This is a genomic window from Achromobacter aloeverae (assembly GCF_004121055.1).
GTDB lineage: Bacteria > Pseudomonadota > Gammaproteobacteria > Burkholderiales > Burkholderiaceae_B > Bordetella_C > Bordetella_C aloeverae.
Genome location: NZ_PYAL01000007.1, coordinates 113489 through 344174 on the forward strand (window position 1 = coordinate 113489; position 230686 = coordinate 344174).

Consider the following 230686-nt stretch of genomic DNA (forward strand, 5'->3'; position numbering starts at 1 on the left):
CGCACTGGCTCACCTGGCTGATGGGACCCGCCACGGTGGCTTTCGCCGTTCCCATCTACGAATACCGCGGCGTTGCGCGCCGCCATGCCTTGTCGCTGGGACTGGGCGTGGCCGCCGGCATGGTGATGGCAATGGTGAGCAGCTGCCTGCTGGCGCGCCTGTTCGGGTTCGGCCCCGAAGTCACGCACAGCCTGATGGCGCGGTCCATCTCCACCCCTTTCGCCGTCGCGCTGGCCGAGCGCACGGGCGGCTCGGCGGAACTGGTGTCGTTGTTCACGATCATCACGGGCCTGGTGGGCATGCTGGCCGGCGACAGCCTGCTGGCCGTATTGCGGCTGCGCTCCACGCTGGCGCAAGGCGCGTCCTATGGCGCCGGCGCGCACGGCTTCGGCGCCGCCCGCGCCCGCGAACGCGATAGCGAGGAAGGCGTGGTCGCCAGCCTGACGCTGGTCATCGCCGGCATCGGCATGGTCGTGGCCGGGCCCGCGCTCAGTAGCCTGGTCAGCGGCCTGGTCAGCCGCCTGCCGGGCGCCTGAGCGCGCAGGCCGCCGCCGCGCCGACGTACGAACGCCCGCGTCCGGCCTGCTTCTGTCGTCACGACAACGCCAGCCGCGTCCATCGCCCGGACAGCAGCGTGGCGCCGCGGCGCCGCCGCCGGCCGGAATCAGTATGATCGGCCGTTTCGTCATTCCCTGATCCAAGGGGCGCGCCGCCGGGTTGGTCCGAGGTACGCCGCGTCCCGCGCCCGGAGCCCTGGCCGCCATGAAAGCCATCGATATGAAGGACTTCGGCGAGGCCGACGTCCTGCAACTGCAAGATGTCGCCGACCCCGTCGTCCGCCCGCACGACCTGCTGGTCCGCAACCGCGCGGCCGGCGTCAACCGCGCCGATCTCAACCAGCGGCGCGGCGCCTACGGCCGCGCGGATTTCGGCGACTCGACGCTGATGGGCCTGGAGATCGCCGGCGAAGTCATCGCCGTCGGCGACCAGGTGCAAGGCTACCGGCCGGGGGACCGCGTGATGGGCATCGTCGGCGGCGGCGGCTACGCCGAGATCGCGCGCATCGACTACCGCATGGCCATGCCCATTCCGTCCAGCCTCGACGATATCCACGCCGGCGCCATCCCCGAAGTCTTCGTCACCGCCCACGAGGCCATGCTGCACCTGGGTCGGCTCGAAGCCCACGAGACCGTCCTGGTCCACGCGGGCGCCAGCGGCGTCGGCTCGGCCGCCATCCAGCTGGCGCGCGCGGTGGGCGCCACCGTGCACGCCACCGCGGACGGCGCCAAGGCCGCGCGCGTACGCGAGTTCGGCGCCGACCTGGTCATCGACTACAAGAACGAGGACTATGCCGAGGCCGTGAAGCGCGCCACCGGCGGACGCGGCGTGGACGTCATCGTGGATTTCGTCGGCGCGCCCTATCTGGAGCGCAATGTGCGCAGCCTGGCCGATGGCGGGCGACTGGTGCAAGTGGGATTGATGGGCGGCAAGTCCGCCACGCTGCCCATGGACCGCCTGCTGTTCGGCCATTTGCAGATCATGGGCACGGTGATGAAGTCGCGGCCGCCGGAGGTCAAGCAGGCCATGGTCCGGCGGTTCCGGGAGCGCTGGCTGGACGCCTTCGCCCGTGGCGACATCAAGCCCGTGGTCGACAGCGTCTTCCCGCTGGCGCGGGCCGCCGACGCGCATCGCCGCATGGAAGCGAACCAGAACATCGGCAAGATCATGCTCAACGCCGGTTGACCACGACAAAGATCGTCATTCGGGCCGGATGTTCGCGTCCCGCGCGACCTTCTGCCACTTGACCATCTCCGACTGGATGAAGTCGGCGAAATACCGCGGCGACTGGGTCACGGGTTCGATGCCCATCTGCGCCAGGTTCTGCTTCACGTCGGGCGCCGACAAGGCCTTGTTGATTTCGGTATTGAGCTTCTCGATGATGGCGGGCGGCGTTCCCGCCGGCGCCAGCACGCCGCCCCAGGTACTCGTGTCATAGCCCGGCAGGCCGGCTTCCGCCATGGTGGGAACATCGGGATAGGACGCCGCGCGATGGGTGGTCGTGACGGCGAGAGGCCGCACCAGATGGCCGGAGACCGGCGCATGCAGCGCCGCCAGCGTATCGAACATGATGGACACGCGGCCGCTGGTCAGGTCCGGATGCGCCGCCGTACTGCCCTTGTAGGGCACGTGCACCATGTCGAGGCCAGCCATGCTCTTGAACAGTTCGCCGGAAAAATGGGGCGCGCCGCCCGGGCCGCTGGACGCGAACGTCAGTTCATGGGGATGCGCCTTGCCGTAGGCGATCAGCTCGCGCACGTTGTTCACCGGCAGGCTCGGCGTCACCACCAGCATCAGCGGCACCGAGTGCGTCATGGCCACCGGCGCGAAACTCTTCACGGTGTCATAGGGCAGCTTGAACATGGACGGGTTGATGGCGTGCGAACTGGCCGCCAGCACCAGGGTATAGCCATCAGGCGGCGCCTTCGCCACGTAATCCTCGCCTATCGTCCCGGTGGCGCCCGGCTTGTTGGTCACCACGATGGACTGGCCCATCGAGAGGCTCATTTTCTGTCCGATCAGACGCGCGACCATATCGATGGCGCCGCCCGGGGACGCGGGGATGATGATGGTGATGGGGTGGTCGGGGTAGGTGCCGGCCGCGACTGCCGGGGCGCATGCCAACGAGGCCAGCCCGGCCAGCGAGGACATCCAGGCGGCGAGGCCCCGGAAGATGCGGCGGCGGGCGGGGGAAATGACGGCCGGGGCGGCCGGGGCGGGATGGATCGCGGGCATGGGATGTCTCATGGGTGTAGTTGGTATACTAAAATACTAAAATATTAGTTCCGCGACCGCAAGCCGATCATCCACGGCAAGCCGATCAGGTTTCCCGGCCGGCGCCGCCACCGGCATCCAGCCACCAATACCGCTCCTCGGCGCCGGCGGCGTCGGACGTATGCACGCCGACGGCCCGCAATTGGCTGGCATAGGCCTGCACGGCCAGCCGCTTGCGATCCGGATCGCCGGGGGTGGCGCACTCGACCGGCGTCGCGCGGATGCGTCGGCGCCCCAACTGGCCCAGCACGCGCTGCAGGACGCCGGCCCGATACCGATAGAACATGTCTTCGTAACCCAGCCACAACAGTCGCGGCCGCCGTGCCATGACCAGCAGGGCGGCCTCGCGCACCCGCTCATGGTCGCAATGATGCAAGCCCAAGGGCATCGCCACCACGTCCGGCGCGTAGTCATCGATGATCATCGCCAAGGCCTTGGCCAGGCGCTCCCGGCCCGGCAAGGGCGCATACTGGCTGTCGAGAAATCCCAGGTAGCCCGTCTCGGCGCCCAGCAAGGCCATGGCGCGCGCATCCTCCAGCAGCCGGGCGCGCATCGCGGCCTGGCTATCGCTGAAGCCACAGTCGCGGTCCCATTTCGTCAACATCGTCCCATCGGCCGGCATGCCGCTATAGACGGTGGCCACGTATGCCCGCGTGGCCACCGTCAACAGCATGCCGCAGCCCAGCGCCGCGTCGTCGAGATGGGGCGAGATCACCAGCAATCGCCCGGCGTCGAATAGCGCACGCATGATAGCGGCCTCAGGCGACAGCGGCGGCGCGGTCGTCATTATCGGCCAGGCCGGTGACGAAATCGGCAAAGCCGCCGACGACGCGCCCTACCCTGCGCGCGCTGGTCACCACGCGCGGCAAGGCGGTCCACGCGACCGAAGCGCCATTGGCCAGCAAGGCCTCCACCAGCGCGACATCCTCGCCCAGGCTCAGGCCGCGGAAGCCGCCTGCAGCCTTGTAGGCCGACGCGCTGACGCCCAGGTTGGCGCCATGCACATGCCTGTGGCCATCCCGATATTGATAATGGGCCTGGTAGCGCGAGCGCACCGCGCTGGAATGCATCGACCAATCCTCCACCGTCACGCAGCCGCACACCGCATCGCACGCCAGGGAAAGCTGGTCGGCCAGCCAGCGTTCGTCGACCAGGGAATCGGCATCCGTGAACGCCAGCCAGCGCGCTCCCGCCGCCAGCAGGTGCGCGGCGCCATGGGCGCGCGCCATGCCTACGTTGCGGGCGTCCAGCCGCAAGCCGGTGACCGCCCTGGCCATGACGATTTCCGCCGACCTGTCGTGGCAATCGTCCAGCACCACGACGATGCGCACCTCCTCGCCGTTCAGCAGGGGATGGCGAGCCGCCCGTCGAAGGGCGCCGAGGCAGGCGTCCAGGCAGGCTTCCTCGTTATGCGCGGGCACCACTACGCCTATCATGCCAGCCCCTCCCGGCGCGCCAGCGACCGTGAGTCCCGGCTCCACACCTGCAGCAGGAAATCCTGCTCCGCATGGTCGACCAGGGGAAAAAGGCCCGCCAGTCGCGCGATGGCGCCGTGCACCGCATGGGTATCCAGGCGGCGCTCCGCGAAATCATGCAACCAGTGGCAGGCCACGATGGTGCCGCCGGGCGCCAGGCAGTCCATGACGCGCGTCGCCAGGCAAGCCCACGATCGCGCATCGAAGTAGTAGCCCAGTTCGCTCAGCACGATGAGGTCGAAACGTTCCTCGGGAGCGACGGGCCACTCCTCGGGCAATACCGCCCGGCGCAAGACGACGTTGCGCATGCCGGCAGCGTCCAGCCGCAGTCGCGCCGCGTCCAGCGCGCGCTGGCTGAGGTCGCTGGCAAGCACGTGATCGGCACGCCCGGCCAGGTCCAGCGTAAGCACGCCGTTCGCGCAACCGGGTTCGAAGACGCGCCCCCACCGCTCGTTGGGCAAGCTGGCCAGCAGCAAGGCGCGCTTGCGCGCTTCGTACCAACGCGTGGACAGGCCCCAGGGATCGTCGCAGCCTGCATAGAGCCCTTGGAAGTACGCCGTCTCTACAGCTGCCATGTGTCCTCCAGCAAAGCGCCTCGCGCCACGTCGTGGCCCAGTTGCGCCAGGTCGCGCTCGGCGTGGCTCTGGCGCAGGAAGATGGGAAGATCCGCATAGCGGCGCGCCAGCGCGGCATCGCGACAAAAGGGCGCGGGACCCAGCGCCTTGCCGGCCGCCTCCAGCACACCCGATGCGGCCGCCTCGGCGGCCGCGCGTACCCGCAGCGCCCATGTCCGCGCATCGCCGCGCGGGTCCTGGTCGATGGCCCCGGCCGTTTCGCGCAGCAGCGCCGCCACCTGGCGCAAGGACATATCGACCCTGCCCAGGTGGGCAAGCGCATGGGGCTCGGGGCGGCGCGCCTGCGCGGCGGCGAGCGCCCGCGCCAGCGGCAGGGCGGCGCCATACCAACATGCGGCGATGCCTGCGCCGCCGTGCCAGAAGCCCGGACGCGAGACATAGGCGCCAGCCTGGCCGACCGGCCACGCCGGCGTCCTGTCGAAGCACACGTCGACGCTGCCGGTGCCGCCCATCCCCACCGCCCGCCACCCCTCGTCGGTGACGCGTACGCCGGGCGCCCCCATATGCACCGCCGCCAAGGCCGCGTCTCCCGCCTCGTCGAAATAGGTCACCAGCGCATGGGTGACCCAGGCCGCGCCGGAGCACCAGGCCTTGCGGCCGGTCAGCGTCACGCCCTCCTTGCTCGCGGCGCCCTCCACGCGGGCGTCCGGCGGCTGGGCCGCCCAGACGGCCCACACCGGCGCGCCGTCGACCTGGGCGCGCGCCATGCGGTCGTGCCGGCCCGCCGGGTCCAGTTCGGCCAGGATGGCCACGGCATCGGCATGCCCTTCATAGAGCTTGACCGCGGTCACGTCCATGGCGGCCACATCGGCCAGGACGCGCCATCGGTCCAGGCTGCGGCCGGCCCCCGGCAGGGGCAGGTCTCCAATGTGGCGTATCAATGCGCGCAGGCTCGCGGCCGGATCTTCGGCCGACCAGGGGAAAGAGGCCAACGAGGCAGATGGCATGCGGGAAATCCTCTGTTTTCCTTGTTTTTGGCTCGGCCCTGGCAATCACCATGCCCGCTTCCGGCCGGTTGATATGGGGCGTTACTAATAGATCACATCAGTAACCTGTCGCGCGGATGCAAGCGGAGCGCGGCTCTCCGGGCATCCAGCGCCCTGTCCGCGGTCCCGCCGGGAGGGTCGCCCTGTCACGGTAGATACATATTGGGGACGGCGTTGGCATAATCCGACCGCGGCACCGCGCCGCGCGCGTCCTGCCGGCTGACGTCGGGACCGCCAATGAAAAATGGGCAGCTGTGGCGCCGCCGCGGTCGTCACCTGAGAGAAGAATCATGAGCTGGTTGCTGGCGTTCCTGGGTTTCCTCTTCGGCGCGGGCTTCGCCCTGAGCTATGACCTGCCCATCTTGTCGGTCGCCGTGCTTTGCGCGGCGGTCGGCTTCGCGCTGCCACACCTGGCCAGGCGCCGGGCCGCCGCCCCTCAGCCGCCGGACGCGGCCGGACAGGGATCGCGAACGGCCTACCTGCCCCTGCCCGAGCGCGTGCTGCGCCTGGAGCGCGAAGTCGCGCAACTACGGGCTGAAATGGCACGGCTGCGCGCGCACGGACCCGCCGCAGGGGGCGCGGCTGACGTCGCCGGTGCCGGCGCCGGCCGGGCCGCGGACGATGCGGTACCCCCCGCCACCGCAGCCGCCGCTGGCGCGGCGGATGCGCGAGGCCTGCCGCCGCTGGTCCAGGAGGATCCGCAAGCGCTGCCCTCCAGCGCGGACGCCGAAGTGTTTCCCGCCGCGCCGCCCACGCCCGCCGTGGCAGCGGCAATGGCGGCCGGCGCGGCAGGCGCCGCCGTGCCCATGCGGGCCGTTTCCCCGGTTTCGTCAGTGTCGTCCGCGCCCCCGGTCGCGGCGCAGGCCGCGTCCGACGACGATGTCGACCTCGACGCCTACCTCGATACGCCGCTTGATACCGCCCCCGCCGCCTCGCCGCGCGTCAAGCTGCGCGAGCCCGACGCGGTGGAACGTGCCGTGGCCGCCATCCGCGGGTGGCTGCTGGGCGGCAACACGGTCGTGCGGGTCGGCATGATCGTGCTGTTCTTCGGCATCGCCTTCCTGTTGAAGTACGCCGCCGACAACGACATGTTCCCGGTCGAGTTCCGCCTGGCCGGCGTGGCGGGAGCGGCCATCGCCCTGCTGGCCGTGGGCTGGCGCCTGCGCGACCGCCGCCATGCCTACGGGCTGGTGCTGCAAGGCGGCGGCGTCGGCGTTCTTTACCTGACGGTCTTCGCGGCGACGCGCCTCTACGCGCTGCTCCCCGCTGGTGCCGCCCTGCCCCTGATGATCGCCATCTGCGTGCTGAGCACCCTGCTGGCCGTGCGGCAGAACGCGGCGATGCTGGCCTTCATGGGCAGCGCCGGCGGATTCCTGGCGCCGGTGCTGCTATCCACCGGCGGCGGCAGCCATGTCATGCTGTTCAGCTACTACGCGCTGCTCAATGCCGGCATCCTGGCGATCGCCTGGTTCAAGGCCTGGCGTCCGCTGAACCTGCTGGGCTTCGTCTTCACGTTCGGCATCGGCGCGGCGTGGGGCGCATCGGCCTACCAGCCGGCGCTGTTCGCCAGCACCGAACCCTTCCTGCTGCTCTTCTTCCTGATGTATGTGGGCATCGCCCTGCTTTACGCGATACGCCGCAACCTGGCCCTGAAGCACTACGTCGACGGCACCCTGGTCTTCGGCACGCCCCTGGTCGCCATCCTGCTGCAGGCCGCCCTGGTGCAGGGCAAGGAATTCGCGCTGGCCTACAGCGCCCTGGCGCTGGCCGCGTTCTACCTGCTGCTGGCGGCGTGGTTGCGGCGCAGCCACGGCCGCCTGGCATTGCTGTTCGAAGCCATGCTGGCGCTGGGCGTCATCTTCGCAACCCTGGCGGTGCCGCTGGCCTTCACCGGCCCCACGACCAGCGCGGTATGGGCCATCGAAGGCGCCGCCATCGCGTGGGTCAGCGTCCGCCAGCGCCGCCTGCTGGCGCTGGGCTTCGCCCTGCTGCTGCAGATCGCCGCGGGCCTGGTGTTCTTCAGCCTGCAGACGTACTACAGCCAGGCGTCGGTGCCGCTGCCGGTGCTCAATGGCAATTACATCGGCAAGGTGCTGATCGCGGTGGCCGCGTTGTTCACCGCCTGGCTATTGAATGGCAAACCCCTGAACGGCAAACCAGCGGCCGCGGCCTGGCGACGCGAGCTGCCCGGCATAGGCGCGGCGATGGCCGTCTGGGGCATGCTGTGGTGGACTGCGGGCGGTCTCTACGAGATCCATCAGTATTTCGACCTTTACCCCTACGCCGCCAGCGTCTGGCAATACGCGCTGGATGCCGACATCCTGTTCCTGGTGCTGACCGCATGGATGGCGCATGGCCTGTGCCGCGCCCTGGACTGGCCGCTGGCGCGCTGGCCCGGCGCCGCGCTGCCGCCGGCGCTGGCCATCGCCGGCGCCCTGGCCAGCCTGGCCGCAGCCCCGCTTTCCACCGTCGTGGCGCTGCCCGTGGGACTGGCGCTGTCGTGGCTACTGCTCTATCGCGAACGCGACGATCTGCCGCCGCGCCTGCTGGACGCGCTGCACACCCTGTCGTTCTGGACGCTGTGCGGCCTGCTGACGATGGAAGGCTATGCGCGGCTCGGCGCCTGGGTGCCGGAAGGGACCTGGCAATGGAGCGCATGGGCCTATGGCTATGGCCTGATGTTGCTGCTGCTGGCTGGCCCCGGCGCGCGCCTGGCGTGGCCCGTGCGGCGGCACGCCCGCGCCTACCTGGTCTGGGGCGCGACGCCGCTGGCGGTGCTGCTGTGGGGTTGGAGCCTGCTCAGCGTCTTCTCGGACGGCGACGCCGCGCCGCTGTTCTACCTGCCGCTGCTGAATCCGCTGGACGTCGCGATCCTGCTGGCGGCACTGGCCGCGACGGTATGGGTGCGGCGGCTGGATGCGCTGGACCTGCGCCCGGCCGGCAAGCCGTATGGTCGCGGCAGCCCGCTGCCGCGCGCGCTGGCGGCGTTGACGGCCTTCGTCTGGCTCAATGCGATGCTGCTGCGCACGCTGCATCATTGGAGCGGTGTCGCCTATGACCTGGACGCGCTGAGCGCATCGACGCTGGTGCAGGCCGCCGTCTCCGTGTTCTGGACGGTATGCGCCCTGGCCACGATGATCCTGGCCACCCGCCGCGGCAGCCGGCCGCTGTGGTTCACCGGCGCGGGGCTGCTGGCCATCACCGTGGTCAAGCTTTTCCTCTTCGACCTATCCTATCTGTCGGGCATTTCGCGCATCGTCGCCTTCATCGGCATCGGCGTGCTGCTGCTCCTGATCGGTTATTTCTCGCCCCTGCCGCCCCGCAAGACCGGGGCCACGGAGAATTCCGCATGATCCCGTCGTCCTTGCCTGGCCCCTCTCGACAGCCGCGCCTCGCGCGCGCGGGCGGACCGCGGCGCGCGCTGGCGGCCATCCTGGCGACGGCGGCGGCCCTCGCCGGCGCCGCCATGACGGCCGCAACGGCAGCGCCGTCCACGACGTCCGTCGCACCGGACCCGGCCCCCCCGGCCCCTGTTCGGCGCTATGCGCTGGAGCAGCTCGCCAGCGCCCCCTACTACCGGGTCACCCTGAACGACGCGGTCTACGCCGCCAGCCTGCGCGGCGACCTGGGCGACCTGCGCATCCTGAACAGCGCCGGCGAGTTCGTGCCCTACTCGTTCGACAATACCGCCGCACCCACGCGCCCCGCGACGCGCCGGCCGCTGCGCTGGTTCCCGCTTCCGGCCGCCGCCAGCCCGGGCGCGGCGGACAGCGCGCTCAGCGTCACCATCGGCCCCGACGGCGGCCTGCGCGCCGCGGCCAAGCCGCCGCCCGCCGCCACGCGCGGCGGTGACGTCATCGACCTGGGCGCGGACAGCCCGCCGTTGTCGGCGCTGTTGATCCATTTGCAGGACAGCAGTTGGCAAGGCCGCGTGGATATCTCCGCCAGCGAGGATCTGCGCGCCTGGACACCCGTGATCCAGGCGCCCTTGCTGAAAGCCGCCAGCGGCGACGCCACGCTGGCGCAGGAACGGGTGGACCTGGACGGCCTGCGTGCGCGCTATGTGCGCCTGCGCTGGCCCGACGGCGCCCCTGCCCTGGCCGGCATCGAGGGCGAGTCCATTCCCGTCGATGCCACGCCGCCCACGCGCGCCTGGCGCGGCGGCATCGCCACGCGGGCGGGCGCCAGCCCGGGCGAGTACCTGTTCGACACCGGCGGCGCATATCCCGTGGACCGCATCCAGTTCGACCTGCCGCAAGCCAACACGGTTGCGTACGGCCAGCTCTATTCGCGCAACGATGCGCGGCAGCCATGGCGCATGGTGGCCGCGGGGCAGTTGCTGAGATTGCAGGGCGGGTCTGCCACGAATGCGGCCGGCGACGAGCAACGCAATCCGCCGTGGGCCGTGCCCGTCGACACCGACAGGCAGTGGCGCCTGCTGGTCGACACCCGCGGCGGCGGCCTGGGCAGCGGCCAGCCCACGGTGGCGCTGGGCTGGCGGCCCACGGTCGTCACGTTCGTGGCGCGCGGCGCGGGCCCCTTCGTGCTGGCGGTGGGCAATTCCGCATGGGAGCCCGTGGCGGTGCCGCTCGCCGACCTGATGGCGGTGGAGGCCGCGGCGCCCGCGCAAGCGCGGCTGGGCCAGGAACTGGCGCCGATGCCGGCCGCCTTGGCGGCCCGTCCCGCGGACCCCGACTCGAACCGCCGTTATGTCCTGTGGGCGGTGCTGGTGGTGGCCGTGGTGGTGCTGGGCCTCATGGCCTGGCGCCTGTCCCGCGCGAATTCAGGGTAAAGCGCCACGCCGCGAACGCCGGGAACCACGCGGGCCTGGCTAAGACTTGTCTCATTTACATGATGACCGGACTCTGGTGATATAGCTGACTCCCTCGTCGGTCGCAACGCAAGGCAGGCGCCACGATCCGGCACCAGGGCCGAACGCCGCGACCGCGCCCACCCTACCCCTACCATCGGGACTCGCCGTGCCTGACCGCCAGACATTCAAGCGCAGACTGTGGGGCACGACGCTGACGATACTGGGTACGCTGGCCCCCATCCTTCTCATCCTGCCCCTGATCACCACCGAGGCGCGCCGCCAGGCCGCCAACGAAGCCGGCATCACGGCCGCGGTGGTCCGCAAGCAGATCGAGAACATCCTCATGCACGCCGAGGACGCCACCCACAGCCTGGCCACGACCAGCCTTGGCCGCCCCTGCGAGGAAGTCAGGAACCGGCTCATGCGCATGGGCACCCTGCGGCCCTACTTCCGGTCCCTGGGACTGGTGCAGGACAACCAGATCTATTGCTGGTCGGTCTACACGGACATCACGACACCCCTCTACGCCATTTCACCCGAGGGGGAGATCGGCCCCGGCCTGACCATCACGCCTGTCGCCGGCACCCTGCTGGTGCCGGACCGGCCCGCCGTCCAGGTGTCCTATGGCCGGGCCGCCGGCAGCGGCGCGGTGGCTTTCGTCGATGCCCAATACCTGTACGACCTCAAGAGCGCCGCTGCCCGCGACGGCCTCTATGACATCGAGATCCTGCTCGGCAAGCGCCGCCTGCCCCTGCTGGATGCCGGCGAACGCGAACGACCCGCGCACGAGGTCGGCGACGAGACCCAGGTGTCCTCGTCGCGCGCCTACCCGGTGGACGTTCGCGTCACCGTCCTGAACCACCAGATCGATTCGTTCCGCCGGGATATCTGGCACAACTACCTGGCTTTCCTGGTCCTGGCCTGCCTGGTGTGCGGTTACCTGACACGCCGCTATTTCGACCGTCGCATGACCTTGGCCACCGACATGCGCAAGGGCATGCGCAACGGCGAGTTCCACCTGGTGTACCAGCCGCTGGTCGAACTGGGGACCGGCGCGTTCTCGGGCGTCGAGGCCCTGCTGCGCTGGAATCATCCGTCCGCGGGACCGATACGGCCCGATCTCTTCATTCCCGTGGCCGAGGAAAACGGCCTGATCGTCGAACTCACCCGCCACGTCTTCGCCCTGGCCGCCGCCGACCTGCGCACGCTGGGCCTGCCGCCGCACGCCCACCTGGGCCTGAACGTGTGCGCCCAGCACATGGCCCGGACCGATTTTGTCGACGATGTCGAGGCGCTGCTGCGGCGTATCGAAGGCCTCGGACCCATCACCCTGGTGCTGGAAGTGACGGAACGCGCGGCCCTGCCGGATTCCGAGGTCGTGCGGGCCAACATGCGACGCCTGCGCGAACGCGGCGTACAGTGGGCCATCGACGATTTCGGCACGGGGCATAGTTCGTTGGCCTATATCGAGCAGCTGGAGGCCGACTTCCTGAAGATAGACCGCGCCTTCGTCAACAGCGTGGGAACCGATGCCGTGTCGGCGGTGGTGCTGGAGACCATCATCACCCTGGCACGCAAGCTGGACCTGAGGATGGTGGCCGAAGGCGTGGAAACCGCGCGGCAATCCGCCTTCCTGCGCGCGCACGGCGTGCAATTCGGCCAGGGCTACTACTACGGCCGGCCCATGCGCGCGCGCGATCTCGGCGCGTGGCGCCAGGCCTTCGTGCTGGACCCGCCCGGCAAGGATGGGGCGCCGCTGGTGGCCTGAGCCGGCGGCGCCGCGAGCCCGCCCCGCCAGCCGGACGCCGCGCCGGCCCGGCTCAGCCGAAGCGCAGCCGCATGAAGCTGGCGATGCTGGCCAGCCCCGCGAACAACGCGCCCAGCCACAGCGCCATCAAGGCTCCCTCCGTACTGGAGGCATGGAAACAGGCCGCGACCAGCGCCGCGCCGCTGGACTGGCCCAGCAGACGCACGGTGCCCACCATGCCGGACGCGCCGCCGCTGCGCGCGGGCGGGGCCGACGTCATCAGCGCGCGCACATTGGGCGACTGGAAGAAACCAAAACCGGCGCCGCACAGGGCCATGCGCCAGCAGATGTCGAACACGCCGGCGGACTCCGGCAGCAAGGCCAGCAGCATCATGCCCAGGGCCAGCACCGCCAGGCCGACGCCCGCCAGCAGGCCGGCCGCATAACGGTCCGACAGGCGTCCCGCCACGGGTCCCAGCACCGCCACCAGCACCGGCCAGGGGGTAATGAGGAAGCCGGTTTCCACCTGCGAGTAGCCCATCCCGTTTTGCAGCAGGAAAGGCAGCGACACGAAGGACAGCGATTGCGTGGCGAACGTGCACATGGCGGTCGCGGCCGACAATGCGAACATCGGCCGCTTCAGCAGGTCCACGGCCAGCAGCGGCGCGGGATGGCCCGCTTGCCGGCGCAGCAGCACCAGCAGGCAGATCGCCGCGCCCGCGGCGCTTATCGCGATCATGCGCGGCGGCGCCACGTGCGCGCCCTCGTTCAGGGCGAAGACCAGCAAGGCCAGGAAGCCGGCGGCGAACACCGCGGCCATGCCGTCGAAGCGATGGCCGCTGCCGGCGCTGGCAGGCAGCGACAGGAAACAAAGCCGCAGCGCGATCAGGCCCACGGGAACGTTGATCAGGAACAGCCAGTGCCAGCTGGCGACGGTGAGGATCAGGGATGCCACGGTGGGGCCGGCGGCAAAGGCGAAACCCACCACCAGCGAATTCAAGCCCACGCCCGCGCCCAGCAAGCGATCCGAATAGATATAGCGCAGCATGGCGATATTGACGGCCATGATGCCCGCTCCGCCCAGCCCCTGCGCCACGCGCGCCGCCACCAGCCACGGCAGGGTGGGCGACAGGCCGCAGGCCAGCGAGGCCAGCGTGAACAGCACCATGCCGGCCACCATGATGCGTCGATAGCCGATGATTTCCCCCAGCGACGCGAGCGGCAGCAGCGCCGCGACCATCGCCAGCTGATAGGCGCTGATGACCCAGATGGAATCGGCCTCGCCCACGCCCAGGTCGCGCGCCATCGCCGGCAGCGCGGTATTGGCGATGGCGGTGTCCAGGCTCGCCATGCAAACGCCCAGCATCACGGCCAAGGCGGCTCGGCGCCGATCCGCGGCCGGCAGGCCTTGTCCAACGGGTAGGGGTTGTTGCAATGAGAACGACAGGCGCGACGCGGGCATGTGCAGCTTGAGGAAAGAGGGTCGGCGGCGCCGGCCGCGTTGCACGGCCGGACATGAGGAGCGGGTAAGGGTGTACTCCCGTAACCCGCCGGCTGTCAAACCCGCGCCGGCCGCCGGCCGGCCTTATACCGCGGGCGCCTGTGCGTCGAACCGCGCGTCCTCCATGGGGAACAGGGGGCGGGCCCGCTTCGCGTAGGGAAAGATGGAATAGTCCGACGTAGTCACTCCGGGGCTGTCGATTTCCACCAGGCCCGCCGAGATGGGCACGAAGACGGGGCGGCAGTACATGCGCGATTTCAGCAGCAGGAAGCGGGCGCGGCGGGGATCCCGGCCGACGCTTTCGAACACCCCCAGGTCCCACGGCTCATGCGGCAACTCGGACACGACGACCACCGCCGCGCCCATGTCGAGCACCGCGCAGCGCCCCATGCCCACCCGCATGCCGGTATAGGCCGGCCCCGTGATCACGTACTCGCCATCGGTGATGGCGCGCACGATGCCGCTGGCCTGCATGGGTCGCGCGTGGATGCCGATATTGTCCAGGGGGCGCTTGTTGCCCAGCGGCAGCGTGACCCGCGCGCCGACGCCGGCCGCGATCATGGCCGCCACCGCCTCGGGATCGCACAAGGGACCCGCCAGGATGCCCTCCATGCCGGCGGCCAGCGCCGCCTCCAGCACCGCCGTGGTATCGCACGTGCCGCCGGAATTGCAGTTGTCGCCGTGATCCAGCAGCAGGATGGGCCTGTCCTGGCCCTGTGCCCGCGCGGCGCCCTCGCGCAGGGAATCCGCCATGGGCGGACTGCGGTACACGAAGCCGTCGCGGGCCTTCCAGATCTCGTCGGCCAGGCGCGCCGCGGTGCGGTCGGCCAGTGCGAGATCGCCGTCGGCGACCACGATCACGCTGATGCAGGGCTTGGCGATATCCGCCAACCCGAAACCCGCCAGCACCGAGGCGGCCACGACGGCGTCGTCGGCCGCCTCGGCAGCCCTGGCCGCGCTGACCGCCGCCTGCATCGCGCCAGCGTCGGTCGCCGAGCGCAGCGTATGCGTCATCAACGGCAGGCGCCGCCAGGCCATCACGGGACGGAAATCGCCGGCGATCATGCGCCAGAGCAGGCGGCCCGCGTGCTCGCCCGTCTCGTACATGTCGACGTGTGGATAGGTCTTGAAGCTGACGATGACGTCGGCGTTGTCGATGATGGTCGGCGTCACGTTGCCGTGCAGGTCCAGCGCCACCGCCAGCGGCACGCCGGGCGCCGCCTTGCGCACGCGCGCGAGCAGGTCGCCTTCGCCGTCGTCGCTGTTCTGCGCCACCATGGCGCCATGCAGGTCAAGGAAGATCGCGTCGCAACCCGGCACGGCGGCAAGGATGCGTTCGCACATGGCGTCATAGGCGTCCGCGTGCACGGGCCCGCTGGGGTTGGCCCAGGCCGACAAGGGCGTCACCATCCGCGCGCCATGGGCCCGCGCCAGGTCGATGAAGGCCGACATGGCGGTGCGGCCGCCGTCGTTGTCGCGCAGGGCGTCATCGTCATAAAGCGGGCCGTTGCGGCCGAAGGACGACAGCGGCGTGGGAACCGGCGAGAAGGTATTGGTCTCGTGGTTCATGCGGGCGATCAGGACTTTCATGGGCGGCTCCTCAGGTCAGCCCGAAGGGGGCGCGCGCCGGCGAGGGCGCACGTGCAAGCTTGCTTCCGGAAGGCGTGGGCCTATACCCCTGCCCGGCTCACCATGGCTTGCAGCAGGACATTGCAGCCGGCCTCCAGATGCTCGGGCTTGGCGTCCTCGATTTCATTGTGGCTGATGCCGTCCTTGCACGGGACGAAGATCATGGCGGTGGGCGCCACGCGCGCGAGGTACACGGCATCGTGGCCCGCGCCGCTGACCACGTCCATGGCCGACAACCCGAGGGCCCGCGCGCCCTCGGCCAGCTTGGCGATCAAGGACGGCTCGAAGGCCTGGGGCGGGAAGTACACGACTTCGCGCAGGTCCATGGCGACGCCGCGAATCGCGGCGATGCCGTCGCGCAAGGCCGTGGCCATGCGGTCCAGCGTGGCGTCGTCGGCGGCACGCAAATCCACCGTCATCCCCACGCGTCCGGGAATGACATTGCGCGAGTTCGGATAGGTATCCAGGCAACCCACGGTGCCGCGCGCGTGCGGCGCGTGCTCCAGCGCGATGCGATTGACCAGCTTGATGACATCCGCGGCGGCCAGCAGGGCATCCTGGCGCAGGGCCATGGGTGTCGGGCCGGCATGGGCTTCCATCCCGGTAATGGTCAGGTCGTACCAGCGCTGCCCAAGCGCGCCCTGCACCAGCCCGATCACCACATCGGCCGCCTCCAGCACCGGGCCTTGCTCGATGTGGGCCTCGAAGTAGGCGGCCACGGGTTGGCCGCCTACGGCATCGGCGCCGGCATAGCCGATTTCCCGCAGCGCCGACCGCACGCTGACGCCATCGCGGTCCACCGCGTCGAGGGCATGCTCCAGCGTGAACGCGCCCGCGTACACCCCCGAGCCCATCATCACCGGCACGAAACGCGAGCCTTCCTCGTTGGTCCACACCGCCACTTCCAGCGGCGCCTCGGTGCGCACGCCATGGTCGTGCAAGGTGCGCAGCACCTCGATGCCCGCCAGCACGCCATAATTGCCATCGAACTTGCCGCCGGTGGGCTGCGTATCGATATGGCTGCCCGCCATCACCGGGGGCAGGTCGTCGCGGCGGCCCGCGCGGCGCATGAACATATTGCCGATGGCGTCCACGCGCACGCTGCAGCCCAGTTCGCGCGCCCACCCGGCCACCAGGTCGCGCCCCTGCCGGTCGAGATCGGTCAGGGCCAGGCGGCGCACGCCGCCCTTGTCCGTGGCGCCGATGCGCGCCAGCGTCATCAGCGACTCCCACAGGCGAGCGCCGTTCACGCGCAACGATAGGGTGTCGAGAGTAGAGGTATCCATGTCATGCCTTCCAGATAAAGCGTTAAACCACGGCGTCGCCACCGGCGCCGCAAGTGCCGCAAGTGCCGCAAGTGCCGCGAACGCTGCGTACGCTGCGTACGCTGCGCGGGCCCATCGTCATGAAGCCACGCCCACGCCCAGGTAGCGGTCCTTGATGCCGGCATCGGCCGCGAAACTTGCATTATCGCCCTCGTACACGATGGCGCCCTGTTCGATGATGTAATGGCGGTCGGCCAGCTGCGTGCAGACCTCCAGGTTCTGTTCCACCAGCAGGATGGACACGCCTTCACGACGGATCAGCTTGAGCTGAGCGACGATCTCCTCGACGATGACCGGCGCCAGGCCTTCCACCGGTTCGTCCAGCATCAGCAGGCGGGGATGGTTCATCAGCGCCCGGCCGATCGCCAGCATCTGCTGCTCGCCGCCCGACAATTGCGCGCCGCCGTTGCGGCGGCGTTCGCGCAAGCGGGGGAAAATGCGGTAGATATCTTCCAGTTGCCAGGGCGAGCGCTTGCGCGCGCCCAGCAGCAGGTTTTCCTCCACGGTCAGCAGGCGGAAGACCCCCCGGTGCTCGGGCACCAGGCACAGGCCACGGCCCGCCACCTTGTGCGCGGGCAATCCGTGCACCGCCGCGCCCCCGAACACGATATCGCCGCGCGCCGGCCGCAAGGCGCCCGCGATGGTGCGCAGCGTCGTCGACTTGCCCGCGCCGTTGCGGCCCAGCAAGGTGACCACTTCGCCCTCGCCCACCCGCAGCGACACGCCTTGCAGGATATGGCTCTTGCCGTAGTATGCATGGACGTCGCGCAGCGACAGCTCGCCCGCGCCATTTCCCGAGCCAGTTCCCGCGCCTTTTCCCGTGTCAGTCATGCGCGGCCTCCGGTAATCATGTTGCCCAGGTAGGCGGCGCGCACGCGGTCGTCGTCCCGGATGGCCGCCGGCGCGCCCTCCACCAGCACGCGGCCCTGCTGCATGACCGTCACGGTATCGGAGATGTCCATCACGATGTTCATGTTGTGCTCGATCAGCAGCACCGTGTGGTCCTGCGCCAGGCCACGTATCAGCGCCTTCATGCCGTCCAGGTCGTCCACGCCCATGCCGGAGGTCGGTTCGTCCAGGAAAATGGCGCGCGGCCGCGCGGCCAGCGCCATGCCGACCTCCAGCCGCCGCTGCTGGCCATGCGACAGCGCGCCCGCCGCGCTGCCGGCGCGCGCGGTCAGGCCCAGTCGCTCCAGGATGGCGTCGGCGAGCTCCAGGATATCCCGGTGCCGACCCGGCGGGCGCCACATATCGAAGGCGCCGGCGGCATGCGCGCCTTGCGCCGCCAGGCGCAGGTTCTCGCGCACGTCCAGGTTGGCGAACAGGCTGGTCACCTGGAAGGATCGCGCGATGCCGCGCCGCACGCGCACGTTGTCCGGCTCGCGCGTAACGTCGTGTCCACCGAAAAGAATGGTGCCCGCGGTGACGGGCACCGTGCCGGTCAGCGCATGGAACAGCGTCGTCTTGCCGGCGCCGTTGGGTCCGATGACGGAATGCACCGTACCCGCGCGCACGCGCAGGTCGACGCCCGCGATGGCGGTGAATTTTCCATAGCGCTTGACGATGCCGCGCGCGTCGAGCAGCGGCGCGGCGTGGTCGGCGGGCTTGGCCGCGTGGGCCGTATGGCCGCCCGTGCCAGGAGACTGATCCAGGCTCATGCCCTCTCCTCCCCGGCGCCGGCGCGCGACCGCAGCGCCGTCCAGCCCCGTTGCAACAGGCCCCACAGCCCCTTGTGCATGAACAGGCTGACCCCGATCAACAGCAGTCCCAGCAGCAGGAGCCAGCGCGGCCACAAGGTCGACAACCAGTCGGACATCAAGACATAGAACGCCGCGCCGAGCACCGACGCGAACAGGTTGCCGGTGCCGCCGATCACCGTCATCACCAGGATCATCTCGCTGGTGTGGTATTCGATGTTCGACAGCGGCGCGATACCCGTCATCAACGCGTGGAAGGCGCCGGCCAGGCCGGTCACCGCGCCCGACAGGGCGAACGCGGCCAGCTTGAAACGCCGCGTGTCGTAGCCGACGGCGCGCGCGCGCGTCTCGTTTTCGCGGATGGCCAGCAGCGTGCGGCCGAACACCGACGCCGTGACCCTCTGCAACAGCCAGAACACCACCAGGAAACATGCCGCCACCAAGGCGTAGAAACGCCATGGGCTGTCCAGGGACCACAGCGTGACGCCGAACAGCGCCAGCGGCGGCCGGGGGATGTTGAGCAGCCCATTGTCGCCGCCGGTCCAGTCCGGCAGGCTGTAGGCCAGGAAATAGAACATCTGCGCGAACGCCAGCGTCAGCATGACGAAGTACGTGCCGCGCTGCCGGATGGCGAACCACCCCACGGCGGCGGCCGTCAAGGCGCCCGCCAGCAAGGCCAGCAGCACCGACAGCGGCAGTCCCAGGCCCGCGCGCGTCATCAGGATGCCCAAGGCATAGCTGCCCACGCCGAAGAAGATGCCCTGCCCGAAGGACAGCAGCCCGGTATAGCCCAGCAGCAGGTTGCAGCCGAGCACAGCCAATGCATACACCAGCACCTCGGTGGCCAGCGTGCCCGAGTCCAGCGCCAGGGGCAGGACCAGCACGACGGCCAGCGACAGCCACCAGCCGGCATATCCGCCGGACAGCGGTCGCCTGGTCGCAGGGGCCCGCGCGGCCGACGAGGCATCCGGCCCCAGTGGCGCGGCTTGGCGGTTCGCGGGATCGGAGGCGGCCATCATCCCCTCCCCAGCAGGCCATGCGGGCGCAGCAGCAACACCGCCGCCATCGCCACATAGATCATCAGCCGCGCGCCTTCCGGCCACAGCGTGCTCATCACGCTCTGCACGATACCGATCAAGAGACCTCCCACCAACGCGCCGGCGAAACTGCCCATGCCGCCGACCACCACGATGACGAACGCCACGCCCAGCGCCTCCAGGCCCATGAAGGGATCGACACCGCGTATGGGCGCGGCCAGCGCGCCGGCCAGCGCCGCCGTGCCCGCGCCCAGCGCGAACACCAGGCCGAACACGCGCAAGACGTTGATCCCCAGCAGCGACACCATTTCCGTCGACTCGCTGCCGGCGCGCACCGCGCTGCCCAGCCGCGTGCCTTCCAGCAGCCACCAAAGCAGCAGCGCGAACACGGCGGTGAACGCGATGACGAACAGCCGGTATTTCGGATAAATGAAGCCGCCCCACATGACCACGCCCTGCAAGGACGCCGGCGTGGCGACGTTGTCGCCCAGCGGCCCCCAGGCCAGGATCACCACTTCCTGCAGTACCAGCGCCAGGCCGACGGTGATGAGAATGTGGAACTCATGCGGCTGGTCATACACCCTGCGCAGCAGGGTACGTTCGGCCAGCCAGGCCAGCAGGGCCACCACCAGCGGCACCAGCACCAGCCCCAGCCAGAAGTTCAATCCCCATGCCACCGCCTGGTAGCAGAAGTAGGCGCCCAGGAGATAGAAGGCGCCATGGGCGAAATTGACGAAGCGCAGCAGCCCGAAAATGATGGACAGCCCGACGGCCAACAGGAAGTACAGCATGCCTATGCCGATCCCGTTGACCACCTGCAGCAGATAAACGGTCACAGCTTGCAGCCGGTCTGCGCCACGGGCAGGAAGGATTTGCCGAAGCTGAGGATGTCGGCGTAGTCGTCCTTGTCCTTCATGGCCGACTTGGCCTTGCCCTTCAGCAGGTAATAGTTCTTCAGCACCTGGTGGTCCTCGGGGCGGATTTCCTCCTCGCCGGTCAGGCCGGTGTACTTCATGCCCTCCAGCACCGGAATCACCTTGGCGGGGTCGTCCGAACCCGCCTTGATGATGGCGTCGATGAAGATTTTGGTGCAGATGTAGGATCCGGCCAGGCTGTAGTTGGGGTTGAACTTGAACGTCTGCTGCGTGCGCTGGACCAGGTCCTTGTTGCCGGGCGAATCGATGCCGTGCCAGTATTGCGCGCCGAAATACACGCCCTCGCACAGATCGGCGCCGAGCGACTCGAACTGCTCCAGGCCCGAGGCCCAGGCCATCAGGATGGTGGTGTTCTGCTTCATGCCGAAGCTGACCGCCTGGCGCAACGCGTCCGAGGACTGCGAGCCGAAGTTCAGCAGCAGCAGCACGTCCGGCTTGGCCGCCATCGCATTGGTCAGGTAGCCGCTGAACTCTTTTTCGGTCAGCGAGTGATAGCTGTTGCCAACGTGCTCGATGCCCTTTTCCTTGAAGATGTTCTTGGCCGCGTTCAACAGCCCGTCGCCGAACACGTATTGCGGCGTGATCGTGTACCAGCGCTTGGCCTTGGGCATCTGCTCGATCAGCGGCCGCACCGTGCGTTCGATGGCGCCGAAGGTCGGCACGGACCAGCGGAAAGTCGACTTGTTGCAGTCGGCGCCCGTGATTTCATCGGCGCCCGCCGTGGTGATGAACAACGCGCCGTCCTTCTGCGCCTCCTTGGCCATGGCCAGGGCCTCCGACGACAGGATGCCGCCGGCGAAATAACGCGCGCTTTTCTGCTGCACGAGTTCCTGCAGCTTGCGCACGGCGGTGGCCGGCTTGGCTTCGGTGTCCAGCAGCGTATAGGCCAGGGGTCGGCCCAAGGCCTTGCCGTATTGCTCGATCGCCAGCTTCATGCCCAGGTCCGCGTATTTGCCGTTGGCGGCGAAAGCGCCGGACATCGGCACGGGACAGCCAAACTGGATGGTCTGCCCGGCCGACTGCGCCAGCGCGGCGCGCATGGGAAGACTGCCCGGCACGGCCGCCAGCGCGGCAAGTTTCAACAGTTCACGGCGATTCACGGTATTCCCCTAGGCTGGTGCCGGCGCCCCGGGCGACGGCAGTGGGCATGGAAGCACGGGCACGGCCGTACGTTGCGGCGCGCACCCGAACGAGACCCCGTGCAGGCCGCGGGCAGGCCGGCGTTGCGCGGGAGGGCTGTCGTATCTATCGCTATTTATCATGATAAATACGATGGAATTGATAATATAGAAGCGTCAATTTCGCCGTCAACGGGGCGCGCATCAGGTTAAACCCTGGGCAGCGCGGCCCGTCGATCCGAAACAGAATGGGGAGCAGCAGGTCATGGCCCGACCGACGAAATGCACCATCGGCACCGCCGGCACCACCGCCGTCGGCGCGGCGCGCGCACCGAGGGCGCGCCCCAAGCGCGCCGACCTGGTGGCCGAGGAAATCAAGCGCCTGATCACGGACCGCGACCTGCGCCCGGGCGACAAGCTGCCGCGCGAAGGCGAACTGCAGGAAATGTTCGCGGTGAGCAAGAGCACCATGCGCGAGGCGCTGAAGTCCCTGGAGGTGCAGGGGCTGGTGACCATCAGCACCGGACCGGCCGGCGGCGGACGCATCGTCGAGGTCACCCTGGACCGGACGTTCCAGCTGATGCAGAACTACCTCTTTTTCAAGGAGGTGACCATCGACGACATCTACACGGTGCGCAAGCTGCTGGAGCCGGAACTGGCGGCGGGCGCGGTGCCGCATCTCACCGACGCCGATTTCGAGGCGTTGGAACACAGCATCGAATGCTGCGACCCGTCATCGGGGCATACCGCGGACGTCATCGCGCAACGCAAGGAAGACCTCAACTTCCACGACATCCTGGCGCAGGCCAATCCCAACAGTTTCCTGCGCTTTACCTGCCAGTTGATCAACGAAATGCTGCGCCAGCTGACCGTGTTCGAAAACGATACGCCGCTGCGCGCGCAGCGGCGCTTCGGCGATGCCAACGTCACGCTACACCGCCGCATCACCGCGGCGGCGCGCGCCCGCGATGCCGCAACCGTGCGCGCCCTGATGGCAGAACACATGCAGGAGGCATCGGGCTTCGTGAAGCAGCTCAATGGCAAGCTGCGCGGCCGCCTGATCCTGGATTCCGACATGTCGCGCCGCGCGGGGCCGCGGCGCGCCGTGCGACGTCCGGCGAAGGGCGCGGTGACGGGCCAGGCCTAGGCACTGCCGCGCAGCCTGTCCAGGTCCGTCGCATACGCCGTGCGCTTGCCCTGGTAGACGCGGGCGGGACCGCGCAGCGCCTCGCACAGCGCGACCAAGGCCCGCTCGGCGGCCATGTATTCCGGCAGCGCCGGGAAGGCTGGAAGGACCGGGAGCGCGCCGTCCACGGACACCGTGCCCGGGTCCGCGCTTGCCATGGCTGTGGCCGCGGCGGCGGCCGCTATACCGCCTTCTACAGCCGCGGCAGCGGCCGCCGCCACGGTGTAGGCCTTCATGGCAGCGAAGAAATCCGCCTCGCACGACCTCAGCGCGCGCAGGGATTCGGCGTCGACGGCGTGCGGGGTCGCCTCGCGCACGAAGGCGCGCACCTGGCGCGCCGCGGCGCTGTCGTCCTGGCCCAGGCTCTCGAAGATGCCGGGCAGGTCCCGCCTCACGGATTTCGACGAGAGATAGGCCCGGCTTTCGCGTTCAGCCTTGTCGGCGTCGCCGTCCTTCCTGTAGCAGTTGTCCAGGCGCATCAGCACCGAGCGGATGGCGTTGCTGCCCATGACCGTGGCCAACGGCACGGTGTCCGTGTTCTGCGCGCCGTCGATCCGGGCCAGCACCCGGACGTACTCCATGTTGAAGCCGGCTGCCTGCCTGGGTTGATCGGAGGATGCCTGATTGCCCTCGTCCCCCGCCGTGTCGGCGAGCGGCCTCGAATATCGGATGGCCAGCACCAGGTGCGCGCCCGCGCCTAGCGAGGGGGAAATGGCCTTCAGCGCGCCGTTCAACTTCTCCATCATGACGGCGGGCACGCCGGCCTCCGCCAGCGCGCTCATGGCATGGCCCAGGTGGTCGCCCATCCAGGCCATGAGGGGTTTGAAGACGGCGGCAAGGTCCAGCTGACCGGAAAGGCCCACGGCGACCTCCACATCGATGAAATCCCCTTCCTTCAGCGCATTGAAATGCGTGACGCGGGAACTCCGGATCCTGCCGCTGACATCGGCGGCGACGGCCAGCAGCGGCAGGCTGATACCCGCGTCGGCTCCCAGCGCCATCTCGACTTGCCAGGTCTCGATCGGCAATATGTTCCGGAACCCCGTGGCGCGCTTCATCAGGGGGCTGTCGTACTGCATGGCAGGCGCGGCCAGGCGGGCCGACAGCGCCTCGCAGGCGGCCGGCGGGGGCTGTCCCGTGGACCGGGCATGGTGGGCGGCCAGGGCGGTCGTGACGGCGAGCGCGCGCATGTAGCCATAGGCGCCGTGACTGCGTTCGACGCCCCAGGCCCGCTCCATGGACCGGGCCAAGCCGCGGGCATGCTTGTCGGCCGGTCCGTGCCGCGCCGCCTGGCAATACAGGTCGTGTTCTGCCACCAGCGCTTGCAAGGCATGGTTCATGTCGGCGCCCGGCACCGGCGGATCGCCGGGTTTCCAGGTCGACAGGGCGTCGAGGACACGGGCGACGTTCCCGAGCCGTGACGTCGCGGTCGCTGGCGCGGGGGGTGGTGTTGGTGCTGGCGTTGGTGCTGGTGTTGGTATTGGTGTTAGCCCTGGTGCGGGCGCCGCCTCGGCCGCCGCCGGGCCGACCGAGGCGGCACTGGCCGCCGGTCCGCGGTGATACGCTTGCAAGGCCCGGACCATGGGCGCACAGGCCGCACGCAGCGACGCCAGGCGCACCTGTATCGCGGCCTCGCCCGCCTGTTCCGCTTCCTGGCCGTCCAGGGCATCCCAGACGGGAACGTAGGTCCGGATGGCGGTGCTCGACTTCGAACCGCCCCCTTCGAGTTGCCCGTGGACGCGGAGCATCCGCGGCGCGCCGGCCTCGTCCGCGCCGCCGAGCATGGCGCCCCCCGAGAGCCTGAGGCCCGTTGTCACCACGCTGGAGGGCGAACCGGCGCCCATCGCTGTCCGATGGCTCTCCGCAAGCGGATGACGTGCATCCTCCGCCTGCGGGGGCGCCACCACGATGCCCAGCATCGCCGCCGTCTTGGCGAACTCGTCATGGCGGGCGTAAGCCGCCAGCCGCACCCTGTCCAGGCTGTGCAGGGAAAACGCCTTCGGCATTCCCAGCCAGGAGCGCCACCTGGCGGTGCGCCCTGGGCCCCACGCCCGGTTGTTACCCGGGTCCCGACTCAGGTCCCGGCTCAGGTCCCTTAAAGCCCCGACATCCCGTTCGGCCCGATAGGTGCTGCTGCCCGGCGCCTGCAGAAGGTGGTCAGGGTCGTAATAGCTGCGGCCGTGGCTCCTGGCATGCCGGCCCGTCAGTGCCAGGTCCAGCCTTAGGAAAAAGGCCTTGATGCGTCCGATGATCCCCAGCCGCGCCTCGACCGTGCGGCTTTCGGATATCCACAGGTCTTCGCCCACCTCCACGCCACTCGAATAGGTGGCGCCTACCCTCGGCGATACGGACGCGCTCAACGGCAAGCCCGGGAGGGCGAAATCCGCTCCCAGACGGAAGGTGCTCGCGGCGCCCGCGTGCGCATACCGGCCCACGCGCTGGCTGGCCGATGCCACCAGCAGCGGCCGGCCCAGGCTGGCGCGCGCGCCCAGCACCTGTTCGCCTAAAACGCGGACCGCACGCAGCGCGACGCTGTCCTGCTTGCCCAGCAGCGCCTCGGCGCGCGCCAGCTTCTCGGTGAGGGCATGCAGTTCCCGGTCGGTCATGGTGCCGTCGTCCGGGGTTCCCTCGGCGGTCGCGGTGGCGGCGGCGGCGGTGGCTGCATCTCCTGCGGCTGTGGGATCCTCTGTAGCTGCGGCACCCGTTGCGGCCGCCACATCCGCTGCAGTTGTGGCATCTGCTGCGGCTGCGGCATTTGCTGTAGCTGCCGCACCTGCTGTAGTTGCCGCACCTGCTGTAGTTGCCGCACCTGCTGTAGCTGCCGCACCTGCTGTAGCTGCCGCACCTGCTGTAGCTGCCGCGGCCGATCCGGAAGTGCCATCCGCCGCGAGCAGTTGTTCGATTCGCTGCCACAGCGCGGTGGCTACATCCCGTCGCAAGGAGCCGTTGCTCCCATACAGCGTATCGAAGGTCTTCGGCCCTTCCTCCTTCCATGCGCGCACGACAGCCGCCCTGGCCTCCTGGACGGCTATCGCGTCGCCGGCCGCGCCCCCTCCATGGCGTCGAGCGCGGGCCGCCGTGCCGGGCCACGCGAACAGCGGCTCGCGCCGGCGTTCGCTGGAAATACGGGCCCCGCCCATCGGGCGCGCGGAAACGCCCCGGCCCGCGCGCGGCGGCATTCCCGGCATGACGACGACGGTGGCGCGCGCGTCCGCGTGTGCCCCGCTCCCCTCTTCCGCGGGACGGGCCGCGCCCGCGAAACAACGACTCAGCCCATTGACCATGGCCTGCCCTATTCAGGACTCGATGCAAACACGATAGGAGCGGACCCGAAGGGCGCACATGAGAAAGTCGCGGATGGACGCCGGCCCCGCCGGCGAGCGCGCGTGAGATACGCACGCACCATCATGCCGAATTTTCCGACGCCCTCCACACGGGACGCGGACAAGGCGACCCGCGGCGCCGGACGATCGCGATCGTCCGCCTATCCCCCGTCGGACGATCGCGATGCGGACTCGGCCGGCCTGCCCCATCGAATGATGCGACGCTGCCGGCCCATCCCCGGCGGACGGCTAACATCCAAAAACCAGTCAAAATTTGGGAGCCAATTAGCGTTAATGCTAGTCTTCTAGAAAAAAATACCTCGCCGGCCACGTTTCCTATTGCTTAATGGCATGGAATTCCTGCGTCCCGCGCGTACTATACCCACTCGAAAATACACAACCGTGAGACACGCCGGCCGCAAGCGGGCCGGCGCAAACACCATCGCCATGGGGAATGCAATGCCATCATTGCCGTTGAGCCTGGACCATACCGGCCTGATCATCCGCGACCTGGAAACCGCCCGGGCCGCCTTCGAAAAGCTGGGCTTTCGCCTGTCTTCCCGCAGCATGCACGCCGGCAGCATCACTCCCGGCGGCCCGGTCGAGCCCTGGGGCTCCGGCAATCACTGCGCCATGTTCAAGCACGGCTACTTCGAACTGCTGGGCCTGGTGGATCCCACGCTATACAGCACGGCCAAGCAGATGATCGCGCGCTACGAAGGGCTGCACATCGTCGCCATGGACTGTGCCTCCGCCGATGAAGCGCATCGCCGGCTCCAGGAACAGGGCATTCCCGCGGCGGCGCCCGCCCGCCTGGAACGCGACGCCGCCTACGGCCCCCACGACGAGGAAACCCGGCGCGCGCGCTTCAGCAATGTCTACCTGGACGGCGAACAGTGCCCCGAGGCCCGCTTCATCGTCATCGAGCATGGCACGCGCGACGTGCTGTGGCAGCCGCACCTGCTCTCGCATCCCAACGGCGCCACCGGCCTGGCCGCCATTTATTTCTGCCCCACCGACCTGCCGGCCACGCTGGCCCGCTTTGAACGGCTGCTGGGCGCGCCCACCCGGCACGGCGACGCCTATTGTTTTGCCTTGGTGCGCGGCGTCTTCTGGGTGCTGAGCCCGCAAGCCATGCGCGCCGCCTGCCCCGTCCTGGCCAGCCCCGCCGACGATGCCATCCACCGCGTCTCGGCGGCTTGCATCGAGGTCGCCTCGCTGCCCGCCCTGCGCGGCCTGCTGCGCGAACGCGGCATTGATACCTTCGAAGCTCCCACGCTGGACGGCGGCCGGCCGTCGCTGTGGGTCCATCCGTCGCAGACCAGCCACGCCGCGCTGCAGTTCATCGAAGCCAGCTAGATACACAACACGTCGTACGCAACACCTCGTACCTCGTACACAACACTTCGTACGCGGCACCACGCATCATTTTCCGCATCATCCAAGGGAACACGAAAAAATGAAAGCAGCAGTCATCTACGAACACGGCGGCCCCGGCAGCATCAAATACGAGACCCATTTCCCGGATCCCGAAGCCAAGCCCGGAGAGGTCATCGTCAAGGTCCACGCCACCACGCTGAACTACCACGACGTATTCACGCGCAATGGCATGCCCGGCATCACCGTGCCCATGCCCATCATCATGGGCCTGGATTTCGCCGGCGAGATCGTCGAGGTGGGCCCGGACGTCGAGGGTGGCTGGAAGGTCGGCGACCGCGTCATGATAGATCCGTCCGACCGCAAGACCTTCGGCGGCGTCATCGGCGAGGCCCGCCATGGCGGCCTGGCCGAATTCTGCGCGGTGCCCGATCATCACCTGGTCAAGCTGCCCGACGACGTCAGCTACGAAACCGCCGCCTCCCTGCCCGTCGCCTACGGCACCGCCTGGCGCATGATGCTCACCATCGGCCGTATCCGCGCCGGTGAAAAGGTGCTGGTGCTGGGCGCATCCGGCGGCGTGGGCACCTGCTGCGTGCAGTTGGCCAAGCTGGCCGGCGCGGAAGTCATCGCGGCCGCCTCCTCGCCGGAAAAACTGGCGCGACTGAAAGACCTGGGCGCCGACCACCTGCTGGACTACAAGCAGCATGACTTCATGAAATGGGTCTTCGAGCACTTCGGCAAGCCCCATCGCCGCTTCGCCGACAAGGGGATGGACGTGGTGGTCAACTTCACCGGCGGCGACACCTGGGTGAAATCGCTGCGCACCCTGCACCGCGGCGGCCGGATACTGACCTGCGGCGCCACCGCCGGCTACGATCCCAAGGAGGACCTGCGCTTCATCTGGAGCTACGAGTTGCAGGTGCTGGGCTCGAACGGCTGGCAGCGCGATGAGTTGCTGGCCCTCGTCGAAGAAGTGCGCCAGGGCAAGCTGAAACCGGTGATCGACAAGGTCTACGGCTTGTCGGAAGTCAATGAAGCCTTCAGGCTGCTGGAAGACCGCCAGGTGTTCGGCAAGGTAATGGTGAAGCCATGAGCAATGCAAATACCGCCAAGGCGGAGCCCAGGAAACTCGAACGCGCCGACATCGGGGCGATTTTCAAGCGCTCGCGCTTCATCAGCGCCCTGAACCTGGAAATACTGGAAGTGGACCATGCCGCGTCGCGTTTCTCTGTGCGCATGCCCATGAGCGACAACCTGGAAAGAGGCGCTGCGGGATCCGGCCAGTTCCACGGCGGCGCCATCGCGTCGCTGATCGACGTGGTCGGCGATTTCGCGATCGGCATGCTCGTGGGCGGCGGGGTGCCGACCATGAATTTGCGGGTAGACTACCTGCGCCCTGCCATGGCGCCCTATGTCGAGGGCGTCGCGGTGGTGCGCAAGGCAGGCCGCAGCGCGGCGGTCGTGGATATCGACGTCATGTCGGCCGACGGCAAGCTGGTCGCCGTCGGCCGCGGCACCTACGTCCCCATCACGGGATGACGCGGGTCATCGTCACAACAAGGTGAAGGCATGTTGGTGAATCTGGGCAAACTGGTGGACACGGCGCAGCCGGCGGACGAGATCGCGATCATCGATTGCGTCGATCCCGCCCGGCCGCGCATTTATACGCATGGCGATATAGACCGGCAGGCCGACGCCTGCGCGCGCGGCCTGTTGCGCAAGGGTCTGCCGCGCGGCGCGACCGTTGCCCTGATGAGCCTGAACCGCGCCGAGTTCGTCATTGCGTACCTCGGCATCATGCGCGCCGGCATGGTGGCGGTCCCGGTCAACTACAAGGTCTCCGCCGACACCTTGGCGTTGATCCTGGACGACTGCAAGGCCAGGCTGGCCTTCGTCGACGGGCCCCGCGTAGCGCTGCTGCCGCCGGGCACCCCGGCCCAGCGCCTGGACGACGACGCCGCGTGGCAGGACTTTCTCGACCCCGGCCCGTTCGCGACCGTCGTGCCCGCGCCGGACGAGTGCGCGATGATTCTCTATACCTCGGGCTCCACCGGCCGTCCCAAGGGCGTGCAGCTGTCGCACGAGGGCCAACTCTGGACGCTGCGTTCGCGGCTGGCGACCCGCGCGTCCTTCCTGGGCGAACGCTTCATCGTGGCGGCGCCGCTGTTCCACATGAATGCCCTGGCCTCGGTCAAGTTCGCGCTGGCCGGACATGCCTCCGTCGTGCTGCTGCCGCAATTCGACACGCAGCAATTCATCGACGCCATCGGCCGTCACGGCGTCACCTGGATTACGTCGGTGCCGACCATGATGGCCATGGTCGTCAAGGAGAGGGAGGCGCTGTCCCGCATTGATACCAGCAAGGTCCATTACGTCCGCATGGGTTCCGCGGCAGCCTCGGCCAGCCTTTACGCGGCGGTCAAGCAGGCCTTCCCCAATGCCTCGCTGGCCGGTGGCTACGGCACCACGGAAGCGGGCCCCATCGTCTTTGGCCCGACCGAGGGCCGCGCACTACCTCCGGGCGGCGGCCTGGGCTGGCCACTGCCCGGCGTCGAGGTCCGCCTGGTCGACGCGCAAGGCCTGGACGTCGGCCCGGACGACGAGGGCGAACTCTGGATGCGCACGCCCGCCAACATGCTGGGCTATCTGAACCTGCCCGAGAAGACCGCCCAGGTACTGACGCCGGACGGCTGGTACAAGACCGGCGACGTCTTCCGGCGCGACGCCAGCGGCTGCTACTACTTCGTCGGGCGCGTCGACGATATGTTCAATTGCGGCGGCGAAAATATATACCCAGGCGAAGTCGAACAGGTCATCGCGCGCATCCCCGAGGTCATGCAGGCCTGCGTGGTACCGGTGCGCGACGAGCTGAAAGGCCAGAAACCGGTCGCTTTCGTGGTACGCCATGCCGGCAAGGAATTGAGCGAGCAGCAGGTCAAGGATTTCGTGCTCGCGCACGCGCCCGCCTATCAACACCCGCGCCGCGTCTACTTCCTCGACGCGCTGCCGTTGGCGCCGACCAACAAGGTCGACCGCAAGGCCCTGATGGCGCGGGCCGAACACCCCTGACGCCCGAGCACGAGCGCGTCCAACGCGGCGGATCAGACGCGACAGATCACCCGCGACAGATCACCCGCAACAGGAGGGCAGCCCCCACAAGGGCTGCCCTTTGTCTTGCGTGCTTGCGACGATCGGCGCGCGCCTGCGCTCCAAAAGCCCCGCCGTCCGCACATTCCAGTTTCCATGGAAAACCCTAGGATTGGAAAAAAAATCTCCCTATAGCCGCCAGCAAAGAATCACATACGAATTTCCCCGGCCAAGGCAAACGATTGGAGCACGTTATTCCCAATCCCCGCGCGTACCATGAATCCGCATCCCGGCGCAGGCCGCGTCCGGATAGCGACGACGACAACGTCCGATTCCAAGGGGAACCCATATGCGCAACACCACGCTACACCACGCAAGCGCCGTCGCCGCGCTGGCGGCCGGCCTGATGCTGGCATCGCCGGCCGCCAATGCGGAACCGACCAGGATCCGCTATGGCAACGTCACGGAGATGACCCTGTCGCAAGCGCCCATGGTGGCGGCCAAGCGCCTGGGCTACTTCAAGGACGAAGGGCTGGACGTCGAGCTCATGGGCTTCAAGGGCACGGGCACCCTGATCCCGCAGATGCTGGCCAAGCGCATCGACATCGGCTATCCCAATCCGGATACGCTGATACTCGCGCGCGCGCCCGGCGCCGAACGCCTGCCGATCAAGTTCTTCTACAACGCGACGCGCAGCTCCGGGTGGGAATTCGCCGTGCTGGAGGACTCCCCCATCAAGACGCTGAAGGACCTCGATGGCAAGCATATCGGCGTGGGCGCGATGACCTTCGGCAATGTCCCCATCACCAAGGCGGAGTTCAAGGAGGCCGGCATCAGCGCCACCATGGTGCCGGTAGGCATAGGCAGCGCGGCCTTTTTGGCGCTGACCACGCACAAGATCGACGCGCTGAACCTGTTCGACGCCCAGCACGCGACGCTGGAGACGCAAGGCACCCGCATTCGCCGCATCGCCCAGATTCCCGGCTTCGCGGCGCTGTTCAGCAATGGCTTCGTCGCCCACGAGGACATGCTGCGCGACAAGCCGCAGGTGCTCGCCGGCTTCGGCCGCGCCATCGCCAAGGCCACCGTCTTCTGCGAGGCGAACCGGGAGGCCTGCGTAAAGATGTTCTGGCAGGAGTATCCCAATACGAAGCCGGCCGGAGACGAGGCCAAGGCATTGAGCGACAGCGTGAAGATATTCTCCGCCCGTTTCGACAAGATGCTGGATTTCCCCGCCGGACAGCCGCGCCGCTGGGGCGAGTTCCCGACGCAGGCATGGACGAATTTCGCCAAGGCGCTGCATGAGGGCGGCCAATTGAGCACCGCGGACGTGGACGTCGCCAGCTGCTACACGAATGCCCTGGTCCCACGTTTCTCCGACTTCGACGCCGCCCGTATCGTCGCCGCCGCCAAGGCCTACAAGGATTGATGCCGTGCTCGCGAAAACCCCGCCGGCCGTCACGGTTGCCACGTCCAGGGCCATCTTCCGCGCCGAAGACCTGCAAGTCACCTATCGCTCTTCCCGTGGCCCGGTACCGGCCCTGAGCGGTTTCAGCACCGCCTTGCACGAAGGCGAATTCCTGTCGGTGCTGGGCCCTTCGGGTTGCGGCAAGTCCACCCTGCTGAAAGTCGCATCGGGCCTGCTCAAGCCCAGCGGCGGCATGGCCGAACTGGGCGGCACCCGCATAGAGGGGCCGCGCAAGGATGTCGGCATCGTGTTCCAGCACGCCACCCTGCTGCCCTGGCAGACGGTGCTGGAGAACGTCCTGCTGCCGGTGCGCACGCTGGGCATGGATCGCAAGCAGGGCTTGCAACGCGCGCGCGAGCTGTTACGCATGACGGGACTGGAGAATTTCGAGCATCACTATCCGCACGAGCTGTCCGGCGGGATGCAGCAGCGCGTCGGCATCGCGCGTGGCCTGGTCCACGACCCGAGGCTGCTGCTGATGGACGAGCCCTTCGCCGCGCTCGATGCGATGACGCGCGAGAACATGATGATGGAGCTACAGCGCATCTGGACCGAAACGCGCAAGTCGGTGCTGTTCATCACGCATTCGATCCCGGAAGCCGTCTTCCTTTCCAGCCGCATCATCGTGCTGTCGCCCCGCCCCGCGCGCATCGTCAAGGAGATGCATGTGGACCTCCCCTTTCCCCGTGACGAGGCAACGCTGGGCAGCCCCCGCTTCGGCGAGCTGTGCGCGGAACTGCGGGCGTTGTTTTCTTCCCGCGACGCGACTCCTGGCGGTTCTGCTTCCCGGGGTTCCGCTTCAACTTCTCATTGAGGCTCGCGCATCATGGAAAGAATCAAATCCGTGGTCTACCCCCTCGTCCTGCTGGGGCTGCTGCTGGCGCTGTGGACCGCCGCCGTAAAGTACTGGGCCGTGCCGAATTATGTCCTGCCACCGCTCGATGGCGTGCTGGCCGCGCTGTACCGGGGCTATGTACAGGGAGCGTTCTGGGGCGATTTCGGCTACACCCTGGCGTCGATGTCCATAGGCTACGCCGCCGGCTGCTCGCTTGCCTTCGTCGTCGGCGTCCTGTTCGCCGAATTCCGGTCGCTGGAACGGCTGCTGTATCCCTTCGTGCTTGGCCTCCAATCCATGCCCAAGGTCGCCCTGGCGCCGCTGATCCTGGTGTGGTTCGGCTTCGGCCTGGAATCCAAGGTGGTCATGGTGGCGCTGGTGTGCTTCTTTCCCATGTTCGTCAACACGGCCGTGGGGCTGAAAGCCACCGATCCGGCGCTGATCGACCTCATGCGCGCCTTCTCGGCGAGCCGATGGCACATCCTCACCCGCATCAAAATCCCGTCGGCCGCCGGCCACATCTTCGCGGCGCTGCAGATTTCCATCGTGCTGGGCCTGATCGGCGCGGTGGTCGCGGAATTCGTTTCCGCCACCCAGGGCTTGGGGTACCTGATCAACGCGGCGACGACCACGCTGGACACCAGCACCATGTTCGCCGCGTTGATCAGCCTGGCCGCGCTGGGGATAGGCGGCAGCCAGCTGATCAAGGCGCTGCATCGCCGGTTGGTGTTCTGGGACCGCAGCCTGGCCGCGCGATCGCTGTCAGAGTAGCGGCCTTTCCCCGACCGGTCGCCAGGCTGGTCGGCAATGAAACCGGCCGGCCTGGCTGGCCGGCCGCCGCTCAGCCCGCCAGGCCGGCCACCGCGCGATCGATGATGCCTTCCGACTGCGCCAGCACGCCGACCCGCCACTCGGGCGTACTAGGGTAGAAGGCCTCCCTCACTTCGCGCATCAGGCGCGCACGCAAGTCCTGGTCGGCCGCCGGCGATGCCCACAGCCAGCGCGCCGCCATCGACGCGCGTTGCATGAGCGGCCGCGGCAGCGTGCCGAACTCGACCACGACCGCCGTGGTTTGCGCCCGCGGCAGCATGGCGACGAAGGCGTCGACCAGCAGGCCTTGATACGTCGCGACGGCCTTGTGCGTCACGCCCTCGCGGTTGACCGCGCGTTCCCCCCACCAGGCGCGCGCCCGCTCATATCCGGCGCTGCCCGGCGGGTGGAAACACAGGAAGACGTGGCCGCGCTCCGGGCCGATGCCCGTATGCAGGTCGATGATGGCGGCTGCCTGCGCATGCGCCAGGTGTTCCTCGATGGCCCGTCGGAACGCCGCGTTGGCCCACTGCTGGCGCGCGCCGCCATAGAAGATGCCGTCGGCGTGCGTATATTGGCCGCCATTGAAGGCATCCGAATAGGCCTGCTCGCCGATGCGTGCACGCAAGGCCGACAGCCGCTGGAAGATCCCGTCCACCGCGGCGTCGTCCCAGTCGGGCAGCGCGATCAGCGCATGGACGTCCTCATATCCAGGATTGGCGGGCAAGGGCGCCGCGAAATCGACGAAGTTGCGGTTCAGGTCGACGTTCTCCTCCGTGAAGCGCAAGGCGTGTGCAAAGCCCCAAGGGTTGTGCGCATGCAGGAAAAGCACGGCGGTATCCGCGGGCAAGGTCCGTGCGGCCTGGCGGCGCAGCCAATGGGTTTGCGCCGCCGATCCCGAATAGCCTTCGATGCCATGCGTGCCGCAGCCCACTACCAGTATCCTGCGCGCATCCGCGGCGCCCAGCAGGGCGGCATCCAGGTACAGCCGCTCGCCCTGGGGGCCGCGCTGCGCGGCATGTTCGTAATGGGTGATGCGCGCGCCGGCGTCCGTCGCCGCGTCCAGGAACTTGGCCCGGGCTTGCGCATAGGTTTCGGAAAAAGGGTCTAGGTCCGTCAAGGTCCGGCTCCATGGAAGTGACGTCAGGGATGGAACCATTCTACGAACCCGGCCTGGAATGGCGTCCTAATCTGGCGCCCAAATCCCGCCCTGCGCGGTGGCCAAAGGCGCCGAATCGTACTTTCGTTAGAACCGGTTTGTTCGCCCGGCCGCTCCCGTCCCGCCGCCGCCGGTCAATACATTCCGCCAATGGCGCGCAGCGTAGAAATCCTTGCTCACCAGCCCCCCCCAGCGAAGCAAATAAGACGCCTTTTTTCCACAGCGCCCCGCGTAGCATGACCACATCGAGATCAAGGAATTCTGCTCATGCTGATCAGCACCGTTGCGCCGGCCTCCCAAGCCGGCCGTTCCATCCTGGGCGATGTGGGCGCCGCGATCGCGCGCGCCATCGACGCGACGCCGGCGGAACATCTTCCTCGCGCCGTGTGCGACATCTTGCGCGACCACCTGCCCGCGACGGGCCTGCTGAGCGCGCAACAACGCCAAGGCCAGGAAAACCGCTATACCCGTCACGTCCTGTATGCGCATCCGCAGGGCCTGTTCACCATCGTGGCGCTGGTATGGCGGCCCGGACAGCTTACGCCGATCCACGGGCATTACACCTGGTGCGCCTATTTCATCCTGGAGGGCGAGATGCAGGAGGAACATTTCGCCTGGGACCCGGCCGCGCAGTGCGCGAGGCCTTGCGGTAGCGTCGAGCGGCCGCAAGGCGATGCCGCCGCCAGCCACGCGGGCATGGACCAGATCCACCGCTTGCGCAACGACAGCGCCGACACCGCGATATCCATCCATGTCTACGGCGTGGACGGCCCGCGCGTGTCCACGCACGTCAACCGCATCGCCGAACTGGCGCCGGCCTGAGGCGCCTCGCGGACCTCCGCGGCTGTGCCGGCCAGGCTCAGCCGCAATAGTCCACAGGCAAGGCCGTCGTGTACTTGATCTGCTCCATCGCGAACGAGGAACTGACATCGTGCAGGTCCGCGATGCGGATCAGCTTCTTGTACACCGTATCGTAGGTGGCGATATCGGGCACGACCACGCGGATCAGGTAATCGACATCGCCGCTCATTCGGTAGAACTCGATGACCTCCGGAATGTCCTTGACGTGGTTGGCGAACTTGTTGAGCCAGGCTTGCGAGTGCTGGTTGGTGCGCACCGAGATGAATACGGTCACGCCGACGTTCAGCATGGCGGAATCGCACAGCACTACCTGCTTCTTGATGACGCCCAGTTCCTTCAGTTTCTGCACGCGGCGCCAACAGGGCGTGGTCGACAGGTTGACCATGTCCGCGATGGCCTGGATGGGCGTTTCCGCGTTCTCCTGCAGGATCGAGATGATCTTCCGGTCTATGGCATCCATGATATTCCTGGGCTGGTTATCACCATCGGCACGCGCGCAACAGTCGGGTATTGTCCACGCACGAATTCAACCTGACAACAGGAAAGGCGCTGAAAATAGCATTTCTTGATAAATTTCTTAATATACGGCTAAGCGAAAACCCTGAAATAACTGATAAATAGAAAAAATTTTCACGTCCGATTTGTCTTGTCCGCGCCGGGCGCGACTATATTTCCACCGAAGCGACGCATAATGCTTCCTGCAAATGCGCTCGCATTCGTACGCACGCGTCTTGCGCGTCTTGCATTCGTAACGCACGGCAGGTCGCGCGCGCCATCATGGCACCGGCGCGCGACCCGGACCTTACTACTCCAAGGGGAAAGAATTCATGCAGCATCGCGCACACACCGGCCTCGCGGCCTGCCTGTTGGGCGTCGTCATGGGCACCGCGACCGTCGGCGCCCAGGCGCAGGAAGCAGCCGCTACCGCGGCCGGCTATCCCACCAAGCCCGTCACGCTGATCGTCTCGTTCCCGCCGGGCGGCAGTTCCGATTTCTTCACCCGGCTGGTGGCCAACGGCCTGGGCAGGATGTGGAACCAGCCGGTGGTGGTCGAGAACCGCCCGGGGGCGGGCGGCAATATCGGCGCGCAGCTGGCGTCGCGTGCGGCGCCGGACGGCTACACGCTCTACATGAGTTCTATCAACACGCACGGCATCAATCCCGGCCTGTACAAGGACAAGCTGGGCTACGACCCGGTGAAGGATTTCGCGCCCATCTCGCGCATCGCGACCGTGGCCAATGTGCTGGTCGTCAACCCCGCCGTGCCCGCGAAATCGGTCGGCGAACTGCTCGCGTATTTCAAGGCCCATCCGGACAAGGCCTTCTATGCCAGCCCCGGCTCCGGCACGTCGCCCCACCTGTCGTCGGAACTGTTCAAGCGACTGACGAATACGCCGATCACCCACGTCGCCTACAAGGGCAGCAACGCGGCCCTGACCGACGTCATGTCCGGCATGGTGCCCATGGCCATCGACAACCTGCCCGCCGCCATCGCGCTGATCAAGGCCGGCAAGCTGCGCGCCCTCGCGGTGACCTCGCCCCAACGGTCGCCCGAATTGCCCGACGTGCCCACCATGATCGAAAGCGGCGTCAAGGGCTATGACGTCACCTCCTGGTGGGGGCTGTTCACCCGCGCGGGCACGCCGGCGCCCATCGTCGCCAAGATCAACCACGACGTCGTGGCCTTGCTGCAGGACCCCAAGACCAAGGAAACCATCGCCTCGCAGGGCGCCGTTTCCGCACCCTCCACGCAGGAGGAACTGGCGCAATTGGTGAACTCGGAAATCAGCCGCTGGGGCAAGGTTATCGCGGACGCGCATATCACCCTGGAGTGATGCGGCCAGCCGGACTGGCGCGCACTCCGGCCCTCGGCGCGGGCGCCGCGCCGAGGGCCGTCGCCCGGACGGCCGCCGCGCGCCCCTGGGAAACTGCCCAAAAGAGCGGAATAGCCGGCAAATACCGGCTCTTTACCGGGTATTCCCGGGCCCGGTGGTGTCATACAGTCGGAAGACCGATAACAATGGGCGGACGAGCGCGCGTGGGCGCAGGGCCGCCTGCAGTCTAGAGACGCCGTCATGCGCAATAACTTGCCCGTTACGCAGCGGGAGTTCCTGTTTTCCGACAAGCTGCACCTGGTCTCCGCCACCGATCTGTCCGGAAATATCCGCTACTGCAATCCCGCCTTCGTCGCCGTCTCCGGCTACACCAAGGAAGAATTGATAGGCCAGCCGCACAACGTCATCCGTCATCCGGACATGCCGCGTGCCGCCTTCGCCGATATGTGGGCCACCATCCAGGCGGGACGGCCCTGGACCGCGCTCGTGAAGAACCGCCGCAAGGACGGCGACCATTACTGGGTGCGGGCCAACGTCACGCCGGTGGTCGAGCATGGCGTCGAAGTGGGCTACCTGAGCGTGCGGGTCCGCCCGTCGCGCGAGGAAGTCGAAGAGGCTGAAGCCCTGTACCAGTCCATGCGTGAAGAGACCCTGCGCGGCCAGCGCCTGCGCGAAGGCGTCCTGGTGCGCACGGGGCTGGGCGGCTGGCTGGCCAGCTTGCGCCGCCAGCCGGTGGGACGCCGCGTCGGCATGGGCTATATCCTGACGCTGCTGCTCACGCTGGCCGGCGGCTGGGCAGCCTATGGCGGCCTGCCGCCACAGCCCTTCTGGCTGGGCTGGGGGGCGGGCCTGCTGGGCAGCTTGCTGAGCACGTACCTGCTGTCGCGCCAACTGTCCGCGCCGGTGGACGCGATGTCGGTCTTCGCGTCCCAGATGGCGGCGGGCGACCTGACCGCGGACATGGAAGTCGAACGCCGCGACGACCTGGGCGACGTGCAACGCGCCCTCAACCAGTTGCAGGCCAATCTCTCGGCCATCGTATTCGACGTGCGCGACCAGATCGGCGGCGTGATGCAGGCCGCGCACGAAATTTCCGCGGGCAATATCGACCTCTCCAAGCGCACGGAGGAACAGGCCACGTCGCTGGAGCAGACCGCCGCCGCCATGGACGACCTGACGCAATCGGTGCAAGGCAATGCCGACGCCACCCAGCGCGTGCTCAGCCTGGTCGATGAAGCCCAGGCCGCGGCCGACGACGGCGGACGCATCGCCGCCCAGGTCGAGCAGACCATGGCCGGCATCACGTCCGCCGCGCAGCGCATTTCCGACATTACCGGCGTGATCGACGGCATCGCCTTCCAGACCAATATCCTGGCCTTGAACGCGGCCGTCGAGGCGGCGCGCGCCGGCGAGGTCGGCAAATCCTTCGCGGTCGTGGCGGCCGAGGTGCGCAACCTGGCGCAGCGTTGCGCCGCGTCCGCGCGCGAGATCAAGACCGTGGTCGACAGCAGCGTGCAGCAGATCGCCGCGGGGACCGAGCTGGTCGGACGCACCACCAACCAGATGCGCGCCATCGACCAGGCCGTGCACCGCGTGGCGGACGTCATCCACGAGGTCGCCGACGCCAGCGGCAACCAGGCCAGGGGCATACGGCAGGTCAACGATGCCGTGGCCCACCTGGACAGCGCCACCCAGCAGAACGCGGCCCTGGTCGAACAGGCCGCGGCCACCGCGCAACGGCTGGTCGAACGCGCCGACGTGCTGGCCGACGCCATGCGCCTGTTCACCGTGGGACAGGCGACGGTGCATGCCGAACCCTTGCTGGAACGGGACGCGCGGCGCCTGTCCGTGGCGAGCCTGCCGGCTTGAAGGCAGCCGGTTGCCGAGGGCCGGGGCTTCCCGGCCGCGCCCCTCTTATGGCCGGTTGCGGAACACGGAGACGGCGTGGCCTGCCTGGGATTGCAATCTTCCGATATGCAGTAGTATGTTCGGAAAAAACATTGCCACCAGGAGGGTCGAAATGCAGACAGCAACCGGACGGCTTGTGCGACAAGGGGTCTTGCTGACCCTGCTCTGTCTACCCGCCTGGGGATACGCCCAGGGCTACGGCGCCTTCAACAACGACACGATCTATGGGACGCTGAAGAAGGACCAGCGGGATTCCTTCGACAAGGCCGTGGCGCAAGTCCTGAACGATGCGCGGAACGACCAGGTCCTCGATTGGAACAGCGCGACGGCCGGCGGCAAGAACCCCGTCTCCGGGAAGATTTCCACCAATGGGTCGCGTCAGCAGAACGGCATGCCCTGCCGCAACCTGCATGCGGGATTGAGCCGCGGATCGGCGCACGAGAACTGGAGTTTCTGGTTCTGCCAACGGTCCGACGGCCAGTGGAAAGCGATATCCCAGACGCGGCAGTAACGGCGCGGGGGCGTGGGCGCCGGTCACATCAGCCACGTCAGCGGCGTCAGCGGCGTCAGCGGCGTCAGGCCGGCAGCTTGCGCGTGTGGATGGCCGCGGTGATGTAGGGCACGGCGATTTCGTCGCGACCTGACAAGGTCGGCTCATTGTCGACCAGGTGCCGCAGCTCGCGGTCCAGGGCCGCGCGGCGCTCCTGCGGCAAGGCCGCGACGAAGCTGATCGAATGCACGCGGTGGAAGATGACGTCTTCCGGCTTGCCGACGTGCAGATGCTCGTAGCGACGCTCCACCAGCGGCCCGAACCCCGGGCACGGGAACACGTTGCGCCAGGCCCCGGTATGGACCCGCGGGGCATCGCCCTCGTAGCGGTTGATCAAGGCGGACAGTCGCGCCACCCACGGCAGGCGCGTATCGGACAGGTTCCAGATCATGGCCAGGCGGCCGCCCGGCTTGAGCACGCGATGAATTTCCGACAAGGCGGCGGGGCCGGCAAACCAGTGGAAGGACTGGGCGCACACCACGGCGTCGACCTCGCCATCGGCCAGTGGAATGGCCTGCGCCGCGCCGGTCAGCGCCTCCACGCGGGGAAAGGTGGTGGACAGCCTGTCCAGCAATTGCGTGACCGGTTCGATGGCTACCACGTCGGCGCCCGTGGCCAGCAGGCGCGGCGTCATCTTGCCGGTGCCCGCCCCCAGGTCCACGACCCGCGCGCCCCGACCCAGCCCGATGTCATCGCGCAGCCAGTCGGTCAACGCGTGCGGGTATTCCGGCCGGCCGCGCACATAGGCTTCGGCGACGGTGGAGTAGCCGTTGACGGCGTGATGGACGGTACCGGAAGGATTTTCCACGGGCAGGCGCTCCTTCCGCCGCGGGCCGGCACGGTATTCGGGGCGCAGGGAAGCCGTTAGCATGGGATGGATGGCGTGATGTCACAAGCTTTTCACGAGCCTCAACTTTATCGCCATGATGTTTTCGGCCGGCTGAACATACGCCTACAGCCAGCTTAAATCCGTCTCCGGCCATGCGCGCAGGCGCTGCGGGCCGGCATGCGGCGTGCGATGATGCGCCTATCCCGCTATACCCACCGCGACCCACCGCGACCCGCGATACCCGCGATACCCGCGAGACCGGCCTCCGGTCCCCACGAAAGGAGACGTCCGCCCATGTCCGAAGCCGCCCCCGCGCTGCCCGCCGAGCCCACCCGCGAGGCCGTCGACGCGCTGCGCGCCCCCACCCTGCTGGAATTCGGCGCCGGCTGGTGCCCGCACTGCCAGGCCGCGCAGCCCCTGATTGCCCGCGCGCTGTCGGCTTATCCCCACGTCGGCCACATCAAGGTAGAGGACGGCAAGGGCCGGCCCCTGGGCCGCTCGTTCACCGTCAAGCTGTGGCCCACGCTGATTTTCCTGCGGGAAGGCAAGGAGGTCGCCCGCCTGGTGCGCCCCCAGGGCGAGGACGCGATCCGCGAGGCGCTGGCCATGCTGTGAGCCCGCGCCGCGGTGCGTCCCGCCTGCCGTTCAGGTACCCACGCGCAGCGGGCCGCTGAGCTTGCGCAGCACCGCCAGCACGCTCTGCGCCGTAATCCGGCCCGTCTTGGGATTCTCCGACGGGATGTTCTGGATTTCCATCGAGAACGACGCTGAATCGGCGTCCACCACCACGCGGTGCGTATTACGTTCCAGTTGGGGATCGGCCCAGATCTCCAGGGTCGTGCGGTCCGGACCGATACCGGCCAGCGACACGCTGACGGCCACGTTCAGGTTGGCCGGAAAGCCGACCGCCGCGTCACGCGGGGTGCCCCGGAACACCAGCGTCGGCTCGGTAATGCCGGACAGGTCGATGTTGTTCGCTTCCAGGTAGGGCGCGCCCAGCAGCCCGCGCACCGGCTTGCGCGTGATCATGGTGACCGAGTGAATGACGCCCTCGGCCGCCGCGGTCAAGGCATCCAGGCCCAGGATGGCGCCCGACGGCACCAGGATCTGGCCACCGTTGGCGCGCGCCAGCTCGATCAGGTCCGGGTGCGAGAGCAAGGCGCCCGAACTGAGCACCACCAGTTTCTTGCCGGTGCCGAGGATGGGCCTTGCGATCTGCCCGAACACGGCGGCCGGCGCGCATTCGATCACCACGTCGCACAACGGCTCCAGGCCATCGATGGTGGTGAACAGCGGCGCCTGGCCCTGCCAGGTCGCCGCCGCGTGACGCAAGGGATCGCGCACGGCGATGGCCGCCAGCGCCAATCCGGGCACGACGCCCGCATCCAATGATCTCGCCACCGACTGTCCGATGGCGCCAAAGCCTGCAATACCGACTCGAATCCGATTCATGTACGTCCTTGTAGAAAAAACCGCCGGCGCTGCTCGCCGCCGCGCCGCGACACCATCCTAGACGGGCGCCGACGCGGGCGGCAAACGATTATTTTTGCGCGCCAGCCACATCGATACTCATGAGTCCTTCGGGAGGGGCGGCCGGACCGGCGGCGCAGGACGGGGGTGAGGCCGGCGCCGGCGAATTCTCGCGCGGCTGGGCGGCCGCCTGCTCCAACACCCAGGCGCGGAAAGTCTGGATGGCCGGCCGTTCCAGCGCCGTCCCCTGGATCAGCAGGTAGTACTCCCCCGCGCTCTTGACCGGCCGCGCCGGCCGGAACGGCACGACGAGATCGCCGCGCCCGGGATAGCCATCCAGCAGCACATCGGGAATCAGGGCCACGCCCTTGTGCTCCTGCGCCGCACGCAAGGCGATGTAGAAATGCCCGACCTCCAGGTTGGCGCGCCGGCGCGGCGGCGCCGCCCCCTGCGCCCGCAGCCAGTCCCGCCAGGCATTGGGCCGACTCGCGGTGTGGATAAGCTCGAAGGACACCAGGTCGGCCAGGTTGTCGATGGGACCGCCCTGCTCGTACAGCCGGCGCGACATCACCGGCACCAGCACATCGTCGAACAGGTAGTCCGCGCAAACGCCTTCCCAGCGCTGCACCAGCGTCAGGTCTATGCCGGGCAGGTCGCGGGCGTAATGGCGGCCGGCCAGGGGACCGACGCGGATGGCGACGTCGATGCCGTCGGCCTGCATGTCCAGCGGACGGATATCCGACACCACGCGCACCTCGATGTGCCGGTGCGCGTCGGTAAACGACGCCAGCCGGGGCATCAGCCACAGCTGGCCTATCGTGGGTATGGTGCTGATGATCAGCAGTTCATTGCGATCGCGGCTGCGCATGCGGCGGGTGGCGTTTTCCAGGTCCGCCAGCACCCGCCGGCACGCTTCGAAATAGACCGCGCCATCGGCGGTGAGCTCGACCTTGCGCGGGTGGCGCAGGAACAGCTTCTTGCCCAGGTAGGCTTCCAGTTTGCGCACCTGCAGGCTGACCGCGCCCTGGGTCACCGCCAGTTCGTCGGCGGCCAGCGTGAACGAACCATGGCGCGCCGCGGCCTCGAAGGAACGTACCGACGACAAAGGCGGCAGATTGCGCGTCACGGCCATGGCCGCATGGACTCCCCGGGGTTATTTCAATTCGGTTATTGCCATTCGGCTATTGCATTTCGATGTGGGCGTCGCGGATCACATCCGCCCATGTCTTGCTCTCGGCCTGTACGTAGTCCGTGAAGGCGGCCTGGGGCATGGGCAAGGGATCGATGCCGCGCGCCCGGAAGTCCTTCTGTAGCGCGGGATCGGCCTGCGCCGCCGCCAGGGCCTTGGCCAATTTGGCGACCACGGGCGCGGGCGTGCCCTTGGCCACGAACAGGCCGAACCAGGTGCTGGCATTGTAGTCGACCCCCAATTCCTTCAAGGTCGGCACATCGGGCAGCGTGGACGACCGGACATCGGTGGTGATGGCCAGCGGCCGCACGCGCTCGGCCTTGACGTTGCCAAGCGTGGTGGGCAGCGGGTCCACCAGCAGCGCGATCTGCCCGCCGATCAGGTCGACGGTCGCTGGCGCGCCGCCCTTGTAGGGAATATGGCGGAAATGCGTGCCGGCGCGGATATTGAGCATTTCCGCCTGCATATGGTGGCTGGTGCCGAAGCCGGCCGAGCCGTAGTCCAGCGAACCCGGCTTGGCCTTGTCCGCCGCGACCAGGCTGGCGAAGGTCTTGTAGGGGGAGTTGGCGGACACGATGATGACGCTGGGCACCGAAGCGATGCCGCCCACGGCGATCAGGTCCTTGGCCGCATAGCCGGCGTTGCGGTACAGGTTGGGCGCGACGGCGATGGTGCTGGCCGCGCCCAGCAGGATGGTGTAGCCGTCGGCCGGGCTGTTGATGGCGCTGACGGTGCCTATGGTGCCGCCGGCGCCGGGCTTGTTCTCGATGACGATGTTGGCCTTCAGCGTGTCGCCCAGGGTCTTGAACATTTCACGGGCCACGATGTCGTTGATGCCACCCGCGGGGAAAGGCACCACCGCGCGGATCGGCCGCGAGGGATAGTCGTCGCCCGTTTGCGCTGCCGCCAGGCCCGGCGCGAGCACCACGCATGCGGAGAGAAGGAGCCCCAGTTTGTATCGTTGCACGTCACGCATCTGCAGAACTCCGAATAGGAAGAGGCTCGCCGGCGGCGGCGCCAGGGATGGAGTGAAACGGATGGGACGAAGTCTAGGAGCGGCGCAAGGCCGCGGGCAAGCGATTAAATGCGCGAACTGGTGCGAGTAAAACTCATGCACAGACCTGGTTCAGGCGCACCAGGACGGGGCAGCCGGGATGATTTGCGGCATTGCCACATGGCCACCGGCGCCGCGCCGCAACCCTCGGGGAGCGGCCTCGCCCCCGCCCCGGCTCCCGCCCTCAGTCATCCCGGTCCTCGCCGTTCACATAGCTGGCATTGCCCAGGCCGGTGCCTATCGTCAGCACCGCCCACCGGGAGACGTCGCGCATCCAGGGCAGCTCCGACAATCCCTGGACCACGGCGTCGTTGTGCAGGCGCACATGCGGCGGAATGCCGTTGATGGACGGCAGGACCTCCATCAACTTCTGGGGCAGGTTGAAGTTCTCGTGCTCCCAGTCGCCCGGCAGGTTCTGCGCGCCGCTGGTGATCAGGCCCTCGCCATGGATGTGGCCAGGGCAGGCGACGCCCACCAGCGGCGCCAGGTTCAGGCCCTTCCTGTCCGCCTTGTCGATCAGCCGGGTCAGCATATCGGCGATGCCTTGCACCAGGTGTTCCCGGTGCGTCGTCTCCTTGTCCTCCGCGTGCCCCCATTTGCGCAGGCTGCCGACACGGGCGGCATCCGGGTCGCGCGGCTTGCGACCGCTCTCGCCAGGCACGCGGACGATGCCGCAACGCACGTTGGTGCCGCCGATGTCCACCGCCAGCATGCCATCGTAATGACGCCACAACGCGGGCGGCACTGCATGCACCCAGCCGATCAGCCCGCCCTCGTCGGAATGATGATGCATGGCGCGCAAGCGGATCTCCACCTTGGCGTCGCGCAACAACTGGTCCGCCCGGCGGATGGTGTAGCGGCCCGCCAGGCTTTGCTTGAAGCCGCCGCCGATGGCCACCCGCTGCACGCCCTGCCAGGAGGCATGGCGCGCGAAGCGCCGGACGACGCGCGCGAGCTGCGCCGCGTGGTCCTCCATCGCCGACAGGATGACGGCCGCCGCATCGCCTTCTTCGCGCAGCCAGGTATCGATGGTGCGTTTGCCGAAGTCCTCGGTTGGCGCTTCGCCCAGCACGTCTTCCGCGAGCAGGCGGCGGTACAGCTTGCGCCAGCGGTCCAGGCCTTCGCGAAAGGCGGTGCGGCTGGCGCGGTCGCCGACGAACCCCTTGCCTTCGCGCAATTCCAGGCTGTAGCTGGCTATCGTCACGGCAGGCAGCCGGGGGCTGCCATGCGGCAACCTGAGGGGATTTTTCTGCATGGAAGACGCTCCTGGGCGGCCGGAGCGGCAAAGGCCGCCCACGTCGGCAGCGGATGAGCACGCCGCGTGCCCGGTGTCGATGCGGCCTGGTGTCGCCGGCTGGCGGCCGAGCCTGGCGGCGACCCCGCTAACCGTCGGATGGCTCCTGGCGGGGGAGCGATGGCGCGCCGGAGGGCTCCGCGTGCCGCTCGCCCGGTCCGCCCTGGCCATCATGCATGCCGTGATCGCGCACGATCCGCACGGCGCGGTGGCGCGGCGCGGGCGCGTCGGCCAGCAGCGGCCGCCAGGCCGCGGCTGCGCCATGGCTGGCCCACGAGACCAGCACGGCCAGCTTGCCCGGCGTATAGATGCTGGCGAACACGCTGTAGTCCAGCAGGTCGGCGCTGCCCAGCGGCAGGCCAAGCCGCAACGGAAGCTGCTCGCGCCACGACGCGTCGGCGGCCTGCTCGCCGCCGTCAAGCTCGGTCAGGGTGGCCCATCGGCCTATGCGGGTGGCGGGGTCGGCGCGCACCAGCCGGCCGGCGCGGTCCTGGAAGGGAATTGCCGCGCGCGACGGCGGATGGCTGTCGTAGCAGACGTCGCCGACGCGGACGTGATAGTTGGCGAAGATGGCGGCCCGGCCGTGCGCCTGTGCCGCATGGTGCTCCACCGTGGCCTGCCAGCGCGTGACGGCCTTTTCGTCGCGCCAGAGGGAATGGGACAGCAGCCACCCAGGGCGCCGGGTGTCCTCGAAACGCTCGTTGTCGATCAGGCCATCGACGCGCCGGTCGACCCGCGGCTTGAGGGTGCTGGCCAGGCGCAGGTAATCCGCGTAGCGTTCCTGCTTGGGCTGGACTTCGAAGAGCACCGAGTACATGACTGTCTCCAACGCCGGGGTGACTGGAAACCAGGGTGACTAGAAAGCCAATTGCAATGAAAAGAAAGGAATGGAAAGTTAGCCCGAATTCCGACTATAGCGGCAACTTCGGCGCTTGTGGTTTCTTTTTACTTTTTACGCACACGCGTCGCCATCGGCCAGCGGCGATAATCGACGCGCCGCCTGCCAGCTTGGCGGCGGACGGTTAGCGTTCGGGTCGGCGCGCGCGGCATGGACCGGCCGCCCGGACAAGACAGACAGGAACAGGCGCGGATGAAAACGATCATCTGGATGATCTTCGGACTGCTGGCCATTATCTGGACCGGCATCGTGGCGATGGCCCTGAAGCTGGTGCGCTGGCTGCTGGGCAGCATAGGCGACGTGCAGGTGCCTGTTCCTACAGCGCCGCCGACGGCCGCGCCGCCGCCCGACTGGATGCCGCCCTGGGTCGACGCCAACTGGGTGCATGCCTTGCAGGCGAGCATCGCCGACGCGCTGAACCACATCAACCATGCCCTGCCCATCCTGAACGGCCTGTCCGGCTGGCTGACGGTGCTGGGCTGGTTCACCTGGGGGGTGATCATGGCCTTGCTGCTGGTGCTGGCGCTGCTGCTGCACTGGCTGGCAGGCCGCGACTGGAGCGGCCGGAAACCGCCGTCGAGCGGGACGCCGCCCGGTGGAGCGCCACCCGGCTCGCCTCCGCCGCCCGAGGGTGGCGGCCAGCCACCTCGCCTGCCGTCCGCCTAGGAGCCCCCGCGCCCGCAGCGGGTTTTACTCCTGCGCCCGGGGCGGCCTGCCCTCGCCCACGTAGGGGATGGCCTTGTCGATGGTGTCCCAGATGAAGCGCCCGGACGGGCTCTCCTGTTCCTCGGCGACGTGCGCGACCAGCCCGGCCGCGCGCGAGATCACCGCGAAGCCGCGCATCAGCGCGGTGGGTATGCCCAGCTCCCCCAGCAAGGCCGCCACCGCGCCCGTGGCATTGATGGTGATGTGGCGCCCCGCCACCTCGTCGACCGCCGCCGCCAGGCTGCGAAGCGCCCGCAACGACGTGCCCGCCAGCTCCGGTTCCGCCTCGGCCAGCGCCAGCAGCTTGATCGCGCGCGGGTCGTCGGGCTTGTGCAGGTGATGGCCGAAGCCCGGCATGGGGCGCCGCTCCGCGCGCAACGTGCGCGCGATGTCCAATGCCTCGGCGCGCGGATCGGCGGCGCTCCCGATGCGGTCCAGCAGGCGCGAGCAGTTCTCCATGGTGCCGACGAAGGAGCTGCCGACCGCCAGCAAGCCCGACGCCACCGCGCCCTGCAGGTTCTCCGGCGCGCTCATGTAGACCAGGCGGGTGGCGATGGCGCTGGGCGTGAGGCCATGCTCCATCAGCGTGACCAGCACGGCGTCGACGATGCGCAGGTCGACCGGCCGCGCCTTGCGCCCCGTGATCTGCATGAACATCACTTCGGTGAAGGTGGCCTTGCCGATCAGGTCCTCGACCAGGTCGGCGTCGCGGTAGAACATGCCGGTGAGGTGATGGGCGCACAGGCGCGTCACGGGCGTGTCGCCCTTGGCATCGACCCTGGTATCGACCTTGGCGGCGCCATTGCCGCCAGGGACGGCTTGCGCGGGATTCGAGGGGGTGCTCATGCGATCTCCTTCAGGGCGGCGTCACGCACCGCGTTCTTCAGCACCTTGCCCACCGACGACCGCGGCAGGCTCTGGTAGATATGTATGTGCTTGGGCGTATGGACCGGCCCCAGCAACCCGCGTACATGCAGCTTGAGCGCCTCGATGTCGATGGCGACGCCGGCATTCGGCTGGACGGCGGCATGCACGGCCTCGCCCCATTTGTCGTCCGGCACGCCGAACACCGTGCACTCGTAGACATCGGGGTGCGAAATCAGCGCGTTCTCGACGTCGACGGGATAGACGTTGAAGCCACCCGTGATGACGACGTCGCGCAGGCGATCCTTGAGGAACAGATAGCCGCGTTCGTCCACCAGCCCGGTATCGCCGGTGCGCAACCAGCCATCGACGACGGTCTCGGCCGTCTTCTCCGGCAAGCGCCAGTAGCCGGCCATCACCAGGTCGCCGCGCACGGCCACCTCGCCGATCTCGCCGGCGGCGCAGGGGCGGCCATCGGCGTCCAGGATGGCAAGGTCCGACAACCACGTCACGCGGCCGACCGAGCCGAGATTCGCCGCGTCTTCGAAATCGGCCGGACGCATCAACGTCACGATCTGCGGCGCTTCCGTCTGTCCGTAGGTGGTGCCGAGCACGGGGCCGAAAAAGGCGCGGGCCTGCTCGAACTTGCCAACCGGCATGGGCGCGCCGCCGTAGATGAGATGACGCAGCCTGGGGAAGTCCGCCCTCGTCACGCCCTCTTGCGCCATGATCATGTAGATCAGGGTGGGCGGCATGAAGCTGAGCGTGCCGCCGCGCTCGCGAAAAGCCGCGGTGATGGTGGCCGGACTGGACGCGCCGACCAGCAACAGGGCGCCGCCCTGCGCGAGCAGGGGCAGGATATAGGTTCCCGTGCCGTGGGTGATGGGCGCGGCCACCACGTAGCGGTCCTCCGGCCCCAGGCTCCAGCCGTGGACCTGGTTGATGATGCCTGCATTCCAGGCGCGCGCCGGTTGCATGACGCCCTTGGGCAGGCCGGTGGTGCCGCCGGTGAACTTGATGGCCTGGATGGCTTCGCGGTCCATGGGGTAGGCGACCGGGGCGGCGCCCGCGTAGCGGTCCAGCAAGGCGGGCAGGTCGTATGCGGAGGCGCCCGGGGGCGCCGCGTCCGCTTCCGCGTCCAGCCGGATGCGATGCGCCGCGCATGCGCCGTCCACCAAGGGCGCGCCGGCGGCGTCGATGACGACGATGGAAGGTTCCGTCGCCGCCAGGATGCGGCCTATCTCCATGGGCGTGCTGCGGTAGTTCAGCGGCACCCAGGTCTTGCCGGCCGCCAGCGTCGCCAATAGCGCCAGGACGTGTTCGACCGTGTTGCCCGCGCAGATCGCGACGCGCGTTCCCGGCGCCGGATCAAGGCCCTGCATGGCGGCGGCCAGCGCCCGCACGCGAGCGGCCAGGTCGGCGTAGGTGACGACGCCGGCCGGACCATCCAGCGCCGTATTGCCGGGATAGCGCTGCGCGGCGCGGAAAAAGAAATCTATGGGGTACACCTGGAACTCCTCGTATGACAAATGACTGCTCGTGCCGCACCGCCGGTGTGCGAACGAACCGCCCTGCGCGGCCCTATTCCGCCTTCAGGTCGGCCGTCTTCACCACCTTGGCCCACTTCACGGTCTCGGCCGCGACGAAGGCGCCGAAGGCCTTGGGCGAGTTGTCGTCGGCCGGCGGCACGAAGCCGCTCTTCTCATAGGTCGCGCGCAGTTCCGGATCCTTCAATGCCTTGTTCAGGGCCGCGTTCAGGCGCTCGATCACCGCCGGCGGCGTGCGGGCGGGCGCCATCAGGCCGAACCACGATTCCACCGAGAAATCGGGCAAGCCGGATTCCGCCAGCGTCGGCACGTCCGGCGCGAAACCCACCCGCTGCCGCGACGTCACGCCCAATGCGCGCAACTTGCCGGCGCGCACGTGGGGCAGCGAGGAAGGCATGTTGTCGAACATCGAATCGACCTGCCCGCCCAGCAGGTCCGCGACCGCGGGACCGCTGCCGCGATAAGGCACGTGCAGGATGTCCGTGCCGGTCTGCATCTTGAACAACTCGCACGAGAGGTGGATGGACGAGCCGCTGCCCGACGATGCGCAGGTCAGCTTGCCGGGATGCGCCTTGGCGTAGGCGATGTACTCCTTGACGTCATGCACCGGCACCTTGGGGTTGACCACCAGGATGTTGGGCACCGAGGCCATCATGCCTATGGGCGCCAGGTCCTTGTTCACGTCGTAGTTGAGCTTGCTGTAGAGCGTCATGTTGATCGTGTTGGCGATCGAGCCGACGTAGAGGGTGTAGCCGTCCGGCGTGGCGCGCGCCACGGCCTCCGCGCCGATGTTGCTGTTCGCGCCGGTGCGGTTCTCGACCAGGAAGGTCTGGCCGAAGGCCTGCGACAGCGACTTGGCCAGCAGGCGCGCCACGATGTCGGTGGCGCCGCCGGCGGCGTAGCCGACCACGAGGGTCACGGGGTGGTTGGGGTAATCGCCCTGGGCCCGGGCGGTGCCCAGGGCGCCCAGCGTGGTCGCGGCGGCCAGCGCGTAAGCCGTCAGCGCACGCGCGCAGCGTGTGAAGGTCATCATCTGTCTCCGTATATTTGTCTAAATTTTGGACAACGCCATGTCTGTCGGCGTCTATGATGCTTGCCGGAGGAAGGCAATCAAAGGCCGCTTGTCCAAAAAATGAACAACCTGACAAAGACGCTGGCGCGACGGCAAGGCGCGCCCGTGGCGGACGACGCGCCACGCGAGCGCGACGGTGGTCCCCGCACGTTAAGGCGGGGCCTGCATATCCTGGGCGCGCTGCGCCGGGCCGGCAGCGCCGGCCTGCACGTGACTGAAATCGCCGAGCAGACCGGCATGCAGCGGTCCACCGTGTATCGTTTCCTGGACGTCCTGGTCGACGAAGGCTATGCGCTGCGCGACGGGGACAAGCCGCGCTATCGCGTGCTGCAAACGGACGCCGACAGCGGCGACCCGCATGAACAGGCGATACGCCGCTGGCGGCCGGCGATGCGCCGCATCAGCGACGCCATCGGCGATTCGGTATTCCTGATCTGCCGCGCGGGCGACGATTCGCTGTGCCTGCACAGGGAAATTGGCAACTACCCCGTCCAGGTGCTGACGGTCACCGTGGGCCATCGCCAGCCGCTGGGGGTGGGTGCCGCCGGCCTGGCCCTGCTCGCCGCGCTGCCGCCGGCGGAAGCGGCCGACATCATTGCCCGCAATGAAACCGCGTGCCGCACCTATGGCGGCCTGACGGCAACGCATATCCGGCGGCTGGTGGAAAGCACGCGCGACCGCGGCTGGTCCGTCATCGGCAATACCGCGGTGCCGGGCGCGCTGGGCGTAGGCATGGCCTGGTGCGATGCCGAAGGCTATCCGCGACTGGCGATCAGCCTGTCGACCTTGATCGACCGCATGCCCGCCGCCCGCCAACGGACGATCGCCGAGGTCCTGCGCGCGGAACTGACGCGGCGGTAATCGACGCGGCGGTAGCGGACGCGGCGGTAATGGACGCGGTGATGATGGACACCGCGCCTGAGCAGGCCGGCATGGACGCCGGCCTCGCCATCATCAATCCAGCTTGGCGCCGGATTGTTCGACGATGGTCTTGTAGCGACCGATCTCGGACTGCATGAACTGGCTGAACTGGGCCGGCGTGCGGGGCTCGGCGAGTTCCGCGCCCATCGCCGTCAGGGTCTTGCGAACCTCCGGCTCGGCCAGGATCGCATTGATTTCATGGTTCAGCTTGTCGACGATGTCGGCCGGCGTACCGGCGGGCGCCACCACGCCATACCAGGCCGACGCATACATGTCCTTGACGCCGACTTCGTCGAACGTGGGCACGTCGGGCAGTTCCGGCAGGCGATTGCGCGAAGCCACCGCCAGCCCGCGCAGCGCGCCGGCCTTGACCTGCGCCAGCGATCCGGTATCGAGCATCATGTCGACCTGGCCGGCCAGCAGGTCGGAAACCGCCGGGCCGCTGCCCTTGTAGGGGATGTGCACGATATTCACGCCAGCGGCATGATTCAACATCGAGCCGGCCAGGTGCTGCGACGACCCGATGCCGCCCGAACCATAGTTCAGCTTGCCCGGATTGGCCTTGGCGTAGGCCAGCATTTCCTGCGCCGTCTTGAAGGGCGACTTCTTCGGCACTTCCAGGATGTTGGGGATGGAGGCAACGAAGGCCACGGGCGCGAAGTCCTTCCGCGCGTCGAAGCCAAGGTGGCTGTACAGATGCGGGTTCGCGGCATTGGTCGAGCTGGTGGCCATGAGCAGCGTGTAGCCATCGGCCGCCTCGCGCACGAAGGACGCGGTGCCGATATTGCCGCCGGCGCCGGCCTTGTTGTCGACGATGACCGTCTGCTTCAGGCGGGTACCCAATTGCTGCGCAAGGATGCGGCCCAGCGCGTCGGTGGCGCCGCCGGGAGGCCATGGCACCACCAGGCGTATGGGACGCTCGGGATAGCCGGCTGCCATGGCGGCCGGGGCATGCGCGACCAGCAAGGCGGCGGCGGCGCAGGCCGCGGCGCCGGAAGTGCGCAACAGGGAAAGCAAACGCATGGAAAGTCTCCAGTTCAATGAATTATGTTCGGGACATGTTCGCGACCCCAGGTCCCGTTTCGGGTCTTGCGATAGGGCTTGCAACAGGGCTTGCAACGGGCCTTGCAACGGGCCTTGCAATAGGCCTTGCACCAGGCCTTGCAATAAGCCGCGACAGGCCTTGCAACAGGGCGGGCCGGCAAACGGACCGGCCCCAGGCGCGCCCGGGAGCGAGATGCTCAGCGTCCCAGCGCCGCGTCCACCCAGCTGTCGTCATAGGTCCCGGCGGCGATGTCGGCCAGCGTGCGCGTCTCGTCGGCCAGCTTGGCGCGCGCGGCCTGGGCCACGGCGGCGGCCTGGGCCGGCGGCACGAACACCACGCCGTCCTCGTCGCCCACGACGATGTCGCCATGTTGGACCACCACGCCGCCTATCGTTACGGCGCAGCGGGTCTCGCCCGGACCGTTCTTGTACGGTCCACGATGCGTGACGCCGGCCGCGAAGCACGGAAAGGCATCGCGTCGGAAGGCCGCTTGATCGCGGATGGCGCCGTCGATGACGAAGCCGGCGCAGCCGCGCTTGCGGGCCACCTGCATCATGATCTCGCCGACCAGGGCGCGCTCCACCGAGCCGCCGCCATCCACCACCAGCACGTCGCCGGGCCGCAGGTGGCGCAGGGCCTCATGGATATGGAGGTTGTCGCCCTGCCGCACCCGCACCGTGTACGCCGTGCCCAGCAGGGGCGCGTCGCCATGGCGCGCGTCCAGGCCATGGGTGCCGGCAATGCGCTGCATGCAGTCGCTGATGAGTGACGTGGCGAGGCCTTCGAACAAGGCTGGGCTGGGGGCGCCGGCTGCGGACATGCTATCTCCGATTATTGATGGTGATTCTGTGAGGCCGGATCCTAATCAACGCGGATAAAGAAAAAAAGCGATAAATTTGCAAGCTTCTCCATGAATTTTTCGCACCATGTTGACCCTCAAGCAGATCGAAGCCTTCTTCTGGGCCGCCCGCTTGTCCAGCTTCTCGCGCGCCGCCGCCAAGCTGTGCATGACGCAGTCCGCGCTGTCCAAGCGCATCGGCGAACTGGAAGAGGAGTTGAAGACATCGCTGTTCGACCGTTCCGCCTACCGCCCCGCGCTGACCGACGCCGGCCGGGCGGCGCTGGAAACCGCCGAACGCATGCTGGAGCTGCGCGAGCAGATGTACACCCGCACCGGCGCCGACGCGACGCCCGCGGGCCTGGTGTCCTTCGGCGTCACGGAGGTCGTGGCCGGCGCCTGGCTGCCCAGCTGGGTGGCGGACATGCGGCGCGAATATCCGGACGTGACGCTGGAACCCTATGTGGACGTATCGGCGGCGCTGGCCGCCCGCCTGCGCGCGGGCGAAATCGAAATGGCCGTCATGCCGCGGCAATTGTCCGGCCCGGAGTTCACGTCCATGAAGCTGACCGAGGTCGCCTTCTCCATGATGGCCGCGCCCGAAGTCGTTCCTACCGGCGTGCTCACCCGCGAAGCGCTGGCGCGCCTGCCCGTGTTCGCGCAATCGGGCGGATCCGGGTTGACCGAGGTGTTCGACAGCTGGGCCCGGGTCAACGGCCTGAGCATGCAGCGCGTGCTGGCCAGCAACAGCCTGGTGGCGATCAGCGAACTGGTGCTGGCGGGCCTGGGCATCGCGCTGTTGCCCATGGACTACTACCGCGCGCACCTGGACAGCGGCCGCCTGCGCGCGGTGGCCGGTCCCCTGCCCTGGCCGCGCCTGCCCTACTACCTGGTGACGCGCACCGGACCCGGCAGCGGCCCGCTGCGGGCGTTGCAGCAAGTGGCGCTGCGGACGGACCGTACGGACCGGACGGACGCGCGCCGCGACGGCACGCCGGCGGTCAAAGCCCGTTGAACAGGTCGCGCTCGTTCAGCAGCGCATAGGAGATCTCGGGATGGCGTTCCAGGCAGCGCCGCACGGCGGCCGGGATCGAGGAGCGGACCTGGCGGCACAACCCCACCTGCTCGTCCACCTTGATGATGAAGCCGCGCACCGTGCGCACTTCGAAGGGCCCCGGTTCAATGCGCAGGGTGATGCCGAGCAACTGGAACAGCTTCCTTTCCATGTGGCGCAGGTCCGCGAGACTGGCAACGGCCTCGATGCGCTCGAGCAGGCGCTTTTCTTCCTGCTTGTTCAACATCAGCACGCGACGGTCGCCGGCGGGATCCTGCAAGAGAATCTCGCGCCGGCAATCACAGGCGCCCGGAGGGCATTCCTGTCGTAGCGGGATGGTCATCGTATCCACATCGTCTCCATAAGGCGACGATGATAACGGAGAGGAATCCGTCCCCGCTACGCACTTGGCCGCGACACACCTGCCCGCTACGCTCCGCGCATTACGTCCCGATCATTACTGCGTGCCGGCCGCCTTGCCGCTCGTGCGCTTGACCGAGTCCAGGCCCGTCTTGCGCACGGTCAGCTGCACGCCGTTGGACGACAGGTACTTCAACAGCTCGGCGGCTTCCTTGGGATGCGGCGCGTCCACCGGTATGCCCGCGGCGAAGCGCGTGACCGATTGCGCCTCCTCCGGAATGCGGCCAACGAAGGTCACTCCCTTGACCGGCAGCAGCTCGGCCACCTGCTGGAAGCCGATCTGGTACTTGCCCTCGGCCACCATCTCTGCCACCGGCGTCTTTTGCACGCGCGTCGACTTGGGCTTGAGCTGGTCCTCGATGCCCATCTTCTTGTACATCTCGTTCTCGATGTACACGCCGCTGGCGCTATCCGAATACGCCACGGACTGCGCGGCCAGCAGCGTCTTCTTGAAGGCCGCCATGGTGGAGATGTCCGGCTTGGGCTGTCCCTTGCGGACCACCATGCCGATGCGCGAGTCGGCCAGTTCCACGCGCGAGCCCGGAATCACCTTGCCCTGCTTGATCAGGTCGTCCAGCGCATAGCCCACCATGATGACGACGTCGAGCTTCTCGCCGCGCGCCAGGCGATTCGGAATCGCCTCGTCGGACTTGCCCATGGACGGCCCCAGCTGCGTCTTCAGCGTATTGCCGCTGGACTTGGCCCATTTGGGACCGAGGATCTTGTAGGCGGCGGTGAAGCCGCCCGATGTCACGACGCTGACTTCGGCGGCCTGGGCAGCCGTCGTGAAAACGGCGGCTGCCAGGGTGGCTCCCAGCAGGCCGGCGACCTTGGTCGACAGCAGGCGCGGATAAAGTTTCATGTAGGGATCTCCTCTTTCTATCGGCGTAAGCCGTGCTCGGTAAAAAACCGTGATTGTTGTAGTAGTACGGATTTATACACGCTCCCGGGGCTGGCGCGGGAGCGACGTATGCCGTGGTGTCGCGGGGTCGTGGCTCAGGGCCTGGCCGCGACGGCCTGGGCACTATGGACCTTCCCGCCCTTGCGATACACCGCCAGTGTGGCGCACAGGGCGCAGACGGCCGCGAAGGTCATCCAGTAGCCCGGCGCCGCCCGATCATTGGTGACGTGTATCAGGTAGGTGGAGATCTCCGGCGTGAAGCCGCCGAAGATGGCGGTGGCCAGGCTGTAGGCCAGCGAGAAACCGGCCACGCGCACCGACGCGGGCATGATCTCGGTCAGCGCCGGGATCATGGCGCCGTTATACATGCCGAAGATGAAGGACAGCCACAGCAGCACGCCCAGCATCTTGTGGAAGGTCGGCGCCTGGGCCAGGTAGGACAAGGCCGGATAGGCGGTGGCGATGGCCAGCACCGCGATTGCGATCAGCAAGGCCTTGCGACCGATCTTGTCCGACACCGCGCCGCCGATGGGCAGCCAGATGAAGTTGGAGATGCCGACGAAGAAAGTCACCGTCAGGCTGTCCTCCGTGCTCAGGCGCAGCACCGATTTGCCGAAGGTCGGGGCATAGACGGTGATCAGGTAGAAGGTGCAGGTGGTCAGCGCCACCATCAGCGCGCCGGCCAGCATCAAGCCCCAGTTGCGCAGCAGCGCGGTCCAGGACTCGCCCAGGGTCGGGCGGTGCTGCTGCTTCTGGAAAGCCTCCGTTTCCTGGAGGCTGCGGCGCAACACGAAGATGACGGGGATGATCATGCAGCCGACGAAGAACGGGACGCGCCAGCCCCAGGCCGAGATCGTGTCCTTGTCCATCCACTGGTCCAGGCCATAGCCCAACGCGGCGGCCACGATGATGGACACCTGCTGGCTGCCCGATTGCCATGCGGCGAAAAAGCCCTTGTGGCCCGGGGTGGCCATCTCGGACAGGTAGACCGACACGCCGCCCAGCTCCGCGCCGGCGGAAAAACCTTGCAGCAGGCGGCCCACCAGCACCAGCGCCGGGGCCAGCATGCCTATGGTCTGGTAGCCGGGGACGAAGGCGATCAGGACGGTGCCGCTGGCCATCAGCAGCAGCGTCACGATGAGCCCCTTGCGGCGCCCGACTTTATCGATATACGTCCCCAGGAAGACGGCGCCCAGCGGCCGCATCAGGAAACCGGCGCCGAATACGGCGAAGGTCTTCATCAGCGCGGCGAAATCGCTGGAGGAAGGGAAGAAGACGGCGGAAATCTGGGTGGCGTAGAAGCCGAAGAGGAAAAAGTCGAACTGTTCCAGGAAATTGCCTGCCGTCACGCGCAATACGGTTCGCATGAGTGCAAGAGGGGAACCGTGCGCCGTGTGGCGCGCGGGCTGCGTTGAAGCAGAAGGCTGCATGATGGTCGATCCTAAGGACATTCTCCGGCGGCGAGACAACGCGGCATGGCCTTGATGTTCTTCTCAGGCGCAGCGCGCAGGCCGGATAGTGAAGGTCGACGGTAAGGGTTTTTCCTGACTCGGGCATTAATGCGCGAGTCAGCCTGTCCTCGGGGTTCGTCCAGTATTGCCAAGTATGTACGCGCGCAATACCCCGGCTCGTACAAAACGCAGGCCGGCCCGACACTTAGCGTTGGAGGCCCAGCCGGCGCCGCATCATTTCCTGACAATTCAACTCCTAGATTTCTCCACAATCCGCCCGCCATCGAGGATCGGCGGACGGATGACGGCGGCGGCGCGTGCCGCACCGGCGGCCGCTGGCAAGCGCCCGTGCAGCCGGTGAACGCTTCAGCCGCCTGCCCGGTCCAGGGTACGGCGTACACGCGCGGCCAGTTGCGGAATGGTGAAGGGCTTTTCGAGCAAGGCCACGCCGGGCATCAGGGCGCCGTCGCTGACCAGGGCCTGGGAGGCATAGGCAGACGTGAAAATCACCGGCAGTTCCGGTCGCATCCTGTGCACCTGTTCGGCCATCTCGCGGCCGTTCATGCCGCCGGGCAGGCCGACATCGGAGAACACCAGGTTGATCTCGGCGTGCGCTTCGACCAGGCGCAGGGCCGACGGGCCATCGCCGGCTTCCAGCACGCGGTAACCCAGTTCGCGCAGCGCCTCGGTGGAAATGCGGCGCACATCGACATCGTCCTCCACCACCAGCACCGTCTCGCCGCCGGGCGACCGGCAATCGATGCCGCTGGCGGCGGCCAACGCCACGCCGGGGGCGTGGGCGCCCCGCGCGTCCCGCGGCAGGAGCAGATGCACGGCCACGCCCTGCCCCGCTTGCGACACCAGCTTCACGTGGCCGCCACTCTGCTTGACGAAGCCATACACCTGGCTCAGGCCCAGGCCGGTGCCATGGCCTTCCTTCTTGGTGGTGAAGAAGGGATCGAAGGCCTTCTCCAGCACATCGGGCGGCATGCCCGGGCCGGTGTCGCGGACGATCAGCTCGACATAATCGCCAGGGGTCTTTTCGGGATGCTGGCGGGTGTAGGCCTCGTCCAGGCTGCGATTGGATGTGGATATCGTCAGCCGTCCGCCGCCTTGCGGCGCCATCGCGTCGCGTGCATTGATGGCGAGATTGATCAGCGCGTTTTCCAGCTGGTTGGGGTCGACGTAGGCCGGCCACACCGAGGCCGCCAGCTCGGTCCGCAGCTCGATATGCGCGCCCAGCGTCTGGGTCAGCAGGCCGACCAGGCGCGTCGTCGTTTCGTTGGCGTCGACGGACTGGGGGGCGAGCGGCTGCTTGCGCGAGTAGGCCAGCAATCCCTTGGTCAGCCTGGCGCCGCGTTCCACGCCCTTGAGGGCATTGTCCAGCCAGCGCCGTTCCCGTTCGGAGCCGGCCACGCCCAAGGTGCGCTGCAAGGTCTGCAAATTGCCCTGCACGATCATCAGCACGTTGTTGAAGTCATGCGCCACGCCGCCGGTCAGCTGGCCGATGGATTCGATCTTCTGCGCCTGCCGCAGTTGCGCCTCCAGTTCCAGGCGCTGCGTGATATCGCGGCCGGTGCCGCAGATGCGGCCGTCCTCGGTCCGGACGAAGGTCCAGCTGACATTGCGGTTCGGCCTGCCGTCGGCCGTGAGCATTTCCAGGTCCACATCCTCCACGTAGGCCTGGCTGTCCAGCATGGCGCGCGCGGCTGCCGCCCGATCCTGGCTGCCCGGGGCCACCATGGACGCAAGGCGGCGATCCAGCAGGTCGGCATGGGACCAGCCCAGCATCTTGTGCCACGCGGGATTGCTGTGACGGATGTAGCCATTGCCATCGCAGATCGCCACCAGTTCATGCGCCAGGCGCCAGACCAGGTCGCGCTCCGCGGTGCGCGAGCGCACCATCGCCTCCAGCTCGGCATTCATGTCGACCAGGCCCTGCTCGGCCCGGGCCCGGGCCTGGCGCTGCTCGCGCTCGGCGAGCGCCCGCAAGATGGCGGAAGGCAGCCGTTCCTGCCGGTGCTTGATGATGTAGTCGGTCGCGCCGTGCTTGAGCGATTCGATGGCGACTTCCTCGCCCAGCGTGCCCGATACGAAGATGAAGGGCGTCTCCGGGCTCAGTTCGCGGGCGATGGCCAATGCGCCGAGGCCGTCGAAACCCGGCAGCACGTAGTCCGCGAGGATGACGCCATAGGACTTCTGGCGCAGCGCGGCGCGAAAGTCCGCTTCCTCCCAAACCCTGTCGATATGGCAGTTCAGGTTCGCGCGTTCGAGGCGGCGGTGCAGCAATTCCGCATCCAGATCACTATCTTCGAGCAGCAGGATATCGATCGCGACGGCATCGGTACTCACGCTTCGGTCACCTTCATGGGACCGACCCGCAACTGGCCGGGCGAGGGCTCGTTCAGGAGAGCCCAGAACATGCCAAGGCCGCGAATCGCCTCGAAGAACTCCTGGAAGTCCACGGGCTTGACGACAAAGGCGTTCACGCCCAGATCGTAGCTGCGCACCAGGTCGGACTCCTCGCGCGAGGCGGTCAGCATCACCACGGGCACATGCTTGACGGCCGGATTGCCCTTGATCGCCGCCAGCACCTCCAGGCCATCCATCTTGGGCAGCTTGAGGTCGAGCAGCACCACCGCGGGATCGTCGGCCGGCCGGCCGGCGTGCGTGCCGCGCCGCAACAGCCAGTCCAGGGCCTCGATACCATCGCGCGCGGTGACGACCTCGTTGGCGAGGCGGCTGCGCTCCAGCGCCACCAGCGTGAGTTCGAGGTCTTTGGGATTGTCCTCCACAAGGAGGATTTGCTTAAGCACCGACATTTTCGGCGGTCTCCCGATTGGGGATCGAAAAAAAGAAACTGGCGCCCTGGTCGACGGCGCCTTCAGCCCAGGCCGAGCCGCCATGGCGCTCGGCGATGCGTCGTACATTGGCCAGGCCGATGCCCGTGCCCTCGAAATCCTCCATGCGATGCAGCCTTTGGAAAACACCGAACAGCTTGCCGACATAAGCCATGTCGAAACCCACGCCGTTGTCCTCGACCTTGAAGACGGTGGCGGCGCGCGTGCGGGTCGCGCTCACGCTGATCTTAGCCACCTCGCGGCCCTTTGTGTACTTGATCGCATTGCTTAGGAAATTCTGGAAGACCTGCCGCAGCATGGTGGGGTCGGCCTGGACATGCCCAAGATGGCCGACATCGAACTCCACCCGGCGGCCACGCAATTCGGGTTGCAGCAAATGGCGGCACAGCGCCACCATGCGGTCCACGTCCACATCCTCGCGCGCCAGGCTCACGCGCCCGGCTTGCGAAAAACTCAGCAGTCCATCGACCAGTTTCCCGGCGGTGTGGGCGCTTTCGATGATGGTGTCGATATAACGGAGCGAGCGGCCGCCGGCGCCTGCTGCGCCTTCCCTGGCTGCCGCGGCGTCCTCTTTTGGCTGCAGCTCATCCTTAAGCAATTCGGCGTAGCCCACGATGTGGCGGAAAGGCGCGCGCAGATCGTGGGAGACCGAATACGAAAACGCCTCCAGTTCCCGATTGCTACGCCTCAGCTCATCAGTAAGGTCCGCCAGCTCCTCGGCCTTGCGCATGACAATGCCGATGATGGCGTTGCGCAGCAGCGCCGCCGTGTCCAGCTGCGGTTCGGTCCAGGGCGCCGACCGGTGGCGCACGGTTTCCTGCCAGCTTTCGAAGGACAGGCGCGGATGAAGCCGGCCGGCGCTGACCGTCTTGGCTTGCCGCGGATCGCCGCCCCAGCGCACGGTGCGCACCACTTCCGGGCGGAACCAGAGCACATAGCTGCGATGGACCTGCGAGATCTGCACCGCCAGCAAGCCGGCGACAGCACCCTCCCCGCCCGCCAGTTCCGCCATCCCGGGATAGGCCTCGGCCAGGCTGTCGGTGCTGTAGATGTCCCGGTCGCCGTGCGCCTCGGCCAGCCATGCCACCAGCGCGGCCACGCCGGCCTCGTCCGGCGCGGCGCCGACAGTGTGGCAGGCATCGTTGAGTACCACGGCGGCGCCGTGCGCGTCCACCAGGGAAAGGAAATCCTCCGGATGCCGGACCAGGCCCTGCACGAAGTGCTCTTCCCGTGCCATGGAGGCCAGCAGCCGCGCCTGCACGGCCTGCCGTTCGACGCGCTCCGCGGCATGCGAACTTCGAGTATGGGCCTCGATCTGCATGGCCATGATCTGGGCCAGGAAATCGCAGGCGGCCCGGACATGGTGCGGCACGGAGCGAGGCTGCGCATGATGCGCCGAAATCAGCCCCCACAAGCGCCCCTCCACCACGATGGATACGGAGAAGGACGAAGCCGTGCCCATATTGCGCATGTACTCGACATGGACGGGCGACACGCTGCGCAGCACCGCGTAGGACAGGTCCAGCGGCGGCAAGCCGGGACCCTCGCGATCGAGGATGGGCACCGGCGCGTAGGCGGCATCGGCGATCAGGCGCAGGCGATTCAAGCGGTAAAGTTCACGCGCCTGCGCGGGAATGTCGCTGGCGGGGAAACGCAGGTCGAAATACGAAGGCAGGCGGTCGTTGCGGTCCTCGCCCACCACGACGCCGTTGTATTGCGCGTCGAAGGCATAGACCAGGGCCCGGTCGAAGCCGGTCAATTCCCGGACGATGCGCGCCGTATTCTGGAAGAGCGCGGCCGGGGTGGGGTCTTGCTGCAAACTCTCGATGGCCGCCCGCATGTCCGGGTAGAGCAAGTCCAGCGATCCCTTGAAGGCGGGGTCGATGAATTCGCACTCGATGACGCGCTCGTCGCCCGACACATGGGAGGTGACGAGATAATGACCGGTCGTGAACGCCGCGATGCCGTGGGTGCGGGACAGCCGCGGCTGGGGTTCGTGCGCCAGGATATCCGTCAGCAGCACGGCCGGCAGCAGCCCCGTGGCGTCGAGCGGGCGTCCAAGCAGGTCCCCAGCGTCGACGCCGGTGCATGAACCGGCATTGGCGCTGGCACGCAGTACCTCCGTGCTCTTCCTATCGATCGTAAGAAGGAAGCCCTGTGGCTGGATATGTCCGGGGACGCGTATGGGTTCTTGATCGCAGGCGGGCGGGTCTGTCGTCATTGAGAGGGGAGAAACGGAGGATATCGTCCGATTATATATACGCTCCCTTGCCCACCTTGCCGCCCCGGCAAGCCCCATGAAGGATGACACTTCCCGGCGGCCGCGGATGGCCGCCGGGAAGTGTCGCGGTCAGAACTTGATGCTGGCGCTCAGGCTGAACGTGCGCGGATCGCCCGCCTTGACGTAGTCCGCCGACTGGTACAACCAATAGCGCTTGTCGGCCACGTTGTTGATGCCGGCGCGGAAGGTGGTGTCGTAGCCATGAATACGGGTGTCGTAGGTGGCGCCGATGTTGAAGATGGTGTAGTCGTCCACCTTGACATTGTTGGACGCGCCCAGCATCGCCGATCCCGTGTACTTGGCGTCGGCACGCAGCTTCAGTCCCGGCACGCCGGGCACGGCGTAGGCGATCTGCGCCGCGGCGGTCCAGCGCGGCGCGCCGGCCACGCGATTGCCCACGTAGTCCGATCCCTTGCGGTATTCCGTATCCAGGAACATCAGGCTGCCGCCCACCGTCCAGTCGCGCCCCAGGCGCCTGGACCCCGCCAGCTCCACCCCCTGATACAGCGACTCGCCGTTCTGCACCAGTTCGTTGCTGGCGTTGGTGTACTCGGATTTCTTTTCGATGCGGAACACGGCTGCCGTGGCGGCCCAGTCTTCCTGGCCGGTCTTGATACCCACCTCGTACTGCTTGCTCTTGAGCGGGTCGAGCAGCGCGCCGTAGTTGGCGTAGGTGATGCCGACCGAGGAACCGGGCTCCAGCGCCTCCATGTAGCTGGCGTAGGCCATGGTACGCGGCGAGAACTTGTACATCAGCGCGACGGTCGGCGCCGGCACGCCGTCCTTGCTGTAGCTGGATGTTTCCGCGCCCGTGGTGGAGAAACCGCGCTGGCTGTAGTCGGTGTAGCGCACGCCCGCCAGCAGGGACCAGGGGCCGCCGAGGTCCATGGTGTCGCTGGCGAACAGCGACTTCTGCGTGATCTCCGCCGCGCGATAGAGGTCCAGGCCGCCATCGCTGTAATAGGCGTTGGTGTTCTGGCTGTACAGGTTGCCGATACCCGCGGGGAAATAGACGCCATCGACGCTGTAGTCGTTCTTCTGCTTGGACCATGACGCGCCCAGCACCAGCTGGTGATTGACCGCGCCCGTGCGCACGCGGCCCTGCACCATGCCTTGCCACTGGTTGTAGGCATAGGCTTCGCCGTAGTCGGACAAATAATCCTCGTAGTCGCCCGCCTGGTTCTGGAGGAACAGCACGGACTCGTTGCGGCGCGTGCGGGTGGAGCTGTAGCTGTAGTTGGTGCTGAACGTCCAATCCGAATTCAGGGCGTATTTCAGGCCCGTCGAGTAATAGCGGAACTCGTTCTCGGCGTACTGCCCCTTGGCGTTGAGGGTCTGGTCGTTGTTGCGCAGGGGGCTGGGCAGGCGGTTGCCGGTCAGTTGCGCGGCATAGATGGTCGGTTCCTGGTCATGCGCGTCGCGGTTCTGCACGAGCGTCTGGAAATCCCAGGTCAGGCGATCGGACAGCCGCGCGTCCAGCGCCAGCGACAAGGAGTTGCGGTTCAGGCGGCCGTCGTTGTACGTATTGCCGTTTTCATGCGTGGCGTTCAGGCGGTAGCCGATGGCGCCGCTCTCGCCCACGCGCCCGCCCAGGTCGACGTGTTCGCGCAGCAGGCCCTTGGATACGTAGCCGATGTCCATGCTGCGCAAGGGCTCGTCGGTCGGCTTCTTGGTGACGTAGTTGATCAGGCCGCCGGGGGAGCCGAAGCCATACATGAAGGCCGTGGCGCCCTTGAGCAGGTCGACCTGCTCGAAATGCTCGTAGGGCAGCAGGGTCACGTAGCTGATGAAGGGGTTGCCGTCGATACGGTAGGAGTTCTGCCAGTCGAGCGGCAGGCCGCGCACGGTCAGGTAGCTGGCCCAGGCGCCGTAGGAGGAGCTGTTGTCGGTCACCGACGCATCCAGCGCGAAGACGTCGCCCAGTTTATTGACCTGGCGGTCGCTGATGTCCTGCGCGGTCACCACCGTGCTGGAGAACGGCGTTTCCAGCACGCTGCGCTGGCCCAGCGCGCCATTGTTCACGGGTGCGTCGACGTGCAGCACGCTTGGGTCCTCCACTACGCCGGTGACGGTGACCGTGGGCAGGGTCGTCGAGGCGCCGGCGGATGCGGGGGACTGCCGTTGATCGGTCTCCTGGACCGCGTCCTGGGCCTGGGCCTGCTGCATGGCCACGGACACGGAAGCCAGTCCCAGGATGGCCGCCACTAATGGACGGGTGGAAGATGGACGGGTAGAGGAAAAGGGCCATCTGGCCCCGTGCTGCGTGCGTGAACGGACGTGGCGTGCCACGGTAGACCTCCCGGAGTTTCATTATTTATGAATTAATATTGAGACTCAATATCAAATAAGAATGATACCGATTTGTATCTGTTAAACAAAACGAAAGAATTGTGCAGGCCGGCGGTGTGGTGTCCGGCCCACGGCGAGCGAGGAGCGGGGTGCTACCATCGCCCCGCTCTGCCTCCATGACGACGTTGCCCTCATGACGACACCATCCGCCGCAACGCCGACGCTGGCGCCCGTCCCCGCCATGGCCACGGCCGCCGACATCTGGCGCGCCATCCAGGCCCATATCGCCGCGGGCACGCCCGCCGCCGCCGGCCCCCTGCTGCATGCCTACGCCGCCACTGCCCCCACCGATGCCGGCACCTGCAACGCCGTGGTCGCTACGTTCTCGCATTGCGGCCTGGCCGCTGAGTCCCTGCCCTATGCCGAACGCACCGTCGCCCTGCACCCGCGCAATGCCATCGCGCGCAGCAATCTGTGCGAGCTGCTGCGCCGGGCCGGGCGCATGGACGAGGCGGTCGACCATGGCCGCCATGCGGTCGGCCTGGACCCGGCGCTGGCCACCGGCCACTACCATCTGGGCATGGCCTGCCACGAGACACTGCGCATGGATGACGCCATCGCCCATCTGCGCCAGGCCGTCGCGCTGGATCCGGCCTTTGCCCAGGCGCATTTCGAATTGGCGGAGGCCCTGCTGCTGACGGGGCAATTCAAGGAAGGCTGGCGGGAGTACGAGTGGCGCTATGCCATGCGGCACGTCAAGCCGCTGCTGCCGCCGGACCATGCCTTGCCGGCGTGGGACGGCAGCCCCTTGCCCGACCGCACGCTGCTGCTGGTCTGCGACCAGGGCTATGGCGACGTCATCCAGTTCTGCCGCTATATCGAGCACCTGGTGGCGCATTGCCCCCATCTGGTGGTGGCCGCCAGCCCGCCGGTGCTGCCGCTGGTGCGGCAACAATCTTCCAGGCCGCGCTATTTCTCGCACTGGCAGGATGCGGGACACGCCGACTGCCATATCCCGCTAAGCAGCCTGCCGCGCATCTTCAACGCGGGACCGGGGCCTATCCCCCTGCGCATTCCCTATATCCGGGCCGAGGCGGCGCACGCCGCGGCCTGGCGCGAACGGCTGGACCAGGCGGCGCCGAACGCGCCGCGGCGCCGCATCGGCGTGGCCTGGGCCGGTCGTCCCGAGCACGACAACGATGCCCGCCGTTCGCTGACGCTGGCACAGCTGGCGCCGCTGGCCGCCCTGCCGGACACGACGCTGGTCAGCCTGCAGGTGGGCGCCGCGCGCGAGCAGGTGCGGCAGTATCGCGGCCGCGCGCCGCTGCTGGATGTCGGCGGATTGCTGACCGACTATGCCGAGACCGCGGCCGTCATGGCGGGTCTGGACCACGTCGTCTGCGTCGACACGTCGGTCGCTCACCTGGCCGGCGCCATGGGCGTGCCGGCATCGGTGCTACTGCCCTATGCGCCCGACTGGCGCTGGATGCTGGGCCGCGCCGACAGCCCCTGGTATCCGAGCCTGCGCCTGTATCGCCAGGGGCAGCCCTGCGACTGGAGCGGCGTGGTGGAAGCGGTGGCGACGAACCTGCACGCGCGGGCCGCCTCCGCATAGGCCGCGGCATTGGCCGCCACGACGGCGCCCCGCATAAGCCGCCGGGAGGAACGAACGCGGCCACCGGGCCGGATCTACTCAGCAATTCGTTACAAGATCTCCTGCTCTTCGCCGTCGCCGGGGCGCGGCGCCCGGGCAAGAGACAAATCCCGTAACGAATTGCCGGACGACGCCGGGCTGGAGAGATTGTCCCCCTATCCGCGGCTCGGATAAGATCCCCCGGCACCTCGGCGGGCCGCGGCACGGCCGCCGTTCTGCCGCGCCACGCTCGCGCCCTGGCGGCCGCGGCGCCCCCTCCCGGATGACGGACACCCCATTCATGGCCAAGGACACCGCGCAAGACGGACGCGAAATCGAAGTATTGGGCACCTGCATGACGCAGCCCGCCATCGACGCCCGGCACGAGCACGACATCCCGCCGGCGCTGGTCTGGTCGTACGCCCAGGAAGAGGCGTTGATCGGCGTCAGCGAGCAGCATGCGCAGGACCAGTGCTACCGCCTGCTGCCGGACGCCGAGGACCGCGCGCGCCGCATCGCGGCCCGATATGCCGGCTTGTATTTCAAGAGCGCCAGGAAATCGCTCGGCAAGGTGCAGTTCTATTGGCCCGCGCTGGCCGCCTTCGTGGTCAAGGACATTGCCGAGGCTTACCGCTTCGACCGCGAAGGCGTGCTGGAAGGCGGCTGGGACACGGCCGCGCGCACGTCGCTGGTCCCCAGCCTGGTCTCCGAGGGATTGTCGGGCGCGTCACCCTATGCGCATGCGATGCGCGTCTACGCGGCGCTCGCCAAGGGCAACCTGTGGCTCTACATGGATATCTATCCGTGGCTGTATTTCTTCATGCGCTTCGGCATGAACAAGGACGGCAGCCTGAACGAAGCGCGGCTGCGGGACCACGTCACCAAGCGCAAGTCCACCGAATACCAGCAGCAGTCGCGGGCGGCCGTCGAGCAGTTGCCGTTCGGCCGGCCCTGGCTGGGCCGACAGCAGGCGCGCCAGGCCAAGGACGCCGTCTACGAGCGCGCCTCGCGGTATTTCAACACGCCGCCCGTGTGGGCCGGCATGGACGGCGGCTATGGCGCGCACGCGGCCGCCGCCTCCCAGGCGCACAATCACATCAAGGCCAACATCGCCAGCTACGACGACAACTACCTGCTGCCCGTTTCCAAGTACTGGAGCAAGATCCGCGAGGCGTTCTACGTCATGGACGAGGCGCGCAGGGAACTGACGCGCATCGCCCAGGATGGCGCCGCGCTGGAGCGGCTGGAGAAGGTCGCCCAGTTCCCGGTGACCGGCGAGATACAGAAAACCTACGAGTACCTGATCTCCGAGGCCAGGGAAAGCCGGCCCGCCGCGAAAGCGGCGATCCAGCTGAATGAACTGAAGATCATCGCCGTGCAGGAGCAGCTCAATATCCTGCAGCCGCTGATCTACGACGACAAGAAGCTCAAGGAAACGATGGACATGAACCATCGGTTCGCGCGCATGAGCCAGGGCTTGATGACCACCAAATACCGCGTCATCTACAGCGCCGCGCCCACCACCGACGACCCTGAGCTGCAAACCGTATTCGACCCGCCCTCCGGCTTCTGGAGCGGCGCCTGGGATGGCATCAGGAACAGGCAGCAAAGCCTGCCGAATCCCGATGACCGGATGAAATACGTCGAGCAGATCGCCAGGGACTTCCATAGATTGATGCAGACCAGACGCAGCTACATGGATCGAGAATTGAGGACGATCTGGGGCTGGGGCGACGAGAACAAGGATGAATAGGCGGGTCTTTCTACGCAAGGGAGCGCTGGGCGCCGGCCTGGCGGCACTTTCCACCCTCACTCATTTCAAGGCCAAGGGCGCACAAATGTCTGAAATCCGTTTCGACCTGGGCAGGAACATCGTCGAGACCGCCAAGCATTCCGGCGTGCCGGCTTTCCAGAGCAGCAATGTCGATGGGCTGGTCTCCTACAGCGTCAACGACGTGCCGCCGCAAGTGACGGCCGTCTATACCCGTCCGGGCTACGAGATCCGCTGGCAGCAGTTGTTCGCCTTCACCTTGCGCGCCGACAAGAAGCGGTCGCCCGATGTGTTCGTGGAATCCGCCACGCTGCAGCACCGCGCGGACTTCAAGAGCCACGCCGAAGCCCAGGCGTTTGTCATGCGGACGCTGGAGCAGTTCAAGCAGGGAAAATGGAAACGCGCCTTTCCCGGCGACGGCGCCAGGCTCACCGGCCGCTCCTCCCTGCTCGACGAAAATGGCAAGGTCGACGGCCACGCATCCAGTCCCGACCCCTACTACGAGATGTCGCCGGAAGACTGGCAGGCGCTGATGTATCTCGGCGCGCAGTGGTATTGGTCCGGCGACGGCATCCTCGCCACGCTGGACGTCTCCACGACTGGCGCGAAGGCCGATGGCACGCCCCATTACAGCGTCGCCCTGGACTTCGATATCGAAAAGATCCAGCAGGAAATCCTGCAGCGCAACGTCGAGTACGAGAACAGGCAGCAGGCGGGATATGGCGTGGACATTGCCGCGCGCGACAAGAAGATCCGGGAAGAGCAGGAAGCCCGCAACAGGCGCCTGGAGGAGAACGCCATCAAGCGCGGCGACAAGGTGCTGCCGAAGTCGTCGTGACGCGGGATCATCCGTCTTGGGATGTAAGCCAGATACCGCGGCGCGGCGATGACAGCGGGCGCGCCGGGCGTGACGCCCATGGCGCGACGCAGCATGACAGCTTGCGTCCCCGACCTGACAGCAAGACGTCAGGCCAGGGCATGCGTTTTGCTCGATGATGAGGGTTCCGCGCGAGCGCGGCGTCATCGAGGAGAACCAACATGATCAGGAATCTGATGGTGGCATTGCTGGCGGCGCTGGCCCTGACCGCCTGCAACAAATCCGACGACAAGTCCGCTTCGGGCGGTTCCACGCCGCCGGCGGGCCTGTCACAGTTGGGCGGCCATACCGGTCCCAACAGCAAGTAGGGGTGCGAGGGGGCGACGCAGCGCGGAGCGGCGCCCCGCGATGACGCCACTGGATGACGCCCACCGGCGATGCCACCGAGCGACGCGCCTCACAGCTTGGCGAGGTCCTCCGCATAGGATTTGCGCAAGGCCCGCAAGGTGTCGCCCAGCTTGTCGCGCTGGCTGGCCAACGTGCCGATGGCGTTTTCCGAATCGGCCATCATCTGCAGATAACGGCGGCCCAGTTCGCTGTCCTGCGGCACCGCGCCCAGGTTCTCGCGCAGGCGTCCCTGGTCGTCGTTGCGCGCGGACAGCTTCTGTTCCAGGTCGGCCAGCGACTGCTCCGCTTCCGCGACCTTGGCCCGGGCCTGGGCCAGCTGCTTGAGCTTGGCCGCCAGCGTCGGGTCGGCCGGCGCGTTGGACCATGCCAGCAGGGCCTGCGCGTCGGCGTCGGCCAGCGCATAGGTGGACGCGCCCGGACGCTCGTCGACCACATCCACCTTGGTGGTGGCGCCCGCCGCTACCTGCACGCGCAGCCGCTGGTGCGTCGGCGTGGCGGAATCCAGCTGCTCCGATTTGGTGGTCCAGCCCGACAGGCGCGGATGCTCGATGACGAGCGTGCGCGGCGCATCGGGCGCGCCCTTGATGGTGTAGGTGGTCACGCGGCGCGACACGGTCTCCGCGCGCAGCATGCCCTGGCTCACGGACACCTTGACCGTGCGCTGTTCGGGCTTCGTCTCGGTCGAGACCTCCACCTTGCGGTCGGCGGCGAAACTGGCCAGCCGCTGTTCGTTCACGGGCAGCGCGGGCAACTGCGCATCGCCCACGAAACCCGTGTCGGCGTCATAGACGGTGAGTATGCCCGTGGGCAGTGAAACGCCCGCGGCGTTCTTCAACATGACCGCCGAAACGGGATAGCGGCTGCCCAGTTCAGGCTGGTAGACCGCCAGGCGCTCGGCCGGCACGTCGGCGTCGACGAAAGGCAGGGACAGCGTCTGCCCACGCGGCAGGCTCACCGGATGCGGCAGGTGAAAGCTGACGCTCACCAGGTTTTCCTGGGCCACGGGCCCGGCGACGGCGCCCGCGACCGGGGCCGGCGCAATGGCCGCATCCATCATCGGCGCTGGCGCCGGAGGAGCGATCGGCCGGGGCGCCATCATGCGCCGCTCCGCCATGGCCGCCTTGGCTGCCGGCGCATACTCCTGCACCACGGCTTCGTCGTCGGTGCGCGGCCGGTCCGCCGCGCCCGCCACCAGGGGCAGGTCGGGTCGCTCGCGCCAATAGCGGTCATGCAGTTTTTGCGTCAGGGTCACGGGCGCGCCCGAGGTCAGCGTCAGGTCGACGTTGTTCCAGTCTTCGCCCGTGGCGTTTTCAAGCACCGCCCAGCCCTGCAGGCGGGCCTTGCCCGACTTGTCCAGGATCAGCCGGAAGGCCGGTTTCCATACGGGGGCGGCGCTGACGTATTCCAGCCCCAGCTGGCGCGCGCCGCTGCCCTTCACCGCGATGGCGACATTGCGATAGCGCTCGGCGCCCGCGCGGCCCAGGGCGGCCACCGCGGCGGCGAAGCGGTCGCGCATGCCGTCATCCAGCACCTCGACCGACGTGTCCGCGCCCAGGCGCAGGGTGTCGATGCGGCGTTCCGCCGTCAAGACCGACAGCGTGCTTTGCGGCAAGGTCGTGTCGCCCTGCTTGCCGTCCACCGTCTGCGTGCCGAGCACGGCGCCCTCGATGGTGCGTCCGCCCGAAGTGGCCCGCACGCGCGTCCCCGGCATTTGCCGCAGCAGGTCTGGCAGCGCGCCCAGCAGGCCTGCATCGAAAGGCAGTTGCGCGAAGGCCTCGTCCACCGGCGCGGGGCCGTCCAGCGTGACCGATTCCAGGGCGCCGGCGGGATCGCGCACCAGCAGGCTTTTCAGGACATCGTCGATCTGCGCGGCCGGCACGTTGATGCGCACCACGCCATCGCCATCCACCCGCACCTGGCGATGCACCTGCGCCACGCCCCCCGAGGACAGGGTAATGCGGTCGATGGGAGCCGCCGTCGTCTGCGCCAGCAGCGGCGCGGCGGGGGCCAGGAACAGGGCGACAGCCAGGGGAGACAGCGCTGCGGAGGGCATGGGCAAGTCCTAGGGGCGAAAAGGAGAATGACTGTAGCGGAAATCCCCGCGCGCGAGCAGACGCCTGCTGGCTACAAAACTTTACGGCGTGGCCGGCGCGGATTCATGCGGACCTGCGTACTGGGCCGCGCGGCTGGCGATGAAGGCACGGCTGGCGCGTGGCTCCAGCCCATGCTCGCCGCGGACCACGAACAGCGCCGCCAGCCCCTGCGCATTGGCCATGCGCAGGCCGGCCTCCGCGCCCAGCACGGTCAAGGCGGTCGCCCATGCATCGGCGTGCATGCAGCTGTCGTGCAATACCGTGACCGATGCGGTGCCGTTGTCGATGGGTCGACCGCTGCGCGGGTCCAGCGTATGGGAGTGGCGCTTGCCGTCATGCTGGAAATAGCGCCGGTAGTCGCCCGACGTGGCAATGGCCTGGCGATCCAGCACCACATGGTCGGCATGGCCGCCGCCATCGGGCCACTCGATGGCGACGCGCCACGGCAGGCCATCGGGACGCAGCCCCTGCGCGCGCAGCTCGCCGCCAACTTCGAGCAGGAAATCGCCCACGCCCAGCGCCAGCAAGGCGCGCGCGCCGCAATCCACGCCGTAGCCCTTGGCGATGGAGGAAAAGTCCAGCAGCACGCCGCCGTCCTGCCATGCGTGGCTGCCGTCGCGGCGCACGCGCGCCCAGCCGCAGCGCGCCCGCGCCGCGTCGATGGCGGCGGCGCCGGGGGGCTCGTAGGCGCGCTGGCGCGGGCCGAATCCCCATGCGCTCACCAGCGCGCCTATCGTGGGATCGTAGGCGCCGCCGGTCAACCGCGCGACCGCCAGCCCGCAGTCCAGCACGTCCAGCATCCGAGCCGGCAAGGCCTGCCAGCCCACTTCCGCGCGGTTGTAGCGCGTGATGGCGGTGCCCTCTTCCCAATGGCTCATCTGCGCCACGACGTCGTCCAGCGCGGACTGGATGGCGCGCCGCGCCACGGACTCCGCCACGCCGACCGGCAGCACGAGCCGGGCTGACCAGGTGGTGCCCATGGTGGCGCCCGCCAGGGCGCACGGCAGGCCGCCCACGCGCGCATAGCGCACCGTGGCCGGCGCCATGATGGCGGCGGGCAGGGCCCGGGGACGATACGAGACGGACAGAGAGGCCACGGACGTTAGGACGTTAGGACATTCGGACATTCGGACATCGGGACATCAGGCCATTACTGGGCCAGCACCTCGAGGGTGCCCGAGTACGACAGCCGGCGCTTGGTGGCACGCGGCACCGTGGTCTTGTCATCCTCCAGGGACGCCTCGACCCAATACATGCCCGGATGCGGCCACTTCACCTGGAACGCGCCATCCTGGCCCGTCTTCAGCTTGATCTCGTCGAGCTTGTCGCGATAGCGGCTGCCGCCCGGCACCACGTTCACGTCCAGCCCGGCGGCGGGCTTGCCGTCTATCCGCATCACGAAGGTGGCGGATTCCCCCGCGTAAAGGTCGTTGGGATGGGTCACCGGCACCAGCTCCATGCCCTTGCCGACGGGCTGGACCTTGCCGGGCTTGCCGGCGGTGACGAAGGTTTCGACGCGGCCCATGACCTGGTTGATGCCCAGCTCCTGCGCGTTGGCGGGAATCTTGTCCAGGCCATCCGCCTTGCCGAACAGGCGCTTGACCTTGCCATCCTCCTTCCAGTGGGCGAACACGCCGTCGTTCACCACGGCCACGCGATACGTGCCCTGTTGCTTGAGCTGCAGGTCGAAGGTGCTGCGCAACTTGCCGCGGGCCTGGTTCTCCGCCTCGGCGGCGCTGCCGTCCGGCGCGACGATGGCCAGGTTGTCCAGGCGCATCGGCGCGTGGTTGAAATAGAACTTGTCGTTGCCTACCGCGGCATCGACCGTCACCCAGTTCTGCTCGCCCGACAGCACGGTCGACGAGGGCAGCAGCCACATATCGTGGGCGTGCGCGGCGCCCGGCAGGGACAGGCCGGGCAGGGTCAAGGCCAGGATGGCGGCGATACGGTTTGCGTGCTTCATCGGGGATTCCTCCAGGCGATCGGATTTCGGAATGCGGTTCAAGGCGCGGCGCTGACGACGATGGCGCCCAGCTCGTGTTCGCCGCGCTGGGTGGACTGGGCCGGCTGGGCGGGCGGCCACTCGAAAGGCACGCGCACCAGTTCACGGCCGCCGACTTCGCGCGCGGCCTCCACCACCAGGCCGTAATGGCCGGGCTTGAGCGCCGCCAGCGCGGGCGACTTGCCGTCCAGGCGCAAGGCCTGGACGCCGGCCGGGCGGGTGGCGCCGCTGACGCCGTCCACCGGGAACTGCTGGTTGCGCCCGCTGCGGCGCCACCACTGGCGCAGGTCCTTGAGCCATTCGGTGCCTTCGTTATTGCGCTTGGCGACGTCGTACCAGACCGCGATGTCGGCCGCCACGCTCTGGTCGGCGTTCTCGATCCAGATGGCGACATAGGGCCGGTGATACTCCGCCACGTCCAGCCGCGGAATTTCCACGCTGACGTTGAGTTCGGCGCCATGGGCCACGCGCGTGATCGCGCCGGCCAGGATGGCGGTGAGTAGCAGTTTGCGCATGCGGTCGCTCCAGGAAAGGTCAGGATGGGTCAGTGGATGAAGAAGAGGGCCAGCAGGACGGGGACGAGCAGGCCCACCCCTACGGTGGGCCAGGTGCCCAGGCGCCGGCCGGCATGCAGCTTCAACAGCAGCAGCCCCGTCAGCGTGAACACCAGGCAGGCCACGGCGCAGGCGTCGATGAACCAGCTCCAGGCCACGCCGGTGCGGCGGCCCTTGTGCAGGTCGTTGAAATAGGCGATCCAGCCCCGGTCCGTGGACTCGTACTCGACCGCGCCGCTTGCCAGGTCCAGCGACACCCAGGCATCGCCGCCGGCGCGCGGCAAGGAGACGTAGATTTCATCCGGCGACCACTCGGCCAGCCGGCCGGCCGCATCGATGCCCATGCGGTCGGACAGCCATGCCAGCGCGGCGGGGGGCAGGCCGGCCCTGCCCTGGCCATTTCGGCCACGGCGCGACGTTCCGGCGTCCCGCGCTGCCGCGGCGGCGCCGGCAGCCTGCATGCGCACGAGCGATTCGCGCACGTCCGCGGGCAGTTCCGCATGTAGCGTGGTCACGCGCGGCTTGGCTTCGATCAGGGCCGCGTTGTTCAGCGTCAGGCCGGTCAGCGCGAACAGCATCATGCCCGCCAGGCACAGGGCGGCGCTGACCCAGTGCCACTGGTGCAGGGTCTTGAGCCAATACGCGCGGCGCGAGGGAGATTTATTCATCTGAGTGTCAGCCAAAACAGCCGGCATTCTAGATGATGAGAATCAATCTCACTAATAAAATCAGGCGAGCGCGCGGCCCGAGTCTGTTTCAGTCCGTTTCGAAGCTGGGATTCTGGGCGGCCGAAGGCGGACGGGTCATTGGAGTGATGCCGAGGGGCCTTCCGGCCCACTTCGACACTCCAACCCTATCCAACCATTTGATAAAAATGGCATTCCCGGCCATGGACACGACGGGTGAGCAGCCCGATGAGCGGGCGTCGGTGGCATCACCGCGGGTAAACCGGTCAGGCCATGGGCGCGTGCCCTGGCGACTAGCGCGAGGCCCGCAGGAAGTTCACGCCATGCCCAAGCTGGCAGCGGTAGGTGGTCTTGATCTTGATCGGCTTGTCCGAGGCGCTGCCGCGCTTCGCCATATGGAGCTTGACGATGCCATCGGGCGTCAGGCGATAGCGAAGGTATTCGGTCACGGCCTCGTATTCGCCCGAGCCGGTGGTGGTCTCGTGCAAGGTTTCGTGCGTGTCCGAGAAGGCGATGGTCTGGTCCCGCGTCACCAGGAAGCTGCCGATGCGCATGCCGCCACGCACGGATGGTCCCGCGCGGCCGTCGGCCTCGCCACGGCAGGTGGCCAGGTCGACCGTGACGGTCACGGGCTGGCCTTTCATCAGGGCGCCCAACACCGCCTGGTAGCTATTGAGGCCGTGTCCCCCCTTGGGGTCCGTGGGTCTGGCGTCGGTGGGTTTGGCGTCAGCGGGTTTGGCGTCAGTGGATCTGGCATCAGTGGACCTGCCGTCGGTGGGTCTGATGTCGGTGGGTCTGACGTCGGTGGATCTGGCATCAGTGGATCTGGCATCAGCGGACCTGCCGTCGGTGGATCTGGCGTCAGCGGGCCTGGCTTCCGGGGCCTTGAGGTTCGCGGAAGCGGCAGCGGCGCCCGGCTCTGGCCAGGCAGGCGCGGCAGGCGTGGCGCCGGCGGCGGCGACGGCCGGCGCATCCACGGCGACCAGCGCGGCGGTCAGCATCTGCATCCCGCTCTCGGGGGTGATCATGACAGCCCGCGCCGGCGTGGCGGGCACGGCGGCCAGCGCCGTGGCCATGGCGGCTAGCCCCGCGGCGGCCCGCCGGGCGCCCCGCTTCCCCGCGGCAGGTCCGCGATCCCCGTGCGGACGCCCCTGCGCATGCATATGCGGATACGGATGCGGATGCGGATGGACGGTTATTTGCTGTTCCATGAAAGCGTCTCCTCTGGCAAACCGGGTCGGTGTCCGTTTCCCCAGCGATGGTTCCAGCACATCGCCGCGCACCCGCTGCCGGAAACCGGACGCCGGCGCCCGCGCTGGCGATGGCCGGAGGAGGGTCGACGGCGCCCTACTTCCGCCGGCGGCCTCGCTGGCCGCTATGATGGCGCGCATGATTCCCGTCGCCCTGCCTTCCGCGTCCTTCCTCCTCCTGATGGCGGCCTCCTTTTGCGCCCTGGCCGGGCTCGCCTGCTGGCTGGGGCTGCTGGCGGTCGCCAGGGGAAGCCGGCGCGCGTTTCGCGCGGCGCCCATCAAGCACGGCGCGGCGTTCGCGGTGGTGACCTTGTTGAGCGCGCCCGCGCTGTCGTTTCTTTATTACAGCTGGCAAATCGACCGCGAATTCGCCCGCCAGCAGGCGGCGCGGCGGATGACACTGGCGCAGGCCGCGCGCATAGGCGCCATCGAGATGCCGGCGGGGACGCGCCTGGTGCTGGCACGCGCCGGAGCGCCCGAGACCTTCACCGCCGCCGATTTTCCACGACCCGTCGCCGTCGGCGGGATGCAAGCCACGCGAGTAACGCGGGAACTCACGGACGAGTACGACGATACGTCCCATGAGGTCGCGACGACCTATCCCACCGCGCTGGCGGCGACCGGCGCCGGCACGCAGCAGGTGGACGGCTGGCGCTGCGATGCGTCCCGCGCGGTGACGTTCGACACCGCGCGGGACGGCACGCCCACGGCATTGGCGCACTGCGTATTGGCGACGGGCAACGTGGCGAGCATGCCGCCGGGCCGCGATGGCTTCCCGGCGATCGCGCTGCCGGCAGGCGCCGAGCTGCGCGCGACGACCGGCACCCGGTACGTCGACGGCTACACGGACGCGGACCGCTGGGACATCCAGCCACCGGCAGGCACGGTGTTGCGGGTGGCCGGGCTGGCGGTCCTGGACCCGCTGGTCCGGCTCGACGGCGAGCGGCGCTACTACGAACTGCCGTCGGGCAGCCTGCCTTGCAGCCTGGACCTGGGCGAAATGCACTACCCCGCCGGCACGCAGGTTCGCTCCGCGCCGCGCAACTGGCGCGGGCCGCACCCGGATGCCTGGGTTTTTTCCCCGTCGGACGGCGCGTCCGCGCGGTGGGATGGGCATGCGGATGTCGATGGCACGCAGTCCGTGGTGCAGGCGCCGGATGGCAAGGTGCTGGCGGTCGCCGCCAGCGCGGCGGTGGGGGTCTATCGCTATCCCGAAGTGACCTTCGGGGACGCGCCGGCCCGGCCGCCCGCGGTGCAATGCCCCATCGCGGACGGCTGACGGCGGCGGTCAGCCTTCGGCGGGCTTGGTCCGCGTGGTCTTGCGAGCGGGTTTCGCGGGGGTCTTGCGGGCGCCGGAGGTGGCCTTGCCGCCCGCCTTCGTCGCGGGCTTTGCGGCCTCGCGCGGTGGTATCGCGGGCACCACCATGGGTTCGAGCCAGGACAGGACGTCCACGTAGGCCAGGAAGTGCTGCAGATAGCCGGGCGCCAGTTCACGCATCAAGGTAAGGGACCGATGCACGAGGTGGCTGGAGTTCAGGGGGCCGGCGTTGTCAGGCACCTGGAATTGCGACTCCTGCACGCGCATCGACGCGCTCACGCGCGACCAGAGCTGCTGGAATTCGTCGAGCAGCGGCAGCTCGGGATAGTGCGTGGTCCAGGACAACGCGGTTTTGTTGCCGGCGGCGTGGGCGACCAGTTCATCGCGCAACAGGGCCAGGGCCGTCGGGGCGACGGCGGCGTCCTTGCCATGCGCCGTGTTTCCGACGATCGCGCGGTTTCCAACGATTGCGTTGTTTCCGGCGGCGGTCGCGTTTTTGGCGATCGCGGCGTTTTCGGCGGCTGCGATGTTTGTGACGCCCTCGGCATTTGTGACGGCGGGAGCGCTCGCGGAGGCCGGCGCGTCTCCGGCGGCCGCTGTCGCGGCTCCGCCGGCCTTTTCGATGCGTGCCGCGTAAGCTTCCACCAGCGCCGCCAGGCGCGCGTCCAGGCGCTGCCGCGCTTCGCCTTCCTGCGCCGCGGCGCGGCGGGCTAGCCCTTCCATGAAGACGAAGGAGACCGTATCCAGCCGCGCCCAGCCCTGCTCGCGCCAGGCAGTCAGCAATGCCTGGACCGAGGACTGCCCGCTGGCCGGGTCAGCGCTCATGGGCTCGGGCTTCATGCCGGCGCCGGTCATCACGGCGTGCCGGCCTTGCCAGCCGATACGGCCCGCGGCGCCTGCTTGCCCGCGGACTGGCCGGCCTTGTTGGCGCCGTCGTCGGTCTTGGCAGCGGTCTTGGCCGGTGCGGATGCGGACGCTGGAGCGGATGCCGATGCGGACACTGGCGCCTTGCCGGTGCCGGCGGCCGCCGCACCCTGTGCACCCTGCGCACCCTGCACGCCATCCGAGGCCTGCCGCGGAATCGGCGCGATTTCCACGCGGCGGTTCCTGGAGCGGCCATCCTCGTCGTCGTTCGACGCCACCGGCTGCTCCGCGCCGAAGGCGGCGGCGAAGACGAGGGTGCGCGGCACGCCGGCATCGATCAGCGCGCGCGTGACCGTCAACGCGCGCTGCGCGGACAGCTCCAGGTTGTCGGCAAAGCGCCGATTGCCTTCACGTATCTGCTGGTTGTCGGTAAAGCCGCTGACCATGAGAATCTCGGCATGGTTGCGCAAATAGGTCGTCAGCGGCAACACCAGGCTTTGCAGCACCTCGCGTCCCTCGGGCTGCAACTGGTCCGAGTTCAGCGCGAACAGCACGCTGCCGCTGATGCCGATGCGGCCGTTGACCAGCGTGATGCGGCCCTGCGCCAGCGGCACGGCCAAGGCTTCCTCCAGCGTCTCGCGGCGCTGCGTTTCTTCCTGGCGCTGCTTGACCTCCTCCTGCAGCTTGGTGCTCAGGTCCAGCTGCATGCCGATCACACCCAGCAGCACCAGGACGAAGGCCCCCAGCAAGACCGACATCAGGTCGCCGAAGACGGCCCAGGCCGGTGCGGAAGTCTCGACGCCGGCGTCGATATCGTCGCTCATGCCGCCTCGGTACCGTTATCCGCCCGCGCGGCAGCCAGCTGTTGCAGGTCTTCGATGATCTGCTTCTGCGACATCACGCTGAGGTCGACCACTTCGCGCGCCTGCGCCACGTAGTAGGCCAATTGTTCATCGCTGCGCGCCAGCGACTTGTCCAGCGCGGCCTCGATGCGCTGCAACTGCTCCACCAGGGCGCCGTTGGATTGCCCGAACAGCTGCACGGCGGCGCCGAAGGCCTCGCCCATGCTGCCGATCTCCGCCGCGCTGGCGGTGACCTGGGCGGCGATGCCGGCCAGCTTGCCCGTCTCGGCCTCGACATGGCCGGCGAGCTTGCCCGTTTCCTCCTCGACGCGCGCCGTGAGGGCCGTGGTCTGGTTCTCCACGTGCGTGGTGAAACCGACGCCTATTTCCTGCAGCAATTCGGCGGAGCGGGTGACGAGCGCATCGACCGCGCCGCGCTGCTCGGTGGCCGCATGGTTGACGGCATCCAGCAGCGTGGACACGGTTTCCAGCAGGCGGCCGCGCTCTTCCAGCATCGCGTTGTCGCGCTCCATGCTGGCGGAAAGGTTGTCGCGCAGCTCCGCGATCACCGTGGCCGCGGCGCGCGGCGCCTCGGCGGCCGCTTGCAGCAGGCTGGCGATCTCGGCGACGGTGTCGCGCGCCTGGTCTTCCGCCTGCGCGGCCATGTCGCGCGCGGCCTGGGCCAGGGTATCGCTGATCTCCTCGGCCCGCGTGGCGGCGCGCCGTTCGATCTTGTCGAGCTGCTCCTGCAATTCGGCGGTCATGCCGGCGAGCGCCTCGCGCCATGCCTCCAGGCGCTGCTGCTCCTCGGCGGCGGCGGCGGCGCGGGCTTGGGACTGGTCCTGGGCCAGGGTCCGCAGCAGCGCCTCGGCACGCTGGGCGCCGGCCTGCGCCTGCGTGTCCAGGGCGCTTTGCCAGGCCTGCGTGACGCCGGACGTGGCGCTCTCCAGATGCAGCGCGACTTCGCCCAGCAGGCGTTCGGTACGTTCCTCGAACGCCGCGGCATAACGGTCCAGCGTCGCGCCCAGCGCCTGCGCCAGCTGCTCGCTGTCCTGCCGGTGCTGCGCCAGCGCATCGGTCCACACCTTGGAAACATCGCCCGTGGTGGTTTCGAAATGCGCGGCGAGGCCGGCCAGTTGTTCGCGCACCGAGTCGGTGACGGTGGCGCGCCAGGTCGCGGTTTCGTTGGCCAGGCCGTCCAGCGTCGCGCGCACGGCCGGCTGGATCGCCTCGCCCGCGATGCGGGCGCTGATGCCGATATTTTCCTGCAAGGTCTGCCGAACCGTCGCGGCCAGGTCCTCGTAGGCGGTAGCGGAGCGTTCGTGCAAGGCTTGCTGGCTGGCGGCAAGGCGCTCGGCCAACGACTGCTGGTGTTGCTCCAGGCGCTGGTGCAAGGCCTCCTGGCCGGTCGTCAGTTGCCCGGCCAGCGCTTGCTGCCCGCCGGTCAACGCGCCGTTGAGGGTTTCGTAGCTGGCGGCGAGGCGCGCGTCGAGGTCCGCCTGGCTCGCGACCAGTTTGTCGGCCAACGCCGCGTGGCTCGATGTGAGCTTTTCGCTCAAGGCGGCGTGGTTGGCCGCCAGCTTGTCATTCAGTTCGGCCTGGCCCGACACGTAGCGGTCGTTCAGCGTGGCATGGCCATGGACCAGTTTCTCGGCAAGCGCGGCCTGGCCCGTGACCAGCTCGCCCCGCAAGTTATCGAAGCCCGCGCGGATGTGATCGTTCAGTTCGGCCTGGTTGCCCGTCAGCGCCGCATGCAGGTCCGCATGGCGGCCGGCCAGCCGGTTTTCCATGGCCTCGATCTGCACACCGTGGCGCTCGGCCTGTTCGGCCTGTCCCTGGACCAGGGCGGCGCGCAGGGCTTCGTGGCGGCTGTCGAGTTGCTGGTTCAACGCGCCATGATCGGCGGCCAGCCGTTCGTGCAGCGCTTCGTGGCCGCGGCCCAGGCGCTGGTCCAGGGCCTCGAAGCCATCGCCCACCCTGGCGCCCAGGTCCGCGAGGCTGGCGCCCGTGGCGCGGCCAAGTTCGTCCAGCCGTCCCCCGACGCGTTCGGTCAGGTCGTCCAGGCGGCTGCCCACGCGCTCGCTGAGGCCGTCGAAGTTGCCGCCCAGGTCGGCGCCCAGGGTCGCCAGGCTGCCGCCCAACTGCTTGCTCAGGGATTCGAAATCGCCGGCGATGCGGGTATTGAGCGTGTCCAGGCCACCGCCGACGCGATCGCCCAGGGCATCAAGGCCGCCGCCCAGGCGTTCGGCCAGCGTGTCCAGGCTCCCGCCCAGGCGGGCGGCCAGGGCCTCCTGGTTCGCGGCCAGGCCTTGCTGCAAGGAGGCCTGGGCGGCGCCCAGGCGCTCGCTCAGCGCCTGGTGGTCGCCGACGAGCCGCGCGGACAGCGCCTCATGGTTGCCCGCCAGCCGGGCGTTCAGGTCCGCATGGTCGGCCGACAGGCGCTCGGTCAGCGTCCTGCTCTGCGCCTCCACCGACTGCGCCACGGCTTGCAGGCGCTCGACCAGGGCCGGCATCAGTTCGGCCTGGCGCTGCATCAGGCGGAAGGCTTCCTCGCGCTGGTGCTGGCGCGTGTGGCCGCCCATGGTCAGGGCGATGCGGCTGTCCAGCTCTTGCGAGACCAGGATGCGGTCGCGCCGCGCCAGCGCGGCCAGCAGGCCCAGCGCCGCCGAGGTGGCCACGCCGGCCACCGACGTGCCGAAGGCGAATCCCAGGCCCTTGATGGGCGCGGCCAGCGAAGCGCGTATGCCTTGCAGGTCCGACGCCGCTTCCAGCGCCCCGCCGGTGCCGCGCAAGGTCGCCACCATGCCCAGGAAGGTGCCCAGCATGCCCAGCAGGACCAGCAGGCCCACCAGGTAGGGGGTCAGCGATGGGCCGGGCAGCGCGACGCGTTCGCCGTCCATGCGCAGCCGTACCGCGTTGCGCAGGCTGGGATGCAGGCGTTCGAGCCAGGCGCCGGTGTCGGCCGGCGGGCTGGCCAGGTCGGCCACGCCGCGCGCCAGCGTTCCGGTCGCGCGCTGGTAGCGCTGTAATTCCAGCACGCCTCCCAGGTAGAAGGCGGCGATCAGCAGGGTGACCACCAGGGCCAGGGTGTTGGTATTGGCATAACCCGCGCCCACCCAGCCGACAACGGCCAGACCGGCCAGGAACACAACGAAGTTGATCAGGTATTTGGACATAGTGTCCCGTTATCAGGCGCGAAAGGCGGAAAGCAGCCCTTCGACCGGTTGTAAACGAAGCGCCAATTCGGCGTGCATGACGGCGCGCATGTCCCTGCGAAACGCATCCAGCCAGGCACCCGCGCGCACGGGCGCCGGACGCTGGGCGGCCTCCGCCTCGGCGAGCGCGGTCTGCTCCTGCTGGCGCAGGTCCCGATAGCGCGTTTCCAGCAGGCCCGGCACGCCGGCCAGCAGATTATGCTCGCGCGCGCCCAGCACCCTTTCCATGACGGCGTCCAGCACCGCCAGGCGGGTCATATCGGCCGCGCTGGCGGCAAGCATGGTGCGCAGGCGCACGCGCAGGCTGCCGATGGCGTTTTCCATCGTCTGCTGCAGCGTCAGGTAGCGCTGGCGGTAAATGGAGAAATCCGTCGGCTCTTCCACCTGGACGCCGCGTCCCGTGGGCGAGGCGCGCCGTCGAGGCGTAAAAACCCCCTCGATGGACTTCTCCAGGTAAGCACGAACGTCGGCACAGGCGCGCGTTTCTTCGCCATCCTCGCCACGCGCGCTGGTCGGCACCGCGGGCGGGTTGCCATCCAGGGCCGCCGACAGCGCAATGGCGTCGGTCCAGGCCAGCCAGGAGCCCAGCCGGTCAGTGGGCGACTGCCCCGGCGGGGTCGCCTCGATGTCCGTCAAACGCGCGAGCAGGCGGATGAGCGCCGGGCCGCTGAGACCTGTGCGCCGTGGTTGTTGCCCCATAGCACCCGAGTCAAAAAGCCAGAAGTGTAGCAGGGGCGGCTTCCCGCGGCGGCCCCGGGAGCTCAGGTGCGCGCAGGTGAAATGTGTGCGTGGGTGACGGGGTCCGTCCCGGGGCCGGCCCGAGTGAATGAGCATTTTCCCATCGATAAGCTTCTCAGTCATTTGATAAGATTCTGAGAAGATTATGAGAGATCCCTGCTAATAGAGAATCTCGTTAATTCCTCATCATCCTTTAATCTCATCGCGTACTGATACGATTATGATAAGATTTTGATAAGATTAATCATGGTTAGGACATGCGTTGGGCAACCCTCTTTCCTCAGTCATCCTGGAGTACGTCGTTCACGAGCAACGGGCAGGTTCGCCCGGAGTGCCCGCCCGAGCCATCCAGGCCCACAGCGGCCACTCCAGGCCGACCGTCAATCGGGCACTGGCATCCCTGGTAGCGGCAGGCGACCTGGAACGGCAAGGTGCCGGACGGTCCGTGACCTATTGCGTGCCGCTCTCCCGACCGCGGGCGGGGGCTGGCGCCGCCGTGCCGGATGCGCGTGGCGTAGCGTTCGCCTCGCCCGCGTGGAGCGCTGCGGGACGGCACCTCATCTCCGCACTGGCAGCCCCCATGGGCACGCGCCACCCTGTTTCCTACCAACGCACTTTTGTCGACCGCTATCAGCCCAATGCTTCCAGCCTGCTGCCCGGCACGCTCGCGGCGGAGCTCCACGGCCTCGGCAAATCGAAAGACCAGCAACCCGCCGGCACCTATGCCCGCAAGGTGCTGGAGCAGTTGCTCATCGATCTGTCCTGGTATTCGTCCCGGCTCGAAGGAAACCGCATCAGCCTGCTGGATACACGAGCGCTGTTCGAAAAGGGCCGCTCCGAGAGCGATGACCGAGACGCCACGATGCTGCTCAATCACAAGGACGCCATCGAGTTCATGGTCGACGCAGTGCCCACCGAGGGCATCACGCCCCCCGTGTTGCGAAACTTGCAGAGCCTGCTCATGCGTGACCTGCTGCCTGACTCAGCCGACCTCGGGGCCATCCGGCAGAAAATCGTCAACATCCAGGATACGGTCTATGTACCGAGCCAGGTTCCCCACCTGCTGGAAGAAACGCTGCGTGCAATCGTCGACAAGGCGCGAGCTATCCACAATCCGGTCGAGGCTGCATTCTTCCTGTGGGTCCATCTTGCGTACCTACAGCCCTTCGTTGACGGCAACAAGCGCACTAGTCGTCTGGCCGCCAACATGCCGCTCATGCTGGCGAACTGTTCGCCGCTATCCTTTCTGGATGTGGGACGGACTGACTACGCGCTGGCGATGCTGGGCATCTACGAACGGCTTGATGTGACCCTAGCGGTCGAACTCTTCGACTGGACCTACCGCCGCTCCATCGCCAAGTACCAGGCGATCATCGAATCCATGGGCGGACCAGATCCATTGCGGGTTCGCTACCGGGAACAACTCGGCGAGGCGATTCAGCAAATCGTCCACTTCGGGAGGAGCCTCGAGTCTGCCGTGCAAGCTCTTCATGTCGCGGAGACGGATGCGGCTGCATTTCGCGCCATGCTCAATACCGAACTGACGCACCTCGAATCCTATAACTGCGCCCGTTACCGGCTGCCCATCGGCAAGACGCAGGCGTGGATAGACCGTGGGCGCCCGCATTAGCCCCCGAGCGCCCCGGAGACGAGGCGGCCGCGGGGACGCGGCCAGATGGGACGGGCAATGCCCGCGCCGCGCCCGTCACCGCATCTGCAGGATGATCACCTCGCTGCTGGCCGGATCGGTCCGGTCCCGCAGGTCCTTGACCGCGGACTGCGCCACGGCGCCGCCCTGGTTGCCCCAGGCGGTGCGCACGAACGTCAGCACGTCGGCGATTTCCTTGTCGGACAGCTGGTTACGGAACGGCGGCATGCGGTAGGCATCCGGCGTGCCATTCGCGACGACGCGCCCCGAGCCGTTCAGGGTGATGTTGATGCTGGACGCGTTTTCCTTGCTCATGGACGACACCGCGCCCGCCAGCGGCGGGATCCACGGCGCCTGGCCGCGACCGTCGATACCGTGGCAGGCGCTGCAACGCGCCGCGAAGGTCTGCGCGCCGGGCACCTTCAGCCGCTCGCCGACGGCCAGCGACGCGGTCGAGGACGCATCGTACTTCCATGGCGGCCCGTCGCGTTCCGGCGCGCCCGGCAAGGATTTCAGGTAGTGCGCGATGGCCTTCAGGTCCTCGTCGGACATGAACTGCGTCGAGTTGTTGACCACGTCAGTCATCGAGCCGTACACCACGGCGTGCCGGTTGCGCCCCGTCTTCAGGAACTGCTGGACATCCTCCTCGCTCCAGCGCCCCAGGCCGGTGTTCGGATCGTTGCGCAGGCTGGGCGCGTACCAGCCGTCCAGCAAGGCGCCCGACACGTAGAGCGGGCTGCTCTCGTCGAACGCCCGCTCGTTCATCGCGAACCCGCGCGGCGTATGGCAGCTGCCGCAATGGCCGGCCGCCTGCACCAGGTACGCGCCCCGGTTCCACAGCGTGCCCTTGTCGGCATCCTGGACGGGCGCGGGAGGCGGCTTGGGCCGGTACGTCTCCGACGGCGCGAAGACCGCATTCCACACCGCCAGCGGCCACCGCATGTTCAGCGGCCATTCGATGCCGCCGGGGCGATTTTCCCGATGGGCAGGCTGCACGCCATGCATGAAATAGGCATAAAGCGCCTGCACATCGTCGTCGCTGAGCTTCACGTACGACGGATACGGCATGGCGGGATACAGGCGGTGGCCGTCGCGCGCCACGCCGTGGCGCATGGCCCGGTCGAAATCGGCCAGGCTGTACGCGCCTATGCCCGTCGTCTTGTCCGGCGTGATGTTGGTGGTGTAGATCGTTCCCAAGGGCGTTGCCATCGCCAGCCCCCCGCTGAACGGCGCTGCGTCGGGCACGCTATGGCAGGCCACGCAATCGCTGGCCCGGGCCACGTATTCGCCGCGCTGGATCAGGCGCGCGGAAGCGGTGTCGACGTCGGTCTTGCCATCGAAAGGGGATGCCGGCGTGTGCGCCACGTAGGCGGCGCCCGCGACGACCGCCAGGACGGCTATCGCCGCCACCGTGGCCAGCTTGCGGCCGAACCGTTTTTTCTTCATATGTTGTCGCTATTCCCGGATGCGGGGGGGGGGGGTCAGGCCTTGAAGGTGAATTTCGACAATGGCATGCTGCGGATGCGCTGACCCGTCAGCGTGGAAACCGCATTGGCCACGGCCGGCGGGATGGCCGGCAGCGGCGGTTCGCCGATGCCGCCCATCTTCTCCCCGCTTTCGACGATGCGCACGTGCACGCGCGCCATGCGGCCGGGCGGCAGGATGGGGTACATGTCGTAGTTGCGCGCCACCGGCTTGCCTTGTTCGTAGACCGCCTGCTCCAGCAGCACCTGGGACAAGCCCAGCGCCACGGCGCCGCTGACCTGGTGCTCGATGATGGCTGGATTCACGATGGAGCCGGGATCGATGGCTTGCCAGACATCATGCACCACCACCTGGCCGTCCTTGCCGATGGACACTTCCGCGATGGCCGCGGCCTGCGATCCGAAGGGCGACGCCATTGCGACGCCACGCGCGCGCCGCGTCCCGTCCTCGGCCACATAAGGGCCGCGCTTCCATCCGCCTGACAACTCGCCCACCGATTGCAGGAGCCGGGTGAGACGCTGGTTGCCTTCCAGCAATTTCATGCGCAGGGCGTAGGGGTCCTGTCCGCCCTTGTCGGCAAGCTCGTCGAGGAACGTTTCATAGAAGAAATCGTTCATGGAATTGCCCACCGACCGCCAGTACCCCAGCATCATCGGCGTCTTCACATACAGCTGCGCGATACGCCGGTTGGCAATGGCGTATGACTTGCCCGCCAGCCCTTCCACCGCCGAGGGGTCGTGCTTGTCGGCCTTCTTGTTGGCGATGCCTTCGGTGGGGCCTTCCGTGGCGCTCACCGCCTCCAGCGCCACCGGCATGCCCGCCGCGTCCAGCGCGGCGCGGAAGCGGACCGCTGCCATGGGACGGCAGACGTCGCGCAGGAACTCCTCCTCGCGGCTCCAGATGACCTTGACCGGCCGCCCGACCGCCTTCGCCAGCGCGATCGCCTGCGGGAAGGGATTGGCGGTGTCGTAGAGAAAATGGCGGCCGAAGAAGCCACCCAGCAGCGGCGAATGCACGGTGATCTGCTTGGGATCCAGTCCCGTGCGCCTGGCGATGTCGGCCAGGAAAATGTCCTGCGCCTGGTTGGGTATCCACAGCTCCAGCGAGCCGTCCGGATTGAAACGCGCCAGGGTGGACGGCGGTTCGAGCTGCGCATGGCGCAAATACTGGCTGTCGTAGGTCGCGCTGACCACGGTCTTGGCGTTCTTGAAAGCCGCCTCGACGTCGCCTTGCTTCTCCGCGTCGACGCCCTGCCCCGACTGGCCGGCCAGGCTGTCGCGGAACGCGGCCGTCGAGAAGTCGGCGGGCATGACGCGCAAGGTCGAATCGGCCGCCGCCTCGCGCCAATCGACCTGCACGGCTTCCACCGCGCGCTTGGCGTCCCACCAGCGCTGCGCGACCACCGCCACCGCGCCCGGCAGCACGTGGACGGAATGCACGCCCGGCATGGCCTTGACCTGGTCTTCGTTGCGCAAGGCGCCGGCCGTCATGCCCAGCCGGGGCGCATGCTGCACGGCCGCGTGCAGCATGCCGTCGACGCGCATGTCGATGGCGTAGAGCGCCTTGCCCGTCGACTTGTCGCGCACGTCCACCCGCTGCACCGGTTTGCCTATCCAGCGAAATTGCGCGGGGTCCCGCAGCGTCACGCTGTTCGGATCGGGCACCGGCAGGTCCATGGCAGCCGTGGCCAGTTCGCCGTAGGCCAGGGACCGGCCGCTGGCGGCGTGCACCACACGGCCCGGCTGCGTGGTGAGCTCGGTCGCCGGGATGTCCAGGCGATTGGCGGCGGCCTGCAACAGCATCGCGCGCGCCAGGGCGCCCAGGCGGCGCATGTTCGCGTAGCCGAAGCGCACCGACGAACTGCCGCCGGTGATGCGTCGGCCGCTGTCCATGACGACGTAGTCGCTGCCGGGCGGCGCGCATTCCACGATGAAGGTGGCGGGATCGGCGTCCAGTTCCTCGCCCACGATTTGCGCCATGGCGGTGTAGACGCCCTGGCCGCCTTCGGCGAAGGCGCTTTGCAGGCGGATGGTGTTGTCGGGCCGGATCTCCAGGAAGGCCGGTACCTTGGTCGCCCGGGCCGGCGCGGCGGCGGCTGCCTGGGCGCGCGCGGTGCCGACGGGCAGGCCGAAACCGAGCACGAAGGCGCCCGCCGCGGTGCCGGCCGAGGCCAGCAGGAAGCGGCGGCGGGAGATATTCGTGGGTTGCGCCAACGGGAAAGCATCGTCCGCGCCGGCGGGATCGGAGAGATGGTCCATTACACGTTCTCCTGCTTGGCGGCGGAGACGGCGGCCGTCTTGCCGGCCGGGCCGGCCAGTTCATGCACCGCCGCGTTGATCGCGTTGTACGTGCCGCAGCGGCACAGGTTGACCATCGCGGCCGCGATCTCCTCGTTGGTCGGATTGGGGACCTGCTTGAGCAGCGCCGTCGCGGCCATGACCTGGCCGGATTGGCAGTAGCCGCACTGCGGGACCTGGTGCTTGATCCAGGCGGCGACGACGCGCTTGCCGACGCTATCGTCCTCGATCGCTTCTATGGTCGTGATGTGCTTGCCGGCCATGCCGTCGACGGGCGTCACACAGGAACGCATCGCCACCCCGTCGACCATCACCGTACAGGCGCCGCATTGGGCCAGGCCGCAGCCGTACTTGGTGCCCGTCATGCCCAGTTCGTCGCGGATCACCCACAGCAAGGGCGTATCGGCGCTGGAATGTACCTGATGCATCTTGCCGTTGATTTCGAGTTCCATGGCTCTTTCCTCGTTGCCGTGAGGACGGGCTGGACCTGGCGTGAAAACAACGGTCGCGCACCGCCGATCGCGGGAACCATATCACGCTGGCAAGGGGGTGGGTTCGAAAAAATTCGCCTTGCTGGAAGGGGGTGGGGACGGGCCGGCCGCGTGGGCTGGAGAAAAAGGCAAACGGGATTCGGAGGAGGCGGGACGGTGAGTGGGCTGCGCTACAGTGAGCCGGGATATTGCGCCTTTACCTGATCGATATATCTGTTTGGATACAGCGTATTTGCGGAATAAGGTTAGGCAAATTTTTTGTGTGGATTTTCTTACAAGATTTTCTTGATGCCAGCCGGCTATGGGCCTGCTCCCCCTGACGGGGGAGCAGGTTGTCCGTGGAAGAAACCGCACCCCGTTGGAGCGCGGCTGCTTGCGGTGGCCAAGGACGGTGGCCTGGGGAGCCCGGCACCACTGTGTCCGGGCAAGGCGCGCCGGCGTTCAGCGCACCAGGCAAGGACGCTTGTTGTCGAACTTCCATCCCGGCACCAGGAACTGCATGGCCATGGCGTCGTCGCGCGCGCCCAGGGCGTATTGCAGGTACAGCTGGTGCGCCTGCTCCACCGCGTCCATGTCCAGCTCGATGCCCAGGCCGCCGCTGGAAGGCAGCTGGACATAGCCATTCTCGATGCGCAAGGGATTGCGCGTCAGCTGCTGCCCATCCTGCCAGATCCAGTGCGTATCGATCGCCGTCACGCGGCCCGGCGCGGCAGCGCCCACGTGCGTGAACATCGCCAGCGAGACATCGAAATGGTTGTTCGAATGCGAGCCCCAGGTCAGCCCGAAGGCCTGGCAGGTCTGCGCCACGCGCACCGATCCCTGCAAGGTCCAGAAATGCGGATCGGCCAACGGGATATCGACCGACTGCAAGGACAGGGCATGCGCCATTTCGCGCCAGTCCGTGGCGACCATGTTCGTGGCCGTGGGCAGCCCGGTGGCGCGGCGGAATTCGGCCATGACCTCGCGGCCCGAGTACACGCCCTCCGCGCCGCAGGGATCTTCCGCATAGGCCATCACGCCATGCAGGTCGCGGCACAGGCGCACGGCATCCCGCAGCAGCCAGCCGCCATTGGGATCCAGCGTGATGCGGGCGCGCGGGAAGCGTTCGTGCAGCGCGCGGATGGCCTCGACCTCCTCCTCGCCGCTCAACACCCCGCCCTTGAGCTTGAAGTCCTCGAAACCGTAGCGCGCATAGGCCGCTTCGGCCAGCTTGACGATGGCCTGCGGCGTCAACGCCTCTTCGTGGCGCAGCCGCAGCCAATCGTCCTGCGCCTCCGGCGCGCTCTGGTAAGGCAGATTGGTCTTGCGCCGGTCGCCCACGTAGAAGAGATAGCCCAGCATCTGCACCGACGTGCGCTGCACGCCCTCGCCCAGCAGCGCCGCCACCGGCACGTCGAGGAACTGTCCCAGCAGGTCCAGCAGCGCCGATTCGGCCGCCGTCACCGCGTGGATGGTCACGCGCAGGTCGAAGGTCTGCTGGCCTCGACCGGCGCTGTCGCGCCCGCCGAACTGGCGCCGCATATCGTTCAGCACGGCCTGGTAGTCCCCCAGGGCCCGACCGAGGATGAGCGGACGCGCGTCTTCCAGCGTGGCGCGGATCTTCTCTCCCCCGGGCACTTCGCCCACGCCCTGGCGCCCCGAACTGTCGGTCAGGATCAACAGGTTGCGCGTGAAGAAAGGCGCATGCGCGCCGCTCAGGTTGAGCAGCATGGAGTCGTGACCGGCGACCGGCACGACGCGCACGTCGGTAATGACGGGCGTGCGACCCGGGGGTTGGTGGGGAGAGCAAACGGACATGATCGGATTCCGGCGAGAGGATGACGGTAAGGGCGGTGCAATGCTGGCGGTGGAATGCTTACTGCAACGTGATGTGGCCCGCCTCGATGACCTGCTTCCAGCGCGCGCTTTCCTTGGCTTGGAACCGCGCGAAATCGTCCGGCGAGCTGGCCACCACTTCCAGGCCGACATCGGTAAAGGGCTTGCTGACGGCGGGATCCTTCACCGCGTCGATCAGCGCATCGCTGATCTGCTTCTTCAGGTCGGCCGGCAGCCCCTTGGGCGCGACGATGGCCTGCCATGCATAGACCTCCAGGCCGGGCATCTTCAGTTCATCGAAGGTCGGCACGTCGGGCAGCACCGGCGAACGCCTGGAGCCCGTGATCGCGACGGCCTTGAGCTTGCCGGCCTTGATATGCGCCAGCACCGCGTTGAGGTTCTGGAAAGACATGTCGACCTGGCCGCCCAGCAAGTCCGAGATCGCCGGCGCGCCGCCCTTGTAGGGCACGTGCAGGCCCTTGGTTCCCGTCTTCTGCCAGAACAGTTCAGCGGTCAGGTGGTCGGACGAACCCGCGCCCGAGGTGGCGAAACTGATCTCGCCCGGCTTGGCCTTGAGCAGCGCCAGCACGTCCTGGATGGAATTGATCCTGGGCGCCAGCTTGGGGCTCACCACCAGCACGTTGGGCGTCTGCACCGCCACGCTCAGGTACGTGAAGTCCTTGTCGGGGTTGTAGGGAATACTGGGCATCAGGTGCTGCGCCACCACCAGCGGCGCCAGCGAGGACACCATCAAGGTATAGCCGTCCGGCGCCGAGCGCGCGACGAAGGAAGCGCCTATGGTGCCGGTGGCGCCGGCCTTGTTCTCGATCACGAAGGACTGCTTGAACTTGTCCCCCAGCTTGTTGAAGACCGCGCGGGCCACGGCATCGGTGGCGCCGCCCGGTGGGAAGGGAACCACTACGTTGACGGTTTTGTCGGGCCACGCGGCATGGGCCGCCGAGGACAGCGCCGCCGCGGCGCAAAGGCCCAGCGAGAGGATGCATTTCAACGCCTTGGACTTCATACGGGATGTCTCCTGGAATAAATCTTCTTAGATGTCTGGCGACACGTTCATGCGACGCTCATGACGCCGTTGATGACGTCGTCGATGCCGAAGCCAGCGCCGATGTGACTGTCGATGTCAATGTCGATGTCAATGTCGATGTTAACGTTAACATGTCGCTATCGCCGTAGTATTGAGCCTCTCGCCCGGGAAATACACCAGGGAATACCCTTAGCCGCCCCAAGCGGGGTTACGTCGCACGACGCGTCTCGATCCGTGTAACCTGCCGAGCCGCCCTACCCGATACCCATGACCGCTACTTCCGACCCCTCTCGCCATCCCGGCCGCGCCCAGGACAAGGGCGGCGTCACGCTGCGGGAAGTGGCGCGCGCCGCCAACGTGTCGATGATCACGGTGTCGCGCGCCATCAACAATCCGCGCCAGGTATCGGCGATCACGCTGGAAAAAGTCAACGCCGCCATCCAGGCGCTGGGCTACGTGCCCAATCTCATGGCGGGCGGCCTGCGTTCGTCGCGCAGCTATCTGGTGATGGCCCTGGTGCCCACCATCGCGGGTTCGCTGTTCAGCGGCATGCTGCAGGCCCTGACCGTATCCCTGGAAGCCAAGGGCTACCAGTTGATGGTGGGCCAGATCGGCTATGAACCGGACGACGAAACATCGCGCGAGGATGCGTTGCTGCGCGCCATCATCGGCCGGCGACCCGACGGCATCGTACTGACCGGCATCATGCACTCGGCGCAAGGCCGCCAGTTGCTGAAGTCCTCCGGCATCCCCGTGGTGGAAACCTGGGACAGCACGCCCACGCCCATCGACATGCTGCTCAGCCTGTCGCACGACGCCATCGGCCGCGCGGTCTGCGACTACCTGCATGCGGCCGGCAAATCGCGCTGCGCCATTCTCACCGGCGACGACGAACGCGCGCGGCGCCGCGCCGCGGGCTACCGTCGGCGCGCGCGCGAGCTGGGCCTGCCGGAACCCCTGGTGCATCCCGTGCCCGCGCCCACCACGCATGCGGACGGGCGTGCCGGCCTGCGCGCCGTGCTGGCCAGGGACCCGTCGATACAGGCGGTCTTCTGCACATCGGACATGATGGCCATCGGCGTCATTACCGAAGCCGTGGCGCGCGGACTGTCCCTTCCCGGCCAGCTGGCGGTGATGGGCTTCGGCGACATGGATATCGCCGCCTCGATGACGCCCAGCCTGACCACCGTGCGCGTCGACGGCGCCGCCATCGGCGCCACCGCGGCCGAGATGATCGCCACGCGCGCCAACGGCCGCGCGCCGCCGCAAGCGGTGGTCGACATCGGCTTCAGCATCGTCAGGCGGGACAGCGCCTGAACGGCGCCTCTGCCTCCGCGCAGCCCGGGAAGAAACCCGAACCCATGGGCGGGCGACGCCGCGAACGGCTCAGCGCCCTTGCATTCAGCGCCCCTTGAAAACGGGCGGGCGCTTTTCCAGGAAGGCCTGGCGCGCCTCGCGCGCGTCCTCGCTCTTGGCGACCTGCGCCGTCATGTCCTGCTCGTAGCGATACCCGTCGCGCAAGCTCATATCCTCGATGGCATTGGCGGTCTGGATCATCAACTGCACGGACACCGGACTCTTCGCGGCGATCTGGCGCGCAATGGTGCCTGCTTCGTCCAGCAGGCGCTCGACCGGCACGCAGGCCTCCACCACGCCCAGGCGATACAGCTCGGCGCCGGACACGCGCATTCCGGTCAGCATCATGCGGCGCAGTCGCGAATGGCCGAACAGGCGCTGGGCATGCTTCACGCCGCCCAGCAGGCCGACGTCGACTTCGGGCAGCGCCAGGCTGGCCGTCTCCGCCGCGACCAGGATGTCGCAGGACGCGGCGATACCCAGGCCCGCGCCCAGGGCCGGACCATTGAGCGCGGCGATGACCGGCTTGGGACATTCGCGGATGGCGTGGAACAACTCCCGGGTGCGGCGCGAATGCTGCGACAGTCCGCCGGGCTGATCCAGCATCTGGCCGCGATTCTTCAGGTCGGCGCCGGCGCAGAAGACCTTGCCCTGCCCCGTGATGACGACGCAGCGCACGTCCGGATCCGCGCCGAACTGATCCAGGGCCAGGGTGAGATCCTGCAGCAATTGCGTATTGACGGCATTGACGGGCGGGTGGTCCAGCCACACGGTAGCAACGTAATCCTGCAGTTCGACGCGCAGGGTTTCGAAACGGTAATCGGGCATGATGCTCCTCTCTGGTCTGGGTACGGCGATAGGATGGGAAAGCAAGGCGGCCGGCGTTGGCGATCCGTGCGGGATCAGGCGGCGGGATCAGGTGACGTGATCAAATGGCCTGCTCCGCGCGCAGCCCGTCGATCTCGGCTTGGCTCAGTCCCAGCTCGCCCAGGACTTCGTCGGTATGCTGGCCCAGCGTCGGCGGGCCATCGCCCAGGCGCAGTTCGGTATTGCGGAAACGGAAGGGACTGCGCACCTGCGGCATTTCCATGCCGTCCGGATGCGGCACCGCAAAGCGCATTTCCCGATGCCGCACCTGCGGGTCCTCGAAGATGTCGCCTATCGTATTGATCGGCGCCGAAGGCACGCCTTCGCGCTCCAGGGCCGCCAGCAGCGTCGCCTTGTCATGCCGGATCAACTGCTCGTCCAGCCACGGATCGAGCAGCGCCAGGTTGACCACGCGCCCGGCATTGGTGCGGAAGCGCTCGTCCTCGGCCATTTCCGGATGGCCCAGCACCTTGCACAGCTTGGCGTACTGCGCGTCCGAGCCGATGGCCATGATGATGTAGCCATCGCGGCACTGATACACCCGTTGCGGCTGGATGTTGGGATGGCGGTTGCCGCGCCGCGGCGGCACCTGCCCGGTCAGCAGGTAGTTCATGGCCTGGTTGGCCAGCAGCGTCACGCCTACGTCCAGCATGGACATGTCGATGTGCTCGCCCTCCCCGCTTACCTCGCGCCGCGCGAGCGCGGCCAGGATGCCCGTCGCCGCGTACAGGCCGGTGATGAGGTCCACCATGGGCACGCCTATCTTCATCGGCCCGCCGCCGGGCCGGTCGTCCGATTCGCCGGTGATGCTCATGAGGCCGCTCATCGCCTGGATCATGAAGTCGTAGGCCGGCTGCCTGGCGCGCGGGCCGGTCTGCCCGAAACCGGTGATCGAGCAATACACCAGGCGCGGGTTCTCCTTGCGCAGTTGCTCGTAGCCCAGGCCCAGGCCGTCCAGCACGCCCACCTTGAAGTTCTCCAGCACGACGTCGGCATCGCGCGCCATGCGGCGGATCAAGGCCTGGCCGCGCGGCGATTTCAGGTTGACGGTGACCGATCGCTTGCCGCGATTGCAGATAAGGTAATAGCCCGACTCATTGGACTTTTCGCCGTCCGGCCTGCGCAGGAACGGCGGTCCCCACGCGCGCGTATCGTCGCCGACGCCGGGCTGCTCGATCTTGGTGACGGCGGCGCCCAGGTCGGCCAGGGTCTGGCTGGCCCAGGGGCCGGCCAGCACGCGGCTGAGGTCGAGCACGCGGATATGGGACAGGGGATGGGACGGCTGGCGTGACATGTCGCGGAGGACTCCAGTTACTGTTTCGGAATATGGGCTTTCTCGATCACTTCGCGCCAGCGCGTCTGCTCCTTGCGCAGCAGGTCGGCCATCTGGTCGGGCGTATTGGCGATGGCCAGGATGCCCTGCTCCAGCATGCGTTGCTTGACGTCGGGCTCGGCGATGGTGGCCTGCAAGGCGGCGGCCAGCTGTTGCACGATGGCGTCCGGCGTGGCCTTGGGCACGGTGATGTAGTTGACCGGCGACGCGTCGTAGCCGGGCAGCGTCCTGGACAGCGGCGGCACGCCGGGCAGCAGCGGCAATTCCTGGGGCGTGGTGACGCCCAGGGGAACCAGGCGGCCGTCCTTGATGAAGGACGTATAGATGCCCACCGTGTCGATGGCGATATCGCCGTTGCCGCCCACCAGGTCCTTCACGGCGTCGCCGGTGCCCTTGTAGGGAATGTGCTCCAACCGTATGCCCGCCAGGATCTGCAACAGCTCGCCGTTCAGGTGGCTGGATGCACCGATGCCGGCGCTGACGAAGTTCAGTTCACCCGGCTTCTTCCTGGCGAGATCGATCAGTTCCTGGACGGTCTTCACGCCCAGCTTCTTGTTGACCACGAGCACGCTGGGCGCCAGCGACACCTGCGACACCGGCCGCAGGTCGGCGGGATCGTAGGGCATGGCCTTCATCAGATAGGGCAAGGTCATCTGCTGCCCGGGCGTCGTGTAAAGCAGCGTATAGCCGTCCGGTTCGGCACGCGCCACGGCGGCGGCGCCTATCATGCCGCCGGCGCCTGCCTTGTTTTCCACGATGACAGGCTGGCCGAGCTTCTTGGCCAGGGTATCGGCGACCACGCGGGCGGTGATGTCGGCGCCGCCGCCCGGCGCGAACGGCACGATCATGCGTATCGGATGATCGGGGAAGGCGGCATGCGCCACCCCGGCCACACTGGCCATGAGGGCCATGAAGGCCATGAGGGCCAATGCGCGGACGCGCGTCAGGAAGCGAAACATGGTTGTGTCTCCTCGGTGCGTGCCCGCGCAGGCGGGCATGTTGTTGTATTCATCGTGCTTACATCGTGTCCTTGCGTACCGCGGCGTCCGCCTGCATCATGTGGCGTCACGCGGCGTCCGGCGGCAAGGCGTCCAGGCTCGCCAGCGACGCGCTGACGATCTCGCGCAACAGCCCCGTCACCACCTTCACCGCGCGGGTCGGCCGGTCCGTCAACATCAGCGAAACCAGGCGCAGCACGCCGGGCTGGACGATTTCCGCCGCCTGCAATTCGCCGCGCTGCACCTCGGCGCCGACCGTGTGCCAGGGCAGCACCGTATAGCCCGCGCGCTTGACCACCATCTGTTTCTGGATGAAGCCGGAATCGGCCTCCACCGAGACGCGGATGTCGATGTCGTGGCGGCGGCCCATCTCGTCGAGCATCATGCGCACGGACGAAGGCTTGCGCGAGAGCACCAGCGGCAATCCATCGAGTTTCGCGAAAGGGACTTGCGGGCCCGCGGTGACCTGGTCGCCCGGCGGGCCGATCAGGTACGACGGCAGGCGCAGCAGCACTTCCTCGCCGGAGCCCAGCGCATCGTGGCTGCGGTACGGCAAACCGATATCGATCTCGCGCCGGTGCAGCCACGTTTCGATCTGCCCCGCACCGCTTTCGACGATCTGCATATGGATGCCGGGGTACTCCCTGCCCACGCGCAGCAGCAGGGGCACGATCAGCGCCTCGCTCAACGAAGGCAGCGTGCCGATGCGCACCGTGCCGGTGACACGCCCGTGCGCCGCGGCCACCACGTCGTTCAGGGCGTCGGCGCCGGCCAGCACCTGCTCGGCCATCGGCAAGACCTGCTGGCCCAGTTCGGTCAGTCCCACCCCCCGGCCATTGCGGGTAAACAGGTAACCGCCGCACTGCTTTTCCAGCATGGACAGGTAGCGGCTGACGGCGGGCTGGCTCACCCCCAGGTCGATCGCCACCTTGGTGATGCTGCCGCTGCGCGCGACCAGGGAAAGAATATGCAGCGCGCGCAGGTCCCAGCCCTGGGCTTCATTGTTCTTGGCCATGGGAACGCTTATTCGATGGACAGGTGCTCGGCGGCGATGATCGCGTTCCAGCGCTTGACCTCGCTTTCGAAGAAGGCCTGGAAGGCGGGCTGGTCGCGATAGATCGCCACCGCGCCCATTTCCCGCGCGCGCTGCCGCACCGCCTGGTTTTCCACCGCCTTGCGCAAACGCCCCTGCAATTCCTGGATGACGGGCGCGGGGGTCCTGGCGGGCACGAAAATGCCCCACCAGCTGGAAGCATGGACGTCGTGCACGCCCAGTTCGTCCAGGGTCGGCAGGTCCGGCGCATCGGCCAGGCGCTCCGGCGCCGCGACCGCGACGGCACGGATGCGTCCGGTCCGTACATGCGACATCGCCTGCATCGTGTCGAAGTAGGCGTCCACCTGTCCGCCCAGGAAATCGTTGATCGCCGCCGACGTGCCGCGATAGCTGACGTGCGTCACCTGCAAGCCCAGCTGCCGCGCGAACAGCGCCGCGGCCAGGTTGGGGCTGGACCCCACGCCGGAATTGGCGAAGGTCAGCCGGCCCGGGCTTTGCCTGGCGTAGGCCACCAGCTGATTGATATCGCCCGGAAGATCGGCGCGCACATAAAGAATGAGCGGACTGATGGCGACCTGGGCGATGGGCACGATGTCCCCGGGGGCATAGGGCAGCGCCTTGATCATGGCCGGATTGGTGGCGGTGCCCACGCTGCCCAGCAGCAGCGTGCGGCCATCCGGCTTGCTCTTGGCGACGAAGGCCGTGCCGATGGCGCCGCCTCCGCCGGGACGGTTGTCGGCCAGGATGGGCAGCTTCTGGTCGGCCTGCAACTGCTCCGCCAGCAAGCGGCCATAAAGATCGGTGACGCCGCCCACCGCGTAGGGAATGACGATGCGCTCGACCTGCGTGGTGTCAGGTGGCGCCGCGCTCGCCACGCCAGCCAGGTTGCACAGGAAACCGCTCGCGGCGGCCACCAGCCATGTCTTCCAAACACGCATCTTCTTGTCTCCGTATGCAGCCGCTCCGCGAGTCGCCGTGCGTGGTCCCGGAACGGCGGGGCCACCGGGAACCCGGCTGTGCCGCGCCGTCAACCCGGGACGCGTCGTCGTGGGGCCTGGCTGAATTGTTTTGGTCTGGAGGCATTCTAAGGACCTTGCCCTGCCGGTATCACAGGGCATTTGTAATAGCTGCTCTCAGTGGTCCGTTATGAATCGGTCCCCGCGGCCTGCCTAGAATTCCGCCACAACGATTCCTGGAAGGACCAAGATGACGGCTCTCGATTCCCACACGCTGTTCGGGCCTCTGCCCCACCACGCCGATTTCATGGACGCGGCGGCGGGCCTGCTGGCCCACGTCTCGCCCCTTGCCCGCCTGCGCGCGTTGCGCGGCACGACGCCCGGCTGGGACAAGGACACATGGCGCGCGCTGGCCGAGGCCGGCTGGATCGGCGCCGTGGTGCCGGAATCCCGGGGCGGCCTGGGGCTGGACCTGGAGGCCCTTGGCGCCATCGCCACGGCCGTGGGGGAATCCCCCCTGCCCGAACCCTATCTGGGGGCCGGCGCGATGGCCGCGCTGATCCTGCCCGCTTTCGCCGACCATGCTCCCGTGGCGGACCTGCTGCATGGCGTGCTGGCCGGCGATGTCATGGCGGGCCTGGCCTGGCAGGAAAACCCGGGCGAAGTCGTGCCGACGTCCGTGTCGACGTCGGTCAACCACGACAACGGCCGTGTGCATGTGGTGGGCGCCAAGCGTTGGGTGGCGCCCGCGGGCGCCGATGGCTGGCTGGTGCACGCGCGCCTGGGCGAACTGCCCACGCTGGTATGGGTGCGGCCCGACGACGCCGGCGTCACCGTGGATACGGAGCCCCGCGCCGACGGCAGCCTGTTGTGCACGCTGCACATCGACGCGTACCTGCCGGCCGCCCGCCTGCTGGCGCAGGGCCCGCAGGTCGACCGCGTCTGCCAGCAGGCGCTGGAGTCGATGCGCCTTCTGCAATGCAGCGAGCTATACGGCATCGCGCGCCGCGTCTACACCATGACGCTGGACTACCTGAAGACGCGCGTGCAGTTCGGCAAGCCCATCGGCGCGAACCAGGCCTTGCAGCACCGCATGGTCGACGCCTACATCAGCGTCATGGTCTGCGGCGCACTGCTTGCGGAGGCCTGGCGCGAGGGCGCCGCGCAACCCTCGGCTCTTCCCCGCATCGCCACGCTGGCGAAGGCGCGCATTGCCGAGCGCGTCGTCGCGCTGTGCCGCGAAGCCGTGCAACTGCACGGCGCCATCGGCTACACGGACGAATACGACGTCGGGCTGTATCTGAAGCGCGCCTTGCAGGCGGCGAGCTGGCTGGGCAGCCCGCGCACCCTGCATGGCCGCTACCTGGCGCTGCGCCAGCAGCACGGCGGCCCGGCGCAGCCGGAAGGTCCCGCCGCCAGCGGCACGGACTACGACGCCATGACCGACGACGGCTTCCGGCTGATGGTGCGCGCCTTCCTGCGCGACCACTATCCCCAGGCCTTGCGCCATGTGCCCCGGCGCCTGCGCCTGCACGAGGCGCGCGACTGGTACATGACGCTGTCGCGCCAGGGCTGGCTGGCGCCGGCGTGGCCGCGCCAGCATGGCGGCATGGCCCTGTCGCCCGCCAAGCTGCTGATTTTCTTCGAGGAGATGGAAGGCTGGGGCGCCGCGCGACTGCCCGACCAGGGCATCATCAACCTGGGACCCGTCCTGATCAAGCACGGCACGCCGGCCCAGCAGGCGTACTACCTGCCGCGCATCCTGGCCGGGCAGGACATCTGGTGCCAGGGCTACTCGGAGCCCAATGCCGGCTCGGACCTGGCGTCGCTGCGCACCGAGGCGGTGGCCGATGGCGACGACTTCATCGTCAACGGACAAAAGATCTGGACCACGCTGGCGCACGACGCCACCCACATCTTCGCGCTGGTGCGCACCGACAGGAACGTCAAGCCGCAGGCCGGCATCAGCTTCCTGCTGATCGACCTGTCCACGCCGGGTGTCACCATCCGTCCCATCACCAACATCATCGGCGAGCAGGAATTCTGCGAAGTGTTCTTCGAGAACGTGCGGGTGCCGCGAGCGAACCTGGTGGGCGGCCTGAACCAGGGCTGGACCATCGCCAAGGACCTGCTGGGCTACGAGCGCATTTTCGCCGGCAGCCCGCAGCAATCGCGCCAGGCCTTGCATCACCTGGAGCAGTTGGCGGAAAGCCAGTCGCTGTACGACCTGCCGGAGTTTTGCCAGGTCTATGCCCGGCTGCTCGGGGATGTGCGCGAGCTCGAAGCGCTGTATGGTCGCTATGCCGACATCGTGCGGCGCGGCGAACTGCTGCCGCCGTCGGTTTCCGCGCTCAAGGTGCTGGCGACCGAGACCTATGTGCGCATCGCCCGCGAGATCGTGCACTGGGCCGACGATGCCGGCGCTTCCTGGCAAGGCCTGCCGATGGCCGACGGCACGGCGCTGACGCCCTGCGCTCCCTTTTTGCAGTCGCTGGTCACTACAATCTACGGCGGATCCAGCGAGATCCAGCGCAATATCGTCGCCAAGGCGGTATTGGGCCTGCCGAACCACTGAAAGGAGACCAGCATGCGGGCGGCGTATTACGAAAGACGAGGTCCGGCGCGCACGGTGTTGCACGTCGGCGACCGTCCTGTCGAGGAACCCGGCCCCGGCATGCTGCGCGTGCGCATCGCCGCGTCGGGCATCAATCCTTCCGACGTGAAGACGCGCGGCGGCAGCAGCCCGCGGCCGCAACCCTGGCCCTGGGTCATCCCCCATCATGATGGCGCCGGCACCATCGATGCCGTCGGTCCCGGCGTGGATCCGGCGCGGGTGGGGCAGCGCGTGTGGCTCTATGAATGCCAGATCGACCGTGCCGGCGGCACGGCTGCCGAATGGGTCACGGTGCCCGAGGACCAGGCCGTGCCCCTGCCGGGCAAGGTGTCCTTCGATATCGGCGCGGCGCTGGGCGTGCCGGCCTTGACCGCCTGGTTCTGCGCGGATCGCGCGGGCGCCGCCCCCGGCCGCGACATCCTGGTGCATGGCGCGGTGGGCGCCGTCGGGTTCTACGCGGCCCAGATGGCCCGCCTGCGCGGCGCCCGCGTGCTGGGCACGGTCTCCAACGACCAGCAGGCGGCCGTGGCCCAGGCCGCCGGCATCGCCACGGTACGGCGCGGCGCCGACCTGCCGCTGCGCGCCCGCGAATGGCTGGCGGCGCAGGGACCGGCCGGCGGCGGCGCGGCGCAAGTAGCGACCGACAAGGCGGCGACGGGCAACGCCGCCACCTATCGCGGTTTCGACGGCATCGTCGACCTGGACTTCGCCGCCAATCTCGCCGCCAACGTGGAGCTGGCCGCGATCAACGGCCGCGTGGCGGTGTACGCCTCCGACACCGAGCTGGAGCCGGCGGTGCCCGTGCGGGCGCTGATGCGCCGCAATCTGCAAGTAGCCTTCCTGTTGATCTACACCCTGCCGCGGGAAGAAAAGCGCCGCGCCATCGCGGAACTGACCGGCTGGCTGGCCAAGGATGCCTTGCGGCATCCCGCCATCCACGCCTATCCCCTGGACGACATCGCGTCCGCGCATGAGGCCGTGGAGACGCGGCGGCATGTGGGCAAGGTGATCGTCAGGCCCTGAGACGGCCGGCGGGCCGCCCCGATGGCCTGGTTTCAACGGATTTCATGCCCGGCGATTCCGAAATCGACTGAAATGCGCGCGTGGAGGCCGCGGCTTCCGCGCGGCGCGTATGCACAGATAATGGAATCGCACTGCACGCATCCATCCGGATGCCAGTTCCAGGAAGGAGCAATGATCATGAAAACCATCGCCAGGATCGCCACGTCCGCCGGTATCGCGCTGATCGTCAGCCTGGGCGCCATGACCGCGCCGGCCTCCGCTCGCACCGATGTCAGCATCAGCATCGGCGTCGCGCCCCCGCCGCCCCGCGTGGAAGTGGTTCCCGCGCCGCGGCCGGGATATATCTGGGCGCCGGGCCACTGGGAATGGCGTCATGACCACCATGTGTGGATAGGCGGCAGCTGGCTGCGGGCCCGCCCGGGCTATGCCTATCACGCGCCGGAATGGCGCCAGGCCAACGGCCGCTGGGTCTATGCCGCGTCGCGTTGGGATCGCGATGGCGACGGCGTGCCCGACCGCCACGACCGCCATCCCGGCAACCCCTATCGCCGTTGAGCGCGGGCGGCTTGATCCGCCACGACGGCGGGGCGCGGCCCCGGCTTCAGGCCAGCCCCTCCTCGCGCAAGGCCCGCTGCACGGCGGGCCTTTCATGCATCCGCGCGTACCAGGCCTGAAGACCGTGCAGGTCGTCGAAGCGGATGTCGGCGTTGTAGTGGGACTTCATCCACGACGCCTGTCCCCATCCCGTCAGCGCGTAGAGATAGGCGTCCGCGACGCTGTAGCGGTCGCCCATCAGCCACTGGCTCGCCGTCAATTGCCGGTCTATCCACTCGTAGCGCCGCGCCAGCTTCTCCTTCGCCACGCCCGCGTAGGGGCCCGCCTGCCGGGCATAGAGCAAGGGGATGAAGCCCTTGTGGATCTCGCTGTTCAACATCCCCAGCCACTCCTGTAGGCGGTAGCGCGCCATCGTGCCGGCGGGCGCCGCCAGGCCGGCGTCCGGCCTGCGGTCGGCCAGGTATTGCAGGATCACCGGGCCTTCGCGCAAGCGGGCGCCGTCCGCCAGTTCAAGCATCGGCACATAGCCCAGCTCGTTGACGTCGTAGTAATTGCCGCCGGCCTGGGTGGTGTGCGTCTTGTAGTCCACCCGCACAAGCTCGATGTCCAGCGCCAGCTCGTTCAGCACGATGTGGGGGGCCAGCGAACAGCTGGTGGGGATGTAGTAAAGCTTCATGCGATGCGTCCTTGGAATCTCTACCGGGTCGTGTGGGATATGGACCCGGCCCCGGGGTTATCCACAGGGCGCGCCCTATTCTAGGGAGTAGAAATAAAAAAGGAAGAAGGCATTAATATGTCATGTAGGTACAAAAAATATACCTGGTTTGATCCAGTTTCATTCCCATGAAGAACACATTGACCGGTTGCTCGGTGGAAGAATCCATGCGTCTGCTGGGCGGCCGCTGGCGCCTGCTGCTGGTCTCCTACCTGCTCGATGGACCCAAGCGCTTCAGCGACCTGCGCCGCGATATGCCGGCCATTTCCCAACGCATGCTGACGCTGGACCTTCGCGCCCTGGAGGATGCCGGCCTGCTGCGCCGCACGGTATATCCGACGTCGCCGATCAAGGTGGAATATGCGCTCACCGAAGACGGCGAGCGCATGAGACCGGTGGTGGAAGTCATGCGCGAATTCGGCCTGTGGCTGAAGGCGCGCCCGCCCGGTCAGCCGAAGGTGAAGGCGTAGGCCGCGGCGCCCGCATCGAGGAATTCGATGGCGAAGGTGTGGTCGCCCACCGGCCCCTGCTGGCGCACCAGTTGGTAAAGCCGCTGTTCGGTCACCGTGCCGCTGCCGTCCGCCGCGACGTCCGTGCCGTGCGCGTTGCCAGGCGCCTGGCCGTCGACCGTCACGCGAAAACGCACGGGCTTGTTGTCCGCGCCGGGGCCCAGCACCAGGTGCAGGTCGCGCGCATGGAAGCGATAGACGATGCGGCCGCCCGCGCGATCCACGCGGGCCCGCTCGTCCTCGACGGTCCAATCGCCGGAGAGGCCCCACTGGTTCAGCGCCAGGCGGTCCGGCGCGGTGTACGTCGCCGTGACGTCCGGGGTCACGCGGCCCGACGCGTAGCGTTCGCCGCGGGCATAGCCGACATAGGTCTCGGGCGATCCGACCTCGGCCATGTCCGGCGCCATCTGCGCGCCCTCGGCGCGCACGTCGGCCACCTGCGTCGGGACGCCTTGCGCGCCGGCCTCGCGCAGCAGTTGCTGGATGACGCGCTCGGATTGGTCGTATTCGCCTTCGCCGAAATGATGATGCCGGATGCGGCCTTGCGCGTCGATGAAGTAGTGGGCGGGCCAGTACTGGTTGTTGAACGCGCGCCAGATCGCATAGTTGTTGTCGATGGCGACGGGATAGTCCAGGCCCAGTTTGGCGGCGGCGCCCTTGACGTTGCCGACGTCGCGCTCGAAGGCGAATTCCGGCGCGTGCACGCCGATGACCACCAGGCCCTGGTCGCGATACTTGTCGGCCCAGGCCTTTACGTAAGGCAGGGCGCGCAGGCAGTTGATGCAGGAATAGGTCCAGAAGTCGACCAGCACGACTTTGCCGCGCAGCTGCGCCATGGAGAGGGGGGGCGAGTTGAGCCACTGGACCGCTCCATCCAGGGCCGGCGCGGGACCTTCGTCGGGCAAGGAAAGCGCTGGCGGCGCCTTGGCCTGCATGGCGCCGGCCATGGCCTTGCCGGGTACCGCGCCGGCGGTCATCGCACTGGCGTTCATGGCACCGGCGTTCATGGCGCCGCCGGTCATGGCGCCGCCCGGGGCTCCGGCATCGGCGCCGGGCGCGCCCGGCATCCGGTCTCCCGCCAGGCGCGTCAGCAAGGACTGCTCCAGGTCGCCCGTCGATGCCGTCGATACGCGCGCCAGCACGCCCGTGTCCCAGCCCATCGAGATGGCCGCCACGCCGGCTAGCATCAGCACGCCCAGGCCGCGCCGCAGCCACTCGCCGGCGCCCAGCGACCGCTTCATCGCCGCGAAAACGCGGCCGCCCGCCAGCAGCGCGAGCCCGAGCGAAGTGGCCGCGCCCGCCGCATACGCCAGCAGCAATACGGTGCTGCCCACATTGGCGCCCTGCAAGGCCGCGCCGGTCAGCACCAGGCCCAGGATAGGACCCGCGCAAGGCGCCCACAGCAGGCCGGTCGCCACGCCCAGCAACAGGGCCGCCCAGGGACGGCCCTGCCCCTCCTGCGCCGTTTGCGACAGGCGGTTGCCGGCCGACACCAGCGGCTGGGTCAGGCGCTCGGCGATATGCGGGAACAGCAAGGCCACGGCGAACAGGGCCATCAGGGCCAACGCCAGCCATCTGCCGTACTGGTTGGCCGTCACCACCCAGCCGCCACCGACGGCCGCCAGCGAAGCCACCAGCGCGAACGTCAGCGCCATGCCGACCAGCAGCGGCAGGCCGCTGAGGCGGAAGGGCTGGCTGGCGCTGGAAAAGACGAAGGGCAGGACCGGCAGGATGCACGGGCTGACGATGGTCAGCGCGCCACCCAGGTAGGCGAGGAGGATAAGCAGCAACATGGTCGGGACTCCCGGAAGCATCGATAGCCGTGGCCGAGGTCAGGCCCAGCGGATGTCCGAAGCGTAGCCGCGCGTCACCCTTGAAGTCCTCACGCAAAGTTAAACGTTTCGAGAGGAAGTGGGCCCCCCAGGGGGGCGACACCGGCGGACCGGGGGCCCCGGATCCGCGGTGTCCTCGATCGGGCCGAGGTTTTTCTGGAGACTTTCTTGTTGCGCTGCGCGCCCCTCTCCCAGGGGCCGGCATTGCCGGACCGGCAATGCTGGCTCCGCTGTGCCATCGATGGGGCCGAGATTCTTGAGACTAGCGTCGGCGGAGCGCAGCTGGAGCGCTGGCGTCGGCGGCTCAGGTCGAAGCGGGGGCGACGGCGGCGCCTTCGATGTTGTGGCGTTTCAGGGCTTCGGCGACGAAGCCGCTGGCCTTCATGTCCTCGACAAACGTGGCCAGGACCTGGGCGGCGGCTTCGCCGCGGCCCTTGGGCAAGCCCATGGCCTGGCGGATGACCATGAAGCTGCCAGGCACCATGCGCAGGCCCGGGATGCGCTTGAGGTCGCTTTCCAGTTGCTGGCGCACTCCGGCCGCGACATCGGCCTTCTCCGAGATGAAGGTGTCGACCACCGCGGGCGAGGTGGGCGCGCGCAACAACGTCGCATGCTTCAATTCGCGCGTGAGATAGAGGTCATAGGCGCTACCCTTGCCCACCATGACGGTCGTCCCCGCCACGTCGACCTGGTCCAGCGCATGAACCGGAGAATCCTGCCGCACGGCGTAGGCCCCTTCGATCAGCACATAAGCGTCGGTAAACGCAATCCCCGCGCCGCGCACAGGGTCGATGGCGAAGAAACCGATGTCGGCCTGTTCGGCCGTCACCGCGTCCACCGACTTGCCGGCGCTGTCGAAGACCACCAGGTCCAGCGGCACGCCCAGGCGCTCGGCGAAGGCATGCGCCAGGTCCACCGACACGCCGGCCGCCCCCGACACCGGATCGCGCCGCGCCAGGATGGGATTGCCGACATTGATGGAGGCCCGCAGGCGCCCCGTGGGTGCGAACTTGGCGACGATGGAGGAATCGATGGAAGAAGTCATGGGTTTTCCGTTTCTACGTTCAGGAACATCAGAAGAATGAGAAGGCGCGGCGACGGCCTGCGCGTAGGCAAGACGGCTGGCGGGCACGACGACGGCCGCCGCCGCTCCGAGCAGGCAACGCTCCACGAAAATCCGGCGCGACGAGATACGCATTATCCACCCCGCTTTCGCATTTCTTTTGTCAGGTAGCTTGATTTTTCCAGGCAGCTTGATCGACACGGACCGGCAGTCCGTTCACGCACTGTAATGCACGGTCTCGCCACCGCAACAGAGGTCGACCAGGCCGCCCTCCAACGTTTCCCCGAACCAGGTCCGGATGGCGGCGCGCCGCTCGCCCAGGTACTCGGGCCGCCCCTCGGCGTCCAACACCATGCACAGGTCGTGGCCGGGCACCAGCAGGGTGCCCGGCACGCGCTTCCAATAATCCCAGATGACGGCCAGGCTGGCGCGGCTGGCGTCCTTGTCGGCCGTATCGGCGACCGTCATGGACAACAGCTCCGCGCGGTTCTTGGCGGCGTCGCCGGTGAACAGGATGGGACGCTCGCCCGCGACATGGAACAACAGGTGGCCGGGCGTGTGGCCGGGCGCGTCGATGGCCGTGAAGCCCGGCAGGAAAGCGTCGCCATGCCGCACGCGCCGGGCGCGGCGGGAGGCCGCCAGCTCGCGGACATAGAGCTCGGGCAAGGGGTTGAAGCCAGGCGGCTGGGCCGCCGCCCAGGCCAGTTCCACATCGCCTATCCACACCGTGGCGTTGGGAAACAGCGTGAAGTTCACCGCATGATCGTAGTGCGCGTGCGTCAGCACCACGTCGGTAATGTCCTGCGCCTTCACACCCAGGTCGTCGAGCTGCTTGTGCAGATAGTGGCGCACGCCGAACGCGCCCACGTCGACCAGGATATGCCGCCCCTCGCCGCGCAACAGGGTGGTGGTGCTCCAGCCCAGTCCGCCATGGAACAGCGCGCGGCCGGGAAAGCCTTGCACCAGCACATCGATGTTGTACATGTCTCTCTCCACGCCGGCTCGCGGCGTTTTATTCGGCCGTCACGCCAGTCTGGCGTATCAATGCGCGAAAGCGCTCCAGGTCATCGCGCAGGGTCCGCGCGAACGCCTCCGGCGTACCGGCCACGATATCGTTGCCGCCTTCCGTTTCCAGCTTGTGCACGACATCGGGCTGGCGCAAGGCCTTGACCGCCGCGTCGTGCAGGCGCGCGATCACGCGCGGATCGGTGCCCGCCGGCGCCAGCAAGCCCTGGAACTGGGTGACGTTGAAATCCTTATAACCCAACTCCTCCATGGTGGGCACGTCCGGCAGCACGCCCGCCCGCCGCGGCCCCGATACCGCATAGCCACGCAAGCGCCCGGCGCGGATGTGCGGAACCGAGGTGACCACGGTGTCGAAGGTGAACGTCAGCTGCCCGCCCAGGACATCGGTCAAGGCTTGCGCGTTGCCCTTGTAGGGCGCATGCGTGAGCTTGGCGCCCGTCATCACGCCCAGCAGTTCGCCCGCCAGGTGGCCGCCGGAGCCGATGCCCGCCGACCCATACGTCACCTGTCCAGGATGTGCCCTGGCCTCGCGCACCAGGTCGTCGACGCCGTGGATGGGCGAATCGCGCGGCACCACCAGTACGTACTGGTAGCTGGTCAACTGCGAGATCGGCGCCAGATCCTTCAGGGGGTCGTAAGGCGTGCTCTTGTACAGCGACGGATTGACGACCAGCGGACCGCTGGCGTCCAGCAGCAAGGTATAGCCATCGGGCGCGGCCTTGGCCACCATATCGGTGCCTATCATGCCGTTCGCGCCGGGCTTGTTCTCCACCACCAGGGCCACGCCCAGTTCCACCGACATCTTCTGCGCCACCACGCGCGCCGTGATGTCGGCCGCGCCGCCGGCGACATAGGGCACGATGACCCGGATCGGACGCTCCGGATAGCGGTCCGGATTGCCTGCGCGCGCCGGCGCGACCGCCGCCATGGCCCAGGCGGCCAGCGCCAGCGAAATCGCCATCCTTCTCCCGCGGGCGGCGCGAGGGGCGCGTCCCGGGGACTCCTTCTTGTTCATTGTCTGCCTCCTCGCGCGGATACCGCCGTACCAAAGCAGGCATGTTCGCCACGCGATATTTAATGTGCGGCCTGTGACGTACCGGCCGGTGATCTACGGCCTCGATCTACGACCCCGATCTACGGCCTCGATCTACGGCCTCTGGTCTACGGCCGCCGCTCAGGCCGGCGCCTCGGCCGCATGCTGGCGCAACATCGTCACCACCGCGCCGTCCAGCGCGATGCCCTGCTCCCGCTGGCGCCGCATCTTGTCCATTTCGATCTCGCCCGGCACGATCACCGGACGATCCGCAACCGCCGGCGCGCTGCCGTGCAGGATCGCGGCGAAGTCCTTCATCCGTTCGGCCAGCCATTGCGCCGAACCCAGCCGGGCCGTATCGATGAGAATGAAGAAATGCCCCAGGTTCTGCGCCTGCTCCGGCGCATCCGACCACGATTGCACATGGGTCAGGTAGGCGGCGTTGGACAACAGCCCGGAGAACAGGTCCACCAGCAGGGCCAGGCCGTAACCTTTGTGGCCGCCGATCGGCAGGAGGAAGCCGTCCAGCGCGGCCTTGGGATCCGTGGTGGGCCGGCCCGCCGCGTCCGTGGCCCAGGTGTCGGGAATGGACTGGCCCGCCTTCAGCGCATTGCGGATCTTGGCGCGCGCCACCACGCTCATGGCCATGTCCAGCAGGAAGGGATCGCCGTCCGGGTTCGGCACGCCGAAGCCCAGGGGGCTATTGCCCAGGCGCGCGTCGCTGCCGCCCCACGGCGCGATCGTGGTCGTGGCATTGCTGCCGATGATGCTCGCGTAGCCCTCTTGCGCGGCGAGCCAGCCATACGGCGAGATCGGGCCGAAGTGATTGCTGCCCCGCGCGAATGCCACGCCCACCCCTTGCGTGCGCGCGGCATCCATCGCCGCGCGCAAGGCATGCATGCCGACCAGGGGCCCCACGCCGTTGTCGCCGTCGACCAGGCGCAGGGCCGGGGCGGGTGCATCCACCTGGATGCGGGCACGCGCATTGATGCCGCCCAGCTGCAAGCGGTCTCCATAGGACTCGATGCGCGAAAAGCCATGGGTGGACAGGCCGAACATATCGGCCAGCAGCAGGACGCGCGCGACATCGGCGGCATCCTCGCGCGGCAGCCCCAGGCCCTGGAACGCGCGCGTGCCCAGTTCGGTCAGCTCGGTTTCGTTGAAACGCGGCGCGTCCTGCGCGGCAGCGGTAGCGGTAGAGGTAGCGGCAACAGTCATGATCTGGTGTATCCCATACGAACGTCATCAATCCGCGCGCAGATGCGCGCGGCGCACCACCTCGCCCCAGCGAACCTGCTCGCTGGCGATGAAGGCGGAAAACTCCTGGGGGCCGGCGCCCGACGGCGTGCTGGAATCTTCTTCCAGGCGGCGCCGCACGGTGTCGGACTGCAAGGCGACGAGCGCGGCCCGATGCAGGCGGGCTATGGCTTGCGGCGGCGTGCCGGCCGGCGCCAGCAGTCCGAACCACTGCACGCTCTCGAAGCCCGGGTAACCCATCTCGGCCACCGTGGGCACGTCGGGCACCGCGGCCAGGCGTTGGGCCGAACCCACCGCCAGCAGATGGATCTTGCCGGTGCGGGCGTGCGGCAACAGGCCCGGCAGCCCCGCGGCGGCGGCGTCGATGTTGCCGGACAGCAGATCCGTCAACTGCGCGCCGGTGCCTTTGTAGGGCACATGCACGACGTCGATATCCGCCGCCGTCTTCAACATTTCAAAAGCCAGGTGGCCCGCGCTGCCGTTGCCGGCCGAGCCGTAGTTCAGCTTGCCCGGCGCGGCCTTGGCCATGGCCACGAAAGCGGGCAGGTCCTTGACCTTGAGCTTCTCGTTGACCGCGAACACCATGGGCAGCTTCGCCAGCAGGATGATGGGCGCGAAATCCTTTTTCGGGTCGTACGGCAACCTGGACATCATGGCGGGATTGACCGCCAAGGTGCCGACGTGGCCCAGCAGCAGCGTATAGCCATCGGGCGCGGCGCGCGCCGCTTCCTGCGTGGCGATCGTGCCCTGGCCGCCGCCCTTGTTCTCCACCACGATCTGCTTGCCCAGGTCGCGCGACATTTCCATGGCGATGGCGCGCGCGATCACGTCGGAACTGCCGCCGGGGCCGTAAGGCACCAGCAGGCGCAAGGCATGGTCGGGCTGCCAGCCGTCCGGGCCGGGAGATGGCTGTTGCGCGACGGCGGATGTCGATGCGGCCGCCAGCGACAGAGCCAGCGACGGGGTCAGCAACAGGGTCCGCAACAGCGGCAGCCGCGGCGAACGCGGGACGAGCGTGTCCAGCGCACGGCGGCAGCGCGCGCGCAGGTGTACGGACTGGAACATCTGGAAGGTCTCCTTTCCCTTTCTTTGCGTCGGTATCGTCACGGCGAAGACGGCCGGCGTCTCGTCGTCGTGCGAAAAGGATGATGCGGGTGCGCCGTTATCCGGTAAAGTGCAAATATTCGATTGATTAATGCATCAAACACAAAACTCGACCCAAGCTCCATGAAATTCGATCTGGCGGATCTACGCGGCTTCCTGGCGGTGGCCGACCTGGGCAGCTTTCGCGCGGCGTCGCTTTCCCTGCACCTGTCCCAGTCCGCGCTGTCGCGGCGCATCGACAAGCTGGAGGATGCGCTGGGCGTGCAGCTGTTCAACCGCACCACCCGCAAGGTGGAGCTCACGGCCATCGGCCGCGGCTTCGTGCCGCGCGCCCGCAACGTGCTGAACGAACTGGAGTACGCGCTGGTGGGCATCCAGGACGTGGCCGAGCGCATGTCGGGCCAGGTCACCATCGCGTGCGTGCCGTCGGCGGTGGCGTACTTCCTGCCGGCCGTCGTGCGCGAATACCATCGGCAGTATCCGCGCATCCGCATGCGTGTGATCGACGAGTCCTCGTCGGTCGTCCTGACCGCCGTCGCGCGCGGCGACGCGGACTTCGGCCTGACCTATATCGGCACCCAGGATGCCGACATCGAATTCCGGCCGCTGCTCGAAGAACCTTTCGTGGCTGCCGTGCACAAGGACCATCCCTTGGCCAGGCGGCGCCAGGTCAGCTGGAAGGACCTCAGCGCCTACGAATACATCAGTCTGGCGCAAGGCAGCGGCAACCGCTTCCTGATCGACCAGGCCTTGGCCCGCAGCGAGATCAAGCCACGCTGGGCTTGCGAAGTCCAGCACGTCCCGGCGCTGGTCAGCATGGTGGAGGCCGGCGTGGGAGTGGGCGTGGTGCCCCGCCTGGCCATGCCGCCTGGACGACATGAGGCCCTGGTCAGCCTGAAGCTGAACCAGCCGGTGGTCAGCCGCACCCTGGGCCTGATCCAGCGGCGCGGACGCGCGCTCAGCCCGGTGGCGCAACTGCTATTCGATATGTTGGTGAAGCGGCGAGGCGGGATCTGAGCGCCGCGTATCCCGACGCTGAACGTCAGGCCCCGGGCCGCGTTCCCATCATGGCGCGTGACAGCCTTTCGGCGGCCCCCAGCACGGCCGGCTTGTGCCGGTGCAGCGCTTCCTCGGTCAGGCGCGACAGCGGTCCCGAAATGCACAGCGCCCCCAACAGCGTCCAGTTCAAGCCATATACCGGCGCCGAAATGCTGGAGACCTCCGGATCGCGCTCGCCCAGCGACATCATGTAGCCCTGCCGGCGCACGGTCTCATAGGGCTCGCCCGGCTCGCCGGAGAAAGCCAGGATGACGCGTCCCGGACTGCCCAGGTTCAAGGGCAGGCCCGCCCCGACGCGCACGTGATGCCGGATGGCCTTGGGCCCCTCGACCCGCACCACGCAGATACGCTGGTTGCCCTCGCGCACGTAGAACGTGGCGCTTTCGCCCGTGGCGATGGTGAGTTCGCGCAGCACGGGCTCCACGATGTCATGCACGTTGAACGTGGCTTGGTAGCAGGCGCCCAGCCATCCCGCCGCGCGCGCCAAGCGCCAGCTGCCGTCGGGACGCTGGGCCATGTAGTCGTCCAGCGCCAGCGTGCGCGCCAGGCGGAGAACGGTGGAACGGTGGTAGCCGGTGCGGCGACTCAGCTCCGCCAGCGATAGATGAGGGTCATCGACGCCGAAGGCCTCCAGGATGCGCATCGCGCGGCGCACCGCCACCACGCCTTCCTCCGCGTCGCCCGCGGCGTCTTCTGCTTGGGGATTTTGTTTCATAGGGCACGACATGTTCCGACATACGAAACGCTATTGTATTCTCCGGAACAGAATCACAGAATGGGCGCACCAAAAATAATCATCACGGAGACGCCCATGTTCACGCTACGCCGCCTGCCCGCAGGCGCCGCGCACCGCCGCCTGACGCTTTGCGCCCTGCTTTGTTCCCTGCTTTGCGCCCTTGGTCCCGCGCGGGCCCAGGCCGGCACCTACCCCGACAAGCCCATCCGCGTCATCGTGCCTTTCCCACCAGCCGGCGGCACGGACCTCATCGCGCGCGAAATCGTGCGCGAGGTGGCGCAAGCCAAGGGATGGAACTTCGTGGTGGAGAACCGTCCTGGCGCCGGCGGCAACCTGGGCATCGACGCCGTCGCGCGGTCCGCGCCCGATGGCTACACCATAGGGCTGGGACAGACCAGCAACCTCGCCATCAACCCGGTTCTCTATCGGAAGATGCCCTACGACGCCGTCAAGGACCTGGCCCCCATCGGCCTGATGGCCGGTTCGCCGCTGGCCCTGGTTGTCTCGGCCAACAGCCCCTATCACTCGCTGGCGGACCTGGTGGACGGCGCCAAGACGCAAACCCTGGCCTTTGCCTCGCCCGGCAACGGCACGGTCGCCCATCTCTCCAGCGAAATGCTGCAGAAAATGGCCGGCATCAAGTTCATGCACATCCCGTACAAGGGCTCGACCCAGGCGGTGGTGGATCTCGTGGGCGGCCGCGTGCAGCTGTACATGTCGTCCGTGCCGACGCTGATCGGGCACATCAAGGACGGCAAGTTCCGCGCGCTGGCCGTGACGTCCTCGCATCGCGTGGCGGACCTGCCGGACGTGCCCACCGTCGCCGAGGCCGGCTATCCGGGCTACGAAGCGCTGACGTGGTTCGGCTTCGTCGCGCCCGCCGGCACCCCGCGGGAAATCATCGATACGCTCAACACGGAAATGAACAGGGCCTTGAAGCAGCCGCGCCTGGTCAAGGTCCTGCAGGAACAGGGCGCCGACGTCATGGGCGGCACGCCCGCGCAGTTCGGCACGTTCATCCAATCCGAGATCCAGCGCTGGACGCCCGTCATCAAGGACGCGGACGTCCATGTCGACTAGGCCCGCACCCGGCGCAGGCACGGGTCCGCGCCGCATCGCGTTCCATCACCTCTCCTTCTCCAGCAGGAATTCCCATGTCCATCCCTGATATCAACAAGCAATTCGAACGCGTCCCTGCCGCCACCGTGCGCGAAGCCGCGCAATACCAGCCCGCCATCCTGGCCGACGTGGCGGGCCGCCGTGGCGCCCTGCATGGCCGGATCCAGGCGCTGCGCCCGCGCATGCGCTTTGCCGGCGCCGCCTTCACGGTGGAGGTGCGCCCGGGCGACAACCTGATGATCCATGCGGCGCTCGCGCTGGCCCAGCCCGGCGACGTCCTGGTGATCGACGGCAAGGGCGACCAGACCTGCGCGCTGATGGGCACCATCATGATGAACGTGGCGCGCGAACGCGGCCTGGCCGCCGTGGTCATGGATGCCGCGGCACGCGACAGCCTGGATATCGACGAGATGGACTTTCCCGTCTTCAGCGTCGGCACGAATCCCAACGGCCCCACCAAGCAGGTGGGCGGCCGCATCGGCCATCCGGTGTCGGTGGGCGGCGTCACGGTGCATCCGGGCGATTTCATCTGCGGCGATGCCGATGGCGTGGTCGCGGTCGAGCGCGAGAAGATCGAAGCGCTGCTCCCCCTGGCCGCGCAAAAGGTCAGGTCGGAAGCCCATCGCATCGAGGAAATCAGGAAGGGCAATGTCGACGCGCCCTGGCTGCATGCCGCCCTGGTGACCGCCGGCGTGCTCAAGCAAGGAGAATCGCTGTGACCGAGGCCGCCAAACCCCGCGTGCTGGTCACGGCCGCCGACCTGGCGCCGGCCGCACTGGAGTTACTGCGCGACTACCAGGTCGAATATGCAGGCGCCCGCTTCTCCGAGGAGCAGCTCGCCGGCCTGGTCGAGCGGCATGACCCCGTGGCGCTGATCGTCCGCTATGGCCAGATCACGCCGCGCGTCATCGGCGCCGGCAAATCGTTGCGCGTCATCTCCAAGCACGGCAGCGGCACGGACAATATCGACCGCGACGCCGCGGCCGCGCGCGGCATCGCCGTCAAGGCCGCCGTCGGCGCCAACGCGGCAGCGGTCGCCGAGCACGCCATCGCGCTGCTGCTGGCCTGCGCCAAGTCCATCGTGGCCATGAACGCGCGCATGCACAGCGGCCATTGGGACAAGGCGACGCACAAGAGCATCGAACTGCGCGGCAAGACGCTGGGCCTGATCGGCCTGGGCGCGATCGGACGGAACACCGCGGCCATCGCCCATTCCATGGGTATGCGCATCCTGGGACACGACCCGTATGCCAGGGACCTGCCGGACAGCATCGCGGCGGTCCCCCTGGACCGGATCTGGGCCGAGGCGGACGCCATCTCGCTGCACGCGCCGCTGACCGACGAAACCCGTTGCGTGATCAACGCCGACACGCTGGCGCGCTGCCGCGACGGCGTGATCATCGTCAATACCGCGCGCGGCGGCCTCATCGACGAACCCGCGCTGGCCGCCGCCGCGCGCAGCGGCAAGGTCGCCAGCGCCGGCCTGGACAGTTACGCCCAGGAGCCGCCGCCAGCCGACCATCCCTATTACGGCATTCCCAATCTCATCCTCAGTCCGCACGTGGGCGGCGTCACGCGCGACGCCTACGTCAGCATGGGCACGGCGGCCGCCAACAATGTGCTCGCGGTGCTGGGCGACACGAAACAGGTTTTCAATGGGGGGACCGTCCAGTGAACTCGCCAGGCCATATCGAGGACGAGCGCCGCGACGCGCAGCGCGTAGCCGCGCCGGCGGACGCGCCCGCCATCCGATGGCGGCAGCGTCCGCCCGGATCCAACTGGGGCGATTTCGGCCCCGACGACCAACGCGGGCGCATGAACTGGGTGGATCGCGGCAAGGTGCTGCAAGGCATCGCGGAAGTGCGCGAGGGCCTGACCTTCTGCCTGTCCCTGCCCCTGGACTACCCGGGCGGCACGGCGCTCAATCCCAAGCGCCAGCCACCGCGCCGCTATGCCACCTTGCGCGACGGCGCCAGCGCGGGCAAGCAGAGCTTCTGCTTCTCCTATGCCGACGAGGATGAGCGCATCACCGACGTCGTCTGCGACGATACCGTGTTGATGAGCCTGCAGTACTCCACGCAATGGGACAGCCTGGCGCACATAGGCAGCCGCTTCGACGCCGATGGCGATGGCGAACCGGAGGCCGTCTTCTATAACGGCTATCGCGCCGGCGTGGAATTGCAGGCGGCCAGGGAGGACCCCGAAGCCGAACCCTGGGCGCGTTATCCGGAGCCGACCGCGCACGCGCTGGGCATCCAGAACCTGGCGGAGCATGGCGTGCAAGGACGCGGCGTCATGCTGGACCTGCATCGTCATTTCGGCGAGGCGCAGCGCCGCGTGGGCTACGACGACCTCATGCGCGTGCTGGATGCCGACGCGGTGGAGATCGAGCGCGGTGACATGGTATGCGTGCATACGGGATACGCGCAGCTGCTGCTGGACATGCGCAAGCAGCCGCAAGTGGACCTGCTCAAGCGCGCGTGCAGCGCCCTGGACGGACACGACGCGCGCCTGTTGAACTGGATCAGCGACAGCGGGCTGGCCTGCCTGGTCGCCGACAACCCCGCCGTCGAGGCGGTGCGCGTGAACCTCCAACCGGGTATACGCGCGCCGCGCCTGCCTTTGCACGAGCACTGCCTGTTCAAGAACGGCATCCACCTGGGGGAGCTCTGGTACCTCACCCCGCTGGCGCGCTGGCTGGCCCAGCACGGCCGCACGCGCTTCCTGCTGACGGCGCCACCGCTACGCCTGCCCGGGGCGGCGGGATCGCCCGCCACGCCGATCGCGACGGTCTAGCCCACGCGCCGGGCAACCCCGGCCAGGACGTTGGCCAGACCCCGAAGATCCCGCGCCGAGGGACAAGGAAATCGGCGACAGAAAAATGAGCAACAGAACGGAGACGACATGAAAACCTTGCAAGGCCTGTTCGCGCTGGCCGCCATCGGCTACGCCTGCGCGGCGACGGCCCAATATCCCGACCGCCCGCTGAAGATGGTGGTCCCCTACTCCGCGGGCGGCGCCGCCGACGTGCAGGCGCGCCTGGTCTCGGCCAAGCTGGGCGCCCTGCTCAGCCAGCAGGTCGTGGTCGAGAACCGGCCCGGCGCCAGCGGCACCATCGGCGCGGCCTATGTGGCGCACGCCCCGGCCGACGGCTACACCGTGCTGTACGACGCCACGGCGCATGCCGTGAACCCGGCGATGTACAAGTCGCTCACCTACGACACCCGTCGTGACTTCATGCCCGTGTCGCTGGTGAGCCTCACGCCGAATCTGCTGGTGGTGCCGGCCGCCTCGCCCGCGCGCACGATCCAGGACCTGACGCAGGCCGCGCGCGCCAAGCCGGGCCACGTTACCTATGGCTCACCGGGCATAGGAACGGCGCAATACCTGGCCGCCGAACTGTACGCCCACGGCTACGGCTTGAAACTGACCCACGTGCCCTACAAGGGCGGCGCGCCGGCACTGTCGGACCTGATGGGGGGCCAGATCGACATGATGTTCAGCAATATGGCCGCGTCTTCGCCGCTGGTGCGCAGCGGCAAGCTGCGCGCGCTGGCCGTCAGCGCACGCAGCCGCGTGGCCGCCCTGCCGGACGTGCCCACGGTCGCCGAGTCCGGCATCGCGGGCTACGAAATGTATGAATGGAACGGCGTGTTCCTGCCGGCCGGCACGCCGGCGGCCGTCGCCAGCCGCCTGGAGCAGGCCGTGCGCCAGGCGGTCAACGACCCCGCCACCAGGCAGAAGCTGACCGAACTGGGTGCCGAGCCGGTCGGCTCGTCGGCGCACGACTTCGCCGAATTCGTCGATCGGGAAATGAAGCGGTCCGCCCAGGTGCTGGCGGACGCGGGCATCCAGCGAGGAGAACAGCCATGAAGCTATCCACCCTGATCGCCGGCGCCGCACTGGCCCTGGCGGCAACCGCCGCCAACGCGGCGTGGCCCGACCATCCCGTCCGCATCGTCGTCCCCTATCCGCCCGGCGGCGCGGTGGACGCGGTCACCCGCAAGGTGGCGCAGCAATTGACCCTGCAGACCGGCCAAACCTTCATCGTCGACAACAAGGCTGGCGCCACCGGCACCATAGGCGCGGGCCAGGTCGTCCATGCACAGGCCGACGGCTACACACTGATGGCCAACGACACGACGTATACGACGCTGCCCTTCATTTTCCAGTCCCTGTCCTGGGATCCGCGCACGGCGCTCACGCCGGTCAGCGCTTTCATGTTCGCCCCCATGGCCGTGGCCGTGCGCAAGGAGTCCCCTTTCCATACGCTGCAGGGCCTGCTCGCGGCGGCCCGCGCACAGCCGGGCAAGGTGACCTTCGGCACCGGCGGCATAGGCACCACGCCGCATTTCGCCACCGAAGCCATGGCGCAAGCCTCGCATACGACGTTGATGCACGTGCCTTTCAAGGGCGCGGGCGAGGCGACGGTGGCGGTGCTGTCGGGCACCGTCGATTTCCAGATCGCCTCCACGCCGGGCGTGATCGCGCAAGTACAGAACGGCACCATGCGCCTGCTCGCCATCAGCGGCGAGGAGCGCCTGAAGGCGCTGCCCGACGTGCCGACGTTCAGGCAGGCCGGCCTCGACGACGAAGGCGTGATCAATTTCACCGGGCTGTGGGCGCCCAAGGGTACGCCGATGGCCGTGCAGCAGCGCTTGCAGGCCGAGGTCGCCAAGGCCATGGCCTCGCCCGACATGCAACGATTCGCCGCCACGCTGGGGGCCGATCCGCGCGCGGTGGCCGGCGAGGACTTCCAGCGCATGGTGGCCCAGCGCCAGAAGGTGTGGGAAGCGGTATCGCGCCAGATCAACCTGCAGAAGCAATGACCATGATGACACTGTTCAAGCAACCCGAATGGCGCGATGCAGAGGTCCACTCCGCCATGCCGGCGCATTACAGGCGCACGGGCGTACGCTCGGCATGGGCGGACGCCAACCGTGGCGGCACGCCCATCGACTCGTTTCTCGAAGGGCCCGTGTTCGACGCGCAGGGCAATCTCTACGTCACCGATATCCCCTATGGGCGCATTTTCCGCATCGACCTGCAAGGGACGTGGGACCTGGTCGCCGAATACGATGGCGAGCCGAACGGCATGAAGTTCCTGTCCGGACATGAGCTGCTGATCACCGACTACAAGAACGGCCTGGTGAAGCTCGACTTGCGCAGCGGCCGCACGGAGGACTACCTGGCCCGCCGTAACACCGAGCGCTTCAAGGGCGTCAACGACCTGGTGTTCGACAGCAAGGGCAACCTGTATTTCACCGACCAGGGGCAGTCCGGCATGCACGATCCCAGCGGGCGGGTCTACCGCCTGGACCCACGCGGCAAGCTGGACCTGCTGTTGTCCAACGTGCCCAGCCCCAACGGCGTGGCGCTGTCGCCTGACGAGAAAGTACTTTACGTCGCTGTGACCCGGGGCAATGCGGTGTGGCGCGCGCCGTTGATGGAAGACGGCAGCGTGGCCAAGGTCGGCCAGTTCTTTACGTCGTATGGCCCCAGCGGCCCGGACGGGCTGGCGGTGGACACGGCCGGCAATGTGGTGGTGGCCAATCCAGGGCTGGGCTATGTCTGGCTGCTCAACCCACGGGCGGAGCCCATCGCGGTGTGGCGCAGCCCCAAGGGGATGTCGACGACCAACATCGCCTATGGCGGCGCCGACCGCAAGACCTTGTACTGCACCGAATCGGTGTCGGGCACGATCCTGAAGATGACAGCCCCGCAAGCCGGCCTGACGCTGTCACGGCCGCGATAGGCCGCCGTGGCCGGACGCGAGCCAGCGCGGCAAGCCGCGCGGCGACACGCCCGACGCCGTTCGCCTATTGATACGAACATCGTGTCGCACGCAATGCGACCCCGGAGACTGTCCATGAGCTTGCGTAATTCCTTTTCGGGCCATTCCTTTTCGCGCCATTCCTTTTTCGGTAATTCCTTTTTCGGTAATTCCTTTGTCGGTAATTCCTTTGTCGGTAATTCCTTTTTGGGTAATTCCTTCGCCCGGCGGCTAGCCCGCCTCCTTCCGCGGGCGGCAGCTTGGCTCGTGCTGGCGGGTGTCATGCCGGCCCAGGCGGCGGAAACCACGCCGTATCCCGGGCAGCCTGTCCGGATCTATACCGGCTTCGCCGCGGGCGGCCCCACCGACGTCATCGCCCGATCCTTCGCGCAATACGCCGGGACGGCGCTGAAGCAGCCCTTCATCGTCGAGAACCGGCCCGGCGCCAACACCATCCATGGTATGGCATCCTGGCGCCGGCAGGCACGCCCGCCGCCGTCCTCGCCACGTTGCAGCAGACCGCGCGAGCCTATGTCGCCGACGACAGGACCCGGCAGACCATGGCCGCGATGGGCCTGGAGGCGGCCAGCGTGTGCGGCGCCGACCTGACCACGCAAATCGCGCGGGAGATCGACACCTATACGGGTATCGCGCGCAAGTTGAACCTATCGGGCAATTGAATCCGGATTGGACCCCGGGCCTATCCCGGTTGAATCCCGATCGAACCCGGATTGACATTGAAGGGCGGCTGAACTCGCATCCAGCGCGCCTCGCAAGCGGACCGGGGGCGCCGCGTCAGAAATCGATCTGCGCCGACAGCAGCACCGTGCGCGGCGCGCCCACCGTCGCGTACGTGCCGCTGGTCAGCCAGTAGGTCTTGTTGAACAAATTCTCGATCGTGGCGCGAAACACCACGGGCTTGCCCATCACCCGCGTGGTATAGCGGGCGCCGACGTCATAACGGGTCCAGCCGGGCAGCTTCATCGTGTTGGCGGCGTTGAAGTACATCGAGGAGGTGTAGATCATGCGGCCGTTCAGGCTCAGCCCCGTCACGCCCGGCACGTCCCAGTCCAGGCCCAGGTTGTAGGCGTGGTTGGGCACGCCGTTGGCGTCGTTACCTTCATTGACGCCGCCGGCGGTCTTCTTCAGCGTGGCGTCGTAGAACGTGCCGCTGGCCATGAAGCGCAGGCCTTCCGTCACTTCGCCGAACGCCGACAACTCCAGGCCGCGGTTGCGCTGCTCGCCATCGAAGCTGTAGATGTTCGTGGCGGGGTCCGTGATGGAATTGGGCCGCGTGATCTGGAAGACCGAGGCCGTCGTCGTCACCGTGCCCCAGTCCACCTTCACGCCGGCTTCGTACTGCTTGGACTTGAACGGCGGGAAGACCTCGCCCGCGTTGGCGGCGGTGGTCGGCGCGATGCCGCCGCGGGTGAGGCCGGACGTGAAGTTGCCGTACAGCGAGACGTTCTGCCACGGCTTGACGACCAGGCCGGCCACGGGCGAGATGGCATCTTCGTTGTAGTAGGAGGTGCGCGCGCCCGTCGCGGTGGAGAAATTGGTGAGCTGCACGCGCTGCTGGCGCAGCCCCCCGGTCAGCAGGATCCTGTCGTCGAGAAAGGACAGCGTATCGGTCAGCGCGATGCTGGACAGCACGGTGTCCGAAGCCTTGCTGGGCCGCTGGCGATCGGCGGTGATCGGGGCCAGCGGCTGCGGATAGTAGAGGTTGGACGCGCGCGTGCCGCCCGTCACATAGGCCGTCGACTGCTGTTGTTGCAGCCGGGTGATGTCCAGCGACAAGGTGTGGCCGATCGAACCGGTGCGGAATTTGCCGCGCGCGCCCACGTCGGCCGAGGTGGTATTGCTGTTCGAGTCGTAGTAGGCGTTCAGCACGTTCATCGCCCCCGTCTGGCTGGCCGGCCCCGAAGGGAAGGTCTGGCTCGCCTCGCCGTATCGGTAGCCCACCGCGCCGTAGACCATCAGGTTATCGGTGACGTCGTACTCCATGCGGGTCGCCACCACCGAGTCCTGCAACTTCAGTTTGGTGCCGGGAAACCAGTTGGCATGGCCGGACGGCGGCGACGGGATATCGGTGACCGTGGACGCGAAGCCGGTCTGGGGACGGAAGTTGTCGGTGTCCTCGTGCTGGGTATAGGCATCCAGCGACCAGCGCAGCCGGCGCCCCGCGTAATCCAGGCCCACCGCACCCAGGGTGGTCTGCTGCCTGCCGTCATCGATGGCGGTGGCGCCGTCGCGATACAGGCCGTTGACGCGGATGCCCCATTCGTTGTTTTCCCCGAAGCGGCGGCCCACGTCGACCTGCGCGCCGCCTTGGCCGGGACTCTGGTAGGTGGTGGTGACCCGCGTCAGCGGTTCTTCGCCCGCGCGCTTGGTCACGATGTTGATGTTGCCGCCCACGCTGCCGCTGGGCCCCATGCCATTCATCAGCGTGCCTGGCCCCTTGAGCACCTCCACCCGTTCCATGATGGCCGCCGGCATGCGGCTGGCCGAGGCCAGGCCATACAGGCCATTGAGACCGACGTCGGTGCTGGACACCGTGAAGCCGCGGACCTGGAAGTCCTCGCCAAAGCCGGTGCTGGCCGTGAGCATGCGCACCGACGATTCGTTCTGGACCACGTCGGCCAGCGTGCGCGCCTGCGCGTCGTCCAACGCTTCGCGGGTGTAGTTGGTCGTGCTGAACGGCGTATCCATGATGTCGGCCGTCCCCAGGATGCCCAGGCCGCCGCCACGCGCCACCTTGCCACCCGGATAGGCTTCGGGCAGCGCGTTGGCGATGCCGCTGGCGTTGACCGTGACGGTAGGCAACGTGGTAACGTCCGCCGCGCCGGCGGGAACCGCGGGGCGCGTCAGCAGGTAGCTCCCATTGCCCTGCCGGGTCGCGTCGATGCCCGTATTGGCCAGCAGGGCATCCAGGCCTTCCTGCACCGTATAGCGGCCCCGCAGGCCAGGGCTCATGCGGTCCGCGGCGACCTCGGGCTTGAAGGCCAGCATGATGCCGGACTCGCGGCCGAAGCGGCCCAGGACTTCCTCCAGCGTGCCGGCCGGGATCGCATAGGTGCGGGCGGGGGCCTGGACCTGTGCCTGGGCTTGAGGCGGGGTCTGGGCCTGCACGGCCTGCGTTGCCGCCAGCAGCGGCGCGGCCAGGAGCGCGCCGCTGACGACGCGCCCGAATGCGTGCCCGAATGCTTGCCCGATTGCGTGCCCGAATGCTTGCCCGATTGCGCGCCCGAATGCTTGCCCGATTGCGCGCGCCACGGCCGCCTGGCGGAATGCTGGACTCGACTGGCGGCGCGGCGCCCGGAACTGACCCATGATCTGACCTTTATCGCGTATGTATGGAAGATGGAAAAATGCGTTCTCATCTGCCATGACCCGCAAGATCGGAAAACGGCTCAGGCCGGGACCAGGTATTTTGTAACGGCCGCTCGAAACCGGCGCGCGAGGCGCGGGCCGCGCGTCAGCTGCGCAGCGATCCTGGCGCTGTCGCAGGCACCAGGCGCACCGAACGGGCGCCCCAGAATCGCGTCAGTGTCTTGATACGCACGCCCAGCGTCATGCTCAAGGTGTCCAGTACCCGGCCGACATCGCCCACCGGAAAGGATCCCGAAACGCGCAGGCCGGCGACCTCCGGGTCGCAAGCCAGCGGAACCAGGCTGTAACGCGCCAGCTCGTCGATGAAATCGCCCAGGCGCATGCCGCGGGCGACGATGTATCCCTCGCTCCATGCCACCGCGGCATCGTCGACCGGCCTGTCGTCCATCACCGCGTTGGCCGTATAGCGGACGCGATGCCCCGCGCGCACTACCTGGGCCCGCGCCGCGTTGCGCGCCGGCTGGATGCGGACCGCGCCGGCAAACACGCTGACATCGGTTTCGCCGCGCTGCACGCGCACGGCGTAGCGTGGCCCCAAGGCCAACGCCGTTCCCTGCGAAGTCTCGACCACGAACGGCGGCGTGCTGTCCCAGGCGTTGGCGGTGCGCACCAGGATTTCGCCGGCGAGCAGGCGCACCAGGCGCTGCGCGCCGTCGAAGCGCACGTCGACCGCGCTGTCGGTATTCAAGATCAGTTCGCTGCCGTCGGCCAGCACCAGAGTGCGCCGCTCGCCCACCGCGGTGCGATAGTCAGCCATCCACGCATGCCACGGGATGTACTCATGCGCACCCCATGCCACGCCGCCCACGCCGGCCGCCAGCACCAGCGCCTTGAGGGCCTGGCGCCGGCCGGCGGCCAGGCGTTCGCGCCCGGGCGCCAGCGTGGCGCGCGCGATGGCGGCATTGTGGGGCGAGGCCAGGTGCGTCAGGCGGCCATTGACCGACTCGATACGCTGCCAGGCCGACTCATGCGCGGGGTGCTCGGCGCGCCAGTCGCGCCAGGCCGCCAAGGTCTCCGGCGAGACGTCGGGCGCCTGCAATTCCAGCAGCCATTGCACGGCCCGTTCGGCGACCTCGGGCGCCATGCCCGCGGCATCGGCGGTAGTGCTGTACCAGGGTGAAGCGGACACCTGTGAGGTAGACATATTTGAGGCAGGCATATCCCTCTATGCGGTCGATGCCCCGGAACGCCAGAGCGCGCGTGGGCAGCATCATGCCATCGAAAGATCGGCAAAGTAACACCGTTGCAGCGCTTTGACGATATGCCGTTTTACGGTAGGGATGGAGATGCCGAGCGCCGCCGCGACCTCCGCGTGGCTGCGGCCATCGAGCTGAGATAGCAGGAAAGCGCGCCGCACCGCGGCCGGCAGGCCGTCCAGCAGGCGGTCCAGTTCCACCAGCGTTTCCAGCACGATGGCGCGATCCTCCGGCGAGCACGCATACGCCTCGGGCGTGCGGGCCAGCAGGTCCAGATAGGTTTTTTCGAGTTTTTCGCGCCGCCAGTGATTGGACACCAGGTGCTGCGCCACCGTGGTCAGGAACGCGCGCGGCTCCTTCAGCGTGGCGGGCACCCGCTCGCTGCTCAACAGGCGGATGAACGTGTCGTGCGCGAGATCGGCCGCCTGCTCCGCGTTGCCGAGACGGCGCTGCAGCCAGCCCTTGAGCCAGGAATGATGGTCGCTGTAGAGGACGCCCACGGTGTCGGGCAGGCACATAGCCGGGGAAGTCACGATCCGCCTTTTTGCGCGCGCCGCTGCCATCTATAAACGCCGCGACGACGATTGGCGCCAGCCGGCTGCACACAAGTAACAATGAATAAAAATCGTTCTTATTTAAAAGCTGGCGGCCGGACATTGTCAACCGGATGTTGTGGCCTTGCCGCATCGGCCCGAGGGTCGCGGGCACTGGTGGAAACCATGATGCGCGGTGCGGGGGCTTTTGGCCTAGAATTGCGGAAACGTTTACGCAGACACGGCGCATGCCGCCTGCGCACGACAAAACGACAGAACGGCAACAACCGCGAGACTGGAGACAAGATGAGCTTCCTGCTGGGCGCCGCGCGCCAGGTCGGCTACGTGGTCAAGGACATCGAGAAGGCCATGGCGCAATGGGCCCGGCTGGGCGTGGGTCCCTGGTTCTACAAGGAGGACGTGGGCACCACCGAGTTCCGCTACTACGGCAAGGACTCGCCCCCGCCCGCCTTGTCGATCGCACTGGCCAACTCGGGCGACTTGCAACTGGAACTGATCCAGCAGCGCGACGACGCGCCCTCGCTCTACCGCGACACCCTGCGCCAGGCGGGTGAAGCGGCGCAGCACGTCGCCTACTGGACGCTGGACCGCTACGACGAACACGTCGCCACCCTGCTGGGCCTGGGCTATGTCGAGGGCCATGGCGGCCGCATGGGCACCCGCGGACGCTTCGGCTACTTCGTGCATCCGGACCTGCCCAGTGCGATGATCGAGCTTTCCGAACTGACAGGCGGCAAGGGCGAGCATTTCCAGCGCGTGCGCGCCGCCGGCGCGGACTGGGACGGCCGCGATCCCGTCCGTCGCCTGACGGCGACGGGCAGCCCGCAGGCCTGACCGTGCGAGCTTAAGAGAGAACCGGGAACCGCCACGACACCATGCCTCACCCTCCCAAGCCCCGTGCCACCATACGCGACGTCGCCCGCCAGGCCGGCGTTTCCATCGGCACCGCGTCGCGCGCGCTCAATCGCACGGGCCGCGTCAGCGACCAGACGATCGCCCTGGTGGCCAAGGCGGCCCGCCAGCTGGGCTACGCGCCGGACGGCGTCGCGCGCAGCATGCGCACGCGCAGCACCGGCGTCGTGGGCATCCTGGTCTCGGACCTGTCCAATCCGCTTTACGCAGCCATCATCACCGCCGCCGAGACGGCCTTCCAGGCCGCCGGCTACTCCCTGCTGGTGGCGAGCACCCACAACCGGCAGGCCAAGGAACGCGCCCTGGTGGACGTGTTCCGCGGCCGCCGCGTCGACGGCCTGATCCTGGGCGCCTGCGAGACCGAGTCGGCCGACATGCTGGGCCGGCTGGCGGGCGACCTCCCCGTCGTCGCCCTGGACAGGGATTTCGGCCCCGATTGCGCGGGCGTGCACGTGGATCACTATCATGGCGCCCTGAAGGCGACGCAATACCTGCTCAACCTGGGTCATCGCCGCATTGCGCTCTTCACGCCCGGCGCGCATTTGCGTCCGGGCCGCGAACGGATCGCGGGATTCCGGGACGCCTACACCCAAATGGGCCTGACGCCGGGTTCGGACCTGGTGCGCATGGAGCGGTCGGCCATGGAATTCGCCTTCAGCGAAGCGCTGGCCCTGCTGTCCAGCGATCGCGCGCCCAACACGTCGCCCACCGCCTTTATCTGCCTGGGCACGCGCATCATGGCCGGCGTGCTGCAGGCGATACGCCATAGCGGGCGCAGCATTCCGGACGACGTCAGCATGGTGGGCGTCGGCGACAGCGATCTCTCGCAATTGGTCAGTCCCAACATCACGACGCTTACCTGGAACCTCGGCGCCGTCGGCACGGCGGCGGCGGAATTGCTGCTCAAGCAACTCGACGGCGGCGCGACGCGGCCAGCGCCGGAGCGCGTGCTGATCACCACGGACCTGATGTTGCGCGATTCCTGCGCGCCCTTGCCCTTGCCCCAGCCAGCGCGATCCGAGGCCAGGAAGGGACGCGGCTCCGCCGTCCGCCCTTGACCCGCGCTGCCGCGCGGCAACCCGATCCCAGCAGGCCTTAGCAGCCTCAACAGCCTTAACAGCCCTAACAGCCTTAACAGCCCTAACAGCCTTAACAGCCCTAACGCCCACCTGACCAGGAGACCACCGTGACCCAGCCAACGCCCACGACCCAGCAAGAACGGCTGCTGTCCGTCAATATCGAAGACGGCGTGGCGCTGCCCGGCTCCGCGCCCGGCTCGACCATCATCCCCCTGTTTCTTGACCGCGAGAACGGCGTCTGGGTGCTGTACGGCCGGTTCGAGCCCGGCACCCGCCTGCCCACGCACTTTCACACCGGCGTCGTGCACTTCTACACCACCAAGGGCGAATGGCATTACGTCGAGTATCCCGAGGATGTGCAGCGGGCCGGCAGCTATCTGTTCGAACCGGGCGGGTCCGTGCACACCTTCTGTGTGCCCGAGGACGCCGAACAGGCCGCGGAAGGCTTCATGGTGGTCTTCGGCGCCAACATCAATTTCATCGACGACAAGTTCGTCGGCATCCGCGACGCCGGCTTCATCGAGGACGCCATACTCGAATCGGCGCGCAAGGCGGGCCTGCCCGTCCCGCGCTACATCCGTCCCAAGGGGGGCGCCGAGTTCACCAGAGGCTGAAGGCCGCCCCTTTTTTTATCCCGATGCGTAAACGTTTCCACAACGGACGTTTCCACGCCTGGCGTGTCCACGCCCAGACGCCGCAGCAACACGCAGTCATGAACGCGCAGTCATAACAATGAACGAGGAGACAACCCCATGTCTGGATTCCCGCGCAGGTCCCTGGTGACCGTGCTGGCGCTGAGCGCCGGCCTTGCAGCGCTACCCCTGTCCGCTCACGCGGACGACTATCCCAACCATCCCATCACCCTGGTCCTCCCCTTCGCCGCGGGCGGCGGGGGCGACGTGCTCGGCCGCCTGTTGGCGGAATCCTTCAGCAAGCAGCTGGGCCAGCCTCTCATCGTCGAGAATCGTCCGGGCGCGGGCGGCGTCATCGGCACCCAGTACGTGGCGCGCGCCAAGCCCGACGGCTACACCATCACCATCGGCGGAATGACCACTCACTTGCTGGCGCCCATCACCAATCCCAGCGTCCAGTACAACCCCATCAAGGACTTCGCGCCCATCGGCGGCATCGGCAACTCGCCCATCGTCATGCTGGCCGCGAACGACTTCCCGGCCAACGACATCCGGGAACTCAAGGCATTGGAGGCCAAGCGCAAGCACCCGCTGCAATACGGCAGCTGGGGCCCGGGCTCGACCGGCAACTTCTGTGGCGAGATCCTCGCGTTGAAGGCCGGCCTGCGCATGGAGCACGTGCCGTATCGCGGCACGACGGAGGTGGTCACCGGCCTGATCGGCGGCCAGATCCCGGTGGGCTTCGTCGACATGGCCACCGCCGTGCCGCAGGTCCAGGGCGGCAAGCTCAAGGCGCTGGCCCTGTGCACCAAGCCGTCTCCCAGCCTGCCCAAGGTCGGCGGCTACGTGGACCAGGGCATAGATTTCGACCGCCCGCTCACCTGGGTGATGTACGCCCCGGCCGGAACGCCGGCTCCCACCCTGAAGCGGCTGTCCGACACGCTGGCCGCCGCCTTGCGGGAAAAACCCGTCCAGGAACGCCTGCTGTCGCTGGGCATCGAACCGGGCTTCGTCCCCGGCCCCGAGCAGCACGAAATCCTCAAGCGCGACTATGCCAGCTGGAAGCAAGTGGCTGACGACGCGCACATCCAGGCGCAATGACTACCCCGAAACAGGACTTTTCATGACCGCATCCCTGCAGGAAACCCGCATCGACACCGTACGGCGGCACATGGCGCTCGAATGCGTCCAGGATTGGAAGGGAGTGCTCGACACGTTCGAGCACCCGCGCTACGAGATGCACGGCAGCGGCGCCGTCTATGACGGCACCGATGCCGTCATGGGCTACTTCGAATCCTCGCGCGAGGCCTTTCCAGACCTGGTCAACGAGATCATCTGCATCGCCGCCACCGGCGACACCGTGCTGGTCGAATTCTGGTTGCAAGGCACGCACCTGGGGCCGCTGGTCGCACGGGGCCAGCGCTACGAGCCCACTGGCCGCACCTTCCGCGTGCGCATGGCCGCCAGCTTCGAATTCGCGCCGGGCAGCGACAGGATCGTCTGCGAACGGCCCTATACGTCGGTCGACGCGAAGCTGATCGCCCTGCGGTTGCTGTAGCCGCCTTTCCGAGGATTCCCCCATGAAGCTGCTGCAAGACAAGATCGCCATCGTCACCGGCGCCGCGCGGCGGCGCGGCATCGGCCTGGCCACGGCCAGGCTGTTCGCCGCCCATGGCGCGCGGGTGGCCATCCTGGACCTGGACCCGGACGAGGCCCGCCAAGCCGCCGCCGAACTGGGGCCCGGCCACCTGGGCCTGGCCTGCGACGTCACCCGCCGCGACGCCTGCCAGGCCGCCGTGGACGAGGTCGTGCAACGCCACGGCGGCATCGACATCCTGGTCAACAACGCCGGCGTCACGCAGAAGCGCGGCATCATGGAGGTCAGCGACGAGGACTACGAGCGGGTGCTGGACACCAACCTGCGCGGCGTGCTGCACATGTCGCAGGCCGTCATCCCGCGGCTGAAGGCGCGTGGCGGCGGCAGCATCACCTGCGTCAGCTCGCTGTCGGCGCTACAGGGCGGCGGCGTCTTCGGCGGCAGCCACTACTGCGCGGCCAAGGCCGGCATCCTGGGGCTGGTGCGTGCCATGGCGCTGGAGCTGGGACCGGACAACATCCGCGCCAACGGCGTCGCGCCGGGCCTGATCCTCACGGACTTCTCGCGCGGCGGCACGTCCGACCAGGACAAGCATGAAAGGGCCAAGGGCTTTCCGCTGCGGCGGGTCGGGCAGCCCGGCGATATCGCCGGCGCCTGCCTCTACCTGGCCAGCGACCTGGCCGCCTACGTCACGGGCATCACGCTGGACGTGAACGGCGGCGCCTATATACGGCCTTAGTACCTTGGTACGTACGGCCCTGGTACTGCCCTAGGGCGGGCCAATGCCCGCACGATGCGCAAACAGATACGCAAGCCGATATCCAAACCGACACCCAACACGGCCGCTCGGCGCAGCCGCCCCGGAGCCACATCCGCATGAAATACCGATTGCAAGACAAGATCGCCGTCGTCATGGGCGGCGGCGCGTCCGCGCCCGAAGCCGGCATCAGCAACGGCCAGGCCGTGGCACTGACCTATGCCCGTGAAGGCGCGCGCGTCGTGGTTGCCGACCTGCACCTGGCGGCCGCCGAGGCCACGGTGGAGATGATACGGGCCGAAGGCGGCGTGGCCGACGCCGTGCAGGCCGACGTCAGCCGTCATGACGATACCCGGCGCGTCATGGCCCATGCGGTGCAACGCTGGGACCGCCTGGATATCCTGCACAACAACGTCGGCATCGAATACCTGGGTGGCCCGGTCGACACGCCGGAAGAAGCCTGGGACCGCGTGCACGAGGTCAACCTGAAGAGCGTCTTCCTTGCCTGCAAGGAAGCCATCCCGCTGATGGAGCGGCACGGCGGAGGCAGCATCATCAATGTTTCCTCCACGGCCAGCCTGCGCTATGCCGGCGTTCCCTACCTGGCCTACAACTCGTCGAAGGCGGCGCTCAACCACGTATCGCGCATCATCGCGCGCCAGTACGCACCCCAGCAAATACGCTGCAACGTGGTGGTGCCGGGCTACATGGACACGCCCCATATCCGCACCTTGTACCGCCACCTGCCGCCAGAGCGCTTCGCCGAGGTGATGCGCGAACGTGACGCCAAGTGCCCGATGGGGCGGCAGGGGTCCTGCTGGGACGTCGCCCGCGCCGCCCTGTTCCTGGCCTCGGATGATGCAACTTATGTAACAGGCACCTTGCTGATGGTCGACGGCGGCGCCTCGATATAACGCCGTGGGCGCCTGCCGCTGCGCAGGCGCACCGCCAGCGCAGCCGCCTCGATGTTGCACTGCACATCAACCTCTCGGCGGGGCCACCTTCCATTTGTTGCGCCGCAGCCATAGTCGAAGGCAGAAGCCGCGCCGAATGGACGGCGAAAGCGTATGATTCCAAAATGCGTTACATTGAGAAATAAACGCGCAGATTTTGGAATATTAATGGCCGCGTTGCCTCAGCAGATACAGAACGCCTACGCCCGTCTCTCACTGGATCCTGGCGCCGATGCGCAGGCCATCCAGCGCGCGTATGCCCATGCGCTCAAGCAGATCGACCAGGAAAGCCAGGCCGAAGCCTTCGACAACCTGCGCGCCGCCTATGAAACGGCGATGGCGTGGGCCTGCGAGAGCGAACGACGCGCGACGGCAGTGGAAACCGCTACGCCGGCCGAGGACAGCGAAGCAGCTTGGCATGCATGGCTGGAGCGCCTGCTGGACCGCGAGCAAGCGCATCCCCAAGCCGTCCTGGCCGCAGCGCTGCGGGACGAGCGCCTGGGCGCCCCCGCCGCGCAAGAGGCGCTGGAGACACGCATCGCCACGGTGCTCGCCCATGATCCCTGGCAGCGCCTGGACCTTTTCGATGCGGCCGTGGCGTGCTTTCATTGGGATACCGGCAATGGCAGGCAATTGGCGGATCGCTGGACTGCGGCGTGGATCGCCCAGGCCTGCAGCGAATCGCTGGCGTGGCGCGCGCAACCCGAGCGCGACCGCCTGCGCCAGCTCGATGCGGTCAACGCCGCCCTGGCGAACCCGACGCCCACCACGGCCCTGCTGACCCGGCATTTCTTCGCCATGGACGAACTCATGAGCCACTACGGCTATTGGCTCATCCTGCGCATGCCGAATCACATCCTGCAGGCCTGGTCGCAGGCGTACAACGCGCCCGGTTTCCAGCGGCCGCCGGCGCCCAAGGCCGTCGCGCCGCGCGCGTCGTTCAAGCTGAACATGCCCATGGTCGTGGTCCTGCTGATGCTGGCCATGGCGGTGCTGCGCCTCATCTTCTATCCCAAGGGGTAGTCCGCTGGCGTACGCGTGGTCGGGCCACCGAGCCAGCGCGGCGCCGCCGAAAGCGGCGGCGAAAAGTTCGGAGATGATTCGGCATGTTCCTTCACAATATGCTTAAATGTAAGCACATTTTTACAGCCGAGGGAGCAAGCAATATCATGAACCGTCGATCGGGACTGATCGCCATCCTTGCCGTCACCGCCGGAATGCTGGCCGGTTGCGCCAGGCCCAGCTATGAAAATATCGAGGAGAAATACGGCAACCTGCCCGCCGGCCAGGGCCGCATCTACTTCTACCAGCCGTCCAGCCCGGGCGATCCGGCGACGGGACAGCCCTATGTCCTGCTCAATGGCTGGAAGACGGGCCGCACGGCGCCCGGCGACTTCTTCTTCGTGGACCGTCCCGCCGGCCAGCACACGGTCAGCATCGACCTCAGCAAGACGCCTCCGCTCACCTTGCAACTGGCCGCGGGGGAAACGCGCTATATCCGCATCAACAAAGGCAGCACCAGCCTGACCTACAACGAAGAGCCGAAGGAAAAAGCCGAGGCCGAACTGGCCTCGATGAGCTATCACGGCGCCGGCTCGCGCGAACGCAGGGCGATCAAGCGGGCCTATCCCACGTCGGGCTATACGGTGCCGCGCACGCCTACGCCGACCTCGCCGCAGACGCCCTCGCCGCAAACCTCGGCGCCGCAGTCCTACCCGGTGGCGCGGTAAGCAGCGTCTAGCGGCGCGCCCGGGTATCATGCCCGCGTCATCGTCGCACGCCTGGCTCCGGCCTGGCGTGCGGCTCAGCCGGGACGTGAACCCGGACGCAAACCCAGGACGCGTACATGTCATCCCTCTTGCGGGTTCCCTCGGGCCAGGCCGACCTGGCCGTGCTGACGGCCGGCGACGGCGCGCCGGTGCTCTTCCTCCATGCCGCCATTTGCGACCATCGCATGTGGCGGGAGCAAGTGGCGGCGGTCGGCGACGCCGGCTATCGCGCCATCGCTTATGACCGCCGCGGCCATGGCACGACCAGCGCCATCGCGCAAGCGCATTCGCCCGTGGCCGATGCGATGGCGGTGCTGGACGCTCTCGCGCCGGGCCAGTCCGCAGTCCTGGTGGGCTGCTCGCAAGGCGGACGCATCGCGCTGGACGCGGCCCTGCGCCATCCCGCGCGAGTGCGCGGACTGGTGCTGGTCGACAACTCGGTTTCCGGCGCGCCCGACCCGGTGCATCCGCCTGCGATCCAGGCGCTGGGCGATGCGGTGGCGGCGGCGCGCGCGGCGGGCGACATCGACCGCGTCAATGCCCTGCTGGCCCGCGTATGGCTGGACGGCGTGCTGGCGTCCGAAGGGCGCGTAGCGGGGCCGGCGCGCGAGCTCTTCCTCGACATGAACGGCCGCATCCTGCGCGCGGCGCCGGTGGGCGAGTCAGTCGATACCCAGACGGCCTACGACCGGCTCGGCCAGATTGGCGTGCCCACGCACGTCATCGTCGGCGATCTGGACTATCCGCACATTCAGGAACGCTGCCGCCACGTGGCGGCGACCGTGCCGGGCGCCACGCTGCAGGTGGTGCATGGCGCTGCGCACCTGCCCAGCCTGGAACAACCCGGGGCGGTGACGCGCGGCATTCTGGAGCTGCTTGCCCGTGCCCGGCAGGCGGGCTGAGGGTACGCGGCCAACGGTCGCGTCGCGCACGGCGGCTTATCTAGTCAAGCACGGCGGCTCGTCCCGTTAAGCATGGCGGCCTGTCCTGTCGCGCACCGCGGCTGGTCCCGCGTTCAGTCGGGAATTTCCGGCTCGACCAGTTGCGCCAGCTGGAGCAGCGATTCCTGCCAACCCAGATAGCAGGCTTCCACCGGAATGACCGCCGGCAGGCCTTCCTGCACGATGTGCAATTCGGTCCCGCAGCTGACCGGCTTCAGGGTGATGGTTGCCAGGATCTCGCCCGGCAAATTGGGGTCGTCGAAACGATCCGTATAGTGGATCTTCTCGTTCGGGACCAATTCCTTGTACTCGCCGCTGAAGGCATGCGACTTACCGCTGCGGAAATTGCGGAAGGACATTTTGTAGCTACCCCCCACCCGCGCGTCCATGTGATGGACCTCGCAGGTGAAGCCCGCAGGGGGCAGCCATTTCGCCATGGCCGCGGGTTCGAGGAAAGCGCGGTAGATACGATCGGGCGGGCAGCGCAGGACGCGGTGAAGTCGGACAGTACCGGTAGCCATGATGGTTGCTCTCTCAAAAGTGAAAAAGGGAGGGTCCTACCTGCACGACGAATGGCGCCTGCGCGTTTCGACATCGCGACGGTGCGAGCTTACCCTCGGAGTGAGCTCACGGAATAAAGTTCGCCTTTTTTGATCGTAGGAGGCACGTCGATTTCTTGTGGCTAGAAGTCCGCCTTTCCGAAAAGCGCATTTTCGGAGTGGTGGGTTTTATGTCAGAGTTCGCCTTTTTGTCAGAGTTCGCCTTTTTTATAGGCACCGTCTTAACCGCGCAGCACCTCGAACGGCGACTTGTGTGTCGTAGACGACGTCCGTTCTCGGCCAGAAGCGGTCACCGCGTACGCGGCCGAGGTTTTGTGCCCGTCGACCGCACTTGTTCGATAATGATGCAAGCGCATTCATCGCTCTCGTCGAATCTCAATGGCCACCAAACGTCCTCAAATCGAAACCGCTGCTGAGCTCAGCGAGCTGCTGCTTCACTCGAAGGCGCCACGGCCGCTAACCCTCGAGCAGATGGCGGAACTGGAGCGTATTTCGAAGTACGACGTATCGACCTATTCGGAGGAAGACGTTCGGGCGGAGATCATTGACCCCGTTATTCGGATCCTGGGCTATGCCAAGGAAACTTATTTCTCCACGCAGCGTGAAAAGCACCTGAAGGTTGCCGACGGCGACTTGTTCATCGACTACCGAATGACTTTGTGGTCGCAGGCCTTCTGGGTCATTGAGGCTAAGAAGGTTAAGCGCAAGCCGCTGAAATTCACCTCCGCAGAACTGCAACAGGCGCTGCTGTATGCGGGGCATCCGGAAATCGACGCTGCTCTCGTTGTGCTATGCGACGGGCGAGTTTTTGAGGTGTACGACCGCGATGAGAGTGTCACCCGGCCAGCCGCACGCGTGGAGGTCAAGAAGCTGCCGGAGCAGTTTCACGTGCTTCAGGCTCTACTTGGTCCATGGCAGGCTTGGTTCTTTCAGAAGCGCCGCGCGCTCAGGGTAGCTAACCGCGTCTTGCAGCTAGAGATGACGCCTGGTCGAATTGATGAGTTTTCGGATGCCATGCAACGGCGGGTACAGGACGCGCGTGCGACGGTGTATGACAATTGGCGAAAGGTGAAGCCTTCTACTGATAATGACGCGAAACGGCGCAGTGCGCTTGAAAAGGCGTCTATCAGAGACATTGTCGCGACCGAATTCTTTTCGGGACAGACAGCGTCCGGCCTGGGGGTTGTCGCCCAGTGTCTGGTGGACAAGGCGAAGCCGGGCGCCTTCGAGTTGATGTACGCGATGTTTCCGGATCATCCTGGAAATTTGAACGATCACTACGTAGCGCAGGCTTTACGAACCCTGATCGAGTTCGGCAAGTCAGGACGTGAGGCCAGTTGGATGCCTGCCTGGCTGGGTGCCCAGCAGCCAGGTGCCAATCTGGATGCGCCGATCAAGAAATTGATTGGACTCTCACTTACGGCCTTTCTGGCTGCGCCAGAGTTCAGGGCCGTGCTCCAGTTTGCGGCCTGCGCGCGAAGGTTGTCGAAGGTTTCGATGGCGCTCATCCCGACGTTAACGCAGCTTGGGCACATCCGACACCAGCAAGTGCGCCACTTTTTTGATGAGTTGGACTATGCACAGTTCATGTCGACACCCGAGGGACATAACCTCCGGCAGCTCGATGTGCACGCGTATCTGCTCACCGAGCGGTTCGTGCACGCGTGCGCCGACAAGCATCAATTTCGTAGCCGCTTCAACTTGGACCGGGCGCATACGCTCCTGAAGGACTCATGGAATGCTGAACGTCTGCTGCTCAGTGACGGAGCCGACTACTGGAGGAGCCTGGACGGCCGAGGACTAGGGGATGAGGTTTATCCGACGGAGCACAACTGGGTCGATTACGACTCGTTGGGCCACATCGTGTTGTGCGTGTTGAAAGACATCCCTGATTGGCGCGAGTACGTACTTACCAACCACAGCGGCGACGTCCAGCGGATTGCGGCTTGCGGTTCGTGGGCAGCTCGTGAAATTTTGGGAGTTGAACAAGATGCGAAGTTGCCGGGTTTGCCGGATACCGAGAGTGCTAAACGGTTCTTCGATGGCGACGTCGCGCTTTTCACGGCGCTTCGGGATGCATATTGGAACCGGAAGCCGAAGACTTGAGTCGCAAAGCTGTGGCTGTTTGATGCTGCCAACATCGAGCCGGCACTAGCTGGTCAGCCACGAAATCTCGAGCGTCCCCGCATAACTTGCCTGCTTGGGAGCGCTGAGCAGCATAGTCCAACCAGCATGGTAGGGCACCAACAACCGCTAGGCATCATGCAAGAAGAAATCACACGCCCCGAACCGAACTACGAAGATCCCAAAGAAGTGTATGCCTTCTTTGGTTTTGCCTTTTACAAAGCCAACGTTCTTGAACATGGTGTCCTCAATCTCGCAGTGGCCCTTCTAGCGCAAAGAAACCTTGGCGTAACCGTCGACGACGTCAACCGGCTATACGAGTCATTCGAAACGAAGACCTTTGGCCACATTCTGCGTGTCGCGAAAGAGCGCTATAGCTTTAGCCAAGAGTTCTCGCGGGAGCTGGGCCAAGCACTGGCTCACCGCAATTACCTCGCCCATGGTTTCTTTAAGAAGCACGACATCAATCACATGAGCAAGTCCGGCCGGAAGGTAATGATTGACGAGTTAATTGATATGTGGATGCACTTAGCCACGGTAGACAAAATCATGGATGAGTATTGGATGTCTGCGTGGAAAGAACACGGGATCACTAAAGAATGGATAGAGAAGCAGATGCAAGAGTATGTGAAGGCGGAGCGGCCCAATGATGCCTGACCCTTTCATCGGGGGGACGTTGAACGATCGCTTTCCAGTAGCGAGTGGCAATCAGGTGTCCGCTCTGGGTCGGCTACGGAAGTTCGCAGGGCCAGTGACATCAGCTGCCCGACTACCGACGAACCTCGGCATCTGCTGGCAGGGGCAGCGGCACCATCGTGCGTTACCCCCAATAACGCCGACCAAATTCTCGCAGCCGGTGGAGCGTGTCAATCCCCCCGATGTGGGCATACTCGAACGCGTGCCCATGCAAATCCGTGAGATCGACGATGATGCGAGCCGTATCGCCTACTCGGTCCACGAAATATGGACGCCGGCGCGCTACGCCCCGGATTTCCCAACGAGGCTCAGAAATATCGTGCGCGAACGCGTTGCGGATTTGGTAGACCAGTTCTGCGAAATGCTCCCCCTCGGAGGTCGGTACATCGCGATAGGCTGCTCGCAGCAACTTGCCGCTGGCTTGCTCATCTTCTTCCCTGCAACGATTCAGGGTGATTGCGGCGGCACCGAATGCGACCGAGAGTTGGTTTGCGCAGGCTAGTTGAAAATCGCTATATGAGCTGAAGAGATTGTCTGGAAGGACCCAAGCACTACGTCCATCTTCGAGCGTCAAAGGCTTGTCAAGCTCCGCAATGTCGACCTTTTCCCGCTCAGCGCAGTCATAAAGCTTTGCTGCGAAGGCCAGTTGAGCGAATGCAGAGTCCAGATAGTTCATGGTTTCCGCTAGTTCCTTGCGGGAAAATTCACAATCTTGGGTTTCAGGTCCTATCCGGCCGATGGCGCAAGCAATGACTGAAATAGTCAACAGGGTTAGCCATCCCTTAGATCCCGAGCGGCTCGTCTATGTTGAAAATGGGTCGTGGATGCGATTGGATCACGAGACCAAAGGGGCTGACTGCCGCCCGATGTGGTCATCTGTGGCCGGCCGAGAGCGGATTTTTGATTGGGTAGGGCAGCTGACCGCTCCAGACTGAACCCTGATATTTGCGTCCAAACAGCTGTGCTTGAAATCATCGATATTCCTTTCAATCGCGACTCAGAGCGCCTGTTGCATGATCATACTGATCATGCAACGCTGACCCGAGTCTAAACGGACTTCCTCATAAGTTCAAAGAAAGTGGAGCGGAAGGGTTCAATAGAACTATCCTAGGCCAATGTATAAGCCATGATCTAGCATAGGGAGGCCCACAATTTAGGGAAAATGGGTAAGAAGAAGCAAAAGAAGCCATTCGGTACGGTGGTCAGGAATTCGCAGGGAGTGCCCTGGGCGCCGCAATGATGAGTTGTTCTTGAATAATTGCAAAGCAAGCCCAAGATTTCCGTCTCTCAATTGGTCAATACCATGGTGGACCAAGCGATGCCGGATGAATCGTCCAAGAGAACGTTCGCATCCCATTGTTATTTCTTACTTGCAATTCACTCCAAAAGGAAATGAAGTATGAGCCGACCACCCGCACCGTTCCACACTGTCGCCTCCTCAAAAATGGATTACCTTACGTTGATAGAGCATGATGTGCACCCTCCTATTGCCTTCAAAAGCAAAGCACACCTAGACGCCTGGGTTAAATCCTACGACCTGATATGCGAGCCTCTTGGGCGGAGAAATGCGGCCAAAGATGTCGTTCTGATTCACGGCAAGATCACCCCTCCTTTTTTTGATGGAGGGTTGTTCTACGGGCAAATATGGGTGAGCATTAATTATCGCCAGTACCGAAATGCCATCAGATTTCACGTTAGAAATACAGAAGGAAATGACAAGAACATTGGCATATACGATGCGGATCATGCTGTAGGACGAAAGCGTCTCCAAGAGATATGGCCCGACGCTTGGGTGAATTTGATGCTAGCGAATAGCGGGATAAATCGTTCCATTGGAACAATGATGGAAAAGATTCCTCTAAGAATTCTTGAAAACCAAACAGAAATCCATCTTAATACGGAAAGTATTCTTAAATTGCTTTTTAAGAAAACAACCAAACTATCCAAGGAAAAAATAAGCGAATATTTCTCTGAAGCTGCGAACAGCTTCATTCAAGAGATAGATACATCATCAAACGAAAGCGCTATTTACTCATTTCTCATGAGAGAGAATGCAAATAACATTCTCTATGAAATTGCAAAAGAAAACAGCCTGCTCATTAAGATTGAATTTCCGACAAAAGCTCTCATAATCACCTCAGACACCCCTCCGTCGGCGGCGTAAATTGAATTCGCGTCCAGTTATCCGAGATGAGATCTGGTGTAAATGCTCCTAGCGTTAGTAGGAGAATTTCATCGAATAACCCTCGGCCACTTTATGAGTTATCTCATGATAATTGGCCAGATCGCGGGTCCATCAAGATGACGGAATCAACCGGAGTTCGCGCCAATGGATCGCTATGTGGGTTCTTCCTTGGCGAGTTATGAGCACCGGTACACTGGCAGTGGCAGCAGGACGAAGCAGACGTTCGACGTTTTATGTAGAGTGGCAGACGAAGTCCCGCTCCGGAGTATCCGCTCGATGACAGGACTAGGTCACTGGCGGCAAAGGAAGGGCCGTTCGTTTCAAATCACCATTGATGATCTGCATCCGAAAGAGCTTAGCGTTTGAATATTTCTTTACGAGCAGGTCGCGCAAGAGCCTTTCGGTCCCGTCCGTTGAACGCACCCCGAGCGTGACTGACTCTAATTCCTCTGGGTAAAACAGATAGTCACCGTGTTGCTTGGTGACCTCATTAGGACGCCAAGTAAGGCACCTCCATTCTTGCTCATAGGACCAACCAGTCTTCTTGGTGTAGCAAACCGCATGAATTGTTCTTGCGCGTAATTCAGGGCTATCACCATATAGAAGGAAATCCAATCCAGAACCGACTATAGGCTGGTCTTCGCAGTAGGAGACTTGCTGGGCTTCAAGTAACGGCGTCGAACGTTCTGCTATATGTCGGAAACCCAATACGCAACCCGTATGAGACTCCGCATAGTTTCCCCACATTGCATCATTCATGTAGGTCGTAGTTACGCATAGCACGCGTGCTCGGTTTAAGCCCCTCTGCTCAAAGAACCGACGAAGCTCTCTTTCTACTTTCTGGTCCGCGTCAGGCTGCTCAACACGCAAGAGTTCAATCAAACGTGCTCTTGATAGACCGTTTCCAACAAGGTGCCTGGCACACTCAAGCAACAGCTTCATTGGTGCTCCCATCCGCTCCTCATCTATCGCGACACCGTCAAATACGACAGATGCGATTAGTTCGGACAACAAAGCGTTAGCGTCCGCGATAGTGGGGTCAAATCTTGGCATCCGCTGAAACTCCGCCACATCGTTAAATAGCAGCGGACTGGACCAGCGGAGACGAGAGCTTTCGAGCACTATTGAAGCAGTATTCGCCGACGTGTACTTGTAGAAAACCGATGGATGCATGGTGCTGAGAAAAACCTGAGGTTTTGATTTAAGCGGAGCGGTCGTGCGTCCGTTTAAATAAAAGGTTATAGGGTACCGTTCTTATGAGGGTTTGTACTTCCTAGCTCTCGATATGCAGTTTTCGACGAAGCTAATCCGGCTTTACTCTCGCTGCCCATATTCGGAGCTGCTTCCTACGCTGCTCGCATCACGGACGCTGTAACTTGTCGTATACGCCGTTTTGCATGACCGGTTGAATGCACAGCCGAAGTCGGCCACTTGCCACAATCGCCTCCGTGCCATCAACACAAAGCACGACGTTTCCTACTCTGGTCCCAGTTGACTACCGAGTGCCTCGCGGCGCCTGCATCTCCTCCACGATGCACGTCCGGGGTACCCAAAATCCACGGCTAAGACTGCTGTGTCAATTTAACCGCGCTTATTGCAAAATTCGCCTTTTCTTCAGCCTGCAGACCGTACATCCGCGCAAAAGAGAAGAAGATGTGCGCGCAATGGTTCGTGGTGCCCGCCAAAGCCAAAAGGCGAACTTCAACGGAAAAAGGCGGACATTATTCGTGCTGCACTCGGCAGCGCGGCACACATGAAAAAAGGCGTCGATGCCATCGACGCCTTCCGCTTGCGGCAGGGTGATCCGCCTGCCCATCAGCGCCTGCCTTTTAGCGCCAGCCCGTCAACGCCCGCCCTTTTACCTGCACGGCTTGGGCCCCACCTTCATTTCGAAGGCGCCGATGCCGTCGACGCCGCCGGCCACCACATCGCCCGGCCGAATGGCGCCCACGCCCGCCGGGGTGCCCGTGAAAATCAGGTCACCCGGCTGCAAGGCCATGGATTCGGAAATATAGGAAATCACCTCGGGCACCGACCAGATGAGCTCGGACAGGTCGCCCTGCTGGCGCACGTCGCCGTTCACGCTCAGCCAAATGCGGCCGGTGGAGGGATGCCCCACCTCGGCGGCCGGCTTCAGCGGCGTGACGGGGCCGGACACGTCGAAACCCTTGGCCCACTCCCACGGACGGCCCATTTTCTTGGCCACGGCCTGCAAGTCGCGGCGGGTCAGGTCGATGCCCACGCCGTAGCCCCAGACATGCTCCAGCGCTTGGGCGACCGGAATGTTCGTGCCGCCCTTGCCGATGGCGACGACCAATTCGATTTCGTAATGGAAATCCTCGGTCTGCGGCGGATAGGCGATGGCGCCCTCGGCCGGCACGATGGCGTCCGCGGGCTTGCTGAAGAAGAACGGCGGATCGCGGTCCGGATCGTGGCCCATTTCGCGGGCGTGCTCCGCGTAGTTGCGGCCCACGCAATAGACGCGGCGGACGGGAAAGCGCTGGCTGCTGCCGGCGACGGCGACCGAGGCCTGCTCGACCGGGGAGATGACGTAGGAAGACATGCTAGGACTTGCTCCAGACTCCAATGGGAGTCCAGAGTCTAAGGGCCTATCCGTCCCGGAACTTGGACAGGCTTGCTCAGGACTTGGAACTTTCCACGCAAATCCAGCCGCGCGGGCTCACCCCTGGCGCCGGAACTCGCGCGGCGACACGCCGGCGTGCTGGCGGAAACGCCGCGAAAAATAGGCTTCGTCGGCGAAACCGCAGGCGTGGGCCACGTCGGCCACGCGCTTGTCGCTGGTCAGCAGCAGGGACTTCGCCCGGCTCATGCGCCGCTCCAGCACCAATTCGGTAAAGGTCCGGTCCAGCTCCTTGCGCAGCAAATGCGCCAGGTAACTGGGCGACAGGTAGGCCGCTGCCGCCGCGCTGTTCAAGGACAGGTCGGCATTGCCCAGCTGCTGCTCGATATGCGTGCGCACCCGCGCCAGGGCGTCGCGCCGCCCGCTGCGGGGTGCGTCGCGGCGCGCCTGGGCCTGCAATGCGGCCCCATGGCGCAGGCACACCTCGCCGATCAGCTGCAACAGGAAGCCGCGCAAGATCTCGGCGGACCCGAAGACGCGGTCCTGGTCCGCCCGCCGCATGCGCTCCAGCAAGGCCTCCAGGGCATCCAGTTCGGCCTCCGGCACCTGGTAGTCAAGAAACTCCTGGAAGCGGAAAGGCGCCAGCTCGGGCACCTCGTTCAAGGGCACGTCCTCCAGGTCCAATGGATCGCAATCCAGGCCCGGACGCAGGAACTGCTGGGAAAAATTGACCACCATGAAGCGGCCGCCCTCCGGATGCGGAATCCGGTGCATGCGATGCGGCAGGATGAAGGCCAGCATGCCTTTCAGGAAAGGCCGGGTCACGCCGCTGATCTGCTGGACGGTGTCGCCGCCCAGGTTGACCTGGATCTGGAAATAGTCATGCCGGTGCATCTCTTCCAGCGGCCGCCGCGCATCCTGCGCGCGGATGTAGAAGTCCGCGCGATCGCTGCGCTCGCGCATCGCATAGGTGCGGACCAGGCCGGAACGGGATGCGGTCCCGGCGCCGGGGACGGAATCGACGCTCATAGGAAAGGAAACGGCGAAAAGGAAACAGCAGAAAGAAAACGGCAATGAACCATGGACGGCTGGCGGCATCCGGCGCGACATCGGCGCACCTTGACCCACCCTGGCCCGCCGGCGTCACCCGGCACCGCCTGCCGCGGGCGAACCGACATTAGACCCGGAACCGCCCCGGCCGCAAAATCGGTACGATACGGCGAGGATCGATACGATAGCCGGTATGTCGATACGACAGATACGACAGGGCAAGGCCAGCCTACAGGAGCTTACGTGGCGCACATCATTCCGGATGGATGGGAAAACCTGCAACGCAGCGGTCCGGCCCAGCGCGAGCTGGAAACGCTGGCCCGCCTGAAAAAAGCCCTTCCCGACGACTACACGGTCTACCACGCCATCCACTGGACCAATATCGAAGGCCGCCATGCCATCCATGGCGAAATCGACTTCGTGATCGTCAACCGGGGGGGCGACCTGCTGGTCATCGAGCAGAAAACCGGCGCCCTGGACGAAACCGCCCAGGGCCTGGCCAAGCGCCACGCCGGCAAGGCCCAGCTGCTGCCGGTGCAGATGGCGCTCACCGCCGACACCCTGCGCGCCAAGCTGGCCCGCGGCCTGGGCCTGGACAGCGCCGACGTGCGGCTGGACCATCTGCTCTATTGCCCCGACCACCGCGTGCTGGCCCCCACCACCGCCGGCCTGTCGCCGGAACGCATCGTCGACGCCAGCCGGCGCGATACCTTGGCCGCCGTCATCCGCGACATCCTGCCCGCGGGCGAGCCGTCGCCCCGCCAGGCTCGCGTCGACCACTTCCTGCGCGACATCATCCGCCTGGAAACCGACGTCAGCGCGCTGATCGGCCAGGCTCGCGCCTGGGTCACGCGCCTGGCCGGCGGCCTGGCCCACTGGGCAAGGCAACTGGATATCGTCCCCTATCGCCTGCGCGTCACCGGCACCGCGGGATCCGGCAAGACGCAGCTGGCCCTGGCCGAGTACCGCGACGCCATCGACCACGGCAAGCGTCCGCTATACGTCTGCTTCAACCGCCCCCTGGCCGACCACTTCAACCACATCGCTCCGGCGGGCGGCCTGGCCGTGTCCTTCCACATGCTTTGCGACCGCCTGCTGCGACACGCCGGCCGCAGTCCGGATTTTTCCCAGCCCCGGGCCTTCGAACAGCTGGTCGACGATGCCGGGGCACTGGCCGTGCCGCCGGATTTCATGTTCGACACGGTGATCGTCGACGAAGGACAGGACTTCAACGCCCGCTGGGGCGGCATGGTGCTGCGCCTGGCCAGGCCGGACGCCCGCGTGGTGTGGCTGGAAGATCCCATGCAGAATCTCTACGGCCACCTGCCCCCGGAAATGCCGGGCTGGGTGCGGCTGCGCGCGCAAAGCAATTTCCGCAGCCCGCGCCCCGTCGTCAACCTGCTGCAATCCCTGCTGCCCGATGACATCCGCATCGATGCGCAGGCGCCCATCACCGACAGCGACGTCGAAGTGCTGTCCTACCATGACGAGGACAGCCTGCTCCTGGCCGTGAAGCAGGGCATACGCAAATGCTATTCGGACGGCTTTCGCGCCGACGATATCGCCGTCATCAGCTATCACGGCCACCAGCGCTCGCGCGTGCTGGCGCACGATCGCCTGGGGCCGCACGGCCTGCGCCGCTTCACGGGAAGCTACGACCTGCTGGGGCTGCCGGTCTACACGAACGGCGACATCCTGGCGGAATCCGTCTACCGCTTCAAGGGCCAGTCGATACCGGCCGTGATCTTCACGGAGATCGACTTCGAGACGCTGGACGAACGCGCCATCCGCAAGCTGTTCGTCGGCGCCACGCGCGCCACGCTCAAGCTGATCCTCATCGCCACCGAACCAGCCGCCGCGACGCTACGGCAGAAGCTGGGAGGCTAGGCGGGCGTCGCCTTTACGATCACCCGCCGTCGCGGGCCATGCGGCATCCCGCGATACGGACCTCAGATCCAGGCGACGGCCTTGCCCACCTGCTCGCGCGCCTCGATGCGGGCATGTCCTTGCGGAATGTCCTCGAAGGCGTAGCGGTCGGTGATCTCGATGCTCAGGCTGCCGTCCAGGATGGCGGCGAAGACATCGTCCGCGCGGCGCTGCACGGTGGCGGCGTCCGCCATGTGGTCGGCCAGGCGCGGCCGCGTCAGGAACAGCGAACCGGCCTCGCCCAGCTCATAGGGGTCCAGGTCCTTCACCGAACCGGACACATTGCCGTAGTTGATGACCAGCCCGCGCTTGCGCGTCGCCCGCATGCTGTCGCGCAAGGTCGCCTTGCCCAGGGAATCGAACACCACATCGACGCCGCGTCCACCCGTCAACGCCCGAACCTGGTCGGCGAAGCCGCCTTCGTCATAAGGCAGCGCCGCCGCGGCGCCGCGTGCCAGGGCCACCGCGCGCTTCGCTTCCGAGCTGGCGGTGGCGTAGACCTCGATCCCCATGCGCGTGGCCATCTGGATGAGTAGCTGGCCGATGCTGCCCGAAGCCGCATGGACCAGGCAGCTGCCTCCCGCCTTCAGGGCCGCCACGTCGTGCAGCAGATAGTGCGCCGTGCATCCCTGGAACATCGCCGATGCGGCGGTGTCGAACGCGATTGCGTCAGGCAGCACGGCCGCCAGCCGCGCGGGTATCGCCGCATACTCGGCGAAACTGCCCCATGCGATGCACCAGGCAACCCGCTGGCCCACCACCGGGCGCGTGACGCCCGGCCCCACCGCCACCACCTCGCCCGCGCCCTCCATCCCCAAGGTGCAGGGAACGCGCACGGGATAGGTCTGCGAATTGGCGTACTTGCCCTGCCGGGTGTGTATGTCCATGAAGTTCACCCCGGCGCAGGCCACCCGCACCAGGATTTCCCCTTCGCCCGGAACCGGCACCGGCGCGTCGTCGCGCACCCGCACCACATCCGGACCGCCATGACTTTCGATGGTAATGGCCCGCATTGTCTGCCTCATGTCCAGGTTCCGTCCTTGGCGCCGGCCGCTACAGCAGCGCGACGAGTTCATCGAGATTGGGCAAGGCATCCAGCCGGCCCGCCAGGTCGGCGATGCGGCGCGCCGTATCGCCCGGCACCCGCTGCGCCACGTTCAGGAAGAACTTGTCCTCGACCTCCTCGCGCGCCACCGGGTTCTCCGGGCTGCCGCGGCGCGCCCAGGCGTCATGCGCGTACGCCGCGCCCGATTTCGTCAGCACGCGCACGGTGGCCGCGTGGCGGAAGGCCGGCCCGCGCTGCTCGATGCGCTCGTCCTCGAACGCGTGAATGCGGCGCATGAAGTCCAGCACATCCTGGTCGGCGATGCGTTCCTCCACATAATCGCCGGCGCCCAGTTTACCTCTCAAGGCCAGCACGCCAAGGCCGTAGAACAGGTTCATCTGCGCCGCCGTCACGCCGGCGGGCTTGTAGGGCCAGGCCACATGCACATAGGTCATGCGGCCACAACCAACCTCGATCCGCTCGATATCCTCGGCCTTCAATCCGTGCGCCTGACGCAAGTGGACGTAGGCATCGAGCGCGGCGTGCATGCTGGTGACGTTGGGGTACATCTTGAAGCCCACCTTGCCCGCCTCCCAATCCTGGCCCAGGCCTTCCGTCAACCGTTCTATCCGATACTCGCGCGCGAACGCGCTGAGGTAGCCGCCATACTCAGCCTCCAGGATATTCTCGATGCCGGTGAAGCCGCGCTGCGCCAGGAAAGCCGCCTGCACGCCTGCCTGCGCGGCGCGGCCCGCGTGCAGGCGCTTGACCATCGCGCCCTCCTGCGCCGCCATCAGGCCAGACCCCAACGACCCCGCGATGCCCAGCGCGTGCTGCATCGCCGTGGCGTCCAGGCCCAGCAGGCGCCCGGCCGTCGCCGCCGCGACATAGGGCCCGGTGACCCCCTGCGGGTGAAAACCGTTGAGAAACAAGGCAGTCGTCGCGGCGTTGCCCGCGCGCGTGCCTACCTCATAGCCGGCGATGATGGCCGTCATCACATCGCGCCCGCTCAAGGTGGGATGGGCTTGCGCCAGCGCGAACGCGACAGGAACCGCCAGCGAATTCGGGTGCACGATGGATTCCTTATGGATGTCGTCCATCTCGAAGGCGTGTCCCGCCGTGCCGTTGACCAGTGCCGCCTGCGACACCGACACGCGCGTCCTGCCGCCCTGCCCCCATAGCGTGGCCACGCCGTTGCCGCCCTCGGCCCGCACCATGTCGGCCACGTGGCGCGTCCAGGGCAGTTGCGAACCATGCAGGCAGACGCCGATGCCGTCCAACACGTGCAGCCGGATCCGGGCCACCAGGTCGTCCTGCAGGTCCTCGAAGCGCAGGTTGGCGGCGAACGCCGCCAGCTGCGCGGTCTGGCGGCCGGCAAGCGCGCCGGCGGCCTTGGTATTCGTGGTGCTCATCGTCGTCCTCGTATGCTCTCGTCTGCGTCACTCGGGTTTGATGCCGGCAGCCGTGACCGCTTGCTGCCAACGCGTGGTTTCCGTCTGGATGAACCGGTTCAAGGCGCCGGCCTCGATGGGCAAGGGATCGTGCGCCGCGGCCGCCAGCGATTGCGTGACGACGCCCTGGCGGGCCGCTTGCGCGAACGCCGCCGCCAGCGTGCCCACCACCTCGGTGGGCGTGCCGCGCGGCGCCAGCACGGCATTCCAGGCATAGACCTGGAAATCCGGCACGCCTTGCTCGGCTACCGTCTTCAGGTCCGGAATCGCGGGATAGCGATCCAGCGTGGACACCGCGATCGCGCGCACCTTGCCGGCATTGACGAGCGGCAGCAGCGAGCCGCCGGAATCGAACAGGATCTGCACGTCTCCGCCGATCAGACCGTTGAGCGCCGCCGGCGAACCCTTGTAGGGCACATGAAAGGCGTCCAGCCCGGTCGCCGACTTCAGCATCTCCATGGCCAGGTGCGACGTAATGCCTATCCCGCCCGACCCGAAGCGCAGGGTGCCCGGATGCGCCTTGGCATAGGCCAACAGCTCGGGCAGGCTGCGCACCGGCAGGTCGTTGTTGACCACCAGGAAGAGACGGCCACGCGCGATGGGCGCGACGGGCGCGAAGTCCTTCGCCGTGTCGTAGCTGAGATGCGCGTACAGGGCCGGGTTGATCACCATCTGGCCCGAGGTGCCGAACAGCAAGGTATAGCCATCCGGCTCGGCGCCCTTCACGAACTGCGCGGCGACGATGCCGTTCGCGCCCGCCTTGTTGTCCACGATGACGGGCGTCTTCAGGATCTGCTGCAAGGCGGCGGCGTAGGCCCGCGCGATGACGTCGCTGGTCTGGCCGGGCGGGAAGCCCACCACCATCCTGATGGGACGCGCGGGAAAGCGTTCGGCGCCCAGGGCAACGCCGGAAATCCCGGACGCCACGGGCAGCGCCGGCAGCAGCATCGCCATGGCAGCCCGTCGCAGGATACGCCTGCGGCCGGGCGAGGACGCGACGGGGGTGGGGTAGGCATCCGCGTCAGCCGGGCCGGCAATTTCTTGCGCCCCGTGGGCGGCATCATCGGTCTTATGGTTCTTCATCCTTGTCTCCTTACACGACCGAGAGGCAGTCTAGACACGCAATACCTGCGTGTCTAATATATTGCGCACCTATTCCCAATACAGATTTTGTATGGACTTGCGCCGTCTTCGCTATTTCCTGGTCGTCGCGGAAGAACTGCATTTCACGCGCGCCGCGCAACGCATCGGCATCGCGCAGCCGCCCCTGACCTACCAGATCAAAATGCTGGAACGCGAACTGGGCGTCAGCCTGTTCGACCGCCAGCCCGGCCACATCCGGTTGACGGAGGCGGGCATGGTGCTGCGCGAGGACGCGCGCGACATCCTGGACCGTGTGACGCAGGCCGCCACGCGCTGCCAGCGCAGCGCCCAGGGCCTGATCGGGCGCATCGGCGTGGGATTCACGGAGTCGGCTTCCTTCTGCGCCGAAGTGACCACGGCGCTGCATCGCTATCGCGACCGCTATCCCCAGGTGGAGATGTCGCTGGAGGAAAACCGCTCCATGCCCCTGGTGCAGTCCCTGCGCCAGGGGCGCATCGATGTCGCGTTCGTGCGCCTGCCCATCGGCATGGACGCGGACGTGCGGTTCAAGCTGATCTCCACCGAGCCCATGGTGGTCGCGCTGCCCCGCACGCACCGGCTGGCGCGCCGCAAGAGTCTGCGGCTGCATGAACTGCACGACGAACCTTTCCTGCTCTACCCGCGCGCCACGCGCTTCGGGCTGTCGGACATGATCGTCACCGCCTGCGAGGCGCGCGGCTTCAGCCCGCGCGTCGTGCAGCAGGCGCCGCAAATCTCCTCCACCATCAACCTGGTCGCCAGCTCGCTGGGCATCACTATCGTGCCGGCCTGCATGCAGCAATCGCGTATCGACCAGGTGCGCTACGTGCCGTTGAAGGAGGACGATCTCAGCGCCAGCCTGGGCGTGGCCTATCGTTCCGGCCCCTTGCCGCCGGCCGTCGCCAACCTGCTGGCCATGGTGCCGGCTCGGGCATAGCGCCGCCGGCGCATTTGCTCATAAGCACTAGAAAAGAACCAATCCGTCGTTTGACCGGAACCTCCGCGGACGTAGAGTCTTCAACGCCAGGCTTCAACGCAAGCCTTCAACGAGAGCCTGCAGCGTTACCCCCTCGTTGCTTACGAGTCCGGCGCACGCGTGCCGCCGCCGATGGCGTGCGCCGCCCGCGCCATCGCCCCCATCCGGAGAATCCGCATGAACGATAGCCTGAGCCGTATCCGCGCGTCCCGCTCCGCCGCCGTCAAGGCGACGCTCGACTACCCCGTCATCGACACCGACGTGCACGTCAACGACTACGCGCCGATCCTGGAGGACTACGTGCAGCATTACGGCGGCGCCAAGCTGGTCGATGCCCTGCGCCGGGCGCTGGGCTCGCGCCACAACACCAAGACCAACGGTCGCGACTGGTATGCCCAAACACCGGAGGAACGGCGGTACCACCGCACGCTGCGCGCCCCCTGGTGGGCCCGCGTCACTCGCAACACCCTGGACCTCGCCACCTACACGCTGCCGTCGCTGCTGCACGAGCGCCTGGCCGAGCAAGGCGCGGACTACTCCATCCTGTTCCCCAACGACGTGCTGGCGCCGCTGGCCGCGCGCGACGATACGCGCCAGGCCCTGCACCGCGCCATCAATCACTTTCATGCGGACCAGTACCGCCCCTACAGCGACCGCCTGACGCCCGTCGCCGGCATCCCGCTCAACACGCCGCAAGAGGGGATAGAGGAGCTGGAGTTCGCCGTGAAAACGCTGGGCCTGAAGGTCATCAACATCGCCGGCGGCGTGAAGCGGCCCATCAAGGCCATCGCCGACAAGTATCCCGCCGACCAGTTCCCCGAGATCGCCAAGTACGCGCACTACACCGATTTCTACGGCATCGACAGCGAGTACGACTACGATCCCTTCTGGGCCAAGGTGGTCGAGCTGGGCGTGCCCGTGACCACGCACTACGGCAGCCAGGGGTGGACCGGCCGCCAGTCGATCAGCAACTATATGAACAACCACATCGGCCACTTCGCCGATGGCTCGCAGGCCTTCGCCAAGGCGCTGTTCTTCGGCGGCGTCACGCGGCGCTTCCCCGGCCTGCGCGTCGCCCTGCTGGAGGGCGGCGCCGACTGGGGCTCGCATGTCTATACCCACCTGGTGGACAGGTGGGAGAAGCGCAACCGCGACGCGGTGCAGAACTACAACCCCGCCAACGCGGACCTGGGCCTGCTCAAGGCCTTGTTCGAGCGCCATGGCGCCGATTTCATCCGCGGGCGCGACATCAATCCCGCCCAGCTGCTGCGCGACAGCCTGGGCATCTCCGCCCTGCCCCATAGCCGCGAGCCCCACGCCGATGAGATCGATGATTTCGCCCTGGCGGGGATAGAGAAGGTCGAGGATATCCGCGACCGCTGGGTGAACAGCTTCTACTTCGGGTCCGAGGCCGACGACCGCACCGTCGCGGCCGCCTTCAATGACCGCGTGCACCCGCTGGGCGTGAAGATCAACGCCATCTGGTCTTCCGACGTCGGCCACTGGGACGTGCCGGACCTGACCGAACCGCTGGCCGAGAGCTGGGACCTGGTCGAGCAGGGCGTCATCAGCGCCGCCGACTTCAAGGCCTTCGTCTTCGGCAACCCGTACCGCTTCTACACCGAGGCCAACCCCAACTTCTTCGCCGGCACGGAGGTCGAGCGCAAGCTGACGTCCGCCGCGCGCAAGCAGGCCGCCTGACGGCGCCGTTGGTCGCCGTTGATCGCCATGGGCGCCGGCGGCCGTCTCTTCCCCGTACCTGGAGCACATGCATGAACAAGTTGGCACGGTGGGCCGCGCGAGCGGTCCTGTTCCTGGCGTTTTCCGGCGCCGCCGCGTCCGCGCTGGCCGCGGACGTGATCCGTATCGGCGTGGCCACCGCCGGCGGCGGCGACCCGATCACCTGGGGCGGCTCGCCCGGCGGCGTGGTACGCGCCAACCAGTGGCTGGAGGATGCGTTCAAGGCCGATGGCGTCAAGGTGGAATGGCTGTTTTTCAAGGGCGCGGGTCCGGCCGTGAACGAGGCGCTGTCGAACAGGCAGATCGACTTCGCCTACCAGGGAGACCTGCCGGCGGTGGTCGGGCGGGCCAATGGACTGAAGACCAAGCTGCTGGTGATCAGCGGCGCGCGCAACAACCTCTACGTGGTGGTGCCGCCCGACTCCAGGCTGTCGCGCATCGAGGACCTGAAGGACCAGCGCGTATCGATCTTCCGCGGCACCAACGGCCATCTGGTGGCGATCAATGTGCTGGCCGATCATGGCCTGGCCGAACGCGACATCAAGGGCGTGAATCTCGATTCCGGCAGCGCGCAGGCGGCCCTGGTGTCGCACGGGGTGGACGCGGCTTTCGGCGGCTACGAGTGGTTCAAGGTGCGCGACCAGGGCCTGGCCAGGGTGATCTATTCCACGCAGGGCCAGGACCCGGCGTACACGCGCCAGGCGGCCTTGCTGGTGCGCGAGGACTTCGCCAAGGATAATCCGGCGCAGGTGCAGAAGGTGGTCGATGTCTTCGTGCGCGCCTCCCGTTGGGCCTCCGACGAGAAAAACCGCAACGCCCTGTTCAAGATCTGGGAGAAAAGCGGCGTCCCCTATGCGTCATGGGCGGCCGAGTTCGACAAGCAGGACCTGTCCGCGCGCAACTCGCCGCTGGTCGATGACTTCATCGTCGCGCGCTACAAGGCGGTGGTCGCGGACGCGCTGAAACTCAAGCTGATCCGCCGCGAGGTCTCGGTCGATGACTGGTTCGACACCCGCTATCTCGACCAGGCGCTCAAGAACCAGGGACTGGAACACTACTGGACCCGCTTCGACGCCAAAGGCAAGCCGGCGTCATGAGCATACTCACCTTGCCGCGCGGGGGGCGCGCCGATCCGGACGCCCGCGCCGCGCCGCGTCTGCGCGCGTCCGCGTGGCGCCAGCGCGCCGCCTGGTTCATCGCGCCCTGGCTGTTGCCCCTGCTGCTCTTCGCGCTATGGTGGCTGGGCGCGGACCGGGGCTGGATATCGTCCCAGGTCCTGCCTCCGCCGGCCTATGTGGGGGACACCCTGCGCGACCTGTTCACCAGCGGCGACCTCTGGATCCATCTGCGCGCCAGCCTGCTGCGGGTGCTGGTTGGGTTCGCGGCCGGCAGCCTGCTGGGGCTGGTCCTGGGCACGGCCATGGGCCTGTGGCGGCCCTTGCAGGCCTATCTGCTGCCCACCTTCAACGCCCTGGTGCAGATTCCCGTGCTGGCCTGGCTGCCCTTCGTGCTGCTGCTGGTGGGCATAGGCGAGCCCTTGAAATACATCCTCATCGCCAAGGCGGCGCTGGTGCCGGTCACCTTGAACACCTTGCAGGGCTTCCGCCTGGCCAGTCCGGCGCTGCGCGAGGTCGCGCGCGTCTATGGCTACAGCCGCCGCCAGGAGGTACTGGAGGTGGTGCTGCCGCTGGCCACGCCGACGCTGTTCACGGGCCTGCGGCTGGGTTTCACCAAGGCCTGGCTGTCGCTGGTGGTGGTGGAGCTGGTGGCCTCCAGCGAAGGCATAGGCTATCTCATCGTCTACGGCCGCCAGCTATTCCAGCTGGACCTGGTGATGGCGGCCGTCATCGTCGTCGGCGCCATCGGATTTCTCATCGACCGTCTGCTGGACGCCCTGGAAACCCGCCTGCTGGGCCCGCGGCGCGCCACCCAAGCCGGCGCCCGGGCGGAGATCATTCCATGAGCACGGCGGCGGACCAGACCAGCGCCGCGCCCACGGGCTCGGCAGGCGAACAAGGCGAACGCGGCGCGCAGGGCGGACGCTGGCGCGGCTGGGACAGCTGGCGCGGCTGGCGGGGCCTGGTGCTGCCTGTGGCCGCGGTTCTGGCCTGGTGGGCCTTGTCGCGGGCCGGCCTGGTCAACTCGGCGCTGCTGGTGTCGCCCGCCAAGGTGCTCGACACGGGGGTAGCCCAGATCCTCGGCGGCAAGTTCTGGCGGGCGCTGGCCGCCAGCCTGGCGCGGGAGTTCGCCGGTTTTCTCATCGGCACGGCCGCCGGCCTGGTGCTGGGCGCGCTGCTGGGCCTGTCGCGCGGATTCAACCGGCTGGTGGGGCCCAGCTTCAACACCTTCAAGCAAATCTCGCTGTTCGCCTGGATCCCGCTCATCTCGGTGTGGTTCGGCCTGGGCGATACCGCCAAGGTGGTTTTCCTCTCGCTGGCCGCGCTGGTGCCGGTCGTGGTGAACACCTGCGACGGCATACGCGGCACGCCCGAGGCCCTGCTGGAAGTGGCGCGCGTCTACGGCTACAGCCGTACGCAGGCGTTTTTCCACGTCGTGCTGCCGGCCGCCACCCCGGCCATTTTCACCGGCGTCTACCTGGCCCTGATCTATTCGTGGCTCGCCACCATCGGCGCGGAGTACCTGCTGGTGGCCGGCGTAGGCATAGGCAACCTGCTGATCGAAGGCAGCGAGCACTTCCAGATGGACCTGGTGATCTTCGGCATGATCGTCGTCGGCGTGGTGGGCTGGCTCATGAACGCAATCACCCGGAAACTCGAACACCGGCTTGCGCGGCTGCGCGGCGCCGCCCAATGAACACGGATTTCTCACGCATGACCCATGCATCCCCTTCCCCCTTGAATCTGGACCTGCGCGGCGTGGGCAAGCGCTACGCCAATGCGCAGGCCGAAGGCGGCGTGCTCCAGGTGCTGGACGGCATAGACCTGAGCATCCCATCCGGCGAATTCGTCGCCGTGGTCGGCGCCAGCGGCTGCGGCAAATCCACCCTGCTGCGCCTGATCCTCGGCCTGGACGACCACTACGACGGCCAGATCGTGCTGGGGGACACTCCCGTGCACGGCACCGGGCCGGAACGCGGCATCGTCTTCCAGGACCACCGGCTCTTTCCCTGGCTGACCGTGGAGCAGAACATCGCCGTGGGCCTGCGCAATGCGCCGCACGCCGCCCCGCGCAAGCGTGAACTCGTGGCCGAGCACGTGGCGCTGGTCGGCCTGGAAGGCTTCGAAAAATCCTATCCGCACCAGATCTCCGGCGGCATGGCGCAGCGGGTGGCGATCGCGCGCGGCCTGGTCAACCGGCCGCGCGTGCTGCTGCTGGACGAACCGTTCGGCGCGCTCGACGCACTGACGCGGACCCGGCTGCAGGTCGAACTGCAACGGATCTGGCAGAGGGAACGCATCACCATGGTCCTGGTTACCCACGACGTCGAAGAAGCCGTCTTCCTGGGCGATCGCGTGGTCGTCATGCGGCCGCGGCCGGGCCGCATACACCGCATCGTGCCGGTGCCGCTGCCCCATCCGCGCAACCGCAGCGATCCACGCTTCATCCGGATACGCGACGACGTGCTGGCCGATTTCCTCGCCCCTGATGGCGCACCCATCGCCGGCGACGAACCGCTGGGCGACCTCGCCGACGCGGGCGTGCCACGGCTGCCTTCGCTGTCCTCGCTGCGCATGGCGTGGTAGGGCTCGCATTCCCCCTTATCCAGACGGAGATCAAGACGTGTCATCCCGCCAATTCAAGCTCGGCGCATTCCTCATGCAGACCGGCCACCATATCGCCGCCTGGCGCCACCCCGGCGCGCAGGCCGACGCGGCGGTCAACTTCCGCCACTACGTGGACCTGGCCAGGCGCGCGGAAGCCGCCAAATTCGACGCCATCTTCCTGGCCGACTCGGTCGGCGTGCGCAACCGCGACCTTCCTTCCCTGTCCCGCACCGCACGCAGCGATCATTTCGAACCGCTCACGCTGCTGTCGGCACTGGCCGCGGTCACCGAGCGCATCGGTCTCATCGCCACCGTCTCCACCACCTACAACGAGCCCTATCACGTAGCGCGCAAGTTCGCGTCGCTGGACCAGATCAGCGGCGGCCGGTCCGGGTGGAACCTGGTGACTTCCAGCGGACAGGGGGAGGCGCAGAACTTCAACCTGGACGAACACGTGGAGCATGCCAGGCGCTATGCGCGCGCGGCCGAGTTCCATGATGTCGTGCTGGGCTTGTGGGATAGCTGGGAGGACGACGCCTTCGTTCGCGATCGTGAAAGCGGCGTCTATTTCACGCCGGAAAAACTGCATCCGCTGCATCATCGCGGCGAGCACTTCCAGGTGCGCGGGCCGCTGAACGTGGCCCGCTCGCCGCAGGGCCGGCCCGTCGTGGTGCAAGCCGGGGCTTCGCCGGCCGGCCGCGACCTGGCCGCACGTACGGCCGAGGTCATCTTCGTGGCGCACCAGACCTTCGATGAGGCCCAGTCCTTCTATCGCGACATCAAGCAGCGCGCGCAAGGCTACGGGCGCGATCCGGACAGCGTCAAGATCATGCCCGGCATCTTCCCCGTGGTGGGCCGCACGCAGGCCGAGGCCGACGAGAAATTCGCGCGGCTGCAAGACCTGATCCATCCCGTCGTCGGCGTGCAGCTGCTGTCCAACATGCTGGGCGGCTACGACCTGTCGGGCCTGCCCGTGGACGGCCCCTTGCCCGACCTGCCGGAAACCAACGGCGGCAAGAGTCGCCAGCGGCTGCTGGTCGACCTCGCGCGGCGCGACAATCTCAGCATCCGCGATCTCTACCTGCGCATCGCCGGGGCGCGCGGCCACCAGCAGGTCGTGGGCACGCCGCAAAGCATCGCCGATCAGTTGCAGCAATGGTTCGAGGAGGAAGGCGCCGACGGCTTCAACATCATGTCGCCATGGTTGCCCGGCGGGCTGGACGACTTCGTCGAATTGGTGTTGCCCGAACTGCGCCGGCGCGGACTGTTCCGCACCGAATACGAGGGCCGCACGCTGCGGGAACACCTGGGCCTGGCGCGCCCGGCGCATCGGGCCGCGGCGGCCCGCGCGCACGCCGTGGAGGAGGAGTCCTTGCGCGCCCTAGGGTAAACACGGTCTCGCATCGGCCCGGTATTTCAGTACTCTCGCCCTCACCATAAAAAAAGTGAGGAGAGAATCGATGAGCCTGACATTGACCCGTCGCCTGGCGGCGTTGTTCGCCCTCGCGGGCGTAGCCGCCTTGCCGGCCGCCCACGCGAAGGATACGTGGCCCGACCACCAGATCACCATCGTGTCCCCATACGCCCCGGGCGGAACCACCGACATCCTGGCACGCCTGCTGGCGCCGCGCCTGCAAGCCAAGTTCGGCCAGCCCATCGTCGTCGAGAATCGCGCGGGCGCGGGCGGCAACATCGGCACGGCCTACGTGGCCAAGTCCAAGCCGGACGGCTATACCTTCCTGCTGGCCGCCAGCGGCCCCATCGTGATTGCGGGCACGCTGTACAAAACGCTGCCCTATCGTCCGGACAAGGACTTCACGGCCGTGTCGCCGCTGGCCGACACCAACTTCGTGGTGGCGGTCAACGCCAAGTCCGGCTTGAACTCCATCCAGGACGTGCTCACGAAGGCCAAGACCGGTGACCTGTCCTTCGGCTCGGCCGGGTCGGGTACGCCGCAACACATCATCGGCGAAATGTTCAACGTCGCCACCAAGCAGAAGATCCAGCACATTCCGTACAAGGGCTCGGGTCCCCTGCTGAACGACCTCGTCGGCGGCCAGGTGCCGTTGGCCTTCGAAAACCCGCTGCCCATCATGCAGCAGGTCAAGGCCGGCAATCTCAAGGTGCTGGCCGTCACCGGCTCCAAGCGGTCCGCCGCGCTGCCCGACGTGCCCACGCTGGCGGAGGCGGGCATCAAGGGAGTCGATGCCAAGCCCTGGTATGGCTTTCTTGGACCGGCCGGCCTGCCCGACAGCATCACCACGCGCATGAACGAGGCGATCCAGGAAATCCTGGCCTCGCCCGACGTCAAGGCGCAGCTGGCCAGCCTGGGGGTGGAACCCATGGTGATGAAACCCAGGGAATACCAGGCCTTCATGGAAAAGGACATCGTGAAGTGGGGAGCCGCCGTCAAGGCCTCCGGCGCCACGGTGGACTAAGGCGCGCGGCCGATACGTTGCCGCGGATCCGCGGCTGTGCATCGGCGGACCTCTGTCGCTAGACTCCACGCAAGATCCGGCGCGCGCCGTCGAAGCCCACGCGGAAAGAGATGAACGCAGCGCCCCGCTGGTGACGCCGCCCGCCGCGGGCACGCGGCTGGACGAATGGCAGGCCAAGCGCATGCTGCGACGCTACGGCTTGCCCATATTGGCCGAAGCGCTATGCACGGACGCCGACGCCGCCGTCAACGCGGCGCCGGCGTCCTCATCTCTGGCCGCATTCCGGCAGGCCCTGGTCAGCCTCTCGCGCCTCGCCCACGACTGGCGCGACGTCCTGGCGGGCGTGGATGTGAATCCCTTCGTCCTGCGGCCGGACGGCGGCGCCTGCCTGGACGCGTTGATCACGCTGAAGGATCACGGCGAGGCCGGCATCGAGCAGGAGCGTCATGCGCGCTTGCGGCATTGCGCACTTGACGCGCACATCAAGCTTGGTAGAATTCGATGCTTCGGAACGACGGACCGACTGAGATTGAACGTTCCCCAGCAGCGCAAGCTGTACTCGCGCGAGGCGGGTTGCAAATGGTAGTCGGATCGGAAGTAAACAAAAGGCGCCGTCGGCGCCTTTTGTTCTTTCAGCGCCTGGTATGTGTCCGCTCGCCCAGGAAGACCTTTCCGCAAAGCAGTTGAAATGCCATGGAGCCGTTAAGCCTGGGCCAGGTGGTCGAGGAGCCCTGCGGATAGGCGCTCTCCACGGTCAACCTAAGTTCTTGGCGATGACGCAGGGCCGCTGTCGCTCGAGCCAGGTCAAAGAAAACGTAGTACGGGTCCGGAATGCTCTCAACGCGCAACGTGTGGCACCAGTTGCGTTCCCGGGCCGTCTCCCAAACCCTAACCCCCGGATTATTCAATGCGGCGATATGCGCCGGCAGTCCATGGGACAGTCGATAGCGTACAGGACAGAAGACTCGCATTTGCCGCCTCGCGTCAAGCAAGGTGGGCCAACCTGTCGTCGCGACAGGATCGTACTTCTTCGTATAGCAGTGATTCGAGTAAGTCACATGTACGCGCAAATTCCTCTTCGCACGCTCGCTATGAAAGTCGAAGGTGAACGGCTCCAGATGATCCAAAGGGTAAACCACCCCTCCCATCTGGACAGGAGTGAAGTACGGCATAGCCTCGCCACGGGGATTTTCCGAAAGCACTAGGTGCCATGTGCTTGGGAAGAAGTTTCCCTGCGAGACGTGAAATCGACACTGACAGGCAAGCGCGCGCTCGAGGTGCGCAAGCTGCGGATTCTGGGGAATGGGGCGTAGCCACGCGCTACGTGGGATCCCCTCGCAGCCCCGCCGCCTCCACCCCGTGCATGGCGCACAGCTCGTCGTTGTCCGACGTTTCGCCGCTGACGCCGACCGCGCCCACGACCTCTCCCGCCGCGTTGCGTATTAGGATCCCGCCGGGCGCCGGCACGGCCTTGCCGTCGCTCATGGCTTGCAAGGCCGTGGTGAAGTAGGCGTTGCGCGGCGTGCGATCCGCGAGCTTGCGGCTGCCGAAGCCCATGCCCAGGCAACCCCACGCCTTGGCGCGTGAAATGTCGGCGCGCAGCAGGCCGGTGCCGTCCTCGGCCAGATAGGCCTTGAGCGCGCCGCGGACGTCCAGAACGGACACGGCAATGGGCGTCATGTTCTGGCTGCGCGCGTAGGCGATGGTGCGCTGCGCAATTTCGAGGGCGGCCGGCAGGGAAATGGTTTCCAACGCGACTGTGGTCATGGTTTCCATAATTGAGCTTTCCAGTTGGCTGAGGCATGATGCGACAAAGAAAACGCTAGCGCCGGTCCGCCCGGTCTCCCCGTTTGGAACCCAAGCATCTCGATATCTTCCTGCTGCGCTGCCTGACGGCATTGATCAGCGAGGCGCACGTCACCCGCGCGGCATTGCGCATGGGCATGACGCAACCTGCCATGAGCGCGACGCTCGCACGGCTGCGCGCCTTGTTCAATGATCCCCTGCTGGTGCGCACCGAAAAAGGCATGGTGGCGACCGCGCGCGCCCTGGCGCTGGCGGAGAGCGTGCGCCAGGGCATCGCCCTGATCGACCACGCGCTGGTCCCGCACGACGCCTTCGATGCCGCGCGGGCGGACAAGCGTTTCGACGTCGCCGCGACGGAGTCGGTCGGCTTCGTCCTGATCCCCGCCTTGATCGCCCACCTGCGCGCGGTCGCCCCCGGCCTGCGCCTGCGCTCCCATGTGCCGGAGCTCGCCCGCGCCAGCCACGAGCTGGAGGAAGGCTATTCGGACCTGTTGATCAGCTTCATGCGGCCCGTTCCCGACGGCCTGCACGTGTCCCTGCTGCTGCGTCAGAAGCTGGCGGTGATTGCGGCGCGGCACCATCCCGACGTGCGCGGCAGCGTGGACCTGGAACAGTACACCCGCTGGCCCCATGTCTATTACACCCGCGGGCGGGAGGGGAATGCGACGCTGGAAGCCACCGTGGACGAAGCCCTGGCCGCCGTCGGCCTCGACCGGCGTATCGGCGCCTGGCAGCCATCCATCCTGTCGTCCGCCGCCGTCGTCGCGGCGTCCGATATGCTGGCCACCGTGCCCGAGCACCTGGCTCGGCACTTCGAGGCCACCGCCGGCGTGCAGGTGTTGCCGCCGCCGGTGCCCATGCCCGACGTGGATATCGCCATGTACTGGCACGACCGCATGCACAAGGACCCAGCCCACCAGTGGTTGCGGGGGGCCTTGCGGGATGTCGCGGCGCGGGTGCGGGCAGCTTGATTCCATGGGGGCGGGAAGGGTGTAGGCCATCCACACTACCCCCAGGCGGAGCCCGGCACCATCGCTACCGGCCCATGTCCACATACGTCGCCAGCGATGGCGGCGGGCGGGGTGCCATCCCATAATCATTCCGACCCTCAGCCCCGCTGCGCGGCAGCATCGCGAGTACCGGAATGCAAACATCACAATCCATGGACGACATCGGCGTGCGCGCCCACGCCGCCCCTCTTCCCGAGACCCACGCCAGCCACATTACGGTCCTGGCTGACCGGCAGCTCTACGCGCTGCACAACGTCATGCGCCTGGCGGGCCACGTCAGCGCCTACCCCTCCACGGCGCGCGGTTATGCGCCGTCGAACTGCTACCTGCTCAAGCATGACGATCGTGCCCTGTTGCTGGACAGCGGCTATACCGCGCACCAGCGGTCCCTGCTACGGCAGATCGGTTCCTTGCTGGAAACGAACGATGCGCTGTCGGTCTTTCCCATGCGCATCAACGAGTACATGTCGGTGTGCAATGTGGAAGCCATCGCGGCTGCCTTCGACGTCGAACAGTGCTATTCGGGCAATGCCGATGCGGCCAAGTGGGTGGACTTCGGCGGTCGGTCCGACGCCGCTCCCGGGACGGCCGGCGCCGACCGTGACTACGCGCTGAAGACCACGCTGGTGGGACGCGCGGCCACCTTGCACGTCGGCCGCGGCGAGAACCGCCCGCTGGTGGCCTTCCAGGCTCCCATACGCCTGATCAGCACCCGCTGGATGTACGACGCCGCCACGCACACGCTATTCACGTCCGACACGTTTTCGCACGAGTGGTCGCAGGAAGAGGATGGGCCGTGGACCACCACCGCCGCCGACAACCGGACCAGCGCGGCGCATATCCGCAGCTTCCTGTTGAACACGCGGTACTGGTGGCTCGAAGGCGGAAGCACCGACGCGCTGCGTCGCAAGCTGGCCGATGTCTTCGACAAGTACGACATCGAGACCATCGCGCCGGGCTACGGCCGCATTCTCCAAGGCAAGGACCTGGTGCGGCGGCAATACCAGATGCTGGACGACGTGTTGCGCGGCCTGGACAAGAGCCAGGTTCAACCCAAGTACGTAGACCGCGACGAGGTAAGGTGATGACGATAAGCAAGAAGCAGATGCCGCGTGAACTGGCGCCGGGCGTGTTCTGGCTGGGCGACTGCCTGGAACAGCAGGCCAACGGCAAGATCTATCATACGTACAACGCGGCGTTCCTGCTGATCGGCGAAAGTGCGTCCATGTTGATCGAGACCGGGCATCCCAAGGATTTTCCCCTGATCAACGCCCAGATGGAAACGCTGCTGGCGGGCAAGGCGCCGCTGAAGCACCTGTTCGTAACGCATCAGGAAACGCCGCATTCCGGCGGCCTGGGCCGCGTGCTGCACCGTTATCCGGAAGCGCTGGTGTGCGGCGATATCTGCGACTACCACCTCGCCTTTCCGCAGTATGCGCATCGCCTGCGCGAGATGCGGGGGGGCGACAAGGTGGACCTGGGCGGACGGGTGTTCGAGCTCGTCGAGCCGGTCATCCGCGACCTGCGCACCACGTGGTGGGGCTTCGACCACGGGGCGCGCGTACTGTTCCCCGGCGATGGCTTTGCGTACAGCCACTATCACGAGGACGGTCATTGCGGCCACTTCGCGGAAGAAGCCATCTCCTTGAATATCCCGGAAGTGTCGGCCGTCTTTGCCGACCGCGCGCTGTTCTGGACCAAGTTCACCGACATGAATATCTATGTCGACCGGCTGCAATGGCTGCTGGATACGCTGGACGTGAAGGTCATCGCGCCCACGCATGGCCTGCCCATCCTTGATCCGCGCGCCACCGTGCCCAAGATCAAGGAAGGCTTGCTGTACGGCAGTTCCGTGCCGGAGTCCGGGACGGAGAACGGACTGGCTGCCGCCGCGGCGGCCAAGGCGGCGGCAGCCGCGCTGGCGGTGCCCAGCTAGGCGGGACGGCGGACCCGGCACCGCGCGACAACTCAAAAACACGGAGACGGATGATGAACGAGGCCAAGGCAAGGAGGCAGTACAAGTGTGATCACCCCAGGGGAAGGCTGCGCGGCCGGGGGGTGTCCATCCTCATGGCCGCGCTATCGCTGCTATTGCCCCTGGCATGCGCCTGCGCTGCCGGTGCGGCCCGGGCCGGCGGCTATCCCAGCGCGCCCATCACCGTCATCGTGCCGACCAGCGCGGGCGGCGGCATGGACCTGATGGCGCGCGTCGTCAGCATGAAGATGGGGCAGTTGTTGAAGACCTCGTTCGTCGTGGAAAACGTACCGGGCGCCAACGGCATCATCGGCGCGGCGCGAGTGGCCAACGCGGCGCCGGACGGCTACACCATCCTGCTGGGCCAGACATCGCAGATGGTGATCAACCCCTATCTCTATTCCAATGTCTCCTACGACACGTTCAAGAGCTTCGTGCCCGTGGTGCGGCTGTCCAATGCGCCCAATGTGGTCGTCGTGCCCAACGAGTCGCCCTTCCATAGCCTGACCGATATCGTGGCCGCGGCGCGCAAGGCCAATGCGCAAGGCAAGAGCCTGAACCTGGCGACCCCGGGCAGCGGCACCGTATCGCATCTGACCAGCGTGTTGTTCCAGCAGGCGGCGAGGATCGAGTTCTCGCACATTCCCTACAAGGGCGCCAGCTCGGCGATCACGGACACCATTGCGGGTCGCGACGACCTGATGATGTCGTCGATTCCCACGTCGTTCGGCCAGATCAAGGCCGGCCAGCTACGCGCCGTGGCCGTGTCGGCCGACAAGCGCAGCACGTCGCTGCCCGATGTTCCGACCATCGCCGAGGCGGGTTATCCAGGGTTCAACGCCGGCACCTGGTACGGCTTCTTCGTTCCCGCGAAAACGCCTCCCCACATCGTCGACCTTCTCAACAAGGCCGCCAACGAAGCCCTGCAATCGCCGGACGTCGTGAAGACCATCCAGAGCGACGGCGGCGACGTGATCGGCGGCACCAGCCAGGCCTTCATGGCCGTCCTGGAGGAAGACGCGGCCAAGTGGTCCAAGGCGGTGAAAGAGTCCGGCGCAAAGGTGGACTGAGGTGCGCCGAAAGAAAAAGGCGCGGGCAGTTCACCACCGGTGGCGTGGATACACCTGTTCCTGCTGTCCTATCCGTCTACTCATCTTCACTAGGAAGCTCCCGCGAGCATAAGGAAAATTCCCTTTCCCGGTTGGAACTTTTCATATCGTCCGCTCACCAACCCGGCTCCATCCATGACCTTCGAGGAGCTAACGATGAACGACCCGGTTGTCCGCGATGAGACGCCTACAGAAGACGAGACCTTGATGGAGCTTGCGCTGCATCCCAACATTCTCCAGGAGCTTGATTCACTATTCAAAGTCTCCGCGGTAGACACGCTGGCACTTGGAGATACCCGCCGGTGCTAAGTTAGCGATAAAAGCGGTTCGCATATGCTCATGCGGACCGCCTTTTTTGCAACACTACCAAGCAGCACATACATTCATGCTCATTTGGAATCCTCTTTATGAGGTCACGTTTGGCGACCGTGACTTGCTTTTTCGCAGCGAATGCGAATTGATTCAGCTACAACGTCCGTCCAGAATGAACAGTTGGGGAATATTGCATGAACTGAATAAGGGAGTGGTTGCTAGCGAGGGAGCCTCATCTGCCGCCGAATGGGCACTGATCACTTTTCTCTTAAAAAAAGCACTTGTTGTCGTGTTGCCCGATCATCAAGTTGGCACCCCTATAGACAGATGTACGGGGCACTTTCTTTCTTTTACGTCCTCCCCTATCACTGCGCTACGCAGGCTTCGAGAGGCCCGCGTATGCATATTAGGCCTCGGTGGCGTCGGATCCATCGTCCTGCAGCATCTGGTGGGAGCCGGAATACGCCGGTACGTACTTGTCGACAAGGATCAGGTTGAAGCATCCAACCTAAATCGCCAGTTTGTGTATTCCAATTGTGATGTAGGAAGGATGAAGGTCGATGCATGCAAAAGTTATATAGCTTCTCGTCATGACGATTTTGAAGTAAGCACGTACGCCACATCCATAGAGTCCGTTGAATGCCTTGCTTCAAGGCGGCTAGAAGCATGTCAGTTGATTGTGCATTGCTTGGATACACCGAGATCTTTGATCGACGATGTGGTCTATTCATTTGGCGCCGAAAGAAAGATCGCCGTCACAACTGCCGCCGTTGGTGTCGAATTCGGTCACTGGGGGCCAATCATTAGTTCAAACGGTCGGATATCGTTCAAAGAATGGAAGGCGCAGTTCCGCGGCACCAGAGAGGGGGGCCTACAACAGAATAACGAGCCGACCCCATGGTCGTTTGGGCCTACCAATACGTTGATCTCTGCAAATTTGGCGCGTGATTGCATCGAATGGCTGGCAGGTAGCAGGCGAGTTGCTTCGGTCGATGCCCGCCTGGTGCAGTGCTTCGCAAATAATAAGGTGTATCGCTATGGCGTCTCACAAGAGTGCCAGCAAGAGGGGAGTCCGTGCGTTGCGTAACGTTCCTCGAGTCCGATTGCCTCGTTGATAATCTTGATTTCCCCCCGCGACTAGACCATGCATGGCTTCTTATTGCACGAGGGATTCACCTTCGGTTGTTTCGGAAAATCACACCGAGAAGGTTTGCTCCGTCAGCTATTCGGACGTTCTCGCAAACATCCTCGCACTCGTATCGGTTATCAATCGATCGCCGCTACAGCTGGACTGATGGCGATCTCCTTAACGCCTACGAGGTCGAGATAGCGCTTGTTCGTGGAGTGCTACTCGGTGTGTTTACATCTGTGAGCGCTATCAACTTCGAAGAAGTCGAAGTTTCCGTTCCCCCAAACTTCCGATTGACCGAGGAAGTTCTTGCGAGCCCAATTTTTACCGTCACTCCATCGTGTAGGCCTGAAGGGTCGAGGCCCGCACGTACGTGTGGTCCTTATGCGCTGGAAAGTCGAAGCCCGGACAATCGCATCATGACTTTCAAGCGAAGACCGGAGCATCCGGCCGCTGGAGGAGGGCCGGAGCGAGTGGGTATCGTCGTGACGAAAAGCAGAGACCAGGGTAGGCGCCTGCTTGCGTCAGGAAGACTTCATCTAAGTTGCCCGTTGGGGGCAGACCCCGGTACGTTTCGGCGCATCTGGCCGCTTAATCCCTTGACGAATGAGTTGACCAACCTAGGGGTATTCATCGTATCAAGAGTACACGTTCCCTTAATTGAGAATTGGAACTTGATGAGGGTCATTACGTGCGCACTTGATCGACACAAATTGGCTGAACTCACCGCCGGAACGTTCGTTCCCATGATCAACGTCTCACAGCTGTTTGACTTCACGGCACCAAGCATAGAAAAAGTCACCTTCTCCGATGATGGCCGCGATCAATCGAGGCCCGAAATGTTGGTCAATGGGCGGCGCCGTCGGTCGGCCTTTCCCCTTTGGTATGTTGACTTCGAACCAAATGGAAAGATTGCAGCCGACATATGTGCGCAGCTTGATCGGTTCGGAATCGACTGCCGTCCCGTCAGGATTTCATATGACGACTATTTAGCATCCCGGCTACCGAAGGAAGATGGACTTTCGCTAGAGATCATTCAACCTGCACTCACGGAAGAGTACTTTCGTGAACGCTGGAATGTTGTGGAAATGCGTGCTCCCTCAGCCCGAACATCGGAGTGCCATGGAGCTAATTTTTCAGGGGCGAAGAATTTCATCATTCCGCTTTTGCAGGCGAGGACTTCGTTGATGTCTGGCTACAAAGCATATGTAGGAAGAAGGTTGGCGGATTGCGAAGGGCTGGTCGATTGGAATGTGCTGTAACGCATAGCGTTGGCGGTCCCACGGGATCGATAACCCCGATAATTTCGCGTTTACAGGTATTTTCATGGCTTGGCAGAGCGGGTGCAGTCTGGACGCACGGCGAAGGATGGAAAAATAAGAATGCTTTTTTTTGAAAGAAATGGGCGAGCTTTTGTACGTGTACTTTGCTCTGAAACCCTGAATACGGCCTCGACTTCAGTCCTTGCCATCGCAGCTCCGCTCGTCGCGATATCCGCCCTGGGCGCCACGGTGTTCGAAGTCGCGATGTTGGCGGCAGCCTCGTCGGCGGCGCCACTCTTTTTCGGGCTGTCGGTCGGTCCGATCGTAGATCGTCTCGACCACAAGCGCCTCATGATCGGATGTAGCCTTGCACGGCTGCTCTGCGTTCTGATAGCCAGTGTTCTTTTCGTGGTGGGCTGGATGAACATCACTGTTCTTGCGGTCATAGGATTCGCGTTGTCCGCGGTGAAACTGCTGTTTGACACCGTCATGATCTCCGCCATGCCAGCCGTCGTAGCGCGAAGCGACCTAACCAAGGCGAACAGCTGGTACGAGGGCGCCAACTCTGCGGCGTCGACGGGGGCGCCGGCTACGGCCGGTTGGTTGCTGCAGCTGTTGCCGGCTGCCACGGTCTACATTATCGGGGCGTGCCTGTATCTGCTGAGTACAACGCTATTAAAGACAGTTTCGCTGCCCACGAAGCCAAATACTGAAATCCCGAAACGATCACATTGGGCCGACATCGCCGATAGCGTGCGGATACTCTGGGATAACCGGGTCCAGAGAGTCATCGCGATCGCGGCCGGTATTTTTAATTTTTTCCACTCGGCTTTTTTTGCTGTTTTCGCGCATTACGCCATAACGCAGCTCAAGTTCGATGCAGCTTCTTATGGAACCATGCTCTCGTTTGTGGGAGCCGCAGGCCTGCTAGCTGCATTGTTCGCTCCTCGCCTAGTTTCAAAAGTCGGCCCCAGGGGCACACTAGTCTGGTCACTATTGTCGATTGGTCCGCTAGGCGTTCCCCTTATCCTCCTGGAGGGGGCATCGCTACCCTACCAGGCGACGATAATCGTATTGTGCTTCGCAGTCTGGGACTTCATGATCGTCCTGCATCTGATCGTCGAGCAAACGATCAGGCAGGTCACTGTCGACTCAAGCCAGTTGGGGCGCGTGAGTTCCACGACGCGATTTGTGAGTTGGGGCGCCGATCCAATAGGTGCCCTGTCCGGAGGACTGCTTGCTTCCACGGCTATCGGTAGCCGCGGCGCGCTAGCCGTATGCCTGGTGGGATTCCTTGGCTCAGGCGCGACACTTCTCTTCTCCCGAACGATCGCGGCGCTCCCTGTCTCACAGGCCATGAACGATACATTGGCTGCAGGGCGATAAAGGAAGCGCCGATCCACCTTACTCCAGGGAAATATTCCGGTCCTTGATCAGCGTCGACCAGCGCTTGACCTGGTCGTCGATGTAGGCCTGCGCGCCGGACGGAGGAATGGTGCTGGGGTCGATGCCCAGGCTGTTCAGGCGCTTTACCACGTCGGGCGAGCTGATGACCGCCTGCACCGCGTCGGCCAGCTTCCTGGCGACGTCGGGCGGCGTGCCGTGCGGGACGAATACGCCATGCCACTCCAGCACCTCGAAGCCGGGATAGCCGCTTTCGGCAACCGTGGGAACGTCGGGCAAGGTGTTCAGGCGCTTGGCCGACGACACCGCGAGCGCGCGCAAGGTGCCGTTGCGCACATAGGGCAAGCCGGACGAGGCATTGGCGAAATAGGCATTCACCTGCCCGCCCACCAGGTCCACCAGCGCGGGCGCGCCGCCCTTGTAGGGGATGTGCAGCATGGTCAGGCCCGCGTCGCGCGCCAGCAGTTCGGCGGCCAGGTGGGCCGCGCTGCCGATGCCGTACGAGGCATAGGTGACCTTGTTGTCGGGATTCTTCGCCAGCGTGACGAACTCGGCCAGGTTGTTGGCCTTGACCTTGGGGTTCACCACCAGAATCAGCGGCGCGGTGGCCGTCAGCGCCACCGGGGTCAGGTCCTTGGAGGGATTGAAATTGAGCTTGCGCAGCGACGCGTTCACCGCATACGTGAAGGTGTCGTACAGGACGGTGTAGCCGTCCGGCGCGGAGCGGGCGACCACGCCTTCGGCGATGGTGGCGCCCGCCCCCGGGCGGTTTTCCACGATGATGCTCTGGCCCAGCTTTTCGCCCAAGGGTCCGGCGATGACGCGCGCGACGTTGTCGGCGCCGCCGCCCGCGGCATAGGGGACGATGAGGCGGATGGGCTGGTCGGGCCAGGCGGCCTGGGCGGCCAGGGGGGCGGCCGCCAGGATGGCGGACAGGAACAGGCCCCTGCGGATGCGTTGGAAGCGTTGCATGGATGTCTCCGGATGATTTTCAAGGCTGGGCGCGTCTGGTCCGATCATGGTTGCCGTCCTGGACGCGGGGTACCGCAAGGCTGGCGCCTTATTTGAAACCGTATAGCTGCTCGGGATTATCGACCAGTATGCGCTTGCGCTGGCCGGCATCGGGCACCCAGTCCTCCAGGACGGCCAGGGTGCTCGCCGTTTCCGGCGGCGTGGGCATCTCGGTCGGGTGCGGCCAGTCCGATCCCCACACCATGCGCTCGGGCGCCGCCGCGGCCAGCCTGCTCGCCACGTTGCGCGCCGTGGCGGCGTCGGCCGCGAGGTAGTGGCCGGAGAGCTTGACCCAGGTCCGGCCGGTTTGCAGCCGGTCCTGCACGATGGCCCAGGCGCGTTCATCCAGGGGGCCGTCCGCCAGGCGCGCCATGTGGTCGAACACGATGCCGCAAGGCAGCCGTTCGATGATGGCCTGGCTTTCGACGATCTGCGCGGGCGTCATGTGCAGTTGCACGTGCCAGCCCAGCGCATGTACGCGCGGCGCGAGCGCCGGCAGCATGTCGATGCGCGTGACGGCCGTGCGGGGAATGGCGACGGTAAAACGGATGCCGCGGATGCCGCCGTCGTGCAGGCGTTGCAGTTCGGCGTCCGTCACGTCGGGAAAGACCACGCCCACGCCCCGCGTGTCGCGCGCGCCCAGGGCCTGGATGGCGGCCAGGGTGACGCGGTTGTCGACCACATGCGGCGCCGGCGTGACGATCACCGCGCGTTGCAGGCCCAGGCTGTCGCGCAAGGCGCGATAACGGCCGGCCGTGCAGCCGGCCAGCGGATTGGGAGCCGCCGGAGCGTCGATGATCGCCGTGTCGTAAAGGTGCAAATGGGAATCGCAGGCGCCGGATGGCAATGCCTTCGGAACGTGCGTCCCCGTGGCGAGCGTTGTCTCTTCCATCTTTCTTTCTTGAGCCAGCCACCCGCGGCCAGCCATTTCATGTTCGAACGGAAGCCATCTTAGCCATTCCGGACGTCAGCGAATATTGAGTTTTTGTTTATCGCTAATGCAGTTTTCCTAATGAAGAGGAGAACGATCCGGCTGGCAAGCTGATGAACGGACCCGGTCTTCGCGCCTCGCTCCCTGGCTCAGGCCAAGGCCAGTGTCATCAGGTATTCGTCCTGGTAGACGCCGTCCACGCACAGGCCCTCCACTTCCTCGCCGTAGACCACGAACCCCAGCCGGCGATACAGCGCCAGCGCGGCCGTATTGGCTACATTGACGGTGAGATTCAGGCGTCGCACGCCCGGCATCGCGCGAGCCAGGCCGATGGCCGCGTCCAGCAAGGGCGCGGATACGCCCTTGCCCCGGTATGCCGGGACCACATAGACCGACACCAGGTAGGCCTTGTGCCTTTCCTTGCCGCCGCGAGCCCGGAATACGCAGGCGATGCCGACCAGGGCGTCCCCTGCGTATGCGCCCACGCCGCCCGCGCCGCCATGATCCGGTGGCGCGATGCGCTGGGCGACCTCGCTCAGCGACAGTTCCCGCTCATCCGCCAGGCTGGCGCCGAAGGCCGTGGGACATTCCTCCAGCGCCGCGAGCCGCAGCGCCTGGAACGCCGGCGCGTCATCGGCGGTCAGTTTGCGTACGGCGATCGATTCTGGCTGGTCGGGCATGGTCTTGGTCCGTCGGATGTTGGTTCGCGAGCGGGCTACGGTCCAGGAGGCGCGTCGTGACCGCCCGCCCCGGCTTGCGCCTCGTTGCCGAACAGCCGCGTCAATCCGCCCCGCAGGTGGTTCAGCATCGCCACGCGCGCGGCGTCGGGATCGCCGGCGCGGATGGCGTCGTCGATGGCGCGATGTTCGTTGCGCACGTCGACGGCGCGCCGCACCATGGGCTGTGGCGACAGCTCGCGCACCAGCTTGATCGATACGCGGGTCTGCTCCGCCAGCGCGTTCATGGTCATGCTGAAGAACCGGTTGCCGCTGGCCGCGGCGATGGCGGCATGGAAGGCGATGTCCTCCTCGATGCCCGGCTCGCCGTGCGCCAGCGCGCTTTCCAGCAGGCGGCGGCGCCGGGTGATTTCGTCCTGCAACTGCGGATCGCCGCAACGGGCCGCGCAGGCCGCGCTTTCCGCTTCGAGCAGGCAGCGGAATTCCAGGAAGCTGCGCACGTCGGGAATGCTGTGCAGCGGACCGAAGGCGGCGCTTTGCAGCGCGGGCGGCTTGCCCACGAAGTTGCCCGCGCCGCGCCTGGCATAGACCCAACCCTCCGTGCGCAGCCGCGCCAGTGCCTGGCGCAGCACCGGCCGTGATACGCCCAGCTGGCGCGACAACTCGTCTTCGCTGGGCAGGCGCTGGTCGGGCGTCATGCCCTCGACCATGGCCAGCACTTGCTTGTAGGCGAAATCGCTCAACGGGGAGATGGCCACGATGACCTCGCTCGATCCGAAGTAGTAAACGAAGTAGTAATACTAGTCAGGCAATTAATTGACATGGTAGCGCCGCGCCACGAGGATGCCTATAGCCGCGGCGGCAGGTTTGCCGGATAGCCACGCCGCCGCGCCTTTCCGTTTACCAGCACAGGGCAGCGCATGGCGACCATTACGGCATTACGCAGCATCCGCATCAACGAGCGTCCCAATCTCATCTGGGTGGAAATAGAGACCGATGAAGGCCTGGTGGGCCTGGGGGAATCCTTCCGCGGCGCCCAGGCCGTGGAGGCCGTCCTGCACGAACAGGTCGCGCCCTGGCTGCTGGGGCGGGATGCGCGGCATATCGAGGCGGTATCGCAGCAGCTCATGAATCCCTATCTGGGTTTCCACAGCGCCAGCGCCGAAGTGCGTGCCGCGAGCGCGGTGGATATCGCGCTGTGGGACCTGGCGGGCCAGCGCCAGGGCGTCCCGGTCTATATCGCCATGGGCGGCGGCGTGCGCGACCGCATCCGCGCGTACAACACCTGCGCGGGGTATTCGTACAACACCGCCGGCACCGTGCGCCGCAGCACGGACGGCTCCGAAGCGCCCAAGGGCCCCTATGACGACCAGATCGCCTTCATGCGCGACGCCGGCGAACTGGCCCACAGCCTGCTCGATGAAGGCTACACCGCGATGAAGATATGGCCGTTCGACGGCTATGCGGCGGCAACCGGCGGGCACCTGATCGGGCCGGAGGATTTGCGGCGCGGCCTGGAGCCCTTTCGCAAGATCCGCGATGCCGTCGGCGACCGCATCGACGTGATGTGCGAGCTGCACAGCATGTGGACGGCCGGCGCGGCGGCGCGCATATGCCGCGGACTGGAGGAATACGGCGTGTTCTGGGCGGAGGATCCCATCGCCAAGATGGACGACGTCCAGGCGCTGGCCGACCTGCGCCGCCAGACGCGCGTGCCCGTCTGCGGCAGCGAGACATTGGCGGGATTGGTGCCTTTCCGCGACCTGCTCGCACGCGACGCGGTCGACGTGGTGATGCTGGACCTGGCCTGGTGCGGCGGACTGACGGAAGGGCGCAAGATCGCCGCCCTGGCCCAGGCTTACGCGCGCCCACTGGCGCCGCACGATTGCACGGGCCCGGTGACGTTGATCGCGGGCCTGCACCTGGCCATGCACGCGCCCACGGCGATCTTCCAGGAAGTGGTGCGCGCTACCTTGAGCACGTGGTATCGGGACCTGGTGACCGAGCTTCCGGCGGTCGAGCTAGGCATGGTGCTCGCCCCCACGGCGCCCGGCCTGGGCACGCGGCTGCACCCCGATGTGGCCAGGCGCGCCGACGCCGTGGTGCGCACGAGCAAGAGATAGCAGACCCGGAATAACAAGGCAGGGGAACATCCCCGCGAGGAGACAGACATGAAACGACTACTGACGGGCGTGCTGCTGGCCTGCGCCGCGTTTGGCGCGACGGCGCAATCCACCTGGCCCAAGGACCATCCGGTGCAGGTGGTCGTGCCTTTCCCCGCGGGCGGGGCCACCGACGCCATCGGCCGCATCATGGCCGAACAGTTGCAGAAGCGGCTGGGCGGCAATTTCATCGTGCAGAACCGCCCCGGCGCGACCGGCACGATAGGGGGCGGTTTCGTCAGCCGCGCAGCCCCGGACGGCTACACCTTGATGATGTCCTCGCTGGGCACCTACGTGATCGCGCCGCACCTGATCAAGTCCATGCCCTATGACGCCCTGAAGGACTTCGACTACATCACCGTCGCGGTGCAGGCGCCCAACGTGCTGGTCGCCGGACCGGACAAGAAGGCCCGCACCGTCCAGGATGTCATCGCCGAATTGCAAGCCAAGCCGGGACATGTGAGCTTCGCCAACTCGGGCTACGGCGCATCGGATCACCTGTCGGCCGAGGTCTTCCTGCAACAGACGAAAACGGAAGGCATGCACGTGGCCTACAAGGGTGGGGCGCCCGCCATCAGCGACCTGATGGGCGGCCAGGTCGACTATTCTTTCCAGAACGTCAATGCGGTGCTGGGCCTGGTCCAGGCCGGCAAGCTCCACGCCATCGCGGTGACGGGCGCGCGGCGCTCGCCCGTCCTGCCGGACGTGCCCACTTTGGCCGAGGCCGGCGTGCCCAATGCGGTGATCTACTCCTGGCAGGCCCTGGCCGCGCCCAAGGGACTGCCGCCCGACATCAAGTCCCGCCTCGCCGCGGCCGCCATCGCCAGCATGAAGGACCCGTCGGTCGCCAGCAAGCTGGAAGAACAGGGCCTGGAGATCGTCGCCAACACGCCACAGGAGTTCACGGCGTTCCAGGCGCGGGAATACAAGCGGTGGAAGGACCTGATCGAGGAAAGGAACATCCACATCGAATAGGGAGCGGCCGGGCCAGGTCCCGCTCAAGCGACAAGCGCCCCGACGCTCAGGCCAGCGACTTGAAGAAGTACTTGGGCGAGTCCTCGTAGCCTTGGCGAAGATAGAAGCGATGGGCGTCGACCCGGCGCGCATGGCAATGCAGCTCGATGCGGTCGCAGCCCCGCTCCCGGGCGATTTCCACCGCCCGGCCTTCCAGCAGGGCGCCCACCCCTTCGCCACGCGCGTCCTCCGACACGCAGAAATAGCTGATGCGGCAGAAGTCGCCCGCCAGGGCCAGTTGCGGGATGAAGTGCAGGGAGATGATGCCAAGCACGGCGTCGTCCCGCGTCGCCGCCAGCATCACTTCATCCGGATGGGAAATCAATTGGGCGATGCGCCGCTCGATGAAGGGGGCCGTGCCCGGGTAGCCCAGCGTAGCGAGCAGGCGCGCGATGGCGGCGGAGTCCGCCACGGTGGGGGTCCTGATTTCGATGCGTTGCGTCGTTTCCATGATCTTGCGTCCAGATTTGAAGATAGACGATAAAAGATATAGACGATTGGATGAATCACGCATCATATTGCGCCGCCATGACACCCAGGTTTCAGGCGTCGCCGGGGTCGGCCAGCGTGGCGTCCCAGGAGAACAGTCCCGCGCCGGCCCGCTGCGCCATCGCCTCGACGATACGCCGCGCCAGCGCCGGCACCAGGGGATGCGGCGGCTGTCCGGCCAGCGTGGCCATGCCCATGTCGTACCCGATGACAGGCCGGAAGGGCCGGGCGGCCAGGCCGGTATCGAGGCACGTGTCCATGCACAAATGCGCCAGCAGGCCGTTGACGATGGACACGCCGACGCCGCGCGCCGCCAGCCGGCAGGCCATGTCCACGGAATGCACCTCCGCCCGGATCTGCGGTGCCAGCCGCCCCTGCCTGAAGGTCTGGTCGATCTGCTGGCGCAGGGATCGCTGCCGTCCCAGCAGCACCAGGTCCATGCCTTGCAGGTCGGCGGGCGTGACGGCGGCCAGGCCTTGCAGCGGATGGCCGGCCGGCATGACGCAGACCGCCTCGGTGGAAAACCGCAGCACCATCTCCAGCCCGGAGTTCAGCGCCGGGGCCCGTACCAGCGCCAGGTCCGCCTCGCGGCCCAGTACCGCGGCCTCGCTGGCCTCATAGGTCCCCACGAGGATCTCCACCGCCACGTCGGGATGATCGTCCAGGAAGGATTGCGCCACCTCCGGCATGACGGTCTGCGCCACCGTGCTGGGCAATTGCACGCGCACCAGCGTGCGGCGCAGGCCGCCCAGGCGCAGCTGGTTCACGTGGCGGTGCAACGAGGCCGCGCCCAGCATCATGTTCTGCACGTCCGGCAGCAGGGATTCCGCCTCCGTGCTGGGATAGAGCCGTCCCTTGCGCCGCACGAAGAGCGGCAGGCCCATGGCGGCCTCGAACTGGCTCAGCAAGCGGCTGACAGCCGGCTGAGACGTCTGCAGGCGCTGCGCGGCTTCTATCGTCGACCCCGTGGTCATGAAGGCGACAAAGGCCTCCAGCTGCTTGAAGTTCATCCTGTCTCTATCGTCCGTGGGCGCCGTCGGGCCGGTTTCCTAGGGTTAACACCCAATTTTCCTGAATTCACATAGGCGTATACCGGGTCCGCATACGGTTGCCAGGCCAGCCTGGCCGACCGAACATGCGGCCATGGCTGATTCTGCTGAATCACACCACGCTAATCAACAGCCGCCCGCCAGCCCCGACCCGAGAAGAGCCCGCATGCGTGACTCCGCCTTCCGCCCCTCCTGTTGCCGGAGGACGCCATGACCGCGTTCATCATCCGCCGGCTGTGCCAGAGCGTCGTGATCCTGTTCCTGACCTCGCTCATCGTCTTCGCCGGCGTCTACGCCATCGGCGACCCGATCGAAATCCTGGTCCCCGCGGACGCCTCCCAGGCCGAGATCGCGCAGGCCGTGCAGTCGCTGGGCCTGGACCTGCCGCTGCACCAGCAGTACCTGCCCTTCGTCGCGAATGCCTTGCATGGCGACCTGGGCACGTCCTTCGTCTTCAACCAGCCGGCCATCCAGCTGATCCTGCAGCGGCTGCCCGCCACGCTGGAACTGGCCTGCGTCGCCTTGGTGCTGGCGCTGGCCATCGGCCTGCCGCTGGGCCTGGTGGCCGGGCTCAAGCCGGACTCTGCCCTGGACCGCGGGATCATGACCGGGTCCATCCTGGGATTCAGCCTGCCCAATTTCTGGCAAGGCATCATGCTGGTGCTGGTTTTCTCCGTCACGCTGGGTTGGCTGCCGTCGACGGGGCGCGGCGCCACCGGCACGGTACTGGGCATCCATACCAGCCTGGCCACCTGGGACGGCGTGCGCCATCTCATCCTGCCGGCATTGAACCTGGCCCTCTTCAAGATCGCGCTGATCGTGCGGCTGACGCGGGGCGGCGTGCGCGAGACCATGCCCCTGGACTACGTCAAGTTCGCGCGCGCCAAGGGCCTGCGCGAATCGCGCGTGATCTACATGCACGTGCTAAAGAACATCCTGATTCCCATCGTCACCGTGGTCGGCATGGAGTTCGGATCCATGATCGCCTTCGCCACGGTGACGGAAACCATCTTCGCGTGGCCCGGCGTGGGCAAGCTCATCATCGACAGCATCATGAAGCTGGACCGGCCCGTCGTCGTGGCCTACCTGTTGATCGTGGTGACCATGTTCATCCTGCTCAACCTGCTGGTGGACATCGTCTACTCCTTCCTGGATCCGCGCGTACGCCTGGGAGCCGCCGATTGAAGCCCGCCTTCCTCAAGCATCTCAGCCGCGACACCACCCCCGGCCAGGCCGTGCACGGCGTCCTCGACAGCCGGCCGGCCACGCTCGCCGCCATCGTGCTCCTGCTGCTGGTGCTGGCCGCGCTGCTGGCGCCCTGGATCGCGCCGCAAGATCCCTACAACCTGGCGTCCATTACCATCCTGGACGGCCGCATGCCGCCGGGCAGCACGGGAATCTATGGCGATTTCTACAGCCTGGGCACGGACGCGCAAGGCCGCGACATGCTGTCGGCCATGATGTACGGCCTGCGCACCAGCCTGAGCGTGGGCGTGCTCAGCGGCCTGTTCGCCATGGCCGTGGGGACCGCGCTGGGCCTGTGCGCGGCCTACTTCGGGGGCCGTATCGACACGCTGATCATGCGCCTGGTCGATCTCATGCTGGGTTTTCCCACCATCCTGGTCGCGCTGATGATGCTGGCCATCCTGGGCCAGGGCCTGGGCAAGGTCATCCTCGCGCTGGTGGTGGTGCAATGGGCGTACTTCGCGCGGGCGGTGCGGGCGACCGCCGTGGTCGAACGGCGCAAGGAATACATGGAGGCCGCCCTGTGCCTGGGCTTGAGCCACCGGCGCGCACTGTTCAGCCAGCTGCTGCCCAATTGCATTCCGCCGATCATCGTCATCGCCATGATCCAGACCGCCAACGCCATCGCGGCGGAAGCCACGCTGAGCTTCCTGGGCATCGGCCTGCCCGTGACCCAGCCGTCGCTGGGATTGCTCATCGCCAACGGCTACCAGCAGATGCTGGCGGGCCTGTACTGGATCAGCGTATTCCCGGGCGTGTTGCTGCTGGCCGTGGTCTTCTCCATGAACATCGTGGGCGACCGCGTGCGCGAGGCGCTGAATCCGCGCCTGCAGAAATAGGAAGGCCAGCCGCCATGCCCATTCCCATGCCCATGCCCGCGCCCATGCCCACGCTTTCCGTCCGCAACCTGCGCACCTGGTTCCACACCCGCGCCGGCATCGTGCGCGCCGTGGACGACGTAAGTTTCGACGTCCACCCTGGCGAGATCGTCGGCCTGGTGGGCGAGTCCGGCTCCGGCAAATCCATCACCGGCTTTTCCGTGCTGGGGCTGATAGACCCGCCCGGCCGCATCGACAGCGGCCAGGTGCTGTTCAAGGGCACGGACCTCGCCACGCTGTCGCGCGAACAACTGCGCCAGCTGCGCGGCAACCGCATCGCCATGGTCTTCCAGGACCCGATGATGACGCTGAACCCCGTGTTCCGCATCGAGACCCAGATGGTGGAAACGATACGCAGCCACGAGCGTTGCAGCCACAAGGCGGCATGGGCGCGATCGCGCGACGCCCTGGCCGCCGTCGGCATCCCGTCGCCCGAAGAGCGCCTGAAGGCCTATCCGCACCAGTTGTCCGGCGGCATGCGCCAGCGCGTGGCCATCGCCATCGCCATCCTGCACAAACCGGACCTGATCATCGCCGACGAACCGACGACGGCGCTGGATGTCACCATACAGGCCCAGATCCTCGCCGAGATGCAGAAGCTGTGCGCCGACACCGGCACGGCCATGGTATGGGTCAGCCACGACCTGGCCGTGATCGCCGGCCTGGCGGACCGCGTCTGCGTGATGTACGCCGGCCGCATCGTCGAATCCGGCCCGACCGACGATATCCTGGACCGCCCCCGCCACCCCTATACGGTGGGCCTGATCGGATCGGTCCCCAGCAATGCGCGGACCGGCCCTCGCCTTTACCAGATCCCCGGCATGGCGCCGTCGCCGCTGTCGCTGCCGGCCGGCTGCGCCTTCCATCCCCGCTGCGGCCACGCGACCGACCGCTGCCGCGCCGAGCAGCCCGCCATCGAGACCGACGGCGCGCGCGCGTACCGCTGCTTCCATCCCCGCCCAGGAGACGACTCTTGACCTCGCCCCTCTTGATGCAGGCCGAGCAGGTCTCGCGCCTGTTCGTCAGGCGCCCCGACTACGCCGAACGCCTGGCCGGCCTGCTGGGCGTCAAGGTGGCGTCCCACACCGTGCATGCGGTGGACCGCGTCGACCTCTCCATCCACGAGGGCGAGGTCGTCGGCCTGGTGGGCGAATCCGGCTGCGGCAAGTCCACGCTGGGCCGCCTGCTGGCCGGCATCCTGCCCGTCACGTCCGGCACCGTACGCACGCCCGCGGGCGAACTGGGCCGCCTGCATGGCCGCGCCGCCCACGCCCAGCGCATGGCGACCCAGATGATTTTCCAGGACCCCATGTCCTCGCTCAACCCGCGCAAGCGCATCCGCGACATCATCGGCGAAGCGCCGCTGGCCCACGGCATGACGGACCGCGCCGGCTACGACGACTATGTCGTCGACGTGATGCGCCGCGTGGGCCTGGACCCGGACTACCGCAACCGCTTCCCGCACCAGTTCTCCGGCGGCCAGCGCCAGCGGGTGGGCATAGGGCGCGCGCTGGCGGTCAAGCCGCGCTTCCTGATCTGCGACGAGTCGATCGCGGCGCTGGACGTGTCGATCCAGGCGCAGATCCTGAATCTCTTCATGGACCTGCGCGAGGAACTGGGCCTGACCTACCTGTTCATCAGCCACGATCTCGGGGTGGTGCAGCGCATCAGCGACCGCACGGTCATCATGTACCTGGGGCGCATCGTCGAATCCGGCCCGACGCGGGATATCTTCGAGGCGCCACGCCATCCCTATACGCAAGCGCTGCTGGAGGAAGTCCCCCGGCTGTCCAACCGCAAGCGCCGCTTCCATGGCATCAAGGGCGAAATCCCCTCGCCCCTGCATCCGCCCCCCGGCTGCCATTTCCATCCACGCTGTCCGCATGCCATGCCCCGCTGCCAGGCTGAACAGCCTTTACTGCAAACCGTGGGCGAGGCGCATCGCGCTGCCTGCCACCTGATAGACCAGCCCCTCACCGCGCGGGCGGGAGCCTTGCCATGAGAACCCTGTTATTGGCCTGCGCGCTGATGCTTTCGAGCGTCGTCGGCCCTGTCCCGGCGCAGGCCCGACCGCTGCTGACGATAGGGCACTCCAGCGAGCCGTCCTCCATGGACCCCCTGTTCTCGCGCACCGGCAACAACCAGGCGGCGGCGGAGAATATCTTCGAACGCCTGGTGTCCACCGACGAGAACATGCAGATCCGGCCGGGCCTGGCGCTCTCCTGGCGTGCGCTTGAACCCACCTTGTGGGAAATCAGGCTGCGGCCGGGCGTGCTGTTCCACGACGGCACGCCCTTCACGGCGGACGACGTGGTGTTCTCGATGGACCGCGCGGCCAAGGTGCCCAACAGTCCCGCGCCCTTCACCGGCGCGGTGCGCGCGATCGCCGGCATCGACGTGGTGGATCCGCTGACCTTGCGCATCCACACCCGCCAGCCCACGCCGGACCTCATGGAGCAGGTCGGCCTTGTCTACATCCTGTCGCGCCACGCCGCGCAAGGCAAGCGTTCCGAGGACTACAACTCGGGAGAGGCCGCCATCGGTACCGGCCCCTACAAGTTCAAGCGGTGGCAGCCGGGCGACAGCCTGGAGCTGGAGCGCAACGACCGGTACTGGGGCCGCCGTCCCGACTTCGACCGCGTCGTCATCCGCTACATCGCCAACGACGCGGCGCGCGTCTCGGCCCTGCTGTCCGGATCGGTCGACATGATAGACAGCGTGCCGCCCAACGACGCCCGCGGCCTGGAGCACAAGCCCGGCTATACGCTGTTCCGGTCCGCCTCCGCCCGCCTGATCTACCTGGCGCTGGATTCCTCCCGCGACGCCAGCCCCTATGTCACCGACGCCGATGGCAAGCCCACGACCGTCAACCCGCTGAAGGATGTGCGGGTGCGGCGCGCCATTTCCATGATGTTCATGCGCGAACCCATCACCACCCGCCTGCTGAACGGCGCCGGCGTGCCGGCCGGCCAGATGGTGCCCGAAGGCCTGGGCGGCTACGACCCCGACTTGCCGCCGCCGGCCTACGATCTACAGGGCGCGCGCGCCCTGCTGGCCCAGGCGGGCTATCCCAAGGGCTTCGGCCTGACCATCCATTCCTCCAATGACCGCTTCGCCGGCGACAGCGACCTGGCCCAGGCCTTGGCGCAGATGATGGCGCGGGCGGGCCTGCGCATCAACGGTGTGGTTACCCAACCCTACAACGTCTACGCGGGCGCCAGCAGCAAACAGCAATACAGCGCCTTCATCTTTTCCTACGGCAACAGCACCAGCGACTCGTCGAACGGGCTTACCAATGTGCTGGCGACCTATGACAAGGCCGCCGGCACGGGCGCCTTCAACCGCGCGCGCTACTCCAACCCGGAACTGGACCGCCTGCTGGCGAAGGCAGCGGTCGAATTCGACACCGGCAAGCGCGATGCCCTGTTGCGGCAAGCCGCCGAGGCGGGTTTCAACGATGTCGGCATCGTGCCGCTCTATTTCCCGGTCGTGTTCTGGGCCGCGCGCGACGGCATCGTCGTCCGCGCCAACAAGCTCGAACGCACATCCATGCTCTATATCGAGGAAGCCAAATGACCGCATCCGCAGATCCCGCCGCCGGCCACGTCTTGAAGAACCAGATGGTGCGCACGCGCGACGGCGTGCACCTGGCCACGGACGTCCACTTCCCGCCCGGCTACCGTCCGGGCCACGACGCGCCCTTGCCGGTCATCCTCGAACGCACGCCCTACGGCAAGGGCGAGATATCCCGTTCCGAGCAGATCGACGGCACGCTGGGCGTGCCGCGTCCGCGGGTGGCACGCTATTTCGCCGCGCACGGGTTCGCCGTGGTTTTCCAGGACTGCCGCGGCCGCTACGACTCCGAGGGTCACTTCACGAAGTACCTGTCGGAAGGACAGGACGGCTACGACACGCTGGCGTGGATCGTGGCTCAGCCCTGGTGCAACGGCAAGGTGGGCACCATGGGCCTTTCCTACGCCGCCCACACGCAACTGGCCCTGGCCTGCCTGAATCCACCGGGGCTGGCGTGCATGGTGCTGGACTCCGGCGGTTTCTCCAATGGTTACCAATGCGGCATCCGGCAGTCGGGCGCCTTCGAACTGAAGCAGGCCACTTGGGCATTCAAGCAGGCCAGGCTCAGCCCGGCCGCGCAGCAGGACCCCGTGGCGCGCGCCGCGCTGGACGCCCAGGACATCCGCCAGTGGTTTACGCGCATGCCCTGGCGGCCGGGCCATTCGCCGGTCGCGGCCGTGCCGGAGTACGAGGACTATCTGTTCGAGCAATGGCGGGCCGACACCTTCGACGACACCTGGCGCCAGTTGGGAATCTATGGCCAGGGCTACTACGACCGCATTCCCGACGTGCCCGTGGTGCTGATGTCCAGCTGGTATGACGCCTACGTGCGCACGACCATGGAGAACTACGCCGGCTTGACGGCAGGCCGCCGTGCGCCCGTGCGCCTGATCATGGGCCCGTGGCTGCATGGCGACCGCAACATCACCCACAGCGGCGATGCCGAATTCGGCCCCAAGGCCGCGTTCGACGGCAATGTCGCCGCCGATTGGCTGAGCTTCCGGCTGGCCTGGTTCCGGCATTGGCTGCAGGACCGCCCCGCCGAATCCGCGGCCGATCCCGTCGCCCGCCTGTTCCTGATGGGCGGCGGCAGCGGCCGGCGCGACGCCCAGGGACGGTTCGACCATGGCGGCAGCTGGGTGCAGGCAGACACGTGGCCAGTGCCCCAAGCGACGCCCACGGCCTACTACCTGCATGCCGACGGCGGGCTGCGTACCCGCAAGCCCGCCGAGGCCGGCGCGCGTATCCGCTATCAAGCCGATCCGCGGCGCCCCGTCCCCACGATAGGCGGGTCCCTCACTTCCGGCCAGCCGGTGTTCGAAGGCGGTGGTTTCGACCAGCGCGAGGACGCCCGCTTCTTCGGCGTGGAGCAGCCGGGCCTGCCCCTGTCCTCGCGCGACGACGTGGTGGTCTTCCAGACCGCGCCGCTGGAAGAAGACCTGGCGGTGGTCGGCCCCGTCACGGTGCGGTTGTTCGTCTCGTCGGATTGCCCGGACACGGATTTCACCGCCAAGCTGGTCGATGTGTACCCGCCCAACCCGGACTTTCCAGCGGGCTACGCGCTGAATCTCACCGACGGCATCTTCCGCTGCCGCTTCCATGCCTCATGGGAGCAGGCCACGCCGCTGGAGCCGCACAAGATCTATGAGATCACCATAGAGCCCTTCGCCACCTGCAACCTGTTCCAGCGCGGCCACCGCATCCGGCTGGATATCGCCAGCAGCAATTTCCCCAAGTACGACGTCAATCCGCAGACCGGCGAAACGGCGGCCGATGCAAGGGAGAAGCGGATCGCGGTGAACACCCTGCACCTGTCGGCCGTCCACGCTTCCAGCGTGACGCTGAGCGTGGCGCGGCCGCGGGACTTGCGGCCGCTGTAATCGCCGCGCGGCGTGGGGGAGCGAGTGCACGCCAAGCCGCCTGCCCGGCGCGATGGACGCCGATGCGCCTTGCGCGTTGTGGACCGCGGGCTGGCAAAGGCCTAGCCGACCGCGAACTCGTCGAACAATTGCGCGACCAGCGGATTGTGCGCATCGCGCCGGCTGACGCCATAGGTTTCGGACCTGGCCTGCACGCCTGCCAAGGGGCGGAACACGGCCCCCCGCAAGGCCGAGTGCCGCAAGGCTTGCGGCACCACGCCCACGCCCAGGCCCTGCGCCACCAGCGACACCACGGCCAGCCAATGGCGCACTTCGTGCCGCACGTCGGGACGGAACCCCGCCTCCGCGCAGATCGCGAGAATGCGGTCGTGGTAGTCGGGCGACACGCTCTGCGCGAACAGCACGAAGGGCTCGCCGGTGAGATCCACGGGCCGCACCGCCGCGCCCCGCGTCAAGCGGTGCCGCGCGGGCAGGCAGCACACGAAGGGCTCGGACAGCAGCAGGCGGCTGTCCAGTTCGTCGGGCATGCGGCTGGTATGGATGAACCCCAGGTCCAGCCGGTCGTGCATCAAGCCCGCGATCTGGTCACCGGAATTGAGCTCCGTCAGCGTCACGCGCACCCTGGGATAGCGGGCCTGGAAATTCCGCAGCGCCTGCGGCAAGCCGCGATACAGCATGGCGCCGACGAAACCGACGCGCAGCCGCCCCGCCAGGCCGGCCGCCACATTGCGCGCCTCCAGCGACGCCTCTTCGGCCTGGGCCAGGATCTTGCGCGCCGACACGCGCATCGCCTGTCCGGCGGCGGTCAGCCGCACCTCCTTGTTGTTGCGCTCGAACAGGCGCGCGCCGACGCTCTCCTCCAGCTGCCGTATCGCGACGGACAGCGGCGGCTGCGAGATCGACAGCCGCGCCGCCGCGCGGCTGAAATGCAACTCCTCGGCAAGCACGGAGAAATAACGCAAATGCCTCAATTCCATGAGGAACCTCCTGTCCCGCGGAACGACGCCGCCGCCTGGCCCGCTGGGACGGGACGACGCCTTCTATATTTATTGCCTATCGTATAAAACAAAATCAATATTGGATAGCTATAGTTCCCCTGCCTAGAATCCCTCGCATAACCATCCAGCCGAGGAGACACGGCATGCCGCAGGCCGAGCAACATCCCATCCCCGACCGCCGGGGCGAGAACTTCTACACCACCGACCAGGAGCTGCGCGCGCTGCTGCCGCTCTACCTGCCCGACGACCTGCTGCGCCACATGGCGCCCCACTTCGCGCGCATGGGCGAACTGGCCGGCGGCAAGGTCGACGACCTTGCCGGCATCGCCGACCATCATCCCCCCACGCTGCAATACCGCTCGCGCAACGGGCTGGACGAACAGCGCGTACTCAAGCATCCCGCCTATGTCGAGCTGGAGCGCATCGCGCTCAGCGAATTCGGCCTGGGCGCCATGTCGCACCGGGAAGAGACCCTGGGCTGGCGCGGCCCCATGCCGGCCACGGTCAAGTACGTGCTGACCTATCTCTTCGTGCAATCCGAATTCGGCTTGTGCTGCCCGGTGTCGATGACGGACTCGTTGACGCGCACCCTGCGCAAGTTCGGCAGTCCGGAACTGGTGGCGCGCTATCTGCCGCGCCTGACGTCGCTGGATTTCGAGGACCTGGCCCAGGGCGCCATGTTCATGACGGAACAGGCCGCCGGCTCGGACATCGCCGCCACCACGGCGCGCGCCCAGCCCGCCGGCGACGACAGCTGGCTGCTGCACGGCGACAAATGGTTCTGCTCCAACCCGGACGCCGACCTGGCCATGGTGCTGGCGCGCCCGGACGGCGCCCCGGCGGGGATGAAGGGCATTTCCCTTTTCCTCTTGCCCCGCCGCCTGGAAGACGGCAGCGCCAACCGCTACCGCATCGTGCGGCTGAAGGACAAGCTGGGCACGCGCTCCATGGCCAGCGGCGAGATCCGCCTGGAAGGCGCGGTCGCCTACCTGGTCGGCGAAGCGGGCCGGGGCTTCGTGCAGATCGCCGACATGGTGAACAACTCCCGCCTGTCCAACGGCGTGCGCGCGGCAGGGTTGATGCGGCGCGCCGTGGCCGAGGCCGAGTTCATCGCCCGCGAACGGCACGCCTTCGGCCGCAGCCTGCAGGACATGCCGCTGATGCGGCGCCAGCTCGACAAGCTGCGCGTGCCCGCCGAACAGGCGCGCACAATGATGTTCCAGACGGCGCGGGCGCTGGCGCGGTCGGATGCGGGCGAGCCCGGCGCCTATGCCCTGCTGCGCATCCTCACCCCGCTGATCAAGTTCCGCGCCTGCCGCGATGCCCGCAAGGTGACCGGCGATGCGATGGAAGTCCGGGGCGGCTGCGGCTATATCGAGGAGTGGAGCGATCCGCGCCTGGTCCGCGACGCCCATCTGGGTTCGATCTGGGAAGGCACCAGCAATATCGTGGCCCTGGATGTGATCCGCGCCATCAAGCGCGACGACGCCCTGCCGGCGCTGCGCGCGCACACGGACGACCTGCTAGGCCAGGCCGCCGGCAAGCTGGCGCCGGATTTCGCCGACACGCTGCGCCGGGCCATGGACGGCGCCTGCGCCCTGGCCATGGCCGCGGCGGGCGACGGAGATGGCAGCGATGTATTGGCCCGCCAGGCCGCCTCCGCGTTGTATCACTGCGCCAGCGCCATCGCCATGGCCTGGGAGGCCGTCACGGGCGGCTCGGTCGACCGCCTGCGCTGGGCCGGGCTGGTCTTGCAGCACCGCGTCCTGCCCCGCGACCCGCTGGCGCCGGACGCTTGAACCCGTCGCCGCGATCCCATCGCGGCGGCGCACGATAACAACACGGAGACTACCCACCATGAACAAGCGCAGCTTCATCGCCGCCCTCCCCGCCGTTCTAGCCGCGGCGGCCGCCTTCGCGGCCACGCCGGCCCAGGCCGCGGCCCCCTTTCCCGACAAGCCCATCACCCTGGTGATTCCCTATCCGCCCGGGGGGCCCACCGATGCCATGGCGCGCACGCTGGCCAACGAGATGTCGACCCACCTGCCGCAGCCGATGATCGTCGAGAACCGCGCCGGCGCCAACGGCAATATCGGCGCGGAATATGTCGCGCGCGCCGCGCCGGACGGCTATACGCTGATGTTTGGTACGTCGGGACCGCTGGCCATCAATGCCAGCCTGTACCAGGGCCTGGGCTACGACCCGGTAAAGAGCTTCGCGCCCATCATCCATGTCGGCTACCTGCCCAATGTGCTGGTGGTGAATCCCGCCATCCCGGCCAAGACGGTGCCGGAGTTGGTCGCCTGGTCGAAAACGCATCCGCGCGCGCTGTCCTTCGCCTCGTCCGGCAGCGGTGCGTCTTCCCACCTGGCCGGCGTGATGTTCAACAGCGTGGCGGGCACCGACTTCCTGCACGTTCCGTACAAGGGCACGGGCCCGGCGCTGAACGACCTGCTGGGCGGGCATGTCGCCATGAGCTTCACCGACGTGCTGACGGCCAAGCCCTTCGTGGAAAACGGCAAGCTGCGCGCCCTGGGCGTCACCACGCTCAAGCCCTCGCGCGCGCTGCCGGGCGTGCCCACCATCGCGGAACAAGGCTACCCGGGCTACGACGTCAGCGTGTTCTTCGGCGTCGTCGCGCCCGCGGGCACGCCCGCTGACCGCATCGAGGCGCTCAACCGCGCTTTCGTGCAGGCGCTGAGGTCGGAAAAGGTCAAGGCCCTGTTCGCGTCGCAGGGGCTGGAGTCCGCGCCGGACAGCAGCCCGCGCGCCCTGGGCGCATTCATCGCCCAGGAGAAGGCCAAATGGGCCGACGTGGTCAAGCGCTCCGGCGCGCAAATCAACTGAGGACGGCGAGATGACAACTGCGGACGGCGACACGACGCAAGCAGGTCCCGGCAGCCTGGCCGGCATCCGTGTACTGGATCTTTCCCGCATCCTGGGCGGCCCGTATTGCGGGCAGATCCTGGGCGACCATGGCGCCGATGTGCTCAAGATCGAGCCGCCGCAAGGCGACGACACCCGCACCTGGGGGCCGCCCTTCCGCGACGGCGTGGCGTCGTACTACTACGGCTTGAACCGGAACAAGCGTCTCCAGCACCTGGACTTCGCCACGGAGGCCGGCCGTGCGCGGCTGCTGGAACTGCTGGCGCAGGCCGACGTGCTGGTGGAGAACTTCAAGGTCGGCACCATGGAGCGCTGGGGACTGGGATACGAGACGCTGGCGGAGCGCTTTCCGCGCCTGATCTGGTGCCGGGTTTCCGGTTTTGGCGCCGACGGTCCGCTGGGGGCGCTGCCCGGCTACGACGCGGCGATACAGGCCATGAGCGGCATCATGAGCGTCAATGGCGAGGCAGGCGGCGACGCGCTGCGCGTGGGCTTGCCGGTGGTGGACATGGTGACGGGCCTGAACGCCGTGATCGGCGTGCTGCTGGCGCTGCAGGAGCGCCAGCGCAGCGGCCGCGGGCAGTTCGTCGAGGCCGCGCTGTACGACAGCGGCATCTCGCTGCTGCATCCGCACGCGGCCAACTGGTTCACGGATGGCCGCACGCCGCGCCGCACCGGCAACGCGCATCCCAACATCTACCCTTACGACACATTCCGCACGCGCACCGATCCGCTGTTCCTGGCGGTGGGCAACGATCGCCAGTTCGGCGTGCTGTGCGCCGTCATCGGCCGTCCCGGCCTGGCGAGCGATCCACGTTATGCCGACGCGGGCGGCCGGTCCGTCCATCGCGGCGAACTCAAGCAGGCACTGGAAGCCGCCCTGGCGGACTTCGACGCGGACGACCTGCTGCAACGCCTCATGGCCGCCAACGTGCCGGCGGCGCCGGTGCTGGACGTGGACGCGGCGCTGACGCACCCTCACACCCGTCATCGCGGCATGGTGGTCGAAATGGAGGGCGGCTATCGCGGCCTGGGCGCGCCGGTGAAGCTCAGCCGCACGCCGGCGACGTACCGCCATGCGCCGCTGGCCACGGGCACGGATTTCGCGCCGACGCCGCTGCCGCCGGCGTCCGAGGCCTCCTGAATATCAGCCCGCTGATATCCCCGCGCCAAGTCTTGCCGCGCCTTTCCGGCATCCCTATTCTCGTCGCCTGACCACCGTGCAGGCCGCCACGCGCGGCCCTGCACGCCAAGCAACGAGAAGGAAGAGACCATGCTTACGCGGGATCTCGGCGCACGCATCGCGCGCGCCGCCGTCGCCGGCACCTCCCACGCGGCGAGGGTCGCCGCGCTCCCCGGCGTCATCGACACCATCGGCACGATGCTGGCGGGATCGGCCGAACCTCCACCGCGCACCCTGTGCTCGGGCCTCGCCCCGCTGCCGCCAGGCCAGGCCTGGGAATGCGTCGGCGGCACGCGCGTCGACGCCGCCAGCGCCGCCCTGGTCAATGGCATGGCGGCGCATGTCCTGGACTACGACGACGTCGCGCTGCGCGGCCATCCCAGCGCCGTCATGGTGCCCGCCATCCTGGCGCTGGGCCAGGCCCTGGGCCGCAACGGCCGCCATGCCCTGGACGCCTATGTCGTCGGCTACCAGACCTGGGGCGACCTGGTCGAGCGCGAACGCGGCATGCATCCCATCAAGGGCTGGCATACGACCAGCGTCTTCGGCGCCGTCGGCGCCGCCGCGGCCTGTGCCGCCCTGCTGCGCCTGGATGACGTACGCGCGGCCCACGCCATCGCCCTGGGCGCGACGCAAGGCGCCGGCCTGATGGCGAATTTCGGCAGCATGGCCAAGTCCTACCAGACGGGCCGCGCGGCCCAGGCCGGCGTGCTTGCCGCGAAGCTGGCCGAAGCCGGCATGACGGCCGGCGCCGACGTATTCGAGCATCCGCAAGGCTTCCTGCGCGCCCACTCCCCCCAGGGCGACGTGGACACGGCGTCCCCCCTGTCCAGCACCGAAAACGAAAGCGGCTGGCTGGTCGAGCAAACGCCCGTCAGCATCAAGCGCTATCCGACCTGCTATTACACGCATCGCGCGCTGGATGCCATCCTGGCCTTGCTCGCGAACACGCCGGTCGATATTCGCGATGTCGAGGCGGTGCGCGTGCGCATCAGCCAGGAGCACGCAACCATCCTGCGCAACCATGCGCCGCGCACCGGGCTGGAAGCAAAATTCAGCATGGAGTTCGCCATGGCCTGTGCGCTGCTGCACGGCAAGGTCGGCCTGACGGAGTTGACCGATGCCTGCGCGGGTGCGCCGGCGATGCAGGACCTGATGCGCCGCGTGCGCGTGGAAACCGTCGTGGCGGACTCGGCCGAATGGCATGGCGCCGCCGCGTTCGACGAGGTCATCGTCGAACGCGATGGCGTGCCGCCCCTGCGCAGCGATCCGGTCAGCCATCCCGCCGGCCATGCCAGGCGGCCGCTGACGCCCGCGCAGCTGGATGCGAAGTTTCGCGACTGCCTCGACCACAGCCCTTATGCCGCCGCGGGGGACGCCTTGCTGAGCGCCCTGCACAAGCTGGAAGACACGCCGCTCACCGATTTTCAGCCCGCGCGCTGATTCCCTTTCTTTCTTCGGACACTTTCCATGACGCATACACAACACGCTTCCGATACGTCCCTCTCCATGGCGCTGGGCGAGGACTACCCCGACATACGCGATTCCGTACGCCGCGTATGCGCCGACTTCCCCGCCGACTACTGGTCCAGCCTGGACGAACGGGAAGACTATCCCACGGACTTCATCAAGGCGCTGACGGATGCCGGCTTCCTGGCGGCGCTGATCCCGGAGGAATATGGCGGCACGGGGCTGCCCCTGCGGGCGGCGGCGGTGATCATGGAGGAGATCTGCGCGGCGGGCTGCCATGCCGCCGCAGGACATGCGCAGATGTACATCATGGGCACCGTGCTGCGTCACGGCAGCGATGAACAGAAGCGCAAATACCTGCCGCGCATTGCGTCCGGCGAATTGCGCCTGCAGGCTTTCGGCGTCACCGAACCCACGACCGGCTCGGACACCACCCAGATCAAGACGCGCGCCACCCGCAGCGCCAACGGCTACGTGCTGAACGGCCAGAAGGTGTGGACGTCGCGCGCCGAGCATTCGGACCTGATGCTGGTCCTGGCCCGCACCACGCCCGCCAACGAGGTGGCCAAGCGCATCGACGGCATTTCCACCTTTCTCATCGACATCCGCGCCTGCCTGGGCCGCGGGCTGGAGATCCGTCCGATCAAGGCGATGGTCAATCACCACGCCACGGAAGTTTTCTTCGAGAACCTGGAAATCCCCGCCGACGCGCTGGTGGGCGAGGAAGGCCGGGGCTTTCGCTACATCCTGGACGGCATGAACGCAGAACGCATGATCACCGCCGCCGAAGCGCTGGGGTCCACGCGCTGGTTCCTGCGGACCGCCACGCAATACGCGCGCGACCGCATCGTGTTCGGTCGCCCCATCGGCGCCAACCAGGGCATCCAGTTCCCGTTGGCGCAGGCCTATATCCAATCGGAAGCCGCCGACATGCTGATCCGGCGCGCCACCGCCATGTTCGAAGCCGGCCTGCCTTGCGGCGAGCAGGCCAATATCGCGCGCTATGTGGCGGCGGAAGGCCTGTGGAATGCCGCGGAAGCCTGCATGCAGACGCATGGAGGCTTCGGCTTCGCCCGCGAATACCACGTCGAGCGCAAGTGGCGCGAGGCCCGCCTGGCACGCATCGCGCCGGTGTCCACCAACCTGATCCTGGCCAATATCGCGCAGCACACGCTGGATCTGCCGCGCTCCTACTGAACGGAATGGACATGTCTCCCGATACTTCCACGGCAACCACGACATCCGCGCACGATTATGCCGAATGGCTGGGCAGGACCGAAACCCGCGACGACGAAATCGGCCTGACCCTGGCGCGGCGCGCGGCGGTACTCAGCGACCTGGACCCCATGGCCTATCGCCGCGGCTCCGCCATCCCGCCGCACTGGTACTCGATGTTCTTCACGCCCAATGTCCCGGCCGCGCGCATCGGCCATGACGGCCATCCGGCCAAGGGCGATTTCCTGCCGCCGATCGCGCTGCCGCGCCGCATGTTCGTCGGCCGCGAAGTGTCCTTCCTGCATCCCTTGCGCATAGGCGCCGAGGCGGTGAAGACCTCCCGCATCACCGCGATCACGCCCAAGACCGGCCGGTCCGGATCGCTGGTGTTCGTGCAGGTCACGCATACCATCAGCGTCGACGGCCAGGACGCCGTCATTGAAAAGCAGAACGTCGTCTATCGGGAAGCGCCGTCGTCATCGACAGCCGGCGCGTCGTCGGCCGCCGCCGCGGACCCTTCCTTGCCGCCGGCGGCATGGCGGGAGCAGCGGCTGATCGACCCGGTGCTGCTGTTCCGCTATAGCGCGCTGACCTGGAACAGCCACCGTATCCACTACGACGCCGACTATGCCCGTGACCAGGAAGGCTACCGGGGCTGCGTCATGAATGGCGCGCTGACGCTGCACCTGCTGATCGACGCGGCCCTGCGCCGCGTGAACGGACGATCTTTGCGTCGCCTGGAGGCCCGCCTGTCCAGCCCGCTTTTCCTTGGCGACACGATGACGCTGGAAGGCACGGAACCGGCGCCCGATGGCGAAACCGGGCCGGGTGCGGGACTAGATACTGGACTGGATGCGGGACTGGATACGGCGCAGGCCCGTGTCCTCGACCCCCAAGGTCGCATTGCCGCCCAGATCACCTTGGGCTATGCGCCCGCCGCGGAGCTTGGCCATGTCGCACGTTGAATTGCCATTCTGGCGATCGCTGCTGTTCTGTCCCGCCAACGCGCCGCGCTTCATCGCCAAGGCCCATGAACGGGGCGCCGACGCCATCATCCTGGACCTGGAGGATGCGGTCGCGGTCGCCGAGAAAGCCAGCGCCCGCCAGGGCGTCGCACAGGCGGCCGCCCAAGTGGGCAGCGGCGGCGCCGACGTGCTGGTCCGCATCAATCGCGAACTGGACCTGGCGGTCGCCGACATCGCCGCCGCCGTCGGGCCCGCCGTCCGGGGGCTGGTCGTGCCCAAGGTGCTCGGACCCGAGCACCTGCAATTGATCGCCGAAGTCATCGATGCGCGGGAGGCCGAACGCGGCTTGCCGCGCGGCCATACCCGCCTGGTCGCGCTGGTCGAAAGCGCGGCGGGCGTCACCCGGCTGGACGCCATCGCGCACGCGCATCCGCGGCTGGTCGGCATGGCGGTGGGCGGCGAAGACCTGGCCACCGATCTCGATGCGGAGCCGTCCGCCGACACGTTGTATGTCGCCAAGATGATGGGCGTGCATGCCGCGCGCGCGGCGGGCATCCTGCCGCTGGGCGTGCTGGCCAGCGTAGCCGGCACCCATGACGACGATGCCTATCGCCAGATGGTGTTGCGATCGCGCCGGCTGGGCTTTGCCGCCGCCACCTGCGTGCACCCCCGCCAGGTGGCGATATTGAACGAAGCCTTCAGTCCGGGCGCGGCGCAGGTAGAGCGCGCCCGCGCCGTGGTCGCGGCGTACGAGGCCGCCGTGGCGCGGGGCGCCGGCGCCGTCGCGCACGAAGGCGACATGATAGACAGGCCGGTAGCGCTGCGCGCCATGCGCCTGCTCCAGCGCGCCACCACCGTGGCGCCCTCCCACAAGGATTCCTGATATGTCCAGTGCACACCCCCTGCGGGGCTATGTCGTCGTCGAACTCGGCCATAGCGTGGCCGCTCCCTATACCGGCCTGATCCTGGCGGAAATGGGCGCCGAGGTCATCAAGGTGGAGAACCCGGACGGCGGCGATGCGGCGCGCGGCTGGGGACCACCCTTCGTGAATGGCGCCGGTCCCCATTTCAGCGCCTTCAACCGCAACAAGGCCAGCCTGGCGGTCAACCTCGCCGACGAGGGCCAGCGCGATGCCCTGGTGTCGCTTATCCTGGCGCGCGCCGACGCGGTGGTCTGCAACCTGCGCGCCGGCGCGGCGGCCAAGCTGGGCGTCGATGCGGCCCGCCTGCGGGCGCTGAAACCGGCGCTGGTCTATTGCGACCTGGGCGCCTTCGGCAGCGGCGGCCCGCTATCGCACAAGCCGGGCTATGACCCCTTGATGCAGGCGTATTGCGGCGTGATGAGCGTCACCGGCGAAAGCGCCGAACGGCCGCCCGTGCGCGTGGGCGTTTCCATGGTGGACATGGGCGCGGGCATGTGGTCGGCGATCGGCATCCTGGCCGCCCTGCTGGAACGCAAGGACACCGGCGTGGGCGGACATGTGGAGACCTCGCTGTTCGAGACCGCGCTGGCCTGGGTGGCCACGCCCATGGCCCGCCACGCCATGGGCGGCGGACCGCAGAAGCCCCAGGGCTCCGGCGCGGCGGGCATCGTGCCCTACCAGGCGTTCCGTACCCGCAGCGGCTGGCTGGTCATCGGCGCGGGCAACGACCGCCTGTATGGCCAGCTCTGCCGCGTCATGGGCCGTCCCGACCTGGCCGAGGATCCCCGCTACCTGCGCAATGGCGACCGAGTGGTCAACCAGGCGACCCTGCTGCCTGTCATCGAGGCCTACGCCGCGCAGTACGACAGCGATACCTTGTCCGCCATCCTGGACGAGGCCGGTATCCCCAACGCGCCCGTCCAGACCATCGCCCAGCTGGCGCGGGACGAGCACGCCCGCCGGTTGGGTATGATCCAGGAAAAAGACGGTCACGAAACCGTCGGACTGCCGATACGCTTCGACGGCTTGCGTCCGCCGCTGCGCACGACTTCCCCCGCGCTGGGCGAGGCCAACGAGCGGCTGCTTGGAGACAACCACGATGCACGGTGCGGATGACCTGCCGATCACTGCCTATCTTCCCAATGACCCCTACGGCAAGTCCGTGGGGGCGGTCCACCGCGGACTGGAGATCCTGGAACTGTTCGCCGTCGAGCAGACGCCGCTGACGGTCAACGAGATTTCCCGCAAGCTGGGGTACCCGCAATCCAGCACCTCGGTGCTGCTGCACGGCCTGCACAATCTCGGCTACCTGCTGCACGACCGGCGCGCCCGCACGTTCTATCCCAGCGTGCGGGTGGCCTTCCTGGGACTGTGGATGCACCATCGCCTGTTCAACGAAAGCAGCCTGCTGCAGTTGATGGAGCAGCTGGCGCAGGCCACCGGCCATGTGGTGCTGCTGGCGATCCAGAACGGACTGTATGCCCAATACATGCATATCGTGTCCGCGCGCGCGTCCCGGGTCGGCTTGAAACCGGGGCTGATGCGTCCCATCTGCCGCGCCGCCGTGGGCAAGGTTCTGCTGAGCCTGCGCGACGACGACGAAATCCTGCGCATCGCCCGCAACGCCAACGCCATCGACAGCGAAATCGCCGCGCCGCTGGATCTAGATGTGCTCATGGCGGAGATCCAGGCCTGCCGCCGGACCGGTTTCGCGTATAGCCGGGAAGCGGTCACGACGGGCTCGTCGGTGGTCGCCACGCGCCTGCCCATCGATGTCGCCGATGCGCCCCTGGCCATCGGCATTGCCGTGCATGCGCACGAGTTCGAGTCCTCGCGCGAACGAATGGAAACCATCTTGCGCGAAGGCCTGCGCCGGCACTTCGATCCCGCCGCGGCGGCCACGCATGACCGCCCGGCGGGCGCTCCGCCCCCCCACGGGCGCTATGCCGTGGGCAAGGGCGGCTGAATCAGGGGCCCACGTTGGGAGACCCACGTCAGGAGACCCACGTCAGGACGTCCACGCTATTGCAGCGTCAAGCCGGCCGCCTTCACCAGCTGTCCCCACTTCGCGTTTTCATCCTTGATGGCCTGCGCGAATTCCTCGGGCGAGCGCTGCCTGGGTTCCAGGCCCTGGTTGATGAAGTATTGCTTCAGGTCGCTCGACACCAGCGCCTGGTTGACCTGATCGTTCAACTTCTTCACCACGGCCGGATCCAGGCCCTTGGGCGCCAGGATCCCGTTCCAACCGACGGCCACGCAGCCCGGCACGGTCTCCACCATCGTCGGGACATCGGGCAGGGACGACAGGCGGTCCTGGTTGAAAATGCCCAGGGCCCGCAACTCACCGCCCTTGATCATGGCCAGGGCCGACTCCAGGCTGACGATGGCCACGTCCACGTGATGGCCCATCAGGTCGTTCAGCGCAGGCATGCTGCCCTTGTAGGGCACATGCAGCATTTTCACGGACGCCTTGGATTCGAACAGGACGCCGCCCAGGTGCGCCGCGCTGCCCAGTCCATACGAGGCGAACGACACCTGGCCGGGCTTGGCCTTGGCCTTGTCGACGACGTCCTGCACCTTCTGGAAAGGCGAATCCTTGGTGGTGACCATCACCAGCGGGATCTCGGACAGCAGCGCGATGGGCGTGAAGCTGCTCGCGGGATCGTAGTTGACCTTGTACAGGTGGGGATTGATGGTGAACGAGCTCGATGCGTACAGCAGCGTGTTGCCGTCCGGCTTCTGCGTCGACACGTAGTCGGTCGCCAGGATGGTATTGGCGCCCGGCTTGTTCTCCACCAGGATGTTGCGGTCGCCGCGCTTGTTCATGCTGGTGGCGACCAGGCGCCCCAGCGTGTCGGCGCCGCCGCCCGGCGTGTACGGCATGATCATGCGTATGGGGGCATCCCCCTGCGCCATGCCGGTCAACGGCGTGCCCAAGGCCCCTGCGAGCAGGCCCGCCACCAATACTCTTCTTGCCATTTCCACGGATGTCTCCTCTTTTCGGAATGGCGTAAGTATTGGAATGGGCTCCTTTCCGGTCAATACGGGACGCGAGGATATCAGGCTGCTGATATCTGCGTGTCCGGGAACCCTGCCGGGATTTCGTGGTCGAGGGCGCGGCCCGCGTCAGCAGTCGAAGTCGCGCGCCAGCTTGCGGGCGGCGTTGGCGAACAGCAGCACGTCCACGCCCGTGGCCACGAAGGTGCAGCCGAGCTGCAGGTAGCGCCGCGCGAGGGCGGGATCGGACGTCAGCGTGCCGGCCGCCTTTCCCGACGCCACGATGGTCCGCATGGCCTGTTCGATCGCGGCCTGGACCTCCGGATGCCCCGGGTTGCCGCGGTGCCCCATGGACGCGGCCAGGTCGGCCGGGCCGATGAAGACGCCGTCCACGCCGTCGGTGTCGCACAAGGCCTGCAGATTGCCCAGCGCGGTGACGGTCTCGGCCTGCACCAGCAGGCAGACCTCGTCGTCGGCCACGCCCAGGTAATCCGTCCGCAGGCTCCATTGCGATGCGCGTCCCACCGCGCTGCCCACCCCGCGGATGCCCAGCGGCGGATAGCGCGTGGCCGCGACCAGCGCCCGCGCCTGTTCGGCGGTATCCACCATCGGTATCAACAGCGTGCGCGCGCCGATATCCAGCAGGCGCTTGATGCCCGCCGTATCGCTGTCGACGGCCCGCACGACCGCCTGCGACGGATAGGGCGCCACCGCCTGCAAGGCATGCAGCGTGGTGCGCAAGTCATTCGGCGCATGTTCCCCGTCGATCAGCAGCCAGTGGAAGCCCGCGGTAGCCGCCACTTCGGCCAGGTACGGGTCGGCCATGGACAACCAGAGGCCGATGCGCGGCGTCCCCGACGCCAACGCGGATTTGAATGGATTCAGTGCGGGCATGGCATGTCCTGATGGAAACAGAAAAGGAGGAGAGGAAAGGAAGGCAATGGCACGGCCGGTGCACGTCGAAGGGCCTCAGCTGACCACGCCAAGGTGCCAGGGCACGAACTCATGGTCGCCCAGGCCCAGGCGCTCGCTCTTGGTGGCCCGGCCCGACGCCGCCTGGAGGATTTCTTCGAAAATCACCTGCCCCATCTGCGCCACGGTCAGCTCGCCGTCCAGCACGCGTCCGCAATTGATGTCCATGTCCTCCTCGAGGCGGCGGTACATGGGCGTATTGCTCGCCAGCTTCAGGGTCGGCGCGGGCTTGGAGCCGAACATCGAGCCCCGTCCCGTGGTGAAGCAGATCAGGTTGGCGCCGCTGGCGATCTGCCCGGTCACCGCGACCGGGTCGTAGCCCGGTGAATCCATGAATACCAGGCCCGCCTGCGTGATCGGCTCCGCGTACTCGTACACCGCCTGCAAGGGCGTGCTGCCGCCCTTCATCGCCGAGCCCAGCGATTTCTCGAAGATGTTGGCCAGGCCGCCCTGCTGGTTGCCATGCCCCACCTTGCCGTTGAACTGGGCGTTCTGTCCCGCCGTGTAACGCTCCCACCAGGCCAGCCGGGCGAGCAGCTTCTCCCCGACGGCGCGGCTGACCGCGCGGCGCGTCAACAGATACTCCACGCCGTGGATCTCGGGCGTCTCCGACAGGATGGCCGTGCCGCCGTGCCTGACCAGGATATCCATGGCGGCCCCCAGCGCCGGATTGGCGGTGATGCCGGAAAAACCGTCGGAGCCCCCGCACTCCAGGCCGATCTTCAAATGCCTGGCCGATACCGGCACGCGGCGACAGGCGTTCGCCGCGGGCAGCATCTCCCGCACCGCCGCGATGCCCGCCGCGATGGTGGCGCGCGTGCCGCCCGTGTCCTGCATTACCAGCGTGCGCACGCGCGGGTCCTGCGCCAGGCCTTGGGACTCGACCAGCGCATCCACCTGGTTGCGTTCGCAGCCCAGGCCCACGATCAACACGCCCGCCAGGTTGGGATGGCGCGCATAGCCCGCCAGGGTACGGCGCAGCACGTCGAAATGCTCGCTCGGCGAGGACATGCCGCAACCGCTCGTCTGCGCGAAGGCGGCCACGCCATCGACATTGGGATACGCCGCCAGGGCTTGCGCGTCGAAGTGCGCGGCGATGTTCCGGATCACGGTCGCCGAACAGTTCACCGAGGACAGGATGCCGATGAAATTGCGCGTGCCCACGCCGCCGTCCGGCCGGAGATAGCCCATGAAGCTGGCCTGTTCGGCCTCCGGCAGGTAGTCGACCGGCGCCACGTCCTGGCAGAAACCCGGGTCGCGGTGGATATCCGCCAGGTCGACGTTATGCGTGTGCACATGCTCGCCGGGTTCGATGTCGCGCCCCGCCACGCCGATCACCACGTCGTACTTGCGCACCGCCTCGCCCCGCGCAATGCGCCGCGCGGCGATCTTGTGGCCGGCGGGGACCTGGGCGCGCACGCGCAGGTCCAGGTCCGGGATGGCCTGGCCCAAGGCCAGGCCATCGCGAGCGATCAGCACATTGTCTTCGGGGTGCAGCCGGATAAGCGGGGAAAGCGTCACGGGTTCAGCCTTGTTGCAATAGCGCCTTCAGGCCCAGGCGGGCGATCAGCCGGGTCTCCTGGTCGTAGACCTGGGACACGTAGCGCTGGTAGTCGGGACCGTCCAGGTACATGATGGGCGCGTCGATGGTATCGGTGATCTTGCGGAAATCGTCGCTGGCCACCGCCTGCCGGAAGGCATCGCGCAGGACCTTGTCCACGGCCGGATCCAGGCCCTTGGGCGCGCCCACGCCGTTGGGCGCGTCGACCACCACGTCGTAGCCCAGGTCCTTCAGCGTGGGGCTGTCGCGAAAGCGCGGCGGACGTTGTTCGCCCCACGTGGCCAGCAGCCGCAGGTTGCCGGACTCTACCTGGGGCGCCCAGGAGCTGGAGTCGGCCAGCATGTCGATCTGCCCGCCCAGCAGGTCCTGCAAGGCCGGCGCGCCGCCCTTGTAGGCAATGGCATTGAGCTTGATGCCGGCGGCGAGGGCGAACTGCTCCATGCCCACGTGCGTCGCGCCGCCCACGCCCGCGTGCCCATACGAAACGATGCCGGGGTGGTCCTTGGCGTACGCCACCATGTCCGCCAGCGTCTTGAAGCGCGAATTCGCCTTCACCACGATGCCGAAGGTCTGGCCCGAGGTGCGCGCGATATACGTGAAGTCGGTGCGCGGGTCGGCGGCCAGCATGTTCAATTGCGCGAACCGGGTGACGGAGATGGGGATCTGCCCGATGGTGTAGCCATCCGGCTTGGCGGTGGCGATGGCCTTGGCGCCTATCATTCCCGACGCGCCCGCCCGGTTCTCGACCACGATGGTCTGGTCCAGCACCTTGCCCGCGGCCTGGCACAGCACGCGCATGGATTGGTCGGCCGTACCGCCGACCGCCCACGGACAGATGAACGTGATGGGACGGTTGGGAAAACCCGCCGCGCGGGCGGCGCGCGGCAGCAGCGTCGACGCGGCCATGGCGGCACCGCCCAGCAATAGCGTCCTGCGCGACGGCAGCGTCGCAAGTGTGTTCTTCATGGTCTCCTCGCTCTGTTTTTCTACCGCGCGGTGGCCTCGCGGACGTGCCACGGGCCGGTTCGCGGCGGTGCTGTCAGCCCGGATCGGGGCGCCCGAGCGTGCTCGCATTGTGGCTGTCCTTTCCATAACCTTCCATTCGAATATCGGCATTGCTGCATAACATCCCTGTTAAGTACACTCACCGCCATGGCCCAACTCGACCGTGTACTGCGCAGCAACATCAAGCTGCGCCACCTGCAATTGCTGGTGGCGCTGGACCAGTTTCGCCACCTGGGACGCACATCCGAATTCCTGTCCGTGAGCCAGCCGGCCGTCTCGCGCATGTTGACGGAAATCGAAGCCATGCTGGGGCAGACGCTGTTCACCCGCTCCACGCGGGGCACCGAACCCACGGCGGCGGGCGGCGCCATGCTGCGCTTCGCCCGGTCGGTGCTGGCGCAGTACGAACGCACCCGCGACGAGATCGGCGCGCAGGAAAGCGGCGCGGCCGGCCGCGTGCGCGTCGGCGCCATGGGCGTGGCGCTGTCGCCGCTGCTGGCCGACGCGGTGGATACCTTGAAGGCGCAGTCGGCGCGCGCCACGGTGCTGATCGAAACAGGCGACCTGACGGGCCTGCTGCCCAAGCTGCGCCTGGGCGAAATCGACCTGTTCGTGGGCCGCCTGGAGCCGGGTTACGCCGCGCCGGACCTGACGACCGAAGCCCTGTATGAGGAACCCATGGTGGCGGTCGTCGCGCCGGACCATGCCCTGTCGCGGCGGCGCAAACCGGGCTGGGCGGACATCGCCGCCCTGCCCTGCGTCATGCCGCCGCCGTGGGCCTCGCTGCGCGTGAAGCTGGAGCAGCAATTCCACCGCCATGGGGTGCAGCCTCCCGGCGACGTCATCGAGTCATCTTCCTACCAGGCAATCGTCCTGTTCGTGCAGCGGCGCGGCGCCGTGGGCTTCCTGGCGGCCAGCGCCGCCCGGGAGCACGCGAAGGCCGGCGCGCTGCGCGTGCTGCCCCTGGACGTGCGGCTGGACCTGCCCAGCGTCGGCATCATCGCCATGCGGAACGTGGCGCCGACCGCGATCGCGCTGCGTATGACCGAATGCCTGCGGCTGGCCGCACGCGGCATGCCGGCACGGGCAAAGCCGCGTCGGTCTGCCCGATAGAGACGCAACCCAATGGCTGCCGGGTCCGCCGGGGAAGCCGTGGCGGCGCCCCTAGTGCGCTCCCGACGCGTCCGCGCCACCGCCGCCCTTGGCGGGCCGCGTGATCCAGATCAATGGAATGATCAGCAGGAAGATGATCGCCGAGACGAAAAAGATGTCGTTCAGCCCCATCATCGCCGCCTGCGCGTTGACGGTGGAATCGAACAGGTTGTTGGCCGCGTTGGTGTCCAGGTGCAGCAGCGAACGGATCATGTCGATCTGGTGCGCGAACAGCGGATTGTCGGCATTCGCCGCTTCCGTCAGGCGCTCGTGGTGCAGGACGGTTCGGTCGTTCCATACCGTGCCCGCGATGGAGGTGCCGATGGCGCCGCAGAACACCCGCACGAAGTTCGACAGGCCGGCCGCGGCCGGGATGCGGTGCGGCGGCTGGCCGGACAGGATGATGGCCGTCAAGGGAATGAAGAACAACGCCATCGGGATGCCTTGCAGCAGGGTGGGCAGCACCAGGTGCCAGGTGTCGATCTCCAGCACGTAGTCGGCCCGCATGTAGAACACGCCCGCGAACGTGAGAAAGGCCACCGTGGCGATGATGCGCGCGTCCGACTTGGGCAGCAGCTTGCCGACCACCGGGGACAGGACAAGCGCGAAGATGCCCAGCGGGGCCATCACCATGCCGGCATCCACCGACCGGTAGTTCAGGTATTCCTGCATCCACTGCGGCAGCAGGACCAGGTTGCCGAAGAAAACGCCATAGGCAATGGAAATGGCGACCGTGCCGCCCAGGAAGTTGCGTTGCCCGAACAGGCGCAGGTCGACGATGGGATGCGCCTCCGTCAGCTCCCAGATCACGAAGAGGACGAAGCTGACGAAGGCCGTGACGGCAAGTCCGACGATGAGCCCGGAACTGAACCAGTCCAGGTCGCGCCCCTTGTCCAGCATGATTTGCAAGGCGCCCACCCAGGTGATGAGCAGGCACAGGCCGACCAGGTCGATGGGCAGCTTGCGCGTGGGCGATTCGCGATGGCGATAGATGCTCCAGCTCACCAATGCCGCGAAGATGCCCACGGGAATGTTGATATAGAAAATCCACGACCAGCTGTAGCGGTCCGTTATCCAGCCCCCCAGCGACGGACCCGCGATGGGTCCCACGGTCGCGGTCATGGCCCATAGGGCCAGGGCCATCGAACTCTTTTCCTTCGGATACGACCCCAGGAGGATGGCTTGCGACATGGGTATCAGGGGACCCGCGACGACGCCTTGCAGCACCCGCGCGAACAGCAGCACGGGCAGGTTGGGCGCGATGCCGCAGAGGAAGGACGCCAGCGTGAACAGCGCCACCGCGCCGACGAACAGCTTGATCTGCCCCAGCCGCTGCGTCAGCCAGCCCGTCAAGGGAATGGACACGGCATTGGCCGCGGCGAACACGGTGATCACCCAGGTGCCTTCATCCACGGACACGCCCAGGTTGCCCGAAATCGTCGGAATCGCCACGTTGGCGATCGAGGTGTCGAGCACGTTCATGAAGGTCGCCAGCGCCACCGCGAAGGTGGCCAGCACGAGTTGCCCGCCATGCAAGGGCGGATAGGGAGCGGGTTGTTGGGTGGCCATGGCTGCGGAAGGTGAGGAACGCGAATTGCGGTGCGGCAAACGATATAGCGTCGCATGAATAGCTGAATATGGCCTGAGTCCAGTTGGCCTCGGGTATCGGCCCCGAGCTATTCTTGCGGTGCGTCCCCGCTTTCACCCCGGCTGGTCCGGCGGCGAAAGTCCCCCTGAAAATCTCCGGCGGCGAGCAATTGCGCTCCCCCAGGGCCGTGGCCTCACGGCATAGGAAGCGTCCATGAATGGCGAGGGCATGTCCGGCTTGACCCTGTTTTCCATGTTGGCCCAGGCCAGCCGGGCCGCGTTGGCCTCGCTCGGCCGGGAGCTGCGCGCCTGGCGCCCGTCGCGCGAGCGCGCCATGTTCGGCATCGAAGCCTTGCTGTCCGTCGCGCTCGCGGTGGCTGCAGCGCATGCGCTGCAGCTGACGCACACGTGGTGGGCGGCGCTCAGCGGCTTCGCCGTCATGCAGGCCAATTTCTCGGCATCCCTGCAACGGGCCGCCTATCGCATCGTCGGCACGGTGGCCGGCGCCGCCATAGGCACGCTGGCGGGGCCCTGGACGGGCGACGCGCCCTGGCTCTTCGTGCCGGCGATGGCCGTCATCGGCGCCGTCACGGTCTATAACGTGAACGCCTCCCGCTGGGCCTATGCCTGGATGCTGGGCGGCATCACGGCGCTGATGGTGATGTGCGAAGCACGGACTGGGCCGGGCTTGCAGCTGACCGCTGAATTCGCCACGCTGCGCGTGGCCGAGGTCGTGGTCGGCACGCTGGCCTGCGTGCTGGTGGCGACACTGTTCCATTGGGGCGCGAAGGCGTACTCGGAGTACCGGATATCGGTCGAGATCGCGCCTGCCGGCACGGCGGGAACGGGGCCGGGGCCGGTGGCCGAGGCGAGGGCCGAGGCAAGCGCCAAGTCAGGGGCCGAGGCAGGAGTCGAGGCAGGGTGGGCAGTATCACCGGACACGGCAGCGACGGCGACCACGGCGGGGCGGTGGACGCCCACCGCCGACGGCAAGGCCCCGGCCGACCCACCGGCCGACCCGCCCGCCACCGCGACGCCGCCGGCGTTGCGCCGCCTGCTCGCCATGCAGGCCGCGCTGGCCATCGCCCTCATCGCCGCGTCCGTGCAATTCCTGCAGCTCCCCGGCTACGAGCAGGCCATGGTCACCGCGATCGCCGTGTTGATGCTACCGGCCGGCCAGCACCCCGACACCGTCCACAAGCCCATGTTGGAAAAGATGACGCAGCGCGCCATCGGCTGCCTGCTCGCCGGCATCATAGGCGTCGCCATGCTGCCCCTCATGAGGGGCCATGCCGTCCTGTGCCTGATGGCGCTGGCCGCGGGCGTGTGGGCGGGCTGCCATGTGCAGACCGGCAAGGAAGGCGCCAGCTACGTCGGCCGCCAATTCGCCATCGCCTTCCTTATGGTATTCGTGCAGGACCAGCTATGGTCCGCCGATCCGATGCCCGCGCTATTGCGCCTGGCGGGCATCTTCGCCGGCATGGCCGCCCTGCTGGCCGCCGTGCTGGCGACGTCCGCCTTCCGGTTCGCCAGGGACCCATCTCCGCCCGGTTAAAAACGCGCTGCGCGCGAAGCGTCTCCCGTCTCCTGGCGGCGGCCCGGCCCGCCGCGGCCGTCCCTCCTACGCCGCCACCGCGTGCTCGGCCTGCCCCACGGGCCGCAGGCCGTAGTGGTCCCGCAAGGTCGTGCCGGTATAGTCCTCGCGGAACAGGCCGCGCTTGCGCAGCAAGGGGACGACCTCGCTGGCGAACAGTTCCAGCTGTTGGTTGATGATGGGCGGCATGACGTTGAATCCATCCGACGCGCCGGACGTGAACCAGTCCTGGATGATGTCGGCGATCTCCTCCGGCGTGCCGGCCACGGCCAGGTGGCCGCGGGCGCCGGCCAGCCGGCTGAGCAGCTGGCGCAGCGTCAGGCCCTCGCCCAAGGCCAGGTTCACGTAGCCGATGGAACGGCTCTTCGATGCCTGCACCTGGTTGGGGTCGGGAAAATCGTCCCGGGTCAGCTTCCTGTCCAGCGGAATGCCCCGGAAGTCGTGCCCGCCGAAGCGGTCCGACAAACGGGCCAGCCCGACTTCCGGATGGGTCAGCGCATCCAGTTCTTCCCATACCTGCCGCGCCTCATATTGGGTCGAACCGATGGCGGCGCTGATGCCGGGCAGGATGACAATGTCTTGCGCCCGTCGGCCATGGCGGGCGGCGCGCCCCTTCACGTCGCCATAGAAGGACTGCGCCGATTCCTTGGTCAGGTGCGCGGTGAAGATCGCCTCGGCCCATTTGGCGGCGAAGTTGCGGCCATCGTCGGACTGACCCGCCTGCACGTACAAGGGCCTTCCCTGAGGCCCGGCGGGCACGTTCAGTGGACCGCGGGTCTTGATGTACTGGCCGTCGTAGTCGATGGGCTGGATCCCGGACATATCCAGGTAGCGGCCGCCATCGCGATCGTCCAGCACGGCGGCGGCGGGATAGCTGCGCCATAGCGCATCCACCGCCTCGATGAATTCCTCCGCGATGCGGTAGCGGTCGCCATGCCCCACGTTCTCGGTGTGTCCGTAGTTGGCGCCGGCTCGCGGCAGCCAGGACGTGACGATGTTCCAGCCAGCCCGGCCCCCGGACAGGTGGTCCAGCGACGCGAACTGGCGCGCCAGCGTATACGGATGGTTATACGTGGTCGATGCCGTGCCGATCAGCCCGATATGCCGGGTGCGCGCCGCCAGCGCCGTCAATAGCGTGAGCGGTTCCAGCGCACCGTTGGCGACCAGGCCGCCGTTCTCGGCCACGGCCAGCGAATCCGCCAGGAACACGGCGTCGAATTTCGCCGCTTCGGCGATGCGCGCGGCGTCGGCGTAGAGGTCGATGTCGGTCAGGGCGCGCGGGCTGGAGCCGGCATGGCGCCAGGCGGCCTCGTGATGCCCGCGCGCCATCAGGAAGAGGTTCAAGTGCAATTGTCGAGCCATGGCATATCCTTTTTTCTAGACGGGCGTCTGTTCCACCCCGAGGCTGCGCAGCAGCCTTGCCCTGAGGGCGACGAAGGCCCCGTCGCCGGACTGTCGGGGATGGGGCAGGCCGACGACGTGATCTTCTTCGATACGGCCGTTGCGCAACACCAGCACGCGGTCCGACAGCATCAGCGCCTCGTCCACGTCGTGGGTGACCAGGATCACCGTGGGCCGCTGCCGCTCGACCAGGCGGAACAACAAGGCGTGCATGCGCAAGCGCGTCAGCGCATCGAGCGCCCCGAACGGTTCATCGGCCAGCAGGACGTCCGGCTCGCGCAACAATGACCGGGCGAGCGCGGCCCGCTGCTTCTGGCCGCCGGACAGGGTCGACGGCCACATCGTCGCCTTGCCGCCCAGCCCGACGGCGTCCAGCATGTCCAGGGCGGCCTGGTCGGCATCCGCGCGCCGCAGGCCCAGCTTGAGGTTCTCGATGACCGGCAGCCAGGGCAGCAGCCTGGCGTCCTGGAAAAGCACGGAGACGCTGCCCCGCACGTGCAGGCTGCCGGACGTCTCGGCGGCATCGTCCAGGCCCGCCAGCGTGCGCAGCAAGGTCGTCTTGCCGGAACCGGACTCCCCCAGCAGGGCGACGAACTGGCCGCGCGGCACGCTGAGCGACAGCTGGTCCAGCACCGCCTTGCCGCCGAAGCCGCGCGACAGGCCGCGCAGCTGGACGGCGCTTTCCGTGGAAAAAGAGGCCGTCATGATCCCAGCGTACGCCTGTAGGAGAGCGCGCGGCTTTCCAGCAGCCTGACCACCGCGTCCGAAGCCAGTCCCAGCGCCGCGTAGATCATGATGCCCACGACGATGATGTCGGTCTGCCCCCAATCCCGTGCCCGGTTCATCAGGTAGCCGATGCCAGTCTGGGTGTTGATGAGCTCCAGCACCACCAAGGCCGTCCAGCACAGTGCGACGGCCAGCCGCAGGCCGGTGAAGAACCCGGGCAAGGCGCCCGGCAAGGCCACCTTCCTGATGAACTCCCCTCGCGTCAGGCCCAGCGTCTGCGCCAGTTCGATGTGTCCGATGTCCATCCCCTTCAACGCGGCATGCGTGTTGATGTAGATCGGCACCAGCACCGACGTGAAGATGAGGAAGACCTTCATGGCCTCGCCTATGCCCAGCCAGATGATGGCCAGGGGGATCAGGGCCAGCGTGGGAATGGCGCGCTTGATCTGCACCAGGCCGTCGATCAAGGCTTCGCCGGTGCGCGTCAGCCCAGCCGCCAGCGCCAGCGCGACGCCCGCGACGATGCCCAGGAGCAGGCCGCCATAGGCGCGCGTGGCGGAAGCCAGCAGATGCGGCAGCAGTTCGCCGTCGGCGAACATGCGGGCCGCCGTGGCCAGCGCCTGGCTAGGCGCGCTCAAGGTCGACGGCGAAAGCCAGCCCAGGCGTGCGGCTCCCTCCCAGGCAAGCAAGGCGATGAGCGGACCAAGCAGGCGCATGCCGGCCGGCAGCCGCCGCGGCGCGTAGCGCCTGGCGCCGGCGTGATGCGAGCCGGGCTCGCCCGCGGCCTCGGATTCCGCCGCGGATTTCGGCGCGGTTTCCGGATAGGCGCCAGCCTGGGTAAGGGAGGATGACAGCGAGGGTGGCGACATCGTATTTCCTCGATCGAATACCCGGCGTCAGCGCTGCGCGGCGATGACCGCGTCGTAGGCGTCGGTGAAGGATTGCGTCGCGTCCAGGCGCTGCTTGATGGAGCCCGCGGCATACAGGATGTCGATGAGCTTCTGGTGGTCCGCCACGGCTTCGCGCGACGTCTGGAAAACCAGCGGCGACTGGGACGCGAGGATGGCCGCCGTGCTTTGCGGATCCAGCCGCTGGAAGTCCGTGTAATAGGCCTTCCCCCATTGCTCCTGGTGCGCGTTGCTCCACTTCCCGGCGCGCACGAGCGCGCCGACGAATGCACGGATGGCGGCGGACCGGCGCGGATCGGCCAGGACTTCGGGCCGGGCGTAGATATAACTGACGCCCGGCAGGAGCTGGCGCTCGACCGGGTCCCGCACGGGCGTCGCCCCCACCTGCTTGGCCAGCCGGGTGACATAGGGTTCGTTCAGCACCGCGACGTCGATGGCGCTCGAGCGGATCGCGTCCGGCAGGTCGGCGATGCGCAGCGCCACGGGCTCGATATCCTTGAGGGTGAGACCCGCGCGGCTCAAGGCCTCGATCAGGAACACCTGTCTGCCGGAACCCTCGATATAGCTGATCCGCTTGCCCTTGAGCTGCGCCAGCGTGTCGATCACCAGGCCGGGCCGGCTGACCAGCCGGTACGTCGACAACTGCCGCGAGATGGTGGCGACGATGGGCAACAAGGTGCCCGCCGCCCGCGCCTGGATGGGCGGCGTGTCGCCGACATAGGCGATATCGAGCGCGCCGGCCCGCATGGCCTCGAAGATGGCGGGGCCGCCGGCGAAATTGGGCAGTTGGAGGTCGAAATCCAGCGTTTTTCTTTCCCCGCTGGCCTCAAGCAGGACACGCACCAGTTCGCCCTGGTCGGCAAGGACCAGCCTGGTCTTGGGATCCACCGCCGCTTGCGCCAAGGCGCGCGCGCCCCACGTACCCGAAAATACCGCCGCCGACGTCGCGGCAAGGAAAGTGCGCCTGTCCATATCATCCGAATCGAAAAGAGTCGGATATGTTAAGAAGCAGGCACGGCGCCTAGAAATACAAAATGCGCATGAGCTAATCCGTGGACGGTGCCGGGGCGCCGCCCCGCCGCGTCACTCCGCCGCGTCACTCCGCCGCGTCACTCCGCCGCGGCTTCCAGCGCCTGCGTCAGCGACAACGCCTGCCGTTCGAACAGGTTCCGGTAGACGCCCCCCGGCCGCTGGATCAGCGCATCGTGCGTTCCTTCTTCGATGATGCGGCCCTTCTCCAGCACGATCAGCCGGTCCAGCGCCCGCACGGTCGACAGCCGGTGCGCGATGACCAGCGTGGTGCGGCCCACCATCAGCCGTTCCATGGCCTGCTGGATCAGCATCTCGCTTTCGCTGTCCAGGCTGGACGTGGCCTCGTCCAGGATCAGGATGGGCGCGTCGGCCAGGAAGGCGCGGGCGATGGCGACGCGCTGCCGCTCGCCGCCCGACAGCTTCACGCCGCGCTCGCCCACCAGCGTGTCGTAGCCGCGCGGCAGCGCGGCGATGAAATCGTGGGCATTGGCCAAACGCGCGGCCGCCTCGATATCGGCCTGCGAGGCGCCAGGACGCGCGTATGCGATGTTCTCCGCCAGCGTGCGGTGGAATAGCACGGGGTCCTGCATGACGATGGCGATCTGCGCACGCAGCGAGGACTGCGCCACCTGCGCGATATCCTGGCCGTCGATGCTGATCGTTCCGGTATTCACGTCGTGCATGCGCTGGATCAGCTTGATCAGCGTGGTCTTGCCGGAGCCCGAATGCCCCACCAGGCCGATGCGTTCGCCCGGCGCGATATGCAGGGAGAAGTCCCGGTACAGCGGCGTCACGTGGCCGCCGTACTGGAAGGTCACGTGCTCGAAGCGGATGTCGCCCTTGGTGATGACGATGGGCCGCGCGCCGGGACGGTCGGCGATACCGGGCGGCTGGCGCTCCAGGCCCACCAGTTCTTCCATGTCGTTGACCGACCGCTGCAGGTTGCGCACATGCATGCCAACCTCGCGCATATAGCCGTGCAGGATGAAATACATGGTCAAGGCGAAGGTGATGTCGCCCGCGCTGGCTTGCTGGTCGGCCCACAGCAGCAGCGCGGCGCCGACGATGGCGGTGCGCATGGCGATCAGCAGCGCGCCTTGCAGGCCGCCGTTGATCGTGCCCCGTATCCATCCGCGATAGGTGCGGTCGCGCCATTTCGCCAGGATGCGGCCCAGGCGCGCCTCTTCGCGCGGCTCGGCGCCGAAGGCCTTGACCACCGCGTTGCAGCTGATCGCATCCGCCAGCGCGCCGCCCAGCCGCGTATCCCAGGAATTGGCCAGCCGGGCGGCCGGCGCGACGTAGAGCAGGGACAGCGTAACGATCACCACCAGGTAGATCACGGCCCCGCCGCCCACCACCAGCCCCATGACCGGCCAGTGCCAACCCAGCAGCACGGCCGCTCCCACCAGCATCGTCAGCGAAGGCAGCAGGGCCACCAGCAAGGTATCGTTCAGCAGGTCCAGCGCCCAGATGCCGCGCGTGATCTTGCGGACCGTGGAACCGGCGAAGGTATTGGCGTGCCAGTCGCTGGAAAAACGCTGGACGCGGTGAAAGGCCTCGGCGCAGATGCGGTTCATCATGCGCACCGTCAACGCCGAGATCACGCCATACGACAGTTGTCGCAGCACGGTACCGGCCAGGCCCACGACGATCAGCAGGACGAAGGCCGACAGCGCCGATTTCCAGATGGCGGGATTGGAGGGGGGGCCCGCCGTCACCGCGTCGATGAGACGGCCGGCGAACAAGGGGGTGACCACGTCCGCCAGCGCACCGCCCAGCACCAGCAAGATGATGAGGGCGATGCGGCGCGGCTGGTGGCGCCAGTGATGGAAGGTGTAGCCGAGGACATCCTTGAAGACCTGTCCTCGCATGTCGATGCGCGTGCGCTTGGATTGACGTGGCATGGCGTAGTGGGCGGGGGCCCCGAGCAGGGCTGGCTGCCGCAGGCTGAATGAACGGTTTCCAGTGTATCCCGCCCTCCCCGCCGCGCATGCGTTGACCCCGCGAGCGCCGCTGCGTTACCGTGTCCCCCAAGGAAAGCGCACGGCAGGCCAGCCGTGGCGACTATCCGGACACCACGCTCATACAAGGGGAATCAACTTGAGCACGACCATCATCGACGCCCTGCGCGGCATCGACACGCCCACCGTCTGCAATGCCATGATCGTCATGGACCCCGCCTTGCGGGGCAGGAACTACACCCTCGACACCGTGGTCGCGGCCAATCCCGGCCTGCCGCCCTTCACCGGCTATGCGCTGACCGCGAAGATCGTGTCCTCGCAGCCCTGCACGGATAGCCCCGAGGTGATGGCCCAGCGCCGCTACGCCTATTACAAATACCTGGCCGACGCGGGCCGGCCCACCGTCGTGGTCATGGAAGACTGCGGCAGCCGGCCCGGCGTCGGTTCCATCTGGGGCGAAATCAACGCGTCGCTGCACAAGGCCATGGGCGTGGCCGGCGTGGTGACCAATGGCGCGATCCGCGACCTGGACACGCTGCCGGCCGGCTATCAGCTGCTCGGCGGCAACGTCACCCCCGGCTCCGGCTTCGCGCACCTCGTCGATTTCGATACGCCGGTGACGGTATTCGGCCTGGCGGTGCGCCCGGGCGACCTGGTCCACGCCGACCGCCATGGCTGCGTCGTCATCCGTCCCGACCTGGTCGAGAAACTGCCGGCCGCCATCGCCCGCGTGCAGCAGCGCGAGTCCACGCTGCTGAAGGTGCTGAACGGGCCGGACTTCGACTACGACAAGCTCATAGCGGCCTGGCATCAGTTCGAAATAAAGTAGCGCCCGCGCAGCACGGCATTGGCTGGATCCGAACACCTCCGGCCCACGACCGATGCCAACGCGATGGACAGCGCGATATAAACCGCCAGCATCAGCAAGCGCCAGTCGCCCGCCACTTCGGCGGCCGGCCAGGCGGTCCTGGCCAGGCCCAGCACGAGCAAATGCAGCAGGTAGAGTTCGTAGCTGCGCCGGCCGCAAGCCGCCAGCGCCCGCGCTATCCACCGCGCGGTTATCCACAGCGGCCGTGCCAGCCGGTGACGACCGGCGTACCGGCGCGGGCCCCGTCCGGCCTGCATCCGGCCTTCCCCCGCACCACAAGGAGCCGCTTCCTGCCTGCCGCGATCCTCGCGCCCCTCGGCGCCAAGCAGGAGCCACGCCGTCCCCAGCGCCATCGCCGTCACGCCCAGCACGTTGCTCTCGCCTATGGGCCATGCCAGGTACAGCACGGACATCGCGATCGCGACCAGGGCGCGCGCCGCGCGCGTCCTCGGCAAACGGACGCCGCCGCGACGCGCCAGCACCGCGCCGCAGCAGCCGATGGCGATGGCGTCGAAGCAGGCCAGGTAACCGTACAGGTAGGCCTCCGCGTCCCCCTGGTGGGCCAGCCGGTACCATGGCCCGGCGCAAACGACCATGAGCGCCAGCACCGGCAACAGCCACCTCCGCTGACGCGCCAAGCCGATGCACAGCAAGGGGAACAACAGGTAGAAAACGAGTTCGACGGAAAGCGACCACAACACGCCCAGCGGATAGTTGACCCAGCCCACGCGCGTGATGAGGACGTTCATCCAGAACGTCAGCGCGGCGGCATTGACGGTCCACAGCGATACCGGCGCATCCACCCGATTGTCGAAGATGCGCACCCCGGCCAACGCCAGCGTATCGACCACCAGCAGCACCAGCACCAGGCAGGGCAGGATGCGGGCTGCCCGCAAGACGTAGAAGTCGGCCAAGCGGATGCGCGCCAGGCTTCCCCAGCGCGCCAGCGCATTGCGCGTAATGAGGAAGCCGGACACGGCGAAGAACATCGTCACGCCGTAATTGCCGTTGCGCACGATCGCGTGCACCAGCGGCCAGCCCAGCCACGCGGCCAGCGTCGTACGTTCCAGGGAGTACGCGATATTGAAGTGATGCAGCAATACCAGCAGTATCGCGATCCCGCGCAGCGTATCGATGCGCCAGTCCCTTGCGCCGGAAGTCATGGGTTCGGCGTCACGGGCCGGCGTTCAACGGTGGCAGGCGCGTTCCGGCTCACACTCCGGCTCACACGCCGGCTCATTTGGCGCCGCTCCCCGCCGCGACCAGGCCAGGCAGGGCCTCGACCAGGCTGGCGCGGGCACGCAGGCCAGGGCTGGGCGTGGTCGCCTTCTCATCCTGGATCAGGCGGGCGAAAGCCACCTTGCGGCCATCCTTCTCCATCCAGCCCACGAACCAGCCGTAGGCCAGGCTGGCGTCGTAATGGCCATCGCTGCCCGGGGACCCGGCGCCCGTCTTTCCATACAGGCGCCAGCCGTCGGCGATCAGCCCCTGGTCCAGGATGCGGGTCGTCATGTCGTACGCATGCGCACTGACGGGCAGTTGGCGATTGACGATCTTCCGCATGAAATCGACCTGCTCGCGCGGCGATATCCGCAAGGAGGAAATGATCCAGGCCCCGTCCACGCCATCGTTCTTGCCCGGTTCTCCGGACACGTCCTCGTTGCCGAAATGGAATTTCGACGTGTATTCCTGGAAGCGCGCCTGCCCCAGCCGCCGGGCGACCTGCTGCGAATACCAGACGATGGAATACTTGATCCACCGCGCCGGCGTGGCGGGCTTGCGCCACTCCTCGCCACCCCAGTCAGGATAGCCGGGCTGGAAATTCCAGGCCGGCGTGTTCTCGTCCTGCAGGATACCGGCGTCGAATCCCATCAGGCTGATGGCGATCTTGAAGGTGGAAGCGGGCGTATAGCGCTCGCCGCAAGCCCCCTGTTCCGCCAGGACGCGGCCATCGGCGGCGTCGGCCACAAGGGTGCATATCGTGCGGGCCTGGGCCGGCGCGGCGTGGAAGGCGCAAGCGGCGAATACCGCGGACAGGAACAGGGGTGCGGCGGCGGCGCGCAGCGTCGTGCATGACGTCATGATCGAGGACCGGAAAGATCGAAGAGAGGGGTAAGGAAAGGAGGAAAAAAGCGCGCCGACGTGTCGTCGCTACGCGGGCTGCCGGCGCGCATTCAGCAGCACCAGCGTCAAGTCACGGTCGCGGACCTGCACGCGCATCACCAGGCACCGCCCCGCGCGCTCGGACGCGGCGGTCTTGGACAGGCGGATATCCCAGCCTTCCCGCCCGACCAGCGCATTGGTATTGCGATAGCGTATGACGCCGCCCGCCGCGTTCACGTCCTCATCCAGCGCGACGGTGTCGCGCACGATCGCCGGATAGGTCGCGGCCGCGCCGACGATGCGGGCGATATCGGAGGCGGTGGAACGGTTGGCGGACGACACGCCCGTCGGCTCCCGCAGCGTCGTGTGGGCCAGACCCAGCGCCAGCCGCTTGCGCTCCAGGGCCTGCTCGAATGCAGGCAAGCCGCCGGGGTAGCTGCGGGCAAGGGCATACGCCGCACGGTTGTCCGAGGCCATCAAGGTCAGTTTCAACAAGGTATCTCGCGTGGCCACCGTACCGACCGGCAGGCGCGACATCCCTTCCCGGGTGGCGACGGCGTCCGCTTCCTCGATGCGCACCGCTTGCGTCATGTCCAGGTTGGCGTCCATCACCACCATGGCGGTCATCAGCTTGGTCAGCGACGCGATGGGCACCACTTCGTTTTCCGCCCGCGCCGCCAGCCGGCCGCCGGACCGGGTGTCCACCACCAGCACGTGGGCTGCGCCGCTGGTCTCGACCAGCGACTGGATGGCCGGGTAGTCCGCCAGCACGCCGCGACTGTCATCCGCGCCTGGGGCGGCTTGCGCACGGCCCGGGTCCGCCGCCGACCACAGGCTCGCGCCGGCCATGGCCAGGACGGCCGCCAGCAGCGACGCCGCCATGCTCCGGCGCGCCGCCACACGCGGATGCACCAGGCGGCGGATGCGGTCCACCAGCGGACCATGCTTCGCGCCCTGCGCGAGGCCCACTCGCGCATCGTCGTCGCCATGGTCGGCCGAGCGGCTCAGGGCATCCAGCGCGCGGGCCAGCCGGCGCGGATCGCCGACCAGGCCCGCCGCGATTTCATCCGCGATCCGCTCGCGCTCCACGCGGATGCGGCGCGACAGCCACCATATCGAAGGATGGAAGAACAACAGGGCCTCGATGCCGTGCTGCAACAGGTTCACCAGGAAATCGAGACGCCGCACGTGGGCCAGTTCATGTGCCAGCAAGGCCTCCAGCAGATCCGCGGGCATGCCCGTGACCAGGTGCGCGGGAACCAGGATCACCGGATTGAGCCATCCCGCCGTGATGGGAGTGGACAGGCCGCGCGCGATGCGCAGTCCCACCGTGCGGGGCAGGCGCAAGGCCTGCGCCATCGCGGCCATCCGCGTCCGCCATGCCGCGTCGGTCCACGGCGTACTGGCGCTCACCACGCGACGCAGCCATGCGATGCCCAAGCCGGTGCGCAGCGCGACCAGCACGGCGCCGGCAAGCCAGCCGGCGGCCAGCCACACCGGCCAGTACGCCTGGACCGCTGCTGCCTGCCCACCGTCGGCACGCGCCATGCCTCCTTGCGCCAACGAGGCCAGTTCAATGCGATAGCCCTGCGCCACATCCACGGCAAACACCACGCCGCACGCCAGCAACGCCAGGCACGACACCACGTAGCGCGGCCTGGGGGCGCCGGCGCGCAGCGACAGCAGCAGCCCCATGGCCACGGCGTGGATGCACAATCCCTTCCACAGGAACACGGGCAAGGTCTTGCCCAGGGCCCACGCGAACACCACGAGCGACGGGCTCACTGCTTGCCCTCGTCGCGCAACAAGGCCTCGATTTCGGCGCGGTCCTGCTTGCTCACCTGGCCTTCGCGCAAGGCGGCCAGCACCAGCGCCTTGCCCGAGCCGGCGAAAGCCTTGCGGATCAGGTCCCGCACCAACCCTCCCTGCGTCGCATTCTGGCTTTGCGCCGCGGCATAGACGTGGGAGCGTTCGCGCTCGTCACGATCGAGCAAGCCCTTGCCGTGCATGATCTGCATCAGCCGCAATACGTTCGCGTAGGTCAGCTCCGGCCGCGTGGGGGCCATGGCCGCATGCACCTGCTTGACGGTGGACGGCCCGATCTCCCAGATCGTTTGCAGCACGTCGAGTTCGGCGCTGGTGGGTTTGACCGTCGGGAACGTGGACCGGGTGTTCATTATTCGGCCGCGGCGAAGCGGATTGAAGGATGGACGGGAGCAGGGGCGCGAAGCACGGGCCTCGGCTCCGCAGCGTCTTTCTAGAATATTCTTTCTAGAAAATATTGTCTAGAACGTTTTCGCGGCGTGCCCGCAACACCGATGCGCATTCTCCCCGGCCCCCCTACCCTACAGATTGCTTAATGCGTTCGGCCTAGTGATAATCCGCGAAATTGGCCGGCGGCTCCTCCTGCCCGCCCCTCGGAGCCCGACATGCTGGACCCCCAGACCGTCATCGGTCAGCTGTACGACGCCGTCATGGACGAGGACGCCTTTCATCCCGCGGTGGCCGCGTGCGGGCAATTGATAGGTCAGAGCCACGGCGTCCTGCTGGCCTGGAGCGGCCAGGCGACCGACATGCCCGTCGTGGCCTCGCATTTTTCGTCGGACCCCGACCGGCTGCAACGCTATTTGGCGGACTACGCGGCGTACTACCACTTGCTGGACCCCACCAAGGAACGCTGGCACGCGGCGAGCGAAGGGGACTGGCTGATCGACAGCCGCGATCTCACGCCCGGCCGCTGGAACAGCCAGGCCTTCTACCATGACTTCGCCCAGCCGCTGGGCATGGACGGCTGGGCGGCCTTGAAGGTGGCTGCGGCCCGGCCCCAGGCCGGATCGCCCGAATGGGCCTTCAGCCTGCTGCGCAACAAGGACGACCCCTCTTTTTCCAGCGAGGCCCTGGCGCTGGTGAACCAGGTGCATCCCCACCTGCAACGCACGCTGCTGCTGCGGCAACGCTACGCCGAACTGCGGCAGACCGCCGCCATGGGCCTGGGCGTGCTGGACCAGATCGCGCTGCCGATATGGATAGCCGAAGCGGATGGCCGCCTGCGCCACGCCAACGCGGCCGCGGAAGCGGCGCAGCGGCGGCCCGGCTTCCCCTTGCGGCAGTCCGGCGGCCGCCTGCTGCTTCCCGACGGCCGCCTGCAAGCGGCCTGGGAAGCCCTCTTCCATCCCAAGGCGGACCATGCCGCCGGCGGCGGCCTGAACGTCCCCGCGCCGGACGGCCACGATGTGCTGTTGCAGGTCCTCGCCCTGCCGGCGGGCCTGGCCGCCTCGGGCAGCATCGAACGTCCCTTGCGCATGGTGGTCGCGCATCTACGGAACGATGTGCTGTCCCCGTCCTGGCGGGCGATCCTGGCGGGTCTCTACGGCCTTACCACCGCTGAAATCGCGGTCGCGGCCGACCTGGCCCGCGACCACACCGTCACGGAGATCGCCATGGTTCGCGGCAGCCATGTCGAGACCGTGCGCTCACAGATCAAGTCCATCCTCAACAAGACGGGATGCCGGCGCCAGGTGACGCTGGTCAGGCTGCTTGACCGCCTGGGTGTCTGCGCCTATGCGGCGGACAATCAGCCCGGCAGCCCCAGCTTGCGAAACACGGCCCCGCGCACGCGGTCGTAGCCCGGCACGCACTTGAACTGTCCCTTGTGGCTGGGTTCCGGGCACACGTCCGAACTGCAGCAATAGATCTGGCAATCGCCCTTCACCAGCTCGAACTTGTGCAGCGGGTTCTCCTGGCGATACATCGCCCGCTTGCTCCATTCGATGGACATGTCCAGCACGATCATCTCGACATCGGTGGCGCCCGCCAGCACCGACAGGCCGTTCTGGTTGGAGACGAACAGGCGGCACTTGGCGATGGTGTAGTAGGTCTGGTCCAGCGACAGCGCGTTGACCAGGTTGCGGCACCCCTGCAAGGGCAGCGATTGCTTGCGCAAGGCGTCCGACGAACTGCTGACGTCCTTGCCCACCACCGCCACCGACAATCCCCTGGCCGCCAGTTCGTCGGCCAGGCGCTGCCAATGCTCGATGGGCCAGCTGCGGCTGGGCCAGGTGCGCGAGGTATTGAGCACGACATCGAAGGTCTCGGCGGCGTCCGGCTCCGTGGGGAAGTACTCCAGCTGCTTTTCGCGGAAACTCAACTGCCCCATGCCCGTGGGCAGGCTGATGAAATCGGTGGTGTCCATCGCCCAATGCTCGAACTTCTTCAGGTCGAACAGCTGTATCAGCTTGTTGTTCCGGTAGTAGTCCTGGATGAGCGGGCCGTCCGCAAAAGGATAGACCCTGTCCACATAGGGACAGGACTGGAACAGGTCCGGCTGCTTGGTGAAGATGTCGTACACCCGGGTCGACCGGGTCGCCGCATGAAGCTTCCTGATAACTGGAATGGCGTACAGGCAGTCGCCCATGCCCTCACAGGCCAGGGCGATGCCATAGCGATCAATTTTCATCTTTTCTACTTGCCAGCCTGCGCGGCCCGGCATCCGGGCGAGGGAGAGGAGCAGCGAAGTGTAGCGCTGTCCGCATGGAGGCAGCGGCAGGCGCTACTCAGAAATAGACGTCCACGTAGTCGGTCAGGTTGTCGCAGAACTCCATCTGTTGCAAACGCCAGTATTTGCGCTTGCCGCTGATGCGGAAATCGAAATCGCCCGTACGCTCGCAATTCCGGCCCTTGTCGGGGGCGTCGACGATCAGGATGGTGCCGCGGAAACGGAAACGGTCCGCCGAAATCGCCACCACGTCGCCCTTGATCTTCAAGGTGCCTTCGTAGTTCGACTGCGTGCCTTCCAGGCTGACCACGTCGTTGACATCGGTCGCCGTCAAGTGGCCGCGGTCGGCATGCCACAGCCACTGCACCGTGATGCCGCTGTTGTTCATCAGGCGCTCGTAGGCTGCCTGGTCCTGGACGATGGTCTTGCCCACCGGCGCCAGGGTCGGGCGTGGCGCATAGGGATTCATCGGGCCTTTCGTCACCGGCGTGGCGTAGGGGTCGCCGGCGCTGGCCGGCGCGGAAGGAGCGGTAGGCGGCGCGCCATGGGCGGAGGCCGGCGCGGCGGACGGCTGGGCCGTATCGGCGGCGCGCGGATGCGCGGACTGCGTGACGGCCGAGGCGCCGCCGTGGGCGGACTGCGTAATGCCCTGGGCGCACGCCGGCGCCGTGGCCGCCAATGCCATCGCGGCGGCGACAGCGGCGACGGCAGCGGCGACGGGCGCCCGTTTCACGGAGACAACAGCAATGCTCGGATCGCGATCGAGGTCTTTGTGCATTCTTTCTTATTCAGGCTTCGAGTGGATGAAGCGACAGCCCGCCAGCCCGGGCCGCCGTATGCGAGGCAAGAAGATATTCGGTTTGGATGGCAATCGGGCGTCGAGGTAGCAAACTGTTTCAACGCGCCCGGCGGCAGGAAGCGCCTCCGTACCATGCCGCCTCCCGGCGGGATCGCCGGCGCGCGTCACGCCGGTCCGTAGCCGAAATCCTCCCGGATGGGGGCTTCGCTGTCTTCCGGCAGCAGCAGTTGCGGCACCTGCGCCAGCGTCCACTCGCCGCCTGCCCGCTCCAGCAGCCAGATCATGTCGAAGCGGCTCTCCGGCCACTCAGCGGGAACCGTGCGCGCGCCGATGGCGCGCGCCAGTTCGGGCAGGGTGTCCTGGCGCCAGCTCACCAGCACGGCCCCCTGCGTGGCCGCGCTGCACAGGGTATCGGCCACCTTGGCCAGGGGCGGATCGGAACCGTAGTCGTCCCGCACCGGCAGGTTCAATGCCGCCGCCAGCGGCTTGACGGTATCCACCGGCCGCGTGCTGCGATGCCGCGCCGTGGTCGCCGCGGCGAAGATGAACGCCGGCCTGCACAGGCCGCGCTCGCGCAAGACCTCGTCCGAGGACGCGAAATACGCCGCCAGCAGCTGGGCGCGGCGCTCGCCACGCGGGCTCAATCCGTGCTGGCCCCCGGCCCCGGGGTTGTCCTGCGCATAACGCGGTTCGCGCAGGGGCTTCTCCGCATGGCGGATAAGCATGATGGGATGGAAGTGATTCATGGTCGACCTGCGATTCGGGTCATGCCGCCACCCACGGGGGGGCGGCATCAAGGACAACGACAACGACAACGGCAACAGCAACAGCAACAGCAACAGCAACAGCAACAGCAACAGCAACGATACGCCGCCCTGCCCGCCGCAAACGCCACGCCCGGCAGCGCGGGCCTCGGCGCCCGCGCTAGGGTTTTCACCAAGTTCCGGCATGTGCGACGCAACATAAAATCCGCAGCAGGTTCCATTTTTCAAGACATGGTTCCATTTTACGGAACTCAACAATGAGCATCCTCGACAGCGCCACCGACGTCCTGCGCCTGCTGGCACGCAGCGGCCGCGACCTTACAGTCACGGACGTGGTCAACGGACTGGACGTCCCCAAGAGCAGCGCCTCGCGCGTGCTGAAGCAGATGATGGAATGCGGCCTGCTGGAGCGCGACGTGCGCACCCTGGCCTATCGCCCCTCCCTGCTCATGCTCGAACTTTCGCACCAGGTGCGGGCGTCCTCCTCCACCCTGGACCGCATGGAAGAAGCCTTGCAGTCGCTGGTGCAGGAAACCGGACATACCGGCTACATCTCCGTCCTGGACGAGACCGGCCGCCACGTGGTCGTCCTGCGCGTGCGCCATGGGTCGCACCCCTTGCGGGTGGTGACGTGGCCTGGCCACCGTTCGCTCGCCGTCGCCGTCTCGACTGGCCGTACCCTGCTGGCTCGCCTGCCCGACGATGCCTTGGCGCGCGTCTATGGCAAGGACTATCCCTCGGTGCCGGACCGCGCGCCCGCCAGCCTGCCCGCGCTGCTCGAACGGCTGGAGCAGGTTCGGCGCGACGGCTGGTCGATCGCCATCGACGAGGCGCTGCCGGGCGTCGGTTCCATCAGTTGCTCGGTCGCCGATCCGGACAGCGGCGAGACCCTGGCCTTTTGCCTGAGCTTTCCATCGCCGCAAGAAGACCCTGACTTTGTCGCGGCCTTGACCCAGCGGCTCGTCGGCCATGCCCGCGCCATCGGACGCGCGGCGCGAGATGAATTCTGGACCGCGCGGTCCTGACCCGCCACACCACACAACAATCTGTCTTCACCGATACCAAATCAAGGGAAACCCATGCAAGCCTCGACCCATCCGCGCGCCTTGGCCGGCGGTACGCTGGTGCTATTGGCGCTATTGAGCGTCCTCGGCGCCATCATCGGCATCCAGTTGTTGACGTCCCTGGGCGTGACGCCAAATACGTCCATCATCGGGGCGCTCATCGCCATGCTGCTCGCCCGCGTACCGCTGTCCTTCCTGAACCGCTTCCGCTCCGTGCACGAGCAGAACCTGGCGCAATCGGCCATTTCCTCGGCCACGTTCGGCGCCGCCAACAGCCTGCTGCTGCCCATCGCCATTCCCTTCCTGATCGGCCGCAACGACCTCGTCGTCCCCATGTTCATCGGCGTTTCGCTGGCCATGCTGCTGGACGGCTACCTGCTGTATCGCATGTTCGATACGCGCATCTTCCCGGCCTCGGGCGCGTGGCCGCCCGGCACGGCGGCGGCCGAAGCCATCAAGGCGGGCGACACCGGCGGCAAGCAGGCCGCGCTGCTGGCCCTGGGCATAGGCGCGGGCGTGGCCGGCAGTTGGCTGGGCGTGCCGATGTCGGCCTTCGGGACCGCATTCCTGGGCAACATCTGGGCGCTGTCCATGTTCGGTATCGGGCTGCTGGCGCGCGCCTATGCCCAGCCCCTCGCGGGCGTGGACATCAACGCCGTCTACCTGCCGCATGGCCTGATGATAGGCGCCGGCCTGGTGGCACTGCTGCAGGTCATCGGCCAGATGCGGCAACGGCGCACGGCCGACGCCGTGACCGACACCGTGGCCAACACCGTGTCCAATACCGTGTCCAATACCGTGGCCGGCACCTCGGCCACGACGTCGGCCGCGCCGCCGGAGCTCGCCTCCCGGCAGATCGCCTACGACCTGACCAAGACCCTGCGTTTCGGCGCCATCGCGTACATCGTGCTGGCCGCGCTGATCGCCCTGGGCAGCGGCCTTTATGCCGAAATGTCCCCGCCCATGCTGGCGCTCTTCATCGTGTACGCCGCCTTCGCGGCCTTCGTCCACGAAATGATCGTCGGCATCGCGGCCATGCACTCGGGCTGGTTCCCGGCCTTCGCCGTCGCCTTGATCACCCTGCTCGTAGGCATGCTGCTGGGCTTCCCGCCCATCGCCCTGGTCATGCTGTGCGGCTTCTCGGCGGCCACCGGCCCGGCATTCGCCGACATGGGCTACGACTTGCGCGCGGGCTATATGCTGCGCGGCAACGGCGCGGACCCGCGCTTCGAGCTCGAAGGCCGTCGCCAGCAGCTCGCGGCCGGCATGCTGGCCTTCGTCATCGCCATCCCGATGGTGTATTTCTCCTTCGGCACCTACTTCGCGCAGGGGCTGATCCCGCCGGTCGCCAAGGTCTATGTCGCCACCATCAAGGCGGGGATCGCGCCCGGCGTGGCGGGCAAGCTGCTGCTGTGGGCCATCCCGGGCGCCCTCATCCAGCTCGCGGGCGGGCCGCGCCGCCAATTGGGCGTGCTGCTGTCCACCGGCCTGCTGATCCTGAATGCCAGCGCCGGCTGGGCCGTGCTGGTCGGCATCCTGCTGCGCCTCCTGATCCAGCGCCGCTGGGGCGAATCGGCCCGCAACAAGGCGGAAGTCTTCGCCGCGGGCTGCATCGCCGGCGACGCCCTCTACAGCTTCTTCAATTCGATGGCCCGCGCGAACCTGAAATCCAGGTAAGCCGCCACGCCAACCCAGAAAAGGAAACACCATGAGCCTTTCCCATACCCTCAAAGCCTACGAAGCCCTCGACAGCGCCTACTGCAACGGCCAGACGGTCGTCGACCTGCTGGCCCCCTACGCCCGCCACGCCAAGGTCACGGTCAAGACGATCACGGGGCCGAAGGGAAAGACCGACCTGGTGCGCGTGGAAATCGCCGGCACCGAAGGCAAGCAGGCCGGCGGCAAGGCCCGGACCCTGGGCATCGTCGGCCGCCTGGGCGGCGTGGGCGCGCGGCCCAGCCGCATCGGCCTGGTGTCCGATGGCGACGGCGCGGTGGCGGCCGTCGCCGCCGCGCTGAAGCTGGCCCACATGCGCGAACAGGGCGACGCCCTGCCCGGCGACGTGGTCCTGAGCACGCACATCTGCCCGGACGCCCCCACGCGGCCGCACGAACCGGTGGACTTCATGGACTCGCCCATGGACACCGAGACCCTGAACGAGAACGAAATCACCCCGGACATGGACGCGGTGCTGTCCATCGACACCACCAAGGGCAACCGCATTCTCAACCACAAGGGCTATGCGATTTCCCCGACCGTGAAGGAAGGCTATATCCTGCGTGTATCGGAAGACCTGGTGCGCATCATGGAAATGACCAGCGGGCGCCCCGCCGTGACCTTCCCGATCACTACCCAGGACATCACGCCTTATGGCAACGGCGTCTACCACCTGAACAGCATCCTGCAACCCTCCACGGCCACCACCGTGCCCACCGTCGGCGTGGCCATTTCCGCGCAAAGCGTGGTGCCGGGTTGCGGCACGGGCGCCAGCGACGAATACGACATTGCCGCGGCCGTGCGCTTCGCCGTGGAAGTCGCGAAGGAATACACGCGCGGCACCTGCCAATTCCACGACGAGGCGGAGTACCAACAGCTGCTCAAGCTCTACGGCTCCCTGGGTCACCTGCAAAAGCGCCAATAACGGCACGACAACGAGGAAACGAAATGACGGTTGCCTCCATCCCGACCTCATCCCGCAAGCGGCTGGGCACGCTGACCATCGGCCAGGCGCCGCGCGCGGACATCACCCCCATACTGGCCGCCGCCCTCCCCGAGGGCGTCGACTGCCTGCACCTGGGCGTGCTCGACGGCCTGTCGCGCGAGGACATCGCGGCCCGCTACGCGCCGCGCGCGGGCGAGCCCGTGCTGGTCACCCGCCTGCTGGACGGCGGCTCGGTCACGCTGGACAAGGCCGCCGTGCGGCGCGACCTGGACGGCAAGCTGGCCGAGCTGCAAGCCAGCGGCTGCCAGGTCGTGCTGATCCTGTGCACCGGCGAATTCCACGGCCTGAACCTCGACCCGGCCTGGCTGGTCGAACCCGACCGCATCGTGCCGCCCGCGGCGGCGGCCCTCGCGGGAGACCGCCAGGTCGGCATCATGGTGCCCCTGCCGCAGCAGGCCGCCAGCGAAGCCGGCAAGTTCGCGGCCCTGGCCAGGCCGCCCATATGCGCGGCCGCGTCGCCCTACGCCGACGGCCTGCGGGAACTCGAACGTGCGGCCGCCGAGTTGCGCGAGCGCGGGGCGCAGGTATTGTTGCTGGACTGCATGGGCTACACGGAGGAGCATCGCCGGGCCGCCGCGCGGGCCAGCGGCCTGCCCGTCATCCTCTCGAATGCGCTCATCGCCAAGCTCACCGCCGAACTGCTGGCTTGACTCGTCCGCCCGAGGCGCGGGCGGACAACGCCTTCGTCCCCCTTCTATTACCGATATCGACTCCTAGCCATGAACCTTCTTCTCCTCAGCAACTCGCGCTCGCCCGACGGCGGCTATCTGGACCATGCCGTCGAACTTGCGCGCGAATTGGCTGGCGGCCGCACCAAGGCGCTCTTCCTGCCCTTCGCCGGCGTCACCACCACCTGGGACGAGTACACGGACAAGGTGCGGCAGGCCCTGGCGCCGGCCGGGCTGGCGCTGACGGGCGCGCATACCGTCCAGGCCGCCGACATAGCCGCCTTCGAGCTGGTGATCGTAGGAGGCGGCAACACCTTCCAGCTCACGCAGCAGGCGCGGCAGCGCGGCTGGCTGCAGGCCGTGCGCCGCAGCGTCGCCGCCGGCACGCCCTATATGGGCTGGAGCGCGGGCGCCAACCTCGCCTGCCCGACGATCTGCACGACCAATGACATGCCCATCGTCGACCCCGGCGGCTTCGACGCCCTGGGGCTCATCGACATGCAGATCAATCCGCACTACACCAACGCCCTGCCTGCCGGCCACCAGGGCGAAACGCGCGACCAGCGCATCGCCGAGTTCCTGGCCGTGCGGCCGGAAATGAAGGTCATCGGCCTGCCCGAGGGCGACTGGCTGCGGGTGCGCGGCAAGCAGGTGCAACTGGGCGGCCCCCACCCCGCCCGCGTATTCCAGGGCGGCCGGGAAGCCGTGGAAGTCACGGCGCCGGCGCTGCTGGCCGGCTGATCGGGGCCTGGGGGCCAAGGAGCATCAAGCTATTGTCAGAAACCGACAATACACTGAAAGGAATTGAGACCTTACGACGTAATCGTCAAAAATGTTAGCCTACGAGGCGGCGTACACGCATCCCACCTGGGCGGCGCGACCAGCGCATTGCAAGACAAGAACGATATCGTGACCAGAACTCTCTCCTAAAGGTACGGAGCATCCATGAGCAGTTACCCCGACACTCTCCTCCTGATCGATAACGAATGGCGCGAAGCGCGTGGGAACAAGCGCATCGACGTCGTCAATCCGGCGACCGGAAACAAGATCGGCCAGGTGGCCAACGCCAGCAAGGAAGACCTCGACCTGGCCCTGGCCGCCGCCCAGCGCGGCTTTGAAACCTGGCGCGACATGTCGGCCCACGAGCGCTGCACCCTCATGCGCAAGGCCGCCCAGCTGGTGCGCGAGCGCGTCGACAGCATCGCCCGCCTGCTCACGCAGGAGCAGGGCAAGCCGCTGGCCGAAGCCCGCATCGAAGTCGCCGCCGGCGCTGAAATCATCGACTGGTTCGCCAACGAAGCCCTGCGCGTCTATGGCCGTATCGTGCCGGCCCGCAACCCCGCGGCCCAGCAGATGGTCCTCAAGGAGCCGGTGGGCCCCGTGGCGGCCTTCACGCCCTGGAACTTCCCCGTCAACCAGATCGTGCGCAAGCTGGGCGCGGCCCTGGCCTCCGGCTGCTCCTTCCTGGTGAAGGCGCCCGAGGAAACCCCGGCCTCGCCCGCCGCGCTGCTGAACTGCTTCGTGGACGCCGGCCTGCCCAAGGGCGTGATCGGCCTGGTGTTCGGCTCCCCCGCCGAGATCTCCAGCTACCTGATTCCGCACCCCATCATCCGCAAGGTCACCTTCACCGGCTCCACCCCGGTCGGCAAGCAGTTGGCCGCGCTGGCGGGCCAGCACATGAAGCGCGTGACCATGGAGCTGGGTGGCCACGCCCCCGTGATCGTGGCGCAGGACGCCGACGTCGAACTGGCCGTCAAGGCCTCCGGCGGCGCCAAGTTCCGCAACGCCGGCCAGGTGTGCATTTCGCCGACCCGCTTCCTGGTCCACAAGGACGTCAAGGCAGCCTTCGAGCAGGCGCTGGTCAAGCACGCTGAAAGCCTCAAGCTGGGCGACGGCCTGGCCGACGGCACCACGCTGGGCCCCCTGGCCAACGACCGCCGCCTGGTCGCGATGGACAAGATCGTGAAGAACGCCAGCGCCAAGGGTGCGAAGGTCGCCACCGGCGGCGAGCGCATCGGCTCGGCAGGCAACTTCTTCGCGCCCACCGTGCTGACCGACGTGCCGCTGGACGCCGACGTGTTCAATGAAGAACCGTTCGGCCCCATCGCCGCGGTCCGCAGCTTCGAGAATCTCGAAGACGCCATCAAGGAAGCGAACCGCCTGCCCTTCGGCCTGGCCGCCTACGCGTTCACCCGTTCGTTCAAGAACGTCACCGAACTGTCGCGCCGCCTGGAAGTGGGCATGGTCTGGATCAACCAGCCCGCCACGCCCTCGGCCGAACTGCCGTTCGGCGGCGTCAAGGATTCCGGCTATGGCTCGGAAGGCGGTCCGGAAGCGCTGGAGGCGTATCTGGTGACGAAGGCGGTTTCCGTCGTCGGCGTCTGATCGCGGACAGGCCATGGCGCCGGCGTGGGCCGGCCGCCGTGGCGCGCCGCCCCCGGCGGCCGCCGGGGGATGAGCGGCAATAGCACAGCAACAGAACAGCCAATAGAACAGCCAACAGAACAGCCAACAGAACAGCAACAAACGGGGCGCGCGTTCCATACGGGAACGCGCGCCCCATCTTCTTCTTAACGCCTTACCTATACCCCCAATGTTTGGGCAGCTTTTCACCACCGTCCTCGCGCCTATCCTTGGCCTTTTCGTCGTCGCGACCGGCAACGGCTTCATCTCCTCGCTGACCACCCTGCGCCTGGACTCCTCGGGCGCGCCGGCGCTGACCGTGGGCCTGATTTCGTCCGCGTACTTCATCGGACTGACGATAGGGGCATTCTTCAACGACCGGCTCATCGCGCGGGTCGGCCATATCCGGGCCTACAGCAGCTTCGTGTCGGTCATCTCGATCACCTTCCTGCTGCAAGGCCTCTTCTCCGAACCCGCGTTCTGGCTGGTGCTGCGCCTGGTCAACGGCTGGGCCACGCTGGGAGTCTTCCTCGTCGTTGAAAGCTGGCTGCTGCTGGCCGGCACGCCCAAGCAGCGGGGACGCCTGCTGGCGCTGTACATGATCGCCTTCTATGGCTCGACCCTGCTGGGCCAGCTGGTACTGGGCAGCGTCGATGCGGCCGGCCCGACCGTGCCCTTCATCGTGGGCGGCATGCTGGCTTCCCTGTCCGTGCTGCCCATGGTCATCATTCCGCGGATTTCGCCGGTCATGGATCCGGTCCAGCCGCTGCGCTTCGGCGACCTGCTGCGGGTCACCTCCACCGGCGTGGTGGGCTGCTTCGGTTCCGGCGTGGCCATCGCGGCGATCTATACGCTGCTGCCGCTCTATCTCCAGCACGTGGGCATGAACGTGGACCAGGTCGGCAGCCTGATGTCGGCAACCATCCTGGGCGCGATGGTGCTGCAATACCCCGTCGGCCGCTGGTCGGACCACAGGGATCGCCAGGCCGTGCTGATCGTGCTGGGCGCCGTGTGCGTGGCGGACTCGCTGCTGATTCTCGCGCTGCCCAGCTCGCCGGCCTGGCTGGTGCTGCCCCTGTTCCTGCTTGGCGGCGGCATCTTCGCCATCTATCCCGTCGCCGTCAGTCATTCCGCCGACAAGGCCGGTCCCGATGCGCTGGTGCGCATGATCCAGGGCCTGCTGTTGATCAACTCGGTGGGATCGGCCATCAGTCCGATGATCATCGCGTTGTTGATGGAACGCGCGGGCTCGGCGGGATTCTTCTGGGCCATGGCGGTCCTCAACCTGGCCATGGCGGCCTTCTTCCTGTGGCGGCGCAAGCAATCGCCCGTCGCCGCGCCGGTGGCGCCCTTCGAACCGGCCACGCAGATGTCGCCGGTAGGCGTGGAAATCCGCGTGACCGAGGACCTGATACAGGGCGCGATGACCCAGGCGATGGACCAGGCCAGCGATTAGCGGCCGCCGGCGGCGCGGGCGCCTCGCGCCGCTACACTCACGCCACTACACCATTGAGAACTGTTATCGTTGCCGCTGTGGCCGCCCCCGCGGCCGCTGACCAAGCGACGAAACCAAGGACGAGATCATGATGTATCGGGCGACGGCCTTGCTGCTGGGCGCATTGCTGGCCGGCTCCGTCCAGGCCCAGGCGCGGCAGCGCGTGGTGACCCTCGGCGGCAGCGTCACGGAAATCGTCTATGCGCTGGGACAGGGCGACCGCCTGGTGGGCGACGACCTGTCCAGCCTGTATCCGGACGCCGCCACGCGGCTGCCCCGCGTCGGCTACTATCGGGCCACGCCGGTGGAAGGCGTGCTGGCGCTCAAGCCGGACCTGGTCCTGGCATCGGAGCAGGCCGGCCCGCCCGATGCCATCAAGCAGTTGGCCAGCGCGGGCGTCCGCGTCGAAAGCGTTTCCGACCAGCCCTCGGTGCAATCCCTGCACAAGCGCATCGGCCAGATCGCGCAAATCCTGGGCGACGAGGCCGCGGGCCGGCGCCTGGTCGAAGCGGTCGACCGCGACCTGCAGGCCGCCCAGGCCCTGCCGACAAGCAATGCGCGCGCGCTGCTGATCATGAACCGCACGGGCACCCCGCAAGGCGCCGGCAAGGGCACCGCCGCCGGGTTGGTCCTGCGGCTGGCGGGACTGCGCAACGTGCTGCAGGACCAGCAGGGCTACAAGACCTTGTCGCCCGAAGCGTTCTCCTCGCTGGCGCCCCAGGTGCTGGTCATCACCCGCACCTCGCTGGAGGCGTCCGGCGGGCTGGACAAGCTGCGCGCGATGCCCGGCCTCGCCGGCACGCCTGCAGCTTCCTGCATCGTCGTCATGGACGACCTGCTCGCGCTGGGCACCGGCCCGCGCCTGCCGCAGGCGGTACGCCAGTTGAAGGAGACGGATTGTGTCGCTCGCCAGGGCCCGCACCGCACGCCCGGCTGACTCGCGCAAGGGCGACGCGGCGCTGCTGTGCCTGGCGCTGGCCCTCGTGGCCGTGGCCGTGCTGGCCGCGGCCAGCGGCGCGGTGCGCATTCCCGTCGCCGATGCGCTGCGCCTGCTGTGGTCGGCCACGCCGCAAAAGCCCGACGACGAACTGTGGCGCAACGTCCTGCTCAATATCCGCCTGCCGCGCGTGCTGTTCGCGGCCGTGACCGGCGCGGGCCTGGCCGTCTGCGGCGCGGCCCTGCAAGCCCTGTTCCGCAATCCGCTGGCGGAGCCCGGACTGGTCGGCATCTCAGCCGGCGGCGCGCTGGGCGCGGTCGGCGCCATCGTCCTGACCAGCGGCGGCTATGCGGTGATCGCGCCCGCCGCCTTCGCCGGCAGCCTGGCCGCCACCGCCTGCGCCTACCTGGTCGGGCGGCGCGCGCCGGGCGTGGCAGGCCTGCTGCTGGCAGGCGTGGCGATCAACACCGTGGCCGGCAGCCTTATCGGCCTGCTCACGTATCTCGCGTCCGACAACCAGCTGCGCGACCTGACGTTCTGGAGCATGGGCAGCCTGGCAGGCGCCAATTGGCGCCTGCTGGCCTTCCTGGGTCCCTGGACGCTCCTGTGTTCCGCATGGCTGCTCAGTCAATGGCGCGTCATGAACGCCTTGCTGCTGGGCGAGCGCGAGGCCGGCCATCTGGGCTATGCCCTGGTGTCGGTGCGGCGGCGGCTGGTCATGGCCACCGCACTGATCGTCGGGCCCCTGGTCGCCGCCACCGGCGGCATCGGCTTCATCGGGCTCGTGGTGCCGCACTTATTGCGCATGACGCTGGGCGCGGACCACCGCCGCCTGATGCCGGCGTCGATATTGGCGGGCGCGCTTGCGCTGGTGCTGGCCGACTGGCTGGCACGCGTCGTCGTCATCCCGGCCGAGTTGCCGATCGGCCTGGTCACCAGCCTGGTCGGCGGCCCGTTCTTCCTGTGGTTGCTGGCGCGAGGACGCAGATTCTGATGACGCTGGACGCCGACAACATCGACGTGGCGCGCGGCCAGGCGCGGGTGCTGCACCGGGTATCGCTATCGATACGTCCAGGCAGCGTCGTCGGCCTGCTAGGCGCCAACGGCGCCGGCAAGTCCACGCTGCTGGCCGCGCTGGCGGGCGAACTGCGACCGGACGCCGGACGCATCCTGCTGGACGGCGAAGACGCGCGCGGCGTACCCGCGCGGCGGCAGGCGCGCCGCCGTGCCGTGCTGCCGCAAAAACCGTCGCTGACGTTCGACCTGGGCGTGCGCGACGTCGTATCCATGGGCGCCTATCCCTTTCCCGAATTGAGCGCCGACACCGTCGATGCCCTGATCGACGGTGCGCTGGACCAGGCCGGCGTGGCCCACCTCGCCGACCGTCGCTATCCCGAACTGTCCGGTGGCGAGCAGCAGCGCGTGCAATTCGCGCGCGTACTCACCCAATGTCGCGCCGCCGCGCGCGACGGCGCCCCTCCCTACCTGCTGCTGGACGAACCCATCTCCAGCCTCGACCCCAAGCACCAGATCGAGTTGCTGCGCACGACATGGACGCTGGCGCACCAGGACGGCCTGGGCGTGCTGGTCATCGTGCACGACATCAACCTGGCGGCGTGCTGGTGCGACCGCCTGGTGCTATTGGCCGACGGCGCCGTGGCAGCCGAGGGCGTACCGTCGACAGTGCTCACGCCCGCGCTGTTGCGCGCGGTGTACGACCTCGACGCCGACGTCCTGCCGCATCCGCGCCAGGCCGGCAAGCTGCTGGTGCTGACGCGCGAGTAGTACGCCGATATCAAGTCGAGATGCGATATGCGATGAAACATCGCAACGCGGACCGATAGATTCGTATATCGCAGCGAAATCAAATACCAAAAAATCGCTGCGGAACGTTCGTCCGGCGTCCCTCACCTACACCACAGCGTACGCGCCCCGACGCTATCCAAGCCCGCGCTGCCGGCAATCTCGTCGCTCCCCGAGCGAGGACGGCGGCCGCTACGGGCTTCCAACGCGGCTGCCTCGCCGGCCGCGCTCACGACACGACTTGGGAAACACCAGACACATGAAACGTTATCCGCTTGCATTCGCCATCGCCGCGTCCAGCGTCTCCATGCCGGCGCACTCGGCCAGCGAAGTCCAACTCTATGGCGCCATCGACGCCGGCTACCAATACCTGCACATCAAGGGCCTGGGCCACTCCAGCGGCCTGGTCAGCGGCGGCCAGGGCGCATCCCGCTTCGGCCTGCGCGGCATTGAAGACCTGGGCGACGGCCTCAAGGCCCGCTTTCAGCTCGAAGGCAGCTTCGACGCCACCAACGGCAAGGCCGGCGTCCCCGGTCGCGGGGTGTTCGGCCGTACCACGTGGCTGGGCCTGGAAGGCGACTTCGGCGAGTTCCGCATGGGCCGGCAAACGCTGGCCGCCAGCGACATGACGGACGTCTTCAGCCCCTTCGGTTCCAGCTACAAGCTCGCCGGCGCCGGCAGCGCGATCAACAGCAACACCACGCCGCGCGCCGACAACACCCTCAAGTTCATCTCGCCGAACCTGGGCGGTTTCCAGGCCACGGCCAGCTACGCCTTCGACGCGCACCTGGCGCAGAACAAGGACGGACTGAACGGGACCTTCCTGGACAAGGACGCCCAGGACCGCGTATTCAGCGGCGCGGCCAGCTATGGAAGCCAGGCATGGAAGCTCGTCGCCTACTACCAGCAGGCGACGCTGGAGTCCCACACCAGCTCCTTCGGCAAGCACTACGACGTGTCCCCGCGCGAATACGGCCTGGGCGGCAAGGTTACGTTCGGTCCCACCACCCTGCATGCCGGCTGGGCGCAACACCGTGACGCCTATATCAATGGCGTGCATCCCAACAATCTTGGCCAGGCGTCCGTCTTCCGGGGGGGCGTGGTCAACGGCTATACGCTGGGCGCGTCCCATGAAATCGGCGCCGGCAAGCTGCTGGGGCAGGTGCAATGGAACGCTCCCAACCGCGACGTGCACTGGTTGGGCAAACGGGCCCACGACCAGAAGGTGTACAGCGTCGGCTACAGCCACGGCCTGAGCAAGCGCACCAATGTCTATACGTACGTCGCCTATCTCGACGGCGCCTGGTACGACAAGGATTGGAACGCCACCCAGTTCATCGTGGGGATGCAACACCGGTTCTGATCACCGATCTCGGCCTTCCCCGAACAGCGCGTTCAACTGCGCGCCCGACGCCGCATCGGCGAACCCGTCGAAGCGGCCCTGCACCAGCGCCTGGGCGGCGCGCATCGCGCCAGCCCAGGCGGCACGCGCCAGTGCGCCGCCCACGCTCACCCGCCGCACGCCCATGGCCGCTAGGTCCTGCAAGGTGAATTCGGACGGCGCGCTGACCAGCACGTTCACGGGCTTGGGGGCCACCGCCCTGACCACGGCCTCGATATGTTCGCGCGTCTTGATTCCCGGCGC

Annotated in this window: 201 protein-coding genes and 1 pseudogene (2 of these 202 cut by a window edge); 103 read left to right on the top strand and 99 right to left on the bottom strand. The window is 67.1% G+C overall.

The window, feature by feature from the left end; genetic code table 11:
- Together C7R54_RS21960 and C7R54_RS21965 are read left to right on the top strand one after the other, a co-directional pair.
- On the top strand, positions 1-536 hold the 3' portion of the coding sequence (locus tag C7R54_RS21960; protein WP_240039660.1) for an LrgB family protein. 178 nt of this gene lie to the left of the window's left edge; the window shows 536 of its 714 coding nt (coding positions 179-714); the start codon falls outside the window, past its left edge; its stop codon occupies positions 534-536.
- A 226-nt stretch (positions 537-762) separates the two neighbouring features.
- A complete protein-coding gene (locus C7R54_RS21965; RefSeq protein WP_129152573.1) occupies positions 763-1743 on the top strand; it encodes an NAD(P)H-quinone oxidoreductase in 981 nt (326 codons plus the stop codon).
- Positions 1744-1758: 15 nt separating this feature from the next.
- Here the strand turns inward: C7R54_RS21965 and C7R54_RS21970 are convergent, their stop codons facing one another.
- From C7R54_RS21970 to C7R54_RS21990, 5 genes are all read right to left on the bottom strand, one after another.
- Positions 1759-2793 (bottom strand): tripartite tricarboxylate transporter substrate binding protein, encoded by a 1035-nt coding sequence (locus C7R54_RS21970; RefSeq protein ID WP_240039661.1) that lies wholly within the window; start codon positions 2791-2793, stop codon positions 1759-1761.
- Positions 2794-2878: 85 nt separating this feature from the next.
- Positions 2879-3580 carry a PIG-L family deacetylase gene (locus tag C7R54_RS21975; RefSeq protein WP_158021258.1) on the bottom strand — a complete coding sequence of 234 codons (702 nt, stop codon included), beginning with the start codon at positions 3578-3580 and terminating at the stop codon, positions 2879-2881.
- Positions 3581-3590: 10 nt separating this feature from the next.
- Entirely contained in the window at positions 3591-4268 is a 678-nt protein-coding gene (locus tag C7R54_RS21980) for a glycosyltransferase family 2 protein (RefSeq protein WP_129152575.1), read from the bottom strand.
- Positions 4265-4882 carry a class I SAM-dependent methyltransferase gene (locus C7R54_RS21985; protein ID WP_129152576.1) on the bottom strand — a complete coding sequence of 206 codons (618 nt, stop codon included), beginning with the start codon at positions 4880-4882 and terminating at the stop codon, positions 4265-4267. Before C7R54_RS21985 ends, C7R54_RS21980 begins: the two co-directional genes overlap by 4 nt.
- Positions 4870-5889, bottom strand: coding sequence for an acyl-CoA dehydrogenase family protein (locus tag C7R54_RS21990; RefSeq protein WP_240039662.1), 1020 nt, complete (start codon positions 5887-5889; stop codon positions 4870-4872). Before C7R54_RS21990 ends, C7R54_RS21985 begins: the two co-directional genes overlap by 13 nt.
- Positions 5890-6218: 329 nt before the next feature.
- Between C7R54_RS21990 and C7R54_RS21995 the strand changes: the two genes are divergently transcribed.
- The 3 genes from C7R54_RS21995 to C7R54_RS22005 all read left to right on the top strand — a co-directional run bounded on the left by C7R54_RS21995 (position 6219) and on the right by C7R54_RS22005 (position 12509).
- Positions 6219-9281 (top strand): DUF2339 domain-containing protein, encoded by a 3063-nt coding sequence (locus C7R54_RS21995; RefSeq protein WP_129152577.1) that lies wholly within the window; start codon positions 6219-6221, stop codon positions 9279-9281.
- Positions 9278-10720 carry a DUF3999 domain-containing protein gene (locus C7R54_RS22000; protein ID WP_240039663.1) on the top strand — a complete coding sequence of 481 codons (1443 nt, stop codon included), beginning with the start codon at positions 9278-9280 and terminating at the stop codon, positions 10718-10720. The genes C7R54_RS21995 and C7R54_RS22000 overlap by 4 nt, the downstream gene beginning before the upstream one ends.
- Positions 10721-10907: 187 nt before the next feature.
- Positions 10908-12509 carry an EAL domain-containing protein gene (locus tag C7R54_RS22005; protein WP_129152578.1) on the top strand — a complete coding sequence of 534 codons (1602 nt, stop codon included), beginning with the start codon at positions 10908-10910 and terminating at the stop codon, positions 12507-12509.
- Between the two features lie 52 nt (positions 12510-12561).
- Here the strand turns inward: C7R54_RS22005 and C7R54_RS22010 are convergent, their stop codons facing one another.
- The 8 genes from C7R54_RS22010 to C7R54_RS22045 form a co-directional block, all read right to left on the bottom strand.
- Positions 12562-13950 carry an MFS transporter gene (locus tag C7R54_RS22010; RefSeq protein WP_129152579.1) on the bottom strand — a complete coding sequence of 463 codons (1389 nt, stop codon included), beginning with the start codon at positions 13948-13950 and terminating at the stop codon, positions 12562-12564.
- Positions 13951-14073: 123 nt separating this feature from the next.
- Positions 14074-15579: a M81 family metallopeptidase gene (locus tag C7R54_RS22015; RefSeq protein WP_129152580.1), complete on the bottom strand. Its 1506-nt coding sequence runs from the start codon at positions 15577-15579 to the stop codon at positions 14074-14076.
- Positions 15580-15659: 80 nt separating this feature from the next.
- Positions 15660-16904, bottom strand: a complete 1245-nt coding sequence (locus C7R54_RS22020; RefSeq protein WP_129152581.1) for a Zn-dependent hydrolase — start codon at positions 16902-16904, stop codon at positions 15660-15662.
- Between the two features lie 117 nt (positions 16905-17021).
- Positions 17022-17774, bottom strand: coding sequence for an ABC transporter ATP-binding protein (locus tag C7R54_RS22025; RefSeq protein WP_129152582.1), 753 nt, complete (start codon positions 17772-17774; stop codon positions 17022-17024).
- Positions 17771-18601, bottom strand: a complete 831-nt coding sequence (locus C7R54_RS22030) for an ABC transporter ATP-binding protein (protein WP_129152583.1) — start codon at positions 18599-18601, stop codon at positions 17771-17773. Before C7R54_RS22030 ends, C7R54_RS22025 begins: the two co-directional genes overlap by 4 nt.
- Positions 18598-19659, bottom strand: coding sequence for a branched-chain amino acid ABC transporter permease (locus tag C7R54_RS22035; RefSeq protein WP_129152584.1), 1062 nt, complete (start codon positions 19657-19659; stop codon positions 18598-18600). Before C7R54_RS22035 ends, C7R54_RS22030 begins: the two co-directional genes overlap by 4 nt.
- Positions 19656-20513 carry a branched-chain amino acid ABC transporter permease gene (locus tag C7R54_RS22040; RefSeq protein ID WP_129152585.1) on the bottom strand — a complete coding sequence of 286 codons (858 nt, stop codon included), beginning with the start codon at positions 20511-20513 and terminating at the stop codon, positions 19656-19658. Before C7R54_RS22040 ends, C7R54_RS22035 begins: the two co-directional genes overlap by 4 nt.
- A complete protein-coding gene (locus C7R54_RS22045; protein WP_129152586.1) occupies positions 20510-21712 on the bottom strand; it encodes an ABC transporter substrate-binding protein in 1203 nt (400 codons plus the stop codon). The genes C7R54_RS22040 and C7R54_RS22045 overlap by 4 nt, the downstream gene beginning before the upstream one ends.
- 283 nt (positions 21713-21995) lie before the next feature.
- On the opposite strand from C7R54_RS22045, the gene C7R54_RS22050 reads away from it, so the two are divergent.
- On the top strand, positions 21996-22877 hold the full coding sequence (locus C7R54_RS22050) for a FadR/GntR family transcriptional regulator (RefSeq protein WP_129152587.1): 882 nt from the start codon (positions 21996-21998) through the stop codon (positions 22875-22877).
- On the opposite strand, the gene C7R54_RS22055 is transcribed toward C7R54_RS22050, so the two are convergent.
- Complete coding sequence (locus C7R54_RS22055) at positions 22874-25522, bottom strand: hypothetical protein (RefSeq protein WP_129152588.1); 2649 nt, start codon at positions 25520-25522, stop codon at positions 22874-22876. The two genes, C7R54_RS22050 and C7R54_RS22055, sit on opposite strands and share 4 nt — an antisense overlap.
- A gap of 1176 nt (positions 25523-26698) precedes the next feature.
- Between C7R54_RS22055 and C7R54_RS22060 the strand changes: the two genes are divergently transcribed.
- From C7R54_RS22060 to C7R54_RS22090, 7 genes are all read left to right on the top strand, one after another.
- Positions 26699-27598 carry a VOC family protein gene (locus tag C7R54_RS22060; RefSeq protein ID WP_129152589.1) on the top strand — a complete coding sequence of 300 codons (900 nt, stop codon included), beginning with the start codon at positions 26699-26701 and terminating at the stop codon, positions 27596-27598.
- Positions 27599-27698: 100 nt separating this feature from the next.
- On the top strand, positions 27699-28712 hold the full coding sequence (locus C7R54_RS22065) for a zinc-binding dehydrogenase (protein ID WP_129152590.1): 1014 nt from the start codon (positions 27699-27701) through the stop codon (positions 28710-28712).
- Positions 28709-29158: a PaaI family thioesterase gene (locus C7R54_RS22070; protein WP_129152591.1), complete on the top strand. Its 450-nt coding sequence runs from the start codon at positions 28709-28711 to the stop codon at positions 29156-29158. Before C7R54_RS22065 ends, C7R54_RS22070 begins: the two co-directional genes overlap by 4 nt.
- Positions 29159-29188: 30 nt before the next feature.
- Positions 29189-30688 (top strand): class I adenylate-forming enzyme family protein, encoded by a 1500-nt coding sequence (locus tag C7R54_RS22075; protein WP_129152592.1) that lies wholly within the window; start codon positions 29189-29191, stop codon positions 30686-30688.
- A 367-nt stretch (positions 30689-31055) separates the two neighbouring features.
- Complete coding sequence (locus tag C7R54_RS22080) at positions 31056-32135, top strand: ABC transporter substrate-binding protein (RefSeq protein WP_129152594.1); 1080 nt, start codon at positions 31056-31058, stop codon at positions 32133-32135.
- 52 nt (positions 32136-32187) lie between these two features.
- Positions 32188-32988, top strand: coding sequence for an ABC transporter ATP-binding protein (locus C7R54_RS22085; RefSeq protein WP_377813140.1), 801 nt, complete (start codon positions 32188-32190; stop codon positions 32986-32988).
- 9 nt (positions 32989-32997) lie between these two features.
- Positions 32998-33780, top strand: coding sequence for an ABC transporter permease (locus tag C7R54_RS22090; protein ID WP_129152598.1), 783 nt, complete (start codon positions 32998-33000; stop codon positions 33778-33780).
- 70 nt (positions 33781-33850) lie between these two features.
- On the opposite strand, the gene C7R54_RS22095 is transcribed toward C7R54_RS22090, so the two are convergent.
- Complete coding sequence (locus C7R54_RS22095) at positions 33851-34939, bottom strand: M14 family metallopeptidase (protein WP_129152600.1); 1089 nt, start codon at positions 34937-34939, stop codon at positions 33851-33853.
- 306 nt (positions 34940-35245) lie between these two features.
- Between C7R54_RS22095 and C7R54_RS22100 the strand changes: the two genes are divergently transcribed.
- Entirely contained in the window at positions 35246-35800 is a 555-nt protein-coding gene (locus C7R54_RS22100) for a cysteine dioxygenase family protein (RefSeq protein WP_129152602.1), read from the top strand.
- A gap of 37 nt (positions 35801-35837) precedes the next feature.
- Here C7R54_RS22100 and C7R54_RS22105 read toward each other — a convergent pair whose 3' ends face one another.
- On the bottom strand, positions 35838-36299 hold the full coding sequence (locus C7R54_RS22105; protein WP_129152604.1) for an Lrp/AsnC family transcriptional regulator: 462 nt from the start codon (positions 36297-36299) through the stop codon (positions 35838-35840).
- 418 nt (positions 36300-36717) lie between these two features.
- Here C7R54_RS22105 and C7R54_RS22110 point away from each other — a divergent pair, with 418 nt between their 5' ends.
- The 3 genes from C7R54_RS22110 to C7R54_RS22120 all read left to right on the top strand — a co-directional run bounded on the left by C7R54_RS22110 (position 36718) and on the right by C7R54_RS22120 (position 40093).
- Positions 36718-37674, top strand: a complete 957-nt coding sequence (locus tag C7R54_RS22110) for a tripartite tricarboxylate transporter substrate binding protein (RefSeq protein ID WP_129153141.1) — start codon at positions 36718-36720, stop codon at positions 37672-37674.
- A 240-nt stretch (positions 37675-37914) separates the two neighbouring features.
- Positions 37915-39543, top strand: a complete 1629-nt coding sequence (locus tag C7R54_RS22115) for a methyl-accepting chemotaxis protein (RefSeq protein WP_129152605.1) — start codon at positions 37915-37917, stop codon at positions 39541-39543.
- A 151-nt stretch (positions 39544-39694) separates the two neighbouring features.
- Positions 39695-40093: a hypothetical protein gene (locus C7R54_RS22120; protein WP_129152607.1), complete on the top strand. Its 399-nt coding sequence runs from the start codon at positions 39695-39697 to the stop codon at positions 40091-40093.
- 64 nt (positions 40094-40157) lie between these two features.
- On the opposite strand, the gene C7R54_RS22125 is transcribed toward C7R54_RS22120, so the two are convergent.
- Positions 40158-40940, bottom strand: coding sequence for a class I SAM-dependent methyltransferase (locus C7R54_RS22125; protein ID WP_240039666.1), 783 nt, complete (start codon positions 40938-40940; stop codon positions 40158-40160).
- 315 nt (positions 40941-41255) lie between these two features.
- Here C7R54_RS22125 and C7R54_RS22130 point away from each other — a divergent pair, with 315 nt between their 5' ends.
- On the top strand, positions 41256-41576 hold the full coding sequence (locus C7R54_RS22130; protein WP_129152610.1) for a thioredoxin family protein: 321 nt from the start codon (positions 41256-41258) through the stop codon (positions 41574-41576).
- Between the two features lie 30 nt (positions 41577-41606).
- On the opposite strand, the gene C7R54_RS22135 is transcribed toward C7R54_RS22130, so the two are convergent.
- The 5 genes from C7R54_RS22135 to C7R54_RS22155 all read right to left on the bottom strand — a co-directional run bounded on the left by C7R54_RS22135 (position 41607) and on the right by C7R54_RS22155 (position 46785).
- Positions 41607-42413: an aspartate dehydrogenase gene (locus C7R54_RS22135; RefSeq protein ID WP_129152612.1), complete on the bottom strand. Its 807-nt coding sequence runs from the start codon at positions 42411-42413 to the stop codon at positions 41607-41609.
- An 88-nt stretch (positions 42414-42501) separates the two neighbouring features.
- Positions 42502-43563: a LysR substrate-binding domain-containing protein gene (locus C7R54_RS22140; RefSeq protein ID WP_129152614.1), complete on the bottom strand. Its 1062-nt coding sequence runs from the start codon at positions 43561-43563 to the stop codon at positions 42502-42504.
- Between the two features lie 49 nt (positions 43564-43612).
- Positions 43613-44587: a Bug family tripartite tricarboxylate transporter substrate binding protein gene (locus C7R54_RS22145; RefSeq protein ID WP_192903721.1), complete on the bottom strand. Its 975-nt coding sequence runs from the start codon at positions 44585-44587 to the stop codon at positions 43613-43615.
- A 271-nt stretch (positions 44588-44858) separates the two neighbouring features.
- Entirely contained in the window at positions 44859-45929 is a 1071-nt protein-coding gene (locus C7R54_RS22150; protein ID WP_158021259.1) for an ROK family protein, read from the bottom strand.
- A gap of 127 nt (positions 45930-46056) precedes the next feature.
- Positions 46057-46785 carry an antibiotic biosynthesis monooxygenase family protein gene (locus C7R54_RS22155; RefSeq protein WP_129152620.1) on the bottom strand — a complete coding sequence of 243 codons (729 nt, stop codon included), beginning with the start codon at positions 46783-46785 and terminating at the stop codon, positions 46057-46059.
- 273 nt (positions 46786-47058) lie between these two features.
- Here C7R54_RS22155 and C7R54_RS22160 point away from each other — a divergent pair, with 273 nt between their 5' ends.
- The gene (locus C7R54_RS22160; protein ID WP_129152622.1) at positions 47059-47532 is read left to right on the top strand and encodes a hypothetical protein; all 474 of its coding nucleotides are present in this window, start codon (positions 47059-47061) and stop codon (positions 47530-47532) included.
- A gap of 24 nt (positions 47533-47556) precedes the next feature.
- Here the strand turns inward: C7R54_RS22160 and C7R54_RS22165 are convergent, their stop codons facing one another.
- The 3 genes from C7R54_RS22165 to C7R54_RS22175 form a co-directional block, all read right to left on the bottom strand.
- Positions 47557-48291: a citryl-CoA lyase gene (locus C7R54_RS22165; RefSeq protein ID WP_240039679.1), complete on the bottom strand. Its 735-nt coding sequence runs from the start codon at positions 48289-48291 to the stop codon at positions 47557-47559.
- A 122-nt stretch (positions 48292-48413) separates the two neighbouring features.
- Complete coding sequence (locus C7R54_RS22170; protein WP_129152626.1) at positions 48414-49943, bottom strand: class I adenylate-forming enzyme family protein; 1530 nt, start codon at positions 49941-49943, stop codon at positions 48414-48416.
- A 73-nt stretch (positions 49944-50016) separates the two neighbouring features.
- Positions 50017-51015, bottom strand: a complete 999-nt coding sequence (locus C7R54_RS22175) for a tripartite tricarboxylate transporter substrate binding protein (protein ID WP_377813069.1) — start codon at positions 51013-51015, stop codon at positions 50017-50019.
- Between the two features lie 99 nt (positions 51016-51114).
- Here C7R54_RS22175 and C7R54_RS22180 point away from each other — a divergent pair, with 99 nt between their 5' ends.
- Positions 51115-51915, top strand: coding sequence for an IclR family transcriptional regulator (locus C7R54_RS22180; protein ID WP_129152628.1), 801 nt, complete (start codon positions 51115-51117; stop codon positions 51913-51915).
- A 93-nt stretch (positions 51916-52008) separates the two neighbouring features.
- Here the strand turns inward: C7R54_RS22180 and C7R54_RS22185 are convergent, their stop codons facing one another.
- Positions 52009-52998, bottom strand: a complete 990-nt coding sequence (locus tag C7R54_RS22185) for a Bug family tripartite tricarboxylate transporter substrate binding protein (RefSeq protein ID WP_129152630.1) — start codon at positions 52996-52998, stop codon at positions 52009-52011.
- 218 nt (positions 52999-53216) lie between these two features.
- On the bottom strand, positions 53217-53840 hold the full coding sequence (locus C7R54_RS22190; RefSeq protein ID WP_129152632.1) for an RraA family protein: 624 nt from the start codon (positions 53838-53840) through the stop codon (positions 53217-53219).
- A 106-nt stretch (positions 53841-53946) separates the two neighbouring features.
- On the opposite strand from C7R54_RS22190, the gene C7R54_RS22195 reads away from it, so the two are divergent.
- Positions 53947-54873 carry a LysR family transcriptional regulator gene (locus C7R54_RS22195; RefSeq protein ID WP_129152634.1) on the top strand — a complete coding sequence of 309 codons (927 nt, stop codon included), beginning with the start codon at positions 53947-53949 and terminating at the stop codon, positions 54871-54873.
- Here the strand turns inward: C7R54_RS22195 and C7R54_RS22200 are convergent.
- The 7 genes from C7R54_RS22200 to C7R54_RS22230 all read right to left on the bottom strand — a co-directional run bounded on the left by C7R54_RS22200 (position 54860) and on the right by C7R54_RS22230 (position 64992).
- Positions 54860-55255 (bottom strand): hypothetical protein, encoded by a 396-nt coding sequence (locus C7R54_RS22200; protein ID WP_129153143.1) that lies wholly within the window; start codon positions 55253-55255, stop codon positions 54860-54862. The genes C7R54_RS22195 and C7R54_RS22200 overlap by 14 nt on opposite strands.
- 114 nt (positions 55256-55369) lie before the next feature.
- The gene (locus tag C7R54_RS22205; RefSeq protein ID WP_129152636.1) at positions 55370-56194 is read right to left on the bottom strand and encodes a substrate-binding domain-containing protein; all 825 of its coding nucleotides are present in this window, start codon (positions 56192-56194) and stop codon (positions 55370-55372) included.
- A gap of 134 nt (positions 56195-56328) precedes the next feature.
- Positions 56329-57663, bottom strand: coding sequence for an MFS transporter (gene tcuC, locus C7R54_RS22210; protein ID WP_129152638.1), 1335 nt, complete (start codon positions 57661-57663; stop codon positions 56329-56331).
- A gap of 387 nt (positions 57664-58050) precedes the next feature.
- Positions 58051-60036, bottom strand: a complete 1986-nt coding sequence (locus C7R54_RS22215; protein ID WP_129152640.1) for a hybrid sensor histidine kinase/response regulator — start codon at positions 60034-60036, stop codon at positions 58051-58053.
- Positions 60033-60500, bottom strand: coding sequence for a response regulator (locus C7R54_RS22220; protein ID WP_204524377.1), 468 nt, complete (start codon positions 60498-60500; stop codon positions 60033-60035). Before C7R54_RS22220 ends, C7R54_RS22215 begins: the two co-directional genes overlap by 4 nt.
- Positions 60493-62766 (bottom strand): ATP-binding protein, encoded by a 2274-nt coding sequence (locus C7R54_RS22225; protein ID WP_129152645.1) that lies wholly within the window; start codon positions 62764-62766, stop codon positions 60493-60495. The genes C7R54_RS22220 and C7R54_RS22225 overlap by 8 nt, the downstream gene beginning before the upstream one ends.
- A gap of 129 nt (positions 62767-62895) precedes the next feature.
- A complete protein-coding gene (locus C7R54_RS22230; RefSeq protein WP_129153144.1) occupies positions 62896-64992 on the bottom strand; it encodes a TonB-dependent siderophore receptor in 2097 nt (698 codons plus the stop codon).
- Positions 64993-65308: 316 nt separating this feature from the next.
- Between C7R54_RS22230 and C7R54_RS22235 the strand changes: the two genes are divergently transcribed.
- The 4 genes from C7R54_RS22235 (at position 65309) to C7R54_RS28910 (ending at position 69704) form a co-directional block, all read left to right on the top strand.
- Positions 65309-66730, top strand: coding sequence for a tetratricopeptide repeat protein (locus C7R54_RS22235; RefSeq protein WP_129152647.1), 1422 nt, complete (start codon positions 65309-65311; stop codon positions 66728-66730).
- A gap of 319 nt (positions 66731-67049) precedes the next feature.
- Positions 67050-68501 carry a DUF2515 family protein gene (locus C7R54_RS22240; protein WP_129152649.1) on the top strand — a complete coding sequence of 484 codons (1452 nt, stop codon included), beginning with the start codon at positions 67050-67052 and terminating at the stop codon, positions 68499-68501.
- Positions 68494-69357: a hypothetical protein gene (locus C7R54_RS22245; RefSeq protein WP_129152651.1), complete on the top strand. Its 864-nt coding sequence runs from the start codon at positions 68494-68496 to the stop codon at positions 69355-69357. Before C7R54_RS22240 ends, C7R54_RS22245 begins: the two co-directional genes overlap by 8 nt.
- Before the next feature lie 200 nt (positions 69358-69557).
- Positions 69558-69704: a hypothetical protein gene (locus C7R54_RS28910; RefSeq protein ID WP_158021260.1), complete on the top strand. Its 147-nt coding sequence runs from the start codon at positions 69558-69560 to the stop codon at positions 69702-69704.
- Positions 69705-69793: 89 nt separating this feature from the next.
- Here C7R54_RS28910 and C7R54_RS22250 read toward each other — a convergent pair whose 3' ends face one another.
- The 6 genes from C7R54_RS22250 to C7R54_RS22275 all read right to left on the bottom strand — a co-directional run bounded on the left by C7R54_RS22250 (position 69794) and on the right by C7R54_RS22275 (position 76290).
- Entirely contained in the window at positions 69794-71797 is a 2004-nt protein-coding gene (locus tag C7R54_RS22250; RefSeq protein ID WP_129152653.1) for a DUF4139 domain-containing protein, read from the bottom strand.
- Positions 71798-71878: 81 nt separating this feature from the next.
- The gene (locus C7R54_RS22255) at positions 71879-72883 is read right to left on the bottom strand and encodes an FAD:protein FMN transferase (RefSeq protein WP_129153145.1); all 1005 of its coding nucleotides are present in this window, start codon (positions 72881-72883) and stop codon (positions 71879-71881) included.
- A 104-nt stretch (positions 72884-72987) separates the two neighbouring features.
- Complete coding sequence (locus C7R54_RS22260; RefSeq protein WP_129152655.1) at positions 72988-73800, bottom strand: DUF4198 domain-containing protein; 813 nt, start codon at positions 73798-73800, stop codon at positions 72988-72990.
- A 38-nt stretch (positions 73801-73838) separates the two neighbouring features.
- The gene (locus C7R54_RS22265; RefSeq protein ID WP_129152657.1) at positions 73839-74354 is read right to left on the bottom strand and encodes a DUF2271 domain-containing protein; all 516 of its coding nucleotides are present in this window, start codon (positions 74352-74354) and stop codon (positions 73839-73841) included.
- A 29-nt stretch (positions 74355-74383) separates the two neighbouring features.
- The gene (locus C7R54_RS22270; RefSeq protein WP_129152659.1) at positions 74384-75061 is read right to left on the bottom strand and encodes a PepSY-associated TM helix domain-containing protein; all 678 of its coding nucleotides are present in this window, start codon (positions 75059-75061) and stop codon (positions 74384-74386) included.
- 311 nt (positions 75062-75372) lie between these two features.
- Positions 75373-76290 (bottom strand): VirK family protein, encoded by a 918-nt coding sequence (locus C7R54_RS22275; RefSeq protein ID WP_158021261.1) that lies wholly within the window; start codon positions 76288-76290, stop codon positions 75373-75375.
- Positions 76291-76468: 178 nt separating this feature from the next.
- On the opposite strand from C7R54_RS22275, the gene C7R54_RS22280 reads away from it, so the two are divergent.
- A complete protein-coding gene (locus tag C7R54_RS22280) occupies positions 76469-77608 on the top strand; it encodes a hypothetical protein (RefSeq protein ID WP_158021262.1) in 1140 nt (379 codons plus the stop codon).
- 9 nt (positions 77609-77617) lie between these two features.
- Here C7R54_RS22280 and C7R54_RS22285 read toward each other — a convergent pair whose 3' ends face one another.
- The 4 genes and pseudogenes from C7R54_RS22285 to C7R54_RS22300 all read right to left on the bottom strand — a co-directional run bounded on the left by C7R54_RS22285 (position 77618) and on the right by C7R54_RS22300 (position 83267).
- On the bottom strand, positions 77618-78502 hold the full coding sequence (locus tag C7R54_RS22285; protein ID WP_129152665.1) for a DUF2894 domain-containing protein: 885 nt from the start codon (positions 78500-78502) through the stop codon (positions 77618-77620).
- 200 nt (positions 78503-78702) lie between these two features.
- Positions 78703-79335: pseudogene (locus C7R54_RS22290) on the bottom strand (OmpA family protein); the annotation flags it as partial.
- Positions 79332-82529, bottom strand: coding sequence for a DUF802 domain-containing protein (locus C7R54_RS22295; RefSeq protein WP_129152670.1), 3198 nt, complete (start codon positions 82527-82529; stop codon positions 79332-79334). The pseudogene C7R54_RS22290 and the gene C7R54_RS22295, both read right to left, overlap by 4 nt.
- Positions 82530-82541: 12 nt before the next feature.
- Positions 82542-83267 carry a DUF3348 domain-containing protein gene (locus C7R54_RS22300; protein WP_129152671.1) on the bottom strand — a complete coding sequence of 242 codons (726 nt, stop codon included), beginning with the start codon at positions 83265-83267 and terminating at the stop codon, positions 82542-82544.
- A gap of 619 nt (positions 83268-83886) precedes the next feature.
- Between C7R54_RS22300 and C7R54_RS22305 the strand changes: the two genes are divergently transcribed.
- Positions 83887-84936 carry a Fic family protein gene (locus C7R54_RS22305; RefSeq protein ID WP_192903722.1) on the top strand — a complete coding sequence of 350 codons (1050 nt, stop codon included), beginning with the start codon at positions 83887-83889 and terminating at the stop codon, positions 84934-84936.
- A 75-nt stretch (positions 84937-85011) separates the two neighbouring features.
- Here C7R54_RS22305 and C7R54_RS22310 read toward each other — a convergent pair whose 3' ends face one another.
- The 5 genes from C7R54_RS22310 to C7R54_RS22330 all read right to left on the bottom strand — a co-directional run bounded on the left by C7R54_RS22310 (position 85012) and on the right by C7R54_RS22330 (position 92066).
- Complete coding sequence (locus C7R54_RS22310; RefSeq protein WP_129152673.1) at positions 85012-86400, bottom strand: c-type cytochrome; 1389 nt, start codon at positions 86398-86400, stop codon at positions 85012-85014.
- Between the two features lie 35 nt (positions 86401-86435).
- Positions 86436-88697 (bottom strand): xanthine dehydrogenase family protein molybdopterin-binding subunit, encoded by a 2262-nt coding sequence (locus C7R54_RS22315; RefSeq protein WP_129152675.1) that lies wholly within the window; start codon positions 88695-88697, stop codon positions 86436-86438.
- Positions 88697-89188, bottom strand: a complete 492-nt coding sequence (locus C7R54_RS22320; RefSeq protein WP_129152677.1) for a (2Fe-2S)-binding protein — start codon at positions 89186-89188, stop codon at positions 88697-88699. The genes C7R54_RS22315 and C7R54_RS22320 overlap by 1 nt, the downstream gene beginning before the upstream one ends.
- A 480-nt stretch (positions 89189-89668) precedes the next feature.
- Positions 89669-91024, bottom strand: coding sequence for a glucarate dehydratase (gene gudD / locus C7R54_RS22325; RefSeq protein WP_129152680.1), 1356 nt, complete (start codon positions 91022-91024; stop codon positions 89669-89671).
- 58 nt (positions 91025-91082) lie between these two features.
- Positions 91083-92066, bottom strand: coding sequence for a Bug family tripartite tricarboxylate transporter substrate binding protein (locus tag C7R54_RS22330; RefSeq protein ID WP_129152682.1), 984 nt, complete (start codon positions 92064-92066; stop codon positions 91083-91085).
- Positions 92067-92354: 288 nt separating this feature from the next.
- Between C7R54_RS22330 and C7R54_RS22335 the strand changes: the two genes are divergently transcribed.
- On the top strand, positions 92355-93404 hold the full coding sequence (locus C7R54_RS22335) for a LacI family DNA-binding transcriptional regulator (RefSeq protein ID WP_129152684.1): 1050 nt from the start codon (positions 92355-92357) through the stop codon (positions 93402-93404).
- Positions 93405-93488: 84 nt separating this feature from the next.
- Here C7R54_RS22335 and C7R54_RS22340 read toward each other — a convergent pair whose 3' ends face one another.
- The 5 genes from C7R54_RS22340 to C7R54_RS22360 form a co-directional block, all read right to left on the bottom strand.
- Entirely contained in the window at positions 93489-94271 is a 783-nt protein-coding gene (locus tag C7R54_RS22340) for an enoyl-CoA hydratase/isomerase family protein (protein ID WP_129152686.1), read from the bottom strand.
- Positions 94272-94371: 100 nt separating this feature from the next.
- A complete protein-coding gene (locus C7R54_RS22345; protein WP_129152688.1) occupies positions 94372-95604 on the bottom strand; it encodes a CaiB/BaiF CoA transferase family protein in 1233 nt (410 codons plus the stop codon).
- A gap of 17 nt (positions 95605-95621) precedes the next feature.
- Entirely contained in the window at positions 95622-96602 is a 981-nt protein-coding gene (locus tag C7R54_RS22350) for a Bug family tripartite tricarboxylate transporter substrate binding protein (protein WP_240039667.1), read from the bottom strand.
- A gap of 106 nt (positions 96603-96708) precedes the next feature.
- Entirely contained in the window at positions 96709-97656 is a 948-nt protein-coding gene (locus C7R54_RS22355; RefSeq protein ID WP_129152690.1) for a LysR family transcriptional regulator, read from the bottom strand.
- 8 nt (positions 97657-97664) lie between these two features.
- Positions 97665-98633, bottom strand: a complete 969-nt coding sequence (locus C7R54_RS22360) for a Bug family tripartite tricarboxylate transporter substrate binding protein (protein WP_129152692.1) — start codon at positions 98631-98633, stop codon at positions 97665-97667.
- Between the two features lie 268 nt (positions 98634-98901).
- Between C7R54_RS22360 and C7R54_RS22365 the strand changes: the two genes are divergently transcribed.
- The 3 genes from C7R54_RS22365 to C7R54_RS22375 all read left to right on the top strand — a co-directional run bounded on the left by C7R54_RS22365 (position 98902) and on the right by C7R54_RS22375 (position 102843).
- Positions 98902-101226: an acyl-CoA dehydrogenase family protein gene (locus C7R54_RS22365; protein ID WP_129152694.1), complete on the top strand. Its 2325-nt coding sequence runs from the start codon at positions 98902-98904 to the stop codon at positions 101224-101226.
- A gap of 12 nt (positions 101227-101238) precedes the next feature.
- Positions 101239-102288: an NADPH:quinone reductase gene (locus tag C7R54_RS22370; protein ID WP_129152696.1), complete on the top strand. Its 1050-nt coding sequence runs from the start codon at positions 101239-101241 to the stop codon at positions 102286-102288.
- A gap of 177 nt (positions 102289-102465) precedes the next feature.
- The gene (locus C7R54_RS22375; protein ID WP_129152698.1) at positions 102466-102843 is read left to right on the top strand and encodes a YXWGXW repeat-containing protein; all 378 of its coding nucleotides are present in this window, start codon (positions 102466-102468) and stop codon (positions 102841-102843) included.
- A 46-nt stretch (positions 102844-102889) separates the two neighbouring features.
- Here the strand turns inward: C7R54_RS22375 and gstA are convergent, their stop codons facing one another.
- Complete coding sequence (gene gstA, locus C7R54_RS22380) at positions 102890-103519, bottom strand: glutathione transferase GstA (protein WP_129152700.1); 630 nt, start codon at positions 103517-103519, stop codon at positions 102890-102892.
- Positions 103520-103686: 167 nt separating this feature from the next.
- Here gstA and C7R54_RS22385 point away from each other — a divergent pair, with 167 nt between their 5' ends.
- Complete coding sequence (locus C7R54_RS22385) at positions 103687-104028, top strand: winged helix-turn-helix transcriptional regulator (protein ID WP_129152702.1); 342 nt, start codon at positions 103687-103689, stop codon at positions 104026-104028.
- On the opposite strand, the gene C7R54_RS22390 is transcribed toward C7R54_RS22385, so the two are convergent.
- The 6 genes from C7R54_RS22390 to C7R54_RS22415 form a co-directional block, all read right to left on the bottom strand.
- The gene (locus C7R54_RS22390; RefSeq protein ID WP_129153147.1) at positions 104007-105857 is read right to left on the bottom strand and encodes a cytochrome c biogenesis protein DipZ; all 1851 of its coding nucleotides are present in this window, start codon (positions 105855-105857) and stop codon (positions 104007-104009) included. The two genes, C7R54_RS22385 and C7R54_RS22390, sit on opposite strands and share 22 nt — an antisense overlap.
- Before the next feature lie 346 nt (positions 105858-106203).
- The gene (locus C7R54_RS22395) at positions 106204-106944 is read right to left on the bottom strand and encodes an ABC transporter substrate-binding protein (RefSeq protein WP_129152704.1); all 741 of its coding nucleotides are present in this window, start codon (positions 106942-106944) and stop codon (positions 106204-106206) included.
- Between the two features lie 234 nt (positions 106945-107178).
- Positions 107179-107946, bottom strand: a complete 768-nt coding sequence (locus C7R54_RS22400) for an MBL fold metallo-hydrolase (protein WP_129152706.1) — start codon at positions 107944-107946, stop codon at positions 107179-107181.
- 28 nt (positions 107947-107974) lie between these two features.
- Complete coding sequence (locus C7R54_RS22405; RefSeq protein WP_129152708.1) at positions 107975-108949, bottom strand: Bug family tripartite tricarboxylate transporter substrate binding protein; 975 nt, start codon at positions 108947-108949, stop codon at positions 107975-107977.
- 213 nt (positions 108950-109162) lie between these two features.
- Positions 109163-110239: an Ldh family oxidoreductase gene (locus C7R54_RS22410; RefSeq protein WP_129152710.1), complete on the bottom strand. Its 1077-nt coding sequence runs from the start codon at positions 110237-110239 to the stop codon at positions 109163-109165.
- Between the two features lie 27 nt (positions 110240-110266).
- A complete protein-coding gene (locus C7R54_RS22415) occupies positions 110267-111343 on the bottom strand; it encodes a Bug family tripartite tricarboxylate transporter substrate binding protein (protein WP_129152712.1) in 1077 nt (358 codons plus the stop codon).
- A 162-nt stretch (positions 111344-111505) separates the two neighbouring features.
- On the opposite strand from C7R54_RS22415, the gene C7R54_RS22420 reads away from it, so the two are divergent.
- Complete coding sequence (locus C7R54_RS22420; RefSeq protein WP_129152714.1) at positions 111506-112399, top strand: LysR family transcriptional regulator; 894 nt, start codon at positions 111506-111508, stop codon at positions 112397-112399.
- Positions 112400-112424: 25 nt separating this feature from the next.
- Here C7R54_RS22420 and C7R54_RS22425 read toward each other — a convergent pair whose 3' ends face one another.
- A complete protein-coding gene (locus C7R54_RS22425) occupies positions 112425-113156 on the bottom strand; it encodes an IclR family transcriptional regulator (protein WP_129152716.1) in 732 nt (243 codons plus the stop codon).
- A gap of 96 nt (positions 113157-113252) precedes the next feature.
- On the opposite strand from C7R54_RS22425, the gene C7R54_RS22430 reads away from it, so the two are divergent.
- The 7 genes from C7R54_RS22430 to C7R54_RS22460 all read left to right on the top strand — a co-directional run bounded on the left by C7R54_RS22430 (position 113253) and on the right by C7R54_RS22460 (position 120051).
- Positions 113253-114257, top strand: a complete 1005-nt coding sequence (locus C7R54_RS22430) for a Bug family tripartite tricarboxylate transporter substrate binding protein (protein WP_129152718.1) — start codon at positions 113253-113255, stop codon at positions 114255-114257.
- A 74-nt stretch (positions 114258-114331) separates the two neighbouring features.
- Positions 114332-115015, top strand: a complete 684-nt coding sequence (locus C7R54_RS22435; protein ID WP_129152721.1) for an RraA family protein — start codon at positions 114332-114334, stop codon at positions 115013-115015.
- On the top strand, positions 115012-115971 hold the full coding sequence (locus C7R54_RS22440) for a hydroxyacid dehydrogenase (protein ID WP_129152723.1): 960 nt from the start codon (positions 115012-115014) through the stop codon (positions 115969-115971). The genes C7R54_RS22435 and C7R54_RS22440 overlap by 4 nt, the downstream gene beginning before the upstream one ends.
- Entirely contained in the window at positions 115968-117092 is a 1125-nt protein-coding gene (locus tag C7R54_RS22445) for a cyclase family protein (protein WP_240039668.1), read from the top strand. The genes C7R54_RS22440 and C7R54_RS22445 overlap by 4 nt, the downstream gene beginning before the upstream one ends.
- Positions 117093-117200: 108 nt before the next feature.
- Positions 117201-118169 (top strand): tripartite tricarboxylate transporter substrate binding protein, encoded by a 969-nt coding sequence (locus C7R54_RS22450; RefSeq protein ID WP_129152725.1) that lies wholly within the window; start codon positions 117201-117203, stop codon positions 118167-118169.
- On the top strand, positions 118166-119125 hold the full coding sequence (locus C7R54_RS22455; RefSeq protein WP_129152727.1) for a Bug family tripartite tricarboxylate transporter substrate binding protein: 960 nt from the start codon (positions 118166-118168) through the stop codon (positions 119123-119125). Before C7R54_RS22450 ends, C7R54_RS22455 begins: the two co-directional genes overlap by 4 nt.
- 5 nt (positions 119126-119130) lie before the next feature.
- On the top strand, positions 119131-120051 hold the full coding sequence (locus C7R54_RS22460) for an SMP-30/gluconolactonase/LRE family protein (RefSeq protein WP_129153149.1): 921 nt from the start codon (positions 119131-119133) through the stop codon (positions 120049-120051).
- Positions 120052-120864: 813 nt separating this feature from the next.
- On the opposite strand, the gene C7R54_RS22470 is transcribed toward C7R54_RS22460, so the two are convergent.
- The 3 genes from C7R54_RS22470 to C7R54_RS22480 all read right to left on the bottom strand — a co-directional run bounded on the left by C7R54_RS22470 (position 120865) and on the right by C7R54_RS22480 (position 125173).
- Positions 120865-123399: a TonB-dependent receptor gene (locus tag C7R54_RS22470; protein ID WP_129152729.1), complete on the bottom strand. Its 2535-nt coding sequence runs from the start codon at positions 123397-123399 to the stop codon at positions 120865-120867.
- 145 nt (positions 123400-123544) lie between these two features.
- Complete coding sequence (locus C7R54_RS22475) at positions 123545-124603, bottom strand: FecR domain-containing protein (RefSeq protein ID WP_192903723.1); 1059 nt, start codon at positions 124601-124603, stop codon at positions 123545-123547.
- A 66-nt stretch (positions 124604-124669) separates the two neighbouring features.
- Positions 124670-125173, bottom strand: a complete 504-nt coding sequence (locus C7R54_RS22480) for a sigma-70 family RNA polymerase sigma factor (RefSeq protein WP_129153151.1) — start codon at positions 125171-125173, stop codon at positions 124670-124672.
- Between the two features lie 321 nt (positions 125174-125494).
- Here C7R54_RS22480 and C7R54_RS22485 point away from each other — a divergent pair, with 321 nt between their 5' ends.
- The 10 genes from C7R54_RS22485 to C7R54_RS22530 all read left to right on the top strand — a co-directional run bounded on the left by C7R54_RS22485 (position 125495) and on the right by C7R54_RS22530 (position 133810).
- Positions 125495-126043, top strand: a complete 549-nt coding sequence (locus tag C7R54_RS22485) for a VOC family protein (RefSeq protein ID WP_129152731.1) — start codon at positions 125495-125497, stop codon at positions 126041-126043.
- A 41-nt stretch (positions 126044-126084) separates the two neighbouring features.
- Positions 126085-127179, top strand: a complete 1095-nt coding sequence (locus tag C7R54_RS22490; protein WP_129152733.1) for a LacI family DNA-binding transcriptional regulator — start codon at positions 126085-126087, stop codon at positions 127177-127179.
- A 128-nt stretch (positions 127180-127307) separates the two neighbouring features.
- A complete protein-coding gene (locus C7R54_RS22495; protein ID WP_129152735.1) occupies positions 127308-127814 on the top strand; it encodes a 2,4'-dihydroxyacetophenone dioxygenase family protein in 507 nt (168 codons plus the stop codon).
- Positions 127815-127952: 138 nt separating this feature from the next.
- Positions 127953-128933 carry a Bug family tripartite tricarboxylate transporter substrate binding protein gene (locus C7R54_RS22500; RefSeq protein ID WP_129152737.1) on the top strand — a complete coding sequence of 327 codons (981 nt, stop codon included), beginning with the start codon at positions 127953-127955 and terminating at the stop codon, positions 128931-128933.
- 22 nt (positions 128934-128955) lie between these two features.
- Positions 128956-129390, top strand: coding sequence for an ester cyclase (locus tag C7R54_RS22505; RefSeq protein ID WP_129152738.1), 435 nt, complete (start codon positions 128956-128958; stop codon positions 129388-129390).
- A 22-nt stretch (positions 129391-129412) separates the two neighbouring features.
- A complete protein-coding gene (locus C7R54_RS22510) occupies positions 129413-130168 on the top strand; it encodes an SDR family NAD(P)-dependent oxidoreductase (RefSeq protein WP_129152740.1) in 756 nt (251 codons plus the stop codon).
- A 137-nt stretch (positions 130169-130305) separates the two neighbouring features.
- Complete coding sequence (locus C7R54_RS22515) at positions 130306-131100, top strand: SDR family NAD(P)-dependent oxidoreductase (protein WP_129152742.1); 795 nt, start codon at positions 130306-130308, stop codon at positions 131098-131100.
- 207 nt (positions 131101-131307) lie between these two features.
- The gene (locus tag C7R54_RS22520) at positions 131308-132162 is read left to right on the top strand and encodes a J domain-containing protein (RefSeq protein ID WP_129152744.1); all 855 of its coding nucleotides are present in this window, start codon (positions 131308-131310) and stop codon (positions 132160-132162) included.
- 146 nt (positions 132163-132308) lie between these two features.
- Complete coding sequence (locus C7R54_RS22525; protein ID WP_158021263.1) at positions 132309-132869, top strand: DUF2846 domain-containing protein; 561 nt, start codon at positions 132309-132311, stop codon at positions 132867-132869.
- Positions 132870-132985: 116 nt separating this feature from the next.
- Positions 132986-133810 carry an alpha/beta fold hydrolase gene (locus tag C7R54_RS22530; protein WP_129152748.1) on the top strand — a complete coding sequence of 275 codons (825 nt, stop codon included), beginning with the start codon at positions 132986-132988 and terminating at the stop codon, positions 133808-133810.
- 113 nt (positions 133811-133923) lie between these two features.
- Here C7R54_RS22530 and C7R54_RS22535 read toward each other — a convergent pair whose 3' ends face one another.
- Complete coding sequence (locus C7R54_RS22535; RefSeq protein ID WP_129152750.1) at positions 133924-134370, bottom strand: SRPBCC family protein; 447 nt, start codon at positions 134368-134370, stop codon at positions 133924-133926.
- A 417-nt stretch (positions 134371-134787) separates the two neighbouring features.
- Between C7R54_RS22535 and C7R54_RS22540 the strand changes: the two genes are divergently transcribed.
- Both C7R54_RS22540 and C7R54_RS22545 read left to right on the top strand, forming a co-directional pair.
- A complete protein-coding gene (locus C7R54_RS22540; RefSeq protein ID WP_129152751.1) occupies positions 134788-136515 on the top strand; it encodes a type I restriction enzyme HsdR N-terminal domain-containing protein in 1728 nt (575 codons plus the stop codon).
- A 156-nt stretch (positions 136516-136671) separates the two neighbouring features.
- On the top strand, positions 136672-137190 hold the full coding sequence (locus C7R54_RS22545; RefSeq protein ID WP_129152752.1) for a hypothetical protein: 519 nt from the start codon (positions 136672-136674) through the stop codon (positions 137188-137190).
- Between the two features lie 163 nt (positions 137191-137353).
- Here C7R54_RS22545 and C7R54_RS22550 read toward each other — a convergent pair whose 3' ends face one another.
- A complete protein-coding gene (locus C7R54_RS22550; RefSeq protein WP_129152753.1) occupies positions 137354-137905 on the bottom strand; it encodes a hypothetical protein in 552 nt (183 codons plus the stop codon).
- A 723-nt stretch (positions 137906-138628) separates the two neighbouring features.
- On the opposite strand from C7R54_RS22550, the gene C7R54_RS22555 reads away from it, so the two are divergent.
- On the top strand, positions 138629-139393 hold the full coding sequence (locus C7R54_RS22555; protein ID WP_129152755.1) for a hypothetical protein: 765 nt from the start codon (positions 138629-138631) through the stop codon (positions 139391-139393).
- A 306-nt stretch (positions 139394-139699) separates the two neighbouring features.
- Here the strand turns inward: C7R54_RS22555 and C7R54_RS22560 are convergent, their stop codons facing one another.
- The 3 genes from C7R54_RS22560 to C7R54_RS22570 form a co-directional block, all read right to left on the bottom strand.
- Complete coding sequence (locus C7R54_RS22560; RefSeq protein ID WP_158021264.1) at positions 139700-140356, bottom strand: DUF2971 domain-containing protein; 657 nt, start codon at positions 140354-140356, stop codon at positions 139700-139702.
- A gap of 916 nt (positions 140357-141272) precedes the next feature.
- Positions 141273-141977, bottom strand: coding sequence for a fumarylacetoacetate hydrolase family protein (locus C7R54_RS22565; protein WP_129152759.1), 705 nt, complete (start codon positions 141975-141977; stop codon positions 141273-141275).
- A 117-nt stretch (positions 141978-142094) separates the two neighbouring features.
- The gene (locus C7R54_RS22570; protein WP_129152761.1) at positions 142095-143024 is read right to left on the bottom strand and encodes a helix-turn-helix transcriptional regulator; all 930 of its coding nucleotides are present in this window, start codon (positions 143022-143024) and stop codon (positions 142095-142097) included.
- 264 nt (positions 143025-143288) lie between these two features.
- Between C7R54_RS22570 and C7R54_RS22575 the strand changes: the two genes are divergently transcribed.
- Positions 143289-144932 carry an ATP-binding domain-containing protein gene (locus C7R54_RS22575; protein WP_129152763.1) on the top strand — a complete coding sequence of 548 codons (1644 nt, stop codon included), beginning with the start codon at positions 143289-143291 and terminating at the stop codon, positions 144930-144932.
- 62 nt (positions 144933-144994) lie between these two features.
- Here C7R54_RS22575 and C7R54_RS22580 read toward each other — a convergent pair whose 3' ends face one another.
- From C7R54_RS22580 to C7R54_RS22590, 3 genes are read right to left on the bottom strand one after another with little or no spacing between them, the layout of a single operon-like run.
- On the bottom strand, positions 144995-145984 hold the full coding sequence (locus tag C7R54_RS22580) for a quinone oxidoreductase family protein (protein WP_129153152.1): 990 nt from the start codon (positions 145982-145984) through the stop codon (positions 144995-144997).
- Positions 145985-146024: 40 nt separating this feature from the next.
- Complete coding sequence (locus C7R54_RS22585) at positions 146025-147428, bottom strand: MmgE/PrpD family protein (protein WP_129152765.1); 1404 nt, start codon at positions 147426-147428, stop codon at positions 146025-146027.
- A 27-nt stretch (positions 147429-147455) separates the two neighbouring features.
- Positions 147456-148550: a Bug family tripartite tricarboxylate transporter substrate binding protein gene (locus C7R54_RS22590; protein ID WP_129152767.1), complete on the bottom strand. Its 1095-nt coding sequence runs from the start codon at positions 148548-148550 to the stop codon at positions 147456-147458.
- Between the two features lie 91 nt (positions 148551-148641).
- On the opposite strand from C7R54_RS22590, the gene C7R54_RS22595 reads away from it, so the two are divergent.
- From C7R54_RS22595 to C7R54_RS22635, 9 genes are all read left to right on the top strand, one after another.
- Positions 148642-149526, top strand: coding sequence for a LysR family transcriptional regulator (locus C7R54_RS22595; RefSeq protein WP_129152768.1), 885 nt, complete (start codon positions 148642-148644; stop codon positions 149524-149526).
- Between the two features lie 216 nt (positions 149527-149742).
- Complete coding sequence (locus tag C7R54_RS22600) at positions 149743-151266, top strand: amidohydrolase family protein (RefSeq protein ID WP_129152770.1); 1524 nt, start codon at positions 149743-149745, stop codon at positions 151264-151266.
- A 71-nt stretch (positions 151267-151337) separates the two neighbouring features.
- Entirely contained in the window at positions 151338-152402 is a 1065-nt protein-coding gene (locus C7R54_RS22605) for an ABC transporter substrate-binding protein (RefSeq protein WP_129152772.1), read from the top strand.
- The gene (locus C7R54_RS22610) at positions 152399-153268 is read left to right on the top strand and encodes an ABC transporter permease (protein ID WP_129152774.1); all 870 of its coding nucleotides are present in this window, start codon (positions 152399-152401) and stop codon (positions 153266-153268) included. The genes C7R54_RS22605 and C7R54_RS22610 overlap by 4 nt, the downstream gene beginning before the upstream one ends.
- On the top strand, positions 153265-154119 hold the full coding sequence (locus C7R54_RS22615) for an ABC transporter permease (protein WP_129152776.1): 855 nt from the start codon (positions 153265-153267) through the stop codon (positions 154117-154119). Before C7R54_RS22610 ends, C7R54_RS22615 begins: the two co-directional genes overlap by 4 nt.
- Positions 154120-154136: 17 nt before the next feature.
- A complete protein-coding gene (locus tag C7R54_RS22620) occupies positions 154137-155009 on the top strand; it encodes an ABC transporter ATP-binding protein (RefSeq protein ID WP_129152778.1) in 873 nt (290 codons plus the stop codon).
- Positions 155010-155046: 37 nt separating this feature from the next.
- Complete coding sequence (locus tag C7R54_RS22625; protein WP_275669704.1) at positions 155047-156420, top strand: LLM class flavin-dependent oxidoreductase; 1374 nt, start codon at positions 155047-155049, stop codon at positions 156418-156420.
- 70 nt (positions 156421-156490) lie between these two features.
- Complete coding sequence (locus tag C7R54_RS22630; protein ID WP_129152780.1) at positions 156491-157468, top strand: Bug family tripartite tricarboxylate transporter substrate binding protein; 978 nt, start codon at positions 156491-156493, stop codon at positions 157466-157468.
- 130 nt (positions 157469-157598) lie between these two features.
- A complete protein-coding gene (locus C7R54_RS22635; RefSeq protein ID WP_129152782.1) occupies positions 157599-158054 on the top strand; it encodes a hypothetical protein in 456 nt (151 codons plus the stop codon).
- Between the two features lie 734 nt (positions 158055-158788).
- Here the strand turns inward: C7R54_RS22635 and C7R54_RS22645 are convergent.
- The gene (locus C7R54_RS22645) at positions 158789-159235 is read right to left on the bottom strand and encodes a GlcG/HbpS family heme-binding protein (protein WP_129152786.1); all 447 of its coding nucleotides are present in this window, start codon (positions 159233-159235) and stop codon (positions 158789-158791) included.
- Between the two features lie 83 nt (positions 159236-159318).
- On the opposite strand from C7R54_RS22645, the gene C7R54_RS22650 reads away from it, so the two are divergent.
- From C7R54_RS22650 to C7R54_RS22680, 8 genes are all read left to right on the top strand, one after another.
- Positions 159319-160245 (top strand): LysR family transcriptional regulator, encoded by a 927-nt coding sequence (locus C7R54_RS22650; RefSeq protein ID WP_129152788.1) that lies wholly within the window; start codon positions 159319-159321, stop codon positions 160243-160245.
- Positions 160246-160418: 173 nt separating this feature from the next.
- Positions 160419-161369 carry a hypothetical protein gene (locus C7R54_RS22655; protein WP_129152790.1) on the top strand — a complete coding sequence of 317 codons (951 nt, stop codon included), beginning with the start codon at positions 160419-160421 and terminating at the stop codon, positions 161367-161369.
- Entirely contained in the window at positions 161369-162220 is an 852-nt protein-coding gene (locus C7R54_RS22660; protein WP_129152792.1) for an MBL fold metallo-hydrolase, read from the top strand. The genes C7R54_RS22655 and C7R54_RS22660 overlap by 1 nt, the downstream gene beginning before the upstream one ends.
- A 134-nt stretch (positions 162221-162354) precedes the next feature.
- Positions 162355-163329 (top strand): Bug family tripartite tricarboxylate transporter substrate binding protein, encoded by a 975-nt coding sequence (locus C7R54_RS22665; RefSeq protein WP_158021265.1) that lies wholly within the window; start codon positions 162355-162357, stop codon positions 163327-163329.
- Positions 163330-163524: 195 nt separating this feature from the next.
- Entirely contained in the window at positions 163525-163677 is a 153-nt protein-coding gene (locus C7R54_RS28915) for a hypothetical protein (protein ID WP_158021266.1), read from the top strand.
- A gap of 76 nt (positions 163678-163753) precedes the next feature.
- Positions 163754-164767, top strand: a complete 1014-nt coding sequence (locus tag C7R54_RS22670) for a HesA/MoeB/ThiF family protein (protein ID WP_129152796.1) — start codon at positions 163754-163756, stop codon at positions 164765-164767.
- A 755-nt stretch (positions 164768-165522) separates the two neighbouring features.
- Positions 165523-166071, top strand: a complete 549-nt coding sequence (locus C7R54_RS22675) for a hypothetical protein (RefSeq protein WP_129152797.1) — start codon at positions 165523-165525, stop codon at positions 166069-166071.
- A gap of 120 nt (positions 166072-166191) precedes the next feature.
- Entirely contained in the window at positions 166192-167457 is a 1266-nt protein-coding gene (locus C7R54_RS22680) for an MFS transporter (protein WP_129152799.1), read from the top strand.
- An 18-nt stretch (positions 167458-167475) separates the two neighbouring features.
- On the opposite strand, the gene C7R54_RS22685 is transcribed toward C7R54_RS22680, so the two are convergent.
- From C7R54_RS22685 to C7R54_RS22700, 4 genes are all read right to left on the bottom strand, one after another.
- Positions 167476-168447, bottom strand: coding sequence for a tripartite tricarboxylate transporter substrate binding protein (locus C7R54_RS22685; RefSeq protein ID WP_129152801.1), 972 nt, complete (start codon positions 168445-168447; stop codon positions 167476-167478).
- Positions 168448-168535: 88 nt separating this feature from the next.
- A complete protein-coding gene (locus C7R54_RS22690) occupies positions 168536-169378 on the bottom strand; it encodes an amidohydrolase family protein (protein WP_129152803.1) in 843 nt (280 codons plus the stop codon).
- Between the two features lie 188 nt (positions 169379-169566).
- Positions 169567-170097 carry a GNAT family N-acetyltransferase gene (locus C7R54_RS22695; RefSeq protein WP_129152805.1) on the bottom strand — a complete coding sequence of 177 codons (531 nt, stop codon included), beginning with the start codon at positions 170095-170097 and terminating at the stop codon, positions 169567-169569.
- Positions 170098-170132: 35 nt separating this feature from the next.
- Positions 170133-170852, bottom strand: a complete 720-nt coding sequence (locus C7R54_RS22700) for a FadR/GntR family transcriptional regulator (protein ID WP_129152807.1) — start codon at positions 170850-170852, stop codon at positions 170133-170135.
- Between the two features lie 162 nt (positions 170853-171014).
- Between C7R54_RS22700 and C7R54_RS22705 the strand changes: the two genes are divergently transcribed.
- Both C7R54_RS22705 and C7R54_RS22710 read left to right on the top strand, forming a co-directional pair.
- Positions 171015-172217 (top strand): mandelate racemase/muconate lactonizing enzyme family protein, encoded by a 1203-nt coding sequence (locus tag C7R54_RS22705; RefSeq protein WP_129152809.1) that lies wholly within the window; start codon positions 171015-171017, stop codon positions 172215-172217.
- Between the two features lie 48 nt (positions 172218-172265).
- Entirely contained in the window at positions 172266-173231 is a 966-nt protein-coding gene (locus C7R54_RS22710) for a Bug family tripartite tricarboxylate transporter substrate binding protein (protein ID WP_129152811.1), read from the top strand.
- 46 nt (positions 173232-173277) lie between these two features.
- Here the strand turns inward: C7R54_RS22710 and C7R54_RS22715 are convergent, their stop codons facing one another.
- Positions 173278-173721 carry a GNAT family N-acetyltransferase gene (locus C7R54_RS22715; protein ID WP_129152813.1) on the bottom strand — a complete coding sequence of 148 codons (444 nt, stop codon included), beginning with the start codon at positions 173719-173721 and terminating at the stop codon, positions 173278-173280.
- Positions 173722-173812: 91 nt separating this feature from the next.
- The gene (locus tag C7R54_RS22720; protein WP_129152815.1) at positions 173813-174769 is read right to left on the bottom strand and encodes a LysR substrate-binding domain-containing protein; all 957 of its coding nucleotides are present in this window, start codon (positions 174767-174769) and stop codon (positions 173813-173815) included.
- A gap of 249 nt (positions 174770-175018) precedes the next feature.
- Here C7R54_RS22720 and C7R54_RS22725 point away from each other — a divergent pair, with 249 nt between their 5' ends.
- From C7R54_RS22725 to C7R54_RS22750, 6 genes are read left to right on the top strand one after another with little or no spacing between them, the layout of a single operon-like run.
- On the top strand, positions 175019-175993 hold the full coding sequence (locus tag C7R54_RS22725) for an ABC transporter permease (RefSeq protein ID WP_129152817.1): 975 nt from the start codon (positions 175019-175021) through the stop codon (positions 175991-175993).
- A complete protein-coding gene (locus C7R54_RS22730) occupies positions 175990-176892 on the top strand; it encodes an ABC transporter permease (protein ID WP_129152819.1) in 903 nt (300 codons plus the stop codon). The genes C7R54_RS22725 and C7R54_RS22730 overlap by 4 nt, the downstream gene beginning before the upstream one ends.
- Positions 176893-176924: 32 nt before the next feature.
- On the top strand, positions 176925-177908 hold the full coding sequence (locus C7R54_RS22735; RefSeq protein WP_129153154.1) for an ABC transporter ATP-binding protein: 984 nt from the start codon (positions 176925-176927) through the stop codon (positions 177906-177908).
- A gap of 14 nt (positions 177909-177922) precedes the next feature.
- Positions 177923-178933, top strand: coding sequence for an ABC transporter ATP-binding protein (locus tag C7R54_RS22740; RefSeq protein ID WP_129153155.1), 1011 nt, complete (start codon positions 177923-177925; stop codon positions 178931-178933).
- The gene (locus C7R54_RS22745; protein ID WP_129152821.1) at positions 178930-180507 is read left to right on the top strand and encodes an ABC transporter substrate-binding protein; all 1578 of its coding nucleotides are present in this window, start codon (positions 178930-178932) and stop codon (positions 180505-180507) included. Before C7R54_RS22740 ends, C7R54_RS22745 begins: the two co-directional genes overlap by 4 nt.
- Positions 180504-182384, top strand: coding sequence for a CocE/NonD family hydrolase (locus tag C7R54_RS22750; protein WP_129152823.1), 1881 nt, complete (start codon positions 180504-180506; stop codon positions 182382-182384). Before C7R54_RS22745 ends, C7R54_RS22750 begins: the two co-directional genes overlap by 4 nt.
- Positions 182385-182485: 101 nt before the next feature.
- Here the strand turns inward: C7R54_RS22750 and C7R54_RS22755 are convergent, their stop codons facing one another.
- Positions 182486-183361, bottom strand: coding sequence for a LysR family transcriptional regulator (locus C7R54_RS22755; RefSeq protein WP_129152825.1), 876 nt, complete (start codon positions 183359-183361; stop codon positions 182486-182488).
- 164 nt (positions 183362-183525) lie between these two features.
- Between C7R54_RS22755 and C7R54_RS22760 the strand changes: the two genes are divergently transcribed.
- The 9 genes from C7R54_RS22760 to C7R54_RS22800 all read left to right on the top strand — a co-directional run bounded on the left by C7R54_RS22760 (position 183526) and on the right by C7R54_RS22800 (position 193990).
- The gene (locus C7R54_RS22760) at positions 183526-185181 is read left to right on the top strand and encodes an acyl-CoA dehydrogenase family protein (protein WP_129152827.1); all 1656 of its coding nucleotides are present in this window, start codon (positions 183526-183528) and stop codon (positions 185179-185181) included.
- Between the two features lie 58 nt (positions 185182-185239).
- On the top strand, positions 185240-186229 hold the full coding sequence (locus C7R54_RS22765) for a Bug family tripartite tricarboxylate transporter substrate binding protein (protein ID WP_129152829.1): 990 nt from the start codon (positions 185240-185242) through the stop codon (positions 186227-186229).
- Between the two features lie 10 nt (positions 186230-186239).
- A complete protein-coding gene (locus C7R54_RS22770) occupies positions 186240-187412 on the top strand; it encodes a CaiB/BaiF CoA transferase family protein (RefSeq protein WP_129152831.1) in 1173 nt (390 codons plus the stop codon).
- A 129-nt stretch (positions 187413-187541) separates the two neighbouring features.
- A complete protein-coding gene (locus tag C7R54_RS22775; protein WP_129152833.1) occupies positions 187542-188894 on the top strand; it encodes an MmgE/PrpD family protein in 1353 nt (450 codons plus the stop codon).
- A gap of 27 nt (positions 188895-188921) precedes the next feature.
- Positions 188922-190118, top strand: coding sequence for an acyl-CoA dehydrogenase family protein (locus C7R54_RS22780; protein WP_129152835.1), 1197 nt, complete (start codon positions 188922-188924; stop codon positions 190116-190118).
- A gap of 11 nt (positions 190119-190129) precedes the next feature.
- Entirely contained in the window at positions 190130-191101 is a 972-nt protein-coding gene (locus C7R54_RS22785; protein ID WP_129152837.1) for an HTD2 family dehydratase, read from the top strand.
- Positions 191088-191984, top strand: coding sequence for an HpcH/HpaI aldolase/citrate lyase family protein (locus C7R54_RS22790; protein ID WP_129152839.1), 897 nt, complete (start codon positions 191088-191090; stop codon positions 191982-191984). Before C7R54_RS22785 ends, C7R54_RS22790 begins: the two co-directional genes overlap by 14 nt.
- A gap of 1 nt (position 191985) precedes the next feature.
- Positions 191986-193140: a CaiB/BaiF CoA transferase family protein gene (locus tag C7R54_RS22795; protein WP_129152841.1), complete on the top strand. Its 1155-nt coding sequence runs from the start codon at positions 191986-191988 to the stop codon at positions 193138-193140.
- Entirely contained in the window at positions 193124-193990 is an 867-nt protein-coding gene (locus C7R54_RS22800) for an IclR family transcriptional regulator (protein WP_129152843.1), read from the top strand. Before C7R54_RS22795 ends, C7R54_RS22800 begins: the two co-directional genes overlap by 17 nt.
- Positions 193991-194046: 56 nt before the next feature.
- Here the strand turns inward: C7R54_RS22800 and C7R54_RS22805 are convergent, their stop codons facing one another.
- From C7R54_RS22805 to C7R54_RS22820, 4 genes are all read right to left on the bottom strand, one after another.
- Entirely contained in the window at positions 194047-195003 is a 957-nt protein-coding gene (locus C7R54_RS22805; protein ID WP_129152845.1) for a Bug family tripartite tricarboxylate transporter substrate binding protein, read from the bottom strand.
- A gap of 147 nt (positions 195004-195150) precedes the next feature.
- Positions 195151-195915, bottom strand: a complete 765-nt coding sequence (locus C7R54_RS22810; RefSeq protein ID WP_129152847.1) for an aldolase/citrate lyase family protein — start codon at positions 195913-195915, stop codon at positions 195151-195153.
- Positions 195916-195990: 75 nt separating this feature from the next.
- Positions 195991-197514 (bottom strand): UxaA family hydrolase, encoded by a 1524-nt coding sequence (locus C7R54_RS22815; protein WP_129152849.1) that lies wholly within the window; start codon positions 197512-197514, stop codon positions 195991-195993.
- 4 nt (positions 197515-197518) lie between these two features.
- Positions 197519-198520 (bottom strand): Bug family tripartite tricarboxylate transporter substrate binding protein, encoded by a 1002-nt coding sequence (locus C7R54_RS22820; protein ID WP_129152851.1) that lies wholly within the window; start codon positions 198518-198520, stop codon positions 197519-197521.
- Between the two features lie 186 nt (positions 198521-198706).
- Here C7R54_RS22820 and C7R54_RS22825 point away from each other — a divergent pair, with 186 nt between their 5' ends.
- Complete coding sequence (locus C7R54_RS22825) at positions 198707-199672, top strand: LysR substrate-binding domain-containing protein (RefSeq protein ID WP_129152853.1); 966 nt, start codon at positions 198707-198709, stop codon at positions 199670-199672.
- A gap of 51 nt (positions 199673-199723) precedes the next feature.
- On the opposite strand, the gene C7R54_RS22830 is transcribed toward C7R54_RS22825, so the two are convergent.
- The gene (locus C7R54_RS22830; RefSeq protein WP_129152855.1) at positions 199724-201280 is read right to left on the bottom strand and encodes a DHA2 family efflux MFS transporter permease subunit; all 1557 of its coding nucleotides are present in this window, start codon (positions 201278-201280) and stop codon (positions 199724-199726) included.
- A 247-nt stretch (positions 201281-201527) separates the two neighbouring features.
- On the opposite strand from C7R54_RS22830, the gene C7R54_RS22835 reads away from it, so the two are divergent.
- Positions 201528-202853, top strand: coding sequence for an FUSC family protein (locus tag C7R54_RS22835; RefSeq protein ID WP_240039671.1), 1326 nt, complete (start codon positions 201528-201530; stop codon positions 202851-202853).
- A 66-nt stretch (positions 202854-202919) separates the two neighbouring features.
- Here the strand turns inward: C7R54_RS22835 and C7R54_RS22840 are convergent, their stop codons facing one another.
- The 5 genes from C7R54_RS22840 to C7R54_RS22860 form a co-directional block, all read right to left on the bottom strand.
- On the bottom strand, positions 202920-204254 hold the full coding sequence (locus C7R54_RS22840) for an LLM class flavin-dependent oxidoreductase (protein ID WP_129152857.1): 1335 nt from the start codon (positions 204252-204254) through the stop codon (positions 202920-202922).
- Between the two features lie 15 nt (positions 204255-204269).
- Positions 204270-204998, bottom strand: coding sequence for an ABC transporter ATP-binding protein (locus C7R54_RS22845; protein WP_129152859.1), 729 nt, complete (start codon positions 204996-204998; stop codon positions 204270-204272).
- Positions 204995-205888, bottom strand: coding sequence for an ABC transporter permease (locus C7R54_RS22850; protein WP_129152861.1), 894 nt, complete (start codon positions 205886-205888; stop codon positions 204995-204997). The genes C7R54_RS22845 and C7R54_RS22850 overlap by 4 nt, the downstream gene beginning before the upstream one ends.
- Before the next feature lie 27 nt (positions 205889-205915).
- Entirely contained in the window at positions 205916-206899 is a 984-nt protein-coding gene (locus C7R54_RS22855; RefSeq protein ID WP_129152863.1) for an ABC transporter substrate-binding protein, read from the bottom strand.
- A 137-nt stretch (positions 206900-207036) separates the two neighbouring features.
- Entirely contained in the window at positions 207037-208863 is a 1827-nt protein-coding gene (locus C7R54_RS22860) for an ABC transporter ATP-binding protein (RefSeq protein WP_129152865.1), read from the bottom strand.
- Between the two features lie 196 nt (positions 208864-209059).
- On the opposite strand from C7R54_RS22860, the gene C7R54_RS22865 reads away from it, so the two are divergent.
- A complete protein-coding gene (locus C7R54_RS22865; protein WP_129152867.1) occupies positions 209060-209749 on the top strand; it encodes an RraA family protein in 690 nt (229 codons plus the stop codon).
- Here C7R54_RS22865 and C7R54_RS22870 read toward each other — a convergent pair.
- The 4 genes from C7R54_RS22870 to C7R54_RS22885 all read right to left on the bottom strand — a co-directional run bounded on the left by C7R54_RS22870 (position 209731) and on the right by C7R54_RS22885 (position 214068).
- The gene (locus C7R54_RS22870; protein ID WP_129152869.1) at positions 209731-210951 is read right to left on the bottom strand and encodes an acyltransferase family protein; all 1221 of its coding nucleotides are present in this window, start codon (positions 210949-210951) and stop codon (positions 209731-209733) included. The genes C7R54_RS22865 and C7R54_RS22870 overlap by 19 nt on opposite strands.
- Before the next feature lie 73 nt (positions 210952-211024).
- On the bottom strand, positions 211025-211870 hold the full coding sequence (gene blaOXA, locus C7R54_RS22875) for a class D beta-lactamase (RefSeq protein ID WP_129152871.1): 846 nt from the start codon (positions 211868-211870) through the stop codon (positions 211025-211027).
- 69 nt (positions 211871-211939) lie between these two features.
- The gene (locus tag C7R54_RS22880) at positions 211940-213676 is read right to left on the bottom strand and encodes a M56 family metallopeptidase (protein ID WP_129152872.1); all 1737 of its coding nucleotides are present in this window, start codon (positions 213674-213676) and stop codon (positions 211940-211942) included.
- Positions 213673-214068 carry a BlaI/MecI/CopY family transcriptional regulator gene (locus C7R54_RS22885; RefSeq protein ID WP_129152874.1) on the bottom strand — a complete coding sequence of 132 codons (396 nt, stop codon included), beginning with the start codon at positions 214066-214068 and terminating at the stop codon, positions 213673-213675. Before C7R54_RS22885 ends, C7R54_RS22880 begins: the two co-directional genes overlap by 4 nt.
- Positions 214069-214320: 252 nt before the next feature.
- On the opposite strand from C7R54_RS22885, the gene C7R54_RS22890 reads away from it, so the two are divergent.
- Positions 214321-215517 carry a helix-turn-helix transcriptional regulator gene (locus C7R54_RS22890; protein ID WP_129152876.1) on the top strand — a complete coding sequence of 399 codons (1197 nt, stop codon included), beginning with the start codon at positions 214321-214323 and terminating at the stop codon, positions 215515-215517.
- Here C7R54_RS22890 and C7R54_RS22895 read toward each other — a convergent pair.
- The 3 genes from C7R54_RS22895 to C7R54_RS22905 form a co-directional block, all read right to left on the bottom strand.
- A complete protein-coding gene (locus C7R54_RS22895) occupies positions 215466-216347 on the bottom strand; it encodes a glycosyltransferase family 9 protein (protein ID WP_158021267.1) in 882 nt (293 codons plus the stop codon). The genes C7R54_RS22890 and C7R54_RS22895 overlap by 52 nt on opposite strands.
- Positions 216348-216444: 97 nt before the next feature.
- Positions 216445-217164, bottom strand: a complete 720-nt coding sequence (locus C7R54_RS22900) for a hypothetical protein (RefSeq protein ID WP_129152879.1) — start codon at positions 217162-217164, stop codon at positions 216445-216447.
- 185 nt (positions 217165-217349) lie between these two features.
- On the bottom strand, positions 217350-218135 hold the full coding sequence (locus tag C7R54_RS22905) for a phosphoglycerate mutase family protein (RefSeq protein ID WP_129152882.1): 786 nt from the start codon (positions 218133-218135) through the stop codon (positions 217350-217352).
- A gap of 71 nt (positions 218136-218206) precedes the next feature.
- Here C7R54_RS22905 and C7R54_RS22910 point away from each other — a divergent pair, with 71 nt between their 5' ends.
- The 11 genes from C7R54_RS22910 (at position 218207) to C7R54_RS22960 (ending at position 230404) form a co-directional block, all read left to right on the top strand.
- Positions 218207-218974, top strand: a complete 768-nt coding sequence (locus tag C7R54_RS22910; protein ID WP_129152884.1) for an IclR family transcriptional regulator — start codon at positions 218207-218209, stop codon at positions 218972-218974.
- 54 nt (positions 218975-219028) lie between these two features.
- Positions 219029-220690, top strand: a complete 1662-nt coding sequence (locus C7R54_RS22915) for an OPT/YSL family transporter (protein WP_129152886.1) — start codon at positions 219029-219031, stop codon at positions 220688-220690.
- Between the two features lie 31 nt (positions 220691-220721).
- Positions 220722-221654, top strand: a complete 933-nt coding sequence (locus C7R54_RS22920) for a DUF1177 domain-containing protein (RefSeq protein ID WP_129152888.1) — start codon at positions 220722-220724, stop codon at positions 221652-221654.
- Positions 221655-221677: 23 nt separating this feature from the next.
- A complete protein-coding gene (locus C7R54_RS22925) occupies positions 221678-222385 on the top strand; it encodes an AroM family protein (RefSeq protein ID WP_129152890.1) in 708 nt (235 codons plus the stop codon).
- A gap of 69 nt (positions 222386-222454) precedes the next feature.
- Complete coding sequence (gene pepE, locus C7R54_RS22930; RefSeq protein WP_129152892.1) at positions 222455-223144, top strand: dipeptidase PepE; 690 nt, start codon at positions 222455-222457, stop codon at positions 223142-223144.
- A 204-nt stretch (positions 223145-223348) separates the two neighbouring features.
- Positions 223349-224788: an NAD-dependent succinate-semialdehyde dehydrogenase gene (locus tag C7R54_RS22935; RefSeq protein ID WP_129152894.1), complete on the top strand. Its 1440-nt coding sequence runs from the start codon at positions 223349-223351 to the stop codon at positions 224786-224788.
- Positions 224789-224996: 208 nt separating this feature from the next.
- Entirely contained in the window at positions 224997-226262 is a 1266-nt protein-coding gene (locus tag C7R54_RS22940) for an MFS transporter (protein WP_129152896.1), read from the top strand.
- A 130-nt stretch (positions 226263-226392) separates the two neighbouring features.
- On the top strand, positions 226393-227238 hold the full coding sequence (locus C7R54_RS22945; RefSeq protein ID WP_129153157.1) for a heme/hemin ABC transporter substrate-binding protein: 846 nt from the start codon (positions 226393-226395) through the stop codon (positions 227236-227238).
- A gap of 52 nt (positions 227239-227290) precedes the next feature.
- Positions 227291-228232: a FecCD family ABC transporter permease gene (locus tag C7R54_RS22950; RefSeq protein ID WP_129153158.1), complete on the top strand. Its 942-nt coding sequence runs from the start codon at positions 227291-227293 to the stop codon at positions 228230-228232.
- Positions 228232-229023 carry a heme ABC transporter ATP-binding protein gene (locus C7R54_RS22955; protein WP_129152898.1) on the top strand — a complete coding sequence of 264 codons (792 nt, stop codon included), beginning with the start codon at positions 228232-228234 and terminating at the stop codon, positions 229021-229023. Before C7R54_RS22950 ends, C7R54_RS22955 begins: the two co-directional genes overlap by 1 nt.
- Before the next feature lie 277 nt (positions 229024-229300).
- Entirely contained in the window at positions 229301-230404 is a 1104-nt protein-coding gene (locus C7R54_RS22960; RefSeq protein WP_129152900.1) for a porin, read from the top strand.
- Here C7R54_RS22960 and C7R54_RS22965 read toward each other — a convergent pair whose 3' ends face one another.
- On the bottom strand, positions 230405-230686 hold the final stretch of the coding sequence (locus C7R54_RS22965; protein ID WP_129152902.1) for an isocitrate lyase/PEP mutase family protein. Its footprint extends 549 nt past the window's final position; the window shows 282 of its 831 coding nt (coding positions 550-831); the start codon falls outside the window, past its right edge; it ends in the stop codon at positions 230405-230407. It lies immediately after the preceding gene.

What these genes read in the sequence shown, in the direction of transcription:
- C7R54_RS22595 (WP_129152768.1), top strand. Translation starts at nt 148,642, where the DNA reads ATGGACTTGCGCCGTCTTCGCTATTTCCTGGTCGTCGCGGAAGAACTG.
- C7R54_RS22790 (WP_129152839.1), top strand. Translation starts at nt 191,088, where the DNA reads ATGTCGCACGTTGAATTGCCATTCTGGCGATCGCTGCTGTTCTGTCCC.
- C7R54_RS22840 (WP_129152857.1), bottom strand. Translation starts at nt 204,254, where the DNA reads ATGGCTCGACAATTGCACTTGAACCTCTTCCTGATGGCGCGCGGGCAT.
- C7R54_RS22200 (WP_129153143.1), bottom strand. Translation starts at nt 55,255, where the DNA reads ATGACCATCCCGCTACGACAGGAATGCCCTCCGGGCGCCTGTGATTGC.
- C7R54_RS28915 (WP_158021266.1), top strand. Translation starts at nt 163,525, where the DNA reads ATGAACGACCCGGTTGTCCGCGATGAGACGCCTACAGAAGACGAGACC.
- C7R54_RS22870 (WP_129152869.1), bottom strand. Translation starts at nt 210,951, where the DNA reads ATGACTTCCGGCGCAAGGGACTGGCGCATCGATACGCTGCGCGGGATC.
- C7R54_RS22105 (WP_129152604.1), bottom strand. Translation starts at nt 36,299, where the DNA reads ATGGATGCCATAGACCGGAAGATCATCTCGATCCTGCAGGAGAACGCG.
- C7R54_RS28910 (WP_158021260.1), top strand. Translation starts at nt 69,558, where the DNA reads ATGATCAGGAATCTGATGGTGGCATTGCTGGCGGCGCTGGCCCTGACC.
- C7R54_RS21975 (WP_158021258.1), bottom strand. Translation starts at nt 3,580, where the DNA reads ATGCGTGCGCTATTCGACGCCGGGCGATTGCTGGTGATCTCGCCCCAT.
- C7R54_RS22185 (WP_129152630.1), bottom strand. Translation starts at nt 52,998, where the DNA reads ATGCGTTTGCTTTCCCTGTTGCGCACTTCCGGCGCCGCGGCCTGCGCC.
- C7R54_RS22300 (WP_129152671.1), bottom strand. Translation starts at nt 83,267, where the DNA reads ATGGGGCAACAACCACGGCGCACAGGTCTCAGCGGCCCGGCGCTCATC.
- C7R54_RS22735 (WP_129153154.1), top strand. Translation starts at nt 176,925, where the DNA reads ATGCCCGCGCCCATGCCCACGCTTTCCGTCCGCAACCTGCGCACCTGG.
- C7R54_RS22910 (WP_129152884.1), top strand. Translation starts at nt 218,207, where the DNA reads ATGAGCATCCTCGACAGCGCCACCGACGTCCTGCGCCTGCTGGCACGC.
- C7R54_RS22710 (WP_129152811.1), top strand. Translation starts at nt 172,266, where the DNA reads ATGAAACGACTACTGACGGGCGTGCTGCTGGCCTGCGCCGCGTTTGGC.
- C7R54_RS22520 (WP_129152744.1), top strand. Translation starts at nt 131,308, where the DNA reads ATGGCCGCGTTGCCTCAGCAGATACAGAACGCCTACGCCCGTCTCTCA.
- C7R54_RS22115 (WP_129152605.1), top strand. Translation starts at nt 37,915, where the DNA reads ATGCGCAATAACTTGCCCGTTACGCAGCGGGAGTTCCTGTTTTCCGAC.
- C7R54_RS22225 (WP_129152645.1), bottom strand. Translation starts at nt 62,766, where the DNA reads ATGACGACAGACCCGCCCGCCTGCGATCAAGAACCCATACGCGTCCCC.
- C7R54_RS21980 (WP_129152575.1), bottom strand. Translation starts at nt 4,268, where the DNA reads ATGATAGGCGTAGTGGTGCCCGCGCATAACGAGGAAGCCTGCCTGGAC.
- C7R54_RS22665 (WP_158021265.1), top strand. Translation starts at nt 162,355, where the DNA reads ATGGCCGCGCTATCGCTGCTATTGCCCCTGGCATGCGCCTGCGCTGCC.
- C7R54_RS22415 (WP_129152712.1), bottom strand. Translation starts at nt 111,343, where the DNA reads ATGTTCCAGTCCGTACACCTGCGCGCGCGCTGCCGCCGTGCGCTGGAC.
- C7R54_RS22770 (WP_129152831.1), top strand. Translation starts at nt 186,240, where the DNA reads ATGACAACTGCGGACGGCGACACGACGCAAGCAGGTCCCGGCAGCCTG.
- C7R54_RS22010 (WP_129152579.1), bottom strand. Translation starts at nt 13,950, where the DNA reads ATGCCCGCGTCGCGCCTGTCGTTCTCATTGCAACAACCCCTACCCGTT.
- C7R54_RS22745 (WP_129152821.1), top strand. Translation starts at nt 178,930, where the DNA reads ATGAGAACCCTGTTATTGGCCTGCGCGCTGATGCTTTCGAGCGTCGTC.
- C7R54_RS22905 (WP_129152882.1), bottom strand. Translation starts at nt 218,135, where the DNA reads ATGCCGGAACTTGGTGAAAACCCTAGCGCGGGCGCCGAGGCCCGCGCT.
- C7R54_RS22035 (WP_129152584.1), bottom strand. Translation starts at nt 19,659, where the DNA reads ATGATGGCCGCCTCCGATCCCGCGAACCGCCAAGCCGCGCCACTGGGG.
- C7R54_RS22785 (WP_129152837.1), top strand. Translation starts at nt 190,130, where the DNA reads ATGTCTCCCGATACTTCCACGGCAACCACGACATCCGCGCACGATTAT.
- C7R54_RS22605 (WP_129152772.1), top strand. Translation starts at nt 151,338, where the DNA reads ATGAACAAGTTGGCACGGTGGGCCGCGCGAGCGGTCCTGTTCCTGGCG.
- C7R54_RS21985 (WP_129152576.1), bottom strand. Translation starts at nt 4,882, where the DNA reads ATGGCAGCTGTAGAGACGGCGTACTTCCAAGGGCTCTATGCAGGCTGC.
- C7R54_RS22195 (WP_129152634.1), top strand. Translation starts at nt 53,947, where the DNA reads ATGTTGACCCTCAAGCAGATCGAAGCCTTCTTCTGGGCCGCCCGCTTG.
- C7R54_RS22580 (WP_129153152.1), bottom strand. Translation starts at nt 145,984, where the DNA reads ATGCGGGCCATTACCATCGAAAGTCATGGCGGTCCGGATGTGGTGCGG.
- C7R54_RS22000 (WP_240039663.1), top strand. Translation starts at nt 9,278, where the DNA reads ATGATCCCGTCGTCCTTGCCTGGCCCCTCTCGACAGCCGCGCCTCGCG.
- gstA (WP_129152700.1), bottom strand. Translation starts at nt 103,519, where the DNA reads ATGAAGCTTTACTACATCCCCACCAGCTGTTCGCTGGCCCCCCACATC.
- C7R54_RS22825 (WP_129152853.1), top strand. Translation starts at nt 198,707, where the DNA reads ATGGCCCAACTCGACCGTGTACTGCGCAGCAACATCAAGCTGCGCCAC.
- C7R54_RS22810 (WP_129152847.1), bottom strand. Translation starts at nt 195,915, where the DNA reads ATGCCCGCACTGAATCCATTCAAATCCGCGTTGGCGTCGGGGACGCCG.
- C7R54_RS22720 (WP_129152815.1), bottom strand. Translation starts at nt 174,769, where the DNA reads ATGAACTTCAAGCAGCTGGAGGCCTTTGTCGCCTTCATGACCACGGGG.
- C7R54_RS22165 (WP_240039679.1), bottom strand. Translation starts at nt 48,291, where the DNA reads ATGTTCTACCGCGACGCCGACCTGGTCGAGGACCTGATCGGCAAGGCC.
- C7R54_RS22555 (WP_129152755.1), top strand. Translation starts at nt 138,629, where the DNA reads ATGAGCCGACCACCCGCACCGTTCCACACTGTCGCCTCCTCAAAAATG.
- C7R54_RS22075 (WP_129152592.1), top strand. Translation starts at nt 29,189, where the DNA reads ATGTTGGTGAATCTGGGCAAACTGGTGGACACGGCGCAGCCGGCGGAC.
- C7R54_RS22485 (WP_129152731.1), top strand. Translation starts at nt 125,495, where the DNA reads ATGAGCTTCCTGCTGGGCGCCGCGCGCCAGGTCGGCTACGTGGTCAAG.
- C7R54_RS22030 (WP_129152583.1), bottom strand. Translation starts at nt 18,601, where the DNA reads ATGAGCCTGGATCAGTCTCCTGGCACGGGCGGCCATACGGCCCACGCG.
- C7R54_RS22845 (WP_129152859.1), bottom strand. Translation starts at nt 204,998, where the DNA reads ATGACGGCCTCTTTTTCCACGGAAAGCGCCGTCCAGCTGCGCGGCCTG.
- C7R54_RS22850 (WP_129152861.1), bottom strand. Translation starts at nt 205,888, where the DNA reads ATGTCGCCACCCTCGCTGTCATCCTCCCTTACCCAGGCTGGCGCCTAT.
- C7R54_RS22820 (WP_129152851.1), bottom strand. Translation starts at nt 198,520, where the DNA reads ATGAAGAACACACTTGCGACGCTGCCGTCGCGCAGGACGCTATTGCTG.
- C7R54_RS21990 (WP_240039662.1), bottom strand. Translation starts at nt 5,889, where the DNA reads ATGCCATCTGCCTCGTTGGCCTCTTTCCCCTGGTCGGCCGAAGATCCG.
- C7R54_RS22610 (WP_129152774.1), top strand. Translation starts at nt 152,399, where the DNA reads ATGAGCATACTCACCTTGCCGCGCGGGGGGCGCGCCGATCCGGACGCC.
- C7R54_RS22545 (WP_129152752.1), top strand. Translation starts at nt 136,672, where the DNA reads ATGCAAGAAGAAATCACACGCCCCGAACCGAACTACGAAGATCCCAAA.
- C7R54_RS21970 (WP_240039661.1), bottom strand. Translation starts at nt 2,793, where the DNA reads ATGCCCGCGATCCATCCCGCCCCGGCCGCCCCGGCCGTCATTTCCCCC.
- C7R54_RS22400 (WP_129152706.1), bottom strand. Translation starts at nt 107,946, where the DNA reads ATGTACAACATCGATGTGCTGGTGCAAGGCTTTCCCGGCCGCGCGCTG.
- C7R54_RS22885 (WP_129152874.1), bottom strand. Translation starts at nt 214,068, where the DNA reads ATGAACACCCGGTCCACGTTCCCGACGGTCAAACCCACCAGCGCCGAA.
- C7R54_RS22455 (WP_129152727.1), top strand. Translation starts at nt 118,166, where the DNA reads ATGAAGCTATCCACCCTGATCGCCGGCGCCGCACTGGCCCTGGCGGCA.
- C7R54_RS22320 (WP_129152677.1), bottom strand. Translation starts at nt 89,188, where the DNA reads ATGGAACTCGAAATCAACGGCAAGATGCATCAGGTACATTCCAGCGCC.
- C7R54_RS22695 (WP_129152805.1), bottom strand. Translation starts at nt 170,097, where the DNA reads ATGCCCGACCAGCCAGAATCGATCGCCGTACGCAAACTGACCGCCGAT.
- C7R54_RS22690 (WP_129152803.1), bottom strand. Translation starts at nt 169,378, where the DNA reads ATGGAAGAGACAACGCTCGCCACGGGGACGCACGTTCCGAAGGCATTG.
- C7R54_RS22680 (WP_129152799.1), top strand. Translation starts at nt 166,192, where the DNA reads ATGCTTTTTTTTGAAAGAAATGGGCGAGCTTTTGTACGTGTACTTTGC.
- C7R54_RS22775 (WP_129152833.1), top strand. Translation starts at nt 187,542, where the DNA reads ATGCTTACGCGGGATCTCGGCGCACGCATCGCGCGCGCCGCCGTCGCC.
- C7R54_RS22260 (WP_129152655.1), bottom strand. Translation starts at nt 73,800, where the DNA reads ATGAAGCACGCAAACCGTATCGCCGCCATCCTGGCCTTGACCCTGCCC.
- C7R54_RS22450 (WP_129152725.1), top strand. Translation starts at nt 117,201, where the DNA reads ATGAAAACCTTGCAAGGCCTGTTCGCGCTGGCCGCCATCGGCTACGCC.
- tcuC (WP_129152638.1), bottom strand. Translation starts at nt 57,663, where the DNA reads ATGCAGCCTTCTGCTTCAACGCAGCCCGCGCGCCACACGGCGCACGGT.
- C7R54_RS22420 (WP_129152714.1), top strand. Translation starts at nt 111,506, where the DNA reads ATGAAATTCGATCTGGCGGATCTACGCGGCTTCCTGGCGGTGGCCGAC.
- C7R54_RS22025 (WP_129152582.1), bottom strand. Translation starts at nt 17,774, where the DNA reads ATGACTGACACGGGAAAAGGCGCGGGAACTGGCTCGGGAAATGGCGCG.
- C7R54_RS22525 (WP_158021263.1), top strand. Translation starts at nt 132,309, where the DNA reads ATGAACCGTCGATCGGGACTGATCGCCATCCTTGCCGTCACCGCCGGA.
- C7R54_RS22550 (WP_129152753.1), bottom strand. Translation starts at nt 137,905, where the DNA reads ATGAACTATCTGGACTCTGCATTCGCTCAACTGGCCTTCGCAGCAAAG.
- C7R54_RS22855 (WP_129152863.1), bottom strand. Translation starts at nt 206,899, where the DNA reads ATGGACAGGCGCACTTTCCTTGCCGCGACGTCGGCGGCGGTATTTTCG.
- C7R54_RS22960 (WP_129152900.1), top strand. Translation starts at nt 229,301, where the DNA reads ATGAAACGTTATCCGCTTGCATTCGCCATCGCCGCGTCCAGCGTCTCC.
- C7R54_RS22160 (WP_129152622.1), top strand. Translation starts at nt 47,059, where the DNA reads ATGAAAACGATCATCTGGATGATCTTCGGACTGCTGGCCATTATCTGG.
- C7R54_RS22405 (WP_129152708.1), bottom strand. Translation starts at nt 108,949, where the DNA reads ATGGCGATTTCGCTGGCGCTGGCCGCCTGGGCCATGGCGGCGGTCGCG.
- C7R54_RS22565 (WP_129152759.1), bottom strand. Translation starts at nt 141,977, where the DNA reads ATGTCTTCCTACGTCATCTCCCCGGTCGAGCAGGCCTCGGTCGCCGTC.
- C7R54_RS22255 (WP_129153145.1), bottom strand. Translation starts at nt 72,883, where the DNA reads ATGGCGCCGGCCACGGTGCGCTATGCGCGCGTGGGCGGCCTGCCGTGC.
- C7R54_RS22060 (WP_129152589.1), top strand. Translation starts at nt 26,699, where the DNA reads ATGCCATCATTGCCGTTGAGCCTGGACCATACCGGCCTGATCATCCGC.
- C7R54_RS22330 (WP_129152682.1), bottom strand. Translation starts at nt 92,066, where the DNA reads ATGAAGTCCAAGGCGTTGAAATGCATCCTCTCGCTGGGCCTTTGCGCC.
- C7R54_RS22130 (WP_129152610.1), top strand. Translation starts at nt 41,256, where the DNA reads ATGTCCGAAGCCGCCCCCGCGCTGCCCGCCGAGCCCACCCGCGAGGCC.
- C7R54_RS22895 (WP_158021267.1), bottom strand. Translation starts at nt 216,347, where the DNA reads ATGAAAATTGATCGCTATGGCATCGCCCTGGCCTGTGAGGGCATGGGC.
- C7R54_RS22475 (WP_192903723.1), bottom strand. Translation starts at nt 124,603, where the DNA reads ATGTCTACCTCACAGGTGTCCGCTTCACCCTGGTACAGCACTACCGCC.
- C7R54_RS22360 (WP_129152692.1), bottom strand. Translation starts at nt 98,633, where the DNA reads ATGCGTGTTTGGAAGACATGGCTGGTGGCCGCCGCGAGCGGTTTCCTG.
- C7R54_RS22765 (WP_129152829.1), top strand. Translation starts at nt 185,240, where the DNA reads ATGAACAAGCGCAGCTTCATCGCCGCCCTCCCCGCCGTTCTAGCCGCG.
- C7R54_RS22835 (WP_240039671.1), top strand. Translation starts at nt 201,528, where the DNA reads ATGTCCGGCTTGACCCTGTTTTCCATGTTGGCCCAGGCCAGCCGGGCC.
- C7R54_RS22860 (WP_129152865.1), bottom strand. Translation starts at nt 208,863, where the DNA reads ATGCCACGTCAATCCAAGCGCACGCGCATCGACATGCGAGGACAGGTC.
- C7R54_RS22740 (WP_129153155.1), top strand. Translation starts at nt 177,923, where the DNA reads ATGCAGGCCGAGCAGGTCTCGCGCCTGTTCGTCAGGCGCCCCGACTAC.
- C7R54_RS22285 (WP_129152665.1), bottom strand. Translation starts at nt 78,502, where the DNA reads ATGACCGGCGCCGGCATGAAGCCCGAGCCCATGAGCGCTGACCCGGCC.
- C7R54_RS22490 (WP_129152733.1), top strand. Translation starts at nt 126,085, where the DNA reads ATGCCTCACCCTCCCAAGCCCCGTGCCACCATACGCGACGTCGCCCGC.
- C7R54_RS22180 (WP_129152628.1), top strand. Translation starts at nt 51,115, where the DNA reads ATGAACAACCTGACAAAGACGCTGGCGCGACGGCAAGGCGCGCCCGTG.
- C7R54_RS22530 (WP_129152748.1), top strand. Translation starts at nt 132,986, where the DNA reads ATGTCATCCCTCTTGCGGGTTCCCTCGGGCCAGGCCGACCTGGCCGTG.
- C7R54_RS22600 (WP_129152770.1), top strand. Translation starts at nt 149,743, where the DNA reads ATGAACGATAGCCTGAGCCGTATCCGCGCGTCCCGCTCCGCCGCCGTC.
- C7R54_RS22355 (WP_129152690.1), bottom strand. Translation starts at nt 97,656, where the DNA reads ATGGCCAAGAACAATGAAGCCCAGGGCTGGGACCTGCGCGCGCTGCAT.
- C7R54_RS22280 (WP_158021262.1), top strand. Translation starts at nt 76,469, where the DNA reads ATGATTCCCGTCGCCCTGCCTTCCGCGTCCTTCCTCCTCCTGATGGCG.
- C7R54_RS22755 (WP_129152825.1), bottom strand. Translation starts at nt 183,361, where the DNA reads ATGGAATTGAGGCATTTGCGTTATTTCTCCGTGCTTGCCGAGGAGTTG.
- C7R54_RS22065 (WP_129152590.1), top strand. Translation starts at nt 27,699, where the DNA reads ATGAAAGCAGCAGTCATCTACGAACACGGCGGCCCCGGCAGCATCAAA.
- C7R54_RS22070 (WP_129152591.1), top strand. Translation starts at nt 28,709, where the DNA reads ATGAGCAATGCAAATACCGCCAAGGCGGAGCCCAGGAAACTCGAACGC.
- C7R54_RS22345 (WP_129152688.1), bottom strand. Translation starts at nt 95,604, where the DNA reads ATGTCACGCCAGCCGTCCCATCCCCTGTCCCATATCCGCGTGCTCGAC.
- C7R54_RS22830 (WP_129152855.1), bottom strand. Translation starts at nt 201,280, where the DNA reads ATGGCCACCCAACAACCCGCTCCCTATCCGCCCTTGCATGGCGGGCAA.
- C7R54_RS22370 (WP_129152696.1), top strand. Translation starts at nt 101,239, where the DNA reads ATGCGGGCGGCGTATTACGAAAGACGAGGTCCGGCGCGCACGGTGTTG.
- C7R54_RS22620 (WP_129152778.1), top strand. Translation starts at nt 154,137, where the DNA reads ATGACCCATGCATCCCCTTCCCCCTTGAATCTGGACCTGCGCGGCGTG.
- C7R54_RS22335 (WP_129152684.1), top strand. Translation starts at nt 92,355, where the DNA reads ATGACCGCTACTTCCGACCCCTCTCGCCATCCCGGCCGCGCCCAGGAC.
- C7R54_RS22395 (WP_129152704.1), bottom strand. Translation starts at nt 106,944, where the DNA reads ATGACTTCTTCCATCGATTCCTCCATCGTCGCCAAGTTCGCACCCACG.
- C7R54_RS22265 (WP_129152657.1), bottom strand. Translation starts at nt 74,354, where the DNA reads ATGCGCAAACTGCTACTCACCGCCATCCTGGCCGGCGCGATCACGCGC.
- C7R54_RS22410 (WP_129152710.1), bottom strand. Translation starts at nt 110,239, where the DNA reads ATGACTGTTGCCGCTACCTCTACCGCTACCGCTGCCGCGCAGGACGCG.
- C7R54_RS22915 (WP_129152886.1), top strand. Translation starts at nt 219,029, where the DNA reads ATGCAAGCCTCGACCCATCCGCGCGCCTTGGCCGGCGGTACGCTGGTG.
- C7R54_RS22955 (WP_129152898.1), top strand. Translation starts at nt 228,232, where the DNA reads ATGACGCTGGACGCCGACAACATCGACGTGGCGCGCGGCCAGGCGCGG.
- C7R54_RS22900 (WP_129152879.1), bottom strand. Translation starts at nt 217,164, where the DNA reads ATGCACAAAGACCTCGATCGCGATCCGAGCATTGCTGTTGTCTCCGTG.
- C7R54_RS22050 (WP_129152587.1), top strand. Translation starts at nt 21,996, where the DNA reads ATGGCCCGACCGACGAAATGCACCATCGGCACCGCCGGCACCACCGCC.
- C7R54_RS22715 (WP_129152813.1), bottom strand. Translation starts at nt 173,721, where the DNA reads ATGGAAACGACGCAACGCATCGAAATCAGGACCCCCACCGTGGCGGAC.
- C7R54_RS22250 (WP_129152653.1), bottom strand. Translation starts at nt 71,797, where the DNA reads ATGCCCTCCGCAGCGCTGTCTCCCCTGGCTGTCGCCCTGTTCCTGGCC.
- C7R54_RS22750 (WP_129152823.1), top strand. Translation starts at nt 180,504, where the DNA reads ATGACCGCATCCGCAGATCCCGCCGCCGGCCACGTCTTGAAGAACCAG.
- C7R54_RS22245 (WP_129152651.1), top strand. Translation starts at nt 68,494, where the DNA reads ATGAATAGGCGGGTCTTTCTACGCAAGGGAGCGCTGGGCGCCGGCCTG.
- C7R54_RS22350 (WP_240039667.1), bottom strand. Translation starts at nt 96,602, where the DNA reads ATGTTTCGCTTCCTGACGCGCGTCCGCGCATTGGCCCTCATGGCCTTC.
- C7R54_RS22645 (WP_129152786.1), bottom strand. Translation starts at nt 159,235, where the DNA reads ATGACCACAGTCGCGTTGGAAACCATTTCCCTGCCGGCCGCCCTCGAA.
- C7R54_RS22100 (WP_129152602.1), top strand. Translation starts at nt 35,246, where the DNA reads ATGCTGATCAGCACCGTTGCGCCGGCCTCCCAAGCCGGCCGTTCCATC.
- C7R54_RS22945 (WP_129153157.1), top strand. Translation starts at nt 226,393, where the DNA reads ATGTATCGGGCGACGGCCTTGCTGCTGGGCGCATTGCTGGCCGGCTCC.
- C7R54_RS22175 (WP_377813069.1), bottom strand. Translation starts at nt 51,015, where the DNA reads ATGATGACCTTCACACGCTGCGCGCGTGCGCTGACGGCTTACGCGCTG.
- C7R54_RS22800 (WP_129152843.1), top strand. Translation starts at nt 193,124, where the DNA reads ATGCACGGTGCGGATGACCTGCCGATCACTGCCTATCTTCCCAATGAC.
- C7R54_RS22110 (WP_129153141.1), top strand. Translation starts at nt 36,718, where the DNA reads ATGGGCACCGCGACCGTCGGCGCCCAGGCGCAGGAAGCAGCCGCTACC.
- C7R54_RS22315 (WP_129152675.1), bottom strand. Translation starts at nt 88,697, where the DNA reads ATGGACCATCTCTCCGATCCCGCCGGCGCGGACGATGCTTTCCCGTTG.
- C7R54_RS22310 (WP_129152673.1), bottom strand. Translation starts at nt 86,400, where the DNA reads ATGAAGAAAAAACGGTTCGGCCGCAAGCTGGCCACGGTGGCGGCGATA.
- C7R54_RS22515 (WP_129152742.1), top strand. Translation starts at nt 130,306, where the DNA reads ATGAAATACCGATTGCAAGACAAGATCGCCGTCGTCATGGGCGGCGGC.
- pepE (WP_129152892.1), top strand. Translation starts at nt 222,455, where the DNA reads ATGAACCTTCTTCTCCTCAGCAACTCGCGCTCGCCCGACGGCGGCTAT.
- C7R54_RS22480 (WP_129153151.1), bottom strand. Translation starts at nt 125,173, where the DNA reads ATGTGCCTGCCCGACACCGTGGGCGTCCTCTACAGCGACCATCATTCC.
- C7R54_RS22295 (WP_129152670.1), bottom strand. Translation starts at nt 82,529, where the DNA reads ATGTCCAAATACCTGATCAACTTCGTTGTGTTCCTGGCCGGTCTGGCC.
- C7R54_RS22630 (WP_129152780.1), top strand. Translation starts at nt 156,491, where the DNA reads ATGAGCCTGACATTGACCCGTCGCCTGGCGGCGTTGTTCGCCCTCGCG.
- C7R54_RS22795 (WP_129152841.1), top strand. Translation starts at nt 191,986, where the DNA reads ATGTCCAGTGCACACCCCCTGCGGGGCTATGTCGTCGTCGAACTCGGC.
- C7R54_RS22660 (WP_129152792.1), top strand. Translation starts at nt 161,369, where the DNA reads ATGACGATAAGCAAGAAGCAGATGCCGCGTGAACTGGCGCCGGGCGTG.
- C7R54_RS22425 (WP_129152716.1), bottom strand. Translation starts at nt 113,156, where the DNA reads ATGAAACAAAATCCCCAAGCAGAAGACGCCGCGGGCGACGCGGAGGAA.
- C7R54_RS22655 (WP_129152790.1), top strand. Translation starts at nt 160,419, where the DNA reads ATGCAAACATCACAATCCATGGACGACATCGGCGTGCGCGCCCACGCC.
- C7R54_RS22460 (WP_129153149.1), top strand. Translation starts at nt 119,131, where the DNA reads ATGACACTGTTCAAGCAACCCGAATGGCGCGATGCAGAGGTCCACTCC.
- C7R54_RS22705 (WP_129152809.1), top strand. Translation starts at nt 171,015, where the DNA reads ATGGCGACCATTACGGCATTACGCAGCATCCGCATCAACGAGCGTCCC.
- C7R54_RS22150 (WP_158021259.1), bottom strand. Translation starts at nt 45,929, where the DNA reads ATGCAGAAAAATCCCCTCAGGTTGCCGCATGGCAGCCCCCGGCTGCCT.
- C7R54_RS22500 (WP_129152737.1), top strand. Translation starts at nt 127,953, where the DNA reads ATGTCTGGATTCCCGCGCAGGTCCCTGGTGACCGTGCTGGCGCTGAGC.
- C7R54_RS22615 (WP_129152776.1), top strand. Translation starts at nt 153,265, where the DNA reads ATGAGCACGGCGGCGGACCAGACCAGCGCCGCGCCCACGGGCTCGGCA.
- C7R54_RS22505 (WP_129152738.1), top strand. Translation starts at nt 128,956, where the DNA reads ATGACCGCATCCCTGCAGGAAACCCGCATCGACACCGTACGGCGGCAC.
- C7R54_RS22890 (WP_129152876.1), top strand. Translation starts at nt 214,321, where the DNA reads ATGCTGGACCCCCAGACCGTCATCGGTCAGCTGTACGACGCCGTCATG.
- C7R54_RS22080 (WP_129152594.1), top strand. Translation starts at nt 31,056, where the DNA reads ATGCGCAACACCACGCTACACCACGCAAGCGCCGTCGCCGCGCTGGCG.
- C7R54_RS22940 (WP_129152896.1), top strand. Translation starts at nt 224,997, where the DNA reads ATGTTTGGGCAGCTTTTCACCACCGTCCTCGCGCCTATCCTTGGCCTT.
- C7R54_RS22135 (WP_129152612.1), bottom strand. Translation starts at nt 42,413, where the DNA reads ATGAATCGGATTCGAGTCGGTATTGCAGGCTTTGGCGCCATCGGACAG.
- gudD (WP_129152680.1), bottom strand. Translation starts at nt 91,024, where the DNA reads ATGTCCGTTTGCTCTCCCCACCAACCCCCGGGTCGCACGCCCGTCATT.
- C7R54_RS22760 (WP_129152827.1), top strand. Translation starts at nt 183,526, where the DNA reads ATGCCGCAGGCCGAGCAACATCCCATCCCCGACCGCCGGGGCGAGAAC.
- C7R54_RS22780 (WP_129152835.1), top strand. Translation starts at nt 188,922, where the DNA reads ATGACGCATACACAACACGCTTCCGATACGTCCCTCTCCATGGCGCTG.
- C7R54_RS22340 (WP_129152686.1), bottom strand. Translation starts at nt 94,271, where the DNA reads ATGCCCGATTACCGTTTCGAAACCCTGCGCGTCGAACTGCAGGATTAC.
- C7R54_RS22560 (WP_158021264.1), bottom strand. Translation starts at nt 140,356, where the DNA reads ATGAAGCTGTTGCTTGAGTGTGCCAGGCACCTTGTTGGAAACGGTCTA.
- C7R54_RS22535 (WP_129152750.1), bottom strand. Translation starts at nt 134,370, where the DNA reads ATGGCTACCGGTACTGTCCGACTTCACCGCGTCCTGCGCTGCCCGCCC.
- C7R54_RS22725 (WP_129152817.1), top strand. Translation starts at nt 175,019, where the DNA reads ATGACCGCGTTCATCATCCGCCGGCTGTGCCAGAGCGTCGTGATCCTG.
- C7R54_RS22585 (WP_129152765.1), bottom strand. Translation starts at nt 147,428, where the DNA reads ATGAGCACCACGAATACCAAGGCCGCCGGCGCGCTTGCCGGCCGCCAG.
- C7R54_RS22240 (WP_129152649.1), top strand. Translation starts at nt 67,050, where the DNA reads ATGGCCAAGGACACCGCGCAAGACGGACGCGAAATCGAAGTATTGGGC.
- C7R54_RS22430 (WP_129152718.1), top strand. Translation starts at nt 113,253, where the DNA reads ATGTTCACGCTACGCCGCCTGCCCGCAGGCGCCGCGCACCGCCGCCTG.
- C7R54_RS22925 (WP_129152890.1), top strand. Translation starts at nt 221,678, where the DNA reads ATGACGGTTGCCTCCATCCCGACCTCATCCCGCAAGCGGCTGGGCACG.
- C7R54_RS22305 (WP_192903722.1), top strand. Translation starts at nt 83,887, where the DNA reads ATGGGCACGCGCCACCCTGTTTCCTACCAACGCACTTTTGTCGACCGC.
- C7R54_RS22205 (WP_129152636.1), bottom strand. Translation starts at nt 56,194, where the DNA reads ATGAAACTTTATCCGCGCCTGCTGTCGACCAAGGTCGCCGGCCTGCTG.
- C7R54_RS22590 (WP_129152767.1), bottom strand. Translation starts at nt 148,550, where the DNA reads ATGAAGAACCATAAGACCGATGATGCCGCCCACGGGGCGCAAGAAATT.
- C7R54_RS22920 (WP_129152888.1), top strand. Translation starts at nt 220,722, where the DNA reads ATGAGCCTTTCCCATACCCTCAAAGCCTACGAAGCCCTCGACAGCGCC.
- C7R54_RS22015 (WP_129152580.1), bottom strand. Translation starts at nt 15,579, where the DNA reads ATGAAAGTCCTGATCGCCCGCATGAACCACGAGACCAATACCTTCTCG.
- C7R54_RS22435 (WP_129152721.1), top strand. Translation starts at nt 114,332, where the DNA reads ATGTCCATCCCTGATATCAACAAGCAATTCGAACGCGTCCCTGCCGCC.
- C7R54_RS22510 (WP_129152740.1), top strand. Translation starts at nt 129,413, where the DNA reads ATGAAGCTGCTGCAAGACAAGATCGCCATCGTCACCGGCGCCGCGCGG.
- C7R54_RS22235 (WP_129152647.1), top strand. Translation starts at nt 65,309, where the DNA reads ATGACGACACCATCCGCCGCAACGCCGACGCTGGCGCCCGTCCCCGCC.
- C7R54_RS21965 (WP_129152573.1), top strand. Translation starts at nt 763, where the DNA reads ATGAAAGCCATCGATATGAAGGACTTCGGCGAGGCCGACGTCCTGCAA.
- C7R54_RS22365 (WP_129152694.1), top strand. Translation starts at nt 98,902, where the DNA reads ATGACGGCTCTCGATTCCCACACGCTGTTCGGGCCTCTGCCCCACCAC.
- C7R54_RS22685 (WP_129152801.1), bottom strand. Translation starts at nt 168,447, where the DNA reads ATGCAACGCTTCCAACGCATCCGCAGGGGCCTGTTCCTGTCCGCCATC.
- C7R54_RS22570 (WP_129152761.1), bottom strand. Translation starts at nt 143,024, where the DNA reads ATGAGCGTCGATTCCGTCCCCGGCGCCGGGACCGCATCCCGTTCCGGC.
- C7R54_RS22375 (WP_129152698.1), top strand. Translation starts at nt 102,466, where the DNA reads ATGAAAACCATCGCCAGGATCGCCACGTCCGCCGGTATCGCGCTGATC.
- C7R54_RS22230 (WP_129153144.1), bottom strand. Translation starts at nt 64,992, where the DNA reads ATGCAGCAGGCCCAGGCCCAGGACGCGGTCCAGGAGACCGATCAACGG.
- C7R54_RS22470 (WP_129152729.1), bottom strand. Translation starts at nt 123,399, where the DNA reads ATGGGTCAGTTCCGGGCGCCGCGCCGCCAGTCGAGTCCAGCATTCCGC.
- C7R54_RS22540 (WP_129152751.1), top strand. Translation starts at nt 134,788, where the DNA reads ATGGCCACCAAACGTCCTCAAATCGAAACCGCTGCTGAGCTCAGCGAG.
- C7R54_RS21995 (WP_129152577.1), top strand. Translation starts at nt 6,219, where the DNA reads ATGAGCTGGTTGCTGGCGTTCCTGGGTTTCCTCTTCGGCGCGGGCTTC.
- C7R54_RS22120 (WP_129152607.1), top strand. Translation starts at nt 39,695, where the DNA reads ATGCAGACAGCAACCGGACGGCTTGTGCGACAAGGGGTCTTGCTGACC.
- C7R54_RS22385 (WP_129152702.1), top strand. Translation starts at nt 103,687, where the DNA reads ATGAAGAACACATTGACCGGTTGCTCGGTGGAAGAATCCATGCGTCTG.
- C7R54_RS22275 (WP_158021261.1), bottom strand. Translation starts at nt 76,290, where the DNA reads ATGGAACAGCAAATAACCGTCCATCCGCATCCGCATCCGTATCCGCAT.
- C7R54_RS22935 (WP_129152894.1), top strand. Translation starts at nt 223,349, where the DNA reads ATGAGCAGTTACCCCGACACTCTCCTCCTGATCGATAACGAATGGCGC.
- C7R54_RS22140 (WP_129152614.1), bottom strand. Translation starts at nt 43,563, where the DNA reads ATGGCCGTGACGCGCAATCTGCCGCCTTTGTCGTCGGTACGTTCCTTC.
- C7R54_RS22020 (WP_129152581.1), bottom strand. Translation starts at nt 16,904, where the DNA reads ATGGATACCTCTACTCTCGACACCCTATCGTTGCGCGTGAACGGCGCT.
- C7R54_RS22805 (WP_129152845.1), bottom strand. Translation starts at nt 195,003, where the DNA reads ATGGCAAGAAGAGTATTGGTGGCGGGCCTGCTCGCAGGGGCCTTGGGC.
- C7R54_RS22155 (WP_129152620.1), bottom strand. Translation starts at nt 46,785, where the DNA reads ATGTACTCGGTGCTCTTCGAAGTCCAGCCCAAGCAGGAACGCTACGCG.
- C7R54_RS22055 (WP_129152588.1), bottom strand. Translation starts at nt 25,522, where the DNA reads ATGACCGACCGGGAACTGCATGCCCTCACCGAGAAGCTGGCGCGCGCC.
- blaOXA (WP_129152871.1), bottom strand. Translation starts at nt 211,870, where the DNA reads ATGACGTCATGCACGACGCTGCGCGCCGCCGCCGCACCCCTGTTCCTG.
- C7R54_RS22670 (WP_129152796.1), top strand. Translation starts at nt 163,754, where the DNA reads ATGCTCATTTGGAATCCTCTTTATGAGGTCACGTTTGGCGACCGTGAC.
- C7R54_RS22190 (WP_129152632.1), bottom strand. Translation starts at nt 53,840, where the DNA reads ATGTCCGCAGCCGGCGCCCCCAGCCCAGCCTTGTTCGAAGGCCTCGCC.
- C7R54_RS22270 (WP_129152659.1), bottom strand. Translation starts at nt 75,061, where the DNA reads ATGAATAAATCTCCCTCGCGCCGCGCGTATTGGCTCAAGACCCTGCAC.